This is a genomic window from Paenibacillus sp. FSL H8-0280, from assembly GCF_045040665.1.
In the GTDB taxonomy this organism is placed as follows: domain Bacteria; phylum Bacillota; class Bacilli; order Paenibacillales; family Paenibacillaceae; genus Paenibacillus; species Paenibacillus xylanexedens_A.
Genome location: NZ_CP150296.1, coordinates 6,113,173 through 6,343,858 on the forward strand (window position 1 = coordinate 6,113,173; position 230,686 = coordinate 6,343,858).

Below are 230,686 nucleotides of genomic sequence, written 5' to 3' on the forward strand. Positions count from 1 at the left end.
GCTGCGGGGTAGTGAGCTTTTCCTGACGATTAAATTTAACGAGGGTACTGCATGAGACTCAATGAATGCTCCGTATGGCATGAACGGGACTGCCCTTGGATTGCCGGAGAATTCCCTGCTGATTGACGTTACCACAGGTAGCATAAGGAGAAAGTCTTCCACTTAGATGAAAGCGCTATCTTAACATCAAGTCCGCACGCCCTCCGGAAGGCACTTTCGTGCCTCTTGCCGGGGCGGCCATCGGCTTGGCCAAGCTTAGGTCGTTACTAGCAAATCCTTGGTCTCCTGAGAGATCACCTGCTGCATACTGGACTTGATAATGGCGCAGCCGGCGGTCAGATGCTCCATCGAGACGGTCAGCGGAGGCATGATCTTCAGCACACAATCTCCTCTGCCGGCTCTTTCAATGATGAGCCCGTTCTCGAAGCTGATATCCGTCACCCGCTTCGCCCCGGCTTCATCCATGAACCCCGAGACGTCAATGCCCCAGATCAGGCCGAGTCCGCGGATGACGATGGACGGATGCAGAGGCTTAATTTCTTGATCAAGGAACGAGCGCACATATTCTTCCTTCTGCTTCACCTGAGCTTCCAGTTCGGTTCTGTCCCGGAACTCGAGAGCAGCCTTCGCGGCTACAAAAGCCAGCTGGTTGCCGCGGAAGGTGCCATTGTGCTCGCCCGGCGTCCAGATATCCAGTTCGGGCTTCAGCAGCAGGAGGGACATTGGCAGGCCGTACCCGCTGATCGACTTCGACAGGGTAATGAGATCCGGCTCGATCCCCGCACGTTCGAAGGAGAAGAATTCGCCTGTCCGGCCGCATCCTACTTGAATCTCGTCTGTAATGAGCAGAATATCGTGCCTGCGGCAAAGCTGCTGCAGCTCACGTAGCCACTGCGCGTCGACAACGTGAATTCCGCCTTCGGCTTGTACCGTTTCAAGCAGGATCGCGGCCGGCTTGTCGATTCCGGAGTGCGAATCAGTCAGGATATTCTCAATATAACCGAGCGTATCCATTTCTGCGAAAGCCCCGCTCGGGTGCGGCATGAACGTAACTCCGTCCAGAGGAAGCCCCGCCCCTTCTCTCATGGACTTGGAGCTTGTCGCCGACAGACTGCCGAGCGACATGCCGTGGAAGCCACCCATGAATGCGAATATTCCACTTCTCTTCTTCGCCTTGCGTGCGAGCTTCAGGGCCGCTTCCACCGCATTCGTCCCTGTTGGACCGCAGAATTGAAGCTTGTAATTCAGCTTCTTCGGCTCCAGGATCCGCTCGGAGAAGCTCTGGATGAATTCACGCTTGGCCATTGTATACATATCCAGACCGTGCATAATCCGGTCGGAGGTCAAGTAATCGAGAACCCGGTCTTTAATATAATCGTTGTTATGGCCGTAATTGAGTGCCCCGGCACCTGCAAAGAAATCAATATATGCTCTTCCGTCCTCAGAATATAAAAGGTCTCCCTTGGCCCGGTCGAATACCACCGGAAAGCTTCTGCAGTAAGATCTTACGTTGGATTCCAGCTTTTCAAAAATGCTCACTCGCTTCATCCTCCATCGGAATTGGGATAAGGTTGGCTCTATCTTTCCGAACCTTCCTTTCTAAACCTACTGACGTCATGGAGCAACATATTCTAGGCTGTCATTTTCCACAATTGTTGGTCCCCACATGCCGGCTTGTTGGTAAGCCAGTATACTGGTCTCTCGCACACAGCTTGGATGGGTATAAAAAAACCTACAATTCCATTTATTAGAATAATAGGGAATAAGACCTAGGTTGAATTATATCAAAATTTACAAGAATGTATAGTGAAATTTTTGTTAAATATAGTCATTATATTGTTAAATTTGGTCAATAAAACATTATGTGTTAACATTTTTCGTTAAAAATAGTGAATGGAGAAGAAACGTTGGGAATGATTTGATATCATTCAAGGAATTCGACGAGTGTTGACATTCAGTCATTTAACAGGTAAATTTGGTATATATTCCCTTTAAATATTCTTTGCTGGTGTTCCGATTCCTTGCACTTTGTAATTTTTAACATGATTACCTGACCAATTTCTGAAAGCCTTGCTGGAAACTGGCCACAGCGTCCGCACGGATGGTAGCCGACATCGTTTTGTATCACGCCTTCTTCTCTACGTCTCTGTTAGAGTAAAGAGTAAATATATTCTGCTCCTCCTCGTCAAACCGTACGTGAGGTTTTCCCTTATACGCTTTCCGATGTCCTTCACTCATTTACATGCAGATTTACAAACGCGGACGGACAACGATTTCACTTCGTGTAATAAGCTTCTTCATAGAGCGCATTGTTGGTTCTTGGCACACCATTTTGTGAGTTGCTGAAAGATGTACCCGTCACGTTCAGTCATCTTCCTTTACCATTCAAATGATCTTTTATGCCCGATCCGCATCCTTATTGGGGATATATTTGCACTTACGAGTTGCGAATGTTAATGATTCTCTTTAAGAAGTTGATTACATTCGTGCACGCAGAATATTTCAAATGTGAGAATTACAAAAAGGTACTCTTCCTAAGATACTTTATAACCTGATGGATTTACGTCCAATGAATGACCGCAATTTACAATGCAAAAACACAAATAAGGTGGTTCTAATATTTAGAACCACCCTTCTGAAACATCAAAAAAGTCCTGATGACTCAAAGTCATCAGGACCATTATTTTGTTTATACTTTATTAGTTTACGGAATCTTTTGATCAACCCGTTGTCCATATCATCGGACAATAGTTCGTGTAGTTCCATACTTTTGTTAATGGTTCTACACTTATTTATCATTGGACAATAAACTAATTTGTACAGAATACCTTACTCAACCGTTACACTTTTCGCCAGGTTACGTGGTTTATCTACATCATGACCCAGTGCCAGGGAAGCATAGTATGCCAGCAATTGCAGCGCAACTACAGACAAAGCAGGGCTAAGCAGTGGCAGCGTCTTAGGAATTGCAAACGCTTGGTCTACGGATTTCAGCAATGGTGCTACGTGCTCTTCATACGTAATTGCCAATACATCTGCGCCACGTGCTTTTACTTCCTTAATGTTGCTCACTGTTTTCTCAAGTACGTTCTCCTGCGTTGCCAGGGCAATAACAGGGATACCGTCTTCGATCAATGCAAGCGTACCATGTTTCAACTCACCCGCAGCATACGCCTCGGAGTGAATATAAGAGATCTCTTTCAGCTTCAAAGATCCTTCTTGAGCTACTGCATAGTCAAGACCACGGCCAATGAAGAAGAGATGTTCATGTTTGGAGATTTGCTCTGCATATCCTTTGATTGCTTCCGCTTGCTCCAACATGGATTCCACTTGCTCAGGCAATGCTTGCATCGCTGCCAGCGTGTGTTCAATCTCTTCTGCAGATTGAGTACCACGAACTTGTGCAAGGTACAGACCCAGCAAGTTGAACGCGATCAACTGCGAAGTATACGCTTTGGTAGAAGCTACTGCAATTTCAGGACCTGCCAATGTTGCGATAACATCATCTGCATCACGTGCAATGGAGCTGCCCACTACGTTTGTGATTGCCAGTACGTGTGCACCATTGGATTGTGCTTCACGCAATGCAGCAAGTGTATCGGCAGTTTCACCGGATTGGCTCACTACGATTACAAGTGTATCTTTGTGCACGATTGGGGAACGGTAACGGTACTCGGAAGCCACATCTGTTTCAACCGGAATACGTACCAATTGCTCAATCACTGTACGTCCAACCAGACCTGCATGGTACGCTGTACCACATGCAATGATTTGAACGTTACGGATATTTTTAATTTGTTCTTCAGTCATTTTCAACTCAGGAAGTTGAACTTTTTTGCCTTCATTATCGATGCGACCCAGCATAGTATCACGATATGCTTTTGGTTGCTCATGAATTTCTTTCAGCATGAAGTGCTCAAATCCGCCTTTTTCTGCGGTTACAGCATCCCAATCGACACGAATCATTTCCCGAGAAATAAAGTTGCCTTCAATCGTCATCAATTCGACAGCATCATGTGTCAATACAGCCATTTCACCATCATTCAGAATGTACACGTTACGTGTATGTTCCAGAATTGCCGGGATGTCGGAACCAATGAAGTTCTCGCCTTCACCAATACCAATAATCAACGGGCTTGCTTGACGCACTGCTACGAGTTTCTCTGGCTCATGCTCTGTCAATACACCCAGTGCAAATGCGCCACGCAACAACGTGATCACTTTTTGTACTGTTTTGACGATATCACCATTGTATTCACGTGCGATCAGGTGAGAGATAACCTCAGTATCTGTCTCGGAAGTGAACGTGTGACCTTGAGCCATCAATTCGTCCTTCAGATCCAGGTAGTTCTCAATAATACCGTTATGCACAACAGAGAACTTCTGGCTTCCATCTGTGTGTGGATGAGAGTTCTCATCCGATGGTTTACCATGAGTTGCCCAACGTGTGTGTCCGATTCCGGCATTACCTACCAGTGGTGCACCATCCAGCTTGGCTTCAAGGTTCGCAAGACGACCAAGAGCTTTCGTGATTTGCAGACCTTCCGGTGTGAATACTGCGATACCTGCAGAATCATAACCACGATACTCGAGTTTTTTCAATCCTTCGACCAATACCGATTGAGTGTTCTTATTACCAATATATCCAACAATACCGCACATAATTTATTTCCTCCGTTTGTATATGAATACTGTGTCACGAAGAGAAACAGGCAGAGGCGGCATATCGGAAAAATGAGTGATTGCCTAGCGTTTCATGAATACTTGGTACTTATTCAATTATCAATGATCAGAGCGACCTCGTGTCGCCCCGCTGTCATCATAAGCTGTTATAAATGCAATCATGAATGTACATCATTTTCCCGCCCGCGTACTGTTTACGCTCTTCACGCACATTCATTTGAATTTTAGTTTAACTCTTGCACCTGCACCGGCGCGTTGTGTGGACAGTCACCTATCCATTTTCCGCAATCCGGTTTACGGCTCTGGTGCTTCACCGGGAGGTCCCCGCCGAACAATCCGAACACCTCCACCTCGTCAGCTTGATAGCCGTTGATCTTAATCAGACGTTCTTCAACCTAGAAGAAATCCTGATCAACATCATCCCGCGCAACTCCAAGCTCTGGCGCTTGTGTAACTGTAACCTTACGTTCCTCACTTTCTGTGTCTGAATGACGACTCCACTCATTATATGCACGTCAGGTCCATTTTGCAATGGAGCAAAGTACCTGTGACAATTTTAGCATATTTACCTACAATCCCGACCGGATAAACGGACCTATGGTCTCATCAGGCCGGGACGCAGGAATATCCATGCATAAGTCCTAAATCATGTTATATTAAGCCTCGTTCTACACAACAATTCCCTTAAGAGAACCGTATGCAGAAGGTATCTCTTACATCTTCCAGTCCTATACCAGCTCTTTTTGCACTACATCTGCGATTTGAGACACAAATTTTTCAAGTTCGTCTTTATCTGGTCCTTCCGCCATAACACGGATCAGAGATTCAGTACCTGAAGCCCGAACGAGTACACGTCCATTATCCCCGAGTTGCTGTTCTACTGTAGCAATAGCTTGCTCGATTGCAGCATTGCCCTCGTATTTGCTCTTATCTTCAACACGCACATTCACCAATACTTGTGGGTACTGGGTCATTAGCGCTTTTAGTTCACTCAGTTTTTTACCGGAAGCCTTGAGCGTATCCACGAGTTGAATCGCAGTCAGCATTCCGTCTCCAGTTGTATTGTAATCCAGGAAAATAACATGGCCAGATTGCTCTCCACCCAAGTTGTAACCGCCGCGACGCATTTCCTCCATCACATAACGATCACCTACTGCCGTTTTAGCTGTTTTCAGTGCAAGTTTCTCCGTTGCTTTGTAGAATCCGATGTTACTCATAACAGTTGATACAACAGTACTGTCCTTCAACTTGCCAGCACGATTCATCGCATCACCACAGATACACAGAATGAAGTCTCCATCCACCTCAGCGCCTGTCTCATCAATAGCAATCAGACGATCCGCATCCCCGTCAAAAGCAAGACCCAGATCTGCTTTATGATTAAGCACTTCTTGTTTCAGGTTCTCTGGATGAGTTGATCCACATTGCTCATTAATATTCAGGCCGTTAGGCTCAGCGCCAATGGCAATGACTTCTGCACCTAGTTCACTGAACAATTTCGGTGCCAGTTCATAAGCTGCTCCGTTTGCACAGTCCAAAACAATTTTAAGTCCAGAGAACGATTCATTTACAGTCGTTTTCAGGAAATCAAGGTAACGATAACGGGATTCTTCATCTGTCGTTACAGTACCCAGCCCGCCACCAACTGGCCGTGGCAATTGATCTGTCTCCGCATCCATCAGTTCTTCAATCCGGTTCTCTGTTTCATCAGACAGCTTGAAGCCATCTCCACCAAAAAACTTGATTCCGTTATCCTCAACCGGATTGTGGGAAGCGGAGATCATCACGCCTGCGTCAGCTTTCAACAAACGTGCAATATACGCCACTCCTGGCGTGGATACTACGCCCAGACGGATCACATCAGCGCCAATGGACAACAGACCTGCAACCAGTGCGGATTCCAACATCAATCCCGAGATACGAGTATCCATGCCGATAACCACTTTTGGTCTTTCCACACCACCTGCAAGCACGTAACCACCACAACGTCCAATGCTGTAAGCCAGCTCTGCCGTTAACTCTTTATTGGCAACCCCTCTTACACCGTCTGTACCAAAATATTTCCCCATGATTTAACTCCTTCTATTCGCATCATATACGAGCACTATTATTATTTTTTGAGAATTTTAAGATTAGAACGTTTACGGATTCGCGCCACTTTTACTGCCAGTACCGCTGTTATTATTATTTAAATTACCTCGACTGCTTGTGCTCCCCTGTTGACCCTGATCCTGAGTATCCGTATTCGATTCCGTTTCTTCTTCATCAGGAACAGGATCTGTTTCCCCATTTTCAACCTCGGCTGGTGTTGGGTCAGGTGCTACCGTTCCCTCGTCCGTCGGTTCTTCGCCAGGAGTGGTCGTGGTATCTTCAGCCTTTTCGCTAATTTTGACCGTCGCACTCAATGCAGTGGATGATTCATCCAGTTTGGCATAACGGGGCAGGTCGGCTTCAAGCTTGATCTCATGCGTTCCGACCGCAAGTCCAGCAAGATCCCCGGTTAACGTGAGATCATCACTACTCAGACCCTCAAGCATACTTGCTGAGCCTGTAAGTGTGAGGTTCAGACCGCCGCTTCGAGGCGTAACCAGCGTCCCTTCCAGTCCATTCCCCGCACCGGTAAGTGTGATGGGGACGTTCGGAAAGACTTTGGTTGTCTCCTCTGCCTCGTCAAATGGTGATATGGTTACCTTGATCTGAATCGAACTAGGCTCGATTTTCTCAAAACCGGAAGGCGGCGTCAAGTCCACGTTAACTGTCGATGTACCCGACTGATCAAACTGTGTAAGATCAAGGGTTACTTGGTCGTAGGACTGTATACCCGCAAGCGCATCCTCTGATCCATAAACCGAGACTTCTTTCACGCTTGGCTCTACCGTGGAGAGTACCAGGCCTTCCGGAAGCTGTCCCGAATATTTGATTCTTAAGGGTACAGATGTATAGGGCTGATTGACCGGAACTCGGACTTCAACCGTTTGAGGCGTTATAATCGCATTTTCAAGGACCTTGCCTTCAGCATCGTATGCTTGAAGTTTCACTTTTTTCTGTATGACATCTTCCTTGGCATCTTTCACGCTCACACTGCCCTGGACCTTCGCTACAGCCTCAAGTTGCCCTTCGGGCAGAGTAACCTTAACCGGCGTCGAAGGTTCAATTACGGGCGTTCCAGCGCTGTATCCGGCGGATGGTTCCCCTTCGGGTACAATATTCACATTGAAGGATTTGGTGCCCAATTTTTCTACGTTCACCGTAACCATGGAAGGTTCCATGCTGACCACTTCTACCCCTGAAGGCAGATCAGGTACAAGTGGCAGTGTATTGGACCCATCTTTCACCTGACTCAGATCGACCAGTACCTTGTAATCATCATTCGTAAAAATCGATGTTAGCATCGAGCGCTGTCCTTTGATCTCCAGCCGGACCTCATCCGTACTTAATGAAGTAAGCACATAGCTGTTGCTGTCTAATCCATAAGGTTGAACAGGCACCGTACGTTCCACAACCTTGTTGGTTGTCCCTGTCGTAATCGTGGGGGTGGTTGGTACTTCATCCAGATGAATCATGAACCAGAGCAGCAGGCTCACCGCAAGTGCAAGTATTTTGGCAAAGTTATTATTGTTAAACCACTTATCCATTGTTACGTCCTCCCTTCCGTTTCCAGAAGGTTGTCCAGCCATTCTTTTTCAGATTGGATGTAGGGCGCAACTCCTCATACAGTTTGGCAATCAGCGATTCTTCCTTAATATCACGAACGACCTGTCCATTCATTGCCAGTGACACTTGTCCTGTTTCTTCGGAGACAACCAAACAGATCGCATCTGCAACTTCGGTAATCCCGATTGCTGCACGGTGACGTGTTCCCAATTCCTTACTGATAAAAGGATTCTCTGATAATGGCAGATAACAAGCTGCCGCCGAAATCTGTTTTCCCTGTATAATAACGGCTCCATCATGGAGCGGTGTATTTGGAATAAAGATGTTAATCATCAGCTCCGAGCTGACCAGAGAGTGCATCTTAATGCCCGATTCCGTGTAATCGTTCAGACCCGTTTCACGTTCAAATACGACCAATGCGCCAATTTTACGCCGTGACAAATAATTAACTGACTTAATAATCTCACCAATTAACACGGTTAGTTCTTCATCACTCGCTGCCGCTGAACGTCCAAACAGCTTACCGCGTCCCAATTGCTCCAGACCACGACGCAGTTCCGGCTGAAAGATAATGAAGACCGCAACGACACCAAACGTAAACATCTGGTTCATTAACCATTTGAGCGTATACAAGTTTAGCCACGTACTTAATGCCCAGATCAACACAAGGAACAGAATCCCTTTCAGGAGCTGAACCGCACGTGTCCCCCGCACAAGCAAAATCAGTTTGTACATAATATAGGTAACGATCAATATATCGATAACGTCCTTAATGGACTCTGTCCACGTTAAGTCAGCAAAATAATTCATAAGCCAGCCCCCGCTATCCCCATTGATGAGTAAACCCTGATCTCATATTAACCCATTAGGATTTTATATAATCCTTTGTCTCCGCATTTTTGCATCATTTGATTTGTGCAAAATGCTTATCTATATGTAGTAGTATGTTCTCTTTAGTATCTAGGTTATAACGTTAACGTTCAGGTTGCAAGTTACGGCAGTCTCAAACTGCACATAAACATCACATTTACCATGAATTACAAAGTTTGCGTATAAAAAAAGAGTACCCCATGCAATCTGGAGGTACCCTGCTTGGTATATACCATTGAAGAATTTTACCCTGTTCTAGCGATAAGCCACTTCATTTACCATATTGGTTATTTTGTACCAGAACCAGTCCAGCGCCTGATCAATACTTTTCACCTGACCTGAAATATGCGCCGTTGAAGCCTGAAACAGTTGTCCGTCGATAACCGTCAGATTGCCGTTCACATCACCATATACTTGTGCGGTTCCATTTTCTATCGTAAGATCGCCAGCAATTGACTTACCTTCAGGAACAATAACCGTGTTACCCTGAATCACGATCTGGTCCAGATTATTTCCCTTAACAACCATTTCGTTATTCTGATTCCAGAAATTCAAGGCGCTAAAGAGCATCACGACCAAAAAGAAGGCTGCCGCCGTCAGCGCGGGATGTCCTTTGACCCATTTGAGCCATGCTTGCTGTCTCTTGGGCTGGGGCAGAGCATTCATAATTCGATTGGTCAGCTCATCAGAGGCAGACGGTGAATAGTGTTTCATGGCAAAGAGTAACATTTCCGTCTGTTCCAACTCTTTAAAGCGCATGCGACAATCCGGACAGATCACAAGGTGACTTTTCAGTTCAACCTTCTGGGCCGGGGACAACGACTCATCCAAACATTCATGCATTAAAGAGACGGCCGAGTTGCAATCCATATGAGAGCCAATCCTTTCTTAAATCACTTAGTCCATGTGCCATTAAAAAGCACGCATAAGACTTGCATACATTACATACGCATCCGTTTCGGATATGTTTCAAATAATTTCGCCCATATTTAAAGGCGTTTAACATTTATAACTTATACTCCAATTTTTTACGTAGAAAATCACGGCCCCGATGAACGCGTGTCTTGATCGTTGTTACGGGCATACCTGTCACATCACTGATTTCCTGTAGCGACAAGTCCTGTAAATATCTCAGAATCATAACGGACTTATACTTGGCTGGCAAACTGTCAATGGCCTCACGAATGAGTGTCTGCGTTTCTGACAGGAGCGCTTCACTCTCCGGTGTACGATCATCACTCGGGAGCATCGCATAACCATCAGATCCTTCCTGATCATTCAGTTCAGCATCCAAAGAGTATGAAGGTTTCTTTCTACGCAGTCGGTCAATACACAGATTGGTTGCGATCCGGTAAATCCAGGTTGAGAACTTCTGGTTCGGGTCGTACTTCTCCATATTACGAAACACACGCAAAAACGTCTCCTGCACAACGTCTTCAGCTTCATGACGATTGTTCAGCATCCGGTATGCCAAATGAAATAGCTTGTCCTTATATAGTTCAACGATTTCTGCGAAGGCTCTCTGGTCGCCCTTGAGCACCAGTTTAACAAGCCTGTTCTCCAAATTGTCCACCCTTATTCCCCCAGACATGCTGATGGGTCTTCCGTCTTCTGATACCCGTCCACACTTGTAATTCACCAATCAAATCGTAAATCAACTTTGGTCAAAAATCAAGACTGTATGACAAATATCCGCCAAAAACAGTAAAAACGGGAACTCCCGTAGGAGTCCCGTTTAATCTCTTACTCCGTAGAGCAGAGAATGGAGCTTTTTAGTTAACAAAGTAATGGGTACTTTGTTACATATAATTATTCAAATGCAGCAGTTCAATCATCAACCTGTGTTACGCAGTCCTGCAGCGATGCCATTGATTGTCAGCAACACTTCTCTAAGCAGTTCCGTATCATCCTCACCACGTTCACGCATATCTCTGAGCTCGCTCAGAAGTTGAACCTGCATGTAGGACAACGGATCTACATAAGGGTTACGAAGGCGAATGGATTCTTGAATAACCGGTACATCATCCAGAATTTCAGCTTCTCCGGTAATCTTCAGAATCAGCTCTTTTGTGAGCTTGAATTCGGCTTCAATCTGACCGTAAATGCGATCACGGGCTTCCTTGTTCGAAGTCATGGCCGAATATTCTTTGGCAATGACCAGATCTGCCTTGGCTACGGCCATCTGTACCGTATCAATTAATGTACGGAAGAATGGGAAGCTTGCATACATTTCTTTCAGGACAACCAGATTTTCCTCTTTATCCTGATAGTAACTTTGCAATCCTGTTCCTGCCGCATACCATGCCGGAAGCAGATAACGACTTTGAGTCCAGGCGAATACCCAAGGGATCGCTCTCAGATCTTCAAACTTATCGCTATTTTTACGCTTGGATGGACGGGAACCAATATTCAGCTCACCAACCTCCGGAAGCGGCGTTGATTCTTTGAAGAAGGTGAAGAAGTCTGGATCACGGAAAATCAGATCCTGATATTTCGTCAGAGATACTTCCGAAATCTCTTTGATGATGCTGTCCCAATGACGTTCGGATGCTGACTCTTGCGGCTCAAGCCCATTAAGTGCTGCTGTGATTAGAGCCGAAGTTGCCTGCTCCAGACTGCGGTATGCAATCCCCTGAAGGGAATAACGGGAAGAAATAACCTCTCCCTGCTCCGTAATCTTGATGCCCCCACCAATCGTATGTGGTGGTTGAGCAAGAATACTGCGGTTGAGTGGCATGCCGCCACGTCCAAGAGCCCCGCCACGTCCATGGAAGAACTTCAGCTTAACGCCGTGTTCATTACCTACAGCCGTGATGGCATTCATTGCTACGCGCAATTCCCAGTTGGCTGTAACCACGCCGCCATCCTTGTTACTGTCTGAATAACCAAGCATGATTTCATGCAGTTCATTCCGTCCTTTTACGCTTGCGCGGTATACAGGAAGGTTGAACAGCTTCTGCATAATGTCCGAAGCCGCATGTAGATCATCAATCGTTTCAAACAGCGGAACCGCTTGAAGTGTAGATACAACGTCACCGTTGTGTCCTTTGGTGAATAAGCCCACTTCCTTGGCAAATACCATAACCTCCAGCAAATCACTTGCGCCCTGCGTCATACTGATCAGGTAACTTGTGATACAGCCGTTCCCAAATTCGTTCTGGGCACGCTTAATGGTACGGAAGACATCCAGACATTCTTTGGTTCCCTCCGTGTATTGGTGATAAGGAGAAGTAAGCGGACGTGGATCATCCAGCAAACGAGCAAGCAGATCGATTTTACCGTCTTCAGTCAGACGCGCATAATCCTCTACAATGTTCATTTTCGCCAAAATCTCCGACATCGCATTTTCATGTTCCTTACTGTGCTGACGCACATCCAATGCTGCGGTATGGAAACCAAACAACTCGACTTGACGAATCATCTTGCGAATGGTCGTATCTGCTACGTAATCGGCAAAATGATGGCGCAGACTTCGATCAATAATCATCAGTTCATCAATCAAATCCTGTGCGCTATGATAACGGTCAGGTTGACCTAATTTGTTCTCATCCAGTACATTGTTCAGCTTGGCAATCATATAAGCCAATTTGATGCGGTATGGCTCTTTTTCATTCCGCCAGATATCCACTTTTTTCAATGTAACAGAATTACGATCCTGCTCAATCGACTGCACCAGCTCATCCGATACATGAATGATGTTTGTGCTGAAGCTGAGATGGCCCATAAGTTCAATCATAATCCGTTGGTATTCACGCAAAGCGAGCTTGCGTTGCATCAACAGTGTCTGCCATGTTACATCTGAAGTTACCGAAGGATTTCCATCCCGGTCTCCACCGATCCAGGAACCGAACCGCAAATACGTCGGCACATGCCAGTCATGGTCAGGATAAAATTTGTTCAGGCAGCGTTCCAGCTCCTGATATACATCCGGAAGTACGTGGAACAACGTTTCATGAAAGTAATACATCCCGTTCCGCACTTCATCGAGTACAGTCGGTTTGCGGTCGCGAAGTTCATCTGTCTGCCAGAGTGTAATAACCTCATTCAGCAGCTTCTCACGCAACTGTTCACGTTCACGCAACGTCAGCGTAGGATTATCAAGTGACATGACATCTTCGGATATCCGTTTATGGATGTCCAGAATAACCCGGCGCATAGCTTCGGTTGGGTGAGCTGTCATAACAAGTTCCAACGACAAATCGTCGAGAATCTCTTCCACCTCTGTATGAGAAAGTCCACGTTCCTTAAGATCCTGTACTGCTTTCTCAATCGATCCTGGCTGCACAGCGTCCCCAGCAGAACGTTCATAATCCCGTTTACGCCGGATCCGATGGTTTTGTTCAGCAATATTAACTAATTGAAAATAAATAGCGAAAGCCCGAATAACCTGGTGACGATTCTCCGAGTCTAATTCCTGGATCATCGTTTTGAACTCTGCATAGAGTTCTGGCAGAAATTCTGCACGCAACGATTTGCTCGTTTCCCGAATCTTCTCAACGATATCTAGAAGCTCCGTGCCGCCTTGATGGACAAGAACTTCTCCGAGTATATTGCCCAGGAACCGCACGTCTCGCCGAAGCAGGTTGTTGGATTGGCTTTTGCTGGCGGTTACCATAGTTTCAGTCATGCTTATCCTCCCATCTGATCGTTCCATTCGTACACGTAAATTTGACACCTTCATAACATCATACAATAAAATGGTACGAAAATCTTTATTTTTCTACTAGAAAAAATGGGGATTATCCCCGATTTACAGCACAAAAACACGCTTTTTTATTCATTTTCTTGTTCTGCTTCAATTAATGGTCATATACTGTCGCATGATACCTTTTTCACGTACTTTAGATGAATCAAAAGTCTCATACCTATTCTTAAAAACTCATAAATATACAGTTCTTTTAGATATGATCCCATGTACCTGATATTAAGGTTAAACCGCATATTTTCATTGTTTGAGAACAGATGATATACAAAGAAACATGACCGGCAAAGCAAGCTTTTGTATACTTTACCACAGTGACGCAATAAATTAAAGATGTAATTATAATTTTCTTCCCACTACAGTCTGCTTATTAGGGGAGTTTCTTATGTATGTTCCTAACCTACTGCAATCATAGGGATATCTTAACACATCATTTCTACATAATGTTCTTAGCTTTTTGGGCAGATTAATCTATAGCTCTTACTAAAAAGGAGGAATCCAAATGATGAAGAAAGGTACAACAATTATTGCTTCCGTGCTTCTGGTGGCCGCGATGGCCGGCCCTGCTGCTGCTGATGGTCATATGTCCAAAGGAATGGATACCAACACCAACGGATCACGTGTCCGGTCTTATCAAGACACCAACTACATGGATCGCACAAACACCAACCTGAATATGGATGGAAACTACCGCAACAATGGTGACTATCGTACCAACAGTGTTCGTGCTAACGCCACGACAACCAACCGTGACAACGGCATGGATTGGGGCTGGCTTGGTTTGCTGGGACTGCTTGGATTAGCGGGCATGCGTAAAAGAGTGACGGATCACAACGAACGTTAAATTGTGCGCTCTTCACTATACAATAGCTGCTACGTCTTAGAAACAGCTCATCGACAAGGATAAACAGAAGAGCCAAGACCTCCCTATTTGGATTACGAAGGGGTCTTGGCTCTTTTTTAAATAAACCTGTACTGTTCCTTACATAAAATAACTGCTAATTCTTACGTTAATAAAAATAAAAGAGCCTTTGCAGATGCAGAGGCTCTTTCATTATATCCTGTAAGCGGGTGATGGGAATCGAACCCACGCTATTAGCTTGGAAGGCTAAAGTTCTACCATTGAACTACACCCGCATAAACAAAAATCGGGATGACACGATTTGAACATGCGACCCCCTGGTCCCAAACCAGGTGCTCTACCAAGCTGAGCTACATCCCGATACTAAAAAAATAATGGCGCGCCCTGAGAGATTCGAACTCCCGGCCTTTTGATTCGTAGTCAAACGCTCTATCCAGCTGAGCTAAGGGCGCAAAAATATTGGAGCGGAAGACGGGAATCGAACCCGCGACCCTCGCCTTGGCAAGGCGATGCTCTACCGCTGAGCCACTTCCGCAAATAAAGGATGCGCGTGGAGGGACTTGAACCCCCACGTCAAAGACGCTAGATCCTAAGTCTAGTGCGTCTGCCAATTCCGCCACACGCGCATATGATGGTGAGTCATGAAGGGCTCGAACCTTCGACACCCTGATTAAAAGTCAGGTGCTCTACCAACTGAGCTAATGACTCATACTAAAATGGCTGGGGATATAGGATTTGAACCTATGCATGACGGAGTCAAAGTCCGTTGCCTTACCGCTTGGCTAATCCCCAATAAAAATATGGTGGAGGCTGAGGGGATCGAACCCCCGACCCTCTGCTTGTAAGGCAGATGCTCTCCCAGCTGAGCTAAGCCTCCAACTATATGACCCGTAGGGGATTCGAACCCCTGTTACCTCCGTGAAAGGGAGGTGTCTTAACCCCTTGACCAACGGGCCCCATTTCCAAAGCTCTCAACCGGGATCGAACCGGTGACCTCATCCTTACCATGGATGCACTCTACCTACTGAGCTATGAGAGCAAATGGCTCCCCGAACAGGGCTCGAACCTGTGACAACTCGATTAACAGTCGAGTGCTCTACCAACTGAGCTATCAGGGAATAATATGCATTTGCAGTGCAAATGCAATTCATCGTACAACGTCCACATGCAGAGCCTGTTTTCTATGTATGATGAAAGAGTTCGCTTGGCGGCGTCCTACTCTCCCAGGACCCTGCGGTCCAAGTACCATCGGCGCTAGAGGGCTTAACGGTCGTGTTCGGGATGGGTACGTGTGGAACCCCTCCGCCATCGCCACCAAACGCATAGCTTACATTTCAGAGATCGTTCTCTGAAAACTAGATTCGAAACGAAACATGCGAATTATCACTTGCTATTGGATAAGCCCTCGACCGATTAGTACTGGTCAGCTCCATGCATTGCTGCACTTCCACCCCCAGCCTATCTACCTCGTCGTCTTCAAGGGGTCTTACATACTGGGAAATCTCATCTTGAGGGGGGCTTCACGCTTAGATGCTTTCAGCGTTTATCCCGTCCGTACATAGCTACCCAGCGGTGCTCCTGGCGGAACAACTGGTACACCAGCGGTACGTCCATCCCGGTCCTCTCGTACTAAGGACAGCTCCTCTCAAATTTCCTACGCCCACGACAGATAGGGACCGAACTGTCTCACGACGTTCTGAACCCAGCTCGCGTACCGCTTTAATGGGCGAACAGCCCAACCCTTGGGACCTACTTCAGCCCCAGGATGCGATGAGCCGACATCGAGGTGCCAAACCTCCCCGTCGATGTGGACTCTTGGGGGAGATAAGCCTGTTATCCCCAGGGTAGCTTTTATCCGTTGAGCGATGGCCCTTCCATGCGGTACCACCGGATCACTAAGCCCGACTTTCGTCCCTGCTCGACTTGTAGGTCTCGCAGTCAAGCTCCCTTATGCCTTTGCACTCTTCGAATGATTTCCAACCATTCTGAGGGAACCTTTGGGCGCCTCCGTTACTCTTTAGGAGGCGACCGCCCCAGTCAAACTGCCCACCTGACACTGTCCCCGCACCGGATTACGGTACCAGGTTAGAACCTAGATACGATCAGGGTGGTATCCCAACGTTGCCTCCACGCAAGCTGGCGCTCACGTTTCAAAGGCTCCCACCTATCCTGTACAGATCGTACCCAAATTCAATATCAAGCTGCAGTAAAGCTCCATGGGGTCTTTCCGTCTTGTCGCGGGTAACCTGCATCTTCACAGGTATTAAAATTTCACCGGATCTCTCGTTGAGACAGCGCCCAAGTCGTTACGCCATTCGTGCGGGTCAGAATTTACCTGACAAGGAATTTCGCTACCTTAGGACCGTTATAGTTACGGCCGCCGTTTACTGGGGCTTCGGTTCACAGCTTCGGATTGCTCCTAACCACTCCCCTTAACCTTCCAGCACCGGGCAGGCGTCAGCCCGTATACTTCGCCTTACGGCTTCGCACAGACCTGTGTTTTTGCTAAACAGTCGCTTGGGCCTTTTCACTGCGGCCCCCTCGTGCTATTCACACTACCGGGGCACCCCTTCTCCCGAAGTTACGGGGTCATTTTGCCGAGTTCCTTAACGAGAGTTCTTCCGCGCGCCTTAGAATACTCTTCTCGCCTACCTGTGTCGGTTTGCGGTACGGGCACCTTCACCTGGCTAGAGGCTTTTCTTGGCAGTGTGAGATCATGACCTTCGCTACTACAATTTTCGCTCCCCATCACAGCTCAGCCTTACAATGTGCGGATTTGCCTACACATCAGCCTTACTGCTTAGACGGACATCCATCAGTCCGCGTCACTACCCTACTGCGTCCCCCCATTGCTCATAACGGCTTACGGTGGTACAGGAATTTCGACCTGTTGTCCTTCGACTACGCCTTTCGGCCTCGCCTTAGGTCCCGACTTACCCTGAGCGGACGAGCCTTCCTCAGGAACCCTTAGGCTTTCGGCGGATCAGATTCTCACTGATCTTTTCGTTACTCATACCGGCATTCTCACTTGTATAATGTCCAGCGCTCCTTACGGTACACCTTCAACCCTTATACAACGCTCCCCTACCCCTGATGCAAAGCATCAAGCCATAGCTTCGGTGGTGTGTTTAGCCCCGTTACATTTTCGGCGCAGAGTCACTCGACCAGTGAGCTATTACGCACTCTTTCAATGGTGGCTGCTTCTAAGCCAACATCCTGGTTGTCTGTGCAACTCCACATCCTTTCCCACTTAACACACACTTGGGGACCTTAGCTGATGGTCTGGGCTGTTTCCCTTTTGACAATGGATCTTAGCACTCACTGTCTGACTCCCGGAAGTAAGTCTATGGCATTCGGAGTTTGACTGAGCTTGGTAACCCTTGCGGGCCCCGCACCCAATCAGTGCTCTACCTCCACGACTCTGTTTTCCGAGGCTAGCCCTAAAGCTATTTCGGGGAGAACCAGCTATCTCCGAGTTCGATTGGAATTTCTCCGCTACCCCCACCTCATCCCCGCATTTTTCAACATGCGTGGGTTCGGGCCTCCAGTGCGTGTTACCGCACCTTCACCCTGGACAGGGGTAGATCACCCGGTTTCGGGTCTACGTCCACGTACTATATCGCCCTATTCAGACTCGCTTTCGCTGCGGCTCCGGCTCTTCACCTTAACCTTGCACGGGAACGTAACTCGCCGGTTCATTCTACAAAAGGCACGCCATCACCCCTAAAACGGGCTCTGACTTTTTGTAAGCACACGGTTTCAGGTTCTATTTCACTCCCCTTCCGGGGTGCTTTTCACCTTTCCCTCACGGTACTGCTTCACTATCGGTCGCTAGGAAGTATTTAGCCTTGGCAGATGGTCCTGCCGGATTCATACGGGGTTTCACGTGCCCCGCACTACTCGGGATCCGTCTCGGAGGGAACAGACTTTCAACTACAGGGCTTTTACCTTCTTTGGCGGGCCTTTCCAGACCTCTTCGCTTAACCGGTTCCTTTGTAACTCCATGTGAGACGTCCCACAACCCCAAAGAGCAAGCTCTCTGGTTTGGGCTTCTCCGCGTTCGCTCGCCGCTACTGACGGAATCACTATTGTTTTCTCTTCCTCAGGGTACTTAGATGTTTCAGTTCCCCTGGTATGCCTCTGCACAACCTATGTATTCAGTTGTGAGTAACTGGAAATTACCCCAGCTGGGTTTCCCCATTCGGACACCCCCGGATCAAAGCTTGCTTACAGCTCCCCGAGGCAGTTTCGTTGTTCGCCACGTCCTTCATCGGCTCCTAGCGCCTAGGCATCCTCCGTGTGCTCTTAGTAGCTTAACCATTGCGCTCGTGTTCGAGCTGTCGCTCCGCTTGGTTTGGACTACGTCCAAATCCAAAAGTCGCTCCATTTCGATCACTCGCTCCAGCAATCTACCGTTTTTATTGAAACTTGTTTAACACAAGTTCAGCTAAAAAGGAATGTTCTAATTCGCGTTTGTTTCGTTTCGATATCTAGTTTTCAAAGAACAAACTTGTAAAACATTTTTGGTGGAGCCAAGCGGGATCGAACCGCTGACCTCCTGCTTGCAAGGCAGGCGCTCTCCCAGCTGAGCTATGGCCCCATAAAAAGTTTAAAGGTATAAATGGTGGGCCCTGGTGGACTCGAACCACCGGCCTCACCCTTATCAGAGGTGCGCTCTAACCAACTGAGCTAAGGGCCCACATTACATATACTATTTGAACCCAAAATGGGTTACGCTTGGCGGCGTTCTACTCTCCCAGGACCCTGCGGTCCAAGTACCATTGACGCTGAAGGGCTTAACGGTCGTGTTCGGGATGGGAACGTGTGGAACCCCTTCGCTATCGCCACCAAACGTTTGAGAGTTTGAGCTCTCAAAACTGAGCAACGAGTGAGTTGTTTGTGCTCTTCATTTCATCCACACTGAAGTGACGGACCGAAATGAATCGCTGTTGCAGGTTCTAAGAACCTGCGTATTTGAATGTTTCCGTTGCAGGAAACGATTCTCCATAGAAAGGAGGTGATCCAGCCGCACCTTCCGATACGGCTACCTTGTTACGACTTCACCCCAATCATCTATCCCACCTTCGGCGGCTGGCTCCTTGCGGTTACCCCACCGACTTCGGGTGTTATAAACTCTCGTGGTGTGACGGGCGGTGTGTACAAGACCCGGGAACGTATTCACCGCGGCATGCTGATCCGCGATTACTAGCAATTCCGACTTCATGCAGGCGAGTTGCAGCCTGCAATCCGAACTGAGACCGGCTTTGTTGGGATTGGCTCCATCTCGCGATTTCGCAGCCCGTTGTACCGGCCATTGTAGTACGTGTGTAGCCCAGGTCATAAGGGGCATGATGATTTGACGTCATCCCCACCTTCCTCCGGTTTGTCACCGGCAGTCTATCTAGAGTGCCCACCCGAAGTGCTGGCAACTAAATATAAGGGTTGCGCTCGTTGCGGGACTTAACCCAACATCTCACGACACGAGCTGACGACAACCATGCACCACCTGTCTCCTCTGTCCCGAAGGAAAGATACATCTCTGCATCGATCAGAGGGATGTCAAGACCTGGTAAGGTTCTTCGCGTTGCTTCGAATTAAACCACATACTCCACTGCTTGTGCGGGTCCCCGTCAATTCCTTTGAGTTTCAGTCTTGCGACCGTACTCCCCAGGCGGAGTGCTTAATGTGTTAACTTCGGCACCAAGGGTATCGAAACCCCTAACACCTAGCACTCATCGTTTACGGCGTGGACTACCAGGGTATCTAATCCTGTTTGCTCCCCACGCTTTCGCGCCTCAGCGTCAGTTACAGCCCAGAGAGTCGCCTTCGCCACTGGTGTTCCTCCACATATCTACGCATTTCACCGCTACACGTGGAATTCCACTCTCCTCTTCTGCACTCAAGTCACCCAGTTTCCAGTGCGATCCGGGGTTGAGCCCCGGGATTAAACACCAGACTTAAATGACCGCCTGCGCGCGCTTTACGCCCAATAATTCCGGACAACGCTTGCCCCCTACGTATTACCGCGGCTGCTGGCACGTAGTTAGCCGGGGCTTTCTTCTCAGGTACCGTCACCTTGAGAGCAGTTACTCTCCCAAGCGTTCTTCCCTGGCAACAGAGCTTTACGATCCGAAAACCTTCATCACTCACGCGGCATTGCTCCGTCAGGCTTTCGCCCATTGCGGAAGATTCCCTACTGCTGCCTCCCGTAGGAGTCTGGGCCGTGTCTCAGTCCCAGTGTGGCCGATCACCCTCTCAGGTCGGCTACGCATCGTCGCCTTGGTGAGCCGTTACCTCACCAACTAGCTAATGCGCCGCAGGCCCATCCCCAAGTGACAGATTGCTCCGTCTTTCCAGTTTCCTTCAGGCGAAGAAAACAACTATTCGGTATTAGCTACCGTTTCCGGTAGTTGTCCCAAACTTGAGGGCAGGTTGCCTACGTGTTACTCACCCGTCCGCCGCTAAGTATCAAGGAAGCAAGCTTCCTATCAACTCCGCTCGACTTGCATGTATTAGGCATGCCGCCAGCGTTCGTCCTGAGCCAGGATCAAACTCTCCAATAAAGTATTGAAAAGAGCGATAAGCTCATTTTGAATCTGACGAGATTAAAAATCTCATTTGTGCTCCAGTCGATTCAAGCCAAGGCTTGTCTCAAACTTTCGCGTTCATTCTGCAAGCAGAATGTTTACTCACTCGTTGTTCAGTTTTCAAAGATCAAACATTCAATTTAGTGCTATTTTTCATGTTGTCGTCGTTTCAGCGGCGACTTTTATAATATATCATGTTGAAGTTCTCTTTGCAAGCATTATTTTTTCGATTATTTTCAATCGCTTTATTTTCATGCTTGTTTCGGTGAACCGCTCCTAAAAAAGGAACGAAAATTAATTTACCATATGAAATTAGAAAGGTCAACCCTTTTTCGACAAAAAGTATGAACCCCTTAACAATTTCACATTCTCATGGTTCAGAGGTACAGCACCCGCTATGAAGAGCCGCACCTCACTTCCACTACTGTAAATCGAATATATGACTAGCTTCAGCATTATGGCTTCGACTTTTTCAGCTTCCCACCTCTTGCATACTTGGACAACTCTTTTGGCGGGGCAAAGCGTGCATACATGCGGAACACAGTCTTATATCGGCTCGCGATAGCATATTTGATCTCTTGGTCAAGACGATTATCACTTAGATCGAAAAGCATCTCATCTAATTCTTTACGCAGCACATAGTCTAGTTCCTTGCATTCCTTCTCGTTAAACAACATACCCAGCATTAGAGTTCTCCTTTTTGTGCATAGCCTCTTTATCACACTTACACAAGTTTCATGCAACACCCCGTGCATTCGCTTTTGTGGGTGCTGCTGGAACCCGTTTTATTGTTATGGTCAACTTTCTGAAAATTTATGAATGCCAACCAGCACAAAATTTTATCCTCTCACCAGAGTATACGTAAGTGTGCTTTCGATGATTGCTGCAACAAGAAGCAAGATGACAACCCAGAAGGATGCCGTTAACGTCCTATTCATGAATGCTCTCCACCGGGCGCCCATCATATTTCGCTTGTCACTTCCAAGTTGTGCAAGGCTTTTGATAACCAGACCACCAAACTTCAGTCCGAAGGCGCAAGCAATAATTATGACCGGAATCTCAATAATGCCATGCGGAAGTAAACCTTTAACCACAATATCATAGAAGCTTGCTCCATAATTCATCGTGGTGTGCACCACAAATCCAAGGACCATCCCATTGATCAGCAGGAAGATGACAGGCAGAATTCCGAAGAATATACCGGCATAGATGACAAGTACACTTTTGATGGCATTATTGAAAAAGATAAATAGAAAGAAGTTCCATTGCACATTGCCCCCCTGCTCCAGCCGTTCACTGACTTCACGTAATCCTCCGATTTGGTTCAACAACAGTTCTTCCAGTGGCCCTGTACTCACCCATCCTGCCCCTATACCAACAGCAAACAAAACTACGGACCAGATTAATGCACTGCGGATGGAACCAAGATCTTTAAGAAATGTACTGAATTTTAACATAATAACCTCCTGTAGAATCTAAAATGATGGACAAACAAGGATCAGTGACGAATAACTGGGCAGTACGAGCATACATTGGAGAGTAAACAAGCATTTCTTATGGGAGAGGGGCGCTTATTGAAATGAACTCGTTCTATGTATTTAGCGGCAAAAAGATTAAACGGTACCTGATTGTCCTCGTTGCTGCCATCTTTGCAATCGGTATTATCTATCTGGAGAGAGGCAATGTCTCCGTATTCTCGGAGGAAGCACCATCAGCCGTCTACAGCGTTCCAACCGAGAAGAAGGTAATCGCACTTACCTTTGACATTAGCTGGGGGGATAAACGGACAGAGCCGATTTTGAAAGTTCTTCAGGAGAATAAAGTGCAGAAGGCAACCTTTTTCCTTTCCTCCCCCTGGAGCAAGACACACCCCGAAATTGTTACTGCCATCAAAGAGGCAGGATATGAAATTGGCAGCCATGGTCACAGACATGAGAACTACAGCAGCCTGACTGAGGAAGAAATTCGCAAAGAAATTTCGACAGCTCATAGCATTTTAACCGATTTAACGGGAAAAGAACCGAAATTACTACGTCTGCCCAACGGGGACTTTGACAAACGAGTGCTTCAGGTAGCCAATAGTCTGAATTATCAGGTTGTGCAGTGGGATACCGACTCCTTGGATTGGAAAAACCCTGGTGTACAGACCATTGTTGATCGCGTGGTTAGTAAGGCACATCCAGGGGACATCGTACTGCTGCATGCAAGCGATTCTTCTAAACAAACTCATGAAGCACTCCCAGTCATTATCGACAAGTTGAAAAATCAGGGCTATGAATTTGTTACCGTGTCTGAGTTGCTCAACCACTCCAGTATGGAAGGTAAGGAAGTTCGTGACCAAGCCAGCGGTCAATGATTACTCAATTATGAGCTATAGCTCAATTAGGTGTGTAAAAGTTGAAAAGAGCTAACCAGGTTAGCTCTTTTTGGTATGTTTTTTATACAAAATAAATTCTATGCTCGGCTTTCTTTCAACTGTTCTGCCTTTCCACTTACACTCCGGTTCGTCGATACATCCACCAGCCTGTGCAATATCAGCATTTGGTATGCATTACATAGGAGCAAGGGAACCACAATAAATATGGTTGCAGCATTCACATCAATACGTAATACGCCGATCGTCTCCACTATGGTGACGGCAATCATGAAAAAGAGTGTAGGTACGAGCGCGGAGATATGAGTCAGCTTTACTTTAACGTAAGCGGTAACAATTGCAGCTGCCAAAATAATGATACCTAACACAATATCCGATATACGCTCCCGGTCTCCCCCAACAAACAAACGTAAAAACATCACGTCAAGCAGGGCTAACACCGTTAGTACAATCTGCACGATCTGCCAACCGCGCTTTGGAAATACACCTTTACCCATATAATTCAATATCAGATATGCAAAGAAACCCATTTGTGAATACACGCTGATCATAACCCCTGATCCAAATAGGATCAAAAGATACAGAAGAAAATCATTCAATCCATTTGTTTTCTCCCCGTTCACCAGCATCATAATCAATCCTGTACCTAATGCTCCCGCGGCCCCGATAAGCAAGGCTGTCCAAAACAGGAAAAACCATCTACGTAAATTCAAATGTTTTCCACCCCCGAGTGTTTATTTTACCAACCTTCTCAGCAAAAAACCATCATTGCTCAACATATTTCCCCCTTTCCCATCACATACTACATCCAGTATCTAATCAAGGAGGGATTGTACACATGAAACGGCCTTTGTGGCAGCTATGCTGTGTCGTACTGGGGCTATCCGTCATGCTTGCCGGCTGCGGTTCAGATCAGAGTTCTTCGCCTCCTCAGGGCAGTTATAAAGAGATGAAAACAATGGTTGTAGATATTTTGAAAAGTGACGAAGGCAAGAAAGCGGTGGAGGAAGCTCTTACAGGTCAAAGCTCATCCAGCGGAAGTAGCGGTTCTGAAGAAGGCGGCGGTTCGGGTGGTGCTTCGGGATCCATTGGTATGAAAATGTTAATGCCTGTGCAATCTTCGGAACAAATACGTATTGCAGTAAAAGATACCATTACAGCTCCCGAATATAAGAAGGAATTCGAAAAGATCATGACTGATCCGCAGTTTGCGGGTGAATTTGCCAAAGTGATCAACGCACAAAGTAAACAACTTCATATGCAATTGATTAAAGATCCCACATATCAAAAGTCTGTTGAAGACATCATGAAGTCACCTGAGGTATCCAAGATGTTCATGGATATGACGAAGACTCCGGATTATCGCAAACAGACCATGACTGTCATGCAGGAAGTGATGCAAAACCCGTTGTTTCGCATGGAAGTACTCACTTTGCTCAAGAAGGTAGTGCAGGAGGAATTGCAACCTAAAGTGGAAAGTGGCGGACAACAAGGGCAAGAGCAAGGCGGACAGCAAGACGGTCAGGGCCAAGGTGGCAGTGATGGCGGAGATGGTGGAAGCAGTGGAGATTCAGGCGGCGGATCATAAACAGCAGGTGTTAATACGCACCACAGATACTGAAAAGCCTGCATCCAAGTGGACGCAGGCTTTATTTGTATTTATAACACTCATACCATTAGAATTTGGATTCAATGGACCGGGCAACTTCATCGTAGATAGCCCCTATGCGGGAATCTGCTTTGTAAACAGAAGGTGAGAAATCAGGCTCGGACGGATGATTATCCGGCGTGCCTAATGGAATCTGGGCAAGCAAGCTTGTATGCAGACTTTCCGCAAGTCTTCCCCCGCCTCCACGACCAAAGACATAATCCTTCTCTCCGCAACTGCCACACTCATAGTAAGCCATATTCTCAACCACACCAAGTAACTCATGATCGGTCTGAATGGCCATCGCCCCCGCTCGTGCTGCGACAAAAGCTGCTGTTGCATGCGGCGTGGTAACGATGATTTCCTTGCTCTGTGGCAACATCTGATGCACATCCAAAGCAACATCTCCCGTACCTGGTGGCAAATCCAGTAATATATAATCCAATTCGCCCCACTGGACATCCGTAAAGAATTGACGCAGCATCCGACCTAGCATGGGTCCACGCCAGATTACCGGGTTGTTCTCCCGAATAAAGAAGCCCATCGACATGACTTTGACGCCAAAACGTTCAACCGGTTGAATAACACCATCTTCAACGACCGGATATTCTTCAATCCCCATCATGTCGGGTACACTGAAGCCATAGATATCCGCATCAATCAAGCCCACTTTCTTGCCTTGACGTGCCAAGGCTGCAGCGAGATTAACGGTTACCGTTGATTTACCAACGCCACCTTTACCACTGGCCACAGCAATAAAACGAACACCTGATTCAGGACTTAACAGCTCATGTCCATCCAGACCCGCTGCGTGACCTTTTACGAGCACTTCGTCCCGATCTGGCTCTTCATCGGGTTGTCCCATATTCAGGCTCTCACGATCATGCTCAGAAGCTGCACGTACACGAATATGTACATCTTTCAGTCCGTGCTGGGACAACAGATTACGCGCTGCATCACTCAAGGCTGTTGTATCCTCAGGTCGATTTTCCAGTGTCACTATGGTCAGAGCCACATGATTTTCTTTCACCATAATATCTCGAACCCATTCCAGTTCGGTCAGACTTACTCCCAATTGTGGTTCTTGTAATGGCTGTAATAGTTCAAGTATCTGTTCTTTTGATAACATCAGACAGCACCTCAGCTTTATCTATTGGCATGTAATTAGGTATGCTGATCCAATTATATCATTACCTTTCTTGTTCTGACTAACTTTTAGGCCGTTCTCCTGAGGAATATCTGAGAATTCCATTATAGATCGAAGCAGCTACCTTGCGTTGATAAGCTTCGTCGGCAAGCATACGTGCCTCCTCCGGATGAGAAAGGAAACCCACTTCTACCAGGGCTGAAGGGATCTTCAGAGCTTGTAACAGATAAACCGTATTCACCGTTTTGGCGATTCGATCTGTATTCTCCAGATTACGAACCATCTCTTGTTGAAGCAGATTGGCCAAACCTTCGTTATCCGGATGGTTAGTTGTATAGAAAACCTGAGCTCCACTCCATCGGTTGGACGGGACGCTGTTCATGTGAATGCTAATAAAGAGATCTGCTTGCTTATCCTCTATCCGCCGTACTCTTTGTTTCAGATCTTCCGTCTTGCGTTTGGAGTACCCCTTGGTGTCCGATTCCGCCAAATCAGTGTCTATTTCTCGTGTCATAACCACTAAGGCCCCTGCCTGCTGCAAATAATCTCTCACATACAGGGCGATAGACAGATTGATATCTTTTTCAATAACCCCCTGTTTACTTACCGCTCCTCCATCTGGACCTCCGTGCCCTGCATCAATGGCAATGACCTTACCTGCCATCGGCAAACTCCAATAACCTGACATCTTAGCGGAAGGCAGTTCATATGACATTACCGCCACTAACATGGCCAGCAGACAGAGACTCAGCATGACCCTTTTGATTGTTTTTAACCTAATCCAGACTACAAAGTGTTTCCCCATATTTTTACGCATAAAAAACCACCTCGTCCCTATAAATGACTCTAATCATCTATATGGGACAAGATGGACAAATATACCGCTAGGAGCGGACTTGCTCCGCCATTCCTTCAATCAGCACCTCAGCTACCTCAGGACGTGTAAATTCAGGTGGAGGGCACTGGCCGTCACGGAGCAACCCGCGTACTTTGGTGCCGGAAAGCGCCATATGATGTTCTTTGTCATGTGGGCAAGTTTTGCTGGATGCCATGTTTCCACATTTGGTACAGAAGAAACTATGTTCGAAGAACAACGGAGTGATCCCCAGTTCCTCTGCTGTAAAGTTAGTAAAGATCTCCTGTGCTTCATATGTTCCATAATAATCACCAACACCCGCATGGTCACGACCAACAATAAAGTGGGTACACCCGTAATTTTTGCGAACCATCGCATGGAAAATAGCTTCACGTGGACCGGCATACCGCATGGCTGCGGGGAACACACCAAGGAACGCACGATCAGCCGGGTAATAGTTCTCCAGTAATATCAGATAACTCTTCATCCGAACATCTGCGGGAACATCGTCGGACTTCGTCTCTCCAACAAGCGGATTCAGGAAGAGTGCGTCTACAATATCCATAGCGCTCTTCTGGATGTACTCATGAGCCTGGTGAACCGGATTACGTGTCTGAAAACCGACTACCGTCTTCCAACCCTTCTCCTGAAAAATCTTCCGGGTATCTGCAGGATCATAATAGAACTCTTCAAATTTCGGAGGTTTTGGACGGTTCAGAACTTGGATTGGACCTCCTACGTATGTTGCAGGGCGCTCCAAAAGTTTTTTCAACACCAGGGCGCTCGGGATCATCTGTTTTGAATACACGCCGGGCTTCTTCACCCTGATCCACCTGGTATATACTTTCGACTTCAAGCAATCCATAAGTGACTCCATCTTGATCACCAACAAGTTTCACACGTTCACCAATCTGGAGGGATGCGGCTTGTTTATCGTCAACAGCAAGTGTGATTGGTATACTTCAGGCTGTTCCATCGGCGAGACGCATGCGAGACACCACCGAAAGGTAATCTTCCTCATTCAAGAAACCTTCAAGTGGTGAGAATCACCCACACCAATCAGATCCAAATCTGATATCGTCCAGGTATTATAAGCAAAGAGGATAAGTTTTTACTGCCTTGCAACAATTGCTCCTGTTCTTTTCCTTGTACGATACGCTGAACCAGCGTACCTCCATGTGGCAGAATCGATGTCATCTTGTCAGTTCCTTGTGTATCTATTATTTATGAAGGCCACATTCCGTTTTATCATTACCAGACCAGCGTCCAGCACGAGGGTCCTCGCCAGGCATAACCTGACGTGTGCAATGCTCACAGCCAATACTCGGGTAGTTCTGATCATGTAGAGGATTATATACAACGTTATTGTCACGAATATATTGCCATACATCCTCCGTCGTCCAATGTGCAATCGGATTAAACTTCATCAGGCCAAATTTTGAATCATACTCAACCTTCTTGGAGTTTGCACGAGTTGGTGCTTGATCTCTGCGAATACCTGTAATCCATGCATCATACTGAGAAAGAATTCGTGTTAACGGTTCGACTTTGCGAATGTTACAGCACGCATTGGGATCAGACTTCCACAACTCTTCACCGTGTTGAGCTGCCTGCTCTTCCGGAGTAATCTTAGGTGACACGCGTACAAATTCAAGGTTGTAGTTCTCTTGCATTTTATCACGTGTTTCATATGTTTCTTTGAAGTGGAAATCAGTATCCAGATAAAAAATATCTGTGGATGGGCTGATCTTCTGCAACATATCTACAAGTACAACATCTTCCGCACCAAAGCTACAAGCAAAAGTGATATTAGGAAATGTTTCAATAGCATAACGAATAATATCCTCTGGACTAGCATGCTCCAGTTCCTCTGCCTTCGTCCGTGCCAATTCTTCTTTCTCCAACAAGTTCATCCGTGAATTTCCCCCATTCTGCATTCAATACATCTTAAAGCCGACTAATCTAATATGAATTATGTTTAGTATAAATCTTTCAATGCGGATGTCAATGCCTGCCATATGGTAAAATAAATCAGTTTTTGCCCATTTTTGATTGTCGCTCTAACACAATATTTTGGTTCAATTTATCCATTTCTCTGTTATTGAGATAAAAACAATGATGTTGGCCCAGGTCATTAGACAGGTAAAAATACATCTCTTAGCCTGGGAAACCATTTCTGTTACTGGGTTTGGACAGTTCTTGTCGTCAAAAATAACATCAAAAAAACACTGGGTGATTAAAGTTGAAGGAAGAAAAGCTAAAGTTTTAAAGGGAGCAGCGTTGCGAGTTTTAGCTGTTGATATGTAAGGGACTTTTATCTTTTCCATAAGAAATACTGATATGGTTTGCAATAAAGATTTAAGCGCAAAACAGTAAGCTGAGTACATTCAAGAAATCCGGCGCGAGTTCTAAACGATGATTCATATGAGCTGTTATAAAATGTGTGGTGAGCGATGCGTAAGAGCGTAAGAGCAAATCCAATGATCTAAAACGATTAGAGAGGTTCAGTACGATGTAGATGTATTAACGTACATATTATAGGACTGTATTGAGGTACATTAAGAGCACATTGAAAAGGCAATGAAGGAAAAATGCACAAGCATGGGGAGGGACATCAGAGCTATGAGAGCTATCGCATAAACTAATATAATAAATGCGTATTAGTCATGAATATATAAAAAAGCCTTTGACCGAGGCCAAAGGCTTTTAATATTAACGTTTGGAGAACTGAGGTGCGCGACGAGCCGCTTTAAGACCGTATTTTTTACGCTCTTTCATACGTGGGTCACGAGTCAGGAATCCTGCTTTTTTCAGGGATGCACGGTATTCCGGATCTGCTTTGAGCAGAGCGCGGGAGATACCATGACGGATTGCGCCGGCTTGACCGGAGATTCCGCCACCATGAGCAATAACAAGAACGTCATAGTTGTTGAGCGTTTCTGTCAAGTTCAGTGGTTGTTTTACGATCAGTTTGAGTGTTTCCAAACCGAAGTATTCATTAATATCACGTTTATTGATGACAATGCGTCCTTCACCCGGTACAAGGCGAACACGTGCTACCGAATGTTTACGACGACCTGTCCCATAGTATTGTACTTGTGCCATGAAACTGTCCTCCTTTTAATTAACCGCGAAGTTCGTAAACTTCTGGTTTTTGTGCTGCATGTGGATGCTCAGTGCCTCTGTACGCTTTAAGTCTCAACTTCATTTTCTCGCCCATGCGAGTTTTAGGAAGCATACCGCGAACAGCCAATTCCAACATACGCTCAGGTTTGTTTTTAACCATCTCTTCAGCTGTAGTTACTTTCAAACCACCTGGGTGCATTGAGTGACGGTAGTATTTTTTACCTTGCATTTTCTTACCAGTCAATACGATTTTCTCAGCATTGATGATAACAACGAAATCGCCAGTGTCCACATGTGGAGTGAATTGTGGCTTGTGTTTGCCGCGAATCAAAGCTGCTGCTTCGCTCGCCAAACGTCCGAGGGTTTTGCCTTCAGCATCAATGATGTGCCATTGGCGCTCAACTTCGTTAGGCTTCGCCATGTACGTAGTACGCATGAAAAGTTCCTCCTTAAAATGTTCAAAATCATCATTTTCATTTATCTTCGTTCGTTAAGTTATAACTTTAGGTGTTGATGGATTGTAAATTTGATGTGAACCTCTTAATTGGGGCTGTGGGAAAGCCATTAAGAAAACACAACTTTTATATTACATGATAGGCGATTAAATCGCAAGTGTTAATTAAGCTTTTCACTCACCAAATTTAATCTTTTTTGTATTCAAGATCCCAGAGCATTAAACCGCAGCTAACTGCAGTAGGTCCTGCAGCAGATCGATTACATGCAGCAATCATATTTGGTACATCAGAGGCTTTCCGTTTGCCCTCTCCGATCTCCAGCAGTGTCCCTACAATGATACGAACCATATGCTGCAAAAAGCCGTTACCACTCACATAAATGTGAATGACACCCTGATCGCGCGGATGGTCTCTGCACATTGATCGGTCCACTTCCATCCATGCTTCATACACCGAACGGACATGATTCTCTTTCTGAGACTTGCGTGAAGCAAAAGAAGTGAAATCATACGTCCCTATGAAATGTCGTAAGCCCTCCTGCATTGCCATAATATCAAGCTTCGCATGATGATGATATTGCAGTCTTCTGTTGAATACATCCGGAAATTGATTCGCATTGACTGTATAACGATACGTTTTCTTTTTCGCTGCATAGCGAGAATGAAAATCAGCCGAAACTTCAATCGCATCAATAACGACAATATCGGAGGGTAATCTGGAGTTGAGTGCAATACACCAACGTTCAATCGGGATCTGGGACTCCGTAGGAAAATTGAAGATTTGTCTGCGGGCGTGAACACCTGCATCTGTTCGGCCTGAACCTGTAATTTTAACCTTCTCACCGGTTAAAGCACGAATCGCATCTTCAAGATGATCCTGAATGGTATTCCCACCCGGCTGTACTTGAAAGCCGTAATAGGCAGTGCCATCATAAGTTAACGTCATACATAAGTTCCGCATTATTACCACACCTTTGTTCCATACTAATACATATCCCTATCCCGAACAGCAAAAGAAGCCCCTTACGGAGCTTCTATTACAGCACGAATTCCGAAATGAAGAGAAAAAAAGGGTTAATCCAGAATCGTTGATTCTGTCCCCTTTCCTCATCTCATCTGTTTTACGCGCGGTCTACCAGTTCCAAGTAAACCATTGGCGCTGCGTCACCACGACGAGGTCCCAGTTTCAGGATACGAGTGTATCCACCTGGACGCTCAGCGTAACGACCGGACAATTCGCTAAACAGTTTTTGGATTGCATCTTGCTCACCATCGATAGTTTCGCGGCGAACATAAGCTGCCACTTGGCGACGGGCATGAAGATCTCCCTTTTTCGCTTTAGTGATCAGTTTTTCAGCAATAGAGCGAACCTCTTTTGCTTTCGCTTCAGTTGTCTGAATGCGTTCGTATAAGAACAGGTCGGTTACCAGGTCACGGAACAAAGCTTTACGTGCGCTGGAATTACGGCCCAACTTTTGGTATGCCATTGTTTTCCCTCCTTCACTTCAAGCACTCGGCTGTCTATTCTTCTGTACGGAGTCCCAAACCAAGTTCCTCAAGCTTCTCTTGAACTTCTTCCAAAGACTTGCGTCCGAGGTTACGGACTTTCATCATGTCTTCTTCCGTTTTCGTAGTCAGCTCTTGCACGGTATTAATACCGGCACGTTTGAGGCAGTTGTAGGAACGAACAGAGAGATCCAGCTCTTCGATCGTCATTTCGAGTACTTTTTCTTTTTTGTCTTCTTCTTTTTCGACCATGATTTCTGCATCTTTCGCTTCGTCTGTAAGACCCACGAAGAGCATCAAATGCTCAGTCAAAATTTTAGCGCCGAGGCTTACAGCCTCTTCAGGACGAATACTTCCATCAGTCCAAACTTCCAACGTGAGCTTGTCATAGTTGGTCACTTGACCGACACGCGTATTTTCCACAGCGTAGTTAACGCGACTGATCGGGGTGAAGATGGAATCGACTGGGATGACGCCGATCGGCTGGTCATCGCGTTTATTCCGATCTGCCTGGACGTAGCCGCGACCGCGATTGGCAAAAATACGCATGTGAAGTCTCGAACCTGGTCCGAGCGTAGCAATGTGCAAATCCGGGTTAAGGATTTCCACATCGGAGTCAGCACGGATATCTCCAGCCGTAATTGCTCCTTCGCCTTCAGCATCAATCTCGAGCACTTTCTCCTCGTCTGAATGAATCTTAAGCGACAAAGCTTTCAGGTTAAGAATAACCTCCGTTACATCTTCCATTACGCCAGGAACTGTAGCAAATTCATGCAGAACGCCATCGATTTGAACCGAAGACACTGCCGCACCCGGCAGTGAAGAGAGCAAGATTCGGCGAAGCGAGTTTCCAAGCGTCGTACCGTATCCGCGCTCAAGCGGTTCTACTACGAATTTCCCATAGGTGCCATCATCGTTGACGTCTACCGTCTCAATTTTCGGCTTTTCGATTTCAATCACTGCAATACCCCTCCTTCAAAACGTCGGTCCTCTATGAAACATTTACCTTCTCTTGCGAAAACATGTAGTAGTATGCCTAAACAACCATTATTAGCAGATTGTGCCGGAAATATACCACACGCAGGGGCAAATCTCATTAGACACGACGACGTTTTGGAGGACGGCATCCGTTATGCGGGACTGGAGTTACGTCTTTGATCAGGTTAACTTCAAGACCAGCAGCTTGCAAAGAGCGGATCGCTGCTTCACGGCCTGCGCCTGGTCCTTTAACCATAACCTCAACGGCTTTCATCCCATGTTCCATTGCAGCTTTGGCAGCAGTCTCAGCAGCCATTTGTGCAGCAAACGGAGTCGATTTACGGGAACCTCTGAATCCGAGGCCGCCGGAGCTTGCCCACGAAATTGCGTTTCCGTGAGGATCCGTAATAGTAACGATAGTGTTATTGAAAGTGGAACGGATATGCGCCACGCCAGATTCAATATTCTTACGGTCACGACGTTTAGTACGTACGACTTTTTTCGGTTTAGCCATTTTCTCTTATCCCCCCTTATTATTTCTTCTTGTTCGCTACTGTACGACGAGGACCTTTACGAGTACGAGCATTCGTTTTCGTACGTTGTCCACGAACAGGCAGACCACGACGATGACGAACTCCACGGTAACAACCGATCTCCGTCAAACGTTTAATATTCAAAGAGATTTCTCGACGCAGGTCACCTTCTACTTTGACCTCTTTATCGATACTTTCACGCAATTTGCTGACTTCATCTTCCGTCAAATCACGAACACGAGTGTCCGGATTGATGCCTGTTGTGCTCAGAATTTTCTGGGAAGTCGTTTTACCGATTCCGAAAATATAAGTCAAGGCGATCTCAACGCGCTTATCACGTGGCAAATCCACACCAGATATACGTGCCATTTTACGCTACACCCCCTTCTTTAACCTTGTTTTTGTTTGTGTTTCGGATTTTCACAGATAACCATAACATTCCCTTTGCGGCGAATGACTTTGCACTTTTCGCAAATCGGCTTGACCGAAGGTCTTACCTTCATGTGAATTACCTCCTCAAAGTTTTGCTAAGCAAAACCCTCTTCGTAAGCATTGACCTTGTTCTACTATTGTAAAACCGGCTTCGAAGCTTTCGCAAGTTTTGCCGGGCAAAACCCGCTACATAAGCTTCACAGTTCATTGCAACTGTCTACTACTATTTACGGTAAGTTATGCGACCTTTTGTTAAATCATAAGGCGACAACTGAACAACTACTTTGTCTCCAGTCAGGATACGGATAAAGTGCATCCGCAGTTTTCCGGAAACGTGAGCGAGAATTTGATGACCGTTCTCAAGCTCAACCTTGAATGTTGCATTCGGTAGCGGTTCGAGAACCGTACCTTCCACTTCAATGACATCTTCCTTAGCCATTAGTCAGTCTCCTTTCTCTTCAGCTTGAATGTTGGTGGATTCCAGAAATGAATGAACCGCGTAACGGAGCTTTCCATTTGTCACCCGACCACTCTCGTTTAAACTGTTCACAACCTCGCTGCTAATCATGGGCTGGAGCTCAAGATGAAGAATATTCTTCTTCTTTGGTTGATCAAACTTACGTTTGTCTCCATCCGCAATATATACGAACTTACCGTCCGCTATAGCAACAATTACTGCGGCTTGGTCCGCATTGCGGCCTTTACGGATCTTCACAAGTTGACCGAGCTGCGGATTAGACTGACTGTTCATGCCTCATCACCTACGCATTCAGTTTCGTGAAAATTTCCATACCATCTGGTGTAACTGCTACGGTGTGTTCAAAGTGGGCACATAACTTACCATCAACCGTGACGACAGTCCAGTTATCTTCCAACGTTTTCACATACCGTCTACCTACGTTAACCATCGGCTCTATGGCCAGCACCATGCCCGCTTTAAGCCGTGGTCCCCGATCGGGAAGACCATAGTTCGGAATCTGTGGTTCTTCGTGCAGATCTGCGCCTATGCCGTGACCGACATATTCACGAACTACGGAGAACCCTTCATCTTCAATATATTTCTGAATTGCATGAGATATTGTAAACAAGCGAACGTCCGGTTTTACCAGCGCCAGACCTGCGTATAACGAAGCCTCGGTAACGTCCAGAAGACGACGGGCTTCTTCGGAAATACGGCCGACCGGATAAGTCCAGGCGGAATCTCCATGATACCCCTGGTACTGCGCGCCAATGTCAAACGTAACGATATCGCCCTCGTTCAACTTGCGTTTGCCGGGAAATCCATGTACCAACTCTTCATTGACTGAAGCGCACACACTGGCAGGGAAACCGTTATAACCTTTGAAAGACGGCACAGCTCCTTGACTGCGGATATATTGATCAGCCATATGGTCAAGTTCTCCAGTCGTAATACCGGGAGCGATATGCTCTGCCAAGAGACGATGCGTTTCCGCAACAATTCTCCCTGCTTCCCTCATCAAGCCCAGTTCCGTTTCGGACTTACCAATGATCATCAATTAACCTCTCAGTAAGGACACGATTTCTTGAGAAACTTGATCGATATCCTGTTCTCCGTTCATTTGACGAAGAAGACCTTTAGTCTCATAGAACGTGAGGAGTGGTGCTGTTTTGTTGATATACTCGTCCAGTCGTGTACCTACACTCTCTTCATTATCATCAGAGCGTTGATACAACTCACCAGCGCATTTATCACAAATACCTTCCTGCTTAGGCGGATTGAATACCACATGATAAGTGGAACCACAGTTTTTACAAATTCGACGACCCGTCAAACGAGCGAGCAATTTGTTGCGATCCACTTTCAGGTTGATTACATGATCGAGACCTGAGTTCAATCGATCCAGAATGCCATCGAGCGCTTCTGCTTGCGAAAGGGTTCTTGGAAATCCGTCCAAGAGGAAACCTTCTCTGCAGTCAGGCTGCTGCAAACGTTCTTCAACGATGCCAATGGTTACATCATCTGGTACAAGCAATCCTTGATCCATATATTCCTTGGCTTTCATGCCAATGGGAGTTCCCTGTTTGATCGCTAGACGAAATGCATCGCCTGTTGAAATATGGGGAATACCGAACTCTTTCACGATGACGTCTGCTTGCGTTCCTTTTCCTGCCCCCGGAGGGCCCATGAATAGGATGTTCACGTTATGTCACTCCCTCCAAGACTACCCTACATCAACAAACAGCACAATAGGTGCCGGCAAGTAAATCTTCACTCGACCGGTACCTATTGCCTATTTATTGATAAAACCTTTGTAGTGGCGTTTGATCAATTGGCTTTCGATTTGCTTCATCGTATCCAGCGCAACACCGATAACGATCAGGAGGGATGTTCCTCCAATTTGCGCAGATTGAGGCAAACCAGAAAGTGCCCCTAAGAATACAGGCAGAACGGAAATGACTGCCAAGAAGATGGCTCCGGCCATTGTCAAACGAGTCATGACACGGGTCAGATATTTCTCGGTTGCTTTACCCGGGCGAATGCCTGGGATGTAACCGCCGTTCTTTTTCATATTGTCAGCCATCTGCTGTGGATTCATCTGTACAAAAGTATAGAAGAATGTGAAACCGAAGATCATCACGACATACAACAACATACCAAGAGGTTTGTGTGTAGTCAGATTCTGTCCGATCCACTGTGCCCAGAGGCGATCTGCCCAGAAGTTGGCGATGATCGTTGGGAACATCAACAGCGATGAAGCAAAGATGACAGGGATAACACCTGCTGCATTAATTTTCAGCGGGATATGTGTATTCTGTCCACCGTACATTTTGTTACCTACGACACGCTTAGCGTACTGTACCGGAATCTTCCGAATCGCCTGCTGAATGTAAATGACCCCTATGATGATCAACACAATAACAATTGCGATGATAACACCTTTAAGAATATTCATAAACAGTTGGTCAGGTTGAATGAAGTCAGACTCGATCGTTTGTTTGATAATGTTAGGCACCGTAGATAGGATACCCGCAAAGATCAAGATCGAAATCCCGTTTCCTATGCCCTTCTCGGTGATCTGCTCACCAAGCCACATCAGGAATGAAGTACCGGCCGTAAGTACAATCGCGATCAAGATATAATCTGCAAATGTAGCGTTAGGAACCATCTCTGTATTGTACAAGCGGTTGAATCCGATCGACGTACCAAACGCTTGAATCAATGCCAGCCCGATGGTTAAATAACGGGTCAACTGTGCAGATTTCTTCTTACCTTGTTCACCTTGCTTTGCCCACTCCGCTAATTTAGGAATAACGTCCATGGAAAGCAACTGTACTATGATAGACGCAGTGATGTAAGGCACGATCCCGAGCGCAAATATCGAGAACTGGAAGAGCGCTCCACCCGAGAACGTATTGAGAAGTCCAAAAACTTCTTTACCCGCAGAATTTGTCGCTTCGAACACATCTTTGTTAACTCCCGGCACGGGGACAAAGGAGCCGATGCGGTAAATGATCAGTACAAAAAGGGTAAATAATACCCTTTTGCGCAGATCTTCAACCCGCCAGATATTCTTTAGGGTCTTGAACATTAAATCACCTCAGTTGTACCGCCGGCAGCTTCAATTTTCTCAATAGCAGATTGAGAAAACTTGTTAGCTTTAACAGTCAGCTTCACAGTGACATCACCGTTACCCAGGATTTTGATTCCGGATTTAGCGTTTTTAACTACGCCATTCGTCATCAAGAATTCTGGAGTTACTTCAGTACCCGCAGCAAAACTGTTCAGGTCTTCAGTATTCACAACTGCATATTCTTTGCGAGTTGGGTTTACAAAACCACGTTTTGGCAAGCGACGATACAATGGATTTTGTCCACCTTCGAAGCCTGGACGAACTCCACCGCCAGAACGAGAATTTTGTCCTTTGTGACCGCGACCTGATGTTTTACCTGTACCACTACTTGGACCGCGACCAAGACGTTTACGTTCTTTGCGGGATCCAGGAGATGGTGAAAGCTCATGTAACTTCATCGTTCGTTGCACCTCCTTAAAGATTTGTGGGATTAACCCGTTATTAAGCTTCTACTTCTTTAACAGCAACCAAGTGGCTTACTTTGTTAATCATACCACGGATGGCAGGATTATCGTTTTGTACCACTTTGCTATTGATTTTGCGCAAACCCAATGTTTTCACAGTTGTTCTTTGCGTCTCCGGACGTCCGATCAAGCTGCGGACGAGGGTAATTTCTAATTTAGCCATGAGAATTCCCTCCTTAACCCAGAAGCTCTTCGACGGATTTTCCGCGCAGTTTAGCCACGTCTTCAGCACGCTTCAAACGGGACAAACCTTCCAAAGTCGCATTGACCATGTTCATGGAATTCGAAGAACCCAGAGATTTTGTCAAAATGTCACCTACACCAGCAAGTTCGAGAACCGCACGTACAGGACCACCAGCGATAACACCAGTACCTTCAGATGCTGGTTTCAACAGCACGCGTCCTGCGCCGAACTTACCTGTTACCAAGTGAGGAATCGATGTTCCTACGAGTGGAACGTGTACAAGGTTTTTCTTAGCGTCTTCAATACCTTTGCGAATTGCATCAGGTACTTCGCCCGCTTTACCGATACCAGCTCCAACCCAGCCGTTGCCGTCGCCGACTACAACCAGTGCGCTAAAGCTGAAACGGCGTCCGCCTTTTACTACTTTAGCTACGCGATTAATATTTACAACTCTTTCAGTCAGTTCCAAAGTATTCGGATCTACACGCAAGTCGTTAACCTCCTTTTGAAAAATATCTTAAAACTCAAGTCCTGCTTCACGAGCCGCTTCAGCCAATGCTGCGATACGACCATGGTACAGATAACCGCTACGGTCAAATACGATGTTGGAAACACCTTTGTCTTTAGCACGTTTAGCAACGAGTTCGCCAACTTTACGAGCTGATTCAACAGATGCACCATTTTTGATGTCAGTGCTCAGTTCTTTGTCTACAGTAGACGCAGAAGCGATTGTTACACCAGCAACATCATCGATGATTTGAGCATACATATGTTTACCAGAACGGAATACGTTCAAACGAGGACGTGCTGCCGTTCCTTGGATTTTCTTACGAACACGAAGGTGTCTTTTCAGACGAGCCTTATTTTTATCTGGTTTCGTAATCATCTCAAAGATTCACTCCTTTCAGGTTACCTCGCTGGCTTCAAGGCAGAAGCCACGGGGTATATTAGAAACACACGAAGCAAGCAAGCCGAAAGCCGCGCAAAGGCGGTAAGAGAAATCTTATTTCTTCTTACCGGCTTTACCTTCCTTACGGATGATACGCTCGCCTTCATATTTAATACCTTTACCTTTGTATGGCTCAGGTTCACGTACGGAACGGATTTTAGCAGCGTAAGCACCTACACGCTCTTTGTCAATTCCGCGAACGATGATTTTTGTATTCGAAGGTACTTCGAATTCGATTCCCGCTTCCGGTGTAATTTCAACCGGGTGAGAGTAACCAACGTTCAGAACGATTTTATCTCCGGATTTGCTTGCACGATATCCGACCCCAACCAATTCCAGAGATTTCGCGAATCCTTCAGTAACGCCGCTCACCATATTGTTTACAACGCTACGCGTTGTGCCGTGCAAAGAACGGTGAGTTTTGTTATCGGAAGGACGCACAACTGTGATTTCGTTATTTTCAACTGTAACCTTCATGTCTTTATGAAGCTCACGAGTCAAAGTTCCTTTAGGTCCTTTTACCGTAATAACGGTGTTGTCCAGGGTGATGTCTACACCACTTGGTACTGTGATTGGTTTGCGACCAATACGAGACATATGTTGCACCTCCTATCTTGTGACGTTATATTACCAAACGTAGCAAACGACTTCTCCGCCGGATTTCGATTGACGAGCTTCTTTGTCCGTCATGATACCTTTAGATGTCGAGATGATCGCGATTCCCAGGCCACCAAGTACACGAGGTACTTCGTTGCTTTTCGTGTAAACACGAAGACCAGGTTTACTGATTCTTTTCAGACCAGTGATAACGCGTTCGTTATTTTGACCGTATTTCAGGAAAACACGGATAATCCCTTGTTTGTTATCATCGATAACTTCAGCGTCACGGATGAAACCTTCACGCTTCAGGATATCGGCGATTTGTTTTTTCATTGTCGAAGCAGGCATTTCTACCGTTTCGTGACGAACAGTGTTCGCGTTACGAATACGAGTAAGCATATCTGCAATTGGATCAGACATAGTCATTGTGAGTTAACCTCCTTCCCGTTCAGGACTTTTTACCAGCTTGCTTTTTTCACGCCAGGGATCTGGCCTTTATAAGCTAATTCACGGAAACAAATTCTGCAAATTTTGAACTTTTGCAGGACCGAATGTGGACGTCCGCAACGCTCACAGCGTGTATATGCACGTACTTTAAACTTAGGTGTACGTTGTTGTTTAACTTTCATCGAAGTTTTTGCCACTTAGCCTGACACCTCCTAAATAATTTCGGAGAAAAGGGAGTCTTTCCAGACACCCGGAAACGTTATGCCAACATTACTTAACGAAAGGCATTCCCATTTGCGTGAGCAATTCGCGGGACTCTTCGTCTGTTTTCGCCGTTGTTACGATGACAATATCCATACCGCGGACTTTATCAACTTTATCATACTCGATCTCTGGGAAGATCAGTTGCTCTTTCAGACCCAGTGTGTAGTTACCACGTCCATCGAAAGCTTTACTCGATACACCGCGGAAGTCGCGGACACGAGGAAGCGTTACGTTGAGCAATTTATCTAGGAAGTAGTACATACGCTCACCGCGTAATGTTACTTTCACACCGATAGGCATATTCTCACGCAGTTTGAAACCTGCGATAGATTTTTTAGCACGAGTGATTACAGGTTTTTGACCTGCGATCAGTTGCAAATCGTTTACTGCAGAATCCAACACTTTAGAGTTTTGGACAGCGTCGCCCACACCCATGTTGATAACGATTTTCTCGATTTTCGGCACTTGCATTACCGTTGTATAGTTAAACTTCTGCATCAAAGCAGGAGCGATTTCTTGCAGGTAACGTTCTTTCATTCTTGATGCCATGAATCATAGCCCTCCTTTCTCATTCGGTTCAATTAGTCGATAATTTCTCCGGAACGTTTAGCAACGCGCACTTTCTTACCGTTATCCAAAACTTTGTAACCTACACGGGTTACTTTTCCGCTCTTCGGATCGATGTGCATTACGTTGGAAACGTGAATCGGAGCTTCCTTCTCGATAATGCCGCCTTGCGGATTTTGCTGGTTAGGCTTCTGGTGTTTTTTCACCATGTTAACACCTTCCACAAGGACGCGGTTCTCACGAGGATAAGCAGCGATGACACGGCCTTTTTTACCTTTGTCTTTACCGCTGATCACCATAACCGTATCTTCCTTTTTAACGTGAAGTTTGTTGTTATGGGATTCCAGAACTTTTTTCACTCTTGGCATTTCGTACACCTCCTGTTTCTAACATCACGAGATTAAGCTTTAGATAACTTCTGGAGCCAAGGAAACGATTTTCATGAAGTCTTTATCGCGAAGTTCGCGAGCAACTGGTCCGAAAATACGTGTTCCACGTGGGCTTCTGTCGTCTTTTACAACAACCGCTGCATTTTCATCAAAACCGATGTAGGAACCGTCTTTACGACGTACAGAACGTTTCGTACGAACGACAACCGCTCTAACTACATCACCTTTTTTGACAACGCCGCCTGGTGTTGCTTGTTTAACAGAACAAACGATCAGATCACCGATTTGAGCTGTACGACGTCCCGTACCGCCGAGTACGCGGATACACATCAGTTCCTTCGCACCGGAGTTGTCGGCCACAGTCAAACGTGTAAATGGTTGAATCATTTAGTATTCCTCCTTTCAGCAATGCTGCTGATGCATTAGATGATAACCGCTTTTTCTACGATTTCAGTAAGTCTCCAGCGTTTATCTTTCGAAAGCGGACGAGTCTCCATGATTTTCACCGTGTCACCGATTTTCGCAGTGTTTTCTTCGTCATGCGCTTTGAATTTTTTAGTAACCTTAATGCGTTTATGGTACAAGTTGTGTTTTTTGTAAGTTTCTACAGCAACAACAATCGTTTTGTCCATTTTATCGCTGACCACTTTACCAGTTTGCACTTTACGTGCGTTACGTTCTTCGCTCATTGTTGGCCTCCTTCCTGATTACGGACGGATTGTCCATCCTATCCCTAATTAACCGATTCCCAATTCTCTCTCACGGATAATGGTTTTAGCACGAGCTATTTCTTTCCGCACATCACGGATGCGAGTCGGGTTATCCAGCTGACCGGTAGCTAATTGAAAGCGGAGGTTAAAGAGTTCTTCTTTAAATCCGGCAATCTTTTGCTCGATTTCAGCAGAGGTTAGGTTGCGAAATTCACTAGCTTTCATTTGCTTCACCACCCAATTCTTCACGTTTCACGAACTTCGTTTTGATTGGCAGTTTGTGAGCGGCAAGACGCATTGCTTCGCGTGCAATTTCCTCCGGTACACCAGCAAGTTCAAACATGATCTTACCTGGTTTCACTACTGCAACCCATTTTTCTACGTTACCTTTACCGCTACCCATCCGAACCTCGAGAGGCTTTTGAGTGATTGGTTTGTCTGGGAAAATTTTGATCCAAACTTTACCACCACGTTTGATGTAACGAGTCATCGCAATACGAGCCGCTTCGATCTGACGGTTCGTAATCCAAGCCGGTTCCGTAGCTTGCAGACCGTATTCGCCAAAGTTCAGAGTCGTTCCGCCTTTAGCTTGGCCTTTCATATGTCCACGTTGTTGCTTACGGTGTTTTACGCGTTTTGGTACCAACATTATTAGTTGCCTCCTTCCTTAGCAGCTTGTTTCTTAGCCGTAGGAAGAACCTCTCCACGATAGATCCATACTTTTACGCCGATAAGTCCGTAAGTAGTATGAGCCTCTGCTGTACCATAGTCAATGTCAGCACGCAGTGTGTGCAGTGGAACAGTTCCTTCGCTGTAGCCTTCAGAACGTGCGATCTCAGCACCGCCAAGACGTCCGCCTACTTGAGTTTTGATACCTTTAGCACCGGAGCGCATAGTTCTTTGAATTGCTTGTTTCAGAGCACGACGGAAAGAAACACGACGTTCCAATTGTTGTGCAATGCTTTCAGCTACAAGAACAGCGTCCAAGTCTTGGTTCTTAATTTCAGAAATGTTGATGTGTACTTTTTTACCGCCAGCAATTTTCGTAATTTGGTTACGAAGATTTTCAACTTCCGAACCACCCTTACCAATAACCATACCTGGTTTAGCAGTGTGAATCGTTACGTTTACGCGGTTAGCCGCTCTCTCAATTTCTACACGAGATAAAGCGGAGTCTTTCAATTTATTTTTCAGGAATTCACGAATTCTCACGTCTTCCATCAAAAGATCACCGAAGTCTTTGCCTGCATACCACTTAGATTCCCAGTCACGGATAATTCCGACACGGAGTCCGACTGGATTTACCTTTTGGCCCACACATTTCCCCTCCTTCTACTTCTCAGATACCACCAAAGTAATGTGGCTAGTACGTTTGTTAATACGACTTGCACGTCCCATTGCACGAGGGCGGAAACGTTTCATTGTCGGTCCTTGGTTCACGTAAGCTTGCGAGATAACCAAGTTGTTAACATCCAAAGAATAGTTATGTTCCGCATTCGCAATAGCGGAGTTAAGCAACTTCTCAACGATTGGAGAAGCAGATTTCGGAGTGTGACGGAGAATGGCAACCGCCTCACCTACTTGCTTGCCACGAATCAAGTCAACAACGAGTTGAGCTTTACGAGGAGCAATCCGGATAAACTTAGCATGTGCTTTTGCTTCCATTGTGTAACCTCCTTTCAAACATTAAAGATATTCATTTATCTTCTTGTTTTCTTATCATCAGCAGTATGGCCTTTGTACGTACGGGTTGGAGCGAACTCACCCAGTTTGTGTCCGACCATGTCCTCAGTTACATACACTGGCACGTGTTTACGACCATCGTAAACGCCAAATGTGTGTCCGATGAATTGCGGGAAAATTGTAGAACGACGGGACCAGGTTTTGATTACGTTCTTCTTACCTGAAGCTTCCATCTCTTCTACCTTTTTAAGCATGTAGCCATCAATGAATGGCCCTTTTTTCAAACTGCGACCCATGTGGAGATCCTCCCTTCAAACATAGCTATTATGCATCCGCAGATGCCTCACGAAGTTATGCACAGTGTGTATTACTTCGTGCGGCGGCGAATGATGTATTTATCAGAAGCTTTATTTTTCTTACGCGTTTTGTAACCAAGTGTAGGTTTACCCCATGGTGACATTGGCGATTTACGTCCGATTGGAGCACGACCTTCACCACCACCGTGTGGGTGATCGTTAGGGTTCATTACTACACCACGAACCTCAGGACGTTTACCCAACCAACGGCTACGACCGGCTTTACCGATTTTGATGAGCTCGTGGTCTTGGTTACCTACAGATCCGATTGTCGCGCGGCAAACTTTCAAAATACGACGAACTTCTCCGGATGAGAGACGAACGGAAACGTATTTTTCTTCTTTACCAAGCAATTGAGCTTCTGTACCAGCAGCACGAACCAATTGTCCGCCTTTACCTGGTTTCAACTCGATGTTGTGGATAACGGTACCTACTGGAATGTTTTCGAGTGGCAGTGCGTTACCGATTTTGATGTCTGATTCAGGTCCGGAGAATACTTGATCTCCAACTTTCAAACCTTTAGGAGCGATGATATAACGCTTTTCACCATCAGCATAGTGAATCAGAGCGATGTTGGATGTACGGTTCGGGTCATACTCAATCGTAGCAACGCGGCCCGGTATTCCATCTTTAGTACGTTTGAAGTCAATGATACGGTATTTACGTTTGTGTCCACCACCATGGTGACGAACTGTAATTTTACCTTGGTTGTTGCGGCCTGCTTGTTTGCTCAACGGGGCCAACAACGATTTCTCCGGCTGATTTGTGGTGATTTCCTCAAATGTAGAAACGGACATGTTCCGTCTTGCCGGGGATGTTGGTTTATACTTTTTGATTGGCACTGGGTTTCCCTCCTTACTTCAAAAATTCAATTATACAGTTTCAAAGAACTCAAGCGTTTTGCTGTCTTTTGTCAGCGTTACAAACGCTTTTTTCCATTCGCTAGTATATCCGGAATAACGTCCGTACCGTTTTGGCTTAGCTGGAACACGAAGCGTGTTCACGTTTTTCACTTTTACATTGAAAATAGCTTCTACTGCCTTTTTGATCTCGGTTTTGTTTGCACGGATATCGACTTCAAATACATATTTCAAGTCGTTCATCATGTCAGCAGTACGTTCCGTAATAATCGGACGTTTTACAATATCACGAGGATCCTTCATTACGCGAGCACCTCCTCTACCTTCTGAACTGCTTCTTTCGTAATGATCAATTTGTCGTGCGAAAGCACGTCAAGAACATTAATGCCGTCAGCAGCTACGAATTTCACGCCTGGAATATTCCGTGCGGAAAGAGCTACATTATCATCATAGCTAGGAGCTACAATCAAAGCTTTACGTCCCACTTTGAGGTTACTCAAGATGGCTGCGAATTCTTTAGTTTTAGGCGTGCTCAACGTGAGAGCGTCCAAAACGATAATGTCATTGTCAAGCACTTTAGATGAAAGGGCTGATTTGATCGCCAAGCGGCGAACTTTCTTAGGCAGTTTATACGCATAGCTCCGTGGTGTTGGACCAAATACGATACCGCCGCCTTTCCATTGTGGTGAACGAATTGAACCTTGACGAGCGCGACCTGTACCTTTTTGTTTCCAAGGCTTACGTCCACCGCCACGTACTTCAGAACGTCCTTTTACTTTGTGGGTACCTTGACGAAGGGAAGCGCGTTGCATAAGAACTGCATCGTACAGAACGTGTTGGTTCGGCTCAATTCCGAAAACCGCATCGTTCAATTCAACTTCGCCTACTTGGCTACCATCTACATTGTAAACTGATACTTTTGGCATTTTGTGTTCCTCCTTTCTTCAGTGGTTATTTTTTCACCGTTTCTTTAACTCTGATGAGACTGTTTTTCGGTCCAGGAATGGAACCTTTCACGAGCAACACGTTACGCTCAGCGTCTACTTTAACTACTTCAAGACGTTGGATTGTAATAGTATCATGTCCCATGTGTCCTGGCAGGCGTTTGCCTTTAGGAACGCGGTTAGCTTGGATCGAACCCATTGAACCAGGGCCACGGTGGTAACGCGAACCGTGTGACATAGGTCCAGTGCTTTGTCCCCAACGTTTGATAACGCCGGCAAAACCTTTACCTTTAGAAATACCCGTTACGTCAACGAATTCGCCTTCAGCGAAAATGTCAGCTTTCAGTTCTTGGCCAACTTCATATTCAGCGATGTTGATACCGCGAACTTCACGAACGTAGCGCTTAGGGGCAGTGTTCGCTTTTTTAGCGTGACCTGCTTCTGGCTTGTTAGCATTTTTCTCTTTCTTATCGGAGTAACCGATTTGAATTGCTTCGTAGCCATCGTTCTCAATGTCTTTCTTTTGCAAAACAACACAAGGGCCTGCTTCGATAACCGTTACTGGAACGACGTTACCTTCAGGAGTAAATACTTGAGTCATTCCGAGTTTTTTTCCTAAGATTGCTTTCATGTTGACACCTCTTTTCCTTTATACATGGTCTTTGTTGTAGCTTGTATTACAATTTAATTTCGATATCTACACCGGACGGCAGATCCAAGCGCATCAAGGCATCCACAGTTTGTGGAGTCGGGTTAACGATGTCGATCAAACGTTTATGTGTACGTTGTTCGAATTGTTCCCGAGAATCCTTGTACTTGTGCACCGCACGAAGAATAGTAATGATTTGTTTTTCAGTAGGAAGCGGAATCGGACCGGATACACCAGCACCCGAACGTTTTGCTGTTTCAACAATTTTCTCCGCGGATTGATCAAGAATTCTGTGGTCGTAAGCTTTCAAACGAATACGAATTTTTTGCTTTGCCATTTTAGTCCCTCCTTCTATCGCCCAATTTTTTATCGGACATACTCCGTGAAAATTTTCTAGCCACTCTCCCATGGCAAAGGGGCCGGGTGTGCCAGTAACCTCTCACATCATCGCAACGTCACAGAACAACATTCATTATTATATAGAAAAGATAGGCGTATTGCAAGCATATTTAAGAAAAACATTTAAACTTATCTTTTCTGATGAAATGACTTCGTTTATTGCAGTGTTAATCTTCAATATCCAGGCTGCCTTGCCAATCCTTCTAAACTCGTAAATGATGTTCATTTCGTATGACGCAGGTTCCGAACTTTAAACATAATAAAAGAGTTCTTTATCCGATGTCGGATAAAGAACTCTTCCGAAGCTTCGTTACAATACAATGTTACTCGTTCCAGTACACTGTTACATATGCTTTATTCAGCGTTAAGCCGAATTATTTTTGGATAGATGCTACGGAACCGGCACCTACTGTACGTCCGCCTTCACGAATGGAGAATTTAGTTCCTTCTTCAATCGCGATTGGGGAGATCAGGGAAACAGTAACAGTGATGTTATCACCAGGCATTACCATTTCAGTACCTTCAGGCAAGTTGATGATGCCTGTTACGTCAGTTGTACGGAAGTAGAACTGTGGACGGTAACCAGTGAAGAATGGTTTGTGACGTCCGCCCTCTTCTTTAGTCAGAACGTAGATTTGAGCTGTGAATTCTGTGTGTGGCTTAACAGAACCTGGTTTTGCAAGTACTTGACCACGCTCGATTTGAGTACGGTCAACACCACGCAACAATGCACCGATGTTGTCACCCGCTTGAGCGGAATCCAACAATTTACGGAACATCTCAACGCCTGTTACAACGGATTTCTTAGTTTCTTCAGTGATACCAACGATTTCGATCTCTTCGCCGACTTTAACAGTACCACGCTCTACACGGCCAGTAGCAACAGTACCACGACCAGTGATGGAGAATACGTCCTCGACAGGCATCAAGAAAGGCTTGTCAGTTTGACGCTCAGGCAGTGGGATGTAAGTGTCGATCTCTTTGAACATCTCAACGATTTTTTGAGCCCATTCGCCATCTGGGTTTGCCAGAGCTTCACGAGCGGATCCACGAGTGATTGGAGTATCGTCACCTGGGAACTCATATTCGTTAAGAAGGTCGCGAACTTCCATCTCAACCAATTCCAACAACTCTTCGTCTTCAACCATGTCACATTTGTTCAAGAATACAACAATGTAAGGTACGCCTACTTGACGGGAGAGCAAGATGTGCTCACGAGTTTGTGGCATTGGGCCGTCTGCTGCGGATACTACCAAGATAGCTCCATCCATTTGAGCCGCGCCAGTGATCATGTTTTTAACATAGTCGGCGTGACCTGGGCAGTCAACGTGAGCGTAGTGACGGGTGTCAGTTTCGTACTCAACGTGTGATGTGGAGATTGTGATACCGCGTTCGCGCTCTTCTGGAGCTTTGTCGATTTGGTCGAATGCAATTGCAGCACCACCGTAAGTTTTGGACAATACAGTTGTGATTGCAGCAGTCAGAGTTGTTTTACCGTGATCGACGTGACCAATAGTACCGATGTTAACGTGGGGTTTATTACGTTCGTATTTAGCCTTTGCCATTTGAACGTGGCCTCCTTAAAATTATAATTTTATGTTTTCACTGAATGAAGTGCTCCGAATTCAATTCTTATGCACTTGCATCCAGTGTGAGAAAACTACTCGGTGCCTTTTGTTTTGGCAACGATTTCTTCAGCGATGCTCTTAGGAACTTCTTCATAGTGAGAGAGTTCCATGGAGAATACGCCGCGTCCTTGAGTACCGGAACGAAGAGTTGTAGAGTAACCAAACATTTCAGACAGAGGTACCTTAGCACGAATGATTTGAGCTCCACTACGGGAATCCATACCTTCGATGCGGCCACGACGGGAGTTCAACATACCCATTACGTCACCCATGTACTCTTCTGGAACAGTTACTTCTACTTTCATGATAGGCTCAAGCAGAACTGGTTTACACTTGTCTTTAGCCGCTTTAAGCGCCATAGATCCGGCAATTTTAAATGCCATCTCATTGGAATCGACATCATGGTAAGATCCATCTACAATTGTAGCCTTAACGTCAACAAGCGGGAAGCCTGCAATAACGCCGTTTTTCATTTGCTCTTCAATCCCTGACAGTGCAGGTTGAATGTATTCTCTTGGTACGGAACCACCGACAACCTTACTTTCGAACTGGCTGCCTGTACCCGGCTCGAGAGGTTCGAATTCAACCCATACGTGACCGTATTGACCACGACCACCGGATTGACGTACGAATTTACCTTCAACGCGCGCTGGAGCACGGAATGTTTCACGGTAAGCTACTTGTGGTTTACCCACAGTAGTTTCAACCTTGAACTCACGACGCATACGGTCGATGATGATATCAAGGTGAAGCTCACCCATACCTGCCAAGATTGTTTGACCTGTTTCTTCGTCAGTATGAGCACGAAGAGTTGGATCCTCTTCAGTCAACTTACCGAGAGCAACACCCATTTTATCTTGGTCAGCTTTGGTTTTAGGTTCAACGGCGATTTCGATAACCGGATCAGGGAAGTTCATTGACTCCAGGATAACCGGATTTTTCTCATCACATAGTGTATCACCTGTACCCGTATCTTTCAAACCTACGGCAGCTGCAATATCACCGGAGTAAACTACAGTGATTTCTTGACGGCTGTTCGCATGCATTTGAAGGATACGACCGATACGCTCACGTTTGTTTTTAGTGGCATTCAGTACATATGATCCGGATTGAAGAACACCAGAGTATACGCGGAAGAATGTCAATTTACCAACGTAAGGGTCTGTCATGATTTTGAATGCCAATGCGGAGAAAGGCTCTTCATCGGATGACTGACGGACTGCTTCAGTTCCATCTTCAAGATGTCCAGTGATCGAAGGAACATCTGTTGGAGCTGGCAAGTAATCGATAACAGCATCCAACATCAGTTGAACACCTTTGTTACGATACGAGGATCCACAGATAACCGGGAAGATCTTAACATCTACAACACCTTTACGGAGTACGGCTTTGATCTCATCAATTGTGATTTCTTCGCCTTCCAGGTATTTCATTGTCAAATCTTCATCCAGTTCAGCAACGCGCTCAATCAACTCGTTGCGAAGTTCTTCAACTTGATCTGCAAATTCTGCAGGAATGTCGGTTTCTTCGATATCTTGACCAAGGTCATCTTTGTACATATGAGCTCTTTGTGCAACGATATCGATGATACCAGTGAAATCATTTTCAGCGCCGATTGGAAGTTGAATCGCAACAGCGTTCGCTTGAAGGCGATCACGCATGTCAGATACAACGTTCAGGAAGTCAGCACCGATGATATCCATTTTATTTACATATGCGATACGAGGTACGCCGTACTTGTCAGCCTGTCTCCATACGGTTTCGGACTGAGGCTCAACGCCTTCTTTCGCACTGAATACACCAACTGCTCCGTCCAATACACGAAGGGAACGTTCAACTTCAACAGTGAAGTCAACGTGTCCCGGGGTATCAATAATATTAACGCGGTGGCCCTTCCAAGCAGCGGTAGTTGCAGCGGAAGTAATCGTAATTCCGCGCTCCTGTTCCTGTTCCATCCAGTCCATTGTCGCAGCGCCTTCGTGTACTTCACCGATTTTGTGCGTACGTCCTGTGTAAAACAGGATCCGCTCAGTTGTCGTGGTTTTACCCGCATCAATATGAGCCATGATCCCGATATTACGTGTATTTTTCAAGGAGAACTCTCTAGCCATGAAATGGGTCTCCCTTCAAAATTGAAGTTTTTTTATTGTGAACTGAATCCTACCAACGGTAGTGAGCAAACGCTTTGTTTGCTTCAGCCATTTTGTGCGTATCTTCACGTTTTTTAACGGAAGCGCCTGTGTTGTTGGAAGCGTCGATGATCTCAGCCGCCAAACGCTCTTCCATTGTTTTCTCACCGCGGTTGCGGGAGTAGTTCACGAGCCAACGTAATCCCAGAGCAGTACGTCTCTCTGGTTTCACCTCGATTGGTACTTGGTAGTTGGCACCGCCGACACGGCGAGCTTTAACTTCCAGGACTGGCATGATGTTTTTGATTGCTGCTTCAAATACTTCCATAGGGTCATTACCCGTACGTTCTTGAATCAACTTGAACGCATTATACAGGATGCTTTGAGCAACACCGCGTTTTCCGCCGATCATGATGCGGTTGATTAAACGAGTAACCAACTTGCTGTTGTATAACGGATCAGGCAACACGTCTCTTTTCGTAACTGGACCTTTGCGTGGCATGGATATCCCCCTTTCTTTCTTGTTCAGCAGCCCCTGTACCTTCCAGACTTAAGCCAGAAGGCTTTCAGGTTCTCTGCTTATAATGGTTTAGGCTTTTTTAGCTTTTGGACGTTTTGCACCGTATTTCGAACGAGCTTGCATACGGTTGTTTACGCCTGCAGTATCGAGAGCTCCACGAACGATGTGATAACGAACTCCTGCAAGGTCTTTAACTTTACCTCCGCGGATCAATACCACACTGTGCTCTTGAAGGTTATGTCCGATTCCCGGGATATAAGCAGTAACCTCGAGACGGTTCGTCAAACGAACACGGGCATACTTACGAAGTGCAGAGTTTGGTTTACGTGGAGTCATTGTACCTACACGAGTGCAGACACCACGTTTTTGTGGGGCACTGATGTTAGTAGATTCACGTTTCAAAGCGTTGAATCCTTTTTGCAAAGCTGGAGATTTTGACTTCTCAACTTTTGCTTGACGTCCTTTACGAACCAGTTGATTAATAGTTGGCATGTGATTGCCACCCCCTTCCTCAAATATTCATGTTTCTTTATAAACCTCTTTTCGCTAAGTCCACAGACCCAGGCGGTTCATAAAAAGACAAATGAAAAGTTTTTGCCTTGGAGAATCCTTAAAAGTTCTCGGACAAAAACGTTCCTTACACTATCATTTTACGACAGCAGCCATAGCTGCTCCCACCCCAATCCCGCAAGCTTTGCCGAGATTTTTCATTGTATCGACTTTCGTGTACTTCACATTGTGTTGTTCACACAAAGCAATGATTTTGGAAGTGAGCTGCGGATCACTATCTTCTGCGACATAGACTTCAGAAGCCATACCTGTCTGCACCATCCGCATGGTCTGTTTGGTACCTATTTTGACATGAGCATCTTGCAAGGCTTTTTCATTAGACATTGTGTATTCCTCCGAATAGAACCATGTACAATCAGCTGCCCACGCACCTTTGATATATTAGCATCTAGCGCAAGCATTGTCAATGCTAATCCTAAAACATTTTTTAAAAGTTTACGTACATCAGGATTCGTCCGCCTGCATTATACAAGCGTCCGCCTCCTGACGCACAAAACTTTCATTCCCCTCTAATTGAGGAGGAATCTATTTAATCAACCGAAACTGGCTCAAGTTCTTCTACTGAAGATTGGCCATCTTCTGGCTCAGCAAATTTGATGCTGCGGTAACGGTGCATACCTGTACCAGCAGGGATCAATTTACCGATGATTACATTTTCCTTCAGACCGAGCAACTGATCGACTTTACCTTTGATCGCTGCATCTGTCAGTACACGTGTAGTTTCTTGGAACGAAGCCGCCGAGAGGAAGGAGTCTGTTTCCAGGGATGCTTTCGTAATACCGAGCAGGATTGGTTTAGCAACCGCTGGCTCTTTATCACTAAGAATCGCAATTTTGTTAGCTCTTTCGTACTCATGCATATCCACGAACGATCCCGGCAACAGCGTTGTATCTCCTGCATCTACGATGCGGATTTTACGCAGCATTTGACGGATCATAACTTCAACGTGCTTATCGTTAATTTCTACACCTTGGTTACGATATACGCGTTGTACTTCCTGCAGAATGTAGTTTTGTACACCACGTATGCCTTTAATCCGTAACATCTCTTTTGGATCAATGGAACCGTCTGTCAACTCGTCACCCGCTTCAACTTCCGCGCCTTCACTTACGCGCACACGGGAACCGTAGGTAACGGAGTAAACTTTGGATTCCGCCTCACCTTGAATTTCGATTTCACGACGATCTTTCGCTTCGCGAATCTCTTTAACTACACCATCAATCTCACTAATTGTTGCTTGACCCTTAGGATTACGAGCTTCAAACAACTCCTGGATACGCGGCAAACCTTGCGTAATATCGTCTCCGGCTACACCACCGGTGTGGAATGTACGCATTGTAAGCTGTGTTCCTGGCTCACCAATGGATTGTGCTGCAATAATACCAACTGCTTCACCAATCTCCACGTGTTTACCAGTCGCGAGGTTGCGACCATAACACTTCTTGCAGACACCATGACTCGCACGGCAGCTGAGGACGGAGCGGATTTGCAATTTAGTAATACCTGCTTTGATGATCGCTTCTGCTTTATCGGAGTCAATCAATTCATTGCGACCTACAATGATTTCTTTCGTTTCCGGATGACGAAGTGTCTCGAAGCAGTATCTGCCTTCAATACGGTCGTAGAGATCTTCGATAACCTCTTTACCATCCTGGATACGACTTACCGTAAAGCCTTTATCTGTACCACAATCATCATCACGCACGATTACGTCTTGGGCTACGTCTACGAGACGACGAGTCAGGTAACCTGAATCGGCAGTACGCAGGGCTGTATCCGCCAAACCTTTACGCGCTCCGTGAGTGGAGATAAAGTACTCGAGTACCGTCAGACCTTCACGGAAGTTCGATTTGATTGGGAGTTCGATAATTCGACCAGATGGGTTGGCCATCAGACCACGCATACCGCCCAATTGGGTGATTTGCGATTTGTTACCCCGTGCTTTGGAGTCTACCATCATCATGATCGAGTTGTAACGATCCATGGACTTCATCAGAATCTCAGTGATGTCATCTTTGGATTTTGACCAGATATCAATGATACGGTCATAGCGCTCTTCATTCGTAATCAGACCACGACGGTACTGATTCGTAACGATTTGTGCTTTTTCCTCAGATTGTCTAAGAATTTCAAACTTCTCAGGCGGAACGATAACATCAGATACCGCAACCGTAATACCGGCACGTGTAGAGTATGTGAATCCAAGTTGTTTGATTTTATCCAAAATAACGGCTGTTTCCGTTGTGTGATAAATTTCAAAACAACGTGCAATGATGGAGCCGAGGTATTCTTTACCGACACCGCCAGCCAGAGGAGCATTCATAATAGCTTCTCTGAGATCAGCACCTTTTTCATATACAAATGAGTGATCTGCAGTACCTTGGTACAGGTTAGCACGAGTCGCATCATTGATATACGGGAAGCTTGCCGGGAAAATTTCATTGAAGATAATTTTACCGATAGTTGTCAGCAGCATTCCTTCTTGCTGTTCTTCCGTGAAGCTTGTTTTACCAAGCGCCTTAACCGGAATAGCTACACGCGCATGCAGACCAGCAGTACCACGTTGGTATGCCGATACAGCTTCGTTAACTGTACGCAAGATCATACCTGTGCCCTTTTCTTCCTTGTTGTCCATAGTGAGGTAGTAAGAACCAAGCACCATATCCTGGGAAGGAGTAACAACCGGTTTACCGTCTTTCGGGTTCAAAATGTTACCAGATGCAAGCATCAGGATACGTGCTTCCGCTTGAGCTTCAGCGGACAACGGAACGTGCACGGCCATTTGGTCACCGTCAAAGTCGGCATTGTATGCCGTACATACGAGCGGGTGAAGACGAATTGCTTTACCTTCAACGAGAATCGGTTCAAATGCTTGAATACCGAGTCTGTGAAGCGTAGGGGCACGGTTCAACAGAACCGGATGCTCCTTGATTACTTCTTCAAGAACATCCCATACTTCAGGACTTACACGCTCAACTTTACGTTTTGCGCTCTTGATGTTGTGGGCAAGCCCTTTATTTACAAGCTCTTTCATAACAAAAGGCTTGAACAATTCAAGTGCCATATCTTTTGGCAGACCACACTGATACATTTTCAGGTAAGGTCCAACAACGATAACGGAACGACCAGAATAGTCAACCCGTTTACCGAGCAAGTTTTGACGGAAACGTCCTTGTTTACCTTTCAGCATGTGGCTGAGAGATTTCAATGGACGGTTACCAGGACCCGTTACCGGGCGTCCACGACGACCATTATCGATCAATGCGTCAACAGCTTCCTGCAACATCCGTTTTTCATTTTGCACGATAATATCTGGCGCGCCCAGATCAAGCAGACGTTTCAGACGGTTGTTCCGGTTGATTACACGGCGGTACAAGTCATTCAGGTCAGACGTTGCAAAACGTCCACCATCCAACTGTACCATTGGACGAAGTTCCGGCGGGATAACAGGAAGTACATCCATGATCATCCACTCTGGCTTGTTGCCGGAGTTGCGGAATGCTTCGATAACTTCCAGACGTTTGATTGCACGATTACGACGTTGTCCTTGCGCAGTCCGGAGCTCTTCTTTCAGGAACTCGAGCTCTTTGTCTATGTCAAGGTCTTGAAGCAATTTTTTAACCGCTTCTGCGCCCATGCCAGCATGGAAACCATAGCCATATTTTTCACGGTAGCTGCGGTATTCTTTCTCGGACAACAGCTGTTTTTTCTCCAGTGGAGTTTCTCCTGGATCAGTTACAACATATGATGCAAAATAAATAATCTCTTCAAGAGATCTTGGAGACATATCCAGAGCAAGACCCATACGGCTCGGAATACCTTTGAAGTACCAGATATGCGATACCGGAGCAGCGAGCTCAATATGGCCCATCCGTTCGCGGCGTACTTTCGCACGTGTTACTTCAACGCCACAACGATCACAGACAACGCCTTTATAACGGACGCGTTTGTATTTACCGCAATGACATTCCCAGTCTTTTGTAGGGCCAAAAATCTTTTCGCAGAACAGCCCTTCTTTTTCCGGTTTCAACGTACGATAGTTGATCGTTTCCGGTTTTTTCACTTCTCCGCGGGACCAAGAACGAATTTTCTCTGGGGAAGCAAGCCCGATCTTCATGTATTCGAAATTGTTGACGTCCAACAAGGAGCAACCCTCCTTAACCAATTCCTGTAATCTAGGTTACGCCCACTCCGGCCGAAGCCGGAGCAAGACGTGAGCCTGATGAAAAACGCCGGTCATCATGCGCTCGAAGCGGTTTATTCCGCTCCGACCTCTGTACCCTCAAGGTTGAGGCTGAGCTTATCGCTCGCAGCGTCATCTTCATCGTCCATTTCTCTCATTTCAATCTCTTGCTCATCTTCACTCAAAATCTTAACGTCCATACCCAAGCTTTGCAGCTCTTTGATCAATACTTTGAATGATTCAGGAACACCTGGTTCCGGAACATTCTCACCTTTGACAATGGATTCATACGTTTTAACCCGACCAACAACGTCATCGGATTTAACAGTCAAGATTTCTTGCAGTGTATAAGCTGCACCGTATGCCTCAAGCGCCCATACTTCCATCTCCCCGAAACGCTGTCCACCAAATTGGGCTTTACCACCCAATGGCTGTTGCGTAACAAGTGAGTAAGGACCCGTGGAACGGGCATGGATTTTATCATCAACCATGTGTGCCAATTTAATCATGTGCATGACACCTACGGTAACTTCACGTTCAAACTCTTCACCTGTACGACCATCATACAGGACAGTTTTACCATTACGTTGCATACCTGCTTCTTCCATCGTATCGAAGACGTCATACTCCTTCGCTCCGTCGAATACAGGAGTTGCTACGTGAATACCCAGTTGCATCGCCGCCATACCCAAGTGAACCTCGAGTACTTGACCGATATTCATCCGGGAAGGTACGCCCAGTGGGTTAAGAACGATCTGAACCGGTGTACCGTCTGGCAGGAAAGGCATATCTTCTTCCGGCAAGATGCGGGCCACGACCCCTTTGTTACCGTGACGTCCGGCCATCTTATCACCCTCGGAAATTTTCCGTTTTTGAGCGATATATACACGAACGAGTTGGTTAACACCTGGAGGCAGCTCATCACCGTTTTCACGGGTAAATACTTTCACATCTACTACGATACCGTCAGTACCATGTGGTACACGCAAGGAAGTATCACGTACTTCACGTGCTTTCTCACCAAAGATCGCATGCAAGAGACGTTCTTCTGCTGTCAGCTCTGTTACACCCTTAGGTGTTACTTTACCAACCAGAATGTCGCCAGCACTGATCTCAGCACCGATGCGGATAATACCGCGCTCATCCAAGTTACGCAACGCTTCTTCCCCAACGTTAGGGATATCACGTGTGATCTCTTCAGGTCCGAGCTTGGTATCACGTGCTTCTGACTCATACTCCTCGATATGGATGGATGTGTATACATCTTCCTTAACGAGTTTTTCACTGAGCAAGATCGCATCCTCGTAGTTGTAACCTTCCCAAGTCATGAAGGCAACAACAACGTTACGTCCCAGAGCCAATTCACCCATTTCCGTTGAAGGACCATCAGCGAGGATATCGCCAGCTTTGACAGCGGCACCTCTTTTGACAATCGGACGCTGGTTAATGCATGTTCCTTGGTTCGAACGCATAAATTTGTGTAATTTATATTTAACGATATCGCCTTTAACTTCCTGACCATCCACTTCTTCGACACGACGGACCCAAATCTCGTTCGCAGAAGAACGTTCAATAATTCCGTCATAATCGGAGACAATACATACACCAGAATCTTTTGCAGCTTTGTGCTCCATACCTGTTCCTACAAGTGGTGCTTTAGGAATCAAGAGTGGAACCGCCTGCCGCTGCATGTTGGATCCCATGAGTGCACGGTTGGAGTCATCGTTCTCAAGGAACGGGATTAGCGCTGTAGCGACGGATACAACCTGTTTAGGAGATACGTCCATGTAGTCAACTCGCTCACTCGGCATCGTAAGGATGTTATCCGACTGTTTGTTGTAACGTACAATGATCGCTTCTTCTTCAAATGTACCGTCTTCGTTCAACTTCGCATTCGCTTGCGCGATAACATAGTTGTCCTCTTCGTCCGCTGTCAGGTAATCAATTTGCTCGGTCACAATACCTGTCTTCGGATCAACCCAACGATATGGAGCTTCAATGAAGCCATATTCATTCACACGAGCGAATGTAGACAAGGAGTTGATCAAACCAATGTTTGGTCCCTCTGGAGTCTCGATTGGACACATACGGCCATAGTGGGATGGATGGACGTCACGCACTTCCATACCTGCGCGCTCACGCGTCAAACCACCGGGTCCGAGTGCGGACAAACGACGTTTATGTGTCAACTCACCCAACGGGTTCGTTTGATCCATAAACTGTGACAACTGAGAGCTACCAAAGAACTCTTTAATGGATGCAATAACAGGACGTATGTTAATCAAAGCCTGTGGTGTAATTACGTTAGCATCCTGAATGGACATTCTCTCACGAACCACACGCTCCATACGGGACAAACCAATACGGAACTGGTTCTGCAGGAGTTCACCCACCGAACGCAAACGACGGTTACCCAGATGATCGATATCATCCGTGCTACCAATTCCCTGCAGAAGGTTAAGGAAATAACTGATGGACGAAATAATATCCGCCGGTGTCACGTTTTTAACGGACTTGTCAATGTTTGCATTGGCAATCAGTTTGACCACTTTACCATCTTCAGTTGGTGAGAACACATCAATCGTTTGCATAGGGATATCATTGGCATCCAAAACGCCGTTACCCACGTGATACGTGCGGAATCCAACGCTCTTCTCCAGATACGGCATGATTTCATCCAACAAACGACGATCAACCATTTGACCTGCTTCAGCAATGATTTCACCAGTCTCAGCGTCAACAAGTGACTCAGCCAAGCGCTGGTTAAACAAACGGTTTTTGATGTGCAGTTTTTTATTCATTTTGTAACGACCTACATTAGCCAGGTCATAACGTTTTGGATCAAAGAAACGTGCTACGAGCAAGCTTTTCGCATTATCCAGCGTTGGCGGCTCGCCCGGACGAAGACGCTCATAGATCTCAATGAGTGCTTTCTCCGTGGAATCCGTGTTGTCTTTGTCCAGTGTGTTGCGGATATATTCGTCATTACCGAGCAGATCCAGAATCTCAGCATCTGTGCCAAAACCAAGTGAACGCAGGAGAACCGTAACCGGTATTTTACGTGTACGGTCGATCCGGACGTAAACAACATCCTTCGCGTCCATCTCCAGTTCCAACCAAGCGCCGCGGTTAGGAATAACTGTAGCGGTATACGTTTTTTTGGCGTTTTTATCTACTTTGGTACTGAAGTAAACGCTAGGAGAGCGAACCAACTGGCTGACAATAACCCGTTCCGCACCATTAATAATAAATGTGCCCGTGTTGGTCATCAGCGGGAAATCTCCCATGAATACTTCCTGCTCTTTGACTTCGCCGGTTTCCTTATTAATGAGCCGGACTTTGACCCGAAGCGGTGCTGCATACGTAACGTCACGCTCTTTTGCGTCGTCTACTGTATACTTCGGTTCACCGAGACTGTAATCGATAAATTCCAAAATCAAGTTACCTGTAAAATCCTGGATCGGCGAGATATCCTGGAACATTTCGCGCAACCCTTCCTCCAAAAACCAATCATAGGATTTTTGTTGGATTTCAATCAGGTTCGGAACTTCGAGTATCTCGTTAATTCGTGCATAACTGCGCCGAGTGCGTCGACCATATTGAACAAGATGTCCTGCCAACTTAAACTCACCCCTCAATGTCTACTCACTTTAAAAATTTCGTTGCGAACCTCTGTTTGTAACCTTATAATGGTACACATACAGAGCAAAGCAATGCATCCACAAATAAAGAAAAGCCCTTACTCGAAATGTCGTTCGAAAAAAGAGCAACTTTGATCGGCGGATGTCTTTCCAAATCATTCTTATCCCCAGTTTGCCCAAAATGTACATATTATACGCCAAACGTAGGCATAATAAGCCCGTTCGGCGTAAAAAAAGGTTGACATTTTTAGTTAGCTAAAGCCAAGTAGGGCATCTTAATACTGACATTTTACAACTATACCACGACCTGAATTTCAAGTCAATAGTCCTATTGCAAAAAAAATGATCCCCTGCTTACTTTACAAACTCGGATTCAGCTTTTAGTAGATACCTCTTCCGATTTCACCGCTTTGAAAATCCGATAGCCTTTATCCTTCGTCACTTCTTCCACTCTTCCAAACAAAGATTCCAATTTCGCTTTCGCTGACGGGGCTCCTTGTTTCTTCTGAATGACAATCCACAACGAACCGCCTACCTTCAGATGGCGATGTGCCTGTTCGAAAATAGTATGAACCGTTTCTTTCCCAGCCCGTATAGGCGGGTTGGTTAGGATAACGTCAAAATCTTGCTTTTTCACTTCAGCCAGTAGATTACTTTGCAATACCGTAACATTGTTAATTCCGTTCGCTTTTGCATTTTCCCTGGAAAGTTCAACGGCTCTCTCGTTGATATCGATCATGGTGACATGCCCATCCGGTACAAGTTTGGCTGCTGTAAGACCCATTGGCCCGTATCCACAGCCCACATCGAGAACATGAGCCCCTGATGGCAACTCTATCGCATCAATCAATACTCTGCTGCCATAATCGATTCCGTTTTTGGAAAACACACCGGCATCCGTCACGAATCGCAGACTGAATCCGCGAAGAACCGCTTCAGTTGCTCTGCGATCATGCGCCACTTGCGGTTTGTCCGAATAATAATGATTGGACATGCCCTCACTCACTTTCCATTTACAATTACAGCAACAAACCCCTTGATATAAGTCAAGGGGTTTGTTGTTTTGTTCATTTAGCTTGTAATAGCTAAATTATTTAACTTCAACTGAAGCGCCTGCTTCTTCAAGCTTAGCTTTAACCGCTTCTGCTTCTTCTTTAGCAACTTTTTCTTTCAATGCTTTTGGAGCGTTGTCAACCAATTCTTTTGCTTCTTTCAGGCCAAGACCTGTGATTTCGCGAACTGCTTTGATAACGTTGATTTTGGAAGCACCAGCGCTAGTCAAGATTACGTCGAACTCGGATTGCTCAGCTTCAGCAGAAGCTGCTGCACCTGCAGCAGCTACTGGAGCTGCAGCAGTTACGCCGAATTCTTCTTCGATTGCTTTAACAAGATCGTTCAATTCCAGTACAGTCATGCCTTTGATTGCTTCCAAGATTTGCTCTTTACTCATGAGTGAACCTCCATATATAATATTATTTTTTTTAATTCATTTGCCGCCTAAGCAGCATTCAGATCAAGTTGCTTACGCGCCTTGTTCTTCTTTTTCTGCAACTGCTTTAACCGCAAGCGCGAAGTTGCGCACTGGCGCTTGAAGCACGCTGAGGAGCATGGAGAGGAGTCCATCGCGGGATGGCAGTTCTGCCAATGCCTTAACTTCTTCTACTCCGATTACGCGACCTTCTACGACTGCACCTTTCAATTCCAATGCATCGTTCTTTTTCGCGAAGTCGTTCAGAATTTTAGCTGGAGCCACAACGTCATCTACGCTGAATGCAATTGCAGTAGGACCTGTAAGAACACTATCGAGTTCTGTCAGTTCTGCTGCTGCAGCTGCACGGCGAAGCAACGAGTTTTTCAGCACTTGGAATTCGATCCCTGCTTCACGAAGTTGCTTACGCAACTCAGTTACTTGGGCAACGTTCAATCCGCGATAGTCAACAACAACAGTTGTAACGCTCTCGCGCAATTTTGCTGTTACTGCATCAACGGATTCTTGTTTTGCTTGAATCACTTTTGCGTTTGCCAATCTGTACACCTCCTGATCAAATTTATCCCATTAAGAAAAGCCTCCGTAGAATCACGAAGGCTTGATATATACTCATCATCGATTTGCATCGTTCTAAGTTCTATAATCACACCTCGGCAGGAAATTAAGCCAAATGGCACCTACTGTCTACGGCAAGCATATTCAAATGTCAACGGTCAGTCACTCGGACTCACAACTTTTATATCTTATCAAAAACAGGGCAAGCCTGTCAAGAGATATTATCTAAAAGCTGCTGCGTTCACGCGTGCGCCAGGGCCCATCGTGGAAGAAAGACTAACATTCTTCAGATAAACACCTTTTGCTGCCGCTGGTTTAGCACGATTCAGAGCTTCCATGAGAGCTTTGAAGTTCTCATTAAGTTGCTCAGAAGAGAAAGAAGCTTTACCAATCGGTGCATGAATTTGACCTGCACGATCCAGACGATATTCGATTTTACCGGCTTTAATTTCTTGAACAGCCTTAGTTACATCGAAAGTTACCGTTCCGGCTTTAGGGTTAGGCATCAGACCTTTACCGCCGAGCAGTCGGCCCAATTTACCTACTTCACTCATCATATCTGGTGTCGCTACGCAGACGTCGAATTCGAACCAGCCTTGTTGGATTTTGTTGATCATGTCTGCATCACCAACATAGTCCGCGCCAGCCGCTTCCGCTTCTTTCGCTTTGTCACCTTTTGCAAATACCAATACGCGTTGTGTTTTACCTGTGCCGTGTGGCAAGACAACAACACCACGTACAGCCTGGTCTTGCTTACGAGGGTCTACACCCAAACGAACTGCTGCTTCGATTGTTTCATCGAATTTTGCAGTAGCTGCCTTTTTCACAAGCTCTACAGCTTCTGAAGGCTCGTAAGTTGCTTCGCTGTCAATCAGCTTAGCAGCTTCCAGGTATTTTTTACCGTGTTTAGCCATGTTTTATTCCTCCTTTGTGGTGTTAGCGGATATACCTCCCACATCAACCGGTCGCGAATCGACCGGTTTTACGAAGCCATGTTTCTTATGAAAATTAGTCTTCGATGGTGATACCCATGCTGCGGGCAGTACCTTCGACCATACGCATAGCGGACTCAACGTCTGCTGCATTCAGGTCAGGCATTTTTGTTTCTGCGATTTGACGTACCGCATCACGTTTAACAGTAGCAACTTTTTTCTTGTTCGGTTCGCCGGATCCTTTTTCAACTTTAGCTGCCACTTTCAACAGAACTGCTGCTGGTGGAGTTTTAGTGATGAAAGTAAAGGAACGGTCCTCGAATACAGAAATTTCAACTGGAATAATCAATCCCGCTTGATCAGCTGTACGAGCGTTGAATTCTTTACAGAATGCCATGATGTTGACACCTGCTTGACCCAAAGCTGGACCTACTGGTGGTGCTGGGTTTGCTTTACCTGCTGGAATCTGCAGTTTTACCATTTTAATAACTTTTTTCGCCATGATTGACACCTCCTTGCAAAATAGTGGTTAACGGGTTTTTCAACCCTCCCACAAGAAACTTGAAGAAACTATATCTTCTCCACTTGCGTGTATTCCAACTCAAGCGGTGTTTCCCGTCCAAACATGTTCACGTGCACTTTCAACTTGCTTTTGTCTACCAAAATTTCTTCCACGGAGCCTACGAAATTCGCAAAAGGGCCGACTTTAATACGTACGGATTCCTTAATATCGAACTCAATTTTCGGCTTAGGTTCAACCATTCCCATGTGCTTCAGAATTTGTTCCACTTCTTCAGGCAACAATGCAGTTGGTTTGGACCCAGAACCTGTCGAACCGACAAATCCTGTAACACCTGGTGTGTTGCGAACAACATACCAAGAATCATCCGTCTGTACCATTTCCACCAAGACATAACCGGGGTAAACTTTACGCATAACGGTTTTTTTCTTACCGTCCTTGTTTACCACTTCTTCTTCCATAGGAACAAGAACGCGGAATATCTTGTCTTCCATGCCCATAGACTCTACGCGTTTTTCCAAATTGGCTTTGACCTTGTTCTCATACCCTGAATAGGTATGAACGACGTACCATCTTTTTTCCATATCAAGCCACCGGAACCCTTCTTAAATAATCGCTTCGATCACAAAGGAGATGCCAATGTCAATGACCCAAAAAAACAGCGTCATAACCACAACAGTACCAAGTACGATCAATGTGTAGTTGGTCAGCTCTTTACGATTAGGCCAGCGAACTTTTTTAAGTTCAGCCCAGCTTTCTGAGAAAAAGGAAATCAGAGATTTGAAACTTCGTTTCACGCCGACACCTCCAAAAACTATCTGGTTTCGCGATGAGAAGTCTGCTCGTTACAAAACTTGCAAAATTTCTTCATCTCCATGCGGTCGGGGTGATTACGCTTGTTTTTTGTCGTAGTGTAATTTCTTTGTTTGCAGTTAGTACAAGCCAAAGTAATAATTACCCGCATGATGTACACCTCCCGAAGACTTCCACATTCAAGCAGAGTCTCTAAATTGATCCTGAAAAAAAGCCATAAATTTAGGCCTACCTAAAACACTTTATCACAAGGGTATAACCATGTCAATGAAAGAATAGCCTTTCATTCATTGGGTATTACTTCCGTACAACGTACATTCGTTTCTCATCTCTGTTTTTCTCTTCTCCTGCTTGGACCGAGCGATTACTAGTATAAACATTCTTAGATTTTATAAACTTGAGACACTAAAAAAAGACTCAAACACCGAGCCTTTTCCGTCAACGACAACATGTGTTTAATTATCTCGAACTTCCAGGTACTTTTCAAGTTTGCGCTTGACGCGCTGAAGTGCATTATCAATGGACTTTACATGTCTGTCCAAATCTACTGCAATCTCTTGATAAGATCTCCCGTCCAGATACAACATCAATACTTTACGTTCCAGATCACTCAGAATCTCGGACATTTTATCTTCCAGGCCCACAAACTCTTCCTGATTGATGATAAGTTCTTCCGGATCACTGACCTGGGTTCCACAAATCACATCGAGTAACGTACGATCAGACTCTTCGTCATAAATAGGCTTGTCCAGAGATACATAAGAATTAAGTGGAATATGCTTCTGACGTGTTGCTGTCTTAATCGCCGTGATGATCTGTCTTGTAATACACAGTTCGGCAAAAGCCTTGAACGAAGCCAGCTTGTCCCCTTTGAAATCTCGAATGGATTTGTAGAGGCCAATCATTCCTTCTTGAATAATATCTTCCCGGTCTGCCCCAATCAGAAAATAAGATCTTGCCTTGGCGCGTACAAAGTTACGATATTTGTTAATTAGAAACTCTAACGCTTCGCTTTCGCCTTCACGGAAAGCTTCGACAATGTCTTCGTCACTTTGGTAATCATACTTAGATAACATGATATCTTTGAGGTCGACACTCACAGACAATCCCTCCGGCTGCAACGCAAGGTACCCCGTTACTCTACTCTATGAAATATAGGATCAGTATATATGATGGTACCTCACACCGTCAACCACGCTCTGCCTAAAAAAGAACATCAATAACATAAATGTCAAGAGTTTCAATATTCTAAAATTTGTAAAAAACGCACTGTTATTCCCGGCGCCATCGCTCAAACTCTTTTAATACATCCGGACTCAACTTGCCCCCGAGTGTGTTACGCGTGGTCTTCGCCTGATCTTCTTCCAATCGTTTTTTTAATTCTTTTTCGTTCTGCTCAACTTCAATTAGCAACTCCCTTGCAGATACACGTAGCGCTCCCTGTCCAAAAATGACATGTTGCTCTACCATATCGCTCGTAGCCACATAGATTTGGCGTCTTCGCATGCTTAGTTCCCGAACGAGTCTCTCAATGCATTCGTCTGCCGTCTCTTTTTCCTTTGTAAAATAGATCTGCACTTTGCTCTGAGTAAAGGATTTACCGAGTCCAGGCACGAGGTAGGCGTCAAACACAACAATGACTCGCCGGCCGGAGAAAGCCTGGTAGTCTGCAAGGCGAAAGAGAAGCCTGTTACGTGCCTCTTCGAGCCCACTTTCCGCCAGTTTGGTTAATTCCGGCCAGTCACCAATCATGTTGTACCCGTCTACAAGAAGCACATCACGGGAATCAGCCATACCTTCTATTCCTGCGCTTGACGCGAGCGGAGCACTTCGTACATGACAACCCCGGCTGCCACGGAAGCATTCAGGGAATTAATCTGACCTTGCATTGGTAATTTGATCAGCACATCGCATTTCTCACGAATAAGTCGTCCCATTCCCTTGTTCTCATTTCCGATTACCAATGCTACAGGGCCAGTAAAGACTCCATTACCAAAGACACCTTCATGAGCCGTGACATCTGTCCCTACAACCCATACACCTTCCTCTTTGAGGCGATCAATGGTCTGTCCAAGATTACTTACGCGAGCCACTGGCACGTACTCCACAGCGCCTGCTGATGTTTTGGATACTGTCACGGTTACCGCTGCCGAGCGACGTTTGGGTACAATGACGCCATGCGCACCCGTGCAATCTGCTGTCCGCAAAATTGACCCCAGGTTATGAGGATCTTCAATCTCATCCAGCAGAATCAGGAAAGGATGCTCATTCTTCGCTTTTGCTGCGGCAAGAATGTCTTCTACCTCCACATAAGCATAAGGTGCTGCTTGTGCAACTACTCCCTGATGCTGAATGCCTGGTACCGTTTGATCCAGCTTACGCTTGTCCACGTGTTGAATGACAATACCTAGTTTTTTAGCTTCCGAGATAATAGGTTGAGTCAGATGTTTCTGTGCTGTATCGGCAATCCATATTTTATTAATGGTCCGGCCTGAACGCAGCGCCTCCGTCACGGAGTGTTTACCGGCGATCCATTCTTCTTCCATCGTTGTTCGATCCTCTCTGTAATGCGTTGTTTTGTTGAAATTTCTATTTTTTTGTCGGTGATGGCGATTGTTGTTCCGCGTGCTCAATGCCAAGCCCGATCAGTTCAATCATGCGATCATGATGACCACTGCTGTAGAGGTAACCAATGAGACATTCAAAAGCAGTGGCATGTCTGTATTCCAACACATCTGCATTTTTGGGTACACTACCCGACTTGGCATTCCGCCCTTGCCGGACGATATCACGTTCTTCCTCTGTCAGTGCAGCCTCAATCGTTGTAAGTATGCGGCTCTGTGCCTTCGCTGATACCAACCCGGTTGCACTACGGTGCAAATGATTGGGACGCATGTTGGCCTTCGACAACAGATATTGACGAACAGCTACCTCATATACCGCATCACCAATATAGGCCAGTGCAATAGGTGGAATCAACCTCGCAGGTCTGGAAGGAGGATACGGGAACCATCCTCCGTCTGTGACCTGCTCCTGTTGTTTTGGTGTATTTGGATGTCCTTCGCTCATTTGCGCCGCCATCTCATGCCCTGCGCCGTATCTTCAAGCAGAATGCCACGTGCAGACAATTCATCGCGAATTTCATCCGCTCTTGCCCAGTTTTTGGACTTGCGCGCTTCTACACGCTCTTCAATCAGACGTTCCACTTCCTCATCCAGAAGTTCTGGCTCTGCGTCAGTATAGACGCGCAGCACAGCATTCAATTCACTGAACAATTCGAGGAGTGCACGAATGTCTGCCGCATTAACTACTTCTTGCTGCAACAGTTGGTTGGCTTCCCCTGCCCACTCAAACATAGCAGTAATCGCATCAGGAGTATTGAAATCATCCTGCATCTTCTCGTGATACTGCTGACGAATTTGGTCGAGTCTTGCCGCAAACTCTGCTGTGATATCCTGATCTACAGTCACCGCATTCAGACGATGATTCAGGTTACCTACCGCATTTGCAATCCGGTCCACACTGTTCTGTGCCTGCTCCATCGTATCATCCGTGAAGTTCAATGGGTTGCGATAGTGGGTAGATAACATGAAATAACGAATCGCTTCGCGTTTATATTGATTCCGCAAGTCTTTAACCAGAACACCATTACCGAGTGATTTCGACATCTTCTCGTTATCAATCCGGATGAATCCATTATGCATCCAGTAGTTCGCAAGTGGTTTACCTGTTAATACTTCGGATTGGGCGCATTCGCACTCATGGTGCGGGAACTGCAAATCCTGTCCACCCCCGTGGATGTCCAGTGTATCCCCAAGGTACTCCCTAGCCATGGCGGAGCACTCAATATGCCATCCTGGTCGACCATCACCCCAAGGACTGGACCAATAGATCTCACCTGGTTTGGCAGCCTTCCAGAGCACAAAATCTTCAGGATGCTCTTTGCGCTCGTCCACACCCACACGGATTCCAAATTGGAGCTCCTGCAGGTTTTGTTTCGAAAGTTTGCCATATTCGCTGAATTTGCCTGTACGATAATAGACGTCACCGCCATTTTCATAGGCAAATCCTTTTTCAACCAGCTCACGGATAAAATCAATGATCAGCGGCATGTTTTCCGTTACTCTCGGATTGCTGCTTGCCTTGGGAATACCCAATCCCTCAATGTCTTCATAATAGGCAGCAATAAATTTCTCAGCCACATGAGGAACATCGGTTCCAAGTTGTTCTGCTTTGCGAATCAACTTATCATCCACATCCGTGAAGTTCACCACATAGTTCACATCATGCCCTGTCTGTTCCAGGTATCCACGAACCGTGTCGAAAAAGATAACCGGGCGTGCATTCCCGATATGAATGTAGTCATATACCGTTGGTCCGCAGACATACATTTTCACTTTCCCTGGCTCTTGAGGAACAAATTCCTCTTTGGTACGACTCATCGTATTATAAATCTGAAGCGTCATGGTCACTTATCCTTTCATCCTATACTGCCTTTATTTATTGTATCACGTATCACGCACAGTCTCATTTTCACGGGCATTTTGCAGTGTACGTACTTCTTCCTGCAATCGTTCGAGTTCTTTTTGCATACCGCGCAAGGAGTCAACGACCGGATCGGGCAATTGTTGACTGAGGCGATCTACCCGTCGACCATCCTGTTTAACAATTCTGCCCGGTATACCTACCACGGTACTATTGGAAGGGACCTCCTTAAGCACAACGGAGTTCGCACCAATGTTGCATTGATCCCCCACGCTAAATGAACCCAGCACCTTTGCTCCGGATGAGATAACCACATTATTACCAATGGTCGGATGTCTCTTTCCTTTTTCTTTCCCTGTTCCGCCCAGGGTAACCCCCTGATAGATAACGACATCATCGCCAATCTCACATGTTTCTCCAATAACGACGCCCATTCCGTGGTCAATAAACAACCGATTTCCGATCGTAGCTCCAGGATGTATCTCGATTCCTGTCATAAATCGACTAACCTGCGAAATGAACCTGGCAACCGAGAACCATCTTCGCTTGTATAAAAAATGAGCGATCCGGTGTGCCCATATCGCATGCAGCCCTGAGTAGGTGAATACCACCTCAAACCAACCTCGGGCCGCCGGATCGTTTTCAAACACCGCCTGGATATCTGATCTGATCTTCTTGAACATGCTCGTTCCCCTCTTGTTCAGGTTCCCGTCCTCCGGCTTACCGGACGGCGCGTTCCTTGGTAGTGTACTGCACACTCGCCTAAACAAAAAACGCCCCTGCAGCATTTAGCTGCAGAGGCGTTTATCGCGGTCCCACTCTGCTCGGTCCATTCTTAAATAGAATGAGCCCTCAAGCGGTTTGGTAACGGAAACCAATCGTCACAACCTATCCTAACGTTTTCCCATGTCATGATCGACAAAGGCGGGGCTGGATTCGGCTGTGCAGCTCACGGGCGCATTTCGACTGATGGACAGTGGATGGTTCACAGCCACCGCAACCAAAGAAATCTCTCTTTGCTGCGGGACCATCCTCTCTGAATCTGTCCGGGTCAGTCTACTCCTCCCGATCTTTGCTGTTCTATTAGATAAATCATATCAATTATTCGTTGTGTTGTTATTATAGCGAAAAGGCCTCAGACTGACAACAGCCTCCTACGTAATCTATCCATCGTAGGACTGTGTTCAGATTCCAAATAAACGGAATGTCTTCGACTAAGATTATTTTACTTGTGCAAGCAAACGTTCGATCACCGTATCACGACCCAGAAGCACGATCGTTTGGTTCAGATCCCGTCCATGCGTCTGTCCAGTCAAGGCTACACGAATTGGCATAAAGAGCTGTTTGCCCTTAAAGCCGGTTTCTTTCTGTACTTCCTTGATCAATGCAGCCATTTTGCTTGGAGTAAACTCTTCGCTCGCCTGTACTTTATCCGCAAATGCCTTCAGTACGGTTGGCACCTGCTCCTCCGCAAGCACTGCTTCTCCTTCACTTTCAAGCTCCAGATTGGAACGGAAGAATACTTCCGACAGTTCGACAATATCGGAGGCAGAATTCATCTGCTCTTGGTACAGGTGTACCAGAGTATAAGCCCATTCTTTTTGTTCAGCAGACAGCTCGGAAGAAATACGTCCAGCCTTTTGCAGATGTGGAATGGCCATTTCGGCAATACGTTCCGGGTCAGCATGTTTGATATAGTGGTTGTTCAAGTGAGCCAGCTTGTGGGTATCAAATACCGCCGGGCTCTTGGACAGACGTTTCGTATCAAAAATGGAGATCAGTTGCTCTTGCGAGAAAATCTCTTCTTCCCCTTCCGGCGACCAGCCGAGTAAGGAAATGAAGTTAAACATCGCTTCAGGCAAATAGCCGAGCTGATCATACTGCTCAATAAACTGAATAACGGATTCATCCCGTTTACTCAGCTTCTTGTGATTTTCATTCACGATCAGCGTCATATGACCGAATTGCGGTGGCTCCCAGCCAAGCGCTTCATAGATCATCAGTTGACGCGGCGTGTTCGAGATGTGATCTTCCCCGCGCAAGACGTGGGAGATCTTCATCAAGTGATCATCCACAGCAACAGCATAGTTGTATGTGGGAATGCCGTCTTTTTTCACAATGACGAAGTCGCCGGATTCCTTGCTGTTGAACGAGATTGTGCCTTTAACCATATCATCAAACGTATATGTGCGCTCTTCCGGCACACGGAAACGAATACTCGCTACGCGGCCTTCCGCTTCAAACGCACTAATTTGCTCTGGAGTCAGGTCACGGTGTTTGCCAGAATAACGCGGTGTTTCTCCACGTGCTGACTGTTCCTCGCGCTCTTGCTCCAATTCTTCTTCCGTGCAGAAGCAACGGTAAGCCAGACCTTTATCCAGCAATTCCTGCGTATATTTACGATAGAGGTCCAGACGTTCCGTTTGACGGTATGGTCCGTATTCTCCGCCCACGTCAATACTTTCGTCCCACTCAATTCCGAGCCATTTCAGGTATTTCAGTTGGCTTTCTTCACCACCGGCAATATTCCGTTTCACGTCCGTATCTTCAATACGAATAATGAATTTACCGTTATTATGTTTGGCATATAAATAGTTAAACAACGCCGTACGGGCATTCCCGATATGCAGGTTTCCCGTTGGGCTCGGCGCGTAACGCACACGAATATCCGTGCTCATATGATCCCCTCCGTCACTAATTGATTGATGATATCACACACGTACAAGGCAAACAACGGATTGAGCGGCAATGCCCTCTCCCCGTCCCGGGAATCCCAGTTGCTCTGTCGTTGTTGCCTTCACGTTCACCTGTGTTACATCCGCTTCCAGTGCTTTGGCAATAACCTCAGCCATCTTTGGGATATAAGGAGCCATCTTTGGCTTCTGGGCAATAATCGTTGAATCGATATTCCCTAGCTTATACCCGCGATCTTTCACAAGCTGCCATACATGTTCCAGCAATTTCAGGCTGTCGGCATCTTTGAATTCCGGATCGGTATCCGGGAAGTGCTTGCCAATATCCCCAAGTGCCAGCGCACCCAAAATGGCATCACTAATCGCGTGCAACAGCACGTCTGCGTCCGAGTGACCCAGCAGTCCTTTTTCATAAGGAATCGTTACTCCGCCAATAATACACGGGCGTCCCTCTACCAGCTGATGTACATCAAATCCTTGTCCTACACGTATCATCGCTTCTTCTCTCCCCCCAGCAAAAACGCAGCATATTGCAAATCTTCCGGCGTTGTTAATTTGATATTGGTATAATTGCCTTCCACAACCTTGACCGACATTCCCTGACGTTCAGCCAGCATGGCATCATCTGTCCCCAGAAATCCGTCCTGCTCGGCTGATTCGTAGGCGGAGAGCAGGGAAGAAAGACGAAAAGCCTGCGGGGTTTGAATGCTCCACAGACTGCTGCGGTCTGGCGTCGCCGTAACGACTCCTTCCGCATTCACTTGTTTGATCGTATCCTTCACGGGAACCGCCAGTACAGCTGCTCCACCACCGGCTATGGCGGCCGCCATGCAACCCTTGATCTGCTCATGGTTCACAAAAGGACGTACCCCGTCGTGAACGAGAACCCAATCCGTCCCAAGTGCCTCAAGGCCTTTATGGACAGAATATTGTCTCTCTTTCCCTCCGGGGATAACACGGACACGTGAATCCAGTTGGTATTCTTTTACCCAATCCTGGCAGCGTTCAACATCTGCGGCTCCTGTGACCAGCACCATCTCGCGGATCTCGTCCAGCGCAGCAAATACCTCAAGCGTATGTATGAAAACGGGCTTGTCCTGCAGCAACAGAAACTGTTTGCTCTCGGTCGTCCCCATCCGGGTTCCGCGACCTGCTGCCACAATGACAACGCCCCACCCTTTATCCATGCCGCAATCCCTGCCTTGTCTGTCAGTTTATCGTCCAAAGATATACAATATCATTCAACGATACACTACCCATCATACCGCTTTATTGGGCTTTTTCCAACAGTTTCGGCTTGGCAAAAATCATTCGTCCCGCTGAAGTCTGCAACACACTGGTCACCAGCACTTCCATCATCATGCCGATATACTCGCGTCCGCCTTCCACAACGATCATTGTGCCATCATCCAGATAGGCTACACCTTGACCATGCTCCTTGCCATCCTTGATGATCTGCACCATAATCTCTTCACCTGGCAGAACAACCGGCTTAACCGCATTGGCGAGATCATTAATGTTCAACACAGATACACCCTGGAGTTCGCACACTTTGTTCAGGTTAAAGTCATTGGTGACCACTTTGCCCTGAAGCACTTTAGCCAGTTTAACCAGTTTGCTGTCCACCTCGGAGATTTCCTCGAAATCCCCCTCGTAGATCAGGACTTTTACATCGAGTTCCTTCTGGATTTTGTTCAAAATGTCCAGTCCACGCCGTCCTCTGTTCCGCTTGAGCAGATCCGATGAATCAGCAATATGCTGTAACTCCTCCAGAACAAATTCCGGAATTACGATCGTGCCTTCAATAAATCCGGTTTTGCATATATCAGCGATACGCCCATCGATAATAACACTGGTATCCAGAATTTTATGTTCTTCCATCCGTCTGTCCTCGTCCACCTCGGGATGACCCCATCGTCCAGACATCCAGAAGGCCCCCAGATCGTCTTTCTTCGCCATGGCAAGGGTATAACCGGAATAAGCACTAATCACCGTCAGCGCCACTTGCAGCACTTCTCCTGCCGTCCCCATCCATCCCACGACAGGGTAGAGCAACAAGGCCACCAGCAATCCTGCAACGGTACCTGCGGCACCAGCAGCCAGTTCGTTCATAGGTACTTTTGCCAATGAGTCAATTCCACTATGCAGCCTGTCTGCCATCAATGTTCCACCAATATTACATACAGCCATAAACATTACAGCTCCCAGCAGCGTCGATATACCAGCTCCCAGTAATCCTGCTGACTGAATCCACTCCGCCATCCATGGGACCGATTTTCCTGCCAGATGATATGCCGTGTAGCCGAACCATGCACCGCACAATCCTGTAAAAGTTAAAATGCCTTTTTTCCACATTAGTCCCTGCACCTCCTTCAATGTATCTTGATCTTTATATCCAGTATGATCCAATTCCTGAATTGCTAATCCCATCTGGAAGAACTTTTTGGAAATGTTGCAATCGTCAGTTGAAAGTAGGTAAATTATTGGCATATAATGAATTCAATTCATATCCCGAGGTGAGTGGCAAAATGAGTACGCTAAGTTTACAGGCTTTCCAGGATCAAGTTTCTGAACTGTTGTTGCGTCATCGCAGCCTGATTGATGTACTGTCCAAAACGGGACAAGCCGGAGCGTCTGTTAACCGTGCCGTGTCCAAAGCCATTACCGAATGCGGCTGCATCGAGCTGCACGCCACCAAGCAGAAATATGCCCCGGAGAGCGATATCGCTCAAACCAAGGGCCTGCTGGAAACGCATGTGGAAGGTGAGTTGTGTGAGAACTGCAGAGAGGTCATCAGCTCTGAGCTAGGGCGGAACCTGTTCTACATGTCGGCTCTCTGCAATCTGCTGGACATTAACATGGAAGAGGTCGTAAATCACGAATCACAGAAGTGTTCAACGTTAGGGATGTTTAATCTGTCGTAAGAAGATATGTATGTCGTCCGTAAGGGTTTCTTTTACCGTAAATAGATCTGAATAAACAAAAAGCACGCATTCTCCAGTTCAGGAGAGTACGTGCTTTCTTTGTATAGTGTCTGTCCCCACGGCGACTTAACGATCGGAAGGACGGGAAGATTTCTCATCCTTGCGCTTTTTCGCCCGACTACGCGAGGCCGCTGTTCGCACATTATGCTTCATTCCATACAAGGCGTATAACACCAGCGGAATAAAAATCAATTTGGATAACTGTTCCGGGAAAATAACAGCTACGGCTATGGCAAATAACACAACCCATGGTGCAATCCAGATCGCCTTGCGTGGCAAACCGACCTTTTTGAAATTGGGATATTTAAGCGAACTCACCATCAGATACGATAACAGCAATGTAGCAATCATCATACTAACCGGGCCAATATCCTTATTGAACAAGGACAGTGTAGCCAGCACCCCACCGGCTGCGGGAATCGGCAGACCTGTGAAGTACCCGGGGATTCCCGGACGAACATTAAACCGAGCAAGACGAATGGCTCCACAGATCGGAAAAGCCGCTGTTGCGATCCAGGCGAGCATCGGCATCGAATCTTGAAACGACACCATAAATATGATCAGGGCTGGTGCTGCACCAAAGGAAACCATGTCAGACAAGGAATCCAGTTCCTTGCCGAATTCACTTTGAGCATTGAGTGCACGTGCTACTCGGCCATCCAGACCATCCAGCAGCATCGCTACAATGACCATAATGGCAGCCAAACTGTAATTTCCATCAATCGCAAGCAAAATTGCCATCATTCCAAGAAACAGATTACCCAGGGTAAAGAGATTCGGAATGAATCTGGTTAGCATCGTTGTTTCACCTCATCCATTTCAAGCCTTTATATAGGCAAACCCTTACATCTGTCTGTCGATAAACATTTGCTCCTGCAAACGTTTGAGGCCTTCCTTAATGGTCCGAGCACGAACTTCACCAATACCGTCCACTTCGTCCAGTTCTTCAATTGTAGCCATAATAACATGAGGCAATTGTTCAAATTGATCCACCAGATTATGGATAATGACATTGGGCAGGCGGGGGATCTTATTTAATACCCGGTATCCACGAGGGGCAACCGAATCCTCTGAAGTAGCCGCTGATGAAGGATAGCCGAGAAGACGGACAATATGATGTGCATCCAGCAACTCATCGTCCGACAATCTTTTCAGTCCCACGATAATTTCACGGATTTTGTCATCACTGTCGTCACGCGCGTAGTCTTTATACAATAACCAGGCTTCTTCTTCCGTTGTACCCACGAGTTCTTCCATTTGCATGGAAATGAGTCGTCCCTCATTCCCGAGTTCATGAATGTAACGTTTGATTTCCGTTTTAATCCGCATCACCATTTCAGTACGCTGAATCACATTAACCACTTCAGGAATCGTTACTAATTCCTCAAATTCCGAAGCACTCAGATTCGTAAGGGACTGTGTTAATACTGCTTTGTATTTCTCCAGGGTTTGAATCGCTTGATTCGCTTTGGTCAAAATAACCCCGATTTCCTTGAGGGAATAACGAAGTGTTCCCTGATACAAGGTAATGATATTCCGGCGCTGTGATATGGATACGACCAATTTACCCGTTTGCTTTGCTACACGCTCTGCCGTCCGGTGACGAATCCCCGTCTCTGATGAAGAGATCGAAGAGTCCGGGATTAACTGGGTATTGGCGTAAAGAATACGCTTCAAATCCTCGCTAAGAATAATGGCTCCATCCATCTTGGCGAGTTCGTACAGATAGTTCGGGGAGAAATCACAGTTAATCGAGAATCCCCCATCCACCACTTCCATTACTTCAGGGCTGTATCCTACAACAAGCAGTGCGCCCGTCTTGGCGCGCAGCACATTTTCCAGACCTTCGCGGAAAGGTGTACCTGGTGCGATCAGCCTTAACAACTCATTCATATTATCCAGTTGGCTCATATCTTTCATCTTGTTATGCCCCCTAATCTAAAGCAACCGCTAGTGCATCTGCCACGGTATTCACACCGATCAGTTGTATCCCGCGAGGATGTTTCCAGCCCTTTAAGCTTTTTTCTGGTAAAATGACTCGTTTGAAGCCCAGCTTTGCGGCTTCCTTCACTCGTTGTTCGGCCCGTGATACGGCTCGAACTTCACCTGTCAGACCGATCTCGCCAAAGATGACGTCGTCCGGCTTGGTCGGTACATCTCTCAAACTGGATGCAATGCTGACAGCAACCGCCAAGTCTACAGCGGGCTCATCCAACCGTACTCCACCAGCCACGTTCAGATACGCATCCTGGGTCTGTAAAAACATCCCCATCCGTTTCTCCAGCACTGCAATGATCAGATTTAATCGATGCAGATCTACCCCTGTTGCCATACGGCGAGGAGAAGGAAAATGGGTCGTCGAGATCAACGCCTGTAATTCCACGAGCAGAGGACGTGTCCCCTCCATACTGGCAACTACCGTTGAACCTGCTACACCCAGTGGACGTTCCGACAAAAAGAGTTCGGACGGATTGCCCACCTCACGAAGTCCATCCTCGCCCATTTCAAAAATACCAATCTCATTGGTGGAACCAAAACGGTTCTTCACCGCACGCAGTAAGCGATACGTATGATGCCGTTCTCCTTCAAAATAAAGCACACAATCCACCATATGTTCTAACATACGTGGACCGGCAATGGCACCTTCTTTGGTAACATGCCCCACAAGAACCGTTGCAATGCCTCTGCCTTTGGCAATCCGCATGAACCTTGACGTACATTCCCTTACCTGTGCTACACTACCCGGCGCACTGGTAACTTCGGGAAGATATACCGTCTGAATGGAGTCGATGACAAGAAAATGCGGCTGGATCTGATCCACCGCTTCCTCTACACGTTCCATATTGGTTTCACACAGTACATACAACTCGGCAGAGAGTGCCCCCAGACGGTCTGCCCGCAATTTGGTTTGCTTGACTGATTCCTCACCGGAAACATATAACACACGCAAACCCGAATGCGTCAAAGCATGAGACGTCTGCAACATCAACGTTGATTTACCAATACCCGGATCTCCGCCCACCAGAACGAGTGAACCCGGAACGATTCCGCCACCCAATACCCGGTTCAACTCTCCGATTCCAGTCTGTACACGCGGTTCCTGACCGCTATCTATATCTATGATAGGAAGCGGTTTATCTTTACTGTCAAACAGAGGAGAATTTCTCCCTTGTGTTTTGACCACCGTCTCTGTTTCTTCCACCATTGAATTCCATGACTGACAACCCGGACACTTACCGTACCACTTGGGGGCTTCATAGCCGCATTCCGTACATTGAAACTTGGTTTTAACTTTGGCCACTTCAGCACTCCTATAATTTAGTTTTATAACAGCATTTTGCATTATTCGACGAATTTCACCCAAACTCCCTGACGTGCAGGGTTACTAAAAGTTTACCATTGTTTGAGATTTTTCGTAAAGGATTATCGCAAACTTTACACATGTTCCTGACATAATCATGTCCGTCTTCTGTCCAAAGTGCAAAAAATCCTCCCCGGCCGAAGCCGAGAAGGATTTGATTAAGGATTAGAACAAGCTGAAGTTTAACTCCAAAGCTTGCTGTATATTATTTAGTTTCGATTTCCTCGTTAGAAGGAACAACCACGTCTTTTTTCGTAACAGACAGTGCACCGTTCTCCTCGTCGATGAGCAATGAATCCCCTTTGGTTACGTTACCTGTGAGCAACTCTTCGGACAATTTGTCCTCGATATGCTTCTGGATCGCCCGACGAAGCGGACGCGCACCGTAAGCTGGATCAAAGCCTGACTTCGCAAGGAAAGACTTGGCATTATCAGTGAGTTCGAAATCGACCTCATGTTCGAGAAGTCGTTTACGAAGTTCTTCACTCATAAGCGTAACAATTTCAGCGATGTGTTTTTCTTCGAGTGAGTGGAACACGATAATTTCATCAATCCGGTTAAGGAACTCTGGACGGAAGCTTTTCTTCAGCTCATCCATCACTTTCCCCTTCATGTTGTCATAATCTGCTCCTGCATCTACAACTGCAGTGAAGCCCAGTGTAGAGTTACGTTTGATCGCTTCGGCACCCACGTTGGATGTTAGAATGATCAGCGTATTGCGGAAGTCAACGACGCGACCTTTGGAATCCGTCAGTCGACCATCCTCAAGCACTTGTAACAAGATATTGAATACTTCTGGATGTGCTTTCTCGATTTCATCGAGCAGGACTACGGAATATGGTTTGCGACGAACTTTCTCTGTCAGCTGGCCACCTTCTTCGTACCCAACATATCCTGGAGGCGCTCCGACAAGTCGAGAAGTCGAGTGCTTCTCACCATACTCGGACATATCAATCCGGATTACTGCATTTTCATCGCCGAACATCGCTTCAGCCAGAGCACGAGCAAGTTCTGTTTTACCTACCCCTGTAGGGCCGAGGAAAATGAATGAACCCATCGGACGTTTTGGATCTTTAAGTCCCGCACGAGCACGACGAACCGCACGGCTGACAGACTTCACTGCCTCATCCTGACCGATGACACGTTCATGTAGAATAGACTCCAGATTCATCAGACGCTGTGTCTCTTCTTCTTTTAGTTGGTTTACAGGAATTCCTGTCCAGCTGGCTACCACTTGTGCGATATCCTCAGGAGTAACCTCGGAATCGGTGCGACCTTGTTTCTCTTTCCACTGGTTCTTCGTTACATCCAGCTCTTCACGGATTTTTTGTTCCGTATCACGCAGAGCTGCTGCTTTTTCGAACTCCTGACTTTGAACTGCAGCGTCTTTTTCCTTACGGATATCTTCCAGACGGCTTTCCAGTTGTTTCAGGTTTGGTGGGATCGTGTAAGAGTTCAATCTTACTTTGGAACCCGCTTCATCAATCAGGTCAATCGCTTTATCTGGCAGGAAACGGTCTGTGATGTAACGATCAGACAGTTTAACCGCCTGCACAATTGCTTCATCCGTAATTTTCACGCGGTGATGCGCCTCATAACGGTCACGCAAGCCGTGCAAGATTTGAATCGCTTCTTCCGGAGAAGGCTGATCTACAGTAATCGGTTGGAAACGACGCTCAAGCGCTGCATCCTTCTCGATGTATTTACGATATTCATCCAGTGTTGTCGCACCGATACATTGCAATTCTCCACGGGCCAGAGCCGGTTTCAAAATGTTAGAAGCATCGATGGCACCTTCAGCTCCGCCTGCGCCAATCAAGGTATGCAATTCGTCGATAAACAGGACAATGTTACCTGCTTGGCGAATCTCATCCATGATTTTTTTCAGACGATCTTCGAACTCACCACGATATTTGGTTCCAGCGACTACAGAACCCATATCCAGGGTCATTACACGTTTGTCGCGCAATGTTTCCGGAATCTCATTTGCAATGATTTTTTGTGCAAGGCCTTCAGCAATCGCTGTTTTACCTACACCTGGCTCACCGATCAATACCGGGTTGTTCTTGGTACGACGGCTGAGCACCTGAATGACACGTTCAATTTCTTTACTACGTCCAATGACTGGGTCCAGGTTGTTCTCTCTCGCATAAGCCGTGAGGTCACGTGCCAGACTGTCCAGCGTTGGTGTGCTGACATTGGCAGGTGTGCCATTATGACTGGATACAGCTTCACTGCTGCCAAGCAATTGCAGCACTTGTTGACGTGCTTTGTTCAGGCTAATTCCCAGGTTATTGAGCACACGTGCTGCAACACCCTCGCCTTCACGAATCAATCCGAGCAGGATATGCTCTGTGCCTACATAGGTATGGCCCAATTTACGAGCTTCATCCATAGACAGTTCAATTACTTTTTTCGCACGTGGCGTATATGCAATGTTGGTAGGTTGCTCTTGGCCACGGCCAATCAGCGTTTCTACTTCATCCTGAATTTTTTCCAATCCGAGTCCCAGGCCGATCAGTGCTTTGGCTGCGATGCCTTCGCCTTCACGAATGAGGCCGAGCAAAATATGCTCAGTACCGATGTTATTATGACCGAGACGGACAGCTTCTTCCTGCGCGAGTGCGAGCACCTTTTGGGCCCGTTCCGTAAATCTTCCAAACATCATATCTCCTGCACCTCCATGGTTTTGGATAAAACGAGGGTCATATAATGAAATAACCGTCGTATTCTTCATATCATTTTTGTTTGCAGCCGTGCTGCGAATAAAGTCATTCGGCATTTGTACATGCCTTATTATATAAAAGCCGCAATGCGGCATGAAACCATAATTCAATACAATATCAGGCTAAACTAGGACTGCTTCGCTGCATTGATCGTATCACGAATCAACTGAGCACGGTAAATGTCACGCTCATCTGTGCGCATATCTTCCCCGAATGTTTTCTGCAAAAATCCCGGCTGTGTCATCACATTCAACTCATTCATTACCGTAATGGACAGTCCATCCAACAAGCCGAGATCCACGCCAAGGCGTACATCCGATAAGCGCTGTGCAGCTTCCTTGGAATCAACAATAGCTGCATGAGACAATATGCCGTAAGAACGCATGACACGATCCGTAATACGAAGTCTGGAGTCGGTAATTAACCGTTCTCTCGCTGTACGTTCATGACCGATCATCTGTAACACAACACCATGCAGGTTCTCGATGACTTCCTGTTCGGTCTGTCCCAAAGTAATCTGGTTCGAGATCTGGAACAGGTTACCCATCGCTTCACTGCCTTCACCGTATATTCCTCTTACCGTCAATCCCACTTGGGAAACTGCGGTTAGAATACGGCCAATCTGCTGTGTCATCACCAGGGCAGGCAAGTGCATCATAACCGATGCTCTGACACCTGTACCTACATTGGTAGGACAGCTGGTTAAGTATCCTCTGCGATCATCAAAAGCATAATCCACGTGCGCTTCAAAAGCATCATCTATTGCGGAAGCTTTCTCCCAGGCTTCTTTCACCTGGAACCCCGGATAGAGGCACTGGATACGAAGATGATCCTCTTCGTTAATCATAATACTGACTGACTCATCCTCACTGAGAATAACCGCACCATTCCTGGATTCATTCGCAAGACTTGGACTGATGAGATGTTTCTCCACCAGCACCCGTTTGTCGAGTTCGTCAATATCGATCAGATCCAACGTATGAAAATCCCCAAAGGCATGAACGTCATCGTATTGAAGTACTTCGCTCAGCTTATTCAGCACCTCTTCCAATTGCTCATTGGAAGCCAGCATCGGAAACGGAACATGCTGAAGGTTGCGTGCAATCCGGACACGGCTGCTAATGACGATTTCGGAATCAGCCGCATCACTGCGCATCCAGTCGCTGAGCGCCTTCTCTGTAAAGCGCAGATTAGGCATTACGCATCCCTCCTACTCATGACAAACTTTACTCCTGAGCTATTCCTTTTTCAAGTCCTCTGATCTGGTCACGGATCTGGGCCGCCTCTTCAAATTCCTCTTGCGCGATGCTCTCCTGGAGCTCACGCTTCAGATCAGCAATTTGCCGTTTCACCTTGATGCGACCACCAGCTCGTGCAGGCACTTTGCCTACATGGGACGTATTACCATGAACCCGCTTGAACAAAGGATCCAGACGACTGTCAAAATATTTATAACATGAACTGCAGCCGAACCGACCTATCTTACTAAATTGTGCGTACGTCATACCACACTCTTCACATTGAAGAGCTTTTGCAGGTGGTGTTCCTGCCGATCCACTTTTGGCGGCTGGATCAAAATCAAGCAATCCGGACAACAAGTTGTGAATGGAAAACCCACCTGCTGTTCCAGGGATCATTTCCCCTTTTTCACGGGCACATGACTCACAAATATGGAATTCCGTCTTCTCTCCATTTACGATCTTCGTAAAATGAAGTGTCGCCGGACGTTTATTGCATTCTTGGCACAGCATATTGATGTACCTCCTTTGACCCCGATAGTTTTCATTTACCGAGCAAAGATATTAACATCGCCTTCAACATTCTGGCACGAATTTGATCCCGGTAAGGAAGTTTGACCAATATAACCTCTCTAGATACAGCAGCTCGCATCAACCCGGCTTCCCGCTTGCTCAAGAAGCGCGCTTCTTCCAATTGATAGATCAGACCTTCGGCAGCTGTCTGCCCGATCTCTTCACCAATACTATGGTGCAAATGATTATGCAGAGCTGATTGGGCCGGTAATTCAATGCGCTGTATGCGAACATAACCACCACCGCCGCGTTTACTCTCTACCAGGTATCCCTTCTCGAGTGTAAAACGTGTGCTGATGACATAATTGATCTGGGAAGGTACACATGAGAATTGATCTGCCAGATCATTACGCTGAATTTCAACCATTCCTTCGGGACTTTCATGCAAAATACTCTTCAGATATCGTTCGATAATATCAGAGATATTACGCATCCAATCATCCTCCACTGTCTGAAACGTTAAGTCAATAAGGACCCACACGCCCCCACAGAGTACACCTTCTCTACCCATTTAACCAATCAGGGAAACAGCGAATCTTGCTTCCACAGGTGTGAACAGGAGAGCGAAGGAAGCACGAAGGTCCTTTAATATTCCCTTGATCCTCCGATGAAATGAATCCCCTATATTGGCGATCATGCATCAGATTGTAGAAAGAAAGCTACTTAAGTATTAAACCTTTAGTTGACTTTGACTTTCTTTGACTTTATAACCATTATAGCATATTTTGTGGTTTTGCCAAGTGGGGTCACTATTCATTTTTTACGATTTTACACGAAATATTCCCCGGACACAAAAAAACCTCCCCAAAATTGCTGGAGAAGTCCATTTGTCTTTCAATCACGCCGTATTTCTATATAAGCTAATCAGGTTAAATGGAGCAGTGGGCATAGTCATCAGAAGAAATCGAGCAAATAGGTTTCCCGTTCAGGAATCGCTTGTTCCAAAGCCTTGATTGCTGTGTTCGGTCCGTGAATTCTTCCAATTCGTGCCATTTCTGTTGGTCTGCGATATCCCATCAGCACCGCCGTAAGGGATTGAATATCCACCTTAATGGTCTGATCATCATTAATCGGTTCCGAAGTTTTCCATATGGACGCTGTTCCGTTCATTGCCACGTTTAATTGCCATACCCCTTCATTCCACGGAGCGTAGGTATCCTCTACCTGTAGAACAATCTGCAACGGTGAGTCCTGGCTTGCAAATGGATACTGGGATATAAACTGCTCTACACTAACGATACGCGCCATAAAATAAGGTACAATCTCCTGCTGAATCCGTGGGTTATCCAATTGGAAGGCAAGCGTATCACTGGCAGGCGCCTGCAACGTAACTTCCTGGATCATGGAATCATGGTTAGCAATAAAGGTCCACAGCCCTTGCCTAGCCTCTTCATTCAGATAGATGATCTCTTTAATGGTAAATTTATTTTCCTTAACCTCATATAAAAGATAGCCTTGTGCTGCATCAGCTTCATCATAATATACAGCCTTCTGGCTGCTCCCATTAACAAGAACTGAATTCTCCCACCTTGCATCATCCCGAACCAGAGTTCCGTTATAACGCTCAGCATACGCACTGTATACTTCCTTTAATATGCTGAGGCCCGGATCCCCTCGCCGAATTGTTCCAGGTGTCGCTTTTTTCTGAGGCAAATGAGCTGTAGGTACTTTATAACGTTTAAATTCAACATACGTCTCCCATCCATACTTTCGATAGAAACCAAAAGAGAATGGATGCAAGAATGATATGCTCTGTTTGTTACGATTCATTTCTTCCAACGCATGCTTCAGCAGACCCGCTACCCAGCCTTTGCGTCTATACTCTGGCCAGGTGGCAACACCCGCAATACCGCCCATCTCGAACGATCTGCCATGAATATAGGTTTGAAAAGGAATGATGTGAAGTTTGGCTCCTAGCTGCCCGTCCTCATATACACCCCATATATCCTGTGACGAAAATTGACTCCGCCGTTTTTCTTTCTGTTCTTCACTCATTACTACTTGAAAAGCATATTCGGAGAGTGCCATCGCCGGTTCAAAATCATCTACCGTCAATTTCTGAATTTCCATGTTGTCCTACACCCCATTCGCTAGAGTTATATCAATCCAAATCATGGCCTGATATCTGATATATGTACCCCTTAGAGTGTGTCAGAGGATTCTTACAAAGTCAAATAAGAGATGCTTCCGCATCCCCTAAAATAAACAAATAAAAACCACCACCGAATAACATCGGCAGTGGTTCTTCGCTTGGCGGCGTCCTACTCTCCCAGGACCCTGCGGTCCAAGTACCATCGGCGCTAGAGGGCTTAACGGTCGTGTTCGGGATGGGTACGTGTGGAACCCCTCCGCCATCGCCACCAAACGCGATTTGTCGAAGCATAGCTTCTTAAAATCAGATATGGAACTGAAAATCATACACACGTTATGTGATGTACCAATTTTCATTTCAGAGATCATTCTCTGAAAACTAGATTCGAAACGAAACATGCGAATTACAACTTGCTATTGGATAAGCCCTCGACCGATTAGTACTGGTCAGCTCCATGCATTGCTGCACTTCCACCCCCAGCCTATCTACCTCGTCGTCTTCAAGGGGTCTTACATACTGGGAAATCTCATCTTGAGGGGGGCTTCACGCTTAGATGCTTTCAGCGTTTATCCCGTCCGTACATAGCTACCCAGCGGTGCTCCTGGCGGAACAACTGGTACACCAGCGGTACGTCCATCCCGGTCCTCTCGTACTAAGGACAGCTCCTCTCAAATTTCCTACGCCCACGACAGATAGGGACCGAACTGTCTCACGACGTTCTGAACCCAGCTCGCGTACCGCTTTAATGGGCGAACAGCCCAACCCTTGGGACCTACTTCAGCCCCAGGATGCGATGAGCCGACATCGAGGTGCCAAACCTCCCCGTCGATGTGGACTCTTGGGGGAGATAAGCCTGTTATCCCCAGGGTAGCTTTTATCCGTTGAGCGATGGCCCTTCCATGCGGTACCACCGGATCACTAAGCCCGACTTTCGTCCCTGCTCGACTTGTAGGTCTCGCAGTCAAGCTCCCTTATGCCTTTGCACTCTTCGAATGATTTCCAACCATTCTGAGGGAACCTTTGGGCGCCTCCGTTACTCTTTAGGAGGCGACCGCCCCAGTCAAACTGCCCACCTGACACTGTCCCCGCACCGGATTACGGTACCAGGTTAGAACCTAGATACGATCAGGGTGGTATCCCAACGTTGCCTCCACGCAAGCTGGCGCTCACGTTTCAAAGGCTCCCACCTATCCTGTACAGATCGTACCCAAATTCAATATCAAGCTGCAGTAAAGCTCCATGGGGTCTTTCCGTCTTGTCGCGGGTAACCTGCATCTTCACAGGTATTAAAATTTCACCGGATCTCTCGTTGAGACAGCGCCCAAGTCGTTACGCCATTCGTGCGGGTCAGAATTTACCTGACAAGGAATTTCGCTACCTTAGGACCGTTATAGTTACGGCCGCCGTTTACTGGGGCTTCGGTTCACAGCTTCGGATTGCTCCTAACCACTCCCCTTAACCTTCCAGCACCGGGCAGGCGTCAGCCCGTATACTTCGCCTTACGGCTTCGCACAGACCTGTGTTTTTGCTAAACAGTCGCTTGGGCCTTTTCACTGCGGCCCCCTCGTGCTATTCACACTACCGGGGCACCCCTTCTCCCGAAGTTACGGGGTCATTTTGCCGAGTTCCTTAACGAGAGTTCTTCCGCGCGCCTTAGAATACTCTTCTCGCCTACCTGTGTCGGTTTGCGGTACGGGCACCATCACCTGGCTAGAGGCTTTTCTTGGCAGTGTGAGATCATGACCTTCGCTACTACAATTTTCGCTCCCCATCACAGCTCAGCCTTACAATGTGCGGATTTGCCTACACATCAGCCTTACTGCTTAGACGGACATCCATCAGTCCGCGTCACTACCCTACTGCGTCCCCCCATTGCTCATAACGGCTTACGGTGGTACAGGAATTTCGACCTGTTGTCCTTCGACTACGCCTTTCGGCCTCGCCTTAGGTCCCGACTTACCCTGAGCGGACGAGCCTTCCTCAGGAACCCTTAGGCTTTCGGCGGATCAGATTCTCACTGATCTTTTCGTTACTCATACCGGCATTCTCACTTGTATAATGTCCAGCGCTCCTTACGGTACACCTTCAACCCTTATACAACGCTCCCCTACCCCTGATGCAAAGCATCAAGCCATAGCTTCGGTGGTGTGTTTAGCCCCGTTACATTTTCGGCGCAGAGTCACTCGACCAGTGAGCTATTACGCACTCTTTCAATGGTGGCTGCTTCTAAGCCAACATCCTGGTTGTCTGTGCAACTCCACATCCTTTCCCACTTAACACACACTTGGGGACCTTAGCTGATGGTCTGGGCTGTTTCCCTTTTGACAATGGATCTTAGCACTCACTGTCTGACTCCCGGAAGTAAGTCTATGGCATTCGGAGTTTGACTGAGCTTGGTAACCCTTGCGGGCCCCGCACCCAATCAGTGCTCTACCTCCACGACTCTGTTTTCCGAGGCTAGCCCTAAAGCTATTTCGGGGAGAACCAGCTATCTCCGAGTTCGATTGGAATTTCTCCGCTACCCCCACCTCATCCCCGCATTTTTCAACATGCGTGGGTTCGGGCCTCCAGTGCGTGTTACCGCACCTTCACCCTGGACAGGGGTAGATCACCCGGTTTCGGGTCTACGTCCACGTACTAAGTCGCCCTATTCAGACTCGCTTTCGCTGCGGCTCCGGCTCTTCACCTTAACCTTGCACGGGAACGTAACTCGCCGGTTCATTCTACAAAAGGCACGCCATCACCCCTAAAACGGGCTCTGACTTTTTGTAAGCACACGGTTTCAGGTTCTATTTCACTCCCCTTCCGGGGTGCTTTTCACCTTTCCCTCACGGTACTGCTTCACTATCGGTCGCTAGGAAGTATTTAGCCTTGGCAGATGGTCCTGCCGGATTCATACGGGGTTTCACGTGCCCCGCACTACTCGGGATCCGTCTCGGAGGGAACAGACTTTCAACTACAGGGCTTTTACCTTCTTTGGCGGGCCTTTCCAGACCTCTTCGCTTAACCGGTTCCTTTGTAACTCCATGTGAGACGTCCCACAACCCCAAAGAGCAAGCTCTCTGGTTTGGGCTTCTCCGCGTTCGCTCGCCGCTACTGACGGAATCACTATTGTTTTCTCTTCCTCAGGGTACTTAGATGTTTCAGTTCCCCTGGTATGCCTCTACACAACCTATGTATTCAGTTGTGAGTAACTGGAAATTACCCCAGCTGGGTTTCCCCATTCGGACACCCCCGGATCAAAGCTTGCTTACAGCTCCCCGAGGCAGTTTCGTTGTTCGCCACGTCCTTCATCGGCTCCTAGCGCCTAGGCATCCTCCGTGTGCTCTTAGTAGCTTAACCATTTTGTTCCGGTTTCGGTCGCTCGCTTCCCTTGGTTTGCTTGCGCAAAGCCAAAAGTCGCTCTCACCCGATACCATCACAAAAGCAATTTAACTACCTTTATAAACACGTCACTTGTTTACACAAGATCAGCTTAAAGGAATGTTCTAATTCGCGTTTGTTTCGTTTCGATATCTAGTTTTCAAAGAACAAGCCAAATAGATGAAATTGTTTGGTGGAGCCAAGCGGGATCGAACCGCTGACCTCCTGCTTGCAAGGCAGGCGCTCTCCCAGCTGAGCTATGGCCCCTCAAATTCCATCAAAACTGAACAAATGGATAAGTAACTGTGTTGCTGTTGCAGGTTCTAAGAACCTGCTTATTTGAATGTTTCCGTTGCAGGAAACGATTCTCCATAGAAAGGAGGTGATCCAGCCGCACCTTCCGATACGGCTACCTTGTTACGACTTCACCCCAATCATCTATCCCACCTTCGGCGGCTGGCTCCTTGCGGTTACCCCACCGACTTCGGGTGTTATAAACTCTCGTGGTGTGACGGGCGGTGTGTACAAGACCCGGGAACGTATTCACCGCGGCATGCTGATCCGCGATTACTAGCAATTCCGACTTCATGCAGGCGAGTTGCAGCCTGCAATCCGAACTGAGACCGGCTTTGTTGGGATTGGCTCCATCTCGCGATTTCGCAGCCCGTTGTACCGGCCATTGTAGTACGTGTGTAGCCCAGGTCATAAGGGGCATGATGATTTGACGTCATCCCCACCTTCCTCCGGTTTGTCACCGGCAGTCTATCTAGAGTGCCCACCCGAAGTGCTGGCAACTAAATATAAGGGTTGCGCTCGTTGCGGGACTTAACCCAACATCTCACGACACGAGCTGACGACAACCATGCACCACCTGTCTCCTCTGTCCCGAAGGAAAGATACATCTCTGCATCGATCAGAGGGATGTCAAGACCTGGTAAGGTTCTTCGCGTTGCTTCGAATTAAACCACATACTCCACTGCTTGTGCGGGTCCCCGTCAATTCCTTTGAGTTTCAGTCTTGCGACCGTACTCCCCAGGCGGAGTGCTTAATGTGTTAACTTCGGCACCAAGGGTATCGAAACCCCTAACACCTAGCACTCATCGTTTACGGCGTGGACTACCAGGGTATCTAATCCTGTTTGCTCCCCACGCTTTCGCGCCTCAGCGTCAGTTACAGCCCAGAGAGTCGCCTTCGCCACTGGTGTTCCTCCACATATCTACGCATTTCACCGCTACACGTGGAATTCCACTCTCCTCTTCTGCACTCAAGTCACCCAGTTTCCAGTGCGATCCGGGGTTGAGCCCCGGGATTAAACACCAGACTTAAATGACCGCCTGCGCGCGCTTTACGCCCAATAATTCCGGACAACGCTTGCCCCCTACGTATTACCGCGGCTGCTGGCACGTAGTTAGCCGGGGCTTTCTTCTCAGGTACCGTCACCTTGAGAGCAGTTACTCTCCCAAGCGTTCTTCCCTGGCAACAGAGCTTTACGATCCGAAAACCTTCATCACTCACGCGGCATTGCTCCGTCAGGCTTTCGCCCATTGCGGAAGATTCCCTACTGCTGCCTCCCGTAGGAGTCTGGGCCGTGTCTCAGTCCCAGTGTGGCCGATCACCCTCTCAGGTCGGCTACGCATCGTCGCCTTGGTGAGCCGTTACCTCACCAACTAGCTAATGCGCCGCAGGCCCATCCCCAAGTGACAGATTGCTCCGTCTTTCCAGTTTCCTTCAGGCGAAGAAAACAACTATTCGGTATTAGCTACCGTTTCCGGTAGTTGTCCCAAACTTGAGGGCAGGTTGCCTACGTGTTACTCACCCGTCCGCCGCTAACCATCAGAGAAGCAAGCTTCTCTTCAAGTCCGCTCGACTTGCATGTATTAGGCATGCCGCCAGCGTTCGTCCTGAGCCAGGATCAAACTCTCCAATAAAGTATTGAAAAGAGCGATAAGCTCATTTTGAATCTGACGATTCATTGTGAATCAAAAGTTACTATCCATTTGTTCAGTTTTCAAGGAACTTGTATGTCCGTTCATGTTGATGTTCGTCAACCGGACAGGAATCTTATCATATCATGTTAACTAACTTACTGTCAACACTTTGTTTTCGTCATCTTTCAAATGATTATGACAATCATTCGTTTGAAGCGACAAGAAATAATATATCACGTAGTGATTTATTTAGCAAGCATTTTTAATCAACCTTTTGATATCATGATATCTTCATCTACGGTGTCTTGTTTCCAACCTCTATTCGACAGAATAGCACATTCTCTGAACCCAAGATGGGATAACGATCCCTGCTCTTCTGTTCGTTTGAAGAAAGTGATCCAAAAACTCTATAATAAGGTATATAGATATAGGGATAAGGTTAAGCAGTCAAGTGTACTACTTTCATAAGTAGCCTATGAACAATCCTATAACCATCTCGCATTGCACCTTTACACAGATCACGTACTCCATTCACAGCTAGTTATTACATATCAAAGTTCTGAATAAACTCATTACTAACCTATATGGGGTGATCGCACTTGAAGCAATGGTTAAAGAACAGACGCAAAGGTTACGGCAAAAAGTTGGTTTCCATCCATGCTTGGAATGCCTGGATTGTTGTGATCCTTGCTATAACAGGTCTTATGCTGGTGGGCGGCTTTTGGCGCGAGATACTCGGAATTGGACGTGTCTGGTTAAAATGGCTACATATCATCGTTGGGCTAGCTATGCTGGCACCCGTAATATATTACTTGATTTTGGCCGGAAAGCACTGGAAACAACTTCGAAATAGGCCTTGGCAAAGGGTAAACACCATCTTTGTTCTTGCGCTGCTGGTAGGCTGGCTCCTCTCGGGTATTGTATTATGGCAGTTCAAGCTAGCTGGACCTCGATGGTCGAATGCTGCACTTTTAATCCATGACCTGCTGACTTGGGTGGGCTTACCTTATATTATCTATCACTCCATCACTCGGACCAAATGGTTAAAGGATCCTGCACGTCGTGCGGTTAAAACCACTACAACTTCAACACGAACTCAACATACAGCTGATCGATCTGACACAATAATAGATGAAAAAGAAACTCCGGCTGCTATATTTTCTTCCCAGTTTGATCGTAGTTCCGAGAGAGATCCCCTCAAATCAGAGGAGCGACCACAACCGTTGTATACACGAAGAGCTTTCATCCGTTCTGCTGTGGGGGTTGGTCTCGCCGTGACTCTTGGTCCTACTTTTATATCCTGGGTAGGACGAAATCTCAAGATCGATAATAGTATTGATAGCATGCTGGAGAACGATCCTAACCGTATGGTTCCTCTGCCACAACCGCTGTCTGCCTCTTCACCTCCCATTGGAGGCGGAGCTGAAGGTCATTTCCGCGTATATACGGTTACGCCTATACCGTCCTTCTCCAATGCTAACTGGTCTTTCCGAATCGATGGACTGGTTGAAAGGGCACAGGTATGGAACTGGGAACAGTTCGTGAAGCTGGCGCGTACCGTACAGGTTAGTGATTTCCACTGTGTAACGGGCTGGTCTGTATATAAAAATACCTGGGAAGGCATTTCTCTTGCACAGCTTTTGAAACAAGCCGGGGTCAAACCGGAAGCTCATAGTGTGAAGTTTTATTCCGGTGATGGTGTGTATACGGATGCCATTACGATGGATCAAGCGCAAATGGAAGATATTATGGTCGCTGTCATGCATGATGGCAAACCTATCCCTGCTGATCTTGGCGGTCCGGTGCGGCTCGTTATTCCTCAGATGTATGCCTATAAATCGGTAAAATGGTTAAATCGCATTGAACTCATCGACAGTGAACATATCGGTTACTGGGAAGAACGAGGATATGATAAGGATGCATGGCTTACAGGCGCATCTCAGCGCATTCCTACCAATTTAAGCGGTTCATGATCAGATAAGATAAGACTGGTGAGCGTTCATTCGTTTTAAAAATAATTTAGATAAATAGCAAAAGCCCCCGATCACATATTCGTGTCTTCGGGGGCCTTTTTCTTTTTCCTCATTATGAACTCTCTGATTACACATTAACCCCGTGGGTTCAGAAGACGTACAAGTTCGTCCTCATCCTCAATCGTTGGAATACCGAGATCATGAGCTTTGGTTAGTTTACTACCTGCCTTCTCTCCGGCAATAACCAAATCTGTCTTTTTCGACACACTGCCAGTCACCTTCGCCCCGAGCGCTTCCAGTCTTTGCGTTGCCTCTTCCCGCGTCAATTGGTGCAGCGTTCCGGTCAAAACGACCGTTTTACCACTGAAGAAGGAATCTTCCACAACAGCAACGGCTGGTGCCTCAGGTGCCTGAGCTTTCACGCCCAAGTTGAGCATTTTCTCAATTGCAGCCTGTGTAAACGGATCTGCAAAAAAGTTTACGATGCTCTCAGCCACGATACCACCAACGTCGGGTAGTTCAACCAGTTCTTCCACGGTTGCATTCATAATGGCGTGCAGATCTCGATAATGATCAGCGAGCATGCGCGTTGTCGATTTACCTGTGTTCGGAATACCCAGTGAGTATAAGAAGGAAGCCAAGTCTCTATCTTTACTAAGCTCAAGCGCAGCGATAAGGTTGTTCGCTTTCTTTTCCCCAAACCGCTCCAGCTTCACCAAGTCATCAAACTGTAACGTATACAGGTCGGCAGGCTCACGCACGTTCAATTCATCATACAGCTGAATCGCTGTTTTCTCACTGAATGTCTCAATGTCCATGGCATCACGGGAAGCAAAGTGGGAAATACGTGCCACCGTTTGTGGTTTACACGCAAGTCTATTGTTACAGAACAGATGCGCTCCACGTTGCTCCAGTGGGAATCCACATGCCGGGCATTGCTCAGGGAAGACGATCTCCTCGCCATCACTTTCCTCCGTCACTTTACCCAGAATCTCAGGAATGACGTCGTTGGAGCGACGGATAAAGACCCGTGTGCCCAGAGCAAACTTCAGATTTTTGCGCTCAATATCGCCGACATTGTTCAAAGTACAGTTCTGTACCGTTACCCCGGCAAGTTCAACCGGTTCTACGCGTGCCAGCGGAGTTACTTTTCCAGTACGACCCACATTCCATACCACAGCGTTAAGAACCGTCGTGGTCTCTTCTGCCTCGAATTTGTATGCCACCGCCCAGCGAGGGAATTTATCGGTATAACCCAACACCTCGCGGGTGCGCATGTCCGTAATTTTGATAACAGCTCCATCGATCAGATAGTCTAGCTGCCCCCGGTTCTCCTGAATCGCAGCCAATTGTTCCATTACATCATCAAACTCATGGAAATAAGTAATCGATGGATTCACTTTGAAGCGGTTCTCACGCAGGAAGTCCATCATCTGCTGATGATTGGCAAATTGAATGTCATCCGAATAACCTACATTATAGAAATAAGCATTCAGTCGACGCTCAGCCGTCGCCTTCGGATTCAGGTTGCGGAGCGCTCCTGCTGCTGCATTACGCGCATTCTTGAGTGGCTCTGCCGCTGTCTCATTGTATCGGTCCAGGACAGACAGATTCATGATGCCTTCACCCTGTACTTCAATCGTACCGCTTGTGTAAGGAATTTTGAGCGGAACGGATCGGATCGTTCTTACCTGTGCCAAAATACCTTCACCTACGGTACCGTTCCCTCGTGTAGAGGCTTGCACCAACTCACCGTTGGTGTATGTCAGGTTCAACGTCAATCCGTCAAACTTCAACTCAATGACATAACCTGGTTCCGGTAAAGGCGTATCGGGATTTTTACTGTTATAGTCGTTAATCAGTTTCAGTACACGGGTATTCCAGCTGCGCAGCTGCTCAATATTCTGTGCTTTGTCCAGACTCCATAAGGAGGATAAATGGCGATGCGGGGTAAACCCCTTGAGCAGTTCGCCGCCCACACGCTGTGTTGGAGAATCTGGCAGAACCATGCCGCTTTCCTGTTCCAGCGTAACCAGTTCATCGTACAGAAGATCATACTCCTTATCGCTGATCTGTGGCTGATCCATCGTGTAGTACTGATAATTATGCTGGTTCAGCTCGGTAACGAGTTGCTCCATCCGGTGCATCGGGTCCATACAGGGCCATCCCTCCGTTAATTTGATCTATGTAGAACGAACACTCCTATTGCACGTAAACTCCGATAACAGAATAACTTTCCGATCGCTGTTATCCACCGGATTTCTTTTAATCCATTTTAAAAGGTGGAAATCCGGGGATATAGGCGAACGCTATGCTTCTTCAAGTTATTTCTGTTCTCTCTGTTATAGTGCAAAAGTAAGTTTCGTTCTTATTCTACTTTCGTAATTGGGGCAAATCCGGCAAGTAAACGTTTCACACCCACCGGAGCCGGGAAGGCAATCTGCAGTTCGGTATCATTACCTGTCCCTTTGACCGCAACAATGGTGCCTGTGCCCCATTTGCCATGCTGCACTTTGTCCCCTGCCTTAAAGCCTGCTTCACCATTAGAAGCCACCGGCTTGGAAGCAGATGATGGCGTAGAGTATGCTGGGCGGGACGTGCCCGTGGTCACACGTGAAGTTGGCGTGGATGAAGTAGCAGACGAACCGCTCTTGCTTTGGTGATCAAACAGCTTGGTGCCACCACCGAAGTTACTTCCTCCACTAGAGCCTAGTCCACGTCCACCATATGAGCCGCCTCCGCTACTGCCACGACGGTAACGATCACGAGCCATGGAGGTGTCTTCCTTCAACTCATCCGGAATCTCATCCAGGAAGCGGGAAGGTGGATTCGCTGTTGTACGTCCAAACAATGTACGCATCTGGGCACAAGACAGGAAGAGTTGCTCTTCCGCACGGGTGATCCCTACATAAGCAAGTCGGCGTTCTTCTTCCAACTCTTCATTGTCCATAAAGGCACGGCTATGCGGAAAGACCCCTTCTTCCATACCCACGATAAAGACAACCGGGAACTCCAGACCTTTGGCGCTGTGCATGGTCATCAGGGTAACCGCGTCGCTCTGATCCTCTTCATCATCGTTCATGCTGTCGATGTCAGCAATCAATGCAAGATCGGTGAGGAACGATACGAGCGTTTTGTCTTCATTATTTTTCTCAAATTCCATTGTTACGGACAGGAACTCTTCAATGTTCTCCAGCCGTGCACGGGATTCGAGTGTGTTTTCATTTTGCATCTCAAGACGGTATTGACTCATCTCAAGAATCTTCTCGGTCAGTTCAGTTACAGACAGATACTCTACCATCTGATGCAAAGCAGCGATCATGTCATAGAACTCCACCAGCGCATTTCGCGTACGGCCTGCAAATCCAAGATCGTCCACGACCTGAAGCACACGGAAAATTGAGATTCCACGCTCTCCTGCCGCAGCCGCCAGCTTCGCTACCGTTGTATCACCAATGCTACGTTTTGGTACATTAATGATCCGGGTAAGACTGATATCATCGTCGGGGTTAGATAACAGGCGCAGATACGCCAGAATGTCCTTGATCTCTTTACGATCATAGAACTTGATGCCGCCGACAATCTGATACGGAATATCAGACTTGATCAGAATTTCCTCTATAACCCGGGATTGGGCATTGGTACGGTACAAAATGGCATGGTTCTGATAGGATTTGCCGTTCTTCACATTTTTACTAATCTCGGAGGTAACAAAATACCCCTCATCATGTTCGGAATCCGCACGGTACACCTTGATCTTCGAACCACCCTCTTTGTCCGTCCACAGTTTCTTCGGTTTACGCCCTGTATTCAGGCCGATCACTTCATTCGCTGCATTCAGGATATTGGAAGTTGAACGATAGTTCTGCTCCAGCAAAATCGTATTTGCTTCAGGGTAATCTTTCTCAAAATTCAGGATATTGCTGATATCCGCCCCGCGCCAGCGATAGATCGACTGGTCACTATCCCCTACAACACAGATGCGATGGTGACTGTCAGCGAGCATGCGGCACAGCATGTACTGTGCACGGTTCGTATCCTGATACTCGTCCACGTGAATGTACTGGAATTTCTTTTGATAAAAGTCGAGAACTTCAGGCACTTCCTTGAACAGTTGAATAGTCTGCATAATGAGATCGTCGAAATCAAGTGAGTTGTTGGCTCTTAACTTTTTCTGATACATCTTATATATCTTCGCTACAATACCCTCGAAATAGTCTCCTGCCTGCTTCTCATATTGCTCCGGACTAATCAGTTCATTCTTGGCCGTGCTCATCATGGATTGAACTGCTTTGGGCTCGAATTTCTTAGTATCGATATTCTGGTCTTTCATACAGCTGCGAATAACAGATAATTGGTCCGATGAGTCCAAAATACTGAAGTTGGAGGTAAAGCCAATACGTTCAATATCACGGCGCAGAATACGCACACACATGGAGTGGAACGTGGATACCCAAATGTCGCGGCCTTGGGAGCCACCTACGAGTTGAGATACCCGGTCTTGCATCTCACGAGCGGCTTTGTTCGTAAAGGTAATCGCTAAAATGCCCCACGGGGGTGCTTTCCGTGTTGCAATGAGGTAGGCAATCCGGTGTGTCAGCACCCGGGTCTTGCCGGAGCCCGCACCGGCCATAATTAGCAGCGGGCCATCCGTCGCCTCGACGGCTTGCCGTTGAGGGGTGTTAAGCCGTGCAACGGCATCATGTATATTTACAGGTTGCATGCATGCATGCTCCTTTCGTTGGTTGGTCGGTATAAGTGAGCTATCGGTTACACTCGTCACTACGATGACAGAATAATCTTCCGATCGCTGTTATTCCCGGATTTTTCGATCTACTTTTCAAAGGTAAAAATCCGGTAATAAAGGCGAACGCTCCGCTTCTCCAGCTTATTTCTGTCCTCTTCGTTCTCGTGTAAACATAGTCCCTGTATACGAATTGCTTAGTAAAAAAAGAACAAAATCAGGTAATAGAAGTATGCTTAGGATTTAGCTTTCTTACAGAAAGCTTTTAACGAGCATTTCGTTTCTCCAGCTCACTTCTCTCCTCTTTGTTATCGTGTAAACGACATTACGCTCATATAACTTCTTTAATTAGTAAGGGCAAAGTTCTATTTTAACAGATCATAAGGGGAAAATGGGGGAATGGTAAACTAAACCGTTTAAATGGTTCCTTTTACGGCCAACACCGTCTCAAGTGCCTTAGTCAAATCGCTATACACAATATTACCTACCACGATGGTATCTGCCACCTGGGCAGCTTGCGAGGCTTTCTCCGAATCATCAATTCCGCCGCCGTAAATGAGGTGTGCCCACTCCAATTGTCTATGTGTCTCACCAACAAGCTCCATATCTCCGAACGTTCCGCTGTACTCCATATATATAATTGGAAGATTGAGCAGACGCTCCGCAGCCTGGGCATATGCCACCGCAGCTCCTGTCGTCAGTTCCGTATCTGCACCAGTCAACTGAGCTACCGTGGAGTTTGCATTCAGGACGATATAACCCTCGGCAATCAGCAGATCCCACGGGATGAGATAACCATAACGCTCTATCGCTTGCTGGTGGTGCCCAATCATCCATTTGCTGTCCGTTGCATTCAATACCATCGGGATCAAATATCCATCAAATCCAGGAACAACAGCCTCCAGATCGGATACTTCAAGCACACATGGCAACTCATAACGACGCACACGGGACATCAGGTCTACCGTGTTATCATAGGTAATTCCCGAAGATCCGCCAACGATAATCGCATCGGTCCCCGACATGCAGACCAGATCGAGTTCTTCGTCCGTAATTTCCCGGTCCGGGTCAAGCTTAAATACATGTCTCCACTGCTTAATCATGTCTATCAACGAACATTCCTCCAGAGGTTCTTCTGCATCCTAGAAAGCTTGTAAACTAAGTCTAAGTCAGCAGGCAGCGAGTGTCAATGTTCGTATAAAAAGGGGAACAGAAAAACATGTATTTTTACGGTTTCCAGGCAAAACGTGTATTCATCTCATCCAGTTCCTGCTCTGTCAGCACGTCCGAGTACACCCCGTACACGCCCCATTTCTCATAGTTAGCCACCTGTTCAGTGTCATTGATGGTATGCACGTAGGTGACTGAGCCTGCACTATTCAGCTTGGCAACGAAATTCTGATTTACTTTATATTCCGGCATAGTCACGGCATCAATATCATTCTTTTGCACAAAATCAACAACCTGAGCTTCTGTATCCTGTGTGGCATATAACGTATAGATAATGGAAGGGAATGCATAGACTTCTTTCACCGTTTCGAGCATCGGTTCGTTATAGATCTGTACAACCACCCGGTCCAGCACGGATGGGTCATGTTCTTTGGCTGCATCCACGAGGGATCTTAACACCTGCTGAATATCCTCATCCTTCTGTTCCTTGGTGTCAGTTACGATATACATATCCGGATACTCGGCCAGTACATCTATAATGCCATCAGCATCCATGGGTTGATACATACCTAAAATAGGCGTATTCATAAATTCATCATGTGTCAGTGCCCCGGCTTGTTTATCCTCCGGAAGCTCTTCGTCTTGTCCTAGCATTTTGCTCATATTAGCGGTCCATTCATGTCTGGCTACGGCTTTGCGATCCGATGTCAACATAAAGTCGATCTCAAATACACGTGTGCCTTTCTCGTAATTGGCAATCATCGCTTCATAGGCGTTGGTATATGGTTGATCACGAATGCTGCCCATCGCATGGGCGATTAATCTATAGGCGGTAAATCCGTCCCGTTGTTCCTCACTCTCGCTTTCGTAGGCGAAAAAGAGTGTGCCCACGGTAACGATCAGTAGTATTAACACGGCGGCAATGCGTTTCATATAGCATTCACATCCTCAGTACCTTTTTGATAGCTAACTACCCGAATTGAGGAGGTGCAAAACAAAATAGCCGCCCGAGGCGGCTGTTAAATGGTGGGTGCAGTTTGGGAATAAAGCACGGACTCTCCACATGCTCAGTCCTTTTGCTGTACACTCCACTCTTTCAAAAACGCAATCAGTGCCTCACGCCAAGGTCTCAGAGGTTCCAGACCGTTCGTTCGAATTGCCAGATGATCCATCACCGAGTATGCAGGACGAGGGGCTGGACGCGGAAACTGATCGGTTGTGCATGGCGTAAGTTCGGCTGTAGGCTCGAACCCACTCTGCTTATTGGCTTCTTCTTTTATTGCCTCTGCAAACTCGTACCATGTGCAAGTCCCTGAATTGGAGGCATGATAGATGCCATACTTTTTACTTATGGAAAGGATATGAATGAATCGGGCAAGATCCACCGTATAGGTAGGCGAACCTTGTTGGTCATGAACAACTTGCAGTTGTGGACGTTTCTCCATAAGTTCCAGCATGGTTTTGACAAAATTACTGCCATACACGCCAAACACCCATGATGTTCGAATAATAAACCATTGCGTACACAAACTTTGAACCAGCCGTTCCCCAGCAAGCTTCGACTTGCCATATACACTCTGCGGATTCGTTACATCGTATTCTCGGTAAGGTGTACTCCCGCTCCCATCAAATACATAATCGGTACTGATATATACCAGTTTTGCTTTCACTTTCTCGGCGGCAACCGCGATATTTCTAGTACCTGATGCATTGATTGCATATGCTGTATCCTCATCTACCTCAGCCTGATCGACCGCTGTGTAAGCAGCGCAGTGAATTATGATGTGGGGGCGGAACGTCTTAATCATATCTGTGCACTGCTGTTGATCGGTAATATCCATCTGGTTCTTGTCACAGGCCAATACTTGATGACCCTCTGCTTCGAAGGTCTTCACCACATCATAACCCAGCTGTCCTGCCGCGCCAGTCACCATAACTCTATAGTTCATTTGGACGAATCACCCATCCGCTTACCGTACTGAAGCTGAACATAGTCCTGATATGTGCCTGATTGAATTCTCGTCCACCAATCTTGATGTTTCAGATACCATTGGATCGTCTCTTTGATCCCTGTCTCAAAATTGTGTGCAGGTTGCCATCCGAGCTCTGTACGTATCTTGGTAGGATCTATACCGTAACGTCGGTCATGTCCCAACCGATCCTGTACATATTGAATCAAACTCGCTGGTTTACCCAGTTGTTCCAATACGCTCTCCACAATGTAAATATTAGTACGTTCATTATTACCACCAATGTTGTATACCTCTCCAGATTGTCCATTATGAATCACCAGATCAATCGCGCTGCAGTGATCCTCGACATAAAGCCAGTCACGAATATTGAGCCCGTCACCATATACTGGAATGGCTTCGTCATTTAGTGCACGGGATATAATCAGCGGAATCAGTTTCTCCGGGAATTGAAAAGGCCCGTAGTTATTAGAGCAACGTGTAATATTTACAGGAAGTCCAAAGGTTTCATGATAAGCTCTTACGAGTAGATCCCCGCCAGCTTTACTTGCAGAGTACGGACTGTTTGGCATCAGAGGGGTTTCTTCAGTAAATAAACCTGTTGCACCTAGTGATCCATATACCTCATCTGTCGATACCTGAACAAATTTGGTGACTTGATATTTTTTTGCCGCATCCAATAGAACCTGAGTACCCATCACATTGGTACGCACAAAGATATCCGGGGACAGAATACTTCGATCCACATGAGACTCGGCAGCGAAATTCACAACCACATCAATGCCTTGGGAAAAAACAGCTTCCATCTGCTGTACATCTGCAATATCTGCTTTGATGAAGGTATATTGGGGATTGGACTCTACTGTATGCAAGTTCTCCAAGTTCCCCGCATACGTTAATGCATCCACATTGATAATTTCATAACTCGGATGTTCACGAAGCATATATAATACAAAGTTGCTGCCGATAAATCCGGCCCCACCCGTAACCAGTAGTTTCATGCTGTCTCTCTCCCTCTGCCTCCAGATACAGAAGTATCTGAAAAGTCTGATTAATTAGTCGAAGTTCAGTTCAGCATCTTTCAGTAAAGGATGCTTCTGATCCTTCTCCGATAATATAGGTTTCGTCACAGGCCAATCAATGGCGAGCGCAGGATCGTTCCACAGAATTCCACGGTCATGTTCAGGCGAATAATAGGCGTCCACCTTATAAGTTACCTGGGAATGAGGCACCAAGGTGCAGAAACCATGAGCAAATCCTCGAGGAACAAGCAGTTGCCGCTGGTTGTACTCACTTAGAATGACACTTTTCCATTGGCCAAAGGTAGGGGATGACGTGCGGACATCCACAATCACATCATATATAGCCCCTGATATAACCCTCACCAATTTAGTCTGTGCTTTGGGCTGGAGCTGGTAATGAAGCCCACGGAGAACACCCGCTTCAGCCGATAAGGATTGATTGTCCTGAATAAAGACGTGCTGTATTCCCTGTTCATGCAGAACCTGCTCATTATAACTCTCCATAAAATATCCACGGTGATCACCATAAACCTTGGGTTCCAAGATGGCAGCGCCATCCATAAACAGCGGAAGTACCTTCATGACATCCCTCCGTTTTGCTGTTAACATCATTTCTTCATATTGACTATGTATATGTAAAGTGTCGGGTAAGTGTTTGTTCATTGGCCTGTATAACCCTCATATTTACTCTTCCATAAAATAAATTAAAGTCCAGCCGCGATATCATTCTTCGGCTGGACTTCAAGGGCATGCGGAAAACCATTTATTGATCCTTTACGACCTGTTCCAAATACTTTAAGAGATCTGTCCGTAGATCCGGGCGCTGCAACGCGTAGTGAATCGATGTCTCAATAAAGCCCAACTTCTCACCAACATCATGGCGTAGTCCGTCAAAATGATATGCGAGAATCTGCCGCTGTTCATTCAATCGGGACAAGGCATCCGTGAGCTGAATTTCGCCCCCAACGCCAGCCGATTGTTGACCTAGTATCTCGAAGATATCTGGTGTAAGAATATAACGTCCCATAATAGCAAGGTTCGAAGGGGAATCTTCAGTCTTTGGTTTCTCAATTAAGCGGCGCGCGCGAAAGACACGATCATCGGTAGGAGTCAGTAATTCTCCGTCTACAATCCCGTAGCGGGATACCTCGCTCCAATCAACAGGCTGTACACCAACGATCGGAGATTGCAGTTCATCGTAGACATCGATCATCTGCTTCAGGCAGGGATGTTCCGCTTCCACGATGTCATCCCCTAACAGGACGGCAAAAGGCTCGTTACCGATAAACTTGCGGGCGCACCAGATGGCGTGACCAAGTCCCTTCGGTTCCTTTTGACGGATATAATGGATATCTGCCATCTCGGAGGGTTTGCGTACTTCGTTAAGCAAGTCCCACTTCTGTTTGTCCGCCAGATTCTGCTCCAGCTCAAAAGAATAATCGAAGTGATCTTCAATGGCCCGTTTCCCTTTACCTGTCACGATAATGATATCTTCAATGCCTGAAGCTACGGCTTCTTCAATAATGTACTGGATCGTTGGCTTGTCCACGATAGGAAGCATTTCCTTAGGCATCGCCTTGGTGGCAGGCAGAAACCGGGTACCCAGCCCTGCGGCTGGAATAATCGCTTTGCGAATACGCACACGAACCCACTCCTTTTGTTAAACAAGTTGAACTAAAGCATATTTACACTTACCACTCCGATGACAGAACAACCTTCCGATCGCTGTTATCCCCAGATTTTTCAATTCACTTTTACAAAGGTGAAAATCTGGTGATAAAGGCGAATGCTGCGCTTCTTCAGCTTTTTTCTGCCCTCTACGTTTCTCGTGTAAATGATTAGTCCAACTTGTATAGATTCATATATTTAATGATTCTTATTGCTACGATGCTTGGACTACATTATACCATCAACAATTCGCGGATATCCTGTTCGGATAAGGTCGTCGATCCCCCGTCTCCCGGTTCGATTACTTCGGCAATCAAGTCCTTCTTCCGCTGCTGAAGTTCCAAAATCTTCTCTTCGATCGTACCTTCGGTAACCAGGCGAATGACTTGCACCACTTGTTTCTGCCCCATACGATGGGCACGGCCAATTGCCTGTTCTTCCACGGCGGGATTCCACCATAGATCATATAATATAACGGTATCTGCCCCTGTTAAGTTTAGTCCGGTACCTCCAGCTTTAAGGGAGATTAAGAACAGTTCAGCTTCACCCTCGTTAAATCTGTGACACATCTCGACACGGCTCTGTGCAGGGGTCTGACCATCAAGGTAGAAAAGATTCCTTCCCTGTGCCGCGAGGGTCTGACGAATCAGGTTCAACATGCTAGCAAATTGGGAGAAGATGAGAATTCGTTTGCCTGAAGCCAAACAATCCTCGACCGTTTCTAGCAACTGTTCCATTTTCCCGGAATCGCCTTGATATCCTTCCACAAAGAGGGCCGGATGACAACACAACTGACGCAAGCGCGTGATGCCTGCCAAAATTTTGATACGGTTCTTCTGGAATCCGTTATCCTCCATGTCCTTCGATGCTTCATCCTGAAGCTGGGAAAGGTATGCGGCGTACAGTTTCTTCTGTTCAACCGTAAGCTCTGACCGCTGTACCGTTTCAATTCGATCGGGTAATTCTTCCAACACATCCTTCTTCAGACGGCGCAGAATAAACGGACGGACCATTCGCGAAATCCGTTCCGGAGGAAGGTCGCGGAATCTTCTGTAACTTGGAAACAACCCTGGGAATACCGCTTCAAAAATGGACCATAATTCATCCAGCGAGTTCTCTACAGGTGTTCCTGTGAGTGCAAAACGACGCGGGGCCTGAATTTGTTTCACTGCCTGCGCGGTCTGGGAAGAAGCATTTTTGATCGCCTGAGCTTCATCGAGAATGAGCGTATGGAAGGTTCGGCCAAGGTAGGTGTCCAGATCCCGACGTAACAAAGGATACGATGTCACAATCACATCTGCCTCATCCATACCTGAAAGCATATTGGCTCGCTCTTCTTTCTGCCCGGCTGCGATCAGAACGTTCAGATGCGGGGCAAACCTCGCAAACTCATTAGCCCAGTTATACGTCAGCGAAGCAGGGGCCACGACAAGTACCGGAGGATGAATGACCTTCGTTCGGACCGTCAATCCATCCTTCTGCATCGTGGACCATGAACCATCCGTATTCTCTGATGCCATCTTATCCAATGGGAGTCCCGTTTCGGGATCGATGTCGGAAGTCGCCAACGTTTCACCGCCCCATAATGAGCCACTCTCCCGGTATTTATCAACGCCCGCATTGTCCGTATTGTACTCGGGCTTCTCCTGAAGTACCGCTGTGATATACGCGATGCTTTGCAATGTTTTTCCAAGTCCCATATCATCCGCGAGAATGCCGCCAAAACGATAATAAGCGAGGGTACGCAGCCACTGGTATCCGCTGTTCTGATAATCCCGCAGGATGGGTGTCAGTGTCTCTGGCAATGCAAAATCCATCCGTTCGGGATCTCGCAGATCATCAAGGAAACGTTTCAGGGAGCCTCCCCACTTCACATGACCGGAAACTTCGTCCCTGCCTGGCAATTGTAACGCCCGAACAGCTGGCAGCCGGATATGGCTGCTCTTGATGTCATCCGCTCCAAGTCCAAGTGAATCGGCCATATGAGCGAAGCTGTCTGCACCTTCATTTTCAAGCGAGAGAAACACACCGCTCTTGAGACGGAAATATGGTTTCTTTTCCACAATGCGACGCATGAGTTCCTGAAGCTCCTGCTCGTCCACACCTTCCATCTCAAATGAAATCTCCAGCCAGTCCAATCCTCTTCCCAAATCTGCTCGTACTTTCGGCGGTGTGGGATAGGATTGCACCATCGCCTTCACGGCGTTTGGCATATAGACTTCTACCTGTTTCTCAAGCTCAGGCAACAGATGATACATGACATCATAGATGGCATCTTCCCGTTCACTCGCCCAGACACTACCATCACGTTCCAGGAAAGAACGATCGAGCCGTTCAATCAGATTCCGCTCTTTGTATCGATCACGCACCAAAATAACCTTTTTCTCTTCTTCATCTATTAAATACTCTGCAAGCGGATTAATAACCATGACCTCATAGTCGAATTCCAGACGCGCTGTAATACGTTCACGATAGAAGTCGATGTACAGCTTCGGTGAGAGTTCCGGTTCCGCGATCTGTTCACGCACCTGTGAATCAATGGACAGATGTCCAAGCGTACGCAGTTCTGGCACGACATGCTGAACAAACTCATCCACCTGCTGGGTCGAAATATCGATGCTTTCCTTGATTCCATATGAAGTGAGCGCCCCACTCAAATCCTCCAGACTTCGCATCTGCATCGGTTCCAACATATGCAACTGTCCTTCCACTACGGCAGCATCATAGGCAGGAAGAAGAATCAGCTCACGCAGTCCGGAAATTTCAAGCTGATATCCTTCATTTGTTCCTTGAGCAATCCGGTAAAACAAAGGCAATACTCCCTCACCGAGCGTGAGTGGTCCATTGGCGAATCCTGTACCCTCCATCCGGCTGTCAGCCTGGAGTAGTAATTCCAGCAGCGGTTTCCATACGAGCGGAGCAATTAAAATATCACGTCCATCTGAAGCTCCCAAATAACCGGAAATAGATTGGCGATATGCCTCCTCACTCTGTCTCATTCGAATAAGCATCGAGAGAATCGCCTGATCCTGCGGTGTGAAAACATGCATCAGTGGATCGTAGTGGAACAACTTGGTAAATGACATTAGCTCGCCCTTTTCGATGCAGTTCAGGAATTGCTTCACTTTCTGCACCACATACAGACGTTTGTTACCCACTTTCAGTTCAAGAGCAAGTTTCCCACCACCCTTGTGAACCTGTGTCAGCTTGCATATAAACTGGACCTGCAATTCTTCCCGCAGGGAGGAACGGCTGACAGGGGCAGTGTACTTACGATCATTTCCATGCAGCGGTCTCCGATCCTTGGCAAACATGGACAGAATCTGATCCGCGGTACGGTAAGAAGGTTTATCTGCCGAGCGGCCCCACCCCGAAGCTGAGCTTGGACGACCTGCTTGGGCAAAGTGAACGGGCGGACGCTCTGGAGCATTATTCAGTTGCTCTCGTTGTGAAGCAGACTGAGGGCGCTCCCACATGCTCTCTTCGACCAGCGTCCCTACCCTGGACTTGGAACCTGAGCTGGAACCAGGTCCTTGGCCTGTAGAAGACTGAGATGTCTTTCCAGAATCACGCGTGGCATTACGCTCCTGCTGCTCACCCCATTCGTGAATAGCCAACAGGACAGCAGCGACATGTTTGCAATAGTCATAATGCCTGCCGTCACCCGGACAACTGCAGCCTGCCACAATCTCACCTGATCCATCTATATCCACCGTCACCTGATAACGCTCCGATCCACGAACCTGTGCTTCATAATGAAGCTGATCCTCACTAACCACCAGATTAGTCACCCTGCCAGATTGGTTATAATCTTCTCCGCGCTTGAATGCCGTGACCCCGCACAGCAATTTGATATCCATAATTGTGAATGGCGCCACGCTTCTTCGCCTCCTGTGTCATGATGTAAAAAAACCCCAAGAGCTCCTTGAAGCAGAGATTGGGGTTCCTTCATGCTTGTAACTGTTGTTGTACCATACAATCGTTATTTCACCAATTGACCACGTGTAACGCCCAGTTGGTTAGTTGCTTTGAGTGTTTTCCACACTTGTGTACCACTGATCTCGCCGCGCAGTGCACGGTTGTACAGATCAATTACTTCGCGTACCTGCTCCGGTGTCTCTTCCAGGAATTCCACACGGTAACGGGATACACCCAGATCCATAAAGTTGGTCAGATACTCGGCACCTGACTGTTCCACTGCGTTGTATACCGTATTACGGCAACCTTCATCTACACGTACCGGGTGGGACATGCCGATCCGGTCTTGCAGTGATGCACGCTGTTCCTCACAAGGACGGCCACAGTTCGTAAAGTCCGTTCCTTCACTCATGAACGTACAATATACACAGTGCTCGGTATGGAACATCGGCAGATGCTGATGGATAACCACTTCGGTCTGACTTGTACGGGAGTGACCCAGCAAATCAACCATTTGTTGAATGTTCAGGTCATAGGATGGCGTAATCCAGTCACATCCGGCTTCCAGGAACAATTCTACTGCTTTGTGATTGGCAATATTCAATGAGAAGTCGCCGATCAGTTCCGGGTGCGTCGCATCCGGGTTTTCCATCCGGTGGCGAAGGTAAAAGTACAGTGCGCCTGTATTACGTACCAATACTGCATCCGGCTTCAGACGCAGGATGTTGTTATGATATCCGTTCTCCCCTGGCATATGAATACGCGGTGTTGCCAGCGCGATCTTGCGACCAGCGGCATGCACAGCTTCCACGGCTGCCGGGAACTGCTTGATAAACTCGAAGTCGGCATAGATCATGGCGATGCCCGCTTCAATCGCTGCCTCCACTTGTGGCAGGCTACGGCAGAGTGCGGTCAGTTCTGCTTGACCGCGAGCGACTGGTGATGCCGGTTGAACCGAATCGCCGTACACATCTACCGCGCGTTTCACGTAGACGGGCGGTTTAGGACGCTCGCCCGCGAGTTGTTCTACTGCCTGACGACGAATGTTATTCAACTCACGCATCGGGATGATAACGTCACCGTGCAGATTGACGTCCATTCCTTCCAACTGGAACACGGTACCTCCCAGACGACCGAACTGCTCTTCGAGCAATTCATGTGTCATTGGACGTTTCTGCGCGATGTCCAGTTCCATCTCGGAATCAATCCGGACGGTAGTGCCTTTCTGCACGTCTGTCCACCATGTGCTAAGCGGCTGCCCTGGGCTGCCGATGACCTTCACCTTCACCGGGAATACGCGGTACGGCTTCTCAGTCTCGAAGCTTTGACGCAGACGTTTGTCGAGCGCCGGGTCATTCGTTTTCCACACTTTGTCGCCAACTTTCACGCGGCGCAGATCCACATCACTGCGGCCTGGCACAACGTCAACGATCCAGCCCTCTTCAGCTTCACCTTCGAGTTTTACTCCTTTGCGACGCACATCGTATACACGTCCGCCCTCTTCCTTCTGAGTCGGGTCTCCAGCGTCAAATACAATTCCGTCTCCACGTTTCACGGGTGCATCCAGCTTCAGGACCACACCATCGCGCAACACTTGATCTACACGACCGAGGTAGACACCACGGCTTTTCGGGAATGTTCCATCCACCAATTCTTTGTTGTTTGTACCGCTCAGGAAACCATGTGTGAATCCACGGGAGAAGCTTTGCTGCAATTCGCGAACTTCTTCCTTGCTTGGCGGTGTGTTATCTCCATCAAAATAACGGTCAATCGCTTTACGATATTTGCTTACTACGTTTGCTACGTATTCCGGCGTTTTGAGACGTCCTTCAATTTTGAAAGAAGTTACTCCTGCTTCGATCAGTTCAGGCATCAGATCAATCGCTGCCAGATCCTTCGGAGACAACAGATAAGCTACATCACCCATCGGTTTGTGCACCCCATCCACCATCAGGTCGTATGGAAGACGACAAGCTTGTGCGCACTCCCCACGGTTGGCCGAACGTCCTCCCCACATTTCAGAAGTCAGACACTGCCCCGAGTAGGATACACACAGCGCACCATGAACAAATACTTCCATTGGAAGCTTCGCCTGCTCACCGATCTTTTGGATCTGCTTCAGGTTGTTCTCCCGTCCCAGAACGACACGTTCCATATCAAACGGCTTCGTAAACTCAACCGCTTCCGGTGACGTAATTGTCATCTGTGTTGAACCGTGAATCGGGAAATCTGGCGAAATCTCGCGGATCATCTTCACCAAGCCCAAATCCTGAACAATTACAGCGTCCACACCTGCATCAACACATGCATCAATCAGTTCTTTTGCATCCGTCAATTCATTTTCAAAAATCAATATATTAAAGGTCAAAAAACCTTTTACGCCATAACTGTGCAAAAACGCCATAATCTCCGGCAGCTCGTCCATACGGAAATTGTTCGCCCGTGCCCGTGCATTAAACTTTTCGACTCCGAAGAAAATTGCATCTGCGCCATTGGCTACCGCCGAACGCATACAATCCCAGTCACCAGCCGGTGCCAGAAGTTCAACGTCTTCTCTTCGTATTGTTGCTGTTTTCATGTAGATCCTCCCCATAACCGGCTATCCGCCGGATTTCATCCCTATATCCTTAAACGCCTGAACATCCTAAGCTTAAAACTGCACCTTATCGGGTACACCTGCATTGTCACGGTATTGCTATATCTATCTATTATGTCTGTATTGCCTGAACTCCAAGCTTACAGTCATTCATAATCATCAGATCAGCAGTAATAACTCCTGAACTAGTATAGTGTACCACTTCTGCACCGACTCTTCTACGTTTTCCTGAAAAAACCGTTTACCATTTTCATTTCCAGCACAACGAAAAAACCGAAAGGTCTTTTGACCCTCCGGCTCTACTACAATTATTTAATAAAAGTAAATGAGTTCACTGCTTTTTCCAAGGCGGCCGCCTGAACTTCTGTCTTGTTGGCATCATTCAGCCCACTTGTGATCGTATAGGTAGTTCCGTCCTTTTCAAACACGATCTGGCGACCCGCATATGGCACGCCTTTGTCCAGTTCATGATACGTAAAGGAAAATGCAGGCACACCCGCAAACGTCAGCTCTTCACTGCCCAGCAACTTGAAGTTCTTACGGGTTTTGGTGGCTTCGGCATAAGCTTCTCTCAATTGGCTGACCGTCATCTCGATCGACTTGTCTTCGCTCGCCGCAATGGAGAATTCTCCGCCGGTAAAGGTGTACACCACAGGTGAATATTCGAATCGATCACTATACGGCGTCCAGTACCGCGGAATATCTACACTGTAATGATAACGTTTGGACGTACGTGTAAGTGTCGTCGTTTTGTCTGTCAAATACGGATCTTCATCCAACTGACCAAAATTATCGGCAACCGTATCAAAATCAATCTCCACACTTTTCATAATCCGTTCAAACCATGCCCGATCTGCAACCTGCTCCTCAGGGAACGTATACTCTGCATAATATCGATACCCATTCTTCTGCAAAAGAACATCGAACTCGGTCTGCCAGCCCCCGCCAAAGTTATAACGGAATTCATTCACCTCGGCAGTCTCTCCCGAGATATCCATCGTGTATGAACCAATTGGCTCGTAACTCTCTGGTGTAAATGTCTCGCGCATCCACTTATCCAGTTGGCCGCTCCAGTCTTTTACCGTTGTACCTGCCTTCGCCGAAGTGACACGCCATTGCAGATATGCACCATCCTTGGCTTCATAGATCATCTGATTGTTGTCGATCGACCAGCCGGCAGGAATCTTCAACTCAATACCATAGTCATCGTTCCACGCGGCGCGCATGCCATTATCTACGGTGGACAGATCCTTGATCGTTCGATCCGACTCTGCATAGGTTGGCTGGAATGAATTGAGTAGCGCTGCACGTTTGACCAGATCTTTATAATTCAGGGCTTCGTAATCCGCGAGGTACACATCATATTGACGGCCTTCGCTCAGATACTGACGCATCTCCCATAACATGCCGTCTACATCTTTCACAATAATCCGTGCATAAGGGGTTTTGCCTTTCGACACCGCTTCACGATCCAGCACCGTATCTCCCGATTGTTTGGCCTCCTGGACGAGTTGCTGCAACAAATCATCCGCATCCAGAGCCACATCCTGATCGCTGACATACACTTCAAGATAATAACTGTTGTCCGCAGCGCCGAAAGTCATCATACGCTCCTGCTCACCAGTCTGGAAAACTATAAGGTCTGCCGGGTAGTTAATGGACCAACCGTAAAAACTGTTGCCAATTCTGGTTTTGCCTTCGTCCGGATGAATGCCATCCTCTTCATCCACCGAATCATCGGTTTGCAACAGACGAATGACCATTTCTCCGGAACTGGTTGGAGCTAGTGTCGCTCCGATACCGGCAGCAACCGGACGAAGTGGAACCATAAGTACGCCATTCACCATTTTGGGAGCGGCACCCATCTCATGTTTTACACCATCCACCCAGGCAATTGAAATGCCAATCGTTAGGGTGACCGTGTGCGGACCTTCCTTGATTTTGACAACATCATTTTTCTCCAGCCGGATTTCACTGCCAAATGCTTTCTTGAACACTCCAACAGGCACCATCGTAACACCCTTGAACTTGTAAGGTTTGGCTATGGCCTGCTTATCGCCGTTAATGTAGGCGCTCGTGCTCCCCGCTTTGACTCGTAGTTCACTTGTCGTCAGATCAGATGCCCATACAGGTAATGCCGCGCCAATGGTCAGCATCCCGGTTAATACACCTGTGCTTAGCACACGTATCCATGACTTTTTCATTCCGTTCTTTCGTCCTCTCTCCATCCGGGCTGATCGCCGGGCTTTATTGTTCTTCATCTGCAAGGAACGCTTCATCTTCCTCATCTACGATGTCTGCGCGATCAGCAAGCACCAACGTGCGGGTGACAATATCGCCATCCGTTTGCATCAACAGCTTTACCTTTTGTCCAGGCAGATACTTTTTGAGCAATTCATTGATATCCACTACTGAAGAGACACGTGTGCCCGCGACACTGTAAAGGACATCGCCCTCTTTGATTTTGGCTTTCTTGGCTTCAGGAGACAGTACGCCCGTAATTGTTAAGGGATCATCTGTAGGCAGGCCCACAATCGCAGACCAGCTTTCTTCAAGTTGTAGCCCCAGACTTGCACGTTTTATTTTGCCATATTTAAAAAACTGATCGATGATATATTGAACGGTATCCACTGGAATCGAAAATCCCAAACTTTCTACGCCGACCGCAGAAAATTTCATGGAATTGATACCAACCACTTCACCCTTCAGGTTGACCAGCGGTCCTCCGCTATTTCCAGGGTTAATGGCCGTGTCAGTTTGAATCAACCGGTAGGTCGCCTCAACACCACGATTCAAGCCGCTAATTACCCCTACGGTTGCCGAGTTGCGCAAAGAAAAGGAAATCGGCGTACCCAAGGCAATCACCGTTTCTCCAACAGTAGTTTGTGAAGCTTTGGCGAAGCTCGCCGGTTTGAGTGATTTGGCATTGATTTTGATTAGCGCCAGATCACTTAGTGCATCACTGTATGTTTTCGTAATTTTGTATGTATTGCCATCCGTCGTTACGACAACCGGATTCGTTAATCCGTCGACCACGTGAGCATTCGTTACAATCCATCCGTTCGACCGGATAATGACACCTGTACCATGTGCAAGATTATAACGGTCGTCTGATGTTGCACCGTCCTGCACTTCGGTAGATTTCCCAATAATGCCTACGACGGAAGGAGATACCTTTTCGATCACTTTGGGAATGGCTTCACTTCCCTTGTACGTGTACGTTCCTGATTTGGCATCATATTGTCCACTTCCACCAACTGCCTTGAGCAGATCCTTGGTGTTCACATAGACTTGACCGTCTACCACTTTCGCTTGCATCGCCGCTTTGGATTCAGCTGCACCGGCCGTTGCCGCTACACTAATCGAGAGTACAGCAGCCATCAGTATGGCTATCCCCTTTTTACCCAACACGCTCATATTCTCACCTGACCCTCTCTATACATCCTTCTTGCGCGACTCGACATCGGATTCATCGCTGAATCTATTCTCTCTTTCTCTCATCTGCAATTCCGGTATCCCTCAATGTATCATACAGAATCTGGATATACAATTGTTTTAAGTCCTATTTTAGTAGAGAAGGTAGAATCTTGTTCAATCGCTCGATATAAACGAAAAAAACACCCTCCATGTCTCTCCTGGAAAGTGTTCATCTGTACCTCTTTTGGCTTAACTTACATTTAAATTCTGCGGCGTTCCTACTGAGCAAACCAACCGGTTATCATCGCATAGTCTGTCATCAGAAATACCAGTAGGCTGACTACTGCAAATCCGATCGCAAACAGATTCTTCTTAGGTGCCCGAAGGAGCCGAACAACTCCGATGAAAATCAGGATCGTAAATAAGATGACAAAAATATCAAATGCATTAAAATTCGATGTACTCGCCGTGGCAGCTTCTGCAAACAGCATGGATAGACAGACCTCCTTACCATAGTTGAACAGCTAACGCATACCCTAATATCTTCCTCTATGTTATCTGTACCCTGCTTGTAATGCAAGCCCTATCATCCATAAAAATGAAAAAAAGCCAATTTGGCCGAATATTCCTGTAATGCTCGTCGCAATGCATATGTAAACACTTTCACGAAATAACCTTAGTTCAAAGGAAACACTGTGCATAACTCAAAATGAAAAACCCTTCTTCTCGGAAGCAGAGCACATCAGATCATAATCCAACGTCTCAACCTTTTCGAAAAGAAGGGCCAATACTGCCACTTCATATTGATATAACTACTGGTTAGAGGACCTTAGTCTACTAATTGCAGTGCCTTGCTCCGCTCGGTATCCCGCTCCAGAACCGGCTTCAAGTACTTGCCTGTATAGGAAGCTTCCACTTTGATGATATCCTCAGGTGTTCCAGTTGCAACAATGGTTCCTCCACCGCTACCGCCTTCTGGACCCAGATCAACAACATAGTCTGCTGTTTTGATAACATCCAGGTTATGCTCAATCACCAACACCGATTCCCCGGAATCAACCAGACGGTGTAATACGTTCAGCAAACGGTCGATATCATCGACATGCAAACCGGTAGTCGGCTCATCAAGGATGTAGATGGTTTTCCCTGTACTGCGACGATACAGCTCGGAAGCGAGCTTCACACGCTGGGCTTCGCCACCAGACAATGTGGTTGCAGGTTGTCCCAGATTGATATAACCCAGACCCACATCCATCAGTGTTTGCATTTTGCGATGGATCTTCGGAATGTTCTCGAAGAATTGGGTTGCATCTTCAACCGTCATTTCCAGCACATCGGAAATGTTTCTGTTTTTATATTTCACTTCAAGCGTTTCCCGATTGTATCGTTTGCCTTTGCAGACTTCACAAGGAACATAGACGTCTGGCAAGAAGTGCATCTCGATCTTGATAATACCGTCTCCACGGCAGGCTTCACAACGTCCACCTTTGATATTAAAACTGAACCGGCCTTTCTTGTATCCACGTACCTTGGCTTCGTTCGTCTGAGCAAACAGATCCCGGATATCATCAAAGACACCTGTATACGTAGCCGGGTTGGAACGTGGGGTTCGCCCGATAGGAGACTGGTCAATATCGATGACTTTATCGATATGTTCCAGACCACGAATTTCTTTATGTTGACCCGGACGTACCCGAGCACGGTTCAAATCACGTGCCAGCGTTTTGTAGAGAATCTCATTGATCAATGTGGATTTACCTGATCCAGACACACCCGTTACCGCAGTAAATACACCCACTGGAATCTTCACATTCAGATTCTTCAGGTTATTTTCTTTGGCTCCACGTACTTCCAACCAACGGTCTCCCACACTTCTACGTTCTGTACGAATCGGAATGAACTTGCGTCCACTCAGATATTGACCGGTTAAGGAGTTCTCATCGTTCATGATCTCCTCCGGTGTACCCTGTGACATGATGGTACCTCCGTGTATACCTGCACCTGGGCCAATATCAATAATATAGTCGGCAGCCATCATCGTATCCTCATCATGTTCAACCACGATCAACGTATTACCAATGTCGCGCATATGCGCAAGCGTTGAGATCAGACGGTCATTATCCCGTTGATGCAGACCGATACTCGGCTCATCCAGAATATACAACACACCCATCAGGCTGGAACCGATCTGTGTAGCCAATCTGATCCGCTGCGCTTCCCCACCGGACAATGTTCCGGCAGCACGACTCAGTGTAAGGTAATCCAGACCAACATTCACCAGGAAGCCGAGACGGCTGTTGATTTCTTTTAAAATCAGTTTGGCAATCGTCTGCTCCTTCTCCGTCAATTCCAATGAATCGAAGAATCGGCCAGCTTCACCAATGGACAAACTAGTCACATAGGCCATGTTGTGATCATTGATCGTAACCGCAAGACTCTCGCGTTTCAGACGCTGACCTTTACATGTACCACAAGGCTTCGCACTCATGTAACCCTCAATAAATTCACGGATACCTTCAGATGCTGTATCCCGGTAACGACGCTCCAGGTTATTCACGATACCTTCAAAGGTAACCAGTGCTTCCTTACGTTGTCCAAAATCATTCTCATAGCGGAAACGGATTTTCTCCGTACCTGTACCCTGCAACAACTTGTTCATCTGCTCAGCTGGCAGATCTTCGACAGGTACATTTTGCGGAATGTTGAAGTGCTCACATACCGACTTCAGGAACTGCGGATAATAGGTGGATGTACCACCTGTCCAAGCATCAAAAGCTCCATCTTCGATGGTCTTAGTCCGATCTGGTACCAGCAGATCAGGGTCAACGATCATTTTGACACCTAACCCATCACAATCCGGGCAAGCCCCGAAAGGACTGTTAAATGAGAACATCCGTGGTGCAAGCTCTTCAATACTGAATCCGCACACCGGGCAGGCAAAGTTGGAACTGAAGCGCAGCTCTTCTTCGCCCATAATGTCCACAAGTAGTTGTCCACCGGACAAATTAAGTGCTGTTTCAATAGAGTCGGCCAGACGCGCCTGTACATCATCTTTAACAACGATCCGGTCAACAACGACTTCAATCGTATGCTTCTTGTTTTTCTCCAATTGGATATCTTCTGACAGGTCACGCAGTTCCCCGTTCACCCGTACACGGACAAAGCCCTGCTTGGACACATCAGCAAATACACTTTTATGCTCGCCCTTACGGCCCGAGATAATGGGTGCCAAAATCTGCAGCCGGGTACGCTCTGGATATTGCATAATGCGATCAACCATTTGTTCTACGGTCTGGGAGCTGATCTCTACGCCATGGTCCGGACAATGTGGATGGCCCACACGTGCAAATAACAGACGCAGATAATCATAGATTTCGGTCACAGTTCCAACCGTGGAACGTGGGTTACGGCTTGTTGTTTTCTGATCTATTGAAATGGCAGGAGATAATCCTTCGATGGAATCCACATCCGGTTTCTCCATCTGTCCCAGAAACTGCCGTGCGTAAGCTGACAATGATTCTACATACCGCCGCTGTCCTTCGGCATAGATCGTGTCAAAAGCCAGCGAGGACTTGCCTGAGCCACTCAGGCCGGTCAATACAACAAAGCGGTCACGTGGGATGGTAATGTCGATATTTTTCAGGTTATGCGCTCGTGCGCCTTTAATGACAATGTTATCGCTCGCCAATAGTATTCATCCTCTCAAATTTACTAATCCAACCTTTATAAAGGCTTTTCGATCCCTCCCAAACCCTCCCTTCCAAGGGAGGGCCCCAGAGGGCGCAGCCCTCTGGACACCCGAAACAAGCGGTGCAACGGTGAGGGGTCGGGTCTTGCTATGTGAAGGGTTGTCGTGTGCCCGCGGTTTCTGATAAGGTTCCAGCCTATTGCCGGAACCTTATCAGACCGCTCTAGTGCGAGGGTGCGCTCTCGGCTTCGCCACGTTCGCGACAAGGTCGCCATTGCCTTTGGCTCGGCTCCAAGGTCAACACCGGGGACGCTCTCGGCTTCGCCTTGGTCGCGACAGGTCGCCATTGCCTTTGGCTCGGCTCCAAGGTCAACACCGGGACGCTCTCGGCTTCGCCTTGATCGCGGCTAGGTCGCCATTGCCTTCGGCTCGGCTCCAAGGTCAAGAGCGGGACGCTCTCAGCTTCGCCTTGGTCGCGGCAGGTCGCCATTGCCTTTGGCTCGGCTCCAAGGTCAACACCGGGGCGCTCTTGACTCTCAGGGGGACGCGACTCCCGATTGCTTTCCTATAAACCTTTTAACCAATTTCAACTTTTCTATCAGTATAGACTTGATTTCAAGATTTCAACATCTCTTATTATCGGTAGATATCAATGATTTCCTTACTCAACAAGAGAACGGCCAATTGGCCGTTCTCTTGTTACAGATCCATCTTTACCGGAGCATATGAATGAGCTGTATCTTATTCAGCGCGAAGTTCCAGCAACGCATCGCGAAGCTCGGCAGCACGCTCAAACTGCAGGTTTTTGGCTGCATCTTTCATCTCTACCTCTAGGCGCTGAATAAGTGCCTGGCGATCTTTCTTCGACATCTTCTCGGCTGCGCCTGTAAGATAGTCTTTCTTGGATTCAGCAACTTTGGTTGCCTCTATTACATCACGCACTTTTTTGCGAATCGTCTGTGGTGTAATTCCGTGTTTCTCGTTGTACTCGATCTGGATTGCACGGCGACGCTCTGTTTCCTTAATCGCTTTATCCATCGAATCCGTCACTTTGTCACCGTATAGAATAACGCGACCCTCGCTGTTCCGTGCCGCACGACCAATCGTTTGGATCAGTGAGCGTTCGGAACGCAGGAATCCTTCCTTATCGGCATCCAATATAGCGACGAGGGAAACTTCCGGCAGATCGAGACCTTCCCGGAGCAAGTTGATTCCGATTAGGACATGGAAAACGCCCAATCTTAAATCACGTAAAATGGCCATCCGTTCCAACGTTTTGATCTCGGAGTGCAGATAACGAACCTTAATTCCAACTTCCTTCAGATAATCCGTCAGGTCCTCCGACATCTTCTTCGTTAATGTTGTGATCAACACACGCTCGTCTTTGGCAATCCGGTCGTTAATCTCACCAATCAAGTCATCGATCTGTCCCTTCGTTGGACGCAGTTCGATAATTGGATCAAGCAAACCGGTTGGACGGATAATCTGTTGCACCATCGTATCGGTATGCTCGATCTCATACGGGCCTGGTGTGGCCGATACATAGATGATCTGATCCATCTTGCCTTCGAACTCATCGAATTTCAGTGGACGATTATCTAGCGCTGACGGGAGACGGAAACCATGTTCAACCAATACTGTCTTCCGCGCCTGGTCACCATTATACATCGCACGGATCTGTGGCAGAGTCACGTGAGACTCATCGACCACAATCAACATATCATCCGGGAAGTAATCCATCAGTGTGTATGGAGTATCGCCGCGTTCGCGGAAAGTCAGCGGACCGGAATAGTTCTCAATCCCCGAACAGAACCCAACTTCCTTCATCATCTCGATATCATACCGTGTGCGCTGCTCCAGTCGCTGAGCCTCCAACAGTTTTCCCTGTTCACGCAACACTTCCAGACGCTCCTCCAGTTCACGCTCAATGTTCACCAGCGCAACCTTCATCGTCTCTTCTTGCGTTACGAAGTGAGACGCCGGGAAGATGGCAATATGTTCACGTTCACCAATCAGTTCTCCGGTTAACACATCAATCTCCGTAATTTTCTCGATCTCATCACCGAACAATTCAACCCGAATTGCATGTTCACCCTTGGAGGCAGGGAAAATCTCAACAACATCCCCACGAACACGGAACGTACCCCGCACAAAGTTAATATCGTTCCGCTGATACTGGATCTCTACCAGACGGGACAAAATCTGATTGCGCGGTTTCTCCATGCCTACCCGGAGTGAGAGCAACATGCTTGAATACGAGTGCGGTGAACCCAAACCATAAATGCAGGAAACACTCGCTACAATGATGACGTCCCTGCGCTCAAACAACGAACTTGTCGCTGCGTGCCGCAGTTTGTCGATCTCTTCATTAATACTTGAATCCTTCTCGATATACGTATCGGAGGACGGGATATATGCTTCTGGCTGAAAATAATCGTAATAACTGACGAAATACTCAACCATGTTATTAGGGAAAAAATCTTTGAACTCACTTGCAAGCTGCGCTGCCAGCGTCTTGTTGTGCGCAATAATCAGCGTCGGACGTTGCAGTTGGGCTATCGTCTGGGCGATCGTAAACGTCTTACCCGTACCCGTTGCACCCAGCAGTGTCTGGTACCTCTTCCCCTCCTGAACACCCTTCACCAGTTCTTTAATGGCTGCCGGCTGATCACCTTGGGGAGAAAACTCTGACTCGATTTCGAACGTTTTGTCGCTCATTATAATATCGCTCATTGCCGTATCTCACCCTATCGTCTAAAATAATAGTCACTATATATTGTCGAAGTTCCCCGAATTTTCATATGGGAAAACTTATAGTAATAGGAATATTTGTTCCCGTTTAATTATACCTCGTTCGTTTTAGTGATGCAAACGTGAAATGAAGATAGGAGTGGGTTAATTTATGGATATTGCGACACTTATCGGTATTATTGCCGGAATTGCCGCAGTCATTAGCGGTTTTTTGTGGGAAGGCGGCCAATTGTCTGGTCTCCTGCAAAAAACGGCTGCTTTAATTGTATTCGGTGGAACGATTGCTGCTGTGGTTGCCAGTTTCCCGGCGCATCGCCTTCGTACGATTCCAGCTGCCCTGCGTATGGCTTTTGGACGTAACAATAATGATTCAGGCTTGTGGGTTGAAGAACTGGTGGAGATGTCTTCTATCGCACGCCGCTCAGGTGTACTTGCATTGGAACGCAAGGTTATGGATCATCCGCATCCATTTTTGCAAGACGGTATTCAGATGGTTGTTGATGGTACCGATCAGGATGTGGTTCGCCAGATCCTGGAGATGGAGATTGACTCCATTGAACAAAAACATGAGGGTTATGCCAAAATATTCGAATCCGCTGGTGGGTACGCTCCAACCATGGGGATCATCGGAACCGTGATGGGACTTATTCAGGTACTTGGCAGTTTGACCGATCCAACCGGACTCGGACCTGCCATTGCTGTTGCCTTTACCGCAACCCTGTATGGGGTCGCCAGTGCCAATCTTATCTTTTTGCCCATTGCCTCCAAGATCAAATCCAGAGGTGCCGATGAAGTGCAGACCATGGAAATGCTTCTCGAAGGTGTACTTGCCATTCAGAACGGTGAGAATCCCCAGCTTGTACGCAAAAGACTGGAGTCCTTCACCCTTACGCATCGTCAGCATATACGCCCCCTAGCAAAGGAGGGATTGGATGAGTCGGCGCAGTAAACGGCGCGGAAAACGTGAAACTATCGATCATCGGGATCGCTGGATGATTACTTATGCCGATCTCATAACTCTGCTTTTGATCTTTTTTGTCATCATGTATGCCATGAGCAATCTCGATTCCGGTAAATATGACGTCGTTACTCAATCGTTACAAAATACATTTAATGCGTCCGACTCTATCCTTGAGCTTGGTGAGGGACTCGGTGAGAAACCCGGTCAAACGATTACAGAGACTCCACCATCCGAGGTTCAGGGTGAAGATCCTTCAAAAGGTGAAGACAACCCTTCCGATTCCGGGACTGCAACACCAGATGATGACAACAAGCCCCTCACAGAACGGGAAGAACAATTCAGATCACAGGAGCAGGAATTGCAAAATCTGTTCAATGTGATTACCCAATATATCGAGGATAATAAACTGGAAAATCAGATTTTTGTTGCGGACAAGCCACAGGGCCTATCCATTACACTTAGTGACCGCTTCCTGTTTGATCAGGGACAGGCCGCTCTAAAGGACGGTGCAGCACCAACGCTCAGCAAACTTGCCAGCCTGTTCCGTGATCTAAATACCGTTGTCAGCATTGAGGGTCATACCGATAATGTTCCTGTGGGGGCAAACTCCACCTATACCGATAACTGGCAGCTTTCCGGGGAACGTGCACTGTCTGTATTGCGATTCTTTTTGGATACAGAGAAGCTTAACCCGGACGGCTTCCAGTATGCCGGATATGCAGATACTCGCCCAACGGGTGACAACACTACAGCGGCCGGAAGACAAAAGAACCGTCGGGTCGAAATAACGGTCCTGCGTCAACTCCAACCTTAATCATCAATTTCTCACATAATGCATCATTCCTTATGCAAAGAAAGCACGCTCTAACTGAATTCAATTCAGCAGAGCGTGCTTTTTTATGTCGTATCACCTTATGCCTCTACTCCTGGCTGGCTAGGACGTAGAATCGCAGAGCCTACAGTCAGCAAAATGGCAGCCATGCCAAACAAAATCAATAGTGGCAATGTGATATCCGACAATGTACCACCAGCAGAGATCGTCTCCACTGCCTGAATCGCCCATTTCTGTGGAACAAAGTTGGCGAGCTTTTGCATATAATCCGGCATCAACGAGATCGGCCAAAAACAACCACCTATCATGCAAGTTGGCATAATGACGAGTGAATTCAGCATGTTGGCATTTTTGGGATTACGGATTAATCCTGCCACGGTACTTGCGATCCCCATGGAGACCAGCATGAATGCCGCCAATATCATGAAATGAATGCCAAAAGGAATACCGGCATCATAATGCAGCAGCCACCTGCTGACTCCTAGAACCATCACAATCTGAATCATGCCAATGACAAAGCTACCGAGGAAATTACCAAGCGCAATCTCATATGCACGGACGGGTGCCGTATATACTCTGGCCATCGTACGTTTCCTGCGATCTTCCATGATCACAGCCACTGCACTGGTCAGCAGCCCCATCATAAACATAATCGTAAATCCAGTCACATTGTTCAGGCCTGGCTTGGGATAGATCTGCAGATCGGTGACTTCACCAGCAACTTGATGTTTTCCTATCTCCTGTAAAAGCTGTTCAAACGACTTCTGTGTGCTCTCCAGTATGTCAGTCTCACTTGAGGCAGGGCCTGCCGCCACCTTAACAGCTGAAGCAGATTGTTGCAATCCGCTCGTCAAACCTTCAACTGCTGCTCGTAGTGTATAGGAACCTTCACTTATACGCAGTTCCACCAGCTGAATTTCGGTTGGCTTGCCTTGTAACAGACCCTCTGTATAATGTGCCGGAATGATGATGCCAGAACTTCCTTTTTGCTGAGCGATAGCTTCCTTCACTTCTGCTTCGTTTGTCATCGGCTTGAGCAGGTACTCCTCTTTGTCAGCAAGTTCATGAATCATCCACGCCCCTGCTACCCCTCCATCCTCATTCACATAGGGAATAACAGTACGTGTAATCTGCTCGCTTCCAAAAAGAGCAACCGCTCCTGTAATCACCAGGCAAGGCAGAAGTAGAAACGTAATGAATCCCATTTTACGGCCAAGTGTACGTCTAATCATCAACCAGGCGATGTGTAGACTATTCATATCGGTATCCTGCCTTTCTATAGATCATCCCTGAGATGAACACTAATACAGCGCATACCACGCCTAACATTAGAATGTTATACACAATCTCTGCTACAGGTGCATCCAGCATCATTCTCAGAAAACTCTGGAGCGCCCAGTGGTTAACCGTAAATTGGCTAAGCCGTTGTACAAAATCAATCGGAATGGGCATGAACCCACCGCTGATGAATGTCATGGCAACGATGATACCTTGTAAGGTTGCACTGGCCGATGCCGAGCTTTTGCATACCAATGCCACGATCACGCCAAGGGTCATGGATGCCAATGTGATGAACACACAAGTCAGCACGATATACCAAGGATGGGTTCCCCAATCCACACCGTAGAGCCAATATGTCATAAGGATAATTGTCGTTGCTTGCAAGAAAGCGAGCAGACTATTTCCTGCAATTTTGCCAGCGAAAATAACTCCATTGCCTATAGGCGCAGCCTGAAGGCGAATTAACGTTTTGTTATCACGCTCTCCAAAAAGGCTGGTGCTGGTTGTCATGCCTGAGTACAACATGAACATCGCCAGCATGGATGCTGCATAGTATTGGGAGGCACTATACACCGTACCTGTCTTACCGGGATTAATGACAGCAATGGAGGTGGAATTCGCATCACCAGACTCCGAATAAGCGGCCATGGCAGCAATCACTTCCGGACCGAGCACTTTGGTAATCGCCATCTGTCGGTTCAATTCATCCGTAAAACGTGTGAACAAAGTTTCACCCAACGTATTAAGTGTGTTGTCCTTTCCTCGAATCCACTGTAACCGGGCCTCTTTCCCCACCATCACGCTTTTCTCAAAATCCGAAGGAATCATTACAGCAAAGTCCAGCTTGTCGGTACGCAACGCATGAACGGCCTCTTCTTCTGTCGTAAAGTTCTGCACCTTGACCCTCTCAGCTACCGCCGGGGATTTAACGAATGTATCCATCGCTTGATTAACCGTACTTGATCCTCCACCAGATTCGGTATTCAAATGGATGACTCCCACACGTACAGTATCCGGAATAACATCATCCGTCGTACCCATCGTACTGGAAAGTGCCGTACCCAATATAAAAATCAGTAACAACGGCAAAATAAACAGGTTTAACACCACAGATCGAATCTTAAGAATACGCCTTAATTCAAAGATGCAAATATGCCATATATTCATCTCTTGCTCCCCCTAGTCCCGAAGCGTACGCCCGGTCAGATTGAGGAACAACGTTTCCAGATCCGGCTCTTCGACCTTGAGCGACTGAATGGATACTTCATGTTTGCTGCAAATGAAGAGCAGATCCTGCAGATCCTGCTGTGCCGAAGGCAGCGTAATGGTCAGTGTATTCTCTGAAACGTCTACCATCCGCACACGGGGGTGAAGTTTCAGTTCTTCCACGACGTCGGGACCGACACCACAAGTGGAGAGCACTACTTTTTCCTCCGATGCTACCCGTTCTCTCAGCTCTGCTTCAGTCCCACAGGCAATGATTCGCCCCTGATCCATAATCGCAACCCGGTGACTAATCGCAGCAACTTCCTCCATGTAATGACTTGTATATATGATCGTTGATCCCATCTTGTTGAGTGTCCGTACCGATTCAAGAATATGATTTCGAGATTGCGGATCAATGCCAACTGTCGGTTCGTCCATGATAATTAGATCAGGGCGATGTGTAATCGCACATGCGATGTTTAACCTGCGTTTCATACCGCCAGAGAAGGTCGAGGGGGCATCTTTTGCTTTATCCTGCAACCCTACAAATTCAAGAGACTCCTGCACTCTTTCCTTAAGCAATTTTCCACGCAGTCCATACAGTCTGGCAAAAAAGGTCACATTCTCCGCAGCAGACATGGTTTCGTATAAAGCCAGATCCTGCGGAACCAGTCCGATCTTGCGCTTTACTTCAAGCGGTCGCTCTTTAACCGATATACCATCTAATCTGATTTCACCCTGATCCATATTCAGGAGCCCTGCAATCATGCTGATGGTGGTACTTTTTCCTGCTCCATTGGGACCGAGCAATCCAAAAATCTCGCCTTTGCCAACACTAAGGTTCAAATGATCCACGGACAGCCTGCTGCCGTATCGTTTCACTACATGATCTACTTCAAGTATGCCCATCCCTTTTACGCCCCTTTTCCGTTTCGGCCTTCGCCGCTGGATTTCATAATTTTATTGTAACGGATCGCAATCTGTAGCGAAGGTACAAAAAGTCATGAATCGAAGGTGACTTAAGTCATCTCCTAGTTCGAATGCTGCTTATGGTATAATCAAGGGCGCATTACCGAGAGTTTTTCTACTCCACTTTTTATATAAAGGATGTCATTTACATATGCCAATGCGGTTTCTGCAATACGGATTAATTATCGTTCCAGCAGTACTGTACCTGTTGATGCTGCCCTTGGAAAATGAAGCCGTCTACACCTTGTATATCATCATCGCGCTTGGACTCTCCGTGTGGAAAGATTTTAACCGTTCAAGTACACAGCAATGGCTGTTGCTGCTGGCCGAAATACTCTGGAGCTGCTGGCTGATTGCTTCGTATGGACCGTTTATGTTTTTCCTCTCTCTATCCGTGCTCTACGTGTATATATACAGACTGGTGGGAAGTCGGAGATGGTTGATGTTTGCGATTCAGCTCGTTGCTAACAATGTCGCTTTGCATTGGCATTATTCTGTCCCACAGGCATCGCAACCAGGGTTAACCACACTAAATACAACCGCCACTTCATTACTCTCCACAGGGACAATTGCGATGGTTCTTGGCAACCTGCTTCTGCTCATCACAGCGGCTCTGTCCTGGCAGGGATCAAGAACGGCGAGCAGCCGCGGACAACTGGAACAAGTCTATGACGAGCTCCGCAGCAAACATTACGAGCTACAAGAAACTCGTGCGCAGCTGCTGTTATTTACAAAGCAACTTGAAGGAGTGGCTCAGGCAGAGGAACGTACCCGTATCTCCAGACAGCTTCATGACGATATCGGGCATCGACTGATTCGCACCAAAATGATGTCGGAAGCCACCCTGCTGACCCTTCCCCTGAATATGGAACAAGGAACGGAAATGGTGAGACAGATTCGCGATCAATTGGCCGATAGTATGGATGATATGCGCAGCACACTGCACAAACTGCAACCTAAATCCTATGCATCCGAAGCCTACGCCCTGGATCGTCTCCTAGAGGAAGTGGGCAGAGATACCGGCGTGAAGACAAATTATGAAGTTCATGGCCCATCTCATGTGCTGTATCCCAGCATACAGATCGTTTTATACAAAAATGCCAAAGAAGCCCTGACCAATGCCCTGCGACATGGAAATGCTTCTTCGATCACAGTGGAGCTGGTATTCGGGGATCAGGAAGTGTGTATGAGTGTAAGTAATGATGGCAAAATCAATCCTCCTTCTTCCAAGCGAAATGGCATAGGACAGGAAGGTATGCTTCTGCGTACACAAATGGTGGGAGGTACCTTGGAGATCCAATCGGCTTATCCGTATACAGTGATTACACGCATTCCAATAACGAACCAGTTGAATATACTCTGAAAAGGGAAGTGAATGTTCTCATGTCCGAACGTAATGATGTGAACCAAAACAATGATTCAGCCCAACTCCCACTTATTCGGCTGATTCTCGCAGACGATGATTACTTCATTCGTGAGAGCCTGAAAGTGCTGCTCGGACTGGACTCCGGCATTCGCGTTACAGGCACAGCCTCAAACGGACAAGAAGCGTTGGAATTGCTTGAAGCAGGAACGCCTGCGGATGTGGTTTTAATGGATATTCGGATGCCGGAATGTGACGGAGTTGAAGGTACCAAACGCATCAAGTCACGTTTTCCTGAAATCCAGGTGCTCATGCTAACTACTTTTGACGACGATGAGTATATTATTCAGGCATTACAGAATGGGGCAAGCGGTTATTTGCTCAAAAACGTCCCCCCTGAGCGGATCATTCAAGGCATCAAGACCGTACATAACGGCGATATGTTAATCCATCCGGATATTGCCCGCAAATTGGCAGGCCTTCTTCGTCCTGCTGCAATTACACTGACACAGAACCCAATCGAAGCCTATGGACTGACACGTATGGAGCTGGCGGTTGCCGAGGCCATATCGGAGGGGTTATCCAATAAGGAAATTTCCGCCAAATTGTTCCTCAGTGAAGGCACGGTCAAGAACTACGTCACGGATATTCTTGGCAAGCTGAGTTTGCGTGATCGGACCCAAATCGCCATCTTTATGTTAAAAAAATAACAAAAAGGTATTTCCCTTGCCTGCGACGGCGTTAGGAAATACCTTTTTTATTGCTTGATTTATGCAACATACTTCATCACATATGCTTAGTTGTTACATCTCTATGGACCCTTTATCACTGGCCACAGGGGCTGACGGTAACGCTAAGGGAGCTTCGTCCCTTTGTGGTTTTTTCAGACGGGCAAACAATTTGAGGTTGATGATATGGAACAACGTCAGTGGACGAAACCGAATCGCCCAGACCTCGTGATTGTCCGGTGCCATAATGACCCCAAGCTGATGATGCTCCCCTTCATAGATCGCTCGTTGCATGAACTTGCTTTCTCCCTGGTGATTTCGCACCTCAAGTTTGCAAAAAGCCGGGTTCATCCGCAGGGCACGATGTAACTCTTCCGGTGAATGAACCAACTTACCATTCACCTTGTACAATGTCTCACCTGCTTCAATCCCCAAATCTGCCGCAGGGCTCTCCGGAATAACAGCCAATACCTTCAACCCATGCTGCGGATGGACAAATACCGGACTGCGGTTTTGCTCTTCAAATGCGCTGTACCATACCAGAAATTCATGTCCAATAAATGCAATCAATGCAGCAACCACCATAAGTGGAGACCACCATGCAGCAAGCAAACTGAACACGAGCAAGGTTGTCCCATAGATCATCAAACGCTTGGATGTAATCTGCACCTTCTGTCCCGGAAGCATACTCTGCGTTATCTCACCGAATCCGAGCATGATGGGCAATGCAACCAGCATATAACTATGTCCTGCATTCATCAGTGGATTCCATGCCAGCTCCGCGCCACCTCCTGTGACTGGAACAAGAATCAGTAGAGGAATGGCCCAGAACTGTTGCAGTTGATATCCCCCAACCAGTTTCCCACGTTTTCCCTCGAAGAGAAGTGGTGATGCCATCGATACCCCCTGCATGCGTACTAACAGGGCTTCACCCATATGTAGAAGCGCCGCCAAAACAAGCAGTGCAGGCATATCCAGAGCACGTAGCGTCTCCGTGATACTCCCCATCCAACCGGATGGTTGCCAGCCTGAAGCCAGATTCAAACCAAATTGCACCACACCCAGCAACCCTGCCGCGTAGGCAAAGCACAGATATCGGATACGGAACAAGGATAGAACTAACGTTGCAGCCCATATGCATATCAGGCTTCCCAGTGTAAGATGTGCACCGAGGAATAGGGACACAATCGAGACGATGGTACCAATGAGTATGCCTCCGAGCACGGCACGAATCGTCTGTGTTATCGAGCTTTGCAAACGAACATGGAACAATTTACGCTCCTGCAGTAACTGACGATGATAGATGAGCGCAATCAGGATCACCGCAATATAATAAAACGGCTGAATAAACAACTGCAACAAAGCTTCCCCTAATGTAGTTAACCACGGCCATACCCATTCCATTGTGGTCGGTCACCCCTCTCTTTCAGCCGGTTCAGAAAAAAAGAAGGCTGAAAATCAGCCTTCTTTATGGCTTCGACACAGCGGACGAAATATCCTTCGAGACATTTTCGATCGCGCGTTTCAGCTGTGCATCATATTGAGGATTGGCAATACGTTCAATCAGAGCCGCTTCCAGTGATTCAGCGGTTTTCTCGTCAATCTGGCCTGTAGCCTGAATGCCTTTTTGCTTCTGGAATGCTTTGACCGCTTCTTCTGTCTTCTGGTCGTAGTATCCGTCCACACGATCCGGTTTGAAATCGAGTCCTCTCAGCATCGTCTGCGCACTTTTCACATCCGTGCTATTACTGTCATATTTCAGTGGTAACTTCTCTTTGTTAATCGGTGCCACCGAGAAATAATCCGGCTGGTCTACCGCAATATCCGGTTTGATTCCTTTTTCATGAATCCAGTCTCCGTTCGGAGTGAGCCATTTGGCAATGGTGATCTTCAACAAACTGCCGTCACCCATCTGCTTGTCATAACTCGTCTGTACGGTTCCTTTACCAAAGGAGTTTTCACCAATCAACTTCGCACCTGCTGACTGTTGTAATGCACCGGCCAAAATCTCCGACGCACTCGCACTGCCTTTGTTCATCAGGACTGTGACTGGATAAGCTTTGGCTGATCCATTGGACTTGCTTTGTTCCTTTTTGCCGTTCTTGTCTTCGACTTGGACGATAACCTTGCCTTTAGGAACAAACTGTTCAGCAATATCAATAACAACTTGCAATACACCGCCTGGGTCATTCCGTACGTCGATGACCAGACCTTTCATGTTCTGCTTCTCAAGCTTCGCCAACTCTTCCTTAAAGCGATCACCTGTATTCAAAGAGAATTGAGTAATGGCAATAACGCCAATTCCGCCATCCTCCATGTGAGCATATACGGTCTCCAGATCAATGTCATCCCGTACAATCACAAATTCAATCAGCTCGGAAGATCCGGCACGTTTGACCTGTACCTTCGCTTCACTGCCCTTGGGACCTCTGATTTTGTTGACAGCCTTGTTCAGTTCCAAACCTTGCAAGGATTCGCCGTTGACCGACATAATCATGTCTTTCGCACGAATACCCGCTTTCTCGGCAGGAGATCCCTTGATCGGGGAAACAACAACAACGTTTCCATCCTGTGAGGATACCTCTGCGCCAATACCGGTAAATGAACCTTCGATCGACTCTTCAAACTGAGCAGCTGTTTCCTGCCCCATATAGTTGGAGTACGGATCTCCAAGGGATTCCATCATCCCGTTGATCGCACCGTCAATCAATTTGGTCTGATCCACATCTTTATAATAGTTGCTTGAGATCAAATCCATCGCGGTTTCAATCTTTTTCAAATCGTTCTTCTGCTGTGTATTACCGGTTACACTAGCCAGCAAACCTTCGCCCGGTGTGGCCTGGCTCGCTATTCCCGGATACGTCATTAATACCAGGGTTAGTAAACTACCGCCAAGGAGACCCACAATGACAAGCAGTAGCGCCGATCTTTTCTTCATCATCCGTTTGTCACCGCCTTTAGTTTTGAAGCGTGTCAGATTCCATTGTTGCCAGAATCCATTCCCTAAACATGCCAGCTTAGTATATGTCTAGCTTGTACGGAATATGTTTTTTCCATTCGGTCTGTGGATGAGGAAATTACAAATAGTTCATTGGATTGACTGCTGTACCATTATCTCGTACTTCAAAGTGCAAGTGAGGCCCAGTAGAGTTTCCTGTATTCCCTGACTCAGCAATGGTATCACCTTTGCTTACTGTGTCACCCTTGCTGACTTTGAATCCACCTTCGCGCAAGTGACCATATAACGTCCATAGTCCACCGCCGTGGTCCACAATAACCGTATAACCATAACCGCTATACCATTCAGCCATGATCACGATTCCGCCAGAAGCAGCGTGAACCGAAGTTCCCTGAGGGACAGCAAAATCGACACCGGCATGCATCTTACCCACTACGCCCGTAATTGGATGGGTACGGGGACCGAATCCAGAAGAAATACGTCCTCCAGATACGGGTCTTGAGAAGATACCATTCCCGGATGAATACGTAACCTCACTGCTGCTATCCGAACTCACTCTAGTAGGCGCCTTGGCTGCAGCTTTCGCCCGAGCCGCTGCTGCGGCTTTTGCTTTGGCTGCGGCGGCTGCCTGCTGTTCACGCAATTTATTTTTCTCTTGAAGAAGTGCCGAACGTTTGCTGGCAATCTGCATTAATACATCTTCCTGCTCTTGTGTCAGCTCTTCTGACTCTTCAATTTTAGCATCATATGAAGCGAGAAGCACTTGCTTTTCCGCTTCTTTTTCATTCAATTGGGACTTGCGTTGTTTCTTCTGTGCATACAGGCTCTTGGCTTCCGCATATTGCACATCCAATTCTGCCTTTTTATCCACTACAAGTTGCTTGTCCGCTTTGTGCTCATCCAACAGATGCTGATCCTGATCCACGATTGTTTTGAGTGAATCCGCACGGGTCAGAAAGTCAGTGAAGCTAGTAGAGGACAACAATACATCCAGATAGGATACAGCACCGTCCGTATACATCAGACGCACGCGTGACTCCAACAATTTTTCCCTTGCAACAATGCGTTCTTCTGCCGCTTGCAGATCTTTTTTCGTTGTACGGAGATCTTCCTCCGTGTTCTCGATCTGCAAGGATACACTGGCCAGTTCATCACTAACGACATTGATCTGTTCCATGACAACCTTCAGATAAGCGTTGGTTTTGTTCTTGTAATGCTGAGCTTCCTTTTTGTTGGAAGCTGCTTTTTTTTGCTCCTGCTTGGCAGAAGCCGCCTTGCTCTCCAGTTGCTGAATCTGTTGGTCAATATCGTTGATGCTACTCTTGGCATATCCGTCAGAAGGTTGAAGCGTCAAACTGGCCAATAACGTAAAAGCCAGCAGCGAAGCGGTTTTTTTCAAAATGATGATCCCCCATCCTATGATTTCACAAGAAAGCAACCTGCACAGGTGGTGAACAGCATGTTCTTTGCTTTCTTCAATCTTAAAAGACTCCGTCTTTCCTACATATCGTCAAACAGCCTCCATTAATGAACCTGCTTTACCATTCTTTTCGACATATTCTGCAATTCGATCGTTGAAAACAAAATTAAACGTTGAGTGATTTCCGAATGGACAGTGTACTTCCCAAAATACCTACCAGCACACCAAGTCCGATCAACAGTGTTCCAAACAGCCCCCAGATTTCGCCGAGCGGAATCAAGTTAAGCATCTGCATGAAGACATCCTGACCAATCGTCTTCATCAACTGGCTGTATCCAACAAACAGCACCCCAACCGTAATGACCGAGCCAATAAATCCAATGAGTGCACCTTCAATAAAGAAAGGCCAGCGAATAAAGGTATTGGTTGCACCAACCAACTTCATAATTCCAATCTCCCGGCGACGTGCCAGAATCGTTACGCGAATCGTATTCGAGATCAGGAACATGGACATGAGACCCAGTCCCCCGACAAAAATAAATCCGATATTACGAACAAGCTTCGTAAATTTGAACAACACTTCCACCGTTTCCTTGCCGTAGTTCACTTTCATGATCGGCTTCTCCGGGTGTTTTTCGTTCAAAGCTTCGATTTTTTGCGCCACAAAAGTGACGGTTTCCGGTTCAATGACCTCAACTTCAATGGTCTCCGGCAGTGGGTTGTTGTCCACATCGAAACCGCTAAGCACGTTATCTGCACTCTCTCCAAGGCGCTCACGGAACTCCTTGAGTCCTTCTTCCTTGGAAACAAAACGAATCTCACTTACTTCAGGCATCGCGCTGATTTCTTTCTCCAGTGTGTTACGCAGGTTCTCGTCCACATTCAGTTCGAGGAACGTGCTGATCTCCACCTGGCTATCAACCTGATTCGCCATGGAGTTCACATTGAGGACCAGTAACATAAACACACCAAGAATCAATAGCGACACAATAATGGACATGATGGAGGCCACAGACATCCAGCCGTTGCGGAATACGTTTTTGAATCCCTCCCGCAGATGGCGCAAGAGAGTACTAAAATTCATAACCGTATTCCCCTCTCATCTGATCCCGTACAATCTGTCCACGTTCAATCGCGATTACCCGTTTACGCATCGTATTCACGATATCTTTGTTGTGGGTCGCCATAACAATGGTTGTACCCCGGAAGTTAATCTCATCCAGCAGTTGCATAATGCCCCACGACGTCTCCGGATCGAGGTTACCTGTAGGCTCATCCGCGATAATAACCGATGGGTTATTGACGATAGCCCGTGCAATAGCAATACGTTGCTGTTCTCCACCCGAGAGCTGTGAAGGTTCACGATTCGCCTTGCTGCGCAGTCCCACCAAGTCGAGCACTTCCATCACTCGTTTCTTGATATGACGTTTTGGCGCTTCAATAACTTCCATGGCAAATGCCACATTCTCAAATGCTGTCATCCGTGGCAACAGACGAAAATCCTGGAACACAACGCCGATGTTACGACGCACATAAGGAATCTTTCTTGGCTTCAACTTACCAATATTAAATCCGTTAATGGATATTTGTCCTTTGGTCGGAACTTCTTCTCTGTACATCAATTTCATAAATGTCGATTTACCTGCGCCGGACGGACCGACGATATAAACAAATTCATTGCGGTCGATCTTCACCGACACCCCTTGTAATGCGTGGGTCCCATTGGCGTAGGTCTTCCACACGTCCTGCATTTCTATCACATCATCACTTCCTGCTCGCATAGTTAGCCATTATCATTTCGACACAATCCCGGCATTTCCTTTAAAAAGACCTGAATTTCATCAGGAAAAAATCCACTTCGTTCCTGTTTCAATGGTGAAGCATGGATTCATATGAAGTTTATTGTAACAAATTTGTTACCTATTGAGTACCCGAAAGTTTTCCTGCATTGGATCATATATATAGAAAGTGTTACAAAGTCGGGAACAACTGAAGTATAAAGGAGCGTACGGTTATGAAAAAAATACATGTGACGGTCATTGTTCTATTCTCTATCCTCTTGATCGGCTCCGCGTCCTATGGGTTGTTGTATATGTACGTGAATCAGCCTGCCCTGCCCAAAGACGTTCATGTTGGCGGCATGCTGGTGGAGGGGAAGAATCGTAAGAACGTATTGCATGAATTGGATGAACAGATCCAAAAGCTGGAGGACTGGCCTGTCACCTTTGAAGTGACTGAACCCAACCCCCAGACGATGTCGTATACCGCAGCTCAGGTGGGGGTGAGCTACAACGTTAACAGCTTGGAGTCCGCAATACAGCAGCTCGAGGAAGGCAACCTGTGGGAACGCGCTTATGCACGTTATCATTTTCCGAAAGAGTTCTCTCTCGATATGACCTATAACTCAAGACCACTCCAAGAACATCTCAGCCCTGCCTGGGAAAAAGAAACCTTCGGTACACCTGCGGACGCTGTTCGCCGCATTACCACAAGTGACAAAGTTCAGTATATCCCGGAAAAAGGCGTCCGCCGGATTGATTGGGATACACTCACAAATCTCATTCAGACGAAGCTACACCGGGATTTCAGTGTACTCAACCCGGATGAGAAACCCGCCCCACTGCTGATCCAGGTACCACTATATACGCTGAAGCCTGAAGTAACCCTTGATTCGCTACGCCAGGAAGGCATTGACCGAAAGATCATCCAGTTCTCCACGGGTCTGGGCAATAGTAGTGAAGGCCGGATACATAATGTCAGCGCAGCGGCGGAAGCGATTAACGGCATGATTTTGCCACCGGATGCCACATTCGATTATGAGAAGATCATCCGTAAAGCGGAGAAGGATTATGGGTTTCGTGAGGCTCCGGTCATTGTTAATGGAAGACTAACCCCTGGAATTGGCGGGGGAATCTGCCAGGTATCCAGTACGGTGTATAACGCAGCGCTATTGACGGGTCTTGATATTATTGAACGTCGCAACCACTCCCTGCCGGTCAAATATTTGCCAAAAGGGCTGGATGCCACCTTTGCCTCAGGAGCCATCAATTTTCGCTTCAAGAACAATACAGGCAAGTCCTTACTCATTCATGCAGAGGTGAAGAACCATCAATTGATGGTGAAATTTTTCGGCACCTTCCCGGAGAATGTCAGCTATGCCCTTGAATCTCGTACCATTGAAACATTAAGTGTTCCGGTAAAGTATGTGTCCAGTACTGTACTGCCTGATGGTGCACAACAGGTGCTGCAAAACGGACAGCCTGGATATATTGTCGAGACAGTAAGAACCAAGAGGCTGGACGGCAAAGTGATCGAATCCAAAACGATTACACGGGACACGTACAAAGCTCAGAATCGTCTAATTGCCCGCTCCGGTCATAGCAGCCTGCCTGATCCGCAAGGGCCTTCTGTGGTCGAGGACGGGATTAGCGATACGAAACAGCCTTAATTTTTTTCAAAGCAACCGACAACTTACAGATCACGGAATAGTACAAACAAGGTCCTGCCGTAATTCATGGATAAGCATAAGCTGATCACACGAAAACAAAAAGACACACTTCACGTCCCTTTTGAGGATAAGCGAGAAGTGTGTCTCTACATTTTCAAGATAAGTTATTCGAATTTTACCAAGCTAAGATTAGCTTTACTACCGTAACTTACGGTTTACTGCATAACGGCTTAGTGACCGCCGGTGTATTCGCCTTGCTCTTCGCCTACGACCATCTTCTCTTTCCCCATGAAGAAGGAAGCGACCAACGCAAGTGCAGCCGGAATGACAGCCCAGGCAAATAACTGCACGATAGAAGAGGACAGGGCATGTGTGATGGTATCCAGCACCTGAGGCGGAATCGCCTGTCTGAGTTCTGGTGAGAGCAACGCATGTGGATCGGTCAGATCCACTCCCTGCGGCATGCCACCCGCTGAAGCACCGCCTGCTTCCGCAGCTGAACCAGCGAGAGCATCGTTCATTTTACGCGTAAATACCTGGCTCTGTACGATACCAAAGATCGTAATGCCCATCGTCATACCGAGGGACCGCAAAAAGTTAAGTGTGGAGCTTGCTGCTCCGCGTCTTTGCGGTTCAAACGCATTCATGGCTGCATTGCTAAGTACGGAGAACGAAGCACCGACACCCAGACCAACCATCACCATGTAGATACGTATCGTCCAAAGGGAAGAATTCTCATCCAGCGTAGTCAGCAATCCAAGTCCAATGACAAGTAAGGCTAACGTAGGGATCATGATATTGCGATACTTGATTTTGGTCATCAACACCCCGCCCAAGGACGCAGTCACAACGGACCCGAGCATCATCGGCAATAGTACGAGACCGGAGTTGGTCGCTTTACCACCAAGTACCCCCTGTATGAAGATCGGAATGTACACGGATGCTGTAATGAACGCCGCACCACTGAACATACCAATAACGTTACTGGACCAGTAGACCCGGTTGCGGAACATGCCAAAGGAGATGATTGGTTCTTTGGCTTTGGTTTCTGCAAAAAGGAAAAGTAGCGCTAATGCTACAAATCCGGCAAACAAGCCAAGAATCTGCCAGGAACTCCAGGCAAATGTTTTGCCGCCAAGTTCCAGACCAAAGATCAGGCACACAACAGCACCGATCAGCGTTACAGCACCCAGCCAGTCGATCTGTTGGGATTGATGCTGATGGGATTCTTTATAGAAGAACGCAATGAACACAAATGCAATCAAGCCTAGCGGCAGGTTGATATAGAATACCCATTCCCATGTCGCATACTGGGTAATGTAAGCACCGAGCAGAGGTCCGAATACGCTGGAGAGGCCAAAGACGGCTCCAAACAATCCACCCAATTTACCACGAGATTCTGGTGCAACGACATCAAACATGATCGTAAAGGCAATCGGCACCAGGGCCCCCGCACCAATACCTTGAATCGCTCTGTACATCGTCAATTCCACAATAGACGTTGCCGTTCCGCACAGCGCTGAGCCAAGCATAAACACAATAATACCAAATACAAAAAACTTCTTCCGTCCATACATATCGGATAGCTTACCGAATATCGGCATCCCTGCCATCTCAGCCACCATGTACGCGGAGGTAACCCATACGAACTTGTCGAGCCCACCCAGCTTCCCGACAATATCCCCCATAGCTGTTGCCACGATGGTATTATCCATCGAAGCCATTAATATGCTGAGCAGTAACCCTGCCAGCACCAATCCAATACTGTTTTTACGTGCAACCATTGTACTCAATCTCTCCATTCACGCTCTATTCATATGACTGCATTAGTATATCCGAAAAGAAGTCTGCGTTAATCAGTCCAAGGACCGATTGCTTTGCAGCAAAACTTCCGATTGCGGATGAATTTGCAGAGATGAACGGTATTCCACTGTACCAATCCGGCAGCCAGGACCGATTTTTATTTTATCGCCACGGACAATCTCGGCCTCCGTATTCTCTAATTCAATATCATCACCCTCGATGAGCTGTGACTTGAGAATTGACTTACTCCCCGTAAACAAGTCATTCAACCGGCCACTCTTCACCGAGATGATGGAACCGCCCATTTCCTTGACCTCGGATGGACCCATGATTTTGAGTGTCATATGTTCAGCGCTGAGCATCCCCGCTATCGTCAATCGCCCGTTCAGCTTGATATTTTCCGCCTGACAATCCCCTGAAAGATGAAGTTCACCTACCACTTTTATATGCTCAGCTTTGGCATGCAGGCCAGATGCCTGGATTCCATCCCCAACATCGTTGCTGGTCTCTCGCTCTGTCAGAGTAAGGGTTCCGGTAATTTTAATATCTGTGGATTCAAGCGATCCGTATATGACCGATGTACCCGTACATTTGAATCGATCACAAGACAGATTGTCGTTAAAGGACGCGTCCCCTACGACCTTGATCTTGCCGTACACCCCACCAGAAGAACTGCCATCACCAACGATGCTGATATCCATTTTTTTGTCCAATGAACGCCCAAGATTGTTATTCATGTCGATCCCATCCCTTTCTCTCCATATCCAAACTTTATATTCGCTGACTGCTGCCCACCTTGGCATCCTGATCTACCTCAAGTTCACCCGAATACTCGACCAGCCTGATGTGACAGCCGCGACCGATAAAAATGTTACTCCCCCGAACAATATCAGCTTCAGTATCTTCCAGCACAATCTCATCACCCTCAATTAAGGAAGTCTTAAATGAAGGGGTCCCGCCCAGACCAATACTTTTCCAAAAGCCATTCTGTTGTTCCTTGCGACGAATATCGATACGCTCTCCGCCAATCTCTCTAGCCGAAGAAGAAGTGTGAAGCCTGATCTCCACTGTTCCCGCATTCAGTAAGCCGCTGATCTTAATATTGCCCTGTACATTCAGGGACTCACATTGGACATCCCCTTCAATATCGATCACACCGCCAATATCAATTCGTTCCCCATCTACTCTTCCACGTACGGTACACTTTCCGTTCACTTCAAGTTCAGGGCTATGGAGATCTCCGTTAATCGTCGTCATGCCATCCACCCGAACACGAGAACTGGTCAGAGGTCCATTCAACGTGCACATGCCGTTAATCGCTGCACTCTCGGAGGTCAAAGCGCCGTGCATCTTCAATGTTCCATTCACTTCCATAGAGGTGCAGTCCAAGTTGCCGTTCACCTTAGCCATGCCGTCAATAGATACACGGTGAAAATTCCCGCCTGCCGTTTGACTTATGCCCGCCACATTCAGATCATTCCGCTTATTCCGCTCTTCCATAGATGATCCTCTCCTTATCCCAATTTGAGTTTTAATTCTTCCATAAATGTTCCCATCGGCTGCCTAAGAACCACTTTCACACCATTGTCAAAATAAAACTCCGTTCCTGCTGTTACCAGCATGAATGAAGGAACACCCATCTTACGAATAAGCACGAGTTCGCTGGGTTTGCCTGTAAAACGATAATAATGTTCAGACATCACATCGATCAGCAACGCACCCTCTTGCCGAGTAATATCCCCGCTCATTAACAGCTTATCAAGGACGTAGAGCATCATAATCTGCTCCAAAGCATACAGCGGTTGTTCTCGACCTGCTTCTTGCAACAGATCCAGCGAAATTTGTGAAACAATGTTTCGCTCTAATAGTTGTGAAGCAGACATCTCCACTTCACCCAACGTAGGTGAGAACACGTCTGCCAGCTCATCCAGCGACAATCCGTCTTTCATATTGAGAATCTTGTCAATGCGTAGTAAAATCTGTTGTTTTGGAAAAAAGGTCTCTTGTCCGGTGTAGGACGACTTCCGAATGAACCATTCTTCCGGAATGAGATTTTTCCGCTTCCAGCGGTATAACTGGCCGTATGAGATTCCTGTCAGGTCCAACAATTCTTTCTTGGAGATCAAATCATCCGTCATATATGGTCCCCCTTTTTATTGAAACGAGTGTAACATAACATTGTTACGTTGTAAACTACATTGAAAAATCGATGATCAGATTACAGACTTCCATTTTAACCACTGGTGTGAAATTCTTTGTTTTCTACTGTAGATCTTGTTATTGCAATGGAAGAGTAATGCGTATAACCTGTTACATATAAACACTTTGGAGGCTCAGTCATCCGATTTTCATCCCATCCTCTCATGTCAGAACAAGTAGTTAACGAACTTATGAAAGGGGTTTCTTATACTCATGGCACTTATTAAATGTGATTTTTACTCGGATACGCTCGGGCTTAGCACCAGCATGCATGTCATTCTGCCGCAACAAACCCACAATCAGATCGGTATGGAGAATGTGACCGGCAAAGGACTGCACCCAACCCTGTACCTGCTGCACGGTCTGTCTGATGATGATTCCATCTGGCTGCGCCGGACTTCCATCGAACGTTATGTGGCCAACCTCGGGATCGCCGTTGTTATGCCACAGGTACACCGCAGCTTCTATACAGATATGGTAGAAGGCGGACGTTACTGGAGCTTTATCAGTGAAGAACTGCCGGCACTTGCTCGTTCTTTCTTCCCGCTCTCAGACCAACGGGAGGACAACTTCGTTGCCGGATTATCTATGGGTGGCTATGGGGCGTTCAAGCTGGCCCTTCGTAAACCAGATCAATATGCGGCTGCTGCCAGTTTATCTGGAGCACTCGATATGTCTGCACATATGGATAGAAATGCATCCTCAGCATTACAACAGACGGAGTTACAACGGATTTTCGGACCAGAGGTGACAGGTACAGAGAACGATCTGATCCATCTGTTAAAAGAAAATCAATCTAGCGAAAGTCCTCGACCTTTGCTCTACCAATGCTGCGGAACGGAAGATTTCCTGTATGAGGATAATCAAACCTTCCGGCATGCCTGTGAACAAACGAACTTCGCATTGACATACGAGGAAGGGCCTGGTGAACATGAGTGGGGCTACTGGGATGCCAAGATCCAGGATGTATTGAAATGGTTGCCTTTGCCCAAGCGCGATTAGTGGATTATTGGGAGCTACTGAGGATAAAGAAGGCTGGTACTCCGATGACAGAACAACCTTCCTTCCATTCGCAGTTGAATTGAATATATCTAGAGCACATCGCTGTAAAATACAAAAAGCAGGCCGCTGAGAACAAAGCTCTCTGGCCTGCTTTTTTTATTGTACTGTCGTATCTGTATAGCAACCTATCGTAACCGTGGCATTAACCGCGGTTCGTAATCCATTGCTCGGTAATCTCCAGTACCTTCTCACTACGTCCAATGGCTTCAGCCACTTGACCCGAAGCTGTTCCGCCGTAAACATTACGAGCGTTCACTACCGCTTCCGGTTGCAGCACATCATAGATCCGGTCATCAAACAGTGGTGAGAACTGACGGAATTCATCAATCGTCAGATCCAGCAAATACTTGCTGTTCTGGATGCAGTACAGTACCGTTTTACCAATCACTTCATGCGCCTGACGGAAAGGCAAGCCTTCGCCCACGAGGAAGTCAGCAATATCCGTAGCGTTGGAGAAATCCTGGTTGACCGCTTGACGCATCCGATCCTTGTTCACTGTCATTGTCGCGATCATTGGAGCAAATAGTTGCAGTGCACCTTCCAGCGTCGCTACAGTATCAAACATGCCTTCTTTGTCTTCCTGCATGTCTTTGTTGTATGCCAGCGGAAGAGATTTTAGTACCGTCAGCAAACCGATCAGGTTGCCGTACACACGTCCTGTTTTACCACGAACGAGTTCAGGAACGTCTGGATTTTTCTTCTGAGGCATGATGCTGCTGCCTGTGCAGAATGCGTCGTCCAATTCCACAAAACCAAACTCCGTGCTGCTCCACAGTACCAACTCTTCGCTCAAACGGGACAAGTGAGTCATGATCAGCGAAGCTGCTGCCAGGAACTCAACGATGAAGTCACGGTCGCTTACTGCGTCCAGACTGTTCTCGTACACCCCATCGAAGCCTAGTTGTTCCGCCACAAAATGACGGTCAATCGGGAATGTTGTGCCTGCAAGTGCACCTGCGCCCAGTGGCAGGATGTTAATGCGTTTGTAGCTGTCCATCAGACGCTCCGCATCCCGTTGGAACATGGATACATACGCCATCAGGTGATGGGCGAACAGAATTGGCTGTGCCCGTTGAAGATGCGTATAACCCGGTACGATGGTATCGAGGTTATCTTTCGCTTGTCCAATCAGTGCTTCCTGCAAAGAATGCAACATGCCTACAAAGCCAACCACCCGCTCGCGCAGGTATAGGTGCATATCCGTTGCAACCTGGTCGTTCCGGCTACGGCCTGTATGTAGTTTACCGCCTACGGGGCCAATCGTTTCGATCAGGTTTTTCTCAATATTCATGTGGATGTCTTCGTCCGATACGGAGAATTCCACTTCACCTGCACGGATTTTGTGCAAAACGGTGATCAGACCTTCTTTGATCGTCTCTACATCTTCCGCCGGAAGAATGCCGCATTTGCCCAGCATCGTTACATGGGCCAGACTACCCTGAATGTCTTCCTCAGCCAAAGCTTTGTCAAAATTGATTGATGCCGTATATTCCTCAACCAAATGATTGGTTTGTTTTGTAAAACGTCCTCCCCACAGCTTGCTCACAGTGAGTACTCCCCTTTCGCTCATGGACAAAGCCGCTCCTGCCAGATGTGCAAGAACGGCCTGCCTTGTCATTTATATTGATATAGTTCTATATATGCAGGTTGAAATTAGTTTTTGTTTTGCTCCACGCCGGAGTTTACTTTCAAACGCAGTGCATTCAGGCGGATAAAGCCTGTTGCATCACCTTGATCGTAGGCTTGCGTTGGATCAGCTTCCATCGTTGCGATGTCCGGATTGTAGAGGCTGACAGGGCTTTTCACACCTGCGCCGATGATGTTGCCTTTATACAATTTCACACGAACGGTACCTGTTACGTTCTTCTGGCTTTCAGTCACCAGCGCTTGCAATGCAAGACGCTCTGGTGCGAACCAGAAGCCGTTGTAAACGAGTGTGCTGTAACGTGTGATCAGGCTATCACGCAGGTTCATCACTTCACGGTCCATCGTGATGGATTCCATTTTGCGATGTGCGGTGAACAAGATTGTTCCACCTGGTGTTTCATATACGCCACGGCTCTTCATACCAACAAAACGGTTCTCAACCATATCTACACGGCCAATACCATGTTTGCCACCCAGCTCGTTCAGTTGCTCCATCACTTGCAGTGGGCTCAAACGCTCACCGTTCAGCGCAACACAGTCGCCTTGTTCGAATTCAAGTTCAACATATTCGGCTTGATCTGGTGCATCTTCAGGTGCACTGCTCAGCAGGAACATGTCTTTGTTCTCGTCCGCGCTTGGATCGAACCAAGGATCTTCGAGCACACCGCTCTCATAGCTGATATGCAGCAAGTTACGGTCTGTGGAGTATGGTTTAGCCGCAGATGCGGTTACCGGAATGCCATGTTTTTCAGCGTACGCGATCATCTCGGCACGTCCTGGGAACTGGTTACGGAATTCTTCCAGACGCCAAGGTGCAATTACGTTAATGTCTGGTGTCAGCGCAGCCGCGTTCAACTCAAAGCGAACTTGGTCATTACCTTTACCTGTAGCGCCGTGAGCGATGGCTGTAGCACCTTCTGCACGAGCGATATCCACCATGCGTTTAGCGATCAGTGGACGAGCGATACTTGTACCGAGCAGGTATTGTCCTTCATAAAGGGCACCAGCTTGGAACATCGGATAGATGAAATCTTTCGCGAACTCATCACGCAGATCGTCGATGTATACTTTGGAAGCGCCTGTTGCCAGTGCTTTTTCCTCCAAACCGTCCAATTCATCCTTTTGTCCAATATCCGCTGTGAATGCGATAATCTCAGCATCATACGTTTCTTTCAACCATTTCAAAATTACAGATGTGTCCAACCCGCCTGAATACGCGAGTACAATTTTTTCCTTAGCCATGTTCAATGGTCCTCCCCAAGATCAGTTGCTATAAACTTTTATCTATCATCGCGAAATCTGCGCCTAAAATCAACCCATAAAGGCAAATAGCAGCTATTCGCTCATTAATGCAGCCATTAATGCTTTCTGTGCATGCAAGCGATTCTCCGCCTGATCAAAGATCAGAGAGTTCGGTCCGTCAATTACACCGGCACTTACTTCTTCGCCGCGGTGTGCTGGCAGACAATGCAAGAACATGTAGTCCGGCTTCGCGCCTTTCATCAGTTCCTCGTCCACTTGATATGCCGCAAATGCCTGCTCCCGAATCTTCTGCTCTTCTTCAAAGCCCATGCTTGCCCATACATCCGTATACACGATATCTGCATCTTTGGCTGCTTCTTGTGCACTGTAGGTTACAGTCACTTCAGAACCGCTCTCCTGTGCGATAATGCGTGCCTGCTCCACAACTGCACTATCCGGCTCATAACCTTCTGGCGTTGCGACAGCAACATGCATTCCCATCTTCGCTGCACCGAGCATCAGGGAGTGCGCCATGTTGTTGCCATCTCCGATGTAGGCCATTTTCAGACCTGCCAGCTTGCCTTTGTGCTCCAGCACCGTTTGGAAGTCTGCCAGTACCTGACAAGGATGCGCTGCATCGCTCAGGCCGTTAATGACCGGAACATCCGCATGCTCTGCCAGTTCAGTTACATTATGGTGTCCAAAGGTACGGATCATGATGCCGTCCAGGTAACGGGACAATACTTTGGCTGTATCATGTGTTGTTTCCCCGCGACCCAGCTGGATATCATTTTTGCTCAGGAAGAGCGCGTGTCCGCCCAATTGGAACATACCCACTTCAAAAGATACACGCGTACGTGTGGATGATTTTTCAAAAATAAGTCCGATCGTTTTGCCTTTCAACGGTTGAAAAGGTACACCGCTTTTTTGCTTGCCTTTAATCTCAATCGCGAGATCAAGCAGATAACGAATCTCCTCGGCCGTGTAGTCCGTGAATTCGATAAAATCCCGGCCTCTCAGATCAATCTTCTGAATCTTTTCCGTCTGTTGTGCTGTCATGTATAATGTCCTCCTTATTTCCGGTTCCCTGCACCCGCATGGGCAGAAGAGAGCACCGTCAACACTTTGTCTGGATGCTTCTCGAGTTTATTCATTCCCGCCTTCTGCAATTTCACCGCGCGGCTACAGGGATTCATCATCTCGTTCTGCTTCGAGGCCGGTAATGGCCCCGAGACAGAAAGGTTCTCATTTTTATATTAGGCTTTCGCCGCTACGTGCTCTTCGATCAATGTGGCTACCAGGGATACCGCCTCGTCGATCTCTTCTTTGCTCACATACAGGTTCGGAAGCAAACGAATCACATTAGGTCCTGCAGAGACGAACAAAATACCGCGTTTTTGCCCAGCAAGCACAATATCACCTACCGGCTCAGCACATTCGATGCCGACCAACAATCCCAAGCCACGAACTTCCTTCACAAAGGAATTACCCGCCAAACGATCCCGTAGGGAGCTCATCAGGTATTCACCCATCTCCGCTGCACGCTCTGGCAAGCGATCTTCCAGCATCGTTTCAATTGTTGCGATTACAACGGATGAAGCTAGTGGTGTTCCACCAAATGTCGTCGCATGGCTACCTGGCGTGAACGCATCCCGCAGGAAACCTTTACCCAACATCGCGCCTACAGGGAAACCACTGCCGATACCTTTGGCAACGGTGAACACGTCTGGCTCAATGCCATAATGTTCGTGCGCAAACAATTTACCCGTACGTCCCATTCCCGTTTGAACTTCATCAACAATGAGCAACAATCCATTCTCGTCACACAATTTCCGTACATGTTTGACGAATTCCGGTTCAACCGGATATACACCACCCTCGGCCTGAACCATTTCCACCATAATAGCTGCTGTGTTGGGTCCAATTGCCGCTTCAAGTGCCGGGATATCATGCAAAGGTACGGTTACAAATCCCGCTGGCAATGGCAAAAATCCTTCTTTCACCTTATCCTGTCCGGTTGCTGTCAGTGTAGCGAGTGTCCGTCCATGGAAGGACTGGGCGAATGTGATCACTTCATACCGATCTGTACCCTTCACCTTCTGGTGATAACGACGTGCAACTTTGATAGCTGCTTCATTCGCTTCGGCACCACTGTTACAGAAGAACACTGCATCAGCGCACGTATTGGCTGTCAGCAGTGCTGCTGCCTTCTCCTGGCCTGGAATCTGGAACAGGTTGGACACATGCCACAACTCATCAATCTGAGCTTTCAGCTTGGCTCCAACTTTCTCCGGTGCATGGCCCAGGCTAGTTACAGCGAGTCCGCACATGAAATCGAGATAACGGTTGCCCTGGTCATCCCACAACCAGCTGCCTTTACCTTTGACCAGACTGATTGGATAACGCGCATACGTTTGGAAAAGCGAGCTTTCCGTCTGTGCCGCTGCACCTGTTGCTGTTGCGCCCGCTACCGCTGTGCCAGAACCTGGCTGTTCGTTGCCTTTTGCCATGACCCTATCACTCCTTATTGGTTGGTGCAACGGCAATTATATAAGAGCTCTTATTTACACTAGATCACTCCGATTGCGGAACCATCTTCCGAACGTATGCATACTCCACTTCGATGACAGAACAACCTTCCGATCGCTGTTATCCCTGGATTTTTTTTATTCCCCTTCAATGGGGGAAATCCTGTGATAAAGGCGCACGCTCCGCTTCTTCAGGTTATTTCTGTCCTCTCCGTTATGCATTTTTATTCTTCAGATTGGTTCTGCACCCTACGATATGTGAGTGTAATATTAGATTTCTTATATTAAAAAGCCGTGCACATATTTTTTTATTTAAATAAGACTATTAAGACCCTAGCGTATCAAGCAAATTATTGCATACGGATGATTCTTGTTCCGATGATTTCTCCGCTGAGCACTCGGCTCAGGATTTGAGGTTCGCTGCCGTCTACGATGACGACCTCACGTACTTGGCCATGAATACATGCAATTGCTGCACGTACTTTGGGAATCATGCCGCCATAGATTTCTCCGGTCTGGATCATGTCCTCAATCTCTTGTACAGATACGGATGGCAGTACTTTTTTCTCGCCGCCTACGTTCTTCATGATGCCTGGAACGTCGGTCACGACAATCATCCGACTTACGCCGAGATGAGACGCCACTGCACCCGCAGCTGTATCTGCGTTAATGTTGTAGCGTTGTCCAGTTGCATCTACGCCAACTGGTGCAATAACCGGCATGTAACCCATGTTCACGATGCCTTGGATAATCTCTGCGTTCACACCAGTGACATCGCCTACCCAACCGATCTCTGCGTGGTTCGATACGGGCTTCGCCTGAATCAGACCTCCATCAACGCCGGACAAGCCTAGTGCACGACCGCCCACACGTTGAATCAGACGTACGATCTGTTTGTTGATACTGCCCGCAAGCACCATCTCCACTACGTCCAGCACAGGTTCAGTCGTTTTGCGCAGGCCATTAACAAATTCGGTTTCGATACCAAGCTTCGCCAGGTTATCCGAGATCGCAGGACCTCCACCATGTACGATGACTGGTTGCGTGCCCTGAGACTGCAAATCACGCAGATCCGCAAAGAAAGACTCGGGCAATGCTGCCAGCGTGCTGCCTCCACATTTCATGACAAACATCTGTTTTTCTGTGCTCGCTTCCGTTGCGGTACTCTCGTTTGGCATTGTTGAATTCATGAGGGCAAGCTCCTATCATAGTAAAAATTATATTCAAAAAAATATAACACTTTTATAAGGTCACAAAGGCTGGTAGGAGTCCATTCCGAATTCGGATTGTTCTTTTGATCGCTGTTGTCTCCAGGTTTCTTGAATTATCCCTATATAGGGGAACACCCGGAGACAAAGGCGACCGCTCCGCTTCTGCAGAATCAATTCCGTCTTCTCCATTACTATCGCTATATGTCCAACACCAAACAACAAGTTTAAATTTCATTGATAATTTTTGAAACATCTCACGAAACAGCTTCACAATAGAAGACAGCTGTTTCGCAAAACCTTTATCCAAAGATTTATTAAGTGCGGTATGCGGCGTTAATTCGGACGTAGTCATACGTCAGGTCACAGCCCCAGGCTGTTGCTGTTCCTTCGCCGTGGTGCAAATCCACCACGATGCGAACTGTATCAGTCTGCAAATAGGCCAATGCCGCTTCTTCGTCAAACACGACTGGGCGGGACTGCGCAAGTACCGAGATATCTCCCAAACGGATATCTACGGTATCCGGGTTCACCGGCTGTCCTGCACGCCCTACGGCTGCAATAATCCGACCCCAGTTGGCGTCAGCGCCAAACATAGCGGATTTCACCAGACTAGACCCGATGACGGTTTTGGCAATGGCTTGCGCGGATTCATCACTTACTGCACCTGTAACTTCTACCTCAACCAGTTTGGTTGCTCCTTCACCATCACGAGCAATGGCTTTGGCCAGTACTTGGCATACATAGGTGAAGCCGGCTGCAAAAGCGTCCCAATCCGGGTGCTCCATCGTCAGCTCTTCATTGCCTGCATATCCACTGGACATAGCTACCAACATATCGTTTGTACTTGTATCCCCATCAACGGTAATCATGTTGAATGTATGATTCGTAGCCTGGCGCAGCAGGCGCTGCAACGCTTCTGCACCAATGACCGCGTCAGAGGTCATGAAAGCGAGCATTGTCGCCATATTCGGATGAATCATACCCGAGCCTTTGGCGGCTCCCGCAATCGTAACCGTCTTGCCGTTAACCAGAACGGAGACGCAAGCTTCTTTTTTCACCAAATCCGTTGTCAGAATCGCTTGTGAAAATTGTTCCGCCTCATTCGACTCCTTGCCCATATGCGTTGGAAGACCAGTGATGCCTGAATGTACAGCATCCATTTTGAGCAATTCCCCAATGACACCTGTGGATGCCACAGCCACGTCCTCTTCTGCCACACCCAACTCACGCGCAGCGGCCGAACGCATCGCATAAGCATCTTCTTCACCTTGTTGCCCTGTACATGCATTAGCATTACCACTATTGACGATAACAGCTTGAAGACGTCCGTTGCTCAAGCTTTCACGCGTTACTTTGAGTGGTGCCGCCTGAAACACGTTCGTTGTGTATACAGCAGCAGCTGTAGCTGGTACATCACAGCGGATCGCTCCGATGTCATTGCGAGATGTCTTTTTCAATCCGCAGTGAAGTCCACCAGCAGTGAACCCCCCAGGGGTTACAATTGTTCCGTTCTCAACCACGGTAAAAGTCTGTTGCTCCACATTCGTTCCCATATCATATCCCCCGTATGCGTTCAGCTATATGCTGATGATCGCCTGCTTAACCTGATCCGTTCTCCCTAAGTGACTCTGAGAATGCAATTTTACACTTCATATGCCAATGCACCTCTTGAATTCCATCTCTTATGGATATACCGGTGTCATGTTCAGCCCGAGGTTCTCCTCCCATCCCATCATCAGGTTCATATTTTGAATCGCTTGCCCGGAAGCACCCTTCACCAGGTTGTCGATGACCGAAATAATCGTTAAACGACCTGTGCGAGGATCTACCGCAAATCCGATATCACAATAGTTGGATCCGTACACTTCTTTGGTAGAAGGCCAGATGCCCGGTTCACGTACACGTACAAAAGGTCTGTTCTCATAATATTTACGGTACAAATCTACGATCTCCCGGTCGCTGTGTTCCCCAACGAGGTTTGCATACATCGTACTCATAATTCCACGTGTCATTGGCACCAGATGTGTTGTAAAGGTAACCGTAACAGGCGTTCCCGTTATATTGCCAAGCACTTGTTCGATCTCGGGAATATGTTGATGTTTATTCAGTTTATAGGCTTTGAGATTCTCGTTCATCTCTGCATAATGGTTCGTCAGACTTGTTCCGCGTCCTGCTCCAGATACGCCTGATTTAGCATCAATTATAATAGTAGAAGGATCAATCCAGCCTGCCTCTACAGCAGGGATCAGTCCAAGAAGTGTAGCCGTTGGATAACAACCCGGGTTGGATATAAAATTCTGTCCCTTCACTTTCTCGCCATACACCTCAGCCATGCCGTATACCGCTTGTTCCAGCAAATCAGCTGAAGGCGCCGGATGTTTGTACCACTCTTCGTACACCGTTCCATCCTTGAGTCTGAAATCGCCAGACAGGTCAATCACCTTAAGCCCTGCTGCCAGAAGACTTGGTACAAGCTTAGCACTTACGCCGGACGGGGTCGCTGTGAATACCAGATCCGCACGACTCGCAATTTCAACCGGATCTACACCGTCGAGTGGCCTGTGAATCACGCCCGTCAAATGCGGAAATCCATCTGCGATGGACTCACCACTGCTCGATGATGAGATCACCGATGTGATTTCAACCAACGGATGGTTCTGGAAAAAACGAATCAGCTCCACCCCGCCGTAGCCGGTGGAACCGACGATTGCTACTTTTAATTTGTTATTCACTCTCGCTCCCCCAATCTCGATGTATGCGCTACTTGTGCTATGCCCGTGCATGAATGAGGCCCGAACACAGCAATTCCGTCGCTTATATGCATATTTGTGTATTATTATACGACTCTGGTTATATAAATACAACACTCTATCATCAATTTCACATGGATTTCCATCCAATCCGAACATATCTTTTTTTACTATCCGGGACGAATAGGTATACATCTGTTAAAATACGTATTAGTAGGAAACATTACAATCAGGGTCTCATTCATAACTAACCTGCTAATCAAGGACATATGAATAGATTCATGATGGTCATTATGAGACATGGGGGACTATAGTGCATATCGAATCCATTTTACTTATTGTACTCCTTGGCCTGAATATTATTTTTGCGGCAGCAGTCGTTTTCTTCGAACGGAAGGATGCCAGCGCTTCCTGGGCTTGGCTGCTCGTCTTGAACTTTATTCCGGTGTTTGGGTTTGTACTTTATCTTTTAACTGGTCAGAACCTGACCCGATACCGGCTTTTCCAGTGGAAAGAACGTAAGAAGCTCGGGCTAGAGGAACGTATTGAAGCCCAGCTCACGCAGTTGCACGATAACCGCACCCCTTTCCGCAACCAAGCAACCGAGACTAGCCAGGACATGATCTATATGAACCTGAAGCAGAACGGTGCTCTGTTAACGGAGGATAATGCGGTTGAGATCATTACGGACGGAACAGACAAGTTCCAACGGCTCTTGGATGACATCGAAGCGGCTCAGGATCACGTGCACGTACAATACTACATTTATAGAGGCGACCGTCTGGGCAAAAGAATTCGGGATGCACTCATCCGCAAAGCCCGTGAAGGCATCAAAGTTCGTTTGCTGTATGACGCGCTCGGATCACGGCGGGTATCAAAACGCTTTTTCAAAGAATTGCGCGAAGCAGGCGGTTTGGTTGAAGTCTTTTTCCCATCCAAATTTAGTCTGATCAACTTGCGTATGAACTACCGGAACCACCGTAAGATTGTCATCATCGATGGTAACCTAGGGTACACGGGCGGATTTAACGTTGGAGATGAGTATCTTGGCTTGAACTCGAAATTCGGTTACTGGCGTGACACACATCTGCGTATTCAGGGGAATGCCGTTCATGCGCTGCAGACCCGTTTCCTCTTGGATTGGAATGAAGCGTCCAAGCAACACGACACACCTTATGTTCCGGCGCATTTCCCTCATATTGAGGGTACAGGAAAGATTGCCATGCAGATTGTCTCTAGTGGACCAGATGCAGAGACTGAACATATCAAGAACAGTTATCTCAAGATGATTAATGGTGCCAAACATTCGATTTTGATTCAAACACCTTATTTTATCCCGGATGCCAGTGTATTCGAAGCTATTCGTCTCGCGTGTCTGTCCGGCATTGATGTTCGCATTATGATTCCTAATAAGCCCGATCATGCCTTTGTATACTGGGCTACGTTATCTTATATTGGTGAGTTGCTAAAAGTGGGCGCCAAAGTATTTATATATGATAATGGCTTCATTCATGCCAAAACACTTATCATTGACAGTTTGGTTGCATCCGTGGGAACCGCCAATATTGACTACCGCAGTTTCCGGTTGAACTTTGAGGTTAATGCCTTTATGTATGATGAAACGATTGCGACAGCACTTGTACAAACCTTTGAGCACGACCTGCATGTATCGCGGGAGATGACGCTCGATGAATACCAAAAACGCAGTCTGATTATCCGCTTCAAAGAAGCGATTTCCCGTCTGTTGTCTCCGATTCTGTAGTGGTGGCACTCCGATGACAGAACATCCTTCCGATCACTGTTATCCCCAGATTTTTTTGATTCCCTATTCTAAAGGGGAAAATCCGGGGATAGCATATGCTTCCGAAGTAGCTTTCTTTCAGAAAGCTTTCAGGCGAACGTTCCACTTCTTCAAGATATTTCTGTCCTCTCCGTTATGTGAAATGTTAAGTTGAACTTTTAATAATAGAAAAGCAGGTACTCCCTCTCCGTTATCTCAGAGGAGGGCGTACCTGCTTTTTTTCTTAAATTTTCAAATTTATGAGCCTATATTGGCTCACTCATTATATTTTCAACCCGTTCAAACATGTTCTCCCCGCTTAAAACCTTCTCCAAGCACTTCGTGCGCGTTACTGATAATGACAAACGCTCCCGGGTCCACAGACCGGATCAACGCTTTGAGTCTTGGCACCTCATTTTGCCCAACGACTACCATCAGTACTGTTCGTTGATCGTCAGTGTAACCGCCTTTGGCTTCCAGCTTCGTTAATCCGCGATCCAGATCATCCAGAATCACTTTGCTAATCGCTTCTGTCTGGTTGGAGATAATATACGCCACCTTGGAAAAGCCTAGGCCCATCTCAACGGCATCGATCACTTTACCGGTAACATACAACCCAATCAGCGCATAGAGGGACTGCTCCAATGACAATACAAATGCAGCCATAATAATAACGGTAGCATCCATAATGACGACACAGAGGGAGTAACTCAGGCCACTGTACTTCTGCACGATCCTGGCGAGAATGCTCATGCCGCCTGTTGATCCTCTACCTCGGTATACAATTCCAATCCCTAAACCAACACCAATCCCACCATACAGTGAGCCAAGTAGTGGATTCGTTGTTGGAATGGCCCAATCCTTCGTGAGATAAACTAACAGTGGCAGGACAATACTGCCCAATACGGAGCGAACACCATACTGCTTACCAATAAGCAGGAAACCAGCGATCAGGAGCGGGATGTTAATCGCCCACTGGGTGTATGCCGGCTCCAGATTGATCCACTCCTTGCCTAGGATCGATAACCCGGACACTCCACCCGAAGCGATCTGATTCGGTAATAAAAATAAATTAAAGGCCACTGCGATTAAAAACGAGCCTACAATGATAGATACCGTATCCACGACGTTTCTCCATGGACCATTGAGTGGAATGAGGCTAGTTATCCTCTTTTTGCGATTATTGTGAAGTTGTGATCGTTGTTGCATGTTCTCGTGCTCTCCTTTGTTGTGACTGATCAGATGTTCGCTCATTTTTTCTATCCTATAAAATTATTCAAAAAAAAGCTCCCGTATACACCAGCATACGCCTACACGCATGGGTCCATACAGGAACTTATATTAATCCGTTTCTACTTTAATCTGGCTACGCAAATAACCATCGATGAATGCATCGAGGTCGCCGTCCATTACTGCCCCTGTATTCCCAGTCTCTACGCTTGTACGGTGATCCTTTACCATACTATAGGGATGGAACACATAGGAGCGAATCTGGCTACCCCATGAAATATCCGACTGATCTCCTCGGATTTCATCCAGCTGTTGTTTTTGCTCTTCAATTTTACGCTCATACAATTTCGAACGAAGCATTGTCATCGCTCGCTCACGGTTCTTGATCTGTGAACGTTCATTCTGACACGTTACAACTACACCTGTCGGAAGGTGAGTAATCCGTACTGCAGAGTCGGTGGTATTGATATGTTGTCCACCCGCGCCACTTGCCCGGTACGTATCGATCTTGAGGTCCTCTGTACGAATGTCCAATTCAATCGTGTCATCAATCTCCGGTACCACATCACAGGATACAAAGGACGTATGTCTACGGCCCGATGAGTCAAAAGGAGAGATCCGCACCAGTCGGTGTACACCTTTCTCGGCTTTCAGATAACCATATGCGTTATGTCCCTTGATCGACAACGTAACACTCTTGATCCCAGCCTCATCACCTGGCAGATAATCCAGTACCTCAACCTTGAAGCCACGCTTCTCGGACCAGCGTGTGTACATCCGGAGCAGCATCTGTCCCCAATCCTGGGACTCGGTACCACCCGCACCCGGGTGAAGCTCCAGAATCGCATTCATCTTGTCGTATGGCTGATTCAGGAGAAGTTGAAGTTCGAACTCTGCGACTTTGTTCACGATCGCTGTAATACTGTTACCAATCTCGGTAGCGAGGTCTTCGTCGCCTTCTTCATCCGCCAGCTCTATCATCATCACCGCATCATCATAATCCTGTTGGAGTTTGGTGTATTGATCCACAGATCCCTTCACCGCATTTAGCTCAGCGATTACGGATTGCGCCTTGTCACTATCATCCCAGAAATCCGGGGCAGACATCTTCACTTCGAAGTTGCCAATCATCTCTTGCTTCAGATCTAAGTCAAAGAGACCCCCTAAGGTTTGTTAGTTTCTTGCCTATTTCACGCAGGTCATGCTTCACGTTTGGATCGATCATGTGCAATTCCTCTTTTCATTAAGATAAGCTCCCCGCATCCAGGACATTCCTCCAGATCAAGTAAGTGATGCGCCACCCTGGTGTTGAGACTACTATTATATCAGTATATCTCTTCCCCGTGATCATGGTCATATTATTATAACTATGCACCATTAATCGGTTTTGCATCCTTCACTTCATCCTATGGAATACCCGGCTGCAAGGAGCCATTCATGTCATGCTATATAAGTTCACCTAGTTCATGTTACACCTGTTACTCCGATTACAGCAGCATCTTCCGATCGCTCTTATCCCAAGATTTTCTTGATTCCCTCTTTCAAGGGAAAAATCCGGGGATAGCGTATGCTTCCGATGTAGCTTTCTTGCAGAAAGCTTTTAGGCGAACGCTCCGCTTCTTCAGATTGCTTCTGCACTCTCCGTTATGGTGTAAAATCGAGGTTCAACTTATTACACTAAAGTGTATATAAAAACCATCGCTCTACTCTTGACCGTGGCAGTGTTTGAACTTCTTGCCACTACCGCATGGGCATGGATCGTTACGTCCGATTTGGTCGGAAACCTTCACTGGACGTTTCTCAGCAGGTTCACCGCTTGTCGAGATCTGACTTTCCTCAACAACCGCTTGACGCTCCTGATTGCTCTCGATCTGTGCTCTCATCACATAAGTCGCTACTTCTTCCTGAATCGAAGCGATCATCTGATGGAACATTTCGAAGCCTTCGAACTGGTACTCACGCAGTGGATCTGTACCGCCGTAGGCACGAAGGTGGATACCTTGACGCAATTGATCCATTGCATCAATATGATCCATCCACTTGCTGTCTACTGCACGGAGCACAACCACTTTCTCGAACTCACGAACCATCTCTTCGCCAATTCGCTCTTCACGTGCATTGTATTTGTTCTGAACTTTCGTAAACAGGTACTCGATGATCTCTTCTGCTTCCTTACCCCATAGATCATCTTTCGTTACCGAACCATCATCCAGCAATTTGCTGTTCATGTAATCGGCAACTTCCTGCAGCTCCCAGTTCTCCGGAATATCGTCACCACAATGTGCTTCAACGATACGTTCAATGGAAGGTTTGATCATATCCATAACGATTTGTTTAATATTTTCGGACTCCAGTACCTCGCGGCGCTGTTTATATATAATTTCACGTTGTTGGTTCATAACGTCATCATATTGGAGAACGACTTTACGCACGTCAAAGTTGTTACCTTCAACACGCTTCTGCGCCGATTCTACTGCACGGGTAATCATCCGGCTCTCAATGGGTTGGTCTTCTTCAAAACCAAGGCGCTCCATCATGTTCAATACATTGTCTGCACCGAAACGTCTCATCAATTCATCACCCAGTGACAGGTAAAATTGTGTTGAACCCGGGTCACCTTGACGTCCCGCACGACCACGCAGCTGATTATCAATCCGGCGTGATTCGTGACGCTCAGTACCGATGATATGAAGTCCGCCTACTTCAGCTACACCTTCACCCAAGATAATATCTGTACCCCGTCCAGCCATGTTGGTTGCAATCGTTACTGCACCCGCTTGACCAGCTCCTGAGATGATCTCTGCTTCTTCCGCATGGTACTTGGCGTTCAGTACCTGGTGTCTCACACCACGGCGCTTAAGCATGTCTGATAGGCGCTCCGAGTTCTCGATCGACACTGTACCTACCAGAACCGGCTGGTTCTTGCTGTGGCGTGCCACGATCTCTTCTACAACAGCATTGAACTTGCCATCGATGCTCTTATACACGACATCTGCCATGTCATCCCGCTTGTTCGGACGGTTGGTTGGAATTTGCAGTACTTCGAGGCCGTAGATTTTTTTAAACTCTTCTTCCTCGGTTTTCGCTGTACCCGTCATACCCGCAAGTTTACGGTACATCCGGAAATAGTTCTGGAAGGTAATCGTAGCAAGCGTCATGCTCTCGTTTTGTACTTCAATGCCTTCTTTGGCTTCAATCGCCTGGTGCAATCCATCACTGTAACGACGTCCAGACATCAGACGACCTGTGAATTCATCAACGATCATAACTTCCTCATCACTGACCACATAATCCACGTCACGACGCATGATTGCATTAGCTTTCAAACCCTGCACGATGTGATGGTTGAGAGTTACATTGGCATGATCATACAAGTTTTCGATACCAAATGCTTTCTCTGCTTTTGCCACGCCGGCCTCAGTCAACGCTACGGATTTAACCTTAATGTCTACCGTAAAGTCTTCTTCCGGCACCAAACGCTTCACAAAACGATCTGCTGCATAGTACATATCCGTCGACTTCTGAGCTTGTCCAGAGATAATGAGTGGCGTACGCGCCTCATCGACCAGGATGGAGTCTACTTCATCAATGATACAGAAGAACAATGGACGTTGTACCATTTGCTCTTTGTACAGCACCATGTTGTCACGCAGATAGTCAAAACCAAACTCGTTGTTCGTTCCGTAAGTAATATCACATGCATACGCATGTTGTTTCAAAGCATGGTCCATACCACTCAGGTTAACCCCTACCGACATGCCCATGAATTCATAGATTTGTCCCATTTCCTGGCTATCCCGCTGTGCCAAATAGTCATTGACCGTGACCACGTGAACACCTTTGGACATCAATGCGTTCAGATATACCGGGAGTGTTCCTACCAGCGTTTTACCTTCACCCGTTTTCATCTCGGAAATACGGCCTTCATGCAGAGCGATACCGCCCAGCATCTGTACATCGTAATGACGTTTGCCCAGTACACGGCGTGAAGCCTCACGTACGGTTGCAAATGCCTCTGGAAGAAGCTCATCTGTTGTTTCTCCCTTTTCAATACGAGCACGGTATTCGTCCGTTTTACCTTTCAGTTGTTCATCAGACAACGCCTGAAATTGTGGTTCCAGTTTATTGATCACATCGACCGTCTTCATCAGACGTTTAACATCACGTTCGTTCATGTCGCCGAAGATCTTTTTGACAAGTCCTAGCATGGTATACCCCTTTCGTGCAAAACAGAATAGACCCCCTGTTGCCGCCACGCGACACCATCGGATGGATGTTGCATCCACTTGCCCGGGGGTGACATACAATATGATTTGAGCTTAATGAAGGTTACACTTCGTCATCCGTGTAAAAATCAAATTCAAATCATATGCTAATAAGTAATATGATGAATCAACTCCAGGCTTGCCAAGCGTTCCTCATGAAGCTGATTCGGTATTCAAACGGATTCGGTTATTAAAAACTAGCCGAAGCCCGAGCCTTGCGAATCATGTTCATGGTGCTGTGCCTGTCATTGATTATGATTAGCGATCATTCGTTGACAATTCCTCATCAGGACAATGATTCTCTTTGCATAAATTGTAACAGTTTGTAAGGGCCGCCGCAACACGCCACGGCACACTTCTTTGAACTTCTGAGACATATCAAACGGAGTTTAAGTGCAAAAAATCATAGTCGTTAGCGGAAGCGTCCGATTGTCATGTTTCATTTTGCAAGGTAGACAGCCCTGTCAACGAATTTTGATGGTAAATTTGGATGGAAATCTCAATATCCAGTTCTCGAATGTAGGCGTACGAATATTTTCGTAAACATCCGAATCTGGAGACAAACTTGTACCAATTGTGATTCTTCATACTATCTATTAGACGCAGCAGCATAGGGAATAGTTTCACCATTTTATTTCCAAAGATCATTTCCCAGCTCCTCTACGCACAAAAGAGCCCCATCCCCTAAGGGATGGAAGCTCTTGATAAATCTAATCCAGGAACTACAGTTCCTGTGTTCATTATTATTAGATATTCATATGCAAGTTCAATCCGATGTTCTTGTACGTTAAATTAACCTTGTTCGATCAATCCGTACTTACCATCGTTCCGTTTGTAAACAACGCTAACTTCTTCACTGTCAATGTTGGAGAATACGTAGAAATTGTGACCAACCATGTTCATTTGGAGGATGGCCTCTTCCACGTCCATTGGTTTCAACATAAAGCGTTTCGTCCGTACGACTTCAAAATCATCGTCATCCGTGTCCGCATCCAGTTCAGCTGTAGCTACAGTACCTGTTGGATCTTCAACGAAGAGTGTTTTCAGGCTGCCTTCCTGGCGGAACTTACGGTTAATTTTTGTTTTGTGTTTGCGGATCTGACGTTCCAGCTTGTCCACCACGGAGTCAATGGATGCGTACATATCGTCGCTCTCATCCTCAGCGCGGAGCACAATGCCTTTCAAAGGGATCGTCACCTCTACCGTATGCAAACCTCTCGTCGTGCTCAATGTAACAGCACCGTCAGAGTTAAGGGGTGCATCGAAATACTTCTCGAGTCTACTCAACTTTTTGTCGACATAATCCTTCAAAGCATCAGTAACCTCGATTTGTTGACCTCGAATACTTAAATTCATAGGGCACTCCTCCTTTTTCCTTTGCCACTTCATTATAACACGAATGTAAGCGCCATGTAAAAACTCCCGGTGACCGAATAATGACATCTGTTCAAGCCACATCTGCCAACGTAGGCATAGCGCCATATTTCGCGATATTTCATCATATTCAGCCATAATCGAATATTTACTTGGTATGAATTATTAGGCGCTTGATGATGTATTTAACCGATTTTGAGCCTGCTCAATCTAATATGTAAAATGAACTTCAATCTATCTCTTGAATCTATTAAATTCACTAGAATCATGTGTCTAGGATAATCCTCAAATCTCGAATCTATTAGAACAAAAAAAGACCCCGGAAAGTACCGGAGTCTGATGCTAGCGATAATTCAATTTGGTAACCATCTAACCATATATGTAGGTCGGATTGTCCGGATGATTATAATTTGATTACGTTAGCTGCTTGCGGTCCACGCGCGCCTTCGACGATGTCGAATTCTACGGATTGACCTTCTTCCAAAGTTTTGAATCCTTCGGATTGAATTGCGGAGAAATGTACGAATACGTCGCCGCCATCTTCAGTCTCAATGAAACCGTAACCTTTTTCTGCGTTGAACCATTTTACTTTACCTTGCATGCACTAACATTCCCTTCGTCATCAAATGAAGTGAAGCTTTCGGCCTTAACCTCTGCCCACAATTCAGATAATACCATCCAAAGTTATCCATTGTCAATTGGAAACGTAAATGTTTTCTTGGTATTTTTTGTAGATTTTTGTTGAATACACTTCATTGAATAAATCAATTCTTAATGAGCAAACATAGATATCCCATTGATTCATATTTTTCATCTTCCAGAAATTCAATTATATTTTTCACATACACATTTGTATGTTCCGCTGTTTTAGTGAATGATTGGACAACTTTTATAACTTCGTCTTTTGTCAACCCTTTATTTTTTATAGAAATCCCAATAAGAAGGAGTTTCAAAAGCGTATAATGACTTACTAATATAGTGTATAGTCTATACACATTTCTGTTTTCACTCTTAGGGAATAAGTGAGAGTAAATAAAATTCACTGCATAGTTTTCAAAAATAAATTCATGGTCATCCATAAAGGGTTTATAGTAATCAAGGTATCCGTTTTGGTAGAAACTCACTAGATCAACAAGTTTACCTAACTCTTTTTGCTCATTAAGGCCCTCTAAATAATCTTGTACACACGACGCAAACCTACTGTCCGATCCAATATTGCCGAGATTTTTAGAAATGATATTATTCAACGTTATAAATTGAAATTCATGATCGGCGGGGAAAGTATCGTAATCTTGTAATACTTCATCATCATCCATTATTACTTTAAACTTTTCTATAAGTCCTTTAACATTAGTTTCATCTTCTAAGTTTTGATTTATTAATTGTTGTAATTGTTCACAAAACAATCCTAATAAGATCAATCTATGTGAAAAACTGAATTGTCTATTTTGGATAATTTCAATAGCAAAAATTCTTATTTCCCAGAAGAAATTCATAAAAGAAGAATTGTATTGAGTAGTAACCTTTTCCTTTATTTGTGCATTAGCTTGCAACATAGGCTCTGTATACGTAAACTCCATTTTTTCAGGGTTTAATAAAGCTAATCTGGCCACTTCTGGACAGGACATCACAGCAGAAATCTCCTGTTCGTTATCTACCCAAAATATGTTACGTGGATAAGTAGCGCATATTGGTGCCAAATACCTCTCTCCAAGAGATCCCTGTATTGTACAAAGCTTCTGTTCATCTAACATAGAACAACATCCTGTTCTCCTATCCATCTCCATTTGTGCAAAATGTTCATTAGTTCTATTAGAGGGTTCTAATCTTTCCATACCATTTTTAAGTTTTTCTCTTAACGCTTTCTGCGGAATACTTGTTAGATTATTATAGGTTTTTTTGTCAATTCGCACCTTCCATCCTATACAGCAGCTATCTTCACATTCAGAACCGATACATTTAAAGTCCAGCATATATGTTGGTACAAGTGCCTTTGGAGCATTCATAATATTTCACTCCTATCCATAATTTCATCTTTTTCAAGCAAACTAATTTTTGCAAATCACTCTTACTTTGAGTACTTACTAGTTGCCGATCATTTTAATAGTAGGTTCCATAAAAAACTTATTCCTCACTAAACTTGCGGTGTATGGCCCATATCTATAAATAACCACTTCCAACAATTCAAGCAAGTCACTAGACGAATGGTAGTGGCGATCCAAATTAAAGGGTAATCCAGATCTACTGCTAACTACTGTTTAGAGTTCCTCTAACTTCAAATTAGCTAAATCATTCATTGTACGCTCAAGCGTATTACAACCACTAACATTCGTAGATACTAAAGGTGAAACGATTGATAACTCCTTCCCTGCCAATGATGTGCGTATGCTGTCTGATACCAGGATACAGTTCAGGACCTATAATAACAGTGTCTTGTACTCAGAACGCGATCGGTTTTGATTCTTATCTGAATGAACTGGATAACTGTTCAAGAGTCAGGGTGTTCAATCTGTTTCCCGGGCAACAATATCTGTATCCTGATACGGCAAAGTTATGGCAGGAAGCCGCAGCATGAGTATATGAACGAAGCAGAAGGTGGATATGTTATGATCTACAAGTACTGCCTAACACACTTTCCTTCCATCCACTCGATGAGTATGAAGCTGAGATATATCTGATAAGGGATATATTAGGGCAATACAAAATATCACATAAAAGCAAATCACTAATGATACACTCCCATCATAGTAGACAGTAGGAAAACAAAACTTTTACATCTACATAATTCCGAATGAATACCGCAGAGCCATATAACAAGAATACCTTAATACATGATCCGAGCTAAGGTATCTAAGAGTTTAAATCAAGTTCTTCAGATATCCAGCAAAATAAATAAGGCATCCGGCAAGTGGAAACAGAAGCTGCATATCTCCTTTGTCTCCAAAGCACCGGATGCCTTGTTGTTACATTCTATTTCCGACTATCCATCAGATAAGCATCTGGCGTATAAGCTGTTTCATAGGTGCTTCGTTGTGCTTTAGCCTGATTGCGCTTCTTCAGCCAATGAGCCGCTTCGTTGCGTAAGAAATTAATGCGAACTTGAATTGTCATATCACGGCCAATAACCGCTCTTATGCACTGTTTTTCTGATTCTGTTAGTGGACTTTCCGATGCTTTCTGTTCGATCTGATCTACAATGATCTGTCTTCGATCCATCAGTTCGGAGAGCTCTTCATAAGTCAGCGCACCCAGCCTGCTCTGGATATCTTCCGACAGCTCTTCGAGAAGTCTGATCGAATCAGACATTAACCGCACTCCCTACGGAAGGCGCCGGAGTCGCAGAATCAAGTTTGCTGGCTTCGATCCAGGTTTCTTTTAGATCACACAGGTAGCCGAGAGCTTCTTCGGCCAGTTCTTTGGATTTTTTGATGTTGGCTTGAATTAGAAGATGATTCATATATTCATATAAGGAAAATAAACTTTTCGATATTTCATAAGAGCGGTCTAAAGTAGCCATAAGTTCAGATACGATCGTCTGAGCCTTTCCGAAAAAGAGATTTGCTTTCTCAATATCTCCATTTTCGACTCCATGAATCGCTGTTTTCACAAAACGAATTGCTCCATCGTAAGTCATGATTAGAAGTTGTGCAGGAGAAGTTTGAACTGCATTTTGGCGATATTTCTCATGTGGGGAAGTCATCATCTTCTCATTCACCCTTTACATAATTATTATTGTGAATTGAATTAACCGACTGATCCTGTCAACTGTGAGAGTTGCGACTGATATTTGGTCATTGCTGCTTCCATAGCTGCAAATTGTTTGTAATAGCGATCTTCAACAGCACTCATTTGAGTTGTCATTCTTTTAATACGACTATTATAGTCTTCCATTTGTTTACCCATGATGCTTTCAGGTTTAAAAGCAACCGTGGTGCTTCCATCAAACTTTGATGTACCCGCTCTCTTAGAAATACTATCCATTGCCTTATCTGCAGCAGATGCTAATTTACCGAATATGGATTGAGATACGTTTTCTCCTGTCCCTAGGAATAACTCAGTTAATTGCTGCGGATTCGATTCAATAGCTTCTTTGAATTTCTGTTCGTCTAAGTGGAGTTTACCATTCTCATAATAATATTTAGTCGATATTCCCATTGAGCTTAAGCCAGGAACCTGCAGGGCAGATCGCATCTCACTAAGCATTGTTTTTAAGAATGGATCATTCTTAAGTAAACCACTTTTAGCTTTTTTCTCCCAAGCTGTAATATCGGTTTCACTCATAGTAGAACGTTGCTCTTCTGTAAGAGGAGGAAAGTCCTTGAATTTTTCTTCCCTGATCATCGTATTTAAATTATTGATCAATTTATTGTAATCATCAATGAAGGTTTTGACTGTTTCAAGCGCTTTAGTAGGGTCCGTTTGGGTTGTTACAGTTATAGGACCTTTATCAGCAGTTAAACCCTGGAACGTCAATTTAACTCCATTGTGCGTGACAGAATTTGAATCGCTTTTCAATACTTCCCCACCATTAATTGAATACTCGGCTTGCTCCCCCTTTGCTGCAACTGCCTTGTCAGTCCAATTTTGCTGTGTATCGAACAGTGTTAAAAAACTATTGTTTACTGCAAAGTCTCCGCTAACTTCAGGTTTTAAAGCCCCAGGAATCTCAATTTTGCTAGCTGAGCCTTCTATTTTAGACGTAAGTATGAGCTTCCCTGATAAATCATCAAAAGCAGCTTTAACCTTCATATCCGGATCAGCATTAATTTTGGAAAGAACAGAAGAAAGCTGATCAGTAGCCTTAAAATCAAGGGTCTTTCCGTTGATTGTAACCTTGAACTGCTCAGTAAGATCAGTAGAGCCTTTTAGAGTTGCTAAAGTATCCATATTTTTAATTCCAGACTTTGGAGGTGTTTCGATTTTGGCTGCTGTAGCCAACTTCGTAACTGTTACAGCCATCTGAACACCATTAGCCGAAGCCAGTGCTTCAGCCTTAACGGCAGAACTTGCCGAATCAACCATTTTGCCACTGCTATCTTTCATAGTTGCAATTTGTGTGTTGAGAGCAGCTGAATTACGATAACCACTAGCTTGAGCTGTCAACTTATTTTTCCCGAAATCAAACAGTTGGCTGTTTACTTCTCTGTAAGTCTCTCGTTGCCATTGCAGAGCCTGTTTATTTTGATTCATTTTATCCAAAGGAATTCGCTTGGATGCCATCAAGCTTTTGACCAAACTATCTATATCCATACCCGAAAAGCCATTAACTCTTGTAACCATTAATTTCCCTCCCTCTTATACTCTCTCGTCAACAATAATTCCAGCGAGCTCCATCATGTTAGCTACTAGATCCAATGTCTTTTCAGGCGGAACCTCACGAAGTAATTCACCAGTCTCTTTGTTAAGCACTTTCACTATGATTTGATTTGTTTTTTCGTGAATGCTAATGTCCAGGGTAGTTTGCGGACCTTCTAACGCTTTTACTGCCTTCTCTATGCGGCTAATCAATTGCTCTTGCCCTAAAGAAGCAGTAACAAGTCCTTGTTGTACAAGATTGTTCAAATCCTTAGTTCCATGGGAAGCGGACACAATTGTTCCAAGAGTGCCCAAGCCAGCAATCGCAGGTGAAACCTCAGACTTAGTTTTGGCTGACAGCGAAAACTGAATATTCATCTCCGAACCCCTCCGACATTCAAATTCACTCATTACTCCTTATTATCGGCAATGAGAAGTGAATGGTTTAGGAATTCCGAAAATTTGCTTTTTTGAAGTTAGTTTTTGATCAATACAGACATGTAAGCCATACTTGTAAAACCGTTCTCTTTTAAGAGATTAAAGATTCCAGTTAAAAACAAACTATTATGCTCAACTACTTTGGAAAAAACCTGAATTGTAGCAATTATCGACTCTTGACTAAGACCTTCTTCCGCACCAGCAAGTCCGATAAGATGCAATTTAATAATCGCATAGTGGATTACAAGCAAGACGTAATTGTCGAAGACCTCATCAAAACCAGAAAGAGGGAAAAGATTTTGGTAAACATGGTTGACCAGATAATTTTCCAAAATATATTCGTGTTCTGACATGAAAGGACGATAGTAAGAGTGGAAAGCACGATCATATGCAGCAGCTTTTTCGTCCAAAAGTGAATCTCCAGAAGCATCCAATCCTTTTATCACCTTATCATATAGTTCCAGGTATCTCTTACTTCCTATCCCGTAAACAAATCTTTGCTGAGCAATCTTTTTAATCAACTCCATTTGTACTACCTGTTGCACGGGGATTGCATCAAAAGAATTTTTCAAACTTGAATCATTAAACATAATTTTATAGCTAGTAATCAAATGAGGCACTTCTTTATAGCGACTTTCCTTCATATATTCATCAAGTTTTTTATAAAACATTCCCAAGAAAATCAATCGATTCTGAAGCTCATAGTTTCGATCCTGCAAAATCTGTATGGTGAAAATTCTTAAATCCCAGAAATATTCAGCAATAGGAGCCGTATTTTCATTTTGGGTATTTAGCACTCTATGACGGCTAGATTCTGCCTCTCCACTTTGAATAATTTGATCAAATTCAATTCCATCAGGATTAAGTAAGGCTAATCTTGCGATTTCAGGACAAGACACTGTAGCTGATTTTTCAAGTCCTTCATCCACTCTATTTATATTTCGTGGATATGTGCTACAAACTTTAGAAAGATAAGATTCTCCTAATTCTAATTGAATCGAACATAATTTATTTTCATTCAAAAAAGAGCAATTTTTCTGATCATCCATTTTTAGTTTAGCGTATCTGAGACTATTCGGATTGGAACGATTTCTGGAAACGAATTTTTTGAGCATAGGAGTTAGTTTCGAGTGTTTAACTTTACGATATTTTTGATAGGTCTTTTCATCAATATCTACGCGCCAGCCGGAACAGCAGCTATCTTCACATGCAGAACCAATACAAGAAAATTTTTGCATATATTGTGCTGAAAGAATAGTTTGAGTCATGTAAAAAAATTCTTCCTTTCTTTTGAAGAGTCGTTACTATAATTATCGGAAAAAACACTCTAGCTCGTAACCTTTTATAAGAAAATAAAACAAAAAAAAAGAACCAGAGCTAGATGCTCTGATTCTTCTAAACAAGCTTTTAAAATTAACGAAGCAATTGCAGAACACCTTGTGGCTGTTGGTTCGCTTGCGCCAGCATAGCTTGGGAAGCTTGTGCCAAGATATTGTTCTTGGTTTGTGCCATCATTTCTTTCGCCATGTCCACGTCACGTACGCGGGATTCCGCTGCCGAGAGGTTTTCCGATGATGTGCTCAGATTGTTAATCGTGTGCTCCAAACGGTTTTGCAGCGCGCCCAGATAGCTACGACCCGAAGATACGGATGCGATTTGAGTGTCCAGGATTCCGATAGCTTTGCTGGATTTCGTTTGATCTGTAATCTCTTCACCATCAAGTGCTGTTTTGATAGCAGTCAGATCAACACCCGCGGTATCCAACTTGAGATCAATAGTTTGATCTTTGTTAGCACCTACTTGTAGTTTCAATACACCCGCAGTACCTGCACTCTTATCAAGCAAGTTCATTGTGTTAAATTGAGTCGTATCTTTGATACGGCCAACTTCAGCTGTCAACTGAGCAAACTCATCATTTAGAGCTGTACGGTCAGCGGTAACGTTAGTGTCCGAAGCGGATTGTACAGCCAGCTCTCTTTGACGTTGCAGGATCGAGTGCACTTCGTTCAACGCGCCTTCAGTCGTTTGGATCAGCGAGATACCATCTTGTGAGTTCTTGGCAGCCATGTCCAAACCACGAATTTGACCGCGCATTTTTTCGGAAATTGCCAAGCCGGCAGCGTCATCGCCTGCACGGTTGATACGCAGACCCGAAGACAGTTTCTCTATGGATTTGTTTGTGTTTGCTGTGTTCACGGAAAGCTGACGGTGCGTGTTCATTGCTGCGATATTGTGGTTGATAATCATTAGGTGTTTCCTCCCTGAAATTGGTTATTTCCACATCCATGTGGGTTGTTATATTACAATGAGCTGGTTTCTGAAGTCGGCCGTCCTGTCCGCCAGCTCATAATATATATATCGACTTTAAACCAGTTTTTTTTATAGTTTTAAAGTATTTTTAAAAAAAATATCCTTATGATTTTAAATCAATTTTGAATTCAAAAAGATTCCTAGAAGATGTCTTCCAGGAATCTTTTAAAAACCCGTTTAATTTAACGAAGCAATTGAAGAACGCCTTGTGGTTGTTGGTTCGCTTGCGCCAGCATCGCTTGCGAAGCTTGTGCCAAGATATTGTTCTTGGTTTGTGCCATCATTTCTTTCGCCATGTCCACGTCACGTACGCGGGATTCCGCTGCCGAGAGGTTTTCAGACGATGTGTTCAGGTTGTTAATCGTGTGCTCCAGACGGTTTTGCAACGCGCCCAAGTAGCTACGGCCCGAAGATACGGATGCGATTTGAGTATCTAACGTCGCGATTGCCGTGCTTGATTTCGCCTGATCTGTAATGGCCTCAGCTTTCAAAGCTGTTTCAATAGCAGTCAGATCGACACCTGCCGTATCCAGCTTGAGATCGATAGTTTGATCTTTGTTAGCACCTACTTGCAACTTCAATACACCCGCAGCCCCTGCACTCTTATCAAGCAAGTTCATCGTGTTAAATTGAGTCGTATCCTTGATACGGCCAACTTCTGCTGTCAACTGAGTAAACTCATCATTTAGAGCTGTACGGTCAGCGGCAACGTTAGTGTCCGAAGCGGATTGTACAGCCAGCTCTCTTTGACGTTGCAGGATCGAGTGTACTTCGTTCAACGCGCCTTCAGTCGTTTGGATCAGCGAGATACCATCTTGTGAGTTCTTGGCAGCCATGTCCAAACCACGAATTTGACCGCGCATTTTTTCGGAAATTGCCAAGCCGGCAGCGTCATCGCCTGCACGGTTGATACGCAGACCCGAAGACAGTTTCTCTATGGATTTGTTTGTGTTTGTTGTGTTCACGGAAAGCTGACGGTGCGTGTTCATTGCTGCGATATTGTGGTTAATAATCATTGTGGTATTTCCTCCCTGAAAATAAATTAGTTCCACATCCATGTGGTAAACGCCGCGACATTAAGGTCGGCCGCCCTGCCGAAGCAGCGTCTACATTATATATCGACACAGAGAGAGCAACTGTTTATAGCAAATTGGAATATTTTTATTTTTTTTTGAGTTCTGTATTTCGTAGACGTTCCATAAAGGCTTCAATGTTGGTTGCAAGCGGGGTTGCAGATTCCTGATTAGCCTCTAAGATGGATGAATATATTTCCTTACGGAAGATATCAATATGCTTGGGTGCAGAGATCCCGATTCGTACTGTATCACCCTCTACTGCTAGCACAGTTACCTCAATATGATCCTCTATGACGATGGACTCGCCTTTTTTACGTGATAATACCAGCATTTACACTCCACCTTTCACTGATTTGGCATCGTCTTCTGCCCAGATCAGATGGCGTGTATCGTAAGAAGACTGATGGAGCACGACTTGTTTCCCTATATGTTGCTCGGGGTTAAGAACTACGGGTGCAAGCAGGTTCATTGTTGATTTATTCGCCTGTGAATGAATGGTGACCATAGAGTACACGGATACTTGCTCTATAATCTCCAATTCTTCCTTATCTACCTCTCCCAATTCGAAATTATAATCCGGTACGAAAGTAAACGGATTTACCAAGAGGAATGCCAATCCCGGCTCCCTTGCAGATTGTAAATAACTGAAAGGCGTATCCTCCCAAGGAATCAATGCAAATTCAGTCTCTTCATCGAAGCCAGGTAAACCTTTCGGGAATTGATATACATCTTCGTCCTGAACCTCTACTTCTCCCCACATGCTTGTATGAATCTTAATCATAAACGCCTCCTTGGCGATAGTTTTTTTTGATGCAAAAAAAGCTATAGCAGGCATACGAATGACCGTCTATAGCTTTCATTATAGCTTATAACTCCAGATCTATAGCAGATGGAGTGAATTGTATAGAAGCATACTGCTTAACATAAATGTCTAACTTGCCACGCTGATACTCAATCTCAGGTTTATTTACGGTGACGTTCATCTCAGAGACAGCCGCTTCGAAACGAACACTTGGTGCACGCGTCTCAATGCGTATATCCACGTTATCCATAGAGGCGGGCGTTCTTGTTTCGGGGAAGGGCTTGGACTTCCAATTGGTCCCTATAATATTAGAAATCGTATTGCCTGGTTTGTGTATAGCCGCCAGCTCATTCCCTTGCTGAACACGCTCAGCCATATTCTCCAGAAATAATTTCTCGATGCCTGAGTATATGCGAGCATTCATATCAATCATGTTGCCGCCAGTATAGGCAGAGATTGCTCTGCTCTGATCAACCTCGAAGCGGATCGGATGACTCTCCACAGTCAGTGTAGACGGACGTGTCTTCATCTGAACATCTGCCTTCGGTTGGCGAATAGATTGCTGGCCCAGATCAGCATCAATATGCAAAACAGAAGGAATTGTGCGGATTTGTAGGATGGGGAGAGTTTTCAAAAGATCACCCTTCCTATTTATCTCAGGAAATCAACTAAGCTCTGAGATATAATTTTAGAACCAGCGGACAGCGAAGCATTATAAATATTCTCTTGGATTTTAGACTTTATGGACAATTCTGCGAAATCCGCATCCTCAACCTTGGATTGCAAATCAGTTAAGTTAACCTCTAGATCACTTAATCTTCCTTGCATAAGATCAACCCTGTTGGTTTTAGCCCCAACATCTGCACGAATAGCTAGCATTTTGTCTGTGCGACTGTCAATTGTATCAAGCTGATTAGACAGTTCTTCCAAATTCCCATCTGTAAGTGCTTGACTGATTGTATTGAATATTACAAATAGATTGTCTGTGTCGGTTGAATTCCCAAAAAACTCATTACCAGTTACGTTAATCGGCATTTGTATGCTCTCACCAACAATGAAATTAATCTTGCCAGGGTCGGTTATCACTGCCGCTGCATTGGTTGTATCAAATGAACCATCACCGCTTGTAGGAAAGTCATAAGGTTTTTGATCATAAGTTTCGCCATTGAAAATGTATTTCCCGTTCAGTTTACTGTTTGCAATATCAACGAGTTGTGCCTTAAGTTGCTTTACCTCTTTATTAATACTATCCAGTGCAGCTTGTGGGTTGGTTCCAGTCCCTGCCTGCACCGTTAGTTCCCTTAAACGTTCAACTACACTGCCCGCCTGATCCATTACCGTATCATTAAAATCTAACCATGAAATCGTGCTATCCACATTCTTTTGATACTGTTCATTGGAAGACAGTTCTGCACGATAACGAAGGGAGTACGTAATCCCTACCGGATCGTCAGAAGGTTTGTTGATCTTACGTCCCGTTGCCAATTGAGTTTGTGTACTATTCATCTGTTGTGCATTACGGTTCAAGTTAAGAATCAATTGCGAGCTCAACATATTATTCGTAATTCTCATCGTCTGTTATGTCTCTCCTTTCTATTATCTGCCTACTACGCCGGTAGAGTTAATTAATTTTTCGAGCAATTGGTCATATGTGGTCATAAAACGTGCAGAAGCACTATAAGCATGCTGAAATTTAATCATGTTAGCCATCTCTTCATCCAAGGAAACACCACTGACCGATTGACGGCGAGTGTCCACTTGTTCTACGAGAAACTCAGAATTGGACGTTTGACGTGCCGCTTCCTGAGATTGAACACCCAACTGTCCAACGATTGCACTAAACTGAGCACCAATCGTTGCATTACGCAATCCATCAACGGATTTCATTGGAGTATCCTTCAAATTAGCCAGCAGATTAGCCAGTGTGTTGTTACCTTTAATTACCAATTCTGCTCCTGATGAATCTGTAGTGGTTCGGAGCGAAGTTGCGATCTTATTCGGATCAGCCAAGATTTCAGCATTCAATGAAATATTACCAGCTGTAATCGCTGCTCCACCACCCGCTGCTGTAAAGAAAGGTAATCCTGGCGAATTGGTTCCGTCCATACTGTATCCAAGCTGATGCAATCCGTTTAGGCCTTTGACTGTAACCTTCAGATCAGTTGCCAGTGTCCGTGCTGCACCTGTGTATGTAACACCATCCAGGACAGTATTATCCGGCAAGACAGAGCCCGCAGGAAGAGTGATTTCAATATCCCCATTCGCAAGTGTATTAGCTAAGTCGTCCATTTGTTTCTGATAATCCGTCACCAAAGTGTCTCTGGACTTAATCATCCCGTGGACCTCGCCGTTGGTGAGCGTGCCTGCTGTATAAGCAGCATTCAGAAAAGCAGGATCTACCGCTACTTGCACCGCACCGCCAGTGACGAGTGCCTGTCCATTCATCTGAACCTGGTATCCTTGCGGAGAATCCGTAACTGTAACGTTCATGATTTTGGAAAGCTTGTCCGTCATCAGATCACGTTGGTCACGTAAATCGTTAGCATTGTCGCCAAGAGACTCAACTTTTACAATGGCACTATTAAGGTTCGCAATATTACCCAGGTAGCCCTGAATTTCATTGCTTTTCACAGCAATATTACTGTCCAAATCCTGACTGAGTGCATCCAGCTGGCGGCTAATTTGGTTCATCGCATCGGTCAGAGCCAACGTCGTTTCTTTTACGATCCGCCGTGCTGTAACATCCTCAGGATTTTTACTCAGGTCTGACCATGATTTGTAGAAATTATCCATGACGGTTCGAAATCCGGTGTCCGATGGTTCGTTTACAATAGCTTCAAGTTTCTCAAGCGTGTCTCGTTGAATGGACCAACTCCCGAAGTTGGTGTTTTCATTACGATATTGGTCATCCAAGAATTTCTCACGCACACGGGTAATGGAGTCGAACTCTACCCCTGTACCAAGCTGTCCCGGTGTTGTGCTATGCAGAAATGCAAATGGTTCCATTGGAATGGATGCCTGCATGTTTACCTTTTGACGTGAATAGCCTTCCGTGTTGGCATTGGCTACGTTATGGCCTGTTGTGCTAAGAGCTGTCGTCTGTGTGAACAAACTGCGTTTAGCCGTTTCGATTGAATGAAATGTAGATGTCACCTGGTTTCCCCCTAATTAATCAGGCACGCGTGTCAAACAGACCGATTCGCCCTGGATTGCCGTTCTTATCAGCAGGATGCTGATATGTGGCATCCTGTTCTGGCCGAGAAGCAAAGATGTCCATTGAAAGATCAATAAACATCAACGATTGCTCGATCAGCTTTTGATTCAGTTGATTGATTTCCTTTAATTCATGCAGTGTTCCCGCCAGCTTCTTCTGGACTTCAAGCAATCGCAGTTTGTCAGCCGGATCAAAAATCAGCTTCGAGATCTCCGTAATGTTCAGGTTCAGCATGGACTTGATACCACGCTCCTGAAGCAATTCGTGAACTGCGCTCTGCCGTTCAATCTCCAATGGCTCCTGTTGTTTCATGAAACGGGATTCTTTGTTGAGGAGGGCAATGAGTTCATCTACATCATTTTTGACAATGACCTGTCTCTTGACCTCGCTGAGTGCCAGCATATCGCGGTGACTTTGTTCCATTTGCTGCAAAACTGCAATTAATCTATCCAGTGCTGCCATTACGTGATCACCTATTCCTTATCAAAAGACTTAAAATACGGTAGCAATTTGTCAGCAAGCTTGCTACTATCTACCTGATACGTTCCCGAACTCACCTGTTCTTTGAGTTCCTGTATCCGTTGTATGCGTCCTGCATCCTGTGTACGACTTTGTTCCTCAAGCATCTTCATCGCCTCCGGAGAAATGGATACTTCGTCCTTACGGCGGCTCTTCTTGGCATCAGCCTGCTGATTGGATTCAACGTTCCTTTGATATGAATTGATGGCGCCAATTCTACTCGGTTCATTGATTTTCATTTAAATCGCACTTCCTTCCATGATTGGGAGTTTATTTTGATATACGTTTTTCTTACTTTAATCTTTATGTTGTCAAAATGATTAGGATAATAAAAAAAACCGATAATCTTTAATAAGTTTATCGGTACGTTTCAAAACATTTGTTATAGCAAAACATGTATTTGAGCCCTCGCTCCTATTAATCGCGTAGTTTGTCGACAGCATTGTAGGTTCGTCCGCCTACATTGTTGTTATCCTTCTGACCTACTTCACGAGCTGCTCCTGCCAAGTCTTTCGTTAAACGATTGCGGCAAGAATCACACATATGACCTTCACGAATCAATGTTCCGCATACTTCACAAGGATACATCATATTCGGGGCATTCTCGATGGAAATTCGTCCCTCACGGATGAACTTGGTAATGTTTTTAATTGAAACTTCTGTTGCATCGGATAGCTCCTGTATGTTGGTGCCCTTGTTTTCGCGCAAATAATCTACACAGATCTGATATTCCTTTTCTATTTCCTTAATACAGTTTGAACATACATCTCGAAAATTCAACGCATATAATTTACCACAGCGAGGACAATTGCCTAGATTCATCGCTAAAACGCCCCTCTCAAACTTCCATTTCCGAATAGATAATAACTATACATTACCTTATTTTCTCTGATGAAGCCATAGTCTATTTACAGAACAAAAGAGGGGCACAGGATGCACATATACGAAATCCCACGCCTGGCTATTTTGCTTATTATATCGCTCCAATCTCCTCCCGCGGAGCACGCTATTCGTACATTTAAAATAAAATTATTCCATAAATATATTAAAAGTCCATTTATTAATTAGGATCTTGCCAGTGTCAGCGTGTAAATCTCGACCGTAATCTCCATGTGGAAGCCAGCATTTAGAATAACCCGGCCACAAGCGTCCAAGGTGCTGCCTGTTGTATAGATATCATCAATCAGCAGTAACTGTATGGGTTTGGCATGTGTCATGCCCATATGTGTTGGCAGATGAGATCCCCTGTATAGCTCTTCAATTAAATGCATGCCATCCGGGTTGATAGAAAAAGCGTTCTTCATCGTTTCAATACGCTCACCGCGTGATTTAAAGCTTTGTTTGGTGGTGTTGATCTGGCGCTGCAACAGATCCAGGGTAGGTAGACGGCAGGCGGTGGCGAGCCCAGCAGCCAGCCGCTCCGCCTGATTGAAGCCACGCTCGGCCAGCCGCTCGCTGCTCACCGGGACATAGGTGACGGCGTCAGGCCGCCATTGTGGCTTCGTTTGTTGAGCATGTGTGGCTGAATGAGCCACGGGGGCTGGGGGTTCTTTTGCCAAAGTAGAATTTCGTTCTTCGCTCATCGCTTGAAAGGCTTGAATCAACAGCGCGGTTAGGAGCGGCGCGTATCTTTCATGGCCTCGAAATTTGTACATTCCAATCCATTCTCTCATAAGAGCGTTGTACTGTACGGCGCTGCGGTTGGAGATAAAAGAACGGTTTTGCATGTGTGGACGAGCACAGTCCGGACATCCGACACCTCGACCACAACGCAGGCAGCGGATGGAACGGATCCATGGAATCTGCTTCACACACCGTTGGCATATGCCTGAATAAGTTGAAGACAGAATCGCTCGAGTGCCACATGTCAGACAAGTCGCTCCCGGCGGGGCGAGCAGATGATGAAGACGCTGGGTCAGGTACTGCGCGTGATCGGTTATGTTACTGAGCCAGTTGAACATGGGGAGCAAACCTCCAGTCTTGGGAATGTATTGTGATATGTGGATACGAACATGGCAGATGGAAATTAGGTTTGGGATGGTGGATGTAGATAGCCTTTGCGACGAGCGATAGCGTTCATTTTCCGAATCTGGGCAACGGCCTTCACCTGTGAACGTGTCCGACGAGATGATGCAAAAACCACTCTACCCGCCGGGTCATCCATGGAACGCCCTGCTCTACCCGCCATCTGGACCAGTGAAGCTTCATCAAAGAGACCATTGTCTGCATCCAATATAAAAACATCACTGCGCGGAATGGTAACGCCACGCTCCAGAATTGTGGTGGTTACGAGCAAACGAATGTCGCGATCACGAAAGGCTGTAACTTTGCTAGCGCGATCGGGGTCTTGGGATGAAGTTCCTTCGATATGGATTCCGGGAAAAGTACGACGCATCAGGTTCACAAACGCCTCAATCTGGGCAATACGTGTCACAAACACAAATACCTGGGCGTCACGCTCCAATGAAATTTGGATGTTAGTCTTCAAGGCAGAAGGAAGATTTCGTTTCTTAATACATTCAGCAACGGTAACCATTTTGATTAATCTTGGCACGGGCAAAGGATGACGGTGGAAACGTACTGGAACTTTGGCATGATTGAGTTTTCCCTGCGTTGCTTCCCTCTGTAGCCGAGCTGGCGGTGTAGCAGACAGATAAACGAAATTCCCGTCCGGTTTACAGGAGGATGCCGCCGCGTGAGCGAGCATGGGATCGTTGTGGTACGGGTAAGCATCCAGTTCGTCGATGATAACGAGATCAAACCCCTGATAAAAACGCATCAGTTGGTGTGTGGTCGCAAGCGTGAGCTGAGCGTCTTTCCAACGTTCATCACCACCTCCGTAGAGAGTAGCGAGCGAGGTGTCCGGAAAAGCTTTGGCCAGACGTGGAGCCAACTCCAGTACCACGTCCCTGCGTGGCGTAGCGAGTAAAGCCCGTCCGCCACGATCCAATGTATGTTGGAGCAGTGGGAAAATCATCTCTGTCTTGCCGGCCCCGGTCACGGCCCACAGCAAAAACCGCCCCGGCCCATCCCCTGCGGGTGGCCGGGCCAAAAACGCGAGCGCCGCGGCTGCTGCCGCGCTCTGCGCTGCGCTAAGCCCCCACCGGGCGAGCCCGCCGCCGGTGGGAGACAAGGCCGTGCCACGCGGTGCTTCGCCGCGTCGTGGCACGCCCCCTTGCGCTGCACTGCGTAGCAGCAGCGCACAGGCACGGCTGCGCCCCAGCGCGAGGCAAGCCTCGCAGTAGGCGCACGCAGCCAAGCCGCAGGCAGCGCAGGGCACGCGCTGCCTGGCTTCGCTGCCACAACGGTGGCAGCGGGGCGCGCTCCGCGCGCGTCCAAGCCACGCGTGCCGACGGCGCGTGGCAGGCCCTTCGAGGGCGGCTGTGATACTCAGCCGCCCGTGCAAGCGCGCGAGCTGCGCAGCCGCGCGCCACTCCCTTGGCGGCTGGGCGGTATCCGCCAGCAACGCCTCCGCCTCGGCCGCCAGTAATTGGCGGCCGCTGATCCGCTCAGCCAGCAGGGCCGCGTCCCGCTCCAGCTGAGCCCACTGCACGGCGGGATACGGCTCGGGCATCCCGCCTACCTGATTGCCACGCACAGCGACACTCCCCGCTTTGCCCGCTATACCTTTTCTGGCCTCTGTTTCCCCCGAGGCCAGTTCATACACATCCAGCTTACGTGCAAGGTAGCTCTGCCATTCGCGATGGCCCCACTGATCCATACCTCGCTCCATCTCAAAATGTTCAACCAACCAGGATGCCTGACTTAACGGCAACGCCGTATCTAACAACAACCAGCACAGCACATGTCGTCCACTTCTACCCTCGAGCCACCAAAAAACATCCACTCGAATGTCGATTGATAACATCATGCTCCACCCTTTCCCTACACGGCACACATACAAAGCAACCTTCATTTACTCTCCTCCCCCATCGTACTTTCTCCTGAACGCAAAAAAAGCACATGCCAACCCGGCTATTCGCCGGAGCATGTGCTTCATGTCCATATTCCATCTTCGTATGATCAATCTACTTATCACTATACCAATTGAACCTTTACACCACAAGGTTAGTCACACAATATGAATCCATCATACAATTCTGCTAATAACCAGAATCTTTCTTTAAAATTGCGAAACTTTTTCCAATCTGTATCGTCTATACTTTTAAATTAAGAGTTCTGACTTCGAAAAGTTTATTTTAATACTCATGAACTCGTCAAAACCCAGACAATAACCATAGATTGCATAAAAACCCATTTTTAATTTAAAAGCAGACTTGGCTACAATTACAAAAAAAGACTACAGCTTCTGCTGTAATCTTTTCACTGTAGATCTGCGAAATGTTAATCCCATTTCCCGTTCACATGATGATTTATTGCTCTGACTCACGCAAATCAATCAGTCGAAACGTGTGATCGGTCTGTGCTACCTGTTCAATATCAGCAGGGACAGCAGGCAGATAAGATGTCTCCATGCCTTGCCTTTGCATAAGCTTTTCAATAATCGTAATCGTTTCCGCTTCTGTACGATCAGCAACAACGGTTAATCTGAAGCTCTTACCACGGTATAATAATTCCCGGCAAAGTTCTCTTACAATGCCTTCGATCCGCCCTGCCTGATTGGAAGGGATGAGCAGGATCTGCTCGAAACCTTCAGATTCCGGACGGGAAAGATGGCGCTGGTGCATGGCATGAACGGCCATTGCCGCCAGGAAGTATATGAGCAGAATCATAGTCAGATGAGCAACCATGGCAACTGCACCTCCTCGGAAGGTCATGCTCACCCATGGCGAACATCCCTGTATACAACAAGTATATGCTGTACTTCCTGAAGGGTTACACTTGCATTTCCTATCACTCATATTCCACGCTGATCGACACCGGACGAAGAAAGACAGGCCAGGTCATTCATTCACGCCTAAGCTTGAACATATGTTCCGCACAACCTTGCACTTTGCTCATTTGCAGTGATAAAGTCCATTAACCCGCAGACCAATCCAACATTCTGGAAAGGGCGCGAGTGAACACCAATCTATACTTCGTCAAGGTTGAATCAACCAATGGACTGACTTACGATATAAATACTTCTTTATGAAAACATAGGGTATTAGAGCGTAACCCAACCATATTTGATCGAATTGATAACGGCTTGTGTACGGTCATCCACTTCCATCTTCTGCAGAATACTGCTGACATGGTTTTTTACTGTTTTTTCACTGATGAACAGGAATTCACCAATCATTTTATTGCTCTTACCTTCTGCCATCAAGCGAAGCACCTCAGCCTCACGACGTGTGAGCGGGTTATTGTCGCCAGCGACAAATTTAACGCCAGCTTCCTTCGAAGCCCCTTCACTCATTGCCCCTGTTTCATTAAGATACGTCATACGACGCAGCTGCATGATCAGTTTGCCTGTTACTTTCGGGTGTATGAACGCATGTCCTTCATGCACGGAACGAATCGCATTGATCAAAGACTCGGCCTCCATATCCTTCAGCAAGTATCCGTTAGCCCCTTTACGAAGCGTCTCAAATACGTAACTTTCATCATCATGAATGGACAAGATAATTACTTTGACATCAGGGAACAGCTCACGCAATTTCTCCGTTGCTTCAACCCCATTTTCGATTGGCATGTTGATATCCATCAATACGATATCAGGTTTATCCTGATTGCAGAATTCGAGCACTTGAATACCATCGCCGCATTCGCCGATGACCTCAATGTCTTCCTCCATATTTAAAATGCGTTTCAGTCCCTCACGGAACAGCTGATGATCATCAGCCAAAAGAACTTTAATCGATGCTTTACCAGTATCACGGTTTTCCATCATCCTGCTACTCCTTTCCCTTATCCACGTTTGTCGGGATATGAATCACTATTTTGGTTCCTTGATTTTCTCCGGATTCGATCTCTATTCTTCCTTCTAACAGTTCAACCCGTTCTCTCATCCCAATCAGACCGAAGTGGGTATGATCCTTGCTTTTCTTCGCAAGAAGCTCCGGTTTGAACCCAAGCCCATTGTCCTGAACGACAATTTTGACGAGCTGAGCCTGGTATGTAATTTCCACTACAACATAAGTGGGATAAGCATGCTTTGCAGCATTCGACAGACCTTCCTGCACGAGACGGTAGATCGCAGCCTCCATCGCGGAAGATAAACGGTGTTCCTTACCTCTTGTTTCAAAAAGCGACCGGATTTTCGTTTTTACCTCAAAATCCTGCACATACTTCCGAAGCGTTGGAATCAGTCCCAGATCATCCAGTGCCATAGGACGCAGATTGAAAATAACTTTTCTCATTTCTTCAAGACTGGAACGAACCTGGCCTTTCAAATCTACTATTTCGGCCTGGACCATCTTAAAATCCTGCTTAATGAGCATTCTTTCTACAATTTCCGTCCTAAGCACTAGATTGGCGAGCATCTGCGCAGGCCCGTCATGAATCTCACGAGCAATACGTTTCCGCTCTTCTTCCTGGGCCAAAATTATTTTCAAACCAATCATTTGTCGATTTTTGGCAGATTCGATGATCCGGGTCACTTGACCCAGTTCACCTGACAGGTACTCGAGTACAACACCCATCTGCGAACCGATGGTCTCGGCACGCTCCACAGAAGCTTCCACATTTTTGGCACGCTTCTGCAGATCATCCCGTCGAGCCTTCAGATACATTTCCTTCTCACGATAAATCATCAGATCCAGCTGCAGCTGTGTTGCTTTCTCGTACGCCTGCTTGATATCATGCTCGGAATAACGGACAAAGTCGCGGCTAACCTCAGTCAGCCGGATCCGGGAACGGCGGTAGTTCAGCTCCAATTGATCTACTTTCTCGATCGTTTCCGCCGTCTCCTTCAGTACCGACTTTAACTCCTCGTTGAGTGTTTTCAGCTCATCACGAGTAGCGTCCATAATTTCGAACATTTGATATTTGCTGTTTTCCATGACTTGTATGGCGTTTTTAATGACGCGGTCTATGGCATCGGCTTGTAAATCCACGTTTGTTCGACTCCATTTCTATCGTTTCCGGTATATATCATACCATATCACGATGAGATGGTAACGGTCTTCGTTTTCTGTTCCCATTTTACAGTCAGACCAAGTTGCTCGGAAACGAGTCTAAGCGGGACTAAAGTCCTACCACCCGTTACGTATGGTGCAACAGTTGCGCTCTGTCTTTTACCATTCAGAATGAATTCTTTCTGCCCTACAACCAGATCAATCAGCTTGCCACCACGTAATACCGTGATCCGCTGATTTTTGCTATCCCAGCTTGCCTGGCCACCAAAAGCGTCCAAAACATGTTTGATTGGCACATACGTTGTACCATTTTTCAGGACCGGTGCTGCATCAATCACTTTTTTCGTTCCGTTCACCGTCATCGATTTCTGTCCAAGCACAAGCGAAGCTGTACCCGTAGGCAATCCTACTTCACTGGACTTGGAAGGCATCGTGAATGCGATATTGTCAAAAGCAACCGTACCTGATTTCGCACGCTCATCCTGACCTTCCTCCACGTTCACCACATAGACCCGCTTCAGCTTCGCCGGATAGGCGATGTTCAGTCCATTCAGGTCCACGCTCAGCTTCTTCCACCCGTTCCAGTCAATCGCCTTGGCGAGATCGGCATATACCGTTTTGCCATTGGCATCCGTGAATTCGGCACGCAGCCAGTTTAGGCTTTTATCTCCCATAACATCCATGGACATCGATGTAGCTGCTGCAGATACCTCTCTGCCAGTAGAGCCATTCAGTTGTGCATAAGCGTACATTTTGCCTGTTCCAGCAGTCATATCATAATCGAGTTGCAGCACATTGGAGCCAGCTTTTTCACCAGTTCCTGCAGTAACGGTTGCCGAACCAGTCACACCCGCCGCGTTCGTCGTGAAGTTGATCGGATAATTCACGTTGTCGAAATTCTCCCAGATCGTTTCGCTGGCAGAAGCCGAGAGGACTACGACTGTGCTGTAACCATCGTAACGACCAATCGCATATCCCACTTGTGCACCAGAATTGACGGAAGATACGGTTAATTGGTCAGCAGTAACTTTACCTTTGAACCCGATAAATTCCCATGTCAGCGAGTCTGCCGGAACCGTAACACTTTGTCCGCTCTTCGTTGTTGCCGTTACAGGAATGGACATCGTTGTGCCTGCTTTGAGCGAACCGAGACCTGATCCTGCTGTCAGGGAAGCCAGTTCACTTCCACCCAATACCGATACTTTAATGGAGGATGAAGCTCCATTGCTCGTTGCCGTCAGCGTTGCTGTGCCTGGTTTCACACCTTTGATCGTTCCGTTGCTGACACTCACGATGCCGTTGTTGCTGGACTTCCAAGACATGCTGATATCGCCTGTTGCAATCGGGTTGTAGTAGGTGTCATATCCTTTGGCTGTGTACTTGCCCTCTTGCCCCACCAGCAACGTTTGGCTGCCACTTACAGCAAAGCCCTTCAGTTTACCTACAGGAGCCGTAGAGAACACACCCAGCGTGTTTACAACCTGACGTTGCTCGGTGCCATACTCTGTGTTGAACGTCAGACCAGCGGTTTGCTCACCCAACGGACGGGTTACCATTGTTGTGGAGCCGCCTCCATCCAGGTTCATGCCTTTCCAGACACCCACACTGGTCATAAAGGATTGTAGTTCCGTCAGCGACATACCGCTGCTGTTACTATTTTTCTCCGCGGCGATGATGTAGACATACCGACCATCCTGGGAGTATCCTACTGCCGTTCTTGCACGAATGCCACCGATACCGGAAGATGCGATATCGCGGGAAAAGGAAGCTGCCTTTCCACCGTTCACCAAAATGGTGTGACCACCAATCATCATCTCCAGGTTACTTGGATCAACCGATTGCCCAGTTGTTTTAGCTTTCAGTTTGTAATCCGCATCCAAGGTTTGCCCAACGGATAGATGGCTCATGATCCATGTCGCTGCTGTTCCATGCGCACGCAAAATGTACCCATCCTGCGGCACCGTCATGTTTAACGCTTTTTTATCCGAGATTTGGGTAACTACTCCGTTCTGCACGAGAACCTCTGTCGGCGTTGTGGAAGGGTCATTTGGACGTTTGGTGGACGTCCATGCTGGTGTATAAATATACATTGAGTTGGCATGACTATATTTCACCGCACCCGACTCTACTGTATAATCCTCTTTATTTATTCCACGCAAAGCAAAGGTTGAACCATCCTGTGCCTTCACTGTTCCGTCAAAAGAATACTCGTCGATCATCGGTTTGCCATCCTTGGTCACCGTCAGGGCATACATGCCTGACAGCTCAGAAGGTGTGGAGACCAGCACGCCATCGGAGACCTGTCCACCAATGGGCGCGAGCTCCCCGGATACATTGAAGTAATCGCCATTCACAGCAGCTACTGCACCGTTTTCCTTGGCCATGGCACCTGTGCTCTGTTTACTGTTCAGATTACCGCCCTTGCCTGTCATCACATCCAACTTCACATACGGGTTCTGCAGATCCACCTGGATAACATCTGCCAGTACGTTGACCTTGGAACCGGAACGTGTTGTTGTATATCTGTATTTCATGAGCTTCGCACCCGAAGTCAGAATTTCTTCACTCAACTTGCTTGTATTCGTAGATGCTGCAGCGGCCACCGATTGCCACGAAGTACCTGACCACATCTGCCCGCCTGCGCTCATCACCGGTGCAATCCAGATCACACCCGCCAGCGTCACAATCGCCCATTTCTTCACCTTACTGCCCTTAACGTCTTCCAGCTGTTTCTCATGTTTCCCCAGCATGTCTGAAACGTCTCTCCCATCTTGTATATCAATCTTAGACATCACGAACACTACCAAGTAGGCAGCCGATAGCGAGATCTCTAGTATACTCTTCTATTAATAGACTGCTTTTTGTGGAAAAAGTTACGCCCCCGGCTAACTTTGAGGGTATTCTTGGCAAAAAGAAACCCAGGCGCGGCATTAACTGCACACCTGAGTTCTAGAACAATATTGATTTATGTTGAATCCTATTATAATTCTGGAAAAAATATTTCAGGTAACTCTCTATTGGTTTCTTCATAGTTAGCATCAATGTTAAATTCATCACTATAATTCCAGTGCCCATTGGCATAATCCAGATAGATCAGTGCGTTGTACTCAGAACTATGCTGCTCTATCTTCTCTGAAACACTACTCCATTGCATCGTAGCATGGACAACAGCTTGCTTCTCCCCAAGAAACACAACACGTTCGTTGGAGATACGGTGCACCTTATCTTCATATTCAAAAGAAGCCATTATGCTTTTCTCCCAAGTCATCCAGTCAGCAAGAGCATCTGCATTTCTTTGCTCAATCTTATATGGCGAAGTATATTTATATGTTAAATTATAATCTTCCTGATTCAAGGCTTCATAATATGTCCTCAAATCTGACAATACGCTTTGTTGCTTTTCTTTAAAATTCTCCTTTATTTTATCAGCAGATGTATCCATATCTTTTGGAAGATTGGTATAACTGGACAGAGGCTCTGATTGAAGAATTTTCCACATATTATTTTCTTTCTTAATTCTGAATACGATCTCATGCTGGTCGTCCATTACCTGATTATTATGAATATAAGTAACGTACAATAATGCCTGGTTCGCAGATTCATATGTAATGCTTGTGATATCGACATTGTAGATTCGATCAGGGATTTCGCTCACTTGGGGTGCAATCTTACTATCCGTCAAATAAGATCTCTTCATATGGTCTGAAGCTAGTAGTTCTACAGTGAAGGCTCTATCATATGTTGTTATCAAATCAAGTATCTCTTTCTCTTGACCATACCCATACTGCACCATCCACGCCGTGTCCGACTTTTTATCATACTTAACCGCATGCTTGGTTAACCAGGCGGCATAACGGATAGGCAAATAGAATTTCCCATCAATTTGAATACCCGGCCTTTGTAATTCGTAATAATCTCCCGATCCACTAATGTAACCATCATCCGGTAGGAAGATAAATTTTGATTTCCCGATCTTAACTGAAATCTCTCGATCTACCACTGAGTAATCCGCTTGGTACCCCATTAGTTGAATAAACTCTCGAAATGGAACATACACCGTTCCTGATTTTGTCATCAGTTTAATGTCTGTAGGCTTTTCATTAACGTACAGTTGTATGGATTCTTTATTATTTTGAGCATAAGCCAGTGATGGTATAGATATTAACCCCAGAACGAGGACAAATACTAGCATTTTTTTTAGCAAATTTACACCCTCTATCCACGAAATTTATGACTTTATAATATAAAAAGCGAAATCAACCAGTTGAACTTATTCCCCTGATCGATTTCGCTTCACTAAGATAAAAGAGCTAATTACTATTATAGATATCCTAACTTGTCCAAAACCCGTTTCAACATCACTGCTGCCTGAGCGCGAGTCGCGTTCCCTTGGGGTTCAAATGTTCTGGCTGTCATGCCTTGAATGATTCCCTCCTGCACCGCTTTAGCAACAGAATCCTTGGACTGGATTTTGTTGCTGTCCTTGAACTTGGATAGAGTGGTAGCAGCCGCAGATTGAAGAGAGACTGTTTTCCCACCGTAGTTCATCGCACGTACCATCATAAGTGCCATCTGCTCACGCGTAATGGGGCGATCCGGCTTAAACGTACCATCGGTATTCCCCGTAATGATCCCCGCTTCAGCGGCAGCCCCGATATAGGCACTTGTCATACTTCCACTGCGAACGTCCCTGAAACGACTCGCTGCAGTTGGTTCTCCATTTAAACCCAGACCTCTGGCGACCAATTCAGCGAATTCTGCACGTGATATATTCTCATTTGGTCGATAGTAAGAACCATTTGGTGCATTAATAATCCATTTGGCAGAGAGTTCCTTAATAACTGCACTAGCCCAGTGTGATGTGGTGTCCGGATAATTAACAATATGGTTGACCGGAACTACCGATTGATTCCCATTCAGTTGTCCTTGGACAACTACACTTCCTGGTGTATTTTTAAACGAGCTAGGTACGTTTGATAACATGAAGGTAACCGGATCAATATAAGTGAATCCAGATGTTACTGTAGAAGTACCTACTGGTAATTGCATGGATAACTGACTTTTCACTTTCTGCTCCACACGTTGATCGGTCGTACCATTACTGGCAAACAGGTACACATCCGTATAATTCGCAAGTTTCTGCGCTCCTGCACCTGCAATCAAGCCTTCCATCGTCCCCGATGAAGACACAGGTACCGTCTCTAACTGAACGTATAAGGATGGAACCGCTGCTCCTGTCGTTGTACTTGTGTTTGACGTTCCTACACTCCGACTCATAGCCGCCATATCTAAATTAGACAGTGGCACCGTCCAGAGAAGATCGCCATATTTCACACCAATAGTGCCTGTGCGATAACTTGCAGCAATCTGAGTCAGTGCATTTAATGGGAATCCAACATACGCAGCCGATTCACTGTCCGGAATCTCAAATACCACCGGCTGAGTCAATTTCCCGTTTGCTCCAGCGTATTCAAAGGACTGAATCAACTTGGTTGCATCCACGTTGAATTGACGAGTCGGGCGATTATAGTGGGACATCGCAGATGCAGCAGAAGCCGTAGTATTATTCATCACAAGTAAAGACTGACCATAGCTCGCTGCATCCAATTCCGACAACCAGGAAGGACGGTTTCCCGACTGATTATTGTTCGAACTATTATTCGTCTGTTGTAACGTAAGTGGACCAAATGCTGTTATCGTGACATTCGACGCATCCCGTAACGGCACTGCCCCAGGTACATAACTCACCGTTCCCATCTGAGTAGCTGTCGATGTTACTGCTGAAGTATCCACTTTCAACGTCACCACAGAGCCAGAAGCTGAAGCAGACAATACAGTTGTGGTTGAATTACCAATCACTACACTGAACTGAGATGCTGTAAGTGCAGCCTGGGACTGGATTGAATCACGGAAATTAATCTGAACCGTGTCTCCCTGAAGCGTAGCCGAAAGGATTTTGCCATTTCCATATGTGTACGTTACTGGAGTCAGATTGAGATATCCTGCTGGATTATTGTTCAGATCCGTTAATCTCAACGCTCCAGGTACATATGATAACGATATATTTTGTGTATCCTTCACCGCTGAAGCCAGCGTTAACGTGACCAGATCATTTTCGATCTCGGAATCATTAACGAAGACTGGCTTGCCATCGACCAGAACTGAATATTGGCTGTTGAGCGGTTTATTCGTCGTGTTCAGTGGTTCATTGTAACGCACCCATAACTTGTTACCACTCACCTCAGCACTCTTAAACTCAGGTGGTTTGGTATCAATTGAATTGCGGACATAGAAGCCGCTGAATCCAGCAAGAGCCTGTCCACGTGTATCTTTTACAGGCCATGAACCTGGCGTGTATGCGACCCGCACGACTTCACCATCCGTAATGGATCGACTAAGATTCAACGTCACCACAGAGCTGCCATTGATCGATATGCTATTGATGCCTACAGCATATTGATCCGCAGTTACACTGAATTGTCTTGCTGCATCACTTGAAGTGATATATACCGTCTCAGGGTAGTACAACGTAATTGTACTGTAATACACGTTACCTTCCCGCGGCTTGGACATGACAGAATCTAAACCATTCTCCACATCTCTTGCGCCAAAAGCAGCCGCAGCATTGGAAGATTGATCTGTAAGACGATTACCTGTAGTACCTGGTGTATATGAAATCCGCACAACTTGTCCTACCGCTACACCCGTATCCAAGACAACATATACACTGTCACCTGAAATATAAGTGGAACTAACGTTTCGCTTCTCTCCATTCACGGTAACGGTATAACTGCTGCTCAGTGGACTGATGCTGCTAAGCCACTTGTCGTACGTTAGACGAATCGTGTTGTTACTGTGCATCTTGGCACTCTTAATTACAGGTAATGTTGTATCTCTGCTTAAGGTTTTGAAAGCCCACGATGTAGACCCATTCAAACCTGCGAAAGTATTACCTGCTTGATCACGAAACGTATTGGCAGGAATATCGACAACATAATTCGTATTATTCTCTAATGTGCTTGTTGGCGTAATAATCAGTTGTCTGTTGTTCGAACTAAAGGTTGTCGTCGAACCAACGGTTGCTCCATTTGCTTTCTTGAGAATGGCTTGACCTGGGAAGCTACGGTCCAGTTCCTTGTTGAACGTCACCGTTAGATTGCCCGACAAAGGCGCATTCGTGGTGCCATTGGTAGGAGACAACGTGGACACCGTCAGGGAAGTTGGGTCCGACTGCACATTGAATCCCCAATCCATGCCGCTGATTCCACGGATGTCATTTCCCTGCTGATCTCGCAAAAAACCTTCAGGTATTACAATGTAATATGTACTATTATTATTAAAACTTTTCACAGGATCAATCGTAATCGTCTGAGTTCCTAATCCTGAAATACGGGATGATCCATTAGACGTGATTGGAATTGCTTCAAATGCAGTTCCTGTTACGCTCCCTTGATAAATCTGAAGCGTGCCTGCTCCAGCAACAACCGGTAGACTAAACGACATTGTCAGATGATCCGAAGGCTTCACCTGAACTGCTGCGTTCTGGGGTCTCTTGCCTGTAACTGCCGGCAATCCTATATTTTGAGTACTAAACGTCCACGCTTTGTTCAATAATCCTGGAAATAAAGTAAGATTCTCACCATCTGTGTAAGCAAATGCATTTGCATCAATTTGAACGTAATAGGTTCCACCTGGAATAATATTCTCTTTTGGGATTTGGATGCTTACAAATTTCCCTTCAGGTGGTGGTGAAGCTGTATCTTCTCCTGTAGACGGTTCGGTATCGTTCACAGGTACAGAAGGATTCGTGATTGGCCCTGTGCTTTCAATCGTTACCAGTTCACTGGATACGTCTACAGAAACAACCTCAGAATCATCGTTGACACGTTTAATGGATATCTTACTTTCCGGACCGATTACTTTTGAAACGGGTCTCGCAAATTCAATACGTAAAGGCGATGATCCATCGACGTTTTTGCCGTTCACCGCAGGAACTGTATTTACTATTCCGTTTGCAGTTAACTCACCTCCAGCATATGCTCTTTGATCCATTCCACTCCAACCCGTAAGCCAACCTTGAGCGGTCAGCATAACAATTAAGATTCCGAGCATGCCTTTTCTTGCAATTCTTTTCAATTCCACTGATCTTCCCCCTTATCTGCATTTCTTCTCCTGTCTGATGTACAGACCTCATTATGTATTTCGGTTAGAGAAGGGATTTCATTTAGTTATTTGGGGATATATTCCATAATTTTTCCTTTGTCCATGACAAGCAGTGAAATCGATGGGAGCACAAAAAAGCCCTTAATTCCTTTAACGGAATCAAGGGCTTCATTACTTTTGAATCTAACTACAGACCTGCTTGAGTTTTCAAAAGGTCTACTTTGTCCACTTGCTCCCAAGGTACATCCAGGTCTGTACGGCCGAAGTGACCGTAAGCAGCGGTTTGTTTGTAGATTGGGCGACGCAGATCCAGCATACGAATGATGCCAGCCGGACGAAGATCAAAGTTGTTACGCACAAGCTCAACCAATTTCTCTTCGCTGACTTTGCCAGTTCCGTATGTATCCACGTTGATCGATACCGGGTTGGCTACACCAATCGCGTAAGCGAGCTGGATTTCAACTTTGTCTGCAAGACCTGCAGCTACAAGGTTTTTCGCTACGTAACGAGCCGCATATGCTGCGGAGCGGTCTACTTTTGTTGGATCTTTACCAGAGAACGCACCACCGCCGTGACGCGCATAACCGCCGTAGGTATCTACGATGATTTTACGTCCAGTAAGGCCTGCATCTCCCTGAGGTCCGCCAATAACGAAGCGTCCTGTTGGGTTGATGAAATATTTAGTCTGCTCATCCAGCAATCCAGCTGGAACGACAGGCAAGATTACATGTTCTTTGATATCTTTTTGGATCTGCTCCAGCGTAGTCTCTTCAGCGTGCTGAGTAGACACAACGATTGTATCCACACGTACCGGTTTGTCACCGTCGTATTCAATCGTTACTTGCGTTTTACCATCCGGACGAAGATATTCCAATGTACCGTTCTTACGCACTTCCGCCAGACGGCGCGCGATACGGTGGGACAGAGCGATTGGCAAAGGCATGAGTTCAGGTGTTTCGTTCGTTGCAAAACCGAACATCAAACCTTGGTCACCTGCACCAATGTTTTCTGTTTCACGAGCGACTTGTTCCGGGTCACGGTTCTCAAGCGCTGCGTTAACGCCTTGGGCAATATCAGCGGACTGCTCATTCAGAGAAGTCAGAACTGCACAAGTGTTATAATCAAAACCGAACTTGGCACGTGTGTAGCCAATATCCTTAATTGTATTACGAACGATGGACGGAATGTCCACGTATTCAGAAGCTGAACTGATTTCACCGATGACAAGCACTAAGCCTGTGGCTACGGAAACTTCGCAAGCTACGCGAGCATTGGGGTCGTTTGCAAGAAATGCGTCCAATACGGCGTCTGAGATCTGATCGCAGATTTTATCCGGATGTCCTTCGGTTACAGACTCCGATGTAAATAGATGCCGGCCTTTAACAGACATGAAGTTTCAACCTCCCATAACTAGTAGTATGGCGATTGCCCGAACAAAACATGACAGCGATTCGTTCACTGTACCCTCGAAGCTTTCCAAAATGGAATAAGGACGCAGGGTCCGCAGTACCGAAGATAAGGATTTTTCAGGTAATTGCCTCAAACGAAAATCAACCTTTCCCTAGTGGAAAAGGTTGCATACCTCAAGTGCCATCTTAACGTATTTGTCAAGACGTGTCAAACGAAATGGGGTAAGGAAAATGCCCTATAAGTGCTGTTCTGCCTGGCGAATTAGCCTTTTGGTGATCTCTCCACCAACCGATCCATTCTCGCGGGAAGTCAGATGTCCCCACCCTTTGTATTGCCCATAGGAGTGATCACTTACTTCACCCAGTTCAGATCCAAATTCTGTATCCGCACCAGCTAAACCTCTGCCACCATAACCTACATTGAGACCAAACTCTGCAGCAATCTCATACTTCATCTGATCCAGCATTTGACGACTTTCGGGTACCACTTTGCGATTGCTTCTAGCCATGGTTCCTGCACCTCCATTAATTGATTGTCAACAGTTATAGAGTGAGCAGGAACAAGGCTGGCTAGCCGTATTAATGTTTGTTAGAACTGGGTAATCTGAGCAAATGAAATGTATGACTAATGAATAATTCCTTTAACAGCTACAAATCCTATTTCAGAGTATATCCACCACGAACCATTACGGTTAGGCTATATTTGTTTCCTTCCAATACCGTGATCCCCCGTCCATCCCTTGGAAAAGAGAGCAGGTGATTGGTCGGCGCTGCCTGTCCATTCGTCAGGTCAATCCCGTCCGTCAGATCAGCTACACCATTCGTACCTTCACTGACGATCACAGCTTTGCCGCTACGTACAATGAACTCCGCGCCAGACTTGCCGATCAGCTGTTGACCCGGCTTCACCGTTACGATCTCAACGGCATCAGAAGCGCCTGAGACCAGTGGAGGAAGTGAAGTGTCTCCACCTGTGCTACCGGAGTTCCCGGTTCCTGTAGAGCCGGTGTTGTTACCATTTCCTGCATTGCTGTCCGTTCCTGTATTGGTACTACCGTTTCCAGTCGGGATCTTACCGCCCAAAGCCTGTTGGATCTGCTGATCTACGTAACTCTTCGTTACAACCGGATCGTCTGCTGTGCCTGGCTGGCTTGTTCCTGCACCAATGGCAGTATTGCTGTATACCGACCCAACCCACACGCCAACACCAATGGCGAGCGCAGCAAGGGATACTTTCATATAAGGTTTCATGTGAATCATTTTCCTCCTCTGGTAATCTATTAACTTTAACTATAGAGAAAAAATAGACATGCGACAAGCAAAACCTCGCTTCCGCAGATGTGGAAGCGAGGTCTTAGCTTTAGAATATCTTAATTCTCATTCAAATTACCGAATATTATTGGGATTATTAGAACCCTCTTCCGGAAACTCTGGGATGATCGGTTCTTCTTTTGGCAGTTTGGATACATCGTAGCTGTAACCTTGTTCTGCAAGGCGTATGCGTTGACCCTCGAACACATCATACAAGGCTACGCGATATGAGCCACCACGTATTTTGTCAAATACTGTGTCATCAATACTCCAGTTAAGCGTCTGATTAATACCTGTCTTCAGATCGGTTCCTGGTGTGATCTCTTTGTCAAACACTTTTCCTGACCCATCGGTTAGAGACAGAATCAGCTTGTGTCCATACTCTCCACTATCCACAGCTTCCTCCTGTGTTAAGGAGTAGATCATCTCGATCTGTACTGCCGTTCCACCTGTAAGGTAAGCTTTAATATTGCTGCCCGAGAATTTGAACGGATACAAGTCTATATCATTCAGAGAAGATAGAACAGATAATGATTTCGGTTGCACCTCGAATGACATGGCATTAACATAAGCCGTTGCCTCACCTTCACCTGTGACAAATTTGTTGTCAGCAACTCCTTCACCTACAATCAGACGCATATCAGATAATGTTTTTACACTCTTCGGCACTTTGGCCCAGAACGTAACGATACTCTTCTGACCTGGTCCCGGTACACGGTTTGCCTGCTTAGCTGTTGCTTTGTAGTATTGACCATCTGCTGTTTTGTAGTATCCTACCAACTTCGCAAGGCCACTCTGACGCAGAGACTTATTCGTCATCTCGAATTCGGTGTACACAATATCGGAAGAAGATCCCGGATACACGTACGTTCTGCGTATGCCCAGCTCCGTTTCTTTATCTGCAGTTCCTTGAGTATAGGTTTTCCCTTCGCCTACATAAGAGAGGGGCTGAATTAAACCGGACGTACTAAGAGTAATCCAATCGTTCTTTTCTTCCTCACTTACTTTCTCCTGCAAAGTTAATTCCAGACGGCTCATATTGAGTTCAGATGGAATCTTCGTCAGGAGATAAGCTTCGGTGACCATACCAGAACCTAGTAACTTGCCGCCTTCTGCACGAATCAGCTTCGTATCTCCATCAATACGTGCAGAATCGATTGTAAACATTGCTTCCAGCTCAGGCAATTGAACCGTTTTGGTCGATGCATTACGGATGGTGACCTTGGCAGCAATAATATCACTGTCTGTCCAAGGAAGCCGTTGCAAGGAGCCAACAGATACCCCGAATGTACCTTTACTATTCTTAATTACCGTTTCCGTTGTAAGTCCATCTCCACTTGTTACGGATTCAGGAATAGCATAGATGCCAATAGGATAGGAGAACTCAAAGCCACTCGTGCCTCCACCAGACGTTTCCTCTTCTTTGCTCTCATCTTTGGTTGTAGGTGTCATCGCATATAATTTGATTTTGCTGGTATCCCCATTCCCTTGGATCGTAGAGTTCAGTTTGATCGTTTTAGTCGCACCTGGCTTCAACTTCAGATCATCCAGTGCCTTCGTCTCAATGGGATAGGAAGTACCATCTTCTGTACGGATCTCTAATGCGTATTTGGGAACCTTAACTTCTTTCTTACCTTGGTTTTTAATGACCCACTGCATCGTTAGATCAAACTCTTCATCCTCACCACGGACACGAGCAGATTCCAATAGAGTCGATACAGGTTGTCCATCAATCGAGATGATATTCGGTTGATTCGCTACTACGTTTACATTCGTTTGGCTAGCTTCAGGAAGCTGTAATGCAGCCACTGGCAGAGCAGTCTTCTCTTCACCTTGTTCTTCCACAAGAAGTAATTCGGACTTTTCCAGTTTCAATGCTGTAGGCAATGAAGCCATTAAATTTAACGTTTTGTTGGCCTGTGCCTGAATACTGACACCTGTACTATCCTTATCCGGGGTCAACGGATAATTCGTACCACCTGGTGTACGTAGAATCCACTTGATGTTTGGATTATCCAATAGCTTATAACTGATATTATTCAGGTTCACGCCAACTTTGACGTATTGCTTCTTATTCTCACCCGGATACACTTTAATACCAGAGACTTTAACCTTGACCGCTGAATCACTCAGACGAACTGTCTTCGTTTTGCCTACAGGTGTAGTGATGCTATATGATGCGGGAACATTGAATTTCCCCAACGTACTTTCATAATTCGGTTTACTGAAATCCCACTTCACAATCAGGAAGTTCAGATCACTTAATTTCACTTCACGTCCAACCTTCATAACGTAAGTGAGATCCACTGTGGAACCCGGTGATACCGTCTTTTTCTCCTGATCCTTAGCGATCAGCTTTGGTGAGAAGCTTGTTCCGCCTTTTGTTTTCACTTTGCTCCAATAATCGAGCATCATCATCGGTGTGCTGTCATTATTTTTATACGTCAGTGTATACGTCACTGTATTCCCGTCGTCTTGGGACAAGATATTAACGTCGGTTAGCTTCACGGTACTCCGCGCAGTTACTTTGACCGCAGGTACCTTAGCCAGTGTATGTACGACTTTGTTCGTGGTTGTTGTCTGTTGCTTCTTTGTTGTAGTGCTGTTATTGGTAGCAGGTTTACCTGAGTTAGCTGGTGTACTTGCGGCAGCTACTAAGCCTCCACTTGAACTGATGAATAACATACTAGTTATCAAAGTCGTTATGACCTTTTTATGATCCACTTCCAAACCTCCCATAAGTTGCTTGTTGCTTTATAGTATAAACGTTTGGGATGGAGAGAAAGTTACGATGTTGTTGATTTTGGATACAAAAAAACCAGAGAACCGAAGTCCTCTGGTTTTTCCATATCACTACTTATTATTAGGAAGCAGGGATAGTAATAGCATTAAGATTAACTTCTTTACCATCTACAACAACTTTACCATTCAAAACTCCGTTACGAACGGCGTCGCTACCTACTTCAACAATTACTTTAGGAGAAGTAGTTGCACCTGCTTGCAGATCAAGCTTAGCGGAATAGTTTTTTGTGCCTGCTGTGTTAGAGATTGATACTGTGTTATTAACGATGCTGCTAACAGCTTTATCAAGAGTAAGGGTTACTGTACCTACTGCTTTATCAGCTCCGCCAGTGAGTACATAAGTATCGTCAACTGTAGGAAGTGTGCCAGTTCCTTCTTCTACTTTGTAAGGAAGCGTGCTGATACCTGCAGCGTAATCAGCAATATTTTCTGGAGTTACAGATGTTGCATTGACTGTGATTTCAGAGAAATCAGCATTGAATGCAACTGCTTGAGTAGCAGCGGTATCAATTTTGAAGTTGATAGTTCTGTTACCAGCATTACCTGCATTGTTAGCAGTAATTTTCAAACCTTTGTTGTTTACACTTGCAGTTGATGCAGTAACTGGTGCTGAATATGCAGCTGTACCATTTACAAGATCAACTGTAGAGTTTGAACGAGGTGCAACAGTATAAGTGCTGGATTCAACTGCTACTGGACCATTTGGTGAAGAAATCAAGTATTCAGCATCTTTTCTAACTTTTACTGTTACAGGAGTATCCAAGTCATCACGAAGGTCAATGATAACTTCATTTGAGTTTGTAGTTGATACTGTAGCAGTATAGTCAGCTTCAACTACCAATTTTTTATCTGTAGCAGAGTTCATTACAATGAAGTCATTTCCAAGTTGAGCTGCAGTTCCCGCTTTAGTAGTTACTGCACCAGTAAATCTAACTACAAATGCGTTATTTGTATCTCTTACAGCTTCAAGAGTATTGCCAACAACCGAACCAACTCCAGTTACACGTGGAGCTACAGCATTGTTAACTGGGGAAGTAGCATCGGAAGACAAGTTCAATTTGTTATTTGAATATGTCTCGATAGAATTGTTAGCTACAACAGTAACAGTACCACCAGTGTAATCACGATCTGTTTTAATTGTAACTACATTTTCGTCAATGCTAACAGATACAGGGTATTGTCCGTTTACACGGAAGTCATTTGCACTAGCATTAGCAATAACTTGATTGAACTCCAACTCAAAAGTTCTTGCATCTTTTTGAACTACTCCAGCCCATACCAAACGGTTTGCAGCAGCATCAGAAAGTACTTTATCACTCAAAGATACTACTTGACCAGTTTTGGATTTCAAACCTGTTGTAGTGATCTTTTGAACAGAACCACTAGGTCCGAAAGTTACACGAGTTCCATCGATGAACTCTGGGAATTGAAGAACTACAGATTTACCACCGTTTACAGCGTTAACAGTCACTTCGCTAGGCAAAGCAATGCTTTGTACATTTCCTCCATTTTTCTGGAAGCTAATATAGTAGTTACCTTTAGTATTCAGTGTGGAAAGATCCATTTCACGACCAAAGTTCAAAGTAACCTTTTTGGAAGATTCATTGTAATCAGCGGAAGAAATATTTGGACTTTGTGTGTCATTAGCTACAAAAGTACCATTGTATTCTACCAATGTGTTTCTCAAAGCAGTTGTATCTTGTACATCAGCTACTTTAAGATTGTAAGTTCCGGTTTTCAATGTATCAAAGAAAGTTACATAGAAAATTTTATTGGAACTATCAGCTGGAGTAACATTGTTTACAGGAATGTTATCATTGCCTTTTTTCACAGTGAAGTATTTTTTGTCAGCTGCACTTACAGCTTTATCAAAACGTACAGTCAATGTGTTTGTACGATCACCGAAAGTAGTTTCAACTACTTGTGGACGAACCAAGTCAACTGTAGCGTTGATTTTGTGTTCTTTCACAGCATTAGCGTTGCCAGAGTAGTCTTTAACTTCTACGAACAAAGTGGACTCATAACCTGGCAGGCGGTTAGCTTGATCAAACTCAACTTCGTAAACATTGGAAGCAACTTGTGTTACTTTACCAGTTTTCTTAGTATCGCCTGATTTCCAGTAGAAGCTATCGTTAGTAACGGAGTTAGGATCGATTTCTTCATCGAAAGTAACTGTTACTTTTTCCAATGTAGCAGAGATTTCAGATACTTTAGGACCTTCAGTATCAGCTGCTACAGTGAAGTCAGTTGTTGCAGCCAAAGATTTCAGACCAGCAAAGTCTTCAACCAGGGAAGTAGTAAGTTTGTGATCACCTGTAGCGATCGAACCAGTGAAGTCACGCAGGATTACTTCGCGTTGGTTAGCACCTTGAGTTACAGAACCAACAAAAGCTTTATCATCCAATTGGAAATTGCTGCTTGTTGGAGCTACAACTGGCTCGGAGAAAGTTACTTTGATAACTTTAGTTCCCAGAGCTTTAACTTCTGCTACTGTAGGCAGTACATTGTCAGAAGATGTGAATGAAACTTCACCTTGTGGCAATACTGTACCTGTAGAAGATTTCACGTTTTTAACAACTACTTTGTAAGTAGTGCCTTGCGTGAATTTGCTGGATTCGTTCAACAACAGGCGTGCTGTTTTACCGTCAGCCAACAAAGTGATGGATTTGATTCCTTTGGAATTGCTGTCCACTGTGTAGTTGTTTTTGTCAGTTGCAGTAGCTTTGTCTACTTTACCGTCAAAAGCAACGTCAACTTCTTTCAGGTTAGTGGAAGTAGCAGATTGTACTTTAGTTGCAGCTTCTACAACATAAGTAACTTTTTCAGTGAAAGATTTTTCTTTGTAAGTAAATTTCACTTCAGTTTCTTTGTTAGCTTCAAGAGCTTTATCCAAAGTAACTTTTACAGTTTCGCCGTCGCTGATTTTGAATTCAACAACTTTTCCACCTTCAGTTACTGTGTAAGAAGATACTTTCAAGCTTTGTGCTTCGTCAATTGCGTAAGCAGCGCCTACAAGCAATTCACGGGAAGCGTTAGCACCGAAGTTAGCTTTAGCATCGATCAGACCAGCGTTGATTGCTGCTTGAGCGTAACCTTTAGCCCATGCTGCTGCAGTGTTGTCAGTTTCAGCTGGGATTTCAAGATCCAATGCACGAGTCAGGATTGTAGCCATCTCGGACACAGTCACTTTACCGTTGAAGTCGAAGATTTTCTTCTCAACGTTTTTACCTTCCATGATACCAGCAGCAGTTACTGCTTCGATGTAAGGTACAGCCCAGTTTTTAGCTGTGTAGTTTTTGTCAGTGTAAGAAAGAGTTCCAGTGATCTCTTTCAGACCCAGCAATTTAGTGATAACTTTTGCAAACTCAGCGCGAGTCATGTCTTTGTCAAGACCTGCTGTACCATCCGGATAACCGTTGAAAATACCTTTTGCTTTCAATGCATCAAACTGTTGTTGCGGGGAAACTGCTGTGTCACCGAATGCTACAGATGCAAACATTGAGAATGCCATTGCTGTAGACAATGCTACGGATAAAATTTTCTTCATAACCTTTTTTTCTCCTCCTTGGGCGTTCATAACATTTGAATTTTCTTTTTTAATAGGGTCGCTCGTATTCCTCATATATTGTTGCACCCCCTTTCCAGAGTTGTGAGCAAGTTAATATAAATGATGTCTGTGAGCATATCACAGAAACTTGTAAACTAGTTTGTAAAGCAGAATCACACGTAAATAGAGTAGTTTCCTAATCCTACCTTACGTATTATACAATGGGTCTCTCGTGCCGTAAAGCAATTTTTTCTAAAAAATAGACAAGATTCTTCACGAGGTCATTCTTGGTAACAGGCCCAATGTTTTCGACTCTACACTTTAAACGCAGTAGATTTCAAAAAGTTGCGGATTGCACAAAAAAAGTTTTGATTTTTTTTATGTATAGGTACAGTGCGGGTATTGAAGCCATTCAAAACCTTTTCAAACCGTTGATACAGCAGTGAATCTGGAATTGTGATCTCTGGTTTGTCTGTGCTACCAACGTTTATTTATACCCGCAACTTCAACCTATGAAGCGACAAAATTCACAAAAAATAAAATAAAAAAGCACCCCTATTGGGATGCTTTTCCTGAAGTTCTGGAAATATAAGTTATTTAATCTTCATCGCGAGTTCAATAATTTGAGCACGCATATTTGGATCACTGTTCAATCTCAGATACATATCGTCAATTGGTTGTCTGTTCTCACGGTACGTTTTCTCATGCTTCATCGTCGTGTGAGACCATTCAATCAACTCATTCTCAGCCAGAACCAGATTGTTATACGCATCATGGAAGCCAGTGGACTGTACAAGCCCTTCCATAACTTCCTGAGAGATCTCCTGAGTCTTGCGTGTATCTTCCAACTTTTTCTCCAGAATGACTGCCTGCTTCTCAAACTGTGTCTTTGCCTTCATGTAGCCCAGCTGGGCTTTCGAATAAATCGGTTTCATTAGCTAACTTCACCCTCTAGATCATTGTGTATTTACCGTTATTGTATCTTAAACTCTAGCAAATTACAAAAATAGTTATTGGTAATAATTCTGTTTCTTCTATTATAAAAGTACTCTATGTCAATTCATTGACAGCCATGAAAAGGACCTGCCCCTTTAGAGTAAGGGACAGGTCCTTCCTAAATTGCATTGATGCATCAAATGGATTAACTCAAGGTTTTAGGGAAAACTTTGGTGCTCTTCTTGAGCAACTCTACTGCAATTTTGCCTGCTTCAGCACGGGTCAGATTCCCTTTCGGATTAAACGCAAACTGTTGCTTGCTCTGACCTGCTACTGTGACTGGAGATCCCTCCATAATTTTAGCCTTCGTAACCGCTTGTATCGCTGGTCTTGAATAAGCTTCCATGCTTCCTGAGTCAATAAAGGATTTGGCCAATGCACTAGTTAACTTACTATCATTGCTTGCTAACTTTAACTCAAGAGCTCTTGCGATCATTACAGCTGCTTGCTCACGTGTAAGAGGTTGATCTGGACCAAAGTTTCCGTCCGTAAGTCCTGATACAATACCTGCTCTGGCTGCCGTTTCAATACTTGCATAGTCCCACGTAAATGAACTTGTCCCTGCGCCTACATCTGTAAATGTAGGTTTATTATCCGAAGTAATCGGCAAGTTCAATCCTTTCACGAGAATGGTAGCAAATTCGCCACGGGATGCACGATCATCTGTTCCGAATTGTTCGAAACGAATCGGTTGCATGAAACCTTTGGCATACAGTGCATTCAGAATATTTCTAGCCCATCCATGATTCGTGATGTCGTTGTAACTTCTTCTTAATTTCATGACTTTATAATATCCGAACTGATCAAATGGCACAGTAACTGTGTGTTTCTTGGAATCCACTTCTCCACCAATTCGTTTCCACTCGCGTCCTGGTGTGTAATAGAAGACGGAAATAGTCGTTCCAGCATCATCTACTACATTTGAATCATAGGTCAGTGTCAATGTTCCACGCTGTGAAGGCTTGATTGTACGCTCCGCTGGTACCTTAACATCTCCGTATAGAGCGTCAGGTGTATACGGTCCGATACCATTCGTCGGCGCTTTATACGTTGTTGAATCTCTTGAACCATATTCGCCCAGACCACCGCTGACCCAATAAATATCAGAAATTGGACTGAAGTTCAATGTATCTCCTACAATGGCAGAAAATCTTCTGAAGTATTCTTCTTGTACATCGAAGTTGACTGGGTCACCCTCACCTCTCTCTGCACCTACGCCCATGACAGTACCATAATCATTGCGACGCTCTACAATACCATTATTGGGATCTGCGATACCAAAGAGAAGTTTATTGTCTGGATAAAATTTCTTGATTCCGCGAATATCAGTACTTTCCATAACTGTACCTTTCGGGAAACTCAATTCCAGCTTTTTATTAAAGGCTGAATACTTATTAGCTACTTTCGGAGCCATGTATTGGGAATCTATACCTGGACTTGTTGTGTAGAATACATCAATAGTGTCGGTGGTTGTTACACCATCACGGTTAATGGTTAGTTTAATTTTATTAGATTTGTCCGGCTTCAACCCTACATAATCCAGGACAAAGCGATCTGTCTCTACACCTTGCAGCTTCTGTGCAGGTTCTTTATCAATGATAACCCCTGTTGCACCTTCTGCTTCGATGTCAAAATGAACAAAGTTCTTATTTACAACTACACGATCACCTGAAGTCGGTTTAGGTGATAAAATACGGTATCCAGTTACTTCTTTAACAATTTCAAGTTTCTGACTGGTCTTCGCTCCCGTCCGATTGAAGAGGTCTAGTGTATAGATATACGTTCCTGGTGTATCCATTTTGAGATTACGCAGACGAATAACAAAGTCCTGTTGGCGACCTGCTCTGTCAACTGTAACAGTACCATTATCCAGTGCATACTGAGGATCAATCTTTGCATTGTCCCAAGTTGCCGTGTTTCCATCTGGAATGTCCTGATCGAATATCTTCTGAGTCCCCATGCTCAAACTCATCCGTGTCGCACCTGCTCCGCGAATGACAATATCAAAGTTCTTCAAGCTGGTGGTGATTTTATTATCAGCATACACAAACTCTGGTGACATATTGAACGCATCTTTGACCCATTGTGCATCCTGGTCTAATGGTTCAATAAATTCTGGTCGACCTTTCGTAATTGCAGGTTGGAAGTTTCGAATGTTCGAAATATTATTATCATTAATATAGATTCGAAGTTCCTTAGATACCTCTTTAAGTTGTCCGTTCTCATCCTTAGTTGTTCCTGTCAACACAATTCGGTTCTCACCGAAAAATAACAAGCCATCGGGTTCTCCAATAGGAATGATCACGCTATTAATTGTTCCATCTGCCCCCAGGTTCAACTTGCGTGGGAAATCCGTATTTCCGCTACCCTCAGTAGAATATGCTTTTGTACCGTTGGCAAAAATTTCAGCTACAAAATATGGACTGCTAAGCGTATCAAATCCAATGTACTGACCCAGGATTGGAACGCCTGTGGCATTGTCTTTCAAATCATGAGTTTGACCATCAGTAAGATTTTCTACAGAGATAAAGCTCTTTGAAGCGAATGAAATCGTTGCATTCCGACCTGTGCTAGATCCGGAATACTTAAATTGAACAACTTGATTTCCCGTTTTGAACCCTTTAATCTCGTAAATATTTTTTGTAGTGTCTGTCGCACTAAGTGGACCTACATGGTTCACGATAATTGTGCTTGTTCCTCTAGGCAGATAGTCCGCAACCAAAGTTTTTGGATCACTTGGTGCTCTGCTAGTCTCCACTAAAATATAAAAGTTCGATCCACTCACACTGGCACCATCAAGAGGTATTCCATCTGGAACAGTACCAGACCCATTGTAGTCTCTAAGATACTTCAATCCTGTAATTACAACTGCATCTTGTACATATTCAAAATTCATACTTGTTGTAACTTTTTTAGCCCCATAGTCTACCGATAGACTATGATTCTGTAATCGGTCAGGAGCTCCGTTGAATGTGATCGGGTTAATATCAAAGGAAATTAGGACATAAGCCGGTGTGTTTTGTCCCACGCTAGGGATATGTTCCACATTTACATTACTTACACCCGTGTTCCCATTTCCATCGACATCAATGACCGGAACTTCAGTAACATCAGCTCCCGGAAGCAATAACTGTGCTTTCACATTGGCACTAGCAGGAGTGCCTCCATAGGTCGGTCTAGCTGATGAAAGCATACTCTGCGGCAGCCCGTTTGCACCTTCAATTAAATCCAACTGAGTGAATGGTTTTGTTTCATCATAATATAACAAAGAATAATTAAATACTTTCTTATCGACGCCACTCTCAATCGTCATTCTTAGGGTATTCTCACCTGATTTTAGTGTCAGTACCGGAGAGAAGAATGTACCATCCTGCAATAGTGATGTAGGCAGCTCCGAGCCACCATTCAACGATATCGTTACTTTGGATGAGTTCTGCGCAACACCTTGAATTGTAACTTCGCCGGTGTTAACCACAACCTGAGATCCCTCATTCAAGTTGAGGTTATCCGCTCCACCAAGGACTTGCAACTTCTCAATGTATGGGACGGAATCGTATAAAATATAAAAACTCTCAGAGCGTTCACTTGGTCCTTGGGAACCTGTAAACGTAATTTTATTCATCCCTGGGAACAGTGTAATGGTTGATCTAAACCGATTATCCGGTCGATTAGGATCAACAGTTACTACCCCTGGTGCAACACGTGTACTATCAGGAGTCCAAGTGTCACCTTTGAGATTCATCAGCTGAACATTCACACCGAGTGTTGAACCTGTAACATTGGTGAATGTTCCTGTTAAAACCTGTTCCTTTCCTGTAACAACAAAAGCTGATGTACGAGACAACACATCCGCATTGGCACTGTTTCCGCTCAACTTCAGTCCTACTGTATCTTTCAATTGGACATTCCCAGCATTGTCAGGAGTAAAGTAACTTGTCTGTCCCGCGGCCGATGCAACTGGTGCATAGCCAGCGGGAATCAGAGTTACTACCAGCGCTATCAGCATTAGCCAAACAATTGGCTTTTTCATACGCAGCATTAAATATCATCTCTCCTCTTTTTAAGTCAGTTACCTTTATATATCGGCAAAAGGTACCAATTATTTAGTAAAAATCTCAAAATAAACAAAAAACCTTATCCACTAGGGATAAGGTTGGGTCTGGAATAATATTCAAGAATAGCTGTAACCATTACATTTATCTATTTATGATTTCGAACGGGTCTCCGGATTCAACTTGACGCGCATACGCATCAGGAAGTTAATAACCGGTCTTCTCGTTTTGCTAACAAGCCCGATAACTTCTGCTCCCACTTGGAGGAAGAACATCATGATACAGATGACCACAAACGTTACCCAGTTCGCTTCAAACATGGCAGCGGAAGATTGGATAATCGCCAGAACTCCGAAGAACGCGGCAATTCCGTATATGATCAGTACCGTCTGACGGTGACTGAATCCAAGTTCACGCAAGCAGTGATGAAGGTGACCTTTGTCCGGTGCGAAAATCGGTTTCCGTTGTACCGCACGACGGATAATCGCGAAGAAGGTATCCGAGAGCGGCACACCGATAATGATCAGCGGTGTAATAAAGGACACGATAGCAATTTGTTTGAATCCCAGCATGGACAGCATCGCCAGAGAGAAACCAAGGAATAGTGATCCGGTATCCCCCATGAAGATCTTGGCAGGGTGGAAGTTGAAGAATAGGAATCCGATAATACTACCCAGCAATACAAGACACATCAAGGCAATCATCATGTTACCCATCAGGAAGGACATCACGGCAATGGTACCAATTGCAATACCAGATACACCGGCTGCCAGACCATCCAGACCATCAATCAGGTTAATCGCATTCGTTACACCAACAATCCAGAAGATCGTCAGCGGAATGGATACCCAGGCTTCGAGTGAAGAGTAGGAATCCTGAAACGGAATGTTAACGAAATCTACCCGGATATTAAATCCGAATACAACGACAGAAGCAGCAACGATCTGACCAAGCAACTTCACTTTGGCTGACAGTTCAAACCGATCATCGAGTGCGCCGATCAGCACGATAATTGTCCCACCAATCAGAAACGCGCTGACAAAACTCATATCTCGAGTCGTGAACCATGCCGATACAAACGGAAGCAATGCAGCAACTGTAATAATAAAGGCCAGGAATATCCCCAGACCACCAAGACGAGGCATGATCCGTGTGTGTACTTTACGTGCATTCGGCGTATCCATCGCGCCAATGCGGACTGCGAACTTTTTGACAAGTGGTGTCAGGGCAAGAGCCAGTCCCATTGACACGATAAATCCAATGATAAAGATCGCTACCATTTGAACATTCGACCCCCAATTATAATACCTGTACGAAATTATAAATCCCCTGATCTCTTTTTATATATAAAAAATTATTTGTTAGTCACTTTTGATGAAAAATTTTGTTACACGATAACGGAGAGTGCAAGGAAAACTAGAGAAGTGTAACGTTCGCATTTATCACCGGATTTCATCCTTTGGAAAAGGATAAAAGGAAATCTGGGGATAACGGCGATCGACAGGTTGCCTTGCAATCGTAGTGCCAAGTGTAACGCTTCTGTTTTCATGGAGTGGCACACATGTAATCCGGAATGAATTATACGCTCATCACACCCGAAAAGCCATCCTCAATTTCTAGCAAAAACACGCATTTATCTCGCAATTACCTGTTTTTAACGGACTTTCGTCACGTTTTCTTTGTCACGCATCACCTTAACAGCGAATTTCGGAAGCGCAAGCATACGGCCAGCCCGGCTTGGTTCACGCAACAAGCGATAGAACCACTCCAGTCTTAACTTTTGGAACAGCATAGGCGCACGTTTGGTTTTGCCCGAAATCACATCAAAGCTGCCGCCAACGCCCATGGTTACAGGAACCCGTAGTGCATCTTTGTGCTTGTGAATCCACGGTTCTTGGGTGTCCGCCCCACGTGCTACAAACAACAGATCAGGTGCCGCTTCCCGAATAGAAGCGATGACCTGTTCATCCTCAGCCGGACCAAAATAACCGTCGCGATAACCCACAATTCGAATCGCCGGATATTGCTGTTGTAACCGAACTGCCGTTTCTTGAATCACCTCAGGGGTGGAACCAAGCAGATATACGCCCCATCGATAGTTTTCTCCAACACGCAGCAATTCATGTAAAAGCTCATAACCCGGCACTCGCTCAGCTACAGGATCTCCACAATAGTTTGCAGCCCATACGACACCTGTTCCATCAGGAACAATCAATTCCGCAGCTTGCATGACTTCCATGATTGCGGGATTTTCCAATGCGGCCATAACCATAATTGGATTGGCTGTAATGACCTGATGTGGTGTCTGCTTGGATAACACAGCTTCCTGGAGAACCTTTACCGTTTCTTTCATCGTCAGTTTGGAAAAAGGAATGCCGTAGATCGAAACGGTAGGTATTGATCCGGTCTGAATCATCTTTATCTCATCCTTTGCGGCCTAAATAGTTAATAATCTGCTGTGCAGGCACTCTGGCTTCCTGCTTCAGTTCGGTGATGCCTTCTTCATGTTCCTTCAACCACTGTGAACGTTGATCCAGCAGTCCAACGACAGTCTTAGCGAGTTTGTTGCCATCGAGTGTATCCGTATTGCCTGCTGGTTCACTGTCCAGACGAAGCAGGAATTGATCGATTTTCGGATCATACGAGATACCCACCGGAGGCACATATTGCGAAGCTGCATAGATCAGACTGTGCAGACGCATACCGATGACGAGATCACACTTGCTGACTTCCTCCAGCATAAGCTGAGGATCGGTCAGATCTTCTGTGATGCTAATCTCACTGCCTTTGCTGGTCACATCACCGAGCATTTCCATAAGGAATCGTGATGCCTGTTCATCAACCGGCAGATGAAATGGCAGAAAACGCAAGTGCACCGCTCTTTTGGAGCATAGCTTTTTCAATCCGGCGGCAATAGCCGTAAGTTCCTTTCGGTCTGACTCCCAGAAGCGTACCGATACGCCGATCACAGGAAGCTTGGTGTGTCCTCCAGTTGAAGGCTCCACTCGATTAGCTTGAGTAGCAGCATCTGCTGAGACAGCACCTGCGCCCCTCTCAACTTTTGTTTCAGGTAATGGCAAGCCCATTACGGGGTCGGGTACAACATGAATCTGATTCCACTGTAAACCGAGCCCACGCAGGTAGTCTGCAGATTGTTCATCCCGAACGGATACATAGGTGCAGGCCTTGAAGACCGATTTGATCATCGGATTAAAAATTTTACGATTCACAGGGCCAATCCCCTGTGCATAGATAAACGTTGGTTTTTTCAGCCACTGGGCCAGCTTGATTACACCCAGATAATAAGGAATGGATTTCAGTCCAGTTGCATCCTGCAATAGACTTCCTCCGCCACTAATTAACCCGTCGCTCTCCTTGAGTGCTTCACGGACTTCCTTCAATTTCATACGATGCACGGAGCGCACACCGTACATGGCGGTTGTCGACTCGGGATCACCCGAGAGAACAATAGGTTCAATCGTTATGTTCGATCTTTGGCTTTCTTCTTCCAGCGCTGTCAAAATCGACTTTAGCACCGCTTCGTCTCCGCTATTGCGGAATCCGTAATACCCCGAGATGACTAACTTTTGAGAAGTGGTGACCATTTTTTCCAACATCCTTCCGCTACTTGCCACACACCCACAGCAATGATACCGAAGATTAAGCCAAGTCCCAATCCCATCACTCCACGAATGAGTGACAATACAGCCGGCGTATGGATATGCGCGAACGTATCCACCATGGACAACTGTCCAATCGCTGCAATAATGAGCACAAAGATGACTTTACGATATTTTAAAGCGGCGAACACGCCAACGATAAACAGCGGGTGTCCCAGCATAAATTCTTTGAATCTCGGACGTACACCGAACGTATCTTCCAACGTGGTACGAAGGAACATCTCGAATGGTGTTACTGAACCCGAGTTGCCTGTACGGCTCAAGTAATAGTACCCAACAACGGCAGCAACAAGCGCCAAAACAACCATTAACACATTAATTGGCATACGAAGCATTTCTTTAATTTTCTTAATAGAGAACGAACCCGAACCACGATAAAACACAATATAGATCGCTACCAGTGCCATAGGTGCAAAGTGCAACAGACTCACGCCGCGGAACTGGTTAATCACCAGACTGTACGTAATACTGTTAAGCAACGCGATGACAAAAGGTACCGCCAGGAACGACAGAATTGACGTTCTTACATATAAAACTAACGTTTGTTTCAAACGACGACCCGCGGATGCGTCTGGTTGACGCTGTTGCTGATAGTTCACTGTGCGAACGGCCAGTACCATCGCTATGGTCGGCGCGGAGATTGCCACAAGCAAGGCGATTCCTTGCTCCAGCAGCGTTGGTTTCAACAGGAACAATCCTGCACTGCCCACCAAAGCAACTACAAATGCGATCAAGGTCAGTAGTGGGATAAAATAAGAAACCATAAGTGCAATCATGGCAATTGCACCAACAAGAGCAACCAGCTTGGCATAACGCTGAATCGAAGAATCCTTAACTGTAAATGCCTCAGCTTGTCCTAGCTCGAATCCATGCTTCGCCATGCGTTCTACGGCATGACCCGGCTCACCCAGGCTGTTGATCAGATTCTCAATTGGATCTGTAATCATGGCCTTTGCTGTATTCCGGCTTGGCGATGCATTCATATAGAGCATACGAATGTTGCGATCCTTGGTTGCGAGAACAAAACGGTCAGCAATCGTGTCTACGTCCAGATTGGCATCTCCATCACTAAGCGAGTACAGACGCGTAACGTTGTAATCCGTTTTATACGCAAGAGTCTGGAACCCAGACTGTGGTTTCTTCAAGTTCTCGATGGCTGCAAGACCAATATTGTGCTTGTTCAGCAACTGTGCGAATTGGTCTAGACTTTTCATCTCTTCATTATCATTGTACCCTTTCACAGCATCACCATCAAACAAGATGCGCTTTACGCCATTCTCTTCGAAGAAGGTAAGCAAGCGCTCCATCGATTCCTGGCTGTATGGCACACTGTCCGAGATCCGCGGCAAAATGTAGAACCCTTTATCACGCAGCATCTTCACGGCAACCGGATCGGGCTGCAAAGGCTGCATGTTGGCATTCTCCGGAGGAGTCTGCAATATTAAGCCGCTACGACCTTCATATTCCCATGGTACTACCGGAATCTGCCGATCAGCGAACGTTTGTTCAATAATAGGGGTATACGTCTGTGCGTTTTCCTCCGATGTAAATAACACATACGTATAATTTGCATTAGAAGGGATCACATCTTTGGTCAGGTTCGCGAGGTCCTGGCCGTTATATACCATAAGTCGACGTGTCTTTCTCAGCTCGTCCAATGTACTCTCGAACACAGCCATCGTTGTTACGCCTGCGTCTTTTAGACGAGTCAATTGTTCATTCATGAAATCTTGCGGATGTGCCTGATACGCTGAGATATCCAGCAGACCTCGATAGTTGAAGACAAGTTCCACCTTTTTGGCAGAAGATTCTGTCTGCACCCGATCACTGATTACAGGGATGGACGCAACCAGACCAATAATAACGACGAGCCACAACCACTTCCGAGAAGCGTTATTCCAATAAAGCCATTTTTGACGCACTACATGTACCTCCTCAAGTGTTGGAACCAAATGCACGTTCAGCTCAAGTAATTCGTTCATTTAACATTTATACAATAGGTTACAAACAGCTTGTGTCAACAAGCCCTGTTATATGCTAGAACCATCTACACTTTTATTTCAAAGAAAAACCCCTCCGCCAACCAACCTTACGGTGCGGAGAGGCCTTCTCATGTTCTTGCTCATTGTTGCATTCGTATTATTGTGCGTCTACACGCGACATCACTGTAGTCACCAGACGCTCGATCCGGCTTTCCGCATCTTCAAAATTCTCTCCACGCACGGCGAAGTATACCTTGATCTTCGGTTCTGTTCCTGAAGGGCGCAAGCAGAACCATGAACCGTCTGCCAAAATGAATTTCAGTACGTCCGCCTTCGGAAGACCGTCCAGACCAAGGGAGTAGTCCAGTACATCTTGTACAGCAATTCCCGCTACTTCTTGTGGCGGATTGGAACGCCAGTCCGTCATTTTGGCTTGAATCTGAGCTACGCCGTCTTTGCCTTTCAGCGTACGGGACTCCAGCTTCTCCAAGAAGTATCCGAATTGGTTGTACAGCTCTTGCAAGACATCATACAACGTCTTGCCTTGGCTCTTATAATACGCAGCTGCTTCAGCAATCAGCATCGAGGCAAGGACAGCATCCTTGTCACGGGCATAGTTACCGGAAAGGTAGCCATAACTCTCTTCATATCCGAACAAGAATGTATGACTGCCTGTTGCTTCGAACTGGTTCATTTTTTCACCGATATATTTGAAGCCTGTCAGTGTGTTCATCACTTCTGCCCCGTAATGTTCGGCAATGACAGCACCCATCTCACTTGTTACGATTGTTTTGACAACCGCACCGTTGCTTGGCAGTGTACCTGTCTCTTGCAGGCGACTGAGCAGGTAATGTACCATAATCGCACCAGACTGGTTTCCGGACAAGACGAAATATTTGCCATCATTGTCTTTCACCACAGCACCCATACGGTCTGCATCCGGATCTGTTCCGATCAGAATGTCAGCACCAACGGATTCCCCCAACTTCATTGCGAGGGTAAACGCTTCGCGTTCTTCCGGGTTAGGGGATTTCACGGTAGAGAACTCAGCATCCGGCTGTTCTTGTTCAGCTACAATGTGCACTTGCTCGAATCCGATCTGCTCCAGCACGCGACGTACAGGGATGTTACCTGTTCCGTGCAGCGGTGTATAAACGATTTTGAAATCACGGCCTATGCCGGATTGGATCAGTTCACGGCTCAGACTGCGGCTTGCTACGATATCCACAAACGCTTGATCTTGGTCTTCACCCAACCAGATCAGGAGTCCTTGAGCTTCTGCTTCTTCTTGCGTCAGCTTCTTCACGTCAGCAAGGGAAGGCACTTCCTGGATGTACTGAATGACTTTTTCCGCTTCATCCGGTACCAATTGACCGCCTTCATGATTGTAAACTTTATATCCGTTGTATTCCGGTGGGTTATGACTCGCTGTTACAACGATTCCGCCAGTTGCCTTCTGATGACGCACCGCGAATGACAACTCAGGAGTTGAACGCAGGGATGGGAACAGCTTGGCTACAATGCCGTTTCCAGCCAGTACAAGCGCAGCATCCAGTGTGAATTCAGGTGAGAAATGACGGGAATCATGAGCAATGACAACAGAAGGTTTGCCTTCTTGGTCACCATGCTGCTCAAGCAAATAACGCGCAAATCCTTGCGTTGCCCGACCTACGGTGTAACGGTTCATCCGGTTGCTTCCGGCACCAATGACTCCGCGCAATCCACCTGTACCAAACTCCAGGTTTCTGTAAAAACGTTCCTCCAGCTCTTTCGGCTGATCCTGCAAGTCACGAAGCTCCTGTTTCGTTGCTTCATCAATCGAAGCATCCTCCAACCATTGCTGCAACGTCTCTGCTGCTGCTGTGCTTAACTGTTCCATTCCGATAAACCCCTTCCGTCTTTATAAATTCAGGTGTGCTGAGTTACTTCAACATCTTGCATCATTCGGTCCGTCTACGTTCCTGTATGATGTCAATGCTCACGTATGTAATCAGCTTGGGTCAGACAGTGCAAACATGATCTCGCCTTCAGCGACCACTTTGTCGTTCACTCGGGCAGTTGCTTTACCTTTACCAATAGAACCCTTCAGACGTGTAATCTCCACTTCCAGAATCAACGTATCTCCGGGCACAACTTGTCCACGGAATCGGAAGTTGTCCAGTCCCGCCAAAAAGCCGATTTTTCCTTTGTTGCCTTCCAAATTCAGAATGGCTACTGCACCAACTTGCGCCAGCGCTTCTGTAATCAGTACACCCGGCATTACCGGATACTCTGGGAAATGACCAATGAAGAAAGGTTCGTTAATAGTTACGTTTTTCAAACCAACGGCACGTTTGCCATCCTCAATCTCTAGAATCTTGTCCACCAGCAGAAACGGGGGGCGGTGCGGGATGATTTCTTGAATCTGTTTGATATCGAGCACAGTGTAATCTCCTCTCGGGATGTTTATATGAGCGTTCTTCATCATGGATTGACTCTTAGCGCTACGGTGGTCGTTACGGTTACGGATCGTCCCTCTGATCGCTGTTGTCTCCGAATTTTTTTGATCAACCTCATAGAGGTCAAAATTCGGTGACAAAGGCGAGCGCTTCGCTTCTTCTGAACGATTCCGTTCCCTCCACTTACTTCGGTGCTGCAAGGTCAACCCCCACATGACAAAGGCGAAGCTCATATAAAAGGTTTTTAATTTTAAATTTTGTATGGAGAGCATATTTTCGGTTAACACTAGTTATATCCTTCATGACTGCAGTAGTGAAGGTTAAGATAAGGGGTCTCTCTTCGCGATGACGAATGTCTTTCGCAGGGGAGGCCTCTTTTGTGACGTCAAACGTCATCCATCATTATACTGTTTTCAACGTCAAAAAGAAAACTCCTGCCTGCGCAGGAGTTTTCGCTTAACTCGTTACATTATGGAGCGAACACCAGATTGTATACATGTTCCCATGTACTCCATTGCCATACGGAACCGATATCCTGTTTGCCCAGTACCACATATCCAGCTACCATTCCGCCAGCGAGGGCAAGAACAAGCAGGACCGGAACCAGGAACCATCTTGCGATGCGCCATCCACTCTTCTTCTTCTTGACTTCCTTTTTCTCCGGCTTACTGTTCTGCTGCTGTGTTTCTGTCATCACATTCACCTTTTACGCTCTCATATTGTTGGCAAGACCCAACATGGAATCACTTGAAGTTAGCGCCTTTGCCGCCAGCTGATATGTCCGCTGTCCTTGCATAAGCAAAGACATCTCCTGTGTCAGATCCACATTGGATTGCTCCAGAAATCCTGGACGAATCAATGCAGCTGCTTGACGGGTAGCTGCATTAGCACCAAATACATCATCCTCGGTCAATCCTGCATCCAGACCAAACAGGTTATCCGCATACTGTACCAGCCCCTCAGGGCGTTCAATGTCTACCACTTGCAGCTGTGCTCCAATGGTTGCGTTTGCCGCATTACCGCGTCGGATTAACAGGTTGCCATTTTCATCAAAAGCAACTTTGCTATTATTCGGTGCCGTAATACGATTGCCTTGACGATCCAGGGCAAAGTAGCCTTCGCCATTGACCATCACCATCATATCAGGTGAATTCGGAGTAGGCTTAGGTCTTGTATCCGGTACAAAATGAAATGCACCCTGACGTGTCCACATTTTCTCCCCATTCGCTTCAACTGCAAACATCGCATTTCCCTCGATGGCCAGATCAGTCGGAAGACCAGTCTCGTTCATGGGGCCTTGAGACATATCCTTCGTTACATCTGCCAAACGAGCACCAAAACCGAGGTTATATCCCATCGGTGTGGAACGTCCATCCAGTTTGTACTTGTCCGGTTGTTGTTGCACCCGGGTCAGCACATCCTCGAATGCCGCTTGCTTGCTCTTATAGCCTGCCGTGTTCACGTTGGCAATATTATCGGAAATGACATCCAGACGCTGCTGTATCGCAGTCATGGACACCTTGGCACTAATCATGGAATTATTCATTGGTGGTATACCCTCCCTTGTGTCCTGTCCACCCTCCCAAACCCTCCCTAGTAGGGAGGGCCCCAGATGGCGCTGCCCTCTGGACTCCCGAAACAGGCGGATTAGGTAAGTGGGGTACGATCTTGCTAAGTGGCGGTGGTGTGTGTGCGCCGCGACAGCCGTGCTATGATTCCCGCCATAGTTTCACATGGCTGAATCATAGCACGGCACGCTCTTTATGCGGCGTGTAGCTCCGCGTGGTCTCTCCTTGCTTTGCTCCGCAAAGGACTGTCGAGACCCTCGCTTCGCTCAGGTATTGCCACGCATTCCTCGCATATGCTCCGATGCGTCTAGGCTCTTGCGCTCCGCGGGGTCTCTTCCTTGCTTTGCTCCGCAAAGGGCTGTCGAGACCGTCGCTTCGCTCAGGTACTGCCACGCATTCCTCGCATAGGCTCGGATGCGTTTGGTTTGCGCTTCGCGTGAGCCTCTCTGCTTTGCTGCGCAAAGGGCGTTTGGCTCTCCGCTGCGCGGTTATATTTAAACGTCGGCGTTATACACGTCCGACTTCATTGACGGCTTTATCCAGACTGCGGTCGTAGAATTGTACGATCTTCTGGTTTGCTTCATACGCACGGAATGCGGCGTTCATATCAACCGTTGCCTGTGAAGCATCCACATTCGAGCCTTCCAGGTATCCCTGACGGATCTGCACATTATCTCCTGCAGCCATCATCCGTGACGTTGCCCCGTTTGCATCGCTGAGACTGAAATTGCCATTACCTTGACGAACCAGTTGATTCGGCTGGTCAATGACACTAATGCCAAGAGTAACCCCTGTTGGTGCGCCTGTTGCTGCATCCACGAGACGACCTTGCTCATCCACTTTAAATTGCTCTACGGAACCTGTCAACACTACAGGTTGTCCATTATTATCCAACACTTGTGAACCTGTTGAACTCAGCAATTGTCCCGTTCCTGTGATCTCGAAGTGACCATCGCGTGTATATCCGGTGTTACCTTCTGCATCCTGAACTGTAAAATACGCCTGAGGCTGGTAAGTCACCGTGCCGTCGGCCCGTACAAATTTGCCTGATGCGTCAAACGGGACAGGTTGTCCAGTCTGCGGATCATTGACAGTCATATTGGATGAAATGGAAAAATCATTTTTCTGCCCAGTCTCCATAATGGTCCCCTGCAAATTCATGGACAAACTCTCTTCCGCGAACACCCCCGTGTTCAGCTTGCCCAGCCGCTTTGTTGGAAGATTTGCATCTCCGCCTACCAAAGTAATGAGCATTTCCGGGAAGGAACGGCTTACGCTGTTCACCTGTTTATATCCCGTGGTGTTCATATTTACGATATTCTGTGTTGCTGTGTCATGGCGACGTTGTTGCGTAATCATTCCCGCAGTAGCGGTGTACAGACCTCTTAACATGAATTAACCCCTCTCCTCAAGCGCTTGACCTGCATCGCAGGTTGGCTGCTTGTCCGTTCTGCTTGCCGAGCATGGCGAACCTTTGCTTTTTATATCGGCAGATTAGAACTTTTTCTTAACCACCTGATCCAAATTATTAAGCATTATGCCTGTCCCCTTCACGACACAGTGCATTGGATCTTCCGCAACCCATACCGGTACATGCAATTCATTGGACAAAAGCTCGTCCAGTCCGTTCAGCAATGCCCCTCCACCAGTCAATACAACACCACGGTCGATAATATCCGCTGACAATTCAGGCGGTGTACGTTCCAATACCGATTTGGCTGCCACGATGATGGATTGCACGGAATCCCACAGTGCTTCCTGTACTTCTTTTCCCGATACCGTTACGGTAACTGGCAGACCGGATACCATATCGCGTCCGCGAATATCCATCTCCGTTTGGCCTCCATCCGGATGCACGGAACCAATCGCAATTTTGAGATCTTCAGCGGTCCGTTCTCCGATCATGAGCTTGTACTTGGCTTTGATAAACTTGATAATGGCTTCGTCGAACTTGTCCCCTGCGACTTTAATAGAAGAGGCGGTGACCACGTCGCCCATAGAAAGGACTGCAACGTCAGTCGTACCGCCGCCGATATCCACGACCATATTGCCGCTCGGCTGAAAAATATCCATTCCCGCACCGATCGCTGCCGCTTTCGGCTCTTCTTCCAGAAACACTTCTTTGGCACCGCTGCGTTCTGCCGCCTCACGGATGGCCTTCTGCTCCACGGAAGTAATGTTCGTTGGTGCACAGATCAGAATCCGAGGGTGGCTGTACCAGCTTCTTGCACCCACACGATTAATGAAATGTCTGAGCATCGCTTCTGTAATCTCAAAGTCAGCAATAACGCCGTCACGCAGCGGTCTAATGGCAACAATGTTACCTGGAGTACGCCCCACCATACGACGCGCTTCTTCCCCAACAGCAAGGACACGCTTCGTATCTCTTTCAATGGTCACGACGGAAGGTTCATCGAGGACAACCCCACTTCCTTTCACGTGAATAAGCACGTTGGCCGTGCCAAGATCAATACCGATATCCTTGCTAAACATAAAAGAGCCCCCAAAGTGATATTATTTGGTCAGCGTATCCTGTGAAAAAGAGTCCCTTATCACGTCACCGCTCGTTCGACAAAGTGCAACATATATATGTAAAAATCGGGCTGATAAGATGTCATAATTCGATCCTGTACCAGCTTTTAACATATCATACTTCAGGGGAGGGATTCAATGCATGTGTGAGCTTTTTGGCCTACGTCTTTGTGAAGATGCTTACGATTTGGCGGAAGCCAACACCTCACGTTTCTTACCACTCGTTTTTTTGTATTTAATTTTGGTCGCTTCACCGCCCCGCAAATGGCGGATGGACTTGTGATACTCCAAAATGTGTTTCACCTGGTCAGCAAGATCAGGGTTGATTTCCGGCAGACGCTCCGTCAGATCCTTATGCACAGTACTCTTTGACACGCCGAATTCTTTGGCTATGGTACGGACCGTATTCCTCGTCTCAACAATGCAGCGACCAATTTTGATGGTCCGTTCCTTGATGTAATCGTGCACGCTCCCGCCTCCCTACTGTGTGGATAGTTTGGTACATTATATGAGGAGCATGCCTATATATTCGCGGTTTAGAGGTGTGACAAGCTTCGAAGGTCCCATTATTTTCTGAAAAGCACAAAAAGAGCAGAGGTTTAACCCTCTGCCCATCATGTTGCTGCGGTAAAATTCATTTATTTTTCCGGAAGATATCCTTGAGGGTTAACCGGCTGTCCGTCTTCGTACACTTCAAAGTGAAGGTGGTTGCCAAGCGTTTTACCCAATTCATTGACGCCAGCGGATGCAATCGCATCTCCCTGTTTCACTTCGTCGTCCTGTTTCACTTTGACGTCTGCCAAGCTTTGGTATACCGTCTTCAGGTTATCGCTGTGTGTGATTTCCACAACTTGACCTGTGAGTGGATTTTGCTCAACCCGGGTAACTTTACCGGCAAGCGCTGCTTTGACTTCAAACGTTTTGTTATCCCCACGTGCCAGATCCACACCTGTGTTCGGGATGAATGTATCATTGTACTGCACCATTGCCGCTTCATGTTCCTCGGTTGAAGCTTCGCTATCATAGAAAGGTTTTACTACCGAAATTTCGGACGGTACCGCTACCGGCCATACAAAATTCTCCGACTTTGCAACAACTTCCACACTTTCTTCTTCGCCTACTGCTGTTCCTTCTGTACCCACCGATGCGCCTGTTTCTACTGCTTCTTTAGCAGAGTCCGGGTTCATAGCTTTGTCGCCTGTTCCCTGATAGACCCACACTAAGGTTAGTATAATGCCTGCTGCTGCGATGTAGGCTGCCGGGAAGACCCAGCGTTTGGACATTGCTCTTTTCCATGAAGAGGGCTGACTAGCCGGTACTCCTTGAGTTGTTTTAGGAGTTTCTTCTTGGTTTGTTTTTTTGTTTTGTTCATTCATGTTAATCACCTCAGTAACAAGTGTTACCGGGTGCAACTCTTTTATACACGCGCGACTCTAATTATTTTCACGGAGGTTTCAGAGAGTGCTATATATGTTGGAGATGAGTGTTAGTTCGTGCGCCGCTTCGGGGCCAGAAAACCTTTCGACCGCTGGTTACTACCAGATTTCTTCTATCACCTTCTTCAAAGGTGAAATCCGGTAGTAAAGGCGGACACTTTGTTTCTACAGGTCTTTTCTGTCCCCTGCGCTCCCCATACGCTAGCACTCTCCGCATATATTGCCGAATCTCGAAAGCCCCGGAATGGGTGTTGGTAGACTGGTCTGGATTGGCTGTAGAGGCCAATCCTTCTATGAAGTGCAATTATCGGTGAGAGCGAAATGATATAGGATGTGACTGGATAATACAGATGTAAGGTGCTCTAGGTTCGTTAAAGTGAGATGTGAGATTAGAGATTGACGATGCCACATCAATAATAACTGTTCAATACAACATTTAGATTTAAAAGAAGCTGAATCATGATTGGTTACAGTATAGTTAGAAGTTGCTTGGTAGACAGGGAACATAAATCAATTTTTTAACCTTAGGGCTTGGAAACCTGATTTCAACGTTCTGGTTCTGTTTTGGTTTTGGTTCGGCTGCTTATTGCGAATGAGCATGTGGTGAATGACAGTACCCTCATTTTCCCTAATGATTAGATAATAAAATATTTCTAACGAACTCAGGCGGCCTTATTGGCGGGGAAATCGTGGCTTAGGAATTCTAACGAACCCTAGACACGCTAATTACTCTCATGGGCGCTATTATGGCTCAAATTCGGTGGTATATCGTGATATAACATGTCTGAGATTCGTTAGAATTTCCATTCGTTGTGATAACGCCCAATAAGGCCTCTCAGATTCGTTAGCGCGACTGGTATGTGGGAAGTCTGATGAGTTCCAAACCTAAACTGCTCTCATTCCTATACTTTTGCACACATTCGCACATATTCCTACCCATTTGAATTATTTCGCTTTATCCATCCGTGTTCATCTCGCCTACTTCAATGCTAGCATCTTGGATGCCTGTCCGAATGAAATGCCGGTATAGTAGTGTTTGAGAATCTGGGTGGCCGTGTGTCCCTCCTGCGCCATGCCGTTTGCTCCCCATTGGCTCATGCCAACCCCATGACCGTAACCGTACGTTGTAATCTGGATTTCGTCACCTGTGGTCTTCCAACTGAACTGGCTGGATCTTAATCCGAGCAGCTTACGGACCTCAGGGCCGCTGAATGTTTCACCTGCGATCTGCATTTCCTTAATCCGATGCCCTTTGGTTGTAGACAATACTTCCATCCACGATCCACTCTTCTGGGTGGTAACCGGAATGGCATCCAAGTTCAACTTCTGCAGAATCTCGTTACGCTTCATGGTGACGGTCTGCTTGAATCCTGGTGCCAGGTTTTTGTCCCACGGACTGTCTACACTTTGCAGATACGGCACAGCGTTCCCCCATACATCCTCAGCATTCTCGGTATACCCATTACTTGTAGAAAAAAAGGATGCCGTGATCGCCTTGCCCTGGTAGGTCATCACCGTATCTCGACTTTCGCGGACAGCCTGTTGCAGCTTCTCCCATTCCTTCGCCTTCCCTAGACGCGTCCAATCCGCTTTCACCTGATCTGGCGGAATAAACACCTGATGGCTGACCGTATCCGTCACATCTGCAGTACCCGATGGCACACCGCTTGTATCACTAGCAGCAAGTCTTCGCACGATAAATGTGCGAGCTGCTATCGCCTGTGCCTTTAACGCCTCCAATCTGAATTCCGCTGGCATCTCAGCTGCCACTACCCCGGTAACATAGTCTTCCAATGGCAGATTCATCGTTGTGCCCGTTGCAGACAGGTATACGCGTACTTTAGGTTCAGGGTAGGTAACAGGAACGGCTGGCGCAGGAGCTGGAGTTCTTGTACTGCTTGAATCTGTTGGAGCAGGGATCGGCTTTGGTGATTCGTTTGTCCGCGGCCATACCAAAATTACCGGAATCAGCAACGCCATTGCCAATAAGGCAGATACAGCGGCAGCAGGTTGCCATCGCGTCGTATTACGTCCCCATCGGGGTTTTCGTCCAAATGTACGCATTCGACGACGCTTCACACGGCGGAACTGGTCCAGCTCAATAACAGGTATATGAATATGCTCGGTTGTCTTTCGGTTCAGTTCATCTGTCGACACCCGTCCTGGATTGGATAATCTTGCAGGCTGTGATGGAACAGTCCTCAGGTTCGATGGGGCAGGCTTGTCTTTTTCCACTCCAGAAACGGTATTTCCCTCCGGCTCTTGCATACCTGGACGAGGGACAAGGGGTACCTTTACCTGTACACGAGCTTCTTTCATTCGAATATAACCCTCCGTTATCTATGGCCGGTCATGTGCCGGTCGTGTTGTTCAAATCCATAGTTTAGGTTATGAGCTGGCTTGATCTGATAGAACCTGATTTAAGAGAAACGAGGCCCTTTTCGTTCTGTTCAATTTTCTGTTTTCTTTAGCTATGTACATCTTAGAAACGTTGATCTGTCGCTGAATACCGGTGTTTAGCTAGATCAGACACTCTATATAAAGTACGCTCTTTCATTTGGTTCGGGATCGATACAGAATACGATGTTATGCTATACAAGTTAGGACCAGCTATTAATAGAATCAGGTATCAACTATCTCGTTGGCTTCTTAAAAATAAACACAAAAAAAGCCAAGCCAGATGGCTTAGCTTTATCATTTTTTACAATATACGTTCCATCGCATGCATAATCCACACAACCGTGTGACTCATAATAGAGGGACCATATTTTTTCTATTCAAAACCAGTGTTAAGCCAAAGTTGGTTGCACCTTAAACATCGGTACTTCTTTCTCCACTTTTTCACTAGGTGCTTTGGTTGCTTCCAGCTTAGGCTCATCAACCGAGATCCGATAGATGTCAGCGCCAAGTCCGTTAAGCTTCTCAGCGAGATGTACATAGCCACGGTCGATGTGATGAACACCGCCCACTTCCGTTGTACCTTCAGCAACAAGACCTGCAATAATGAGTGCGGCACCCGCACGCAAATCGGTAGCCGTTACTTTGGCACCCTTCAGTTTGGCGTTACCTGTGATGATGGACGAACGTCCTTCAACTTTGATCTCCGCATTCATCAATTGGAATTCATCCACATGCATGAATCGGTTTTCAAAAACAGTCTCTGTCACGACACTTGTTCCTTCAGATGCAAGCAAGAGTGCCATCATCTGGGATTGCATATCTGTCGGGAATCCTGGGTATGGTAATGTTTTCACATCCACAGCCTTAAGAGGACGATCTGCGATTACACGCACGCCATTCTCATCCGGTTGGATTGTTACACCCATCTCTTCAAGCTTCGCGATAACGGAGCCTAAATGATCAGAGATTGCACCTTCAATGTACACGTCACCACCAGAAATTGCAGCAGCAGCCATATACGTACCAGCTTCTACCCGATCCGGAATAACGGTATGTGTAACACCTGTCAGTTTCTCCACACCTTCAATGCGGATCACTCCAGTACCAGCACCACGTACGATGGCACCCATTCCATTCAGGAAGTTGGCAAGATCCACAATCTCAGGTTCTTTTGCCGCGTTCTCCAGAACAGTTACACCTTCGGCCAATGTTGCAGCCATCATAATATTTTGAGTGGCACCTACGGAAGCCACATCCAGATAAATTTTCGCACCACGCAACCGTCCTTGGCTACGAGCTTCGATATAACCTTGGCCCAAGCTGATCTCTGCGCCCATGGCTTCAAAACCTTTCAAATGCTGATCAATAGGCCGTGTACCGATGGCACATCCACCAGGAAGTGAGATTCTTGTATGACCCATACGAGTCAACAAAGGCCCCATGACCAGGAAAGACGCCCGCATTTTACTTACCCATTCATACGGGGCTTCACAGGAAGTAAGTTTCTCCGCATTTACGGTAATCACTTCGTCCCGGTATGTAACTCCCGCTCCCAGCGATTCCAACACCTTGTTAATCGTCATCACATCGTCTAGAGGAGGCGCGTCAATAATAACGCTTTGTCCTTCTTCCCCTAAGAGAGAGGCAGCGATGATCGGAAGAACAGAATTTTTAGCGCCGCTAACTTTGACACTTCCGGTCAACCTTTTGCCACCGCGGACGATAAATTTGCTCATCATGGTTCCCTCCGCGCTTTTATTCCCTTTTCTTCATTCCGGAATACGTAAGCCCCACTATGCTAGAAAGGACTGTTGCTGTGTGTGGAATTTCGACATATTCTGGCATATTGCCACAGATGTCTGTTCAGAAAAGAATTGGTTTTTATAATCCATATCAATGATACCATGTGCCGTGCATCTTGCTATTCAGCATGTAAAAATCAGTGTCTTACAAGCCAGCAGAGCATCAGAACAGACAGAGTGGGATGGTTATTAGCCGGCATGAACCGGATATCCCGTTTATAACTACAAAATAAGTGAACAATTGTGAATTCCCTAACTTCCATCATAACATTGTTGAATTGTACGATACAAGCATTTTTACATAAAACATCTCAAATTCATCCAATTTTACGTCACATTTTTTTCTTAATTTCTTTACCGACAACTCATACTCTAATTGTTAACACAATTAATCGATGTTATTCGACAATGAGCAGCTTGAAGAACCTAACAGATGATTAACCAACCATCTCAACATTAAAACAAATTACGCAACATTTGAGTCCAGGACAAGTAGTCAATGACAAAGCCAGCAACGGCATGCCCCAAAATGATGGCGAGCAACAAATGCAACAGTCTTCCCTGAGCACCTCGTGGTTGCCTGATGATTAAATCCAGTTTGAGATTTGTCAAAGCCCACCAAGACAACGCAATACATAACAGGGAGACGATAATTGAGACCAAGCCATTGGTGCTTAACGCCTGGTTCACCTGATTCGTCAGATCAGTATCCATATATTCTTTACCTCCACATTTGTTGCAGCGATCAGCATATCATATGCCCGGCACCCATAACTTGTTAGTATACTGGAATGTCTTAAGCACAACATACTGAGCGTACTGTCAGATTTACTCCTGCCAGGCAGGAATCTCCTGATGCCCAATCACCGAGCAGCAACAATGCGGCTGTGCATGACTATGGAATCTACTACGCAGCTTCCTGCTTCTGCTGACTCTATGGAATATAGGCTCTTTCATCATACATTGTCAATTACATTGATTTCCACTTCTAAAATATTTTAATTTTAAAATGCCGGGATTTTGTGACTAAAACGACATAAAAGAGCGCTATTTCGATATCGATTCTGTCATTTCCTCGGAAATAATTTAAATTTACTCATGAAAAAAATGGTTCTCTTAGTGGTAAATGCGCCCACTACTTTAGTCCTACATTCTATTCAAATTCTCATAATCGGTGAATATTTTGCTTAAAATACTTCTGTTTACTGAAGGGATAGGATGGATTTGTGGTCAGCCATTTTGATATATTCGATAAAACAATTCTATCAAACAAACTCAAAAAAGCCCGGCAGACTAAGCCGCCAGGCTTCCAAGAATCGTTTATTTGCCGAACACATTAATCCGGTTAACCGCTTTTTGCAGCGCAATCTCTGCACGACGGTGATCAAAGTGGTCCTGATTGCTTTGGCTTGCAAGCCGACGTTCTGCCCGCTCTTTCGCCGCACGCGCACGATCCACATCAATGCTTTCCGGGAATTCAGCACTCTCTGCGAGTACAACAACCTTATCTTTACGAACTTCGATAAACCCGCCACCGATAGCAACTCGTTTATTTTCTTTTCCGTTATGGATATAGATTGGTGCAATCTGCAAAGGTGTAACCATAGGAATATGACCTGGCAGAATGCCCAGTTCCCCTTCAATACCACGAGCCGTAATGCTATTCACCTGTTCTGAATAGACCAAACGCTCAGGTGTTACGATTTCCAACAAAAAGGTGCTCAATTCCATCCCTCCTGAAATATCCGAAGGATAGCCCGCTTCATAAGGACAATCCTGGATTCAGACTAAACCAGTGTTTTGGCTTTCTCCACTGCCTCTTCAATTGTACCAACAAAGAGGAAAGCTGCTTCCGGAAGATCATCATACTTACCTTCGAGAATCTCTTTAAAGCTGCGCACCGTTTCTTTAACTGGAACGTATTTACCCGGAATACCGTTAAATGCTTCAGCAACGTGGAAAGGCTGGGACAAGAAACGTTGGATTTTACGAGCACGGTATACAAGCGCTCTATCTTCTTCACTCAACTCGTCCATACCCAGGATTGCAATGATATCTTGCAATTCATTGTAACGTGCCAAGATACGTTTAACGCCTTGAGCTACGCTGTAGTGTTCTTCACCTACAACTTCAGGGGACAAGATCCGGGAGCTGGAAGCCAGTGGATCTACCGCAGGGTAGATACCCATCTCGGAAATTTTACGCTCCAAGTTCGTCGTTGCATCCAAGTGAGCAAACGTCGTTGCAGGAGCCGGGTCAGTGTAGTCATCCGCAGGCACGTAGATGGCCTGGATGGATGTTACAGAACCTTTTTTCGTTGATGTGATACGCTCTTGCAGTTGACCCATTTCTGTTGCCAGCGTAGGTTGGTAACCTACCGCGGAAGGCATACGTCCAAGCAAGGCAGATACTTCTGAGCCCGCTTGGGTGAAACGGAAGATATTATCGATAAAGAGCAACACGTCACGGCCTTCTTCATCACGGAAGTATTCCGCCATCGTCAGACCTGTGAGGGCTACACGAAGACGTGCGCCTGGAGGCTCGTTCATTTGTCCGAAGACCATTGCTGTTTTGTTGATAACGCCGGAATCACTCATCTCGTGATACAAGTCATTACCTTCACGTGTACGCTCACCAACACCCGCAAATACGGAGATACCGCCGTGCTCTTGTGCGATGTTGTTGATCAATTCTTGAATGGTTACCGTCTTACCTACACCGGCACCACCGAAGAGACCGATTTTACCACCTTTAGCATAAGGAGCAAGCAAGTCGATAACTTTGATTCCTGTCTCCAGCATTTCTGCTTGGGTAGTCAGTTCATCAAATGCAGGTGCTGAACGGTGAATCGGGTTCTTGTGCTCAGCAGCTACGGCACCGCCAGTATCAATTGCTTCGCCGAGTACGTTAAATACACGACCCAGTGTTGCTTCTCCGACGGGTACAGAGATTGGTGCTCCTGTATCTAAAGCTTCCATACCACGAACAAGTCCATCCGTGGAGGACATCGCAATACAACGTACTCGGTTGTCACCCAGATGTTTCGAAGCTTCGAGTGTAAGGTTTACACTAACGCCGCTCTCACTTACTGTAGTGATCGTAATGGCATTGAGGATTTCCGGCAGACCGCCGCGATCAAACTCGACGTCAACAACCGGACCCATGATGCTCACAACGCGTCCTTTGTTCATCTTAACGTTCCCCTCCTACAAGCCTGCTACTTTTGCAAAAATAATGTACCGTTCGTTTATCTTTGCTCTGCAAGCCTTCATTAATAAAAAAACGGTTAGCCTTGTGCTGCGTTGGCACCTGCCACAATTTCCGTAATCTCCTGCGTAATCGCCGCTTGACGGGCACGGTTGTATGTCAATGACAAGTCGTTAATGAGTTTGGATGCATTTTTGGTTGCATTACCCATTGCCGTCATTTTCGCGCCGAGCTCACTTGCCTTACCGTTCAGAAGTGCACCATAGATCAGCGTTTCCGCGTAACGCGGAAGCAAGACCTCAAGTACAGCTTCAGCAGACGGCTCGTATTCGTAGCTTGCCGTTGGTCCTTCCGCAGCAGTTACCTCAGGTGTTTCCATCGGAAGAAGTTTTTCTACCGTAGGAATCTGGGTCAACGCATTCACAAAGCGGTTATAACAAATGTACAATTCATCAAATTCAGCCAGTTCAAACCCATGAACAGCTTCGTGTGCGATGGATTTGATGTCTGCAAATGAAGGCGAATCCGACAGATCCGTTGTTGTGGATGCCATCGCAATTTCACGACGTCTGAAGTAATCGCGTCCTTTACGTCCAATGACGAACAATTCGTAGTCATCCTGGGAGTTGTGGCGCTCTTTGAGCGTCTGATTAACCTGACGCAAAACGTTCGCATTGTATCCACCTGCAAGACCACGGTCCGATGTAATGATCAGGTAAGCTGTCTTTTTGACCGGACGGCTCTCCAGCATCGGATGCTGTATACCTTGCGTGCTTGATGCAATACTAGCTACAACTTCTTTCAGTTTCTCCGAATAAGGACGGGCTGCTTCCGCTTTTTCCTGCGCTTTACGCAGTTTTGCAGCAGCTACCATCTCCATTGCTTTGGTGATCTGCTTGGTGCTTTGTACGCTTTTAATTTGCCGCTTAATTTCGCGCATGCCTTTTGCCATGATTTCACCACCTTAAAGTTTTGACAGAGTCAAAACTACATCGTAAGCATCATCTTTTTTTGACAGAGTCAAAGTATTACATGCAGACATGCGGAATCGGTTAGACAACTCCGCACCTGCAATCATTTATTTAGACAGAGACAGCAAAGCTCTTTCTGAACTTCTCAATTGCACCTTTCAGTGCATTTTCGTTGTCTGCAGTCAATTCTTTAGTATCACGGATGGATGCAAGAATCTCCGGATGGCTGCTCTCCATGAACGCGAGGAATTCACGCTCGAAACGAGTAACGTCACCTGTTGGAATCTCATCCAGGAATCCTTTAACCGCAGTGTACAAGCTGACAACCTGTTGTTCTACAGGCAGAGGCTGGTTAACACCTTGCTTCAGGATTTCCATCATACGCGCACCACGATTCAGGCGGGCCTGAGTCGCTTTATCCAGATCGGAACCGAACTGGGAGAACGCTTGAAGCTCACGATATTGAGCGAGGTCGAGACGCAGGGAACCTGCAACCTTTTTCATCGCTTTGATCTGAGCAGAACCACCGACACGGGATACGGAAATACCTACGTTGATCGCCGGGCGTTGTCCAGCATTGAACAAGTCAGCTTCCAGGAAGATTTGTCCGTCCGTGATGGAGATTACGTTCGTTGGGATGTATGCAGATACGTCGGAAGCTTGTGTTTCAATAAACGGCAGTGCGGTTAAAGAACCACCACCAAGTTCATCATTCAGCTTCGCAGCACGCTCCAGCAAACGGGAGTGCAGGTAGAAGACGTCACCCGGATAAGCCTCACGGCCCGGTGGACGACGAAGCAACAAGGAAAGCTCACGATATGCAGAGGCTTGTTTGGTCAAGTCATCATAGATAACCAGAACGTGCTCGCCTTTGTACATGAAGTACTCACCCATCGAACAACCGGAATACGGTGCGATGTACAAGAGTGGTGATGGATCGGAAGCTGCTGCAGTTACAACGATTGTGTACTCCATTGCGCCTTTACGACGAAGAGTTTCCACAACTTGAGCAACCGTAGACTGTTTCTGACCAATAGCCACGTAGATACACTTCATGCCGCTACCTTTTTGGTTCAGGATCGCATCAATCGCGATGGATGTTTTACCTGTTTGACGGTCACCGATGATCAACTCACGTTGTCCGCGACCGATTGGAACCATTGCATCAATGGCTTTGATCCCTGTTTGCATCGGCTCATGAACCGATTTACGATCCATTACGCCTGGTGCTTTACCTTCAACCGGACGGAATTCCGTTGTAGCGATTGGCCCTTTGCCATCTACAGGAATACCGAGCGGGTTCACAACGCGTCCAATCAATGCTTCGCCTACAGGCACTTGCATGATTTGACCAGTACGTTTCACTTGGTCACCTTCACGAATATCGTAGTAAGGTCCCAGGATAACGACACCGACATTGCTTTCTTCGACGTTCATGGCGAGTCCCATAACACCGCTTGGGAATTCAACCAACTCGTTGGACATGACGTTCTCAAGTCCGTAAACACGAGCGATACCATCACCAACCTCGATTACCGTTCCGACTTCGACTACATCGATATCGGTCTTGTATTGTTCGATTTGGCTCTTAATTAATGTACTGATTTCTTCTGGTTTGATACTCAAGTGTCCTCACCCCAATCTACTGTACTCGTCTGTTAAAAGACTGCTCAAGACGTTCGAGCTTGCCAGCCAAGCTGCCGTCATAGATCGTATCGCCAATGGCGACTTTCAATCCGCCCAGCAGAGTCGGATCAACAATGTTCTCGATACGAATCTTTTTATTCACACGGCCACCGAATTCACGAGCTACCGCTTCTTTTTCTTCATCATTCAACGCATAAGTCGAATAGACACGTGCATCAGCGATGCCCAGCGACTCACCTTGGATCTTCCGATAATCATTCAGCAAGTCTCCCAGCAATTCAACGCGTCCGCGCTCAATCAACAACAAGACTGTACGAAGGACTGAATCGGATACCTTACCATCAAGACTTGAGTGAATTACGTTCTGCTTGGCTTCATCAGAAATATTAGGGGATACGATAAATTTCTCGATATCTGCATCTCCGGTCAATGCACTGACTACTGCAACCAGTTCCTGTTCAACCTCAAGCACCTGCTGTTGCTGAAGAGCAACTTCGAACAATGCTTTCGCATAACGCTTGGCAACAATCGTATCGCGGCTCATTGTCGGCCTCCTACCTCATTGAGGTATTGGTTCACAAGCTCTTCTTGTGCAGGACCGTTCTCAACTTCTTTTTTGATCAACTTGGATGCAATCTGAACGGAAGCTGTACCCAGTTCGCTGCGAAGTGCTGCGACTGCTTTGTTCTTCTCGCTCTCGATTTCGCGTACTGCATCGTCTTTCAGACGATTAGCTTCAGCTTTTGCATCAGCCAAAATCGATTCAGCTTGTTTGCCACCCGTTTGTTTGGACTGTTCAATGATGTCGTAAGCATCTTGACGTGCTTGCTCAAGAGCTTGTTTTTGTTCCTCCACATAGGCAATGGCCTGTTCCCGAGTCTGTGCAGCCTCATTCATCTGCGTCATCACGAGTTCACGACGTTTTTCCATAATGGAGAACAAAGGCCCGAAGGCATAACGGCTAAGCAGCCAGTATAAAATTGCAAATGCAACAATCGCAAGAAGCGTATTTTCCCATATGAAACTCAATCTGTTCACTCCTTCCTGGAGGTATCCTTGAAACGTCATCCGTTAGAACGGACATTACCTAAAAAGAAGGCGCGGATGGCTATGGCCTTCCCCGCCAAACCTTTAAAATTTAATTAAGCCATACCGTAGAACATGAACGCGAGTACCACACCGATGATCGGCAATACCTCAATCAAACCTACACCGATAAACATTGTTGTTTGAAGAGTGGATTTAGCTTCTGGTTGACGGGCAATACCTTCCACCGTTTTGCTGATTACCATACCGTTACCAATACCTGCGCCAAACGCGCCCAGTCCTGCAACAATTGCTGCTGCGATTAATGCCATTGCTCCCATTTGTATATCCTCCTTAAAATGATAAATCGAATTTTTTATTGTTCAGCCTGGTGAAGAAATCTTCGTAGGGCTTGAAACTTAATGCTCGTCGTGCGTCTCGATGCTCTGTGAAATGTACACCATCATCAAGATAACAAACACAAATGCCTGGATCGCGCCGATAAAGATACTAAAGCCTTGCCACACCATAAGTAGCGGAATCGCTGCAATAGCACCAAACACTTTAAATGTGGTCAGTTTTAGGATCGTTGCGATCAGTACCTCACCCGCGAAGATATTCGCGAATAGACGCATACCGTGTGTCAACAGCTTGGATGCCGTCTCAATCAAGTTGATTGGCAAGAACAAGGCGAATGGCTTCAGGTAATGCTGGAGATATCCTTTTGTGTTGCGGAACAATCCTAGTCCATGAGATACAAGGAACGCTACAAGAGCTAGTCCCATCGTTACAGACAAGTCGGCTGTCGGTGATTTCCACCAAGCCAATTCAACGTGTGGGTGTGCTTCAGGGTCCTTGGCATGCGCTTTTTCAAACGCCTCCACCGCTGTAACAATCGGCTTACCGAATACCTGTGCCTGATTAACATCTGTTACCTCAGATACAGCCACGAGCGGAAGGCCGAGCATGTTCCCTACAAAAATGAACATAATCATGGAAAGAGCGAGAGAGATAAAATGTTTACCTTTCTTCATATCCATTGTGCTGGAAATCAGATTGCGGACGAATTCTACTGCCCACTCCATAAAATTTTGCAGCTTGCCGGGATTTTCAACGGATAATCTCCGTGTTGCCAGTACAGCAAAAATAAAAACAATTGCACCTGTAACTACCAGCATCAACAGAACCGATAGATCCAGTCGAAATCCGCCAAGCATAATAATTGGAGCTTCATGCATATTTTTCTCACCCCTTTCTCGACTTGAAAGCTGCAGCCCTTAACATCATTCTGCTCTGCGGGAATGGACAATCCCTATAATCAGTAAGGAAAATTGTGCAATGACGAGACCGCCTGCAACCGCATATGTATTGAAGTACTGCGGAAAGCGCATCGATATAAATATACCGAGCACAGCGAGTGCCGCTCTTGTCAAAAATCCCAGGTTCACACGCTTCAAGTTACCTTCTGCCGCATCATCAGACATTTTCCTTACTTTGTAGCCCAAGTAAAATGCATTGATCCAGCTAATTCCTGTACCCAGGGCCAGTCCCAAAGCAATTGTCTCCACACGTGGCATAAAGGCCGCTGCGAGAAAACAAATCATAAGAAAGTACATGATGAAAACAGTCATCGATCTGCGGTATCTGGTTAGTTCACTCATCACTTTCCCCCATGAATTTTTTCGCGATAAAGTAGATGCTTACACCGCCTGCCGCAAGAAAAAAGAGAACGCTTACGGCGATCCATATTCCGTTACCTCCGATGGTCTTGTCCAACCAGGAGCCAGCGTAATATCCGGCAACAGCGAGAATGGCAACCTCGATCCCAAAAGCTGTCACGAGCCCCATCGCTTTCCATACATTATCGTCATGGTTACGGGATGAATTTGGTTTGTTCGAATCGGCCATTTTCCACGCCACCCTTGCAATCCCAGTTAATTTTACTGAATGATGAGAGCCTTTGTCAATTGAATGATTTTAGCGTTTTAAAGGGGAAAACGACGGGAATACAGACCCTCAAAGCCCATAAACCCGCGTAAACCGTACAGTTTAACTGTATGCTTGCCCTTTATAAATCCGTCAGAAAAAATGTATTATTTTTTGAATTTTCTGTGAAATGATTCCGGACGCTCACTATTTACACCAAAATGGTGCAGAATCGCATTGACAATTCTTTCCGAAGCATGTCCATCACCGTATGGATTGGCAGCCTGACTCATGCTTTCATACAGGGTTTTGTCTGTAAGCAGAGCTTTGGTTCGTTCATACACAAGTTCCTCTTCGGTACCTACCAATTCCAGCGTTCCGGCTTCAATACCTTCCGGGCGTTCTGTTGTATCGCGCAATACGAGCACAGGCACACCAAACGAAGGCGCTTCTTCCTGCAAACCGCCTGAATCGGTCAAAATCAAGTGAGTGTGCGGGTAAAAGTTATGCAAATCCACCACGTCTAGTGGATCAATTAATTGAATACGGGGATGATTCCCCAAAATCGCGTGAGCCGGCTCCTTCACAGCAGGACTTGGATGCACCGGGTACACGATGGCAATATCTTCGAATTCGTCGGCAATCCGCTTGACGGCCTGGAAAATGTTGCGGTGAGGCTCGCCCTGAGATTCACGGCGATGAGCTGTCATCAGCACAAGGCGTTTGCCTTGGGCCCAATCAAGTACCGGGTGTGTGTAGTCCTCCCGTACTGTATATTGAAACACATCTGTTACCGTGTTGCCTGTGACGTACGTACTAGACTCCGATTTATTTTCTTTGGCAAGATTGGAAGAAGACCAATCCGTAGGCGCAAAGTGTAGATCAGCCAGTACTCCCGTCAGCTGACGGTTCATCTCTTCCGGATATGGAGACAGCTTGTTCCACGTCCGCAGCCCCGCTTCCACATGTCCTACCTGAATCTGTTGCAGGAATGCTGCGTAGCTCGCCACAAAGGTAGTTAATGTATCCCCATGAACCAGTACAATATCCGGCTTAGCTTCGGCTAACACCGGTTCCAGACCGCCAAGCACACGAATTGTAATTTCATTCAATGTCTGACGGTCTTTCATTACATCCAGATCATAATCGGGATGAATGTCGAAAACTTCAAGTACCTGATCCAACATCTGGCGATGCTGCGCAGTTACGCAAACAATAGATTCAATAGACTCAGGGTGTTTCTGCAATTCCAAAATAAGCGGAGCCATCTTGATGGCTTCCGGACGCACCCCGAAGATCGTCATGACTTTAATTTTGTTGGACATTCGAGCAAAGCCCCTTTTCTACTCCGCATGCAATATGCTTATTTAGTGCCGTATAGACGGTCTCCTGCATCTCCAAGCCCTGGAACGATATAACCATGATCATCCAGACGGTCGTCCAATGCTGCTACATAGATGTCCACATCGGGATGTGCATCTTGCACAGCTTTTACGCCTTCCGGTGCTGCAACCAGATTCATCATTTTGATTTGGGTACAGCCACGTTTTTTGAGCACGTCAATAGCTGCAATTGCCGAACCACCCGTTGCCAGCATCGGATCAATTACAATCAATTGACGCTCTGTTACGTCTGTAGGCAGTTTGGTGTAGTATTCTACCGGTTGCAGTGTTTCCGGGTCACGGAACAGACCAACATGTCCAACTTTTGCCGCTGGCAACAATTTCACAACGCCATCCAGCATTCCGAGTCCTGCGCGCAGAATCGGCACCAGTCCGAGCATACGTCCAGAGATGACTTTACCTTGTGTTGCAGCTACAGGTGTCTGTACATCAATCGTTTCCAGTTCAACATCTCTTGTAATCTCATAAGCCATCAACGTTGCTACTTCATCCACCAATTCACGAAAATCTTTCGTATTCGTACGCATGTCGCGTATAAACGTCAGTTTGTGTTGAATCAAAGGGTGATCACATATTACTAATTTTCCCATCTAATTTGTCCCTCCGGTAAGTTCTTCATGTTCAGCATTTCCAAATATACCTAGCCACCATTCATGGGCTCGATAAATCCTGTATATTATATCATCACCAACAACGAATTACACCATCAAAGGGCACCCAATCATTACAGATTACCGAATCCTATAAAAAACAGGACCGGAAAATGATCCATCCGGTCCTGTTTTGCTCCTGCTGTTATGTCATTGAGTATGTTCAAAAACGTGTAACCACTGATGATGCTCCGCATACCGAATGACCTTCCGATCGCTGTTATCCCCTGATTTCTTTGATCCAATTATAATTGTTGAAATCTGGGGATAAAGGCGAGCGCTACGCTTCTTCAGGTTCTTTCGGTTTGCTCCGTCCGAGTGTTTACATTGAAAAACTCAAATACAAACACCATGAGCAAAGTTTTTTAGTATTTAAGATCTGTATAGAGTGGGAATTGGTCTGTCAGTGCAGTCACTTCTGCACGAGCTTCATCCAGCTTCGCTGTATCTTTTGGATTTTTCAATGTTTTGGCAATGATCTTACCAATAGCAACCATCGCTTCTTCGTTCATGCCACGGGAAGTTGCAGCAGGTGTACCAATTCGAATACCGCTCGTTACAAACGGACTTGTAGGGTCGAATGGAATTGCATTTTTGTTCACGGTAATACCGATGGAATCAAGCACATGCTCAGCTTCCTTACCTGTGATGTTCACGCTGCGTGTGTCGATCAGCATCAAGTGGTTATCTGTACCACCGGATACGATGTTCAATCCTTCAGCGATCAGTGTTTCAGCCAGAACCTGTGCGTTTTTCACGACATTTTGTGCATATGTTTTGAACGAAGGTTGCAAAGCTTCTCCGAATGCTACCGCTTTGGAAGCGATCACGTGCATCAGAGGTCCACCTTGGGAACCAGGGAATACCGCTTTATCAATCGCTGCTGCCCACGCTTTGCGGCACAGAATCATACCACCACGAGGTCCACGCAGCGTTTTGTGTGTTGTTGTTGTTACGAAATGCGCATGTGGAACCGGGTTTGGATGCAAACCAGCAGCAACCAGTCCTGCGATGTGAGCCATGTCCACCATGAACAAAGCGCCTACATCATTGGCGATGGAAGCCAGCTTTTCAAAATCAATGGTACGCGGATATGCACTTGCACCAGCAACGATCAGACGAGGGCGGTGTTTGAAAGCCGCTTTGCGTACTTCATCATAATCAATCAGGAATGTATCTTCCTGTACGCCGTATGCTACGAAGTTGTACAGCAAACCGGATGCGTTAACCGGGCTACCGTGTGTGAGGTGTCCACCATGGGCAAGGTTCATACCGAGTACAGTATCACCAGGTTTCAACGCTGCAAGATATACTGCCATGTTGGCTTGTGCACCGGAGTGAGGTTGAACATTCACGTGTTCTGCTCCGAACAATTCTTTTGCACGATCACGCGCGATGTCTTCAACGATGTCCACATGCTCACAACCGCCATAGTAACGTTTACCTGGATATCCTTCAGCGTACTTGTTGGTCAGAACAGATCCCATTGCTTCGATTACTGCTTCACTTACGATGTTCTCGGATGCAATCAGTTCGATGTTATTCTGTTGACGTTTCAGTTCAAGATTCATCGCTTCCAGTACTGCCGGGTCATTCTTGCGCAATTGTTCCATGATTAAATTCCTCCCAGTTTATAAGTGAATTTATAAAGTGAAACTAATGTTTACACGAAAACGGCGAGTGCAACACCAATCTGAAGAAACGAAGTAGTCGCCAAAAAGCTTTCTTTAGAAAGCTACTCCGGAAGCATAGGCTATCACCGGATTTCCCCTTTAAATAGGGAATAAAAAATCTGGGGATAACAGCGATCGGAAGATGGTGATGCAATCAAAGTCAGGAGTGTAACCCAATTAGTCTCGCTTTATATGTTAGTCACAAAATGTTGAATCTGGTTGTTCTTCCATACGATACACCGCGCGTTCGCCGCCAATCAACTTCGGACGAGTCAACGCTGTGGTCACACGTGCATCTCCAACATAGCGGAGCGCTGTACGATA

194 protein-coding genes, 14 tRNA genes, 7 rRNA genes, 1 pseudogene and 1 other annotated feature (1 of these 217 cut by a window edge) are annotated in these 230,686 nt (G+C 46.3%); of the genes and pseudogenes, 14 read left to right on the plus strand and 202 right to left on the minus strand.

Annotated features, from left to right (window positions below):
• Nucleotides 1-255 precede the first annotated feature (255 nt).
• The 8 genes from ectB to ppc form a co-directional block, all read right to left on the minus strand.
• A complete protein-coding gene (gene ectB, locus MHI12_RS26595) occupies nt 256-1,539 on the minus strand; it encodes a diaminobutyrate--2-oxoglutarate transaminase (RefSeq protein WP_405170784.1) in 1,284 nt (427 codons plus the stop codon).
• Nucleotides 1,540-2,829: 1,290 nt separating this feature from the next.
• Nucleotides 2,830-4,662: a glutamine--fructose-6-phosphate transaminase (isomerizing) gene (gene glmS / locus MHI12_RS26600; protein ID WP_036668148.1), complete on the minus strand. Its 1,833-nt coding sequence runs from the start codon at nt 4,660-4,662 to the stop codon at nt 2,830-2,832.
• A 749-nt stretch (nt 4,663-5,411) separates the two neighbouring features.
• The gene (glmM, locus tag MHI12_RS26605; protein ID WP_405170785.1) at nt 5,412-6,752 is read right to left on the minus strand and encodes a phosphoglucosamine mutase; all 1,341 of its coding nucleotides are present in this window, start codon (nt 6,750-6,752) and stop codon (nt 5,412-5,414) included.
• Nucleotides 6,753-6,824: 72 nt separating this feature from the next.
• A complete protein-coding gene (locus MHI12_RS26610; RefSeq protein WP_405170786.1) occupies nt 6,825-8,318 on the minus strand; it encodes a YbbR-like domain-containing protein in 1,494 nt (497 codons plus the stop codon).
• Nucleotides 8,311-9,147, minus strand: a complete 837-nt coding sequence (cdaA, locus tag MHI12_RS26615) for a diadenylate cyclase CdaA (RefSeq protein ID WP_017692119.1) — start codon at nt 9,145-9,147, stop codon at nt 8,311-8,313. The genes MHI12_RS26610 and cdaA overlap by 8 nt, the downstream gene beginning before the upstream one ends.
• A 315-nt stretch (nt 9,148-9,462) precedes the next feature.
• The gene (locus tag MHI12_RS26620; RefSeq protein ID WP_036614042.1) at nt 9,463-10,077 is read right to left on the minus strand and encodes a zf-HC2 domain-containing protein; all 615 of its coding nucleotides are present in this window, start codon (nt 10,075-10,077) and stop codon (nt 9,463-9,465) included.
• 136 nt (nt 10,078-10,213) lie between these two features.
• Nucleotides 10,214-10,780 (minus strand): RNA polymerase sigma factor SigW, encoded by a 567-nt coding sequence (sigW, locus tag MHI12_RS26625; RefSeq protein ID WP_017692117.1) that lies wholly within the window; start codon nt 10,778-10,780, stop codon nt 10,214-10,216.
• Nucleotides 10,781-11,041: 261 nt separating this feature from the next.
• On the minus strand, nt 11,042-13,834 hold the full coding sequence (gene ppc / locus MHI12_RS26630; RefSeq protein ID WP_405170787.1) for a phosphoenolpyruvate carboxylase: 2,793 nt from the start codon (nt 13,832-13,834) through the stop codon (nt 11,042-11,044).
• Between the two features lie 577 nt (nt 13,835-14,411).
• On the opposite strand from ppc, the gene MHI12_RS26635 reads away from it, so the two are divergent.
• Entirely contained in the window at nt 14,412-14,753 is a 342-nt protein-coding gene (locus tag MHI12_RS26635) for a WGxxGxxG family protein (protein WP_341009029.1), read from the plus strand.
• 222 nt (nt 14,754-14,975) lie between these two features.
• Here the strand turns inward: MHI12_RS26635 and MHI12_RS26640 are convergent.
• The 19 genes from MHI12_RS26640 to MHI12_RS26730 form a co-directional block, all read right to left on the minus strand.
• Nucleotides 14,976-15,046 (minus strand) — tRNA-Gly (locus MHI12_RS26640).
• Nucleotides 15,047-15,057: 11 nt separating this feature from the next.
• Nucleotides 15,058-15,131: transfer RNA gene (locus MHI12_RS26645), tRNA-Pro, on the minus strand.
• A 15-nt stretch (nt 15,132-15,146) separates the two neighbouring features.
• A tRNA-Arg gene (locus MHI12_RS26650) sits at nt 15,147-15,223 on the minus strand.
• Between the two features lie 8 nt (nt 15,224-15,231).
• Nucleotides 15,232-15,306, minus strand: a tRNA-Gly gene (locus tag MHI12_RS26655).
• Between the two features lie 10 nt (nt 15,307-15,316).
• A tRNA-Leu gene (locus MHI12_RS26660) sits at nt 15,317-15,397 on the minus strand.
• Between the two features lie 6 nt (nt 15,398-15,403).
• Nucleotides 15,404-15,479: transfer RNA gene (locus tag MHI12_RS26665), tRNA-Lys, on the minus strand.
• A 9-nt stretch (nt 15,480-15,488) separates the two neighbouring features.
• Nucleotides 15,489-15,563: transfer RNA gene (locus MHI12_RS26670), tRNA-Gln, on the minus strand.
• 9 nt (nt 15,564-15,572) lie between these two features.
• Nucleotides 15,573-15,648 (minus strand) — tRNA-Val (locus MHI12_RS26675).
• Between the two features lie 7 nt (nt 15,649-15,655).
• A tRNA-Glu gene (locus tag MHI12_RS26680) sits at nt 15,656-15,727 on the minus strand.
• Between the two features lie 10 nt (nt 15,728-15,737).
• Nucleotides 15,738-15,810: transfer RNA gene (locus MHI12_RS26685), tRNA-Thr, on the minus strand.
• Nucleotides 15,811-15,813: 3 nt separating this feature from the next.
• Nucleotides 15,814-15,889 (minus strand) — tRNA-Asn (locus tag MHI12_RS26690).
• A gap of 84 nt (nt 15,890-15,973) precedes the next feature.
• A 5S ribosomal RNA gene (rrf, locus tag MHI12_RS26695) occupies nt 15,974-16,090 on the minus strand.
• A 74-nt stretch (nt 16,091-16,164) separates the two neighbouring features.
• Nucleotides 16,165-19,090, minus strand: a 23S ribosomal RNA gene (locus tag MHI12_RS26700).
• 205 nt (nt 19,091-19,295) lie between these two features.
• Nucleotides 19,296-19,371 (minus strand) — tRNA-Ala (locus MHI12_RS26705).
• A gap of 22 nt (nt 19,372-19,393) precedes the next feature.
• A tRNA-Ile gene (locus tag MHI12_RS26710) sits at nt 19,394-19,470 on the minus strand.
• Nucleotides 19,471-19,506: 36 nt separating this feature from the next.
• A 5S ribosomal RNA gene (gene rrf / locus MHI12_RS26715) occupies nt 19,507-19,623 on the minus strand.
• 158 nt (nt 19,624-19,781) lie between these two features.
• A 16S ribosomal RNA gene (locus MHI12_RS26720) occupies nt 19,782-21,334 on the minus strand.
• Together the 16S, 23S and 5S rRNA genes with 13 tRNA genes alongside form the textbook arrangement of a ribosomal RNA operon.
• Nucleotides 21,335-21,813: 479 nt before the next feature.
• Nucleotides 21,814-22,044, minus strand: coding sequence for a hypothetical protein (locus MHI12_RS26725; RefSeq protein WP_017692114.1), 231 nt, complete (start codon nt 22,042-22,044; stop codon nt 21,814-21,816).
• 153 nt (nt 22,045-22,197) lie between these two features.
• Nucleotides 22,198-22,815, minus strand: coding sequence for a stage II sporulation protein M (locus MHI12_RS26730; RefSeq protein WP_405170788.1), 618 nt, complete (start codon nt 22,813-22,815; stop codon nt 22,198-22,200).
• Between the two features lie 122 nt (nt 22,816-22,937).
• Here MHI12_RS26730 and pdaB point away from each other — a divergent pair, with 122 nt between their 5' ends.
• Nucleotides 22,938-23,714, plus strand: a complete 777-nt coding sequence (gene pdaB / locus MHI12_RS26735) for a polysaccharide deacetylase family sporulation protein PdaB (RefSeq protein WP_405170789.1) — start codon at nt 22,938-22,940, stop codon at nt 23,712-23,714.
• 98 nt (nt 23,715-23,812) lie between these two features.
• Here the strand turns inward: pdaB and MHI12_RS26740 are convergent, their stop codons facing one another.
• Nucleotides 23,813-24,445, minus strand: coding sequence for a KinB-signaling pathway activation protein (locus tag MHI12_RS26740; RefSeq protein WP_047841115.1), 633 nt, complete (start codon nt 24,443-24,445; stop codon nt 23,813-23,815).
• A 125-nt stretch (nt 24,446-24,570) separates the two neighbouring features.
• On the opposite strand from MHI12_RS26740, the gene gerD reads away from it, so the two are divergent.
• A complete protein-coding gene (gerD, locus tag MHI12_RS26745) occupies nt 24,571-25,320 on the plus strand; it encodes a spore germination lipoprotein GerD (RefSeq protein WP_338588643.1) in 750 nt (249 codons plus the stop codon).
• Between the two features lie 88 nt (nt 25,321-25,408).
• On the opposite strand, the gene MHI12_RS26750 is transcribed toward gerD, so the two are convergent.
• The 4 genes and pseudogenes from MHI12_RS26750 to MHI12_RS26765 form a co-directional block, all read right to left on the minus strand.
• Nucleotides 25,409-26,509 carry a P-loop NTPase gene (locus tag MHI12_RS26750; RefSeq protein ID WP_405170790.1) on the minus strand — a complete coding sequence of 367 codons (1,101 nt, stop codon included), beginning with the start codon at nt 26,507-26,509 and terminating at the stop codon, nt 25,409-25,411.
• Nucleotides 26,510-26,588: 79 nt separating this feature from the next.
• Entirely contained in the window at nt 26,589-27,344 is a 756-nt protein-coding gene (gene cwlD, locus MHI12_RS26755; RefSeq protein ID WP_405170791.1) for an N-acetylmuramoyl-L-alanine amidase CwlD, read from the minus strand.
• 67 nt (nt 27,345-27,411) lie between these two features.
• Nucleotides 27,412-28,580, minus strand: a pseudogene (sat, locus tag MHI12_RS26760) (sulfate adenylyltransferase).
• 23 nt (nt 28,581-28,603) lie between these two features.
• Nucleotides 28,604-29,296: a phosphoadenylyl-sulfate reductase gene (locus MHI12_RS26765; protein ID WP_091039173.1), complete on the minus strand. Its 693-nt coding sequence runs from the start codon at nt 29,294-29,296 to the stop codon at nt 28,604-28,606.
• Nucleotides 29,297-29,498: 202 nt separating this feature from the next.
• Between MHI12_RS26765 and MHI12_RS26770 the strand changes: the two genes are divergently transcribed.
• Nucleotides 29,499-29,690, plus strand: coding sequence for a hypothetical protein (locus tag MHI12_RS26770; RefSeq protein WP_405170792.1), 192 nt, complete (start codon nt 29,499-29,501; stop codon nt 29,688-29,690).
• A gap of 405 nt (nt 29,691-30,095) precedes the next feature.
• On the opposite strand, the gene rpsI is transcribed toward MHI12_RS26770, so the two are convergent.
• The 59 genes from rpsI to MHI12_RS27065 form a co-directional block, all read right to left on the minus strand.
• Nucleotides 30,096-30,488: a 30S ribosomal protein S9 gene (gene rpsI / locus MHI12_RS26775; protein WP_017692105.1), complete on the minus strand. Its 393-nt coding sequence runs from the start codon at nt 30,486-30,488 to the stop codon at nt 30,096-30,098.
• Between the two features lie 19 nt (nt 30,489-30,507).
• Nucleotides 30,508-30,945, minus strand: a complete 438-nt coding sequence (gene rplM, locus MHI12_RS26780) for a 50S ribosomal protein L13 (protein ID WP_024633564.1) — start codon at nt 30,943-30,945, stop codon at nt 30,508-30,510.
• Nucleotides 30,946-31,150: 205 nt separating this feature from the next.
• Nucleotides 31,151-31,924: a tRNA pseudouridine(38-40) synthase TruA gene (gene truA / locus MHI12_RS26785; RefSeq protein WP_076216861.1), complete on the minus strand. Its 774-nt coding sequence runs from the start codon at nt 31,922-31,924 to the stop codon at nt 31,151-31,153.
• Nucleotides 31,925-32,084: 160 nt separating this feature from the next.
• Nucleotides 32,085-32,450, minus strand: a complete 366-nt coding sequence (rplQ, locus tag MHI12_RS26790; protein ID WP_017692102.1) for a 50S ribosomal protein L17 — start codon at nt 32,448-32,450, stop codon at nt 32,085-32,087.
• Nucleotides 32,451-32,484: 34 nt separating this feature from the next.
• Complete coding sequence (locus MHI12_RS26795) at nt 32,485-33,429, minus strand: DNA-directed RNA polymerase subunit alpha (protein ID WP_017692101.1); 945 nt, start codon at nt 33,427-33,429, stop codon at nt 32,485-32,487.
• 136 nt (nt 33,430-33,565) lie between these two features.
• Entirely contained in the window at nt 33,566-33,961 is a 396-nt protein-coding gene (gene rpsK, locus MHI12_RS26800; protein WP_017692100.1) for a 30S ribosomal protein S11, read from the minus strand.
• A gap of 19 nt (nt 33,962-33,980) precedes the next feature.
• Complete coding sequence (gene rpsM, locus MHI12_RS26805) at nt 33,981-34,349, minus strand: 30S ribosomal protein S13 (RefSeq protein ID WP_036607200.1); 369 nt, start codon at nt 34,347-34,349, stop codon at nt 33,981-33,983.
• A gap of 20 nt (nt 34,350-34,369) precedes the next feature.
• Nucleotides 34,370-34,483, minus strand: a complete 114-nt coding sequence (gene rpmJ, locus MHI12_RS26810; RefSeq protein ID WP_003333770.1) for a 50S ribosomal protein L36 — start codon at nt 34,481-34,483, stop codon at nt 34,370-34,372.
• 152 nt (nt 34,484-34,635) lie between these two features.
• Nucleotides 34,636-34,851, minus strand: coding sequence for a translation initiation factor IF-1 (gene infA, locus MHI12_RS26815; protein ID WP_017692098.1), 216 nt, complete (start codon nt 34,849-34,851; stop codon nt 34,636-34,638).
• Between the two features lie 3 nt (nt 34,852-34,854).
• Nucleotides 34,855-35,163, minus strand: coding sequence for a KOW domain-containing RNA-binding protein (locus tag MHI12_RS26820; RefSeq protein ID WP_341009099.1), 309 nt, complete (start codon nt 35,161-35,163; stop codon nt 34,855-34,857).
• Nucleotides 35,164-35,173: 10 nt separating this feature from the next.
• Nucleotides 35,174-35,926, minus strand: a complete 753-nt coding sequence (map, locus tag MHI12_RS26825; protein WP_036607191.1) for a type I methionyl aminopeptidase — start codon at nt 35,924-35,926, stop codon at nt 35,174-35,176.
• A 3-nt stretch (nt 35,927-35,929) separates the two neighbouring features.
• Nucleotides 35,930-36,574, minus strand: a complete 645-nt coding sequence (locus MHI12_RS26830; RefSeq protein WP_036607188.1) for an adenylate kinase — start codon at nt 36,572-36,574, stop codon at nt 35,930-35,932.
• 90 nt (nt 36,575-36,664) lie between these two features.
• A complete protein-coding gene (secY, locus tag MHI12_RS26835) occupies nt 36,665-37,963 on the minus strand; it encodes a preprotein translocase subunit SecY (RefSeq protein ID WP_047841120.1) in 1,299 nt (432 codons plus the stop codon).
• Nucleotides 37,963-38,403, minus strand: coding sequence for a 50S ribosomal protein L15 (gene rplO / locus MHI12_RS26840; protein ID WP_017692093.1), 441 nt, complete (start codon nt 38,401-38,403; stop codon nt 37,963-37,965). The genes secY and rplO overlap by 1 nt, the downstream gene beginning before the upstream one ends.
• 43 nt (nt 38,404-38,446) lie before the next feature.
• Nucleotides 38,447-38,632, minus strand: coding sequence for a 50S ribosomal protein L30 (gene rpmD, locus MHI12_RS26845; RefSeq protein WP_017692092.1), 186 nt, complete (start codon nt 38,630-38,632; stop codon nt 38,447-38,449).
• Between the two features lie 13 nt (nt 38,633-38,645).
• A complete protein-coding gene (rpsE, locus tag MHI12_RS26850) occupies nt 38,646-39,143 on the minus strand; it encodes a 30S ribosomal protein S5 (protein ID WP_017692091.1) in 498 nt (165 codons plus the stop codon).
• Between the two features lie 27 nt (nt 39,144-39,170).
• Nucleotides 39,171-39,539 carry a 50S ribosomal protein L18 gene (gene rplR, locus MHI12_RS26855; protein WP_017692090.1) on the minus strand — a complete coding sequence of 123 codons (369 nt, stop codon included), beginning with the start codon at nt 39,537-39,539 and terminating at the stop codon, nt 39,171-39,173.
• 117 nt (nt 39,540-39,656) lie between these two features.
• Entirely contained in the window at nt 39,657-40,199 is a 543-nt protein-coding gene (gene rplF / locus MHI12_RS26860; protein WP_017692089.1) for a 50S ribosomal protein L6, read from the minus strand.
• Between the two features lie 30 nt (nt 40,200-40,229).
• Nucleotides 40,230-40,628: a 30S ribosomal protein S8 gene (rpsH, locus tag MHI12_RS26865; protein WP_017692088.1), complete on the minus strand. Its 399-nt coding sequence runs from the start codon at nt 40,626-40,628 to the stop codon at nt 40,230-40,232.
• A gap of 32 nt (nt 40,629-40,660) precedes the next feature.
• The gene (locus MHI12_RS26870; protein ID WP_013312154.1) at nt 40,661-40,846 is read right to left on the minus strand and encodes a type Z 30S ribosomal protein S14; all 186 of its coding nucleotides are present in this window, start codon (nt 40,844-40,846) and stop codon (nt 40,661-40,663) included.
• Nucleotides 40,847-40,919: 73 nt separating this feature from the next.
• Entirely contained in the window at nt 40,920-41,462 is a 543-nt protein-coding gene (gene rplE / locus MHI12_RS26875) for a 50S ribosomal protein L5 (protein WP_047841121.1), read from the minus strand.
• A gap of 32 nt (nt 41,463-41,494) precedes the next feature.
• A complete protein-coding gene (rplX, locus tag MHI12_RS26880; protein ID WP_017692086.1) occupies nt 41,495-41,848 on the minus strand; it encodes a 50S ribosomal protein L24 in 354 nt (117 codons plus the stop codon).
• Between the two features lie 39 nt (nt 41,849-41,887).
• On the minus strand, nt 41,888-42,256 hold the full coding sequence (gene rplN / locus MHI12_RS26885) for a 50S ribosomal protein L14 (RefSeq protein ID WP_017692085.1): 369 nt from the start codon (nt 42,254-42,256) through the stop codon (nt 41,888-41,890).
• Nucleotides 42,257-42,291: 35 nt separating this feature from the next.
• Entirely contained in the window at nt 42,292-42,558 is a 267-nt protein-coding gene (rpsQ, locus tag MHI12_RS26890; RefSeq protein WP_017692084.1) for a 30S ribosomal protein S17, read from the minus strand.
• 48 nt (nt 42,559-42,606) lie between these two features.
• A complete protein-coding gene (gene rpmC, locus MHI12_RS26895) occupies nt 42,607-42,804 on the minus strand; it encodes a 50S ribosomal protein L29 (protein ID WP_017692083.1) in 198 nt (65 codons plus the stop codon).
• Nucleotides 42,794-43,228 carry a 50S ribosomal protein L16 gene (gene rplP, locus MHI12_RS26900; protein WP_017692082.1) on the minus strand — a complete coding sequence of 145 codons (435 nt, stop codon included), beginning with the start codon at nt 43,226-43,228 and terminating at the stop codon, nt 42,794-42,796. Before rplP ends, rpmC begins: the two co-directional genes overlap by 11 nt.
• 2 nt (nt 43,229-43,230) lie before the next feature.
• Nucleotides 43,231-43,896 (minus strand): 30S ribosomal protein S3, encoded by a 666-nt coding sequence (gene rpsC, locus MHI12_RS26905; protein ID WP_036607182.1) that lies wholly within the window; start codon nt 43,894-43,896, stop codon nt 43,231-43,233.
• A gap of 15 nt (nt 43,897-43,911) precedes the next feature.
• Nucleotides 43,912-44,244 carry a 50S ribosomal protein L22 gene (gene rplV / locus MHI12_RS26910; protein WP_017692080.1) on the minus strand — a complete coding sequence of 111 codons (333 nt, stop codon included), beginning with the start codon at nt 44,242-44,244 and terminating at the stop codon, nt 43,912-43,914.
• A 35-nt stretch (nt 44,245-44,279) separates the two neighbouring features.
• On the minus strand, nt 44,280-44,558 hold the full coding sequence (rpsS, locus tag MHI12_RS26915; RefSeq protein ID WP_017692079.1) for a 30S ribosomal protein S19: 279 nt from the start codon (nt 44,556-44,558) through the stop codon (nt 44,280-44,282).
• Between the two features lie 71 nt (nt 44,559-44,629).
• A complete protein-coding gene (rplB, locus tag MHI12_RS26920) occupies nt 44,630-45,460 on the minus strand; it encodes a 50S ribosomal protein L2 (protein WP_017692078.1) in 831 nt (276 codons plus the stop codon).
• A 30-nt stretch (nt 45,461-45,490) separates the two neighbouring features.
• Nucleotides 45,491-45,781: a 50S ribosomal protein L23 gene (gene rplW, locus MHI12_RS26925; protein ID WP_017692077.1), complete on the minus strand. Its 291-nt coding sequence runs from the start codon at nt 45,779-45,781 to the stop codon at nt 45,491-45,493.
• A complete protein-coding gene (rplD, locus tag MHI12_RS26930; RefSeq protein WP_017692076.1) occupies nt 45,781-46,404 on the minus strand; it encodes a 50S ribosomal protein L4 in 624 nt (207 codons plus the stop codon). The genes rplW and rplD overlap by 1 nt, the downstream gene beginning before the upstream one ends.
• A gap of 25 nt (nt 46,405-46,429) precedes the next feature.
• Entirely contained in the window at nt 46,430-47,053 is a 624-nt protein-coding gene (rplC, locus tag MHI12_RS26935; RefSeq protein ID WP_017692075.1) for a 50S ribosomal protein L3, read from the minus strand.
• A 46-nt stretch (nt 47,054-47,099) separates the two neighbouring features.
• On the minus strand, nt 47,100-47,408 hold the full coding sequence (rpsJ, locus tag MHI12_RS26940; RefSeq protein WP_017692074.1) for a 30S ribosomal protein S10: 309 nt from the start codon (nt 47,406-47,408) through the stop codon (nt 47,100-47,102).
• A gap of 436 nt (nt 47,409-47,844) precedes the next feature.
• The gene (gene tuf / locus MHI12_RS26945) at nt 47,845-49,035 is read right to left on the minus strand and encodes an elongation factor Tu (protein ID WP_017692073.1); all 1,191 of its coding nucleotides are present in this window, start codon (nt 49,033-49,035) and stop codon (nt 47,845-47,847) included.
• A gap of 95 nt (nt 49,036-49,130) precedes the next feature.
• On the minus strand, nt 49,131-51,209 hold the full coding sequence (gene fusA / locus MHI12_RS26950) for an elongation factor G (protein WP_076216857.1): 2,079 nt from the start codon (nt 51,207-51,209) through the stop codon (nt 49,131-49,133).
• Nucleotides 51,210-51,258: 49 nt separating this feature from the next.
• Nucleotides 51,259-51,729: a 30S ribosomal protein S7 gene (rpsG, locus tag MHI12_RS26955; protein ID WP_017692071.1), complete on the minus strand. Its 471-nt coding sequence runs from the start codon at nt 51,727-51,729 to the stop codon at nt 51,259-51,261.
• Nucleotides 51,730-51,816: 87 nt separating this feature from the next.
• Nucleotides 51,817-52,239, minus strand: a complete 423-nt coding sequence (gene rpsL / locus MHI12_RS26960; RefSeq protein WP_017692070.1) for a 30S ribosomal protein S12 — start codon at nt 52,237-52,239, stop codon at nt 51,817-51,819.
• A 153-nt stretch (nt 52,240-52,392) separates the two neighbouring features.
• On the minus strand, nt 52,393-52,641 hold the full coding sequence (locus MHI12_RS26965; protein WP_047841123.1) for a ribosomal L7Ae/L30e/S12e/Gadd45 family protein: 249 nt from the start codon (nt 52,639-52,641) through the stop codon (nt 52,393-52,395).
• A 205-nt stretch (nt 52,642-52,846) separates the two neighbouring features.
• A complete protein-coding gene (gene rpoC, locus MHI12_RS26970; RefSeq protein ID WP_253503545.1) occupies nt 52,847-56,461 on the minus strand; it encodes a DNA-directed RNA polymerase subunit beta' in 3,615 nt (1,204 codons plus the stop codon).
• A gap of 113 nt (nt 56,462-56,574) precedes the next feature.
• Nucleotides 56,575-60,120 (minus strand): DNA-directed RNA polymerase subunit beta, encoded by a 3,546-nt coding sequence (gene rpoB / locus MHI12_RS26975; protein ID WP_091020534.1) that lies wholly within the window; start codon nt 60,118-60,120, stop codon nt 56,575-56,577.
• A 394-nt stretch (nt 60,121-60,514) separates the two neighbouring features.
• Nucleotides 60,515-61,135 (minus strand): class I SAM-dependent methyltransferase, encoded by a 621-nt coding sequence (locus MHI12_RS26980; protein ID WP_036607169.1) that lies wholly within the window; start codon nt 61,133-61,135, stop codon nt 60,515-60,517.
• 96 nt (nt 61,136-61,231) lie between these two features.
• On the minus strand, nt 61,232-61,591 hold the full coding sequence (rplL, locus tag MHI12_RS26985) for a 50S ribosomal protein L7/L12 (RefSeq protein WP_339191212.1): 360 nt from the start codon (nt 61,589-61,591) through the stop codon (nt 61,232-61,234).
• A gap of 72 nt (nt 61,592-61,663) precedes the next feature.
• Nucleotides 61,664-62,167: a 50S ribosomal protein L10 gene (gene rplJ, locus MHI12_RS26990; RefSeq protein WP_017692064.1), complete on the minus strand. Its 504-nt coding sequence runs from the start codon at nt 62,165-62,167 to the stop codon at nt 61,664-61,666.
• 23 nt (nt 62,168-62,190) lie between these two features.
• Nucleotides 62,191-62,338 (minus strand) — a sequence feature (ribosomal protein L10 leader region).
• 68 nt (nt 62,339-62,406) lie between these two features.
• Complete coding sequence (gene rplA / locus MHI12_RS26995) at nt 62,407-63,099, minus strand: 50S ribosomal protein L1 (RefSeq protein WP_017692063.1); 693 nt, start codon at nt 63,097-63,099, stop codon at nt 62,407-62,409.
• Between the two features lie 94 nt (nt 63,100-63,193).
• Nucleotides 63,194-63,619, minus strand: a complete 426-nt coding sequence (gene rplK, locus MHI12_RS27000) for a 50S ribosomal protein L11 (RefSeq protein WP_017692062.1) — start codon at nt 63,617-63,619, stop codon at nt 63,194-63,196.
• Nucleotides 63,620-63,687: 68 nt separating this feature from the next.
• Nucleotides 63,688-64,221, minus strand: a complete 534-nt coding sequence (gene nusG, locus MHI12_RS27005; RefSeq protein ID WP_024633599.1) for a transcription termination/antitermination protein NusG — start codon at nt 64,219-64,221, stop codon at nt 63,688-63,690.
• A 21-nt stretch (nt 64,222-64,242) separates the two neighbouring features.
• The gene (gene secE, locus MHI12_RS27010; protein ID WP_017692060.1) at nt 64,243-64,434 is read right to left on the minus strand and encodes a preprotein translocase subunit SecE; all 192 of its coding nucleotides are present in this window, start codon (nt 64,432-64,434) and stop codon (nt 64,243-64,245) included.
• A gap of 17 nt (nt 64,435-64,451) precedes the next feature.
• On the minus strand, nt 64,452-64,601 hold the full coding sequence (gene rpmG, locus MHI12_RS27015; protein WP_072735843.1) for a 50S ribosomal protein L33: 150 nt from the start codon (nt 64,599-64,601) through the stop codon (nt 64,452-64,454).
• A 304-nt stretch (nt 64,602-64,905) separates the two neighbouring features.
• Nucleotides 64,906-65,550, minus strand: coding sequence for an RNA polymerase sporulation sigma factor SigH (gene sigH / locus MHI12_RS27020; RefSeq protein ID WP_017692059.1), 645 nt, complete (start codon nt 65,548-65,550; stop codon nt 64,906-64,908).
• 172 nt (nt 65,551-65,722) lie between these two features.
• A complete protein-coding gene (locus MHI12_RS27025; protein WP_036607162.1) occupies nt 65,723-66,244 on the minus strand; it encodes an NYN domain-containing protein in 522 nt (173 codons plus the stop codon).
• 5 nt (nt 66,245-66,249) lie between these two features.
• A complete protein-coding gene (gene rlmB, locus MHI12_RS27030) occupies nt 66,250-66,996 on the minus strand; it encodes a 23S rRNA (guanosine(2251)-2'-O)-methyltransferase RlmB (RefSeq protein ID WP_017692057.1) in 747 nt (248 codons plus the stop codon).
• Nucleotides 66,997-67,039: 43 nt separating this feature from the next.
• A complete protein-coding gene (locus tag MHI12_RS27035) occupies nt 67,040-67,519 on the minus strand; it encodes a Mini-ribonuclease 3 (RefSeq protein ID WP_405170793.1) in 480 nt (159 codons plus the stop codon).
• Nucleotides 67,516-68,916, minus strand: coding sequence for a cysteine--tRNA ligase (gene cysS / locus MHI12_RS27040; RefSeq protein ID WP_405170794.1), 1,401 nt, complete (start codon nt 68,914-68,916; stop codon nt 67,516-67,518). Before cysS ends, MHI12_RS27035 begins: the two co-directional genes overlap by 4 nt.
• Nucleotides 68,917-68,958: 42 nt before the next feature.
• Nucleotides 68,959-69,618 (minus strand): serine O-acetyltransferase, encoded by a 660-nt coding sequence (gene cysE / locus MHI12_RS27045; protein ID WP_036607155.1) that lies wholly within the window; start codon nt 69,616-69,618, stop codon nt 68,959-68,961.
• A gap of 537 nt (nt 69,619-70,155) precedes the next feature.
• Nucleotides 70,156-71,613, minus strand: coding sequence for a glutamate--tRNA ligase (gene gltX / locus MHI12_RS27050; RefSeq protein WP_405170795.1), 1,458 nt, complete (start codon nt 71,611-71,613; stop codon nt 70,156-70,158).
• A 33-nt stretch (nt 71,614-71,646) separates the two neighbouring features.
• Nucleotides 71,647-72,123: a 2-C-methyl-D-erythritol 2,4-cyclodiphosphate synthase gene (gene ispF / locus MHI12_RS27055; protein WP_210110436.1), complete on the minus strand. Its 477-nt coding sequence runs from the start codon at nt 72,121-72,123 to the stop codon at nt 71,647-71,649.
• Nucleotides 72,120-72,815: a 2-C-methyl-D-erythritol 4-phosphate cytidylyltransferase gene (gene ispD / locus MHI12_RS27060; protein WP_405170796.1), complete on the minus strand. Its 696-nt coding sequence runs from the start codon at nt 72,813-72,815 to the stop codon at nt 72,120-72,122. The genes ispF and ispD overlap by 4 nt, the downstream gene beginning before the upstream one ends.
• Nucleotides 72,816-72,897: 82 nt before the next feature.
• Complete coding sequence (locus tag MHI12_RS27065) at nt 72,898-73,983, minus strand: PIN/TRAM domain-containing protein (RefSeq protein WP_047841132.1); 1,086 nt, start codon at nt 73,981-73,983, stop codon at nt 72,898-72,900.
• 173 nt (nt 73,984-74,156) lie between these two features.
• Between MHI12_RS27065 and MHI12_RS27070 the strand changes: the two genes are divergently transcribed.
• A complete protein-coding gene (locus MHI12_RS27070; protein ID WP_017692049.1) occupies nt 74,157-74,552 on the plus strand; it encodes a hypothetical protein in 396 nt (131 codons plus the stop codon).
• A 126-nt stretch (nt 74,553-74,678) separates the two neighbouring features.
• Here MHI12_RS27070 and pssA read toward each other — a convergent pair whose 3' ends face one another.
• From pssA to MHI12_RS27130, 12 genes are all read right to left on the minus strand, one after another.
• Nucleotides 74,679-75,410 carry a CDP-diacylglycerol--serine O-phosphatidyltransferase gene (gene pssA / locus MHI12_RS27075; RefSeq protein ID WP_405170797.1) on the minus strand — a complete coding sequence of 244 codons (732 nt, stop codon included), beginning with the start codon at nt 75,408-75,410 and terminating at the stop codon, nt 74,679-74,681.
• A 45-nt stretch (nt 75,411-75,455) separates the two neighbouring features.
• The gene (gene disA, locus MHI12_RS27080) at nt 75,456-76,532 is read right to left on the minus strand and encodes a DNA integrity scanning diadenylate cyclase DisA (protein ID WP_091020517.1); all 1,077 of its coding nucleotides are present in this window, start codon (nt 76,530-76,532) and stop codon (nt 75,456-75,458) included.
• Nucleotides 76,533-76,545: 13 nt separating this feature from the next.
• Nucleotides 76,546-77,913 (minus strand): DNA repair protein RadA, encoded by a 1,368-nt coding sequence (gene radA, locus MHI12_RS27085; RefSeq protein WP_036671578.1) that lies wholly within the window; start codon nt 77,911-77,913, stop codon nt 76,546-76,548.
• A 265-nt stretch (nt 77,914-78,178) separates the two neighbouring features.
• Nucleotides 78,179-80,641 carry an ATP-dependent Clp protease ATP-binding subunit gene (locus tag MHI12_RS27090; RefSeq protein WP_036607223.1) on the minus strand — a complete coding sequence of 821 codons (2,463 nt, stop codon included), beginning with the start codon at nt 80,639-80,641 and terminating at the stop codon, nt 78,179-78,181.
• 185 nt (nt 80,642-80,826) lie between these two features.
• Entirely contained in the window at nt 80,827-81,897 is a 1,071-nt protein-coding gene (locus MHI12_RS27095; protein WP_405170798.1) for a protein arginine kinase, read from the minus strand.
• Between the two features lie 28 nt (nt 81,898-81,925).
• On the minus strand, nt 81,926-82,450 hold the full coding sequence (locus MHI12_RS27100) for a UvrB/UvrC motif-containing protein (RefSeq protein WP_405170799.1): 525 nt from the start codon (nt 82,448-82,450) through the stop codon (nt 81,926-81,928).
• A 31-nt stretch (nt 82,451-82,481) separates the two neighbouring features.
• The gene (locus MHI12_RS27105; protein WP_036607135.1) at nt 82,482-82,943 is read right to left on the minus strand and encodes a CtsR family transcriptional regulator; all 462 of its coding nucleotides are present in this window, start codon (nt 82,941-82,943) and stop codon (nt 82,482-82,484) included.
• Nucleotides 82,944-83,404: 461 nt separating this feature from the next.
• Nucleotides 83,405-84,580, minus strand: a complete 1,176-nt coding sequence (gene eis / locus MHI12_RS27110; RefSeq protein WP_405170800.1) for an enhanced intracellular survival protein Eis — start codon at nt 84,578-84,580, stop codon at nt 83,405-83,407.
• A 178-nt stretch (nt 84,581-84,758) separates the two neighbouring features.
• Nucleotides 84,759-84,875: ribosomal RNA gene (gene rrf, locus MHI12_RS27115) — 5S ribosomal RNA — on the minus strand.
• A gap of 143 nt (nt 84,876-85,018) precedes the next feature.
• Nucleotides 85,019-87,944: ribosomal RNA gene (locus MHI12_RS27120) — 23S ribosomal RNA — on the minus strand.
• Between the two features lie 212 nt (nt 87,945-88,156).
• Nucleotides 88,157-88,232 (minus strand) — tRNA-Ala (locus tag MHI12_RS27125).
• Between the two features lie 108 nt (nt 88,233-88,340).
• A 16S ribosomal RNA gene (locus MHI12_RS27130) occupies nt 88,341-89,893 on the minus strand.
• Between the two features lie 599 nt (nt 89,894-90,492).
• On the opposite strand from MHI12_RS27130, the gene MHI12_RS27135 reads away from it, so the two are divergent.
• Entirely contained in the window at nt 90,493-91,866 is a 1,374-nt protein-coding gene (locus tag MHI12_RS27135) for a molybdopterin-dependent oxidoreductase (protein WP_405170801.1), read from the plus strand.
• Nucleotides 91,867-92,000: 134 nt separating this feature from the next.
• Here the strand turns inward: MHI12_RS27135 and ligA are convergent, their stop codons facing one another.
• From ligA to uvrB, 15 genes are all read right to left on the minus strand, one after another.
• Complete coding sequence (ligA, locus tag MHI12_RS27140; protein ID WP_405170802.1) at nt 92,001-94,022, minus strand: NAD-dependent DNA ligase LigA; 2,022 nt, start codon at nt 94,020-94,022, stop codon at nt 92,001-92,003.
• A 212-nt stretch (nt 94,023-94,234) separates the two neighbouring features.
• Complete coding sequence (gene pcrA, locus MHI12_RS27145; protein ID WP_341009114.1) at nt 94,235-96,589, minus strand: DNA helicase PcrA; 2,355 nt, start codon at nt 96,587-96,589, stop codon at nt 94,235-94,237.
• A gap of 437 nt (nt 96,590-97,026) precedes the next feature.
• The gene (locus MHI12_RS27150) at nt 97,027-97,722 is read right to left on the minus strand and encodes a heptaprenylglyceryl phosphate synthase (protein WP_405170803.1); all 696 of its coding nucleotides are present in this window, start codon (nt 97,720-97,722) and stop codon (nt 97,027-97,029) included.
• Nucleotides 97,723-97,837: 115 nt separating this feature from the next.
• Nucleotides 97,838-98,713 carry a phosphatidylinositol-specific phospholipase C/glycerophosphodiester phosphodiesterase family protein gene (locus MHI12_RS27155; RefSeq protein WP_339195764.1) on the minus strand — a complete coding sequence of 292 codons (876 nt, stop codon included), beginning with the start codon at nt 98,711-98,713 and terminating at the stop codon, nt 97,838-97,840.
• Between the two features lie 134 nt (nt 98,714-98,847).
• Nucleotides 98,848-99,729 carry a dTDP-4-dehydrorhamnose reductase gene (rfbD, locus tag MHI12_RS27160; RefSeq protein WP_405170804.1) on the minus strand — a complete coding sequence of 294 codons (882 nt, stop codon included), beginning with the start codon at nt 99,727-99,729 and terminating at the stop codon, nt 98,848-98,850.
• Complete coding sequence (gene rfbB / locus MHI12_RS27165) at nt 99,726-100,751, minus strand: dTDP-glucose 4,6-dehydratase (protein ID WP_405170805.1); 1,026 nt, start codon at nt 100,749-100,751, stop codon at nt 99,726-99,728. The genes rfbD and rfbB overlap by 4 nt, the downstream gene beginning before the upstream one ends.
• A 54-nt stretch (nt 100,752-100,805) precedes the next feature.
• Complete coding sequence (gene rfbC / locus MHI12_RS27170) at nt 100,806-101,354, minus strand: dTDP-4-dehydrorhamnose 3,5-epimerase (protein ID WP_405170806.1); 549 nt, start codon at nt 101,352-101,354, stop codon at nt 100,806-100,808.
• A gap of 181 nt (nt 101,355-101,535) precedes the next feature.
• The gene (gene galU / locus MHI12_RS27175; protein ID WP_405170807.1) at nt 101,536-102,414 is read right to left on the minus strand and encodes a UTP--glucose-1-phosphate uridylyltransferase GalU; all 879 of its coding nucleotides are present in this window, start codon (nt 102,412-102,414) and stop codon (nt 101,536-101,538) included.
• A 259-nt stretch (nt 102,415-102,673) separates the two neighbouring features.
• On the minus strand, nt 102,674-106,318 hold the full coding sequence (locus MHI12_RS27180; protein ID WP_405170808.1) for an SNF2 helicase associated domain-containing protein: 3,645 nt from the start codon (nt 106,316-106,318) through the stop codon (nt 102,674-102,676).
• 104 nt (nt 106,319-106,422) lie between these two features.
• Nucleotides 106,423-108,936 (minus strand): DUF3656 domain-containing protein, encoded by a 2,514-nt coding sequence (locus tag MHI12_RS27185; RefSeq protein ID WP_405170809.1) that lies wholly within the window; start codon nt 108,934-108,936, stop codon nt 106,423-106,425.
• Nucleotides 108,937-109,262: 326 nt separating this feature from the next.
• A complete protein-coding gene (locus MHI12_RS27190) occupies nt 109,263-111,158 on the minus strand; it encodes a stalk domain-containing protein (protein WP_405170810.1) in 1,896 nt (631 codons plus the stop codon).
• A gap of 43 nt (nt 111,159-111,201) precedes the next feature.
• Nucleotides 111,202-112,371 carry a S1C family serine protease gene (locus MHI12_RS27195; protein WP_223199786.1) on the minus strand — a complete coding sequence of 390 codons (1,170 nt, stop codon included), beginning with the start codon at nt 112,369-112,371 and terminating at the stop codon, nt 111,202-111,204.
• Nucleotides 112,372-112,649: 278 nt separating this feature from the next.
• Entirely contained in the window at nt 112,650-112,862 is a 213-nt protein-coding gene (locus MHI12_RS27200) for a hypothetical protein (RefSeq protein ID WP_017692026.1), read from the minus strand.
• Nucleotides 112,863-113,200: 338 nt separating this feature from the next.
• Nucleotides 113,201-116,059, minus strand: a complete 2,859-nt coding sequence (uvrA, locus tag MHI12_RS27205; protein ID WP_405170811.1) for an excinuclease ABC subunit UvrA — start codon at nt 116,057-116,059, stop codon at nt 113,201-113,203.
• 741 nt (nt 116,060-116,800) lie between these two features.
• Entirely contained in the window at nt 116,801-118,792 is a 1,992-nt protein-coding gene (uvrB, locus tag MHI12_RS27210) for an excinuclease ABC subunit UvrB (RefSeq protein ID WP_076209852.1), read from the minus strand.
• 169 nt (nt 118,793-118,961) lie between these two features.
• Here uvrB and MHI12_RS27215 point away from each other — a divergent pair, with 169 nt between their 5' ends.
• Both MHI12_RS27215 and MHI12_RS27220 read left to right on the plus strand, forming a co-directional pair.
• A complete protein-coding gene (locus MHI12_RS27215; protein WP_036612388.1) occupies nt 118,962-119,759 on the plus strand; it encodes a flagellar motor protein in 798 nt (265 codons plus the stop codon).
• Nucleotides 119,743-120,585 (plus strand): flagellar motor protein MotB, encoded by an 843-nt coding sequence (locus MHI12_RS27220; protein ID WP_405170812.1) that lies wholly within the window; start codon nt 119,743-119,745, stop codon nt 120,583-120,585. Before MHI12_RS27215 ends, MHI12_RS27220 begins: the two co-directional genes overlap by 17 nt.
• A 98-nt stretch (nt 120,586-120,683) precedes the next feature.
• Here MHI12_RS27220 and MHI12_RS27225 read toward each other — a convergent pair whose 3' ends face one another.
• The 3 genes from MHI12_RS27225 to MHI12_RS27235 are packed head-to-tail and all read right to left on the minus strand — an operon-like array spanning nt 120,684 to nt 123,999.
• The gene (locus MHI12_RS27225) at nt 120,684-121,862 is read right to left on the minus strand and encodes an ABC transporter permease (protein ID WP_405170813.1); all 1,179 of its coding nucleotides are present in this window, start codon (nt 121,860-121,862) and stop codon (nt 120,684-120,686) included.
• Nucleotides 121,855-123,051 carry an ABC transporter permease gene (locus MHI12_RS27230; protein ID WP_405170814.1) on the minus strand — a complete coding sequence of 399 codons (1,197 nt, stop codon included), beginning with the start codon at nt 123,049-123,051 and terminating at the stop codon, nt 121,855-121,857. The genes MHI12_RS27225 and MHI12_RS27230 overlap by 8 nt, the downstream gene beginning before the upstream one ends.
• A 12-nt stretch (nt 123,052-123,063) precedes the next feature.
• Nucleotides 123,064-123,999, minus strand: a complete 936-nt coding sequence (locus tag MHI12_RS27235; protein ID WP_405170815.1) for an ABC transporter ATP-binding protein — start codon at nt 123,997-123,999, stop codon at nt 123,064-123,066.
• A 211-nt stretch (nt 124,000-124,210) separates the two neighbouring features.
• On the opposite strand from MHI12_RS27235, the gene MHI12_RS27240 reads away from it, so the two are divergent.
• Together MHI12_RS27240 and MHI12_RS27245 are read left to right on the plus strand one after the other, a co-directional pair.
• Nucleotides 124,211-125,422 carry a sensor histidine kinase gene (locus MHI12_RS27240; RefSeq protein ID WP_341009141.1) on the plus strand — a complete coding sequence of 404 codons (1,212 nt, stop codon included), beginning with the start codon at nt 124,211-124,213 and terminating at the stop codon, nt 125,420-125,422.
• A 20-nt stretch (nt 125,423-125,442) separates the two neighbouring features.
• On the plus strand, nt 125,443-126,132 hold the full coding sequence (locus MHI12_RS27245; protein WP_405170816.1) for a response regulator: 690 nt from the start codon (nt 125,443-125,445) through the stop codon (nt 126,130-126,132).
• 93 nt (nt 126,133-126,225) lie between these two features.
• Here MHI12_RS27245 and MHI12_RS27250 read toward each other — a convergent pair whose 3' ends face one another.
• The 5 genes from MHI12_RS27250 to ftsE all read right to left on the minus strand — a co-directional run bounded on the left by MHI12_RS27250 (nt 126,226) and on the right by ftsE (nt 132,289).
• Nucleotides 126,226-127,554: a PDZ domain-containing protein gene (locus tag MHI12_RS27250; protein ID WP_405170817.1), complete on the minus strand. Its 1,329-nt coding sequence runs from the start codon at nt 127,552-127,554 to the stop codon at nt 126,226-126,228.
• Between the two features lie 64 nt (nt 127,555-127,618).
• On the minus strand, nt 127,619-129,091 hold the full coding sequence (locus MHI12_RS27255; RefSeq protein ID WP_289390471.1) for a S41 family peptidase: 1,473 nt from the start codon (nt 129,089-129,091) through the stop codon (nt 127,619-127,621).
• Between the two features lie 136 nt (nt 129,092-129,227).
• On the minus strand, nt 129,228-130,508 hold the full coding sequence (locus tag MHI12_RS27260; RefSeq protein WP_339191143.1) for a peptidoglycan DD-metalloendopeptidase family protein: 1,281 nt from the start codon (nt 130,506-130,508) through the stop codon (nt 129,228-129,230).
• A gap of 187 nt (nt 130,509-130,695) precedes the next feature.
• Nucleotides 130,696-131,613 carry a permease-like cell division protein FtsX gene (ftsX, locus tag MHI12_RS27265; RefSeq protein WP_047840643.1) on the minus strand — a complete coding sequence of 306 codons (918 nt, stop codon included), beginning with the start codon at nt 131,611-131,613 and terminating at the stop codon, nt 130,696-130,698.
• The gene (gene ftsE / locus MHI12_RS27270; protein WP_024631580.1) at nt 131,603-132,289 is read right to left on the minus strand and encodes a cell division ATP-binding protein FtsE; all 687 of its coding nucleotides are present in this window, start codon (nt 132,287-132,289) and stop codon (nt 131,603-131,605) included. Before ftsE ends, ftsX begins: the two co-directional genes overlap by 11 nt.
• A gap of 254 nt (nt 132,290-132,543) precedes the next feature.
• Here ftsE and MHI12_RS27275 point away from each other — a divergent pair, with 254 nt between their 5' ends.
• Nucleotides 132,544-133,977, plus strand: a complete 1,434-nt coding sequence (locus MHI12_RS27275) for a VanW family protein (protein WP_405170818.1) — start codon at nt 132,544-132,546, stop codon at nt 133,975-133,977.
• Between the two features lie 230 nt (nt 133,978-134,207).
• Here the strand turns inward: MHI12_RS27275 and MHI12_RS27280 are convergent, their stop codons facing one another.
• From MHI12_RS27280 to MHI12_RS27295, 4 genes are all read right to left on the minus strand, one after another.
• Nucleotides 134,208-135,761 (minus strand): MDR family MFS transporter, encoded by a 1,554-nt coding sequence (locus MHI12_RS27280; protein WP_341009149.1) that lies wholly within the window; start codon nt 135,759-135,761, stop codon nt 134,208-134,210.
• Between the two features lie 72 nt (nt 135,762-135,833).
• Nucleotides 135,834-136,517, minus strand: a complete 684-nt coding sequence (locus MHI12_RS27285) for a hypothetical protein (RefSeq protein ID WP_405170819.1) — start codon at nt 136,515-136,517, stop codon at nt 135,834-135,836.
• 34 nt (nt 136,518-136,551) lie between these two features.
• The gene (locus MHI12_RS27290; protein WP_405170820.1) at nt 136,552-137,280 is read right to left on the minus strand and encodes a polymer-forming cytoskeletal protein; all 729 of its coding nucleotides are present in this window, start codon (nt 137,278-137,280) and stop codon (nt 136,552-136,554) included.
• Between the two features lie 14 nt (nt 137,281-137,294).
• Nucleotides 137,295-137,918, minus strand: a complete 624-nt coding sequence (locus MHI12_RS27295; RefSeq protein ID WP_405170821.1) for a YhbD family protein — start codon at nt 137,916-137,918, stop codon at nt 137,295-137,297.
• A gap of 274 nt (nt 137,919-138,192) precedes the next feature.
• On the opposite strand from MHI12_RS27295, the gene MHI12_RS27300 reads away from it, so the two are divergent.
• Complete coding sequence (locus MHI12_RS27300) at nt 138,193-138,981, plus strand: alpha/beta hydrolase family protein (RefSeq protein WP_289390475.1); 789 nt, start codon at nt 138,193-138,195, stop codon at nt 138,979-138,981.
• A 202-nt stretch (nt 138,982-139,183) separates the two neighbouring features.
• On the opposite strand, the gene argH is transcribed toward MHI12_RS27300, so the two are convergent.
• From argH to argC, 7 genes are all read right to left on the minus strand, one after another.
• Nucleotides 139,184-140,587, minus strand: coding sequence for an argininosuccinate lyase (argH, locus tag MHI12_RS27305; RefSeq protein WP_036612430.1), 1,404 nt, complete (start codon nt 140,585-140,587; stop codon nt 139,184-139,186).
• A gap of 107 nt (nt 140,588-140,694) precedes the next feature.
• Entirely contained in the window at nt 140,695-141,930 is a 1,236-nt protein-coding gene (locus MHI12_RS27310) for an argininosuccinate synthase (RefSeq protein ID WP_017692004.1), read from the minus strand.
• Between the two features lie 93 nt (nt 141,931-142,023).
• A complete protein-coding gene (gene argF / locus MHI12_RS27315; protein ID WP_047840650.1) occupies nt 142,024-142,989 on the minus strand; it encodes an ornithine carbamoyltransferase in 966 nt (321 codons plus the stop codon).
• 197 nt (nt 142,990-143,186) lie between these two features.
• Complete coding sequence (locus tag MHI12_RS27320; RefSeq protein ID WP_405170822.1) at nt 143,187-144,440, minus strand: aspartate aminotransferase family protein; 1,254 nt, start codon at nt 144,438-144,440, stop codon at nt 143,187-143,189.
• A gap of 368 nt (nt 144,441-144,808) precedes the next feature.
• Nucleotides 144,809-145,648 (minus strand): acetylglutamate kinase, encoded by an 840-nt coding sequence (gene argB, locus MHI12_RS27325; protein WP_100528444.1) that lies wholly within the window; start codon nt 145,646-145,648, stop codon nt 144,809-144,811.
• Nucleotides 145,649-145,983: 335 nt separating this feature from the next.
• Complete coding sequence (gene argJ / locus MHI12_RS27330; RefSeq protein ID WP_405170823.1) at nt 145,984-147,222, minus strand: bifunctional glutamate N-acetyltransferase/amino-acid acetyltransferase ArgJ; 1,239 nt, start codon at nt 147,220-147,222, stop codon at nt 145,984-145,986.
• Between the two features lie 129 nt (nt 147,223-147,351).
• Entirely contained in the window at nt 147,352-148,401 is a 1,050-nt protein-coding gene (gene argC / locus MHI12_RS27335) for an N-acetyl-gamma-glutamyl-phosphate reductase (protein ID WP_405170824.1), read from the minus strand.
• Between the two features lie 331 nt (nt 148,402-148,732).
• On the opposite strand from argC, the gene cls reads away from it, so the two are divergent.
• A complete protein-coding gene (gene cls, locus MHI12_RS27340; RefSeq protein WP_076209833.1) occupies nt 148,733-150,181 on the plus strand; it encodes a cardiolipin synthase in 1,449 nt (482 codons plus the stop codon).
• 318 nt (nt 150,182-150,499) lie between these two features.
• Here the strand turns inward: cls and MHI12_RS27345 are convergent, their stop codons facing one another.
• The 22 genes from MHI12_RS27345 to MHI12_RS27450 form a co-directional block, all read right to left on the minus strand.
• Nucleotides 150,500-151,408, minus strand: a complete 909-nt coding sequence (locus MHI12_RS27345; protein WP_405170825.1) for a YitT family protein — start codon at nt 151,406-151,408, stop codon at nt 150,500-150,502.
• Nucleotides 151,409-151,540: 132 nt separating this feature from the next.
• A protein-coding gene (gene prfB, locus MHI12_RS27350) for a peptide chain release factor 2 (RefSeq protein ID WP_124116498.1) occupies nt 151,541-152,654 on the minus strand; the annotation gives its coding sequence in 2 pieces (ribosomal slippage) (nt 151,541-152,581 and nt 152,583-152,654; 1,113 coding nt in all).
• Between the two features lie 478 nt (nt 152,655-153,132).
• Nucleotides 153,133-155,637: a preprotein translocase subunit SecA gene (gene secA, locus MHI12_RS27355; protein ID WP_341009164.1), complete on the minus strand. Its 2,505-nt coding sequence runs from the start codon at nt 155,635-155,637 to the stop codon at nt 153,133-153,135.
• Between the two features lie 849 nt (nt 155,638-156,486).
• Entirely contained in the window at nt 156,487-157,050 is a 564-nt protein-coding gene (gene hpf / locus MHI12_RS27360; RefSeq protein WP_405170826.1) for a ribosome hibernation-promoting factor, HPF/YfiA family, read from the minus strand.
• A gap of 421 nt (nt 157,051-157,471) precedes the next feature.
• Nucleotides 157,472-157,669: a cold shock domain-containing protein gene (locus MHI12_RS27365; protein WP_024631599.1), complete on the minus strand. Its 198-nt coding sequence runs from the start codon at nt 157,667-157,669 to the stop codon at nt 157,472-157,474.
• A gap of 163 nt (nt 157,670-157,832) precedes the next feature.
• Nucleotides 157,833-159,074 (minus strand): flagellin lysine-N-methylase, encoded by a 1,242-nt coding sequence (gene fliB, locus MHI12_RS27370; protein ID WP_405170827.1) that lies wholly within the window; start codon nt 159,072-159,074, stop codon nt 157,833-157,835.
• 964 nt (nt 159,075-160,038) lie between these two features.
• Nucleotides 160,039-160,374, minus strand: a complete 336-nt coding sequence (locus MHI12_RS27375) for a hypothetical protein (RefSeq protein WP_405170828.1) — start codon at nt 160,372-160,374, stop codon at nt 160,039-160,041.
• Nucleotides 160,367-160,771 carry a flagellar export chaperone FliS gene (fliS, locus tag MHI12_RS27380; protein ID WP_063567529.1) on the minus strand — a complete coding sequence of 135 codons (405 nt, stop codon included), beginning with the start codon at nt 160,769-160,771 and terminating at the stop codon, nt 160,367-160,369. Before fliS ends, MHI12_RS27375 begins: the two co-directional genes overlap by 8 nt.
• A 41-nt stretch (nt 160,772-160,812) precedes the next feature.
• On the minus strand, nt 160,813-162,348 hold the full coding sequence (gene fliD / locus MHI12_RS27385; RefSeq protein WP_405170829.1) for a flagellar filament capping protein FliD: 1,536 nt from the start codon (nt 162,346-162,348) through the stop codon (nt 160,813-160,815).
• 15 nt (nt 162,349-162,363) lie between these two features.
• Nucleotides 162,364-162,741 carry a flagellar protein FlaG gene (locus tag MHI12_RS27390; RefSeq protein ID WP_063567531.1) on the minus strand — a complete coding sequence of 126 codons (378 nt, stop codon included), beginning with the start codon at nt 162,739-162,741 and terminating at the stop codon, nt 162,364-162,366.
• Nucleotides 162,742-162,839: 98 nt separating this feature from the next.
• Complete coding sequence (gene fliB, locus MHI12_RS27395; protein WP_405170830.1) at nt 162,840-164,069, minus strand: flagellin lysine-N-methylase; 1,230 nt, start codon at nt 164,067-164,069, stop codon at nt 162,840-162,842.
• Nucleotides 164,070-164,214: 145 nt separating this feature from the next.
• Nucleotides 164,215-165,048: a flagellin gene (locus MHI12_RS27400; RefSeq protein ID WP_405170831.1), complete on the minus strand. Its 834-nt coding sequence runs from the start codon at nt 165,046-165,048 to the stop codon at nt 164,215-164,217.
• A 245-nt stretch (nt 165,049-165,293) separates the two neighbouring features.
• Nucleotides 165,294-166,127, minus strand: coding sequence for a flagellin (locus MHI12_RS27405; protein ID WP_405170832.1), 834 nt, complete (start codon nt 166,125-166,127; stop codon nt 165,294-165,296).
• Between the two features lie 145 nt (nt 166,128-166,272).
• Nucleotides 166,273-166,518, minus strand: coding sequence for a carbon storage regulator CsrA (csrA, locus tag MHI12_RS27410; protein ID WP_405170833.1), 246 nt, complete (start codon nt 166,516-166,518; stop codon nt 166,273-166,275).
• Nucleotides 166,519-166,968 carry a flagellar assembly protein FliW gene (gene fliW / locus MHI12_RS27415; protein ID WP_405170834.1) on the minus strand — a complete coding sequence of 150 codons (450 nt, stop codon included), beginning with the start codon at nt 166,966-166,968 and terminating at the stop codon, nt 166,519-166,521.
• A gap of 85 nt (nt 166,969-167,053) precedes the next feature.
• The gene (locus MHI12_RS27420; protein WP_405170835.1) at nt 167,054-167,623 is read right to left on the minus strand and encodes a DUF6470 family protein; all 570 of its coding nucleotides are present in this window, start codon (nt 167,621-167,623) and stop codon (nt 167,054-167,056) included.
• Between the two features lie 17 nt (nt 167,624-167,640).
• On the minus strand, nt 167,641-168,561 hold the full coding sequence (gene flgL / locus MHI12_RS27425; RefSeq protein WP_405170836.1) for a flagellar hook-associated protein FlgL: 921 nt from the start codon (nt 168,559-168,561) through the stop codon (nt 167,641-167,643).
• A 24-nt stretch (nt 168,562-168,585) separates the two neighbouring features.
• Entirely contained in the window at nt 168,586-170,142 is a 1,557-nt protein-coding gene (gene flgK / locus MHI12_RS27430) for a flagellar hook-associated protein FlgK (protein ID WP_405170837.1), read from the minus strand.
• A gap of 19 nt (nt 170,143-170,161) precedes the next feature.
• The gene (locus tag MHI12_RS27435; protein ID WP_145149342.1) at nt 170,162-170,665 is read right to left on the minus strand and encodes a flagellar protein FlgN; all 504 of its coding nucleotides are present in this window, start codon (nt 170,663-170,665) and stop codon (nt 170,162-170,164) included.
• Nucleotides 170,666-170,676: 11 nt separating this feature from the next.
• Complete coding sequence (flgM, locus tag MHI12_RS27440) at nt 170,677-170,961, minus strand: flagellar biosynthesis anti-sigma factor FlgM (RefSeq protein ID WP_047840678.1); 285 nt, start codon at nt 170,959-170,961, stop codon at nt 170,677-170,679.
• A 178-nt stretch (nt 170,962-171,139) separates the two neighbouring features.
• Nucleotides 171,140-171,544: a TIGR03826 family flagellar region protein gene (locus MHI12_RS27445; RefSeq protein WP_310340768.1), complete on the minus strand. Its 405-nt coding sequence runs from the start codon at nt 171,542-171,544 to the stop codon at nt 171,140-171,142.
• 242 nt (nt 171,545-171,786) lie between these two features.
• On the minus strand, nt 171,787-172,377 hold the full coding sequence (locus MHI12_RS27450; protein WP_405170838.1) for a ComF family protein: 591 nt from the start codon (nt 172,375-172,377) through the stop codon (nt 171,787-171,789).
• Between MHI12_RS27450 and MHI12_RS27455 the strand changes: the two genes are divergently transcribed.
• Complete coding sequence (locus MHI12_RS27455; RefSeq protein ID WP_405170839.1) at nt 172,357-172,554, plus strand: hypothetical protein; 198 nt, start codon at nt 172,357-172,359, stop codon at nt 172,552-172,554. The genes MHI12_RS27450 and MHI12_RS27455 overlap by 21 nt on opposite strands.
• 194 nt (nt 172,555-172,748) lie before the next feature.
• On the opposite strand, the gene MHI12_RS27460 is transcribed toward MHI12_RS27455, so the two are convergent.
• From MHI12_RS27460 to MHI12_RS27670, 43 genes are all read right to left on the minus strand, one after another.
• Entirely contained in the window at nt 172,749-174,638 is a 1,890-nt protein-coding gene (locus tag MHI12_RS27460; RefSeq protein ID WP_405170840.1) for a helicase-related protein, read from the minus strand.
• A gap of 457 nt (nt 174,639-175,095) precedes the next feature.
• Nucleotides 175,096-175,473, minus strand: a complete 378-nt coding sequence (locus MHI12_RS27465) for a hypothetical protein (RefSeq protein ID WP_315937586.1) — start codon at nt 175,471-175,473, stop codon at nt 175,096-175,098.
• 356 nt (nt 175,474-175,829) lie between these two features.
• Nucleotides 175,830-176,552 (minus strand): response regulator, encoded by a 723-nt coding sequence (locus MHI12_RS27470; RefSeq protein ID WP_405173061.1) that lies wholly within the window; start codon nt 176,550-176,552, stop codon nt 175,830-175,832.
• 7 nt (nt 176,553-176,559) lie between these two features.
• Entirely contained in the window at nt 176,560-177,720 is a 1,161-nt protein-coding gene (locus tag MHI12_RS27475) for a sensor histidine kinase (protein ID WP_074092506.1), read from the minus strand.
• Nucleotides 177,721-177,767: 47 nt separating this feature from the next.
• Nucleotides 177,768-180,491 carry a stalk domain-containing protein gene (locus tag MHI12_RS27480; RefSeq protein WP_405170841.1) on the minus strand — a complete coding sequence of 908 codons (2,724 nt, stop codon included), beginning with the start codon at nt 180,489-180,491 and terminating at the stop codon, nt 177,768-177,770.
• 230 nt (nt 180,492-180,721) lie between these two features.
• On the minus strand, nt 180,722-181,945 hold the full coding sequence (locus MHI12_RS27485; protein WP_405170842.1) for a stalk domain-containing protein: 1,224 nt from the start codon (nt 181,943-181,945) through the stop codon (nt 180,722-180,724).
• Between the two features lie 116 nt (nt 181,946-182,061).
• A complete protein-coding gene (locus MHI12_RS27490; protein ID WP_405170843.1) occupies nt 182,062-185,883 on the minus strand; it encodes an S-layer homology domain-containing protein in 3,822 nt (1,273 codons plus the stop codon).
• Between the two features lie 208 nt (nt 185,884-186,091).
• Nucleotides 186,092-187,294 (minus strand): methionine adenosyltransferase, encoded by a 1,203-nt coding sequence (metK, locus tag MHI12_RS27495; RefSeq protein WP_036612510.1) that lies wholly within the window; start codon nt 187,292-187,294, stop codon nt 186,092-186,094.
• A 255-nt stretch (nt 187,295-187,549) separates the two neighbouring features.
• Complete coding sequence (locus tag MHI12_RS27500; RefSeq protein WP_017691962.1) at nt 187,550-187,822, minus strand: alpha/beta-type small acid-soluble spore protein; 273 nt, start codon at nt 187,820-187,822, stop codon at nt 187,550-187,552.
• Between the two features lie 148 nt (nt 187,823-187,970).
• Nucleotides 187,971-188,564 carry a hypothetical protein gene (locus tag MHI12_RS27505; protein ID WP_339298311.1) on the minus strand — a complete coding sequence of 198 codons (594 nt, stop codon included), beginning with the start codon at nt 188,562-188,564 and terminating at the stop codon, nt 187,971-187,973.
• A gap of 135 nt (nt 188,565-188,699) precedes the next feature.
• Complete coding sequence (locus MHI12_RS27510) at nt 188,700-191,348, minus strand: hypothetical protein (protein ID WP_405170844.1); 2,649 nt, start codon at nt 191,346-191,348, stop codon at nt 188,700-188,702.
• A 139-nt stretch (nt 191,349-191,487) separates the two neighbouring features.
• Nucleotides 191,488-195,048 carry an S-layer homology domain-containing protein gene (locus MHI12_RS27515; protein WP_405170845.1) on the minus strand — a complete coding sequence of 1,187 codons (3,561 nt, stop codon included), beginning with the start codon at nt 195,046-195,048 and terminating at the stop codon, nt 191,488-191,490.
• Nucleotides 195,049-195,566: 518 nt separating this feature from the next.
• Nucleotides 195,567-195,908: a hypothetical protein gene (locus MHI12_RS27520; protein ID WP_036612519.1), complete on the minus strand. Its 342-nt coding sequence runs from the start codon at nt 195,906-195,908 to the stop codon at nt 195,567-195,569.
• Between the two features lie 206 nt (nt 195,909-196,114).
• Nucleotides 196,115-200,008: an S-layer homology domain-containing protein gene (locus MHI12_RS27525; RefSeq protein ID WP_405170846.1), complete on the minus strand. Its 3,894-nt coding sequence runs from the start codon at nt 200,006-200,008 to the stop codon at nt 196,115-196,117.
• Nucleotides 200,009-200,173: 165 nt separating this feature from the next.
• Nucleotides 200,174-201,301, minus strand: coding sequence for a glycosyltransferase family 4 protein (locus tag MHI12_RS27530; RefSeq protein ID WP_036667762.1), 1,128 nt, complete (start codon nt 201,299-201,301; stop codon nt 200,174-200,176).
• 374 nt (nt 201,302-201,675) lie between these two features.
• Nucleotides 201,676-202,437 (minus strand): WecB/TagA/CpsF family glycosyltransferase, encoded by a 762-nt coding sequence (locus tag MHI12_RS27535; RefSeq protein ID WP_405170847.1) that lies wholly within the window; start codon nt 202,435-202,437, stop codon nt 201,676-201,678.
• A 7-nt stretch (nt 202,438-202,444) separates the two neighbouring features.
• Entirely contained in the window at nt 202,445-203,626 is a 1,182-nt protein-coding gene (gene csaB, locus MHI12_RS27540; protein ID WP_405170848.1) for a polysaccharide pyruvyl transferase CsaB, read from the minus strand.
• Nucleotides 203,602-205,623 carry a DUF5693 family protein gene (locus MHI12_RS27545; protein ID WP_405170849.1) on the minus strand — a complete coding sequence of 674 codons (2,022 nt, stop codon included), beginning with the start codon at nt 205,621-205,623 and terminating at the stop codon, nt 203,602-203,604. The genes csaB and MHI12_RS27545 overlap by 25 nt, the downstream gene beginning before the upstream one ends.
• 217 nt (nt 205,624-205,840) lie before the next feature.
• Complete coding sequence (locus MHI12_RS27550; protein ID WP_405170850.1) at nt 205,841-207,562, minus strand: phospho-sugar mutase; 1,722 nt, start codon at nt 207,560-207,562, stop codon at nt 205,841-205,843.
• 111 nt (nt 207,563-207,673) lie between these two features.
• Entirely contained in the window at nt 207,674-208,105 is a 432-nt protein-coding gene (fabZ, locus tag MHI12_RS27555; RefSeq protein ID WP_036613058.1) for a 3-hydroxyacyl-ACP dehydratase FabZ, read from the minus strand.
• Nucleotides 208,106-208,590: 485 nt separating this feature from the next.
• Nucleotides 208,591-208,815 (minus strand): DNA-directed RNA polymerase subunit beta, encoded by a 225-nt coding sequence (locus tag MHI12_RS27560; protein WP_017691949.1) that lies wholly within the window; start codon nt 208,813-208,815, stop codon nt 208,591-208,593.
• A gap of 12 nt (nt 208,816-208,827) precedes the next feature.
• Nucleotides 208,828-209,667 (minus strand): flagellar hook-basal body protein, encoded by an 840-nt coding sequence (locus MHI12_RS27565; protein ID WP_405170851.1) that lies wholly within the window; start codon nt 209,665-209,667, stop codon nt 208,828-208,830.
• Nucleotides 209,668-210,196: 529 nt separating this feature from the next.
• Nucleotides 210,197-211,081, minus strand: a complete 885-nt coding sequence (locus MHI12_RS27570) for a flagellar hook-basal body protein (protein WP_105600129.1) — start codon at nt 211,079-211,081, stop codon at nt 210,197-210,199.
• Nucleotides 211,082-211,183: 102 nt separating this feature from the next.
• Complete coding sequence (locus tag MHI12_RS27575; protein ID WP_076209800.1) at nt 211,184-212,182, minus strand: rod shape-determining protein; 999 nt, start codon at nt 212,180-212,182, stop codon at nt 211,184-211,186.
• 219 nt (nt 212,183-212,401) lie between these two features.
• Nucleotides 212,402-212,689 carry a sporulation transcriptional regulator SpoIIID gene (gene spoIIID / locus MHI12_RS27580; RefSeq protein ID WP_024632710.1) on the minus strand — a complete coding sequence of 96 codons (288 nt, stop codon included), beginning with the start codon at nt 212,687-212,689 and terminating at the stop codon, nt 212,402-212,404.
• A gap of 170 nt (nt 212,690-212,859) precedes the next feature.
• Entirely contained in the window at nt 212,860-213,597 is a 738-nt protein-coding gene (locus tag MHI12_RS27585) for a M23 family metallopeptidase (RefSeq protein WP_091036305.1), read from the minus strand.
• 1,038 nt (nt 213,598-214,635) lie between these two features.
• A complete protein-coding gene (gene spoIID, locus MHI12_RS27590) occupies nt 214,636-215,976 on the minus strand; it encodes a stage II sporulation protein D (protein WP_405170852.1) in 1,341 nt (446 codons plus the stop codon).
• Nucleotides 215,977-216,446: 470 nt separating this feature from the next.
• Nucleotides 216,447-217,793, minus strand: coding sequence for a UDP-N-acetylglucosamine 1-carboxyvinyltransferase (gene murA, locus MHI12_RS27595; protein WP_082762960.1), 1,347 nt, complete (start codon nt 217,791-217,793; stop codon nt 216,447-216,449).
• A 522-nt stretch (nt 217,794-218,315) separates the two neighbouring features.
• Nucleotides 218,316-218,573, minus strand: a complete 258-nt coding sequence (locus MHI12_RS27600; protein WP_017691941.1) for a DUF1146 family protein — start codon at nt 218,571-218,573, stop codon at nt 218,316-218,318.
• Between the two features lie 606 nt (nt 218,574-219,179).
• Nucleotides 219,180-219,584 carry a F0F1 ATP synthase subunit epsilon gene (locus MHI12_RS27605; RefSeq protein WP_036612555.1) on the minus strand — a complete coding sequence of 135 codons (405 nt, stop codon included), beginning with the start codon at nt 219,582-219,584 and terminating at the stop codon, nt 219,180-219,182.
• Between the two features lie 62 nt (nt 219,585-219,646).
• Nucleotides 219,647-221,050: a F0F1 ATP synthase subunit beta gene (gene atpD / locus MHI12_RS27610; protein ID WP_047840699.1), complete on the minus strand. Its 1,404-nt coding sequence runs from the start codon at nt 221,048-221,050 to the stop codon at nt 219,647-219,649.
• A 95-nt stretch (nt 221,051-221,145) separates the two neighbouring features.
• On the minus strand, nt 221,146-222,018 hold the full coding sequence (gene atpG / locus MHI12_RS27615) for an ATP synthase F1 subunit gamma (RefSeq protein ID WP_036612560.1): 873 nt from the start codon (nt 222,016-222,018) through the stop codon (nt 221,146-221,148).
• A 130-nt stretch (nt 222,019-222,148) separates the two neighbouring features.
• The gene (atpA, locus tag MHI12_RS27620) at nt 222,149-223,663 is read right to left on the minus strand and encodes a F0F1 ATP synthase subunit alpha (RefSeq protein ID WP_047840700.1); all 1,515 of its coding nucleotides are present in this window, start codon (nt 223,661-223,663) and stop codon (nt 222,149-222,151) included.
• A gap of 16 nt (nt 223,664-223,679) precedes the next feature.
• Nucleotides 223,680-224,228: a F0F1 ATP synthase subunit delta gene (locus tag MHI12_RS27625; protein ID WP_036612565.1), complete on the minus strand. Its 549-nt coding sequence runs from the start codon at nt 224,226-224,228 to the stop codon at nt 223,680-223,682.
• On the minus strand, nt 224,225-224,713 hold the full coding sequence (atpF, locus tag MHI12_RS27630) for a F0F1 ATP synthase subunit B (protein WP_036612568.1): 489 nt from the start codon (nt 224,711-224,713) through the stop codon (nt 224,225-224,227). The genes MHI12_RS27625 and atpF overlap by 4 nt, the downstream gene beginning before the upstream one ends.
• Nucleotides 224,714-224,826: 113 nt before the next feature.
• Entirely contained in the window at nt 224,827-225,051 is a 225-nt protein-coding gene (atpE, locus tag MHI12_RS27635) for a F0F1 ATP synthase subunit C (RefSeq protein WP_017691934.1), read from the minus strand.
• 78 nt (nt 225,052-225,129) lie between these two features.
• Nucleotides 225,130-225,948, minus strand: coding sequence for a F0F1 ATP synthase subunit A (gene atpB, locus MHI12_RS27640; protein WP_221821822.1), 819 nt, complete (start codon nt 225,946-225,948; stop codon nt 225,130-225,132).
• Between the two features lie 45 nt (nt 225,949-225,993).
• Nucleotides 225,994-226,371, minus strand: a complete 378-nt coding sequence (locus MHI12_RS27645) for an ATP synthase subunit I (RefSeq protein ID WP_062836961.1) — start codon at nt 226,369-226,371, stop codon at nt 225,994-225,996.
• The gene (locus MHI12_RS27650) at nt 226,364-226,618 is read right to left on the minus strand and encodes an AtpZ/AtpI family protein (protein ID WP_340018644.1); all 255 of its coding nucleotides are present in this window, start codon (nt 226,616-226,618) and stop codon (nt 226,364-226,366) included. Before MHI12_RS27650 ends, MHI12_RS27645 begins: the two co-directional genes overlap by 8 nt.
• 185 nt (nt 226,619-226,803) lie before the next feature.
• The gene (wecB, locus tag MHI12_RS27655) at nt 226,804-227,961 is read right to left on the minus strand and encodes a non-hydrolyzing UDP-N-acetylglucosamine 2-epimerase (RefSeq protein ID WP_036612570.1); all 1,158 of its coding nucleotides are present in this window, start codon (nt 227,959-227,961) and stop codon (nt 226,804-226,806) included.
• Nucleotides 227,962-227,999: 38 nt separating this feature from the next.
• A complete protein-coding gene (gene upp / locus MHI12_RS27660) occupies nt 228,000-228,629 on the minus strand; it encodes a uracil phosphoribosyltransferase (protein WP_017691929.1) in 630 nt (209 codons plus the stop codon).
• A gap of 425 nt (nt 228,630-229,054) precedes the next feature.
• The gene (gene glyA / locus MHI12_RS27665) at nt 229,055-230,302 is read right to left on the minus strand and encodes a serine hydroxymethyltransferase (protein WP_017691928.1); all 1,248 of its coding nucleotides are present in this window, start codon (nt 230,300-230,302) and stop codon (nt 229,055-229,057) included.
• 255 nt (nt 230,303-230,557) lie between these two features.
• Nucleotides 230,558-230,686, minus strand: the 3' end of a protein-coding gene (locus MHI12_RS27670; RefSeq protein ID WP_076254013.1) for a TIGR01440 family protein. 465 nt of this gene lie beyond the right edge of the window; the window shows 129 of its 594 coding nt (coding positions 466-594); the start codon falls outside the window, past its right edge — the gene reads right to left on this strand; its stop codon occupies nt 230,558-230,560.

Coding starts and splice junctions, on each gene's coding strand:
- rpmD (WP_017692092.1), bottom strand. CDS start 38,632: ATGGCTAAATTAGAAATTACCCTCGTCCGCAGCTTGATCGGACGTCCG.
- MHI12_RS27185 (WP_405170809.1), bottom strand. CDS start 108,936: ATGAAAACAGCAACAATACGAAGAGAAGACGTTGAACTTCTGGCACCG.
- rfbB (WP_405170805.1), bottom strand. CDS start 100,751: ATGAAACTACTGGTTACGGGTGGGGCCGGATTTATCGGCAGCAACTTT.
- MHI12_RS27095 (WP_405170798.1), bottom strand. CDS start 81,897: ATGCCTAATCTGCGCTTTACAGAGAAGGCGCTCAGCGACTGGATGCGC.
- MHI12_RS27070 (WP_017692049.1), top strand. CDS start 74,157: ATGAGTACGCTAAGTTTACAGGCTTTCCAGGATCAAGTTTCTGAACTG.
- MHI12_RS27225 (WP_405170813.1), bottom strand. CDS start 121,862: ATGAATAGTCTACACATCGCCTGGTTGATGATTAGACGTACACTTGGC.
- rplW (WP_017692077.1), bottom strand. CDS start 45,781: ATGAAGGATCCTCGTGATATTGTAAAACGTCCGATTATTACGGAACGT.
- MHI12_RS27365 (WP_024631599.1), bottom strand. CDS start 157,669: ATGCAAGGTAAAGTAAAATGGTTCAACGCAGAAAAAGGTTACGGTTTC.
- MHI12_RS26820 (WP_341009099.1), bottom strand. CDS start 35,163: ATGAACAGTCAGTCTAATCCGCAGCTCGGTCAACTTGTGAAGATCCGT.
- MHI12_RS27405 (WP_405170832.1), bottom strand. CDS start 166,127: ATGATTATTAACCACAATATCGCAGCAATGAACACGCACCGTCAGCTT.
- pcrA (WP_341009114.1), bottom strand. CDS start 96,589: ATGCAACCTGTAAATATACATGATGCCGTTGCACGGCTTAACACCCCT.
- pdaB (WP_405170789.1), top strand. CDS start 22,938: ATGAACTCGTTCTATGTATTTAGCGGCAAAAAGATTAAACGGTACCTG.
- flgM (WP_047840678.1), bottom strand. CDS start 170,961: ATGAAAATCAATGAACCGAGTAGAATTGGCGCCATCAATTCATATCAA.
- MHI12_RS27235 (WP_405170815.1), bottom strand. CDS start 123,999: ATGGGCATACTTGAAGTAGATCATGTAGTGAAACGATACGGCAGCAGG.
- argJ (WP_405170823.1), bottom strand. CDS start 147,222: ATGGGAACGAATGTGGAGCAACAGACTTTTACCGTGGTTGAGAACGGA.
- wecB (WP_036612570.1), bottom strand. CDS start 227,961: ATGTCCAACAAAATTAAAGTCATGACGATCTTCGGGGTGCGTCCGGAA.
- MHI12_RS27215 (WP_036612388.1), top strand. CDS start 118,962: ATGGATATTGCGACACTTATCGGTATTATTGCCGGAATTGCCGCAGTC.
- glmM (WP_405170785.1), bottom strand. CDS start 6,752: ATGGGGAAATATTTTGGTACAGACGGTGTAAGAGGGGTTGCCAATAAA.
- MHI12_RS27645 (WP_062836961.1), bottom strand. CDS start 226,371: ATGAGTGAACTAACCAGATACCGCAGATCGATGACTGTTTTCATCATG.
- MHI12_RS27280 (WP_341009149.1), bottom strand. CDS start 135,761: ATGGTTGCACGTAAAAACAGTATTGGATTGGTGCTGGCAGGGTTACTG.
- MHI12_RS27155 (WP_339195764.1), bottom strand. CDS start 98,713: ATGAAACGCATTGCCGCCGTGTTAATACTACTGATCGTTACCGTGGGC.
- ispF (WP_210110436.1), bottom strand. CDS start 72,123: ATGATACGTGTAGGACAAGGATTTGATGTACATCAGCTGGTAGAGGGA.
- fliS (WP_063567529.1), bottom strand. CDS start 160,771: ATGATGACTTCCCCACATGAGAAATATCGCCAAAATGCAGTTCAAACT.
- truA (WP_076216861.1), bottom strand. CDS start 31,924: ATGCGGAACTTATGTATGACGTTAACTTATGATGGCACTGCCTATTAC.
- pssA (WP_405170797.1), bottom strand. CDS start 75,410: ATGCTAACCAGATTCATTCCGAATCTCTTTACCCTGGGTAATCTGTTT.
- MHI12_RS27320 (WP_405170822.1), bottom strand. CDS start 144,440: ATGGCAAAAGGCAACGAACAGCCAGGTTCTGGCACAGCGGTAGCGGGC.
- MHI12_RS26635 (WP_341009029.1), top strand. CDS start 14,412: ATGATGAAGAAAGGTACAACAATTATTGCTTCCGTGCTTCTGGTGGCC.
- argB (WP_100528444.1), bottom strand. CDS start 145,648: ATGAATTCAACAATGCCAAACGAGAGTACCGCAACGGAAGCGAGCACA.
- MHI12_RS27535 (WP_405170847.1), bottom strand. CDS start 202,437: ATGATTCAGACCGGATCAATACCTACCGTTTCGATCTACGGCATTCCT.
- map (WP_036607191.1), bottom strand. CDS start 35,926: ATGATCATTGGTAAGTCCGAAACGGAACTGGGCTTGATGAGGGAAGCA.
- MHI12_RS27450 (WP_405170838.1), bottom strand. CDS start 172,377: ATGTACAAATTTCGAGGCCATGAAAGATACGCGCCGCTCCTAACCGCG.
- atpD (WP_047840699.1), bottom strand. CDS start 221,050: ATGAACAAAGGACGCGTTGTGAGCATCATGGGTCCGGTTGTTGACGTC.
- MHI12_RS27090 (WP_036607223.1), bottom strand. CDS start 80,641: ATGATGTTTGGAAGATTTACGGAACGGGCCCAAAAGGTGCTCGCACTC.
- MHI12_RS27480 (WP_405170841.1), bottom strand. CDS start 180,491: ATGCTGGGGAAACATGAGAAACAGCTGGAAGACGTTAAGGGCAGTAAG.
- rplV (WP_017692080.1), bottom strand. CDS start 44,244: ATGGAAGCAAAAGCACATGCTAAGTTTATCCGGATTGCTCCTCGTAAA.
- MHI12_RS27200 (WP_017692026.1), bottom strand. CDS start 112,862: ATGCTGTTTGCAGAAGCTGCCACGGCGAGTACATCGAATTTTAATGCA.
- rfbC (WP_405170806.1), bottom strand. CDS start 101,354: ATGAAGGTACTTCCGCTGTTTATGGATGGCGCTGCCATCTTGGAACCC.
- MHI12_RS27230 (WP_405170814.1), bottom strand. CDS start 123,051: ATGAATATATGGCATATTTGCATCTTTGAATTAAGGCGTATTCTTAAG.
- cdaA (WP_017692119.1), bottom strand. CDS start 9,147: ATGAATTATTTTGCTGACTTAACGTGGACAGAGTCCATTAAGGACGTT.
- MHI12_RS27190 (WP_405170810.1), bottom strand. CDS start 111,158: ATGAAAAAGTCATGGATACGTGTGCTAAGCACAGGTGTATTAACCGGG.
- disA (WP_091020517.1), bottom strand. CDS start 76,532: ATGAAAGATATGAGCCAACTGGATAATATGAATGAGTTGTTAAGGCTG.
- MHI12_RS27300 (WP_289390475.1), top strand. CDS start 138,193: ATGGCACTTATTAAATGTGATTTTTACTCGGATACGCTCGGGCTTAGC.
- rplR (WP_017692090.1), bottom strand. CDS start 39,539: ATGATTACGAAACCAGATAAAAATAAGGCTCGTCTGAAAAGACACCTT.
- MHI12_RS27550 (WP_405170850.1), bottom strand. CDS start 207,562: ATGGAACAGTTAAGCACAGCAGCAGCAGAGACGTTGCAGCAATGGTTG.
- fliW (WP_405170834.1), bottom strand. CDS start 166,968: ATGATTAAGATTCATACAAGCATGTGGGGAGAAGTAGAGGTTCAGGAC.
- rpsI (WP_017692105.1), bottom strand. CDS start 30,488: ATGGCACAAGTACAATACTATGGGACAGGTCGTCGTAAACATTCGGTA.
- MHI12_RS27240 (WP_341009141.1), top strand. CDS start 124,211: ATGCCAATGCGGTTTCTGCAATACGGATTAATTATCGTTCCAGCAGTA.
- MHI12_RS27520 (WP_036612519.1), bottom strand. CDS start 195,908: ATGAAACCGATTTATTCGAAAGCCCAGCTGGGCTACATGAAGGCAAAG.
- MHI12_RS27245 (WP_405170816.1), top strand. CDS start 125,443: ATGTCCGAACGTAATGATGTGAACCAAAACAATGATTCAGCCCAACTC.
- MHI12_RS27515 (WP_405170845.1), bottom strand. CDS start 195,048: ATGAGGAATACGAGCGACCCTATTAAAAAAGAAAATTCAAATGTTATG.
- MHI12_RS26730 (WP_405170788.1), bottom strand. CDS start 22,815: ATGTTAAAATTCAGTACATTTCTTAAAGATCTTGGTTCCATCCGCAGT.
- MHI12_RS27255 (WP_289390471.1), bottom strand. CDS start 129,091: ATGATGAAGAAAAGATCGGCGCTACTGCTTGTCATTGTGGGTCTCCTT.
- rplK (WP_017692062.1), bottom strand. CDS start 63,619: ATGGCGAAAAAAGTTATTAAAATGGTAAAACTGCAGATTCCAGCAGGT.
- fliD (WP_405170829.1), bottom strand. CDS start 162,348: ATGGTTACAAGAGTTAATGGCTTTTCGGGTATGGATATAGATAGTTTG.
- MHI12_RS27400 (WP_405170831.1), bottom strand. CDS start 165,048: ATGATTATCAACCACAATATCGCAGCAATGAACACGCACCGTCAGCTT.
- MHI12_RS27465 (WP_315937586.1), bottom strand. CDS start 175,473: ATGGTTGCTCATCTGACTATGATTCTGCTCATATACTTCCTGGCGGCA.
- rpsL (WP_017692070.1), bottom strand. CDS start 52,239: ATGCCAACTATTAATCAACTGGTTCGTAAAGGACGTCAAGCAAAAGTT.
- rplL (WP_339191212.1), bottom strand. CDS start 61,591: ATGAGTAAAGAGCAAATCTTGGAAGCAATCAAAGGCATGACTGTACTG.
- MHI12_RS27565 (WP_405170851.1), bottom strand. CDS start 209,667: ATGAATAATTCCATGATTAGTGCCAAGGTGTCCATGACTGCGATACAG.
- csaB (WP_405170848.1), bottom strand. CDS start 203,626: ATGGTCACCACTTCTCAAAAGTTAGTCATCTCGGGGTATTACGGATTC.
- gltX (WP_405170795.1), bottom strand. CDS start 71,613: ATGAGCACGGATATTCGTGTGCGTTACGCGCCGAGCCCAACGGGAAAC.
- MHI12_RS27390 (WP_063567531.1), bottom strand. CDS start 162,741: ATGAATATTCAGTTTTCGCTGTCAGCCAAAACTAAGTCTGAGGTTTCA.
- MHI12_RS27250 (WP_405170817.1), bottom strand. CDS start 127,554: ATGGAATGGGTATGGCCGTGGTTAACTACATTAGGGGAAGCTTTGTTG.
- MHI12_RS27560 (WP_017691949.1), bottom strand. CDS start 208,815: ATGACAGAAACACAGCAGCAGAACAGTAAGCCGGAGAAAAAGGAAGTC.
- hpf (WP_405170826.1), bottom strand. CDS start 157,050: ATGAATTTAAGTATTCGAGGTCAACAAATCGAGGTTACTGATGCTTTG.
- rplA (WP_017692063.1), bottom strand. CDS start 63,099: ATGGCTAAACACGGTAAAAAATACCTGGAAGCTGCTAAGCTGATTGAC.
- rpsM (WP_036607200.1), bottom strand. CDS start 34,349: ATGGCACGTATATCTGGTGTGGATTTGCCACGTGATAAGCGCGTTGAG.
- rplQ (WP_017692102.1), bottom strand. CDS start 32,450: ATGGCATACCAAAAGTTGGGCCGTAATTCCAGCGCACGTAAAGCTTTG.
- rlmB (WP_017692057.1), bottom strand. CDS start 66,996: ATGGAAGAAGAATGGATCGCCGGTAAACACTCCGTGACGGAGGCGCTG.
- rpmC (WP_017692083.1), bottom strand. CDS start 42,804: ATGAAAGCTAGTGAATTTCGCAACCTAACCTCTGCTGAAATCGAGCAA.
- MHI12_RS27310 (WP_017692004.1), bottom strand. CDS start 141,930: ATGGCTAAGGAAAAAATTGTACTCGCGTATTCAGGCGGGTTGGACACA.
- rplE (WP_047841121.1), bottom strand. CDS start 41,462: ATGGCATCAAGAATGAAAGAACGTTACCTGCAAGAAATCGCTCCTGCT.
- rpsS (WP_017692079.1), bottom strand. CDS start 44,558: ATGGGTCGCAGTTTGAAAAAAGGGCCATTCATTGATGGCTACATGCTT.
- argF (WP_047840650.1), bottom strand. CDS start 142,989: ATGACAGCACAACAGACGGAAAAGATTCAGAAGATTGATCTGAGAGGC.
- nusG (WP_024633599.1), bottom strand. CDS start 64,221: ATGGAAAAAAGATGGTACGTCGTTCATACCTATTCAGGGTATGAGAAC.
- MHI12_RS27285 (WP_405170819.1), bottom strand. CDS start 136,517: ATGAATAACAATCTTGGGCGTTCATTGGACAAAAAAATGGATATCAGC.
- rplO (WP_017692093.1), bottom strand. CDS start 38,403: ATGAAGTTACATGAGCTTTCACCATCTCCTGGATCCCGCAAAGAACGT.
- secA (WP_341009164.1), bottom strand. CDS start 155,637: ATGCTAGGACTTGTCAAAAAGATCTTCGGCGACATGAACGAACGTGAT.
- MHI12_RS27530 (WP_036667762.1), bottom strand. CDS start 201,301: ATGGTAGCGATCTTTATCATTGGATTTATCGTGTCAATGGGACTGGCT.
- rplD (WP_017692076.1), bottom strand. CDS start 46,404: ATGCCAAAAGTATCAGTTTACAATGTAGATGGTAGCCAAGTAGGCGAA.
- MHI12_RS27345 (WP_405170825.1), bottom strand. CDS start 151,408: ATGCAACAACGATCACAACTTCACAATAATCGCAAAAAGAGGATAACT.
- ligA (WP_405170802.1), bottom strand. CDS start 94,022: ATGGACCCGATGCACCGGATGGAGCAACTCGTTACCGAGCTGAACCAG.
- csrA (WP_405170833.1), bottom strand. CDS start 166,518: ATGCTGGTATTATCACGTAAAAAAGGCGAGTCCATCGTCATAGAGGAT.
- secY (WP_047841120.1), bottom strand. CDS start 37,963: ATGTTCAAGACCCTAAAGAATATCTGGCGGGTTGAAGATCTGCGCAAA.
- MHI12_RS27100 (WP_405170799.1), bottom strand. CDS start 82,450: ATGCTGTGCCAAGAATGCAATAAACGTCCGGCGACACTTCATTTTACG.
- rpmJ (WP_003333770.1), bottom strand. CDS start 34,483: ATGAAGGTAAGACCTTCGGTCAAGCCGATTTGCGAAAAGTGCAAAGTC.
- MHI12_RS27295 (WP_405170821.1), bottom strand. CDS start 137,918: ATGACGGATGATTTGATCTCCAAGAAAGAATTGTTGGACCTGACAGGA.
- rplF (WP_017692089.1), bottom strand. CDS start 40,199: ATGTCTCGTATTGGTCGCAAACCAATCACAGTACCAAGTGGTGTAGAC.
- MHI12_RS27275 (WP_405170818.1), top strand. CDS start 132,544: ATGAAAAAAATACATGTGACGGTCATTGTTCTATTCTCTATCCTCTTG.
- metK (WP_036612510.1), bottom strand. CDS start 187,294: ATGTCTGTTAAAGGCCGGCATCTATTTACATCGGAGTCTGTAACCGAA.
- rplN (WP_017692085.1), bottom strand. CDS start 42,256: ATGATTCAACCATTTACACGTTTGACTGTGGCCGACAACTCCGGTGCG.
- fliB (WP_405170827.1), bottom strand. CDS start 159,074: ATGAATGCTCCAAAGGCACTTGTACCAACATATATGCTGGACTTTAAA.
- atpG (WP_036612560.1), bottom strand. CDS start 222,018: ATGGCAAAAGGCATGCGCGAAATTAAGCGGCAAATTAAAAGCGTACAA.
- MHI12_RS27290 (WP_405170820.1), bottom strand. CDS start 137,280: ATGGAAGAGCGGAATAAGCGGAATGATCTGAATGTGGCGGGCATAAGT.
- MHI12_RS27375 (WP_405170828.1), bottom strand. CDS start 160,374: ATGTCTGATTCGATCAGACTTCTCGAAGAGCTGTCGGAAGATATCCAG.
- ftsX (WP_047840643.1), bottom strand. CDS start 131,613: ATGAATTTTAGTACTCTCTTGCGCCATCTGCGGGAGGGATTCAAAAAC.
- uvrB (WP_076209852.1), bottom strand. CDS start 118,792: ATGAGCGATATTATAATGAGCGACAAAACGTTCGAAATCGAGTCAGAG.
- MHI12_RS27585 (WP_091036305.1), bottom strand. CDS start 213,597: ATGAATGAACAAAACAAAAAAACAAACCAAGAAGAAACTCCTAAAACA.
- rplC (WP_017692075.1), bottom strand. CDS start 47,053: ATGAAAGCAATCTTAGGAAAAAAACTCGGAATGACTCAAGTATTTACT.
- glmS (WP_036668148.1), bottom strand. CDS start 4,662: ATGTGCGGTATTGTTGGATATATTGGTAATAAGAACACTCAATCGGTA.
- rplX (WP_017692086.1), bottom strand. CDS start 41,848: ATGCCAAGAGTGAAAAAAGTTCTGGAATCCCATAACAACAAACTTCAC.
- murA (WP_082762960.1), bottom strand. CDS start 217,793: ATGAGCAAATTTATCGTCCGCGGTGGCAAAAGGTTGACCGGAAGTGTC.
- glyA (WP_017691928.1), bottom strand. CDS start 230,302: ATGGAACAATTGCGCAAGAATGACCCGGCAGTACTGGAAGCGATGAAT.
- rplM (WP_024633564.1), bottom strand. CDS start 30,945: ATGCGTACTACGTACATGGCGAAGCCTAACGAAGTTGAGCGCCAATGG.
- MHI12_RS26980 (WP_036607169.1), bottom strand. CDS start 61,135: ATGTCCAATCATTATTATTCGGACAAACCGCAAGTGGCGCATGATCGC.
- MHI12_RS27025 (WP_036607162.1), bottom strand. CDS start 66,244: ATGGCTGATTCCCGTGATGTGCTTCTTGTAGACGGGTACAACATGATT.
- MHI12_RS27455 (WP_405170839.1), top strand. CDS start 172,357: ATGGCCTCGAAATTTGTACATTCCAATCCATTCTCTCATAAGAGCGTT.
- rpsJ (WP_017692074.1), bottom strand. CDS start 47,408: ATGGCAAAGCAAAAAATTCGTATTCGTTTGAAAGCTTACGACCACAGA.
- spoIID (WP_405170852.1), bottom strand. CDS start 215,976: ATGAAAGAAGCTCGTGTACAGGTAAAGGTACCCCTTGTCCCTCGTCCA.
- cwlD (WP_405170791.1), bottom strand. CDS start 27,344: ATGCGTAAAAATATGGGGAAACACTTTGTAGTCTGGATTAGGTTAAAA.
- MHI12_RS27460 (WP_405170840.1), bottom strand. CDS start 174,638: ATGAAGGTTGCTTTGTATGTGTGCCGTGTAGGGAAAGGGTGGAGCATG.
- MHI12_RS27625 (WP_036612565.1), bottom strand. CDS start 224,228: ATGAGCCGCGATACGATTGTTGCCAAGCGTTATGCGAAAGCATTGTTC.
- flgL (WP_405170836.1), bottom strand. CDS start 168,561: ATGAGAATTACGAATAATATGTTGAGCTCGCAATTGATTCTTAACTTG.
- rpsK (WP_017692100.1), bottom strand. CDS start 33,961: ATGGCTAAACCGAAAAAAGTCGTACGTACTAAACGTCGTGACCGTAAG.
- MHI12_RS27570 (WP_105600129.1), bottom strand. CDS start 211,081: ATGTTAAGAGGTCTGTACACCGCTACTGCGGGAATGATTACGCAACAA.
- rpsQ (WP_017692084.1), bottom strand. CDS start 42,558: ATGAGCGAAGAACGTAACGCACGTAAAGTGCAAACTGGTAAAGTGGTC.
- MHI12_RS27500 (WP_017691962.1), bottom strand. CDS start 187,822: ATGGCTAGAAGCAATCGCAAAGTGGTACCCGAAAGTCGTCAAATGCTG.
- MHI12_RS26965 (WP_047841123.1), bottom strand. CDS start 52,641: ATGTCTAATGAAAAAGCCTTGCAAGATGCTCATGTCAAAATAGGTACC.
- rpsG (WP_017692071.1), bottom strand. CDS start 51,729: ATGCCACGCAAAGGTCCAGTTACGAAAAGAGACGTGTTGCCTGATCCG.
- rplP (WP_017692082.1), bottom strand. CDS start 43,228: ATGTTGGTACCAAAACGCGTAAAACACCGTAAGCAACAACGTGGACAT.
- MHI12_RS27035 (WP_405170793.1), bottom strand. CDS start 67,519: ATGAGCGAAGGACATCCAAATACACCAAAACAACAGGAGCAGGTCACA.
- atpB (WP_221821822.1), bottom strand. CDS start 225,948: ATGCATGAAGCTCCAATTATTATGCTTGGCGGATTTCGACTGGATCTA.
- fliB (WP_405170830.1), bottom strand. CDS start 164,069: ATGACTCAAACTATTCTTTCAGCACAATATATGCAAAAATTTTCTTGT.
- MHI12_RS27445 (WP_310340768.1), bottom strand. CDS start 171,544: ATGAATCTAGGCAATTGTCCTCGCTGTGGTAAATTATATGCGTTGAAT.
- MHI12_RS27650 (WP_340018644.1), bottom strand. CDS start 226,618: ATGGCCGATTCGAACAAACCAAATTCATCCCGTAACCATGACGATAAT.
- MHI12_RS27195 (WP_223199786.1), bottom strand. CDS start 112,371: ATGAGCGTGTTGGGTAAAAAGGGGATAGCCATACTGATGGCTGCTGTA.
- MHI12_RS26610 (WP_405170786.1), bottom strand. CDS start 8,318: ATGGATAAGTGGTTTAACAATAATAACTTTGCCAAAATACTTGCACTT.
- rpsH (WP_017692088.1), bottom strand. CDS start 40,628: ATGACTATGTCTGATCCAATTGCAGATATGCTTACTCGTATTCGTAAC.
- rfbD (WP_405170804.1), bottom strand. CDS start 99,729: ATGAACTATAGAGTTATGGTGACTGGCGCGGCAGGACAGCTGGGTTAT.
- MHI12_RS27435 (WP_145149342.1), bottom strand. CDS start 170,665: ATGGCAGCACTGGATAGATTAATTGCAGTTTTGCAGCAAATGGAACAA.
- MHI12_RS26620 (WP_036614042.1), bottom strand. CDS start 10,077: ATGGATTGCAACTCGGCCGTCTCTTTAATGCATGAATGTTTGGATGAG.
- MHI12_RS27065 (WP_047841132.1), bottom strand. CDS start 73,983: ATGTGGAAAAAAGGCATTTTAACTTTTACAGGATTGTGCGGTGCATGG.
- ispD (WP_405170796.1), bottom strand. CDS start 72,815: ATGGATAAAGGGTGGGGCGTTGTCATTGTGGCAGCAGGTCGCGGAACC.
- tuf (WP_017692073.1), bottom strand. CDS start 49,035: ATGGCAAAGGCTAAATACGAACGTAATAAACCCCACGTTAACATCGGT.
- MHI12_RS26765 (WP_091039173.1), bottom strand. CDS start 29,296: ATGAACTTGTTGGAGAAAGAAGAATTGGCACGGACGAAGGCAGAGGAA.
- MHI12_RS27105 (WP_036607135.1), bottom strand. CDS start 82,943: ATGCGTAATATCTCTGATATTATCGAACGATATCTGAAGAGTATTTTG.
- MHI12_RS27470 (WP_405173061.1), bottom strand. CDS start 176,552: ATGGAAAACCGTGATACTGGTAAAGCATCGATTAAAGTTCTTTTGGCT.
- MHI12_RS26725 (WP_017692114.1), bottom strand. CDS start 22,044: ATGCTGGGTATGTTGTTTAACGAGAAGGAATGCAAGGAACTAGACTAT.
- eis (WP_405170800.1), bottom strand. CDS start 84,580: ATGGAAATTCAGAAATTGACGGTAGATGATTTTGAACCGGCGATGGCA.
- cysE (WP_036607155.1), bottom strand. CDS start 69,618: ATGTTCAAGAAGATCAGATCAGATATCCAGGCGGTGTTTGAAAACGAT.
- infA (WP_017692098.1), bottom strand. CDS start 34,851: ATGGCTAAGGAAGATGTCATTGAAGTGGAAGGTACGGTTCTCGAACCG.
- MHI12_RS27220 (WP_405170812.1), top strand. CDS start 119,743: ATGAGTCGGCGCAGTAAACGGCGCGGAAAACGTGAAACTATCGATCAT.
- MHI12_RS27525 (WP_405170846.1), bottom strand. CDS start 200,008: ATGCTGCGTATGAAAAAGCCAATTGTTTGGCTAATGCTGATAGCGCTG.
- fusA (WP_076216857.1), bottom strand. CDS start 51,209: ATGGCTAGAGAGTTCTCCTTGAAAAATACACGTAATATCGGGATCATG.
- ppc (WP_405170787.1), bottom strand. CDS start 13,834: ATGACTGAAACTATGGTAACCGCCAGCAAAAGCCAATCCAACAACCTG.
- cysS (WP_405170794.1), bottom strand. CDS start 68,916: ATGACGCTTCAGATTTATAATACGATGAGTCGTACCAAAGAGGAATTT.
- MHI12_RS27575 (WP_076209800.1), bottom strand. CDS start 212,182: ATGTTTAGCAAGGATATCGGTATTGATCTTGGCACGGCCAACGTGCTT.
- MHI12_RS26750 (WP_405170790.1), bottom strand. CDS start 26,509: ATGTTATCAAAAGAACAGATACTTGAACTATTACAGCCATTACAAGAA.
- upp (WP_017691929.1), bottom strand. CDS start 228,629: ATGGGAAAATTAGTAATATGTGATCACCCTTTGATTCAACACAAACTG.
- MHI12_RS26770 (WP_405170792.1), top strand. CDS start 29,499: ATGATGTTGGCCCAGGTCATTAGACAGGTAAAAATACATCTCTTAGCC.
- MHI12_RS27600 (WP_017691941.1), bottom strand. CDS start 218,573: ATGGATACTGATCTGACGAATCAGGTGAACCAGGCGTTAAGCACCAAT.
- atpE (WP_017691934.1), bottom strand. CDS start 225,051: ATGGGAGCAATGGCATTAATCGCAGCAGCAATTGTTGCAGGACTGGGC.
- rpmG (WP_072735843.1), bottom strand. CDS start 64,601: ATGCGGGTAATTATTACTTTGGCTTGTACTAACTGCAAACAAAGAAAT.
- MHI12_RS27505 (WP_339298311.1), bottom strand. CDS start 188,564: ATGAAACCTTATATGAAAGTATCCCTTGCTGCGCTCGCCATTGGTGTT.
- gerD (WP_338588643.1), top strand. CDS start 24,571: ATGAAACGGCCTTTGTGGCAGCTATGCTGTGTCGTACTGGGGCTATCC.